This window comes from Arthrobacter sp. PAMC 25486, from assembly GCF_000785535.1.
Lineage (GTDB): Bacteria > Actinomycetota > Actinomycetes > Actinomycetales > Micrococcaceae > Specibacter.
In genome coordinates this window covers 1,953,860-2,184,545 of sequence record NZ_CP007595.1, presented here as the reverse complement: position 1 = coordinate 2,184,545, position 230,686 = coordinate 1,953,860, and the positions used below count along the sequence as shown (strand labels likewise).

Annotated in this window: 214 protein-coding genes, 1 tRNA gene and 3 pseudogenes (2 of these 218 cut by a window edge); 143 read left to right on the top strand and 75 right to left on the bottom strand. The window is 62.5% G+C overall.

Annotation, left to right across the window (positions count from 1 at the left end; all coding sequences use genetic code 11):
- The 25 genes from rplE to glmM form a co-directional block, all read left to right on the top strand.
- Positions 1–461: the 3' portion of a 50S ribosomal protein L5 gene (gene rplE / locus art_RS10025; RefSeq protein ID WP_038464675.1), read on the top strand. Its footprint begins 124 nt before the window's first position; the window shows 461 of its 585 coding nt (coding positions 125–585); its start codon lies off the left edge, out of view; the stop codon is at positions 459–461.
- A gap of 103 nt (positions 462–564) precedes the next feature.
- Positions 565–963 carry a 30S ribosomal protein S8 gene (rpsH, locus tag art_RS10020; RefSeq protein ID WP_038464673.1) on the top strand — a complete coding sequence of 133 codons (399 nt, stop codon included), beginning with the start codon at positions 565–567 and terminating at the stop codon, positions 961–963.
- A 23-nt stretch (positions 964–986) separates the two neighbouring features.
- Positions 987–1,523 (top strand): 50S ribosomal protein L6, encoded by a 537-nt coding sequence (rplF, locus tag art_RS10015; RefSeq protein WP_038464671.1) that lies wholly within the window; start codon positions 987–989, stop codon positions 1,521–1,523.
- Between the two features lie 2 nt (positions 1,524–1,525).
- Complete coding sequence (rplR, locus tag art_RS10010; RefSeq protein WP_038464669.1) at positions 1,526–1,897, top strand: 50S ribosomal protein L18; 372 nt, start codon at positions 1,526–1,528, stop codon at positions 1,895–1,897.
- Positions 1,894–2,604, top strand: a complete 711-nt coding sequence (rpsE, locus tag art_RS10005; protein ID WP_038464667.1) for a 30S ribosomal protein S5 — start codon at positions 1,894–1,896, stop codon at positions 2,602–2,604. The genes rplR and rpsE overlap by 4 nt, the downstream gene beginning before the upstream one ends.
- Positions 2,604–2,816: a 50S ribosomal protein L30 gene (gene rpmD, locus art_RS10000; RefSeq protein ID WP_038464665.1), complete on the top strand. Its 213-nt coding sequence runs from the start codon at positions 2,604–2,606 to the stop codon at positions 2,814–2,816. Before rpsE ends, rpmD begins: the two co-directional genes overlap by 1 nt.
- 2 nt (positions 2,817–2,818) lie before the next feature.
- The gene (gene rplO / locus art_RS09995) at positions 2,819–3,298 is read left to right on the top strand and encodes a 50S ribosomal protein L15 (RefSeq protein WP_038464663.1); all 480 of its coding nucleotides are present in this window, start codon (positions 2,819–2,821) and stop codon (positions 3,296–3,298) included.
- 219 nt (positions 3,299–3,517) lie between these two features.
- Positions 3,518–4,843, top strand: a complete 1,326-nt coding sequence (gene secY, locus art_RS09990) for a preprotein translocase subunit SecY (protein ID WP_038464661.1) — start codon at positions 3,518–3,520, stop codon at positions 4,841–4,843.
- Positions 4,844–4,848: 5 nt separating this feature from the next.
- Positions 4,849–5,424: an adenylate kinase gene (locus art_RS09985; protein WP_173425261.1), complete on the top strand. Its 576-nt coding sequence runs from the start codon at positions 4,849–4,851 to the stop codon at positions 5,422–5,424.
- Positions 5,425–5,546: 122 nt separating this feature from the next.
- A complete protein-coding gene (gene map, locus art_RS09980; RefSeq protein ID WP_038464657.1) occupies positions 5,547–6,383 on the top strand; it encodes a type I methionyl aminopeptidase in 837 nt (278 codons plus the stop codon).
- Between the two features lie 291 nt (positions 6,384–6,674).
- Positions 6,675–7,454 (top strand): glycerophosphodiester phosphodiesterase family protein, encoded by a 780-nt coding sequence (locus tag art_RS20995; protein ID WP_052136220.1) that lies wholly within the window; start codon positions 6,675–6,677, stop codon positions 7,452–7,454.
- A gap of 4 nt (positions 7,455–7,458) precedes the next feature.
- Complete coding sequence (locus art_RS09970; RefSeq protein ID WP_082000229.1) at positions 7,459–8,418, top strand: carbohydrate ABC transporter permease; 960 nt, start codon at positions 7,459–7,461, stop codon at positions 8,416–8,418.
- Between the two features lie 44 nt (positions 8,419–8,462).
- Positions 8,463–9,338, top strand: a complete 876-nt coding sequence (locus art_RS09965) for a carbohydrate ABC transporter permease (RefSeq protein ID WP_052136218.1) — start codon at positions 8,463–8,465, stop codon at positions 9,336–9,338.
- A 106-nt stretch (positions 9,339–9,444) separates the two neighbouring features.
- On the top strand, positions 9,445–10,794 hold the full coding sequence (locus art_RS09960) for an ABC transporter substrate-binding protein (RefSeq protein ID WP_038464655.1): 1,350 nt from the start codon (positions 9,445–9,447) through the stop codon (positions 10,792–10,794).
- 191 nt (positions 10,795–10,985) lie between these two features.
- A complete protein-coding gene (locus art_RS09955) occupies positions 10,986–11,975 on the top strand; it encodes a P1 family peptidase (RefSeq protein ID WP_052136216.1) in 990 nt (329 codons plus the stop codon).
- Between the two features lie 199 nt (positions 11,976–12,174).
- Positions 12,175–12,396, top strand: a complete 222-nt coding sequence (gene infA / locus art_RS09950; protein WP_009358723.1) for a translation initiation factor IF-1 — start codon at positions 12,175–12,177, stop codon at positions 12,394–12,396.
- A gap of 29 nt (positions 12,397–12,425) precedes the next feature.
- Positions 12,426–12,539 (top strand): 50S ribosomal protein L36, encoded by a 114-nt coding sequence (gene rpmJ / locus art_RS09945; protein ID WP_011775570.1) that lies wholly within the window; start codon positions 12,426–12,428, stop codon positions 12,537–12,539.
- A gap of 189 nt (positions 12,540–12,728) precedes the next feature.
- On the top strand, positions 12,729–13,106 hold the full coding sequence (gene rpsM, locus art_RS09940; protein ID WP_038464651.1) for a 30S ribosomal protein S13: 378 nt from the start codon (positions 12,729–12,731) through the stop codon (positions 13,104–13,106).
- Between the two features lie 107 nt (positions 13,107–13,213).
- A complete protein-coding gene (gene rpsK / locus art_RS09935) occupies positions 13,214–13,615 on the top strand; it encodes a 30S ribosomal protein S11 (protein ID WP_038464649.1) in 402 nt (133 codons plus the stop codon).
- Between the two features lie 134 nt (positions 13,616–13,749).
- Complete coding sequence (locus art_RS09930; protein ID WP_038464647.1) at positions 13,750–14,760, top strand: DNA-directed RNA polymerase subunit alpha; 1,011 nt, start codon at positions 13,750–13,752, stop codon at positions 14,758–14,760.
- A gap of 82 nt (positions 14,761–14,842) precedes the next feature.
- The gene (rplQ, locus tag art_RS09925) at positions 14,843–15,337 is read left to right on the top strand and encodes a 50S ribosomal protein L17 (protein WP_038469589.1); all 495 of its coding nucleotides are present in this window, start codon (positions 14,843–14,845) and stop codon (positions 15,335–15,337) included.
- A gap of 104 nt (positions 15,338–15,441) precedes the next feature.
- Positions 15,442–16,341 (top strand): tRNA pseudouridine(38-40) synthase TruA, encoded by a 900-nt coding sequence (locus art_RS09920; RefSeq protein WP_038464645.1) that lies wholly within the window; start codon positions 15,442–15,444, stop codon positions 16,339–16,341.
- Positions 16,342–16,599: 258 nt separating this feature from the next.
- The gene (rplM, locus tag art_RS09915) at positions 16,600–17,043 is read left to right on the top strand and encodes a 50S ribosomal protein L13 (RefSeq protein ID WP_038464643.1); all 444 of its coding nucleotides are present in this window, start codon (positions 16,600–16,602) and stop codon (positions 17,041–17,043) included.
- A gap of 37 nt (positions 17,044–17,080) precedes the next feature.
- The gene (gene rpsI / locus art_RS09910) at positions 17,081–17,596 is read left to right on the top strand and encodes a 30S ribosomal protein S9 (protein ID WP_038464640.1); all 516 of its coding nucleotides are present in this window, start codon (positions 17,081–17,083) and stop codon (positions 17,594–17,596) included.
- A gap of 332 nt (positions 17,597–17,928) precedes the next feature.
- The gene (gene glmM / locus art_RS09905) at positions 17,929–19,275 is read left to right on the top strand and encodes a phosphoglucosamine mutase (RefSeq protein WP_038464638.1); all 1,347 of its coding nucleotides are present in this window, start codon (positions 17,929–17,931) and stop codon (positions 19,273–19,275) included.
- A 66-nt stretch (positions 19,276–19,341) separates the two neighbouring features.
- On the opposite strand, the gene mscL is transcribed toward glmM, so the two are convergent.
- The 3 genes from mscL to coaA are packed head-to-tail and all read right to left on the bottom strand — an operon-like array spanning position 19,342 to position 21,812.
- Positions 19,342–19,749 (bottom strand): large conductance mechanosensitive channel protein MscL, encoded by a 408-nt coding sequence (gene mscL / locus art_RS09900; RefSeq protein ID WP_038464636.1) that lies wholly within the window; start codon positions 19,747–19,749, stop codon positions 19,342–19,344.
- A 60-nt stretch (positions 19,750–19,809) separates the two neighbouring features.
- Entirely contained in the window at positions 19,810–20,844 is a 1,035-nt protein-coding gene (locus tag art_RS09895; RefSeq protein ID WP_052136214.1) for a D-alanyl-D-alanine carboxypeptidase family protein, read from the bottom strand.
- Complete coding sequence (gene coaA, locus art_RS09890) at positions 20,844–21,812, bottom strand: type I pantothenate kinase (RefSeq protein WP_038464635.1); 969 nt, start codon at positions 21,810–21,812, stop codon at positions 20,844–20,846. Before coaA ends, art_RS09895 begins: the two co-directional genes overlap by 1 nt.
- Before the next feature lie 142 nt (positions 21,813–21,954).
- On the opposite strand from coaA, the gene glmS reads away from it, so the two are divergent.
- The 6 genes and pseudogenes from glmS (at position 21,955) to art_RS09860 (ending at position 30,693) form a co-directional block, all read left to right on the top strand.
- On the top strand, positions 21,955–23,883 hold the full coding sequence (glmS, locus tag art_RS09885; protein WP_038469583.1) for a glutamine--fructose-6-phosphate transaminase (isomerizing): 1,929 nt from the start codon (positions 21,955–21,957) through the stop codon (positions 23,881–23,883).
- A gap of 274 nt (positions 23,884–24,157) precedes the next feature.
- Positions 24,158–24,505 carry a holo-ACP synthase gene (locus art_RS09880; RefSeq protein WP_038464633.1) on the top strand — a complete coding sequence of 116 codons (348 nt, stop codon included), beginning with the start codon at positions 24,158–24,160 and terminating at the stop codon, positions 24,503–24,505.
- A 1-nt stretch (position 24,506) separates the two neighbouring features.
- On the top strand, positions 24,507–26,150 hold the full coding sequence (locus tag art_RS09875; RefSeq protein WP_038464630.1) for a bifunctional ADP-dependent NAD(P)H-hydrate dehydratase/NAD(P)H-hydrate epimerase: 1,644 nt from the start codon (positions 24,507–24,509) through the stop codon (positions 26,148–26,150).
- Positions 26,151–26,177: 27 nt separating this feature from the next.
- A pseudogene (gene glgX / locus art_RS09870) lies at positions 26,178–28,298 on the top strand (glycogen debranching protein GlgX).
- A gap of 37 nt (positions 28,299–28,335) precedes the next feature.
- On the top strand, positions 28,336–29,373 hold the full coding sequence (gene mgrA / locus art_RS09865; RefSeq protein ID WP_038464628.1) for an L-glyceraldehyde 3-phosphate reductase: 1,038 nt from the start codon (positions 28,336–28,338) through the stop codon (positions 29,371–29,373).
- 240 nt (positions 29,374–29,613) lie between these two features.
- Positions 29,614–30,693, top strand: a complete 1,080-nt coding sequence (locus art_RS09860; protein WP_038464623.1) for an inositol-3-phosphate synthase — start codon at positions 29,614–29,616, stop codon at positions 30,691–30,693.
- Positions 30,694–30,831: 138 nt separating this feature from the next.
- On the opposite strand, the gene art_RS09855 is transcribed toward art_RS09860, so the two are convergent.
- The 3 genes from art_RS09855 to art_RS21660 form a co-directional block, all read right to left on the bottom strand.
- Entirely contained in the window at positions 30,832–31,782 is a 951-nt protein-coding gene (locus tag art_RS09855; RefSeq protein ID WP_038464609.1) for a DUF559 domain-containing protein, read from the bottom strand.
- A 175-nt stretch (positions 31,783–31,957) separates the two neighbouring features.
- Positions 31,958–33,736: a glycoside hydrolase family 13 protein gene (locus art_RS09850; RefSeq protein ID WP_038464575.1), complete on the bottom strand. Its 1,779-nt coding sequence runs from the start codon at positions 33,734–33,736 to the stop codon at positions 31,958–31,960.
- Complete coding sequence (locus art_RS21660) at positions 33,736–33,906, bottom strand: hypothetical protein (protein ID WP_367643778.1); 171 nt, start codon at positions 33,904–33,906, stop codon at positions 33,736–33,738. The genes art_RS09850 and art_RS21660 overlap by 1 nt, the downstream gene beginning before the upstream one ends.
- A 377-nt stretch (positions 33,907–34,283) precedes the next feature.
- Between art_RS21660 and art_RS09845 the strand changes: the two genes are divergently transcribed.
- Positions 34,284–34,832: a hypothetical protein gene (locus tag art_RS09845; RefSeq protein ID WP_367643777.1), complete on the top strand. Its 549-nt coding sequence runs from the start codon at positions 34,284–34,286 to the stop codon at positions 34,830–34,832.
- Between the two features lie 150 nt (positions 34,833–34,982).
- Here the strand turns inward: art_RS09845 and art_RS09840 are convergent, their stop codons facing one another.
- The gene (locus art_RS09840) at positions 34,983–38,162 is read right to left on the bottom strand and encodes a S8 family serine peptidase (RefSeq protein ID WP_253901548.1); all 3,180 of its coding nucleotides are present in this window, start codon (positions 38,160–38,162) and stop codon (positions 34,983–34,985) included.
- A gap of 307 nt (positions 38,163–38,469) precedes the next feature.
- A complete protein-coding gene (locus art_RS09835; RefSeq protein WP_038464572.1) occupies positions 38,470–39,780 on the bottom strand; it encodes a glycosyltransferase in 1,311 nt (436 codons plus the stop codon).
- Positions 39,781–39,971: 191 nt separating this feature from the next.
- On the opposite strand from art_RS09835, the gene alr reads away from it, so the two are divergent.
- The 5 genes from alr to tsaD are packed head-to-tail and all read left to right on the top strand — an operon-like array spanning position 39,972 to position 44,248.
- The gene (gene alr / locus art_RS09830) at positions 39,972–41,210 is read left to right on the top strand and encodes an alanine racemase (RefSeq protein ID WP_038464569.1); all 1,239 of its coding nucleotides are present in this window, start codon (positions 39,972–39,974) and stop codon (positions 41,208–41,210) included.
- Positions 41,207–41,866, top strand: coding sequence for a tRNA (adenosine(37)-N6)-threonylcarbamoyltransferase complex ATPase subunit type 1 TsaE (gene tsaE / locus art_RS09825; protein WP_052136211.1), 660 nt, complete (start codon positions 41,207–41,209; stop codon positions 41,864–41,866). Before alr ends, tsaE begins: the two co-directional genes overlap by 4 nt.
- Before the next feature lie 5 nt (positions 41,867–41,871).
- The gene (gene tsaB, locus art_RS09820) at positions 41,872–42,606 is read left to right on the top strand and encodes a tRNA (adenosine(37)-N6)-threonylcarbamoyltransferase complex dimerization subunit type 1 TsaB (RefSeq protein WP_038464566.1); all 735 of its coding nucleotides are present in this window, start codon (positions 41,872–41,874) and stop codon (positions 42,604–42,606) included.
- Positions 42,606–43,166 (top strand): ribosomal protein S18-alanine N-acetyltransferase, encoded by a 561-nt coding sequence (gene rimI, locus art_RS09815; RefSeq protein ID WP_052136209.1) that lies wholly within the window; start codon positions 42,606–42,608, stop codon positions 43,164–43,166. The genes tsaB and rimI overlap by 1 nt, the downstream gene beginning before the upstream one ends.
- Positions 43,163–44,248: a tRNA (adenosine(37)-N6)-threonylcarbamoyltransferase complex transferase subunit TsaD gene (gene tsaD, locus art_RS09810; RefSeq protein WP_038464563.1), complete on the top strand. Its 1,086-nt coding sequence runs from the start codon at positions 43,163–43,165 to the stop codon at positions 44,246–44,248. The genes rimI and tsaD overlap by 4 nt, the downstream gene beginning before the upstream one ends.
- A gap of 112 nt (positions 44,249–44,360) precedes the next feature.
- On the opposite strand, the gene art_RS09805 is transcribed toward tsaD, so the two are convergent.
- Entirely contained in the window at positions 44,361–45,626 is a 1,266-nt protein-coding gene (locus art_RS09805) for an APC family permease (RefSeq protein WP_038469570.1), read from the bottom strand.
- Positions 45,627–45,760: 134 nt separating this feature from the next.
- Between art_RS09805 and art_RS09800 the strand changes: the two genes are divergently transcribed.
- Positions 45,761–46,165: a hypothetical protein gene (locus tag art_RS09800; RefSeq protein ID WP_052136010.1), complete on the top strand. Its 405-nt coding sequence runs from the start codon at positions 45,761–45,763 to the stop codon at positions 46,163–46,165.
- Here the strand turns inward: art_RS09800 and art_RS21655 are convergent.
- Positions 46,150–46,404, bottom strand: a complete 255-nt coding sequence (locus art_RS21655; RefSeq protein WP_157875147.1) for a hypothetical protein — start codon at positions 46,402–46,404, stop codon at positions 46,150–46,152. The two genes, art_RS09800 and art_RS21655, sit on opposite strands and share 16 nt — an antisense overlap.
- Here art_RS21655 and art_RS09795 point away from each other — a divergent pair.
- Positions 46,396–47,193, top strand: a complete 798-nt coding sequence (locus art_RS09795) for a DDE-type integrase/transposase/recombinase (RefSeq protein ID WP_082000108.1) — start codon at positions 46,396–46,398, stop codon at positions 47,191–47,193. The genes art_RS21655 and art_RS09795 overlap by 9 nt on opposite strands.
- A 119-nt stretch (positions 47,194–47,312) precedes the next feature.
- On the opposite strand, the gene art_RS09790 is transcribed toward art_RS09795, so the two are convergent.
- From art_RS09790 to art_RS09770, 5 genes are all read right to left on the bottom strand, one after another.
- A complete protein-coding gene (locus art_RS09790) occupies positions 47,313–48,290 on the bottom strand; it encodes a sensor histidine kinase KdpD (RefSeq protein ID WP_038464560.1) in 978 nt (325 codons plus the stop codon).
- Positions 48,287–48,958: a response regulator transcription factor gene (locus tag art_RS09785; RefSeq protein WP_038464558.1), complete on the bottom strand. Its 672-nt coding sequence runs from the start codon at positions 48,956–48,958 to the stop codon at positions 48,287–48,289. Before art_RS09785 ends, art_RS09790 begins: the two co-directional genes overlap by 4 nt.
- Positions 48,945–49,655, bottom strand: coding sequence for a DedA family protein (locus tag art_RS09780; RefSeq protein ID WP_367643776.1), 711 nt, complete (start codon positions 49,653–49,655; stop codon positions 48,945–48,947). Before art_RS09780 ends, art_RS09785 begins: the two co-directional genes overlap by 14 nt.
- 12 nt (positions 49,656–49,667) lie before the next feature.
- Positions 49,668–50,534 (bottom strand): phosphatase PAP2 family protein, encoded by an 867-nt coding sequence (locus tag art_RS09775; RefSeq protein WP_082000227.1) that lies wholly within the window; start codon positions 50,532–50,534, stop codon positions 49,668–49,670.
- A 100-nt stretch (positions 50,535–50,634) separates the two neighbouring features.
- A complete protein-coding gene (locus art_RS09770) occupies positions 50,635–51,777 on the bottom strand; it encodes a glutamate--cysteine ligase (RefSeq protein WP_038464555.1) in 1,143 nt (380 codons plus the stop codon).
- A gap of 99 nt (positions 51,778–51,876) precedes the next feature.
- Here art_RS09770 and art_RS09765 point away from each other — a divergent pair, with 99 nt between their 5' ends.
- Positions 51,877–52,692, top strand: a complete 816-nt coding sequence (locus tag art_RS09765; RefSeq protein ID WP_082000226.1) for a shikimate 5-dehydrogenase — start codon at positions 51,877–51,879, stop codon at positions 52,690–52,692.
- Between the two features lie 175 nt (positions 52,693–52,867).
- Here art_RS09765 and art_RS09760 read toward each other — a convergent pair whose 3' ends face one another.
- Positions 52,868–54,091 (bottom strand): class I SAM-dependent methyltransferase, encoded by a 1,224-nt coding sequence (locus tag art_RS09760; RefSeq protein WP_038464549.1) that lies wholly within the window; start codon positions 54,089–54,091, stop codon positions 52,868–52,870.
- A 141-nt stretch (positions 54,092–54,232) separates the two neighbouring features.
- On the opposite strand from art_RS09760, the gene art_RS09755 reads away from it, so the two are divergent.
- The 4 genes from art_RS09755 (at position 54,233) to art_RS09740 (ending at position 58,163) form a co-directional block, all read left to right on the top strand.
- Positions 54,233–55,216 carry a siderophore ABC transporter substrate-binding protein gene (locus tag art_RS09755; protein ID WP_038464546.1) on the top strand — a complete coding sequence of 328 codons (984 nt, stop codon included), beginning with the start codon at positions 54,233–54,235 and terminating at the stop codon, positions 55,214–55,216.
- A 91-nt stretch (positions 55,217–55,307) separates the two neighbouring features.
- On the top strand, positions 55,308–56,309 hold the full coding sequence (locus art_RS09750) for an ABC transporter permease (RefSeq protein ID WP_052136207.1): 1,002 nt from the start codon (positions 55,308–55,310) through the stop codon (positions 56,307–56,309).
- Positions 56,302–57,411, top strand: a complete 1,110-nt coding sequence (locus tag art_RS09745) for an iron chelate uptake ABC transporter family permease subunit (RefSeq protein ID WP_082000225.1) — start codon at positions 56,302–56,304, stop codon at positions 57,409–57,411. The genes art_RS09750 and art_RS09745 overlap by 8 nt, the downstream gene beginning before the upstream one ends.
- On the top strand, positions 57,408–58,163 hold the full coding sequence (locus tag art_RS09740) for an ABC transporter ATP-binding protein (protein ID WP_038464542.1): 756 nt from the start codon (positions 57,408–57,410) through the stop codon (positions 58,161–58,163). The genes art_RS09745 and art_RS09740 overlap by 4 nt, the downstream gene beginning before the upstream one ends.
- A 43-nt stretch (positions 58,164–58,206) precedes the next feature.
- Here art_RS09740 and art_RS09735 read toward each other — a convergent pair whose 3' ends face one another.
- Both art_RS09735 and art_RS09730 read right to left on the bottom strand, forming a co-directional pair.
- Positions 58,207–59,016 (bottom strand): ABC transporter permease, encoded by an 810-nt coding sequence (locus art_RS09735; RefSeq protein ID WP_038464538.1) that lies wholly within the window; start codon positions 59,014–59,016, stop codon positions 58,207–58,209.
- Complete coding sequence (locus art_RS09730; RefSeq protein WP_038464536.1) at positions 59,013–59,903, bottom strand: ABC transporter ATP-binding protein; 891 nt, start codon at positions 59,901–59,903, stop codon at positions 59,013–59,015. The genes art_RS09735 and art_RS09730 overlap by 4 nt, the downstream gene beginning before the upstream one ends.
- A gap of 350 nt (positions 59,904–60,253) precedes the next feature.
- Between art_RS09730 and art_RS21650 the strand changes: the two genes are divergently transcribed.
- The 8 genes from art_RS21650 to guaB all read left to right on the top strand — a co-directional run bounded on the left by art_RS21650 (position 60,254) and on the right by guaB (position 69,296).
- On the top strand, positions 60,254–60,808 hold the full coding sequence (locus art_RS21650; protein ID WP_082000224.1) for an AAA family ATPase: 555 nt from the start codon (positions 60,254–60,256) through the stop codon (positions 60,806–60,808).
- 318 nt (positions 60,809–61,126) lie between these two features.
- The gene (locus art_RS09725) at positions 61,127–62,290 is read left to right on the top strand and encodes an MFS transporter (protein WP_162182051.1); all 1,164 of its coding nucleotides are present in this window, start codon (positions 61,127–61,129) and stop codon (positions 62,288–62,290) included.
- A gap of 162 nt (positions 62,291–62,452) precedes the next feature.
- Positions 62,453–62,674 carry a ribbon-helix-helix protein, CopG family gene (locus tag art_RS09720; protein WP_038464529.1) on the top strand — a complete coding sequence of 74 codons (222 nt, stop codon included), beginning with the start codon at positions 62,453–62,455 and terminating at the stop codon, positions 62,672–62,674.
- The gene (locus tag art_RS09715; RefSeq protein ID WP_038464526.1) at positions 62,671–62,937 is read left to right on the top strand and encodes a type II toxin-antitoxin system RelE/ParE family toxin; all 267 of its coding nucleotides are present in this window, start codon (positions 62,671–62,673) and stop codon (positions 62,935–62,937) included. Before art_RS09720 ends, art_RS09715 begins: the two co-directional genes overlap by 4 nt.
- 616 nt (positions 62,938–63,553) lie before the next feature.
- Complete coding sequence (gene groES, locus art_RS09710) at positions 63,554–63,850, top strand: co-chaperone GroES (RefSeq protein WP_038464523.1); 297 nt, start codon at positions 63,554–63,556, stop codon at positions 63,848–63,850.
- 99 nt (positions 63,851–63,949) lie between these two features.
- Positions 63,950–65,557 carry a chaperonin GroEL gene (gene groL / locus art_RS09705; protein ID WP_038464520.1) on the top strand — a complete coding sequence of 536 codons (1,608 nt, stop codon included), beginning with the start codon at positions 63,950–63,952 and terminating at the stop codon, positions 65,555–65,557.
- 282 nt (positions 65,558–65,839) lie between these two features.
- A complete protein-coding gene (locus art_RS09700; RefSeq protein WP_253901589.1) occupies positions 65,840–67,633 on the top strand; it encodes a heavy metal translocating P-type ATPase in 1,794 nt (597 codons plus the stop codon).
- 148 nt (positions 67,634–67,781) lie between these two features.
- Positions 67,782–69,296: an IMP dehydrogenase gene (gene guaB, locus art_RS09695; protein WP_038464517.1), complete on the top strand. Its 1,515-nt coding sequence runs from the start codon at positions 67,782–67,784 to the stop codon at positions 69,294–69,296.
- 873 nt (positions 69,297–70,169) lie between these two features.
- On the opposite strand, the gene art_RS09690 is transcribed toward guaB, so the two are convergent.
- A complete protein-coding gene (locus art_RS09690; protein ID WP_052136205.1) occupies positions 70,170–70,787 on the bottom strand; it encodes a hypothetical protein in 618 nt (205 codons plus the stop codon).
- Positions 70,788–71,050: 263 nt separating this feature from the next.
- Here art_RS09690 and art_RS09685 point away from each other — a divergent pair, with 263 nt between their 5' ends.
- The 8 genes from art_RS09685 to art_RS09650 all read left to right on the top strand — a co-directional run bounded on the left by art_RS09685 (position 71,051) and on the right by art_RS09650 (position 82,363).
- A complete protein-coding gene (locus art_RS09685; RefSeq protein ID WP_052136203.1) occupies positions 71,051–72,145 on the top strand; it encodes a BtrH N-terminal domain-containing protein in 1,095 nt (364 codons plus the stop codon).
- 46 nt (positions 72,146–72,191) lie between these two features.
- Positions 72,192–73,316, top strand: coding sequence for a GuaB3 family IMP dehydrogenase-related protein (locus art_RS09680; RefSeq protein ID WP_038464514.1), 1,125 nt, complete (start codon positions 72,192–72,194; stop codon positions 73,314–73,316).
- A gap of 180 nt (positions 73,317–73,496) precedes the next feature.
- Entirely contained in the window at positions 73,497–73,988 is a 492-nt protein-coding gene (locus art_RS09675; protein WP_038464511.1) for a PTS sugar transporter subunit IIA, read from the top strand.
- A gap of 102 nt (positions 73,989–74,090) precedes the next feature.
- A complete protein-coding gene (locus art_RS09670) occupies positions 74,091–74,939 on the top strand; it encodes an SURF1 family protein (protein ID WP_038464508.1) in 849 nt (282 codons plus the stop codon).
- A 186-nt stretch (positions 74,940–75,125) separates the two neighbouring features.
- Positions 75,126–75,545, top strand: a complete 420-nt coding sequence (locus tag art_RS09665; protein WP_253901588.1) for a DUF3817 domain-containing protein — start codon at positions 75,126–75,128, stop codon at positions 75,543–75,545.
- 398 nt (positions 75,546–75,943) lie between these two features.
- The gene (guaA, locus tag art_RS09660; RefSeq protein ID WP_038464503.1) at positions 75,944–77,533 is read left to right on the top strand and encodes a glutamine-hydrolyzing GMP synthase; all 1,590 of its coding nucleotides are present in this window, start codon (positions 75,944–75,946) and stop codon (positions 77,531–77,533) included.
- A gap of 113 nt (positions 77,534–77,646) precedes the next feature.
- Positions 77,647–81,834, top strand: a complete 4,188-nt coding sequence (locus tag art_RS09655) for an ATP-binding protein (protein ID WP_038464500.1) — start codon at positions 77,647–77,649, stop codon at positions 81,832–81,834.
- Between the two features lie 16 nt (positions 81,835–81,850).
- Positions 81,851–82,363, top strand: a complete 513-nt coding sequence (locus art_RS09650) for a hypothetical protein (RefSeq protein ID WP_038464497.1) — start codon at positions 81,851–81,853, stop codon at positions 82,361–82,363.
- Positions 82,364–82,455: 92 nt separating this feature from the next.
- Here the strand turns inward: art_RS09650 and art_RS09645 are convergent, their stop codons facing one another.
- The 3 genes from art_RS09645 to art_RS09635 all read right to left on the bottom strand — a co-directional run bounded on the left by art_RS09645 (position 82,456) and on the right by art_RS09635 (position 84,398).
- A complete protein-coding gene (locus art_RS09645; protein ID WP_253901547.1) occupies positions 82,456–83,181 on the bottom strand; it encodes an SAF domain-containing protein in 726 nt (241 codons plus the stop codon).
- Between the two features lie 106 nt (positions 83,182–83,287).
- Positions 83,288–83,617: an FmdB family zinc ribbon protein gene (locus art_RS21645; RefSeq protein WP_082000222.1), complete on the bottom strand. Its 330-nt coding sequence runs from the start codon at positions 83,615–83,617 to the stop codon at positions 83,288–83,290.
- 136 nt (positions 83,618–83,753) lie between these two features.
- Positions 83,754–84,398 carry a 5-formyltetrahydrofolate cyclo-ligase gene (locus art_RS09635; protein WP_038464494.1) on the bottom strand — a complete coding sequence of 215 codons (645 nt, stop codon included), beginning with the start codon at positions 84,396–84,398 and terminating at the stop codon, positions 83,754–83,756.
- A 95-nt stretch (positions 84,399–84,493) separates the two neighbouring features.
- Here art_RS09635 and galU point away from each other — a divergent pair, with 95 nt between their 5' ends.
- The 6 genes from galU (at position 84,494) to art_RS09600 (ending at position 88,886) form a co-directional block, all read left to right on the top strand.
- Positions 84,494–85,396, top strand: coding sequence for a UTP--glucose-1-phosphate uridylyltransferase GalU (galU, locus tag art_RS09630; protein ID WP_038464491.1), 903 nt, complete (start codon positions 84,494–84,496; stop codon positions 85,394–85,396).
- Positions 85,397–85,400: 4 nt separating this feature from the next.
- Positions 85,401–86,018, top strand: coding sequence for a GNAT family N-acetyltransferase (locus art_RS09625; RefSeq protein ID WP_038464488.1), 618 nt, complete (start codon positions 85,401–85,403; stop codon positions 86,016–86,018).
- A 237-nt stretch (positions 86,019–86,255) separates the two neighbouring features.
- The gene (locus art_RS09620) at positions 86,256–87,029 is read left to right on the top strand and encodes a hypothetical protein (protein ID WP_052136201.1); all 774 of its coding nucleotides are present in this window, start codon (positions 86,256–86,258) and stop codon (positions 87,027–87,029) included.
- Between the two features lie 71 nt (positions 87,030–87,100).
- Complete coding sequence (locus tag art_RS09615; RefSeq protein WP_038464485.1) at positions 87,101–87,877, top strand: SDR family oxidoreductase; 777 nt, start codon at positions 87,101–87,103, stop codon at positions 87,875–87,877.
- Positions 87,878–88,445: 568 nt separating this feature from the next.
- Positions 88,446–88,676 (top strand): hexameric tyrosine-coordinated heme protein, encoded by a 231-nt coding sequence (locus art_RS09605; protein ID WP_038464479.1) that lies wholly within the window; start codon positions 88,446–88,448, stop codon positions 88,674–88,676.
- A 137-nt stretch (positions 88,677–88,813) separates the two neighbouring features.
- Positions 88,814–88,886 (top strand) — tRNA-Ala (locus art_RS09600).
- A gap of 672 nt (positions 88,887–89,558) precedes the next feature.
- Here the strand turns inward: art_RS09600 and art_RS22520 are convergent.
- A complete protein-coding gene (locus art_RS22520) occupies positions 89,559–89,966 on the bottom strand; it encodes a hypothetical protein (protein ID WP_162182050.1) in 408 nt (135 codons plus the stop codon).
- Between the two features lie 986 nt (positions 89,967–90,952).
- Here art_RS22520 and art_RS09585 point away from each other — a divergent pair.
- Positions 90,953–91,810, top strand: coding sequence for a metallophosphoesterase (locus art_RS09585; RefSeq protein WP_038464471.1), 858 nt, complete (start codon positions 90,953–90,955; stop codon positions 91,808–91,810).
- A 465-nt stretch (positions 91,811–92,275) separates the two neighbouring features.
- On the opposite strand, the gene art_RS09580 is transcribed toward art_RS09585, so the two are convergent.
- From art_RS09580 to art_RS09560, 3 genes are all read right to left on the bottom strand, one after another.
- Entirely contained in the window at positions 92,276–92,896 is a 621-nt protein-coding gene (locus tag art_RS09580; RefSeq protein WP_038464468.1) for a hypothetical protein, read from the bottom strand.
- Between the two features lie 747 nt (positions 92,897–93,643).
- Positions 93,644–94,099 (bottom strand): HAD domain-containing protein, encoded by a 456-nt coding sequence (locus art_RS09565; protein WP_038464459.1) that lies wholly within the window; start codon positions 94,097–94,099, stop codon positions 93,644–93,646.
- Between the two features lie 401 nt (positions 94,100–94,500).
- Entirely contained in the window at positions 94,501–94,848 is a 348-nt protein-coding gene (locus art_RS09560) for a hypothetical protein (RefSeq protein ID WP_052136198.1), read from the bottom strand.
- Positions 94,849–94,984: 136 nt separating this feature from the next.
- Here art_RS09560 and art_RS09555 point away from each other — a divergent pair, with 136 nt between their 5' ends.
- The 7 genes from art_RS09555 (at position 94,985) to art_RS09520 (ending at position 104,955) form a co-directional block, all read left to right on the top strand.
- Positions 94,985–95,275 (top strand): hypothetical protein, encoded by a 291-nt coding sequence (locus art_RS09555; protein WP_157875229.1) that lies wholly within the window; start codon positions 94,985–94,987, stop codon positions 95,273–95,275.
- A 259-nt stretch (positions 95,276–95,534) separates the two neighbouring features.
- A complete protein-coding gene (locus tag art_RS09550) occupies positions 95,535–95,903 on the top strand; it encodes a hypothetical protein (protein ID WP_038464450.1) in 369 nt (122 codons plus the stop codon).
- Positions 95,904–96,168: 265 nt separating this feature from the next.
- Positions 96,169–97,263 carry a hypothetical protein gene (locus art_RS09540; protein ID WP_038464445.1) on the top strand — a complete coding sequence of 365 codons (1,095 nt, stop codon included), beginning with the start codon at positions 96,169–96,171 and terminating at the stop codon, positions 97,261–97,263.
- 235 nt (positions 97,264–97,498) lie between these two features.
- Positions 97,499–102,322 (top strand): type ISP restriction/modification enzyme, encoded by a 4,824-nt coding sequence (locus art_RS09535; protein WP_253901545.1) that lies wholly within the window; start codon positions 97,499–97,501, stop codon positions 102,320–102,322.
- Between the two features lie 2 nt (positions 102,323–102,324).
- Positions 102,325–103,098 (top strand): DUF4145 domain-containing protein, encoded by a 774-nt coding sequence (locus art_RS09530; protein WP_038464442.1) that lies wholly within the window; start codon positions 102,325–102,327, stop codon positions 103,096–103,098.
- Positions 103,099–103,519: 421 nt separating this feature from the next.
- Positions 103,520–104,029, top strand: coding sequence for a hypothetical protein (locus tag art_RS09525; protein WP_038464439.1), 510 nt, complete (start codon positions 103,520–103,522; stop codon positions 104,027–104,029).
- Between the two features lie 194 nt (positions 104,030–104,223).
- A complete protein-coding gene (locus tag art_RS09520) occupies positions 104,224–104,955 on the top strand; it encodes a hypothetical protein (RefSeq protein WP_038464436.1) in 732 nt (243 codons plus the stop codon).
- Positions 104,956–105,051: 96 nt separating this feature from the next.
- On the opposite strand, the gene art_RS22515 is transcribed toward art_RS09520, so the two are convergent.
- Positions 105,052–105,306, bottom strand: coding sequence for a hypothetical protein (locus art_RS22515; protein ID WP_162182049.1), 255 nt, complete (start codon positions 105,304–105,306; stop codon positions 105,052–105,054).
- A gap of 455 nt (positions 105,307–105,761) precedes the next feature.
- Between art_RS22515 and art_RS09510 the strand changes: the two genes are divergently transcribed.
- The 3 genes from art_RS09510 to art_RS09500 all read left to right on the top strand — a co-directional run bounded on the left by art_RS09510 (position 105,762) and on the right by art_RS09500 (position 109,770).
- Entirely contained in the window at positions 105,762–107,072 is a 1,311-nt protein-coding gene (locus art_RS09510) for a hypothetical protein (RefSeq protein WP_162182048.1), read from the top strand.
- A 403-nt stretch (positions 107,073–107,475) separates the two neighbouring features.
- Positions 107,476–108,243: a hypothetical protein gene (locus art_RS09505; RefSeq protein ID WP_038464427.1), complete on the top strand. Its 768-nt coding sequence runs from the start codon at positions 107,476–107,478 to the stop codon at positions 108,241–108,243.
- 84 nt (positions 108,244–108,327) lie between these two features.
- Positions 108,328–109,770 carry a Fic family protein gene (locus tag art_RS09500; RefSeq protein WP_157875227.1) on the top strand — a complete coding sequence of 481 codons (1,443 nt, stop codon included), beginning with the start codon at positions 108,328–108,330 and terminating at the stop codon, positions 109,768–109,770.
- A 125-nt stretch (positions 109,771–109,895) separates the two neighbouring features.
- Here the strand turns inward: art_RS09500 and art_RS09495 are convergent, their stop codons facing one another.
- Positions 109,896–110,369: a hypothetical protein gene (locus tag art_RS09495; RefSeq protein ID WP_038464421.1), complete on the bottom strand. Its 474-nt coding sequence runs from the start codon at positions 110,367–110,369 to the stop codon at positions 109,896–109,898.
- Between the two features lie 469 nt (positions 110,370–110,838).
- On the opposite strand from art_RS09495, the gene art_RS09490 reads away from it, so the two are divergent.
- The 6 genes from art_RS09490 (at position 110,839) to art_RS21635 (ending at position 114,723) form a co-directional block, all read left to right on the top strand.
- Positions 110,839–111,759, top strand: coding sequence for an NADP-dependent oxidoreductase (locus tag art_RS09490; protein ID WP_038464418.1), 921 nt, complete (start codon positions 110,839–110,841; stop codon positions 111,757–111,759).
- A gap of 496 nt (positions 111,760–112,255) precedes the next feature.
- Entirely contained in the window at positions 112,256–112,699 is a 444-nt protein-coding gene (locus art_RS09485) for a Fur family transcriptional regulator (protein WP_052136197.1), read from the top strand.
- Between the two features lie 111 nt (positions 112,700–112,810).
- Complete coding sequence (locus art_RS09480; protein ID WP_038464415.1) at positions 112,811–113,059, top strand: hypothetical protein; 249 nt, start codon at positions 112,811–112,813, stop codon at positions 113,057–113,059.
- Positions 113,060–113,151: 92 nt separating this feature from the next.
- Positions 113,152–113,595: a hypothetical protein gene (locus art_RS22510; protein WP_038464412.1), complete on the top strand. Its 444-nt coding sequence runs from the start codon at positions 113,152–113,154 to the stop codon at positions 113,593–113,595.
- Positions 113,596–113,701: 106 nt separating this feature from the next.
- Positions 113,702–114,301, top strand: coding sequence for a CueP family metal-binding protein (locus tag art_RS09470; RefSeq protein WP_052136937.1), 600 nt, complete (start codon positions 113,702–113,704; stop codon positions 114,299–114,301).
- 44 nt (positions 114,302–114,345) lie between these two features.
- Positions 114,346–114,723 carry a VOC family protein gene (locus art_RS21635; protein WP_082000544.1) on the top strand — a complete coding sequence of 126 codons (378 nt, stop codon included), beginning with the start codon at positions 114,346–114,348 and terminating at the stop codon, positions 114,721–114,723.
- 84 nt (positions 114,724–114,807) lie between these two features.
- Here the strand turns inward: art_RS21635 and art_RS22940 are convergent.
- From art_RS22940 to art_RS22930, 3 genes and pseudogenes are all read right to left on the bottom strand, one after another.
- Positions 114,808–115,194: pseudogene (locus art_RS22940) on the bottom strand (galactose mutarotase); the annotation flags it as partial.
- Between the two features lie 130 nt (positions 115,195–115,324).
- Positions 115,325–115,444, bottom strand: a pseudogene (locus art_RS22935) (galactose mutarotase); the annotation flags it as partial.
- A 45-nt stretch (positions 115,445–115,489) separates the two neighbouring features.
- On the bottom strand, positions 115,490–115,678 hold the full coding sequence (locus art_RS22930) for a hypothetical protein (RefSeq protein ID WP_253901544.1): 189 nt from the start codon (positions 115,676–115,678) through the stop codon (positions 115,490–115,492).
- Between the two features lie 136 nt (positions 115,679–115,814).
- Between art_RS22930 and art_RS09460 the strand changes: the two genes are divergently transcribed.
- The 4 genes from art_RS09460 to araA all read left to right on the top strand — a co-directional run bounded on the left by art_RS09460 (position 115,815) and on the right by araA (position 121,013).
- The gene (locus art_RS09460) at positions 115,815–116,852 is read left to right on the top strand and encodes a LacI family DNA-binding transcriptional regulator (protein ID WP_038464409.1); all 1,038 of its coding nucleotides are present in this window, start codon (positions 115,815–115,817) and stop codon (positions 116,850–116,852) included.
- Positions 116,853–117,062: 210 nt separating this feature from the next.
- Positions 117,063–118,745 carry a ribulokinase gene (araB, locus tag art_RS09455; RefSeq protein WP_038464406.1) on the top strand — a complete coding sequence of 561 codons (1,683 nt, stop codon included), beginning with the start codon at positions 117,063–117,065 and terminating at the stop codon, positions 118,743–118,745.
- Positions 118,742–119,461, top strand: a complete 720-nt coding sequence (locus art_RS09450) for an L-ribulose-5-phosphate 4-epimerase (RefSeq protein ID WP_052136195.1) — start codon at positions 118,742–118,744, stop codon at positions 119,459–119,461. Before araB ends, art_RS09450 begins: the two co-directional genes overlap by 4 nt.
- A 31-nt stretch (positions 119,462–119,492) precedes the next feature.
- Positions 119,493–121,013 carry an L-arabinose isomerase gene (gene araA, locus art_RS09445; RefSeq protein ID WP_038464404.1) on the top strand — a complete coding sequence of 507 codons (1,521 nt, stop codon included), beginning with the start codon at positions 119,493–119,495 and terminating at the stop codon, positions 121,011–121,013.
- Between the two features lie 85 nt (positions 121,014–121,098).
- Here the strand turns inward: araA and art_RS09440 are convergent, their stop codons facing one another.
- A complete protein-coding gene (locus tag art_RS09440) occupies positions 121,099–121,425 on the bottom strand; it encodes a hypothetical protein (protein WP_038469523.1) in 327 nt (108 codons plus the stop codon).
- A 158-nt stretch (positions 121,426–121,583) separates the two neighbouring features.
- On the opposite strand from art_RS09440, the gene art_RS09435 reads away from it, so the two are divergent.
- On the top strand, positions 121,584–125,150 hold the full coding sequence (locus tag art_RS09435; RefSeq protein WP_253901542.1) for a DEAD/DEAH box helicase: 3,567 nt from the start codon (positions 121,584–121,586) through the stop codon (positions 125,148–125,150).
- A gap of 102 nt (positions 125,151–125,252) precedes the next feature.
- On the opposite strand, the gene art_RS09430 is transcribed toward art_RS09435, so the two are convergent.
- On the bottom strand, positions 125,253–126,542 hold the full coding sequence (locus art_RS09430; protein ID WP_038464401.1) for an alpha-hydroxy acid oxidase: 1,290 nt from the start codon (positions 126,540–126,542) through the stop codon (positions 125,253–125,255).
- An 88-nt stretch (positions 126,543–126,630) separates the two neighbouring features.
- On the opposite strand from art_RS09430, the gene art_RS09425 reads away from it, so the two are divergent.
- The 3 genes from art_RS09425 to art_RS09415 all read left to right on the top strand — a co-directional run bounded on the left by art_RS09425 (position 126,631) and on the right by art_RS09415 (position 128,301).
- Positions 126,631–127,311: a FadR/GntR family transcriptional regulator gene (locus art_RS09425; RefSeq protein ID WP_038464398.1), complete on the top strand. Its 681-nt coding sequence runs from the start codon at positions 126,631–126,633 to the stop codon at positions 127,309–127,311.
- A 123-nt stretch (positions 127,312–127,434) separates the two neighbouring features.
- Complete coding sequence (locus art_RS09420) at positions 127,435–127,854, top strand: hypothetical protein (protein WP_157875226.1); 420 nt, start codon at positions 127,435–127,437, stop codon at positions 127,852–127,854.
- Positions 127,855–127,914: 60 nt separating this feature from the next.
- Positions 127,915–128,301, top strand: a complete 387-nt coding sequence (locus tag art_RS09415; protein ID WP_038464392.1) for a hypothetical protein — start codon at positions 127,915–127,917, stop codon at positions 128,299–128,301.
- 110 nt (positions 128,302–128,411) lie between these two features.
- Here the strand turns inward: art_RS09415 and art_RS09410 are convergent, their stop codons facing one another.
- The 4 genes from art_RS09410 to art_RS09395 all read right to left on the bottom strand — a co-directional run bounded on the left by art_RS09410 (position 128,412) and on the right by art_RS09395 (position 132,175).
- Positions 128,412–130,343 (bottom strand): cation-translocating P-type ATPase, encoded by a 1,932-nt coding sequence (locus art_RS09410; RefSeq protein WP_082000218.1) that lies wholly within the window; start codon positions 130,341–130,343, stop codon positions 128,412–128,414.
- A gap of 257 nt (positions 130,344–130,600) precedes the next feature.
- A complete protein-coding gene (locus tag art_RS09405; protein ID WP_052136189.1) occupies positions 130,601–131,293 on the bottom strand; it encodes a Crp/Fnr family transcriptional regulator in 693 nt (230 codons plus the stop codon).
- A gap of 44 nt (positions 131,294–131,337) precedes the next feature.
- Complete coding sequence (locus tag art_RS09400) at positions 131,338–131,562, bottom strand: heavy-metal-associated domain-containing protein (protein ID WP_038464389.1); 225 nt, start codon at positions 131,560–131,562, stop codon at positions 131,338–131,340.
- A 151-nt stretch (positions 131,563–131,713) separates the two neighbouring features.
- Positions 131,714–132,175, bottom strand: a complete 462-nt coding sequence (locus tag art_RS09395; RefSeq protein WP_038464386.1) for a MarR family winged helix-turn-helix transcriptional regulator — start codon at positions 132,173–132,175, stop codon at positions 131,714–131,716.
- A gap of 60 nt (positions 132,176–132,235) precedes the next feature.
- Here art_RS09395 and art_RS09390 point away from each other — a divergent pair, with 60 nt between their 5' ends.
- From art_RS09390 to art_RS09380, 3 genes are all read left to right on the top strand, one after another.
- The gene (locus tag art_RS09390) at positions 132,236–132,604 is read left to right on the top strand and encodes a VOC family protein (protein ID WP_038464383.1); all 369 of its coding nucleotides are present in this window, start codon (positions 132,236–132,238) and stop codon (positions 132,602–132,604) included.
- Between the two features lie 12 nt (positions 132,605–132,616).
- The gene (locus art_RS09385; protein WP_253901540.1) at positions 132,617–133,045 is read left to right on the top strand and encodes an EVE domain-containing protein; all 429 of its coding nucleotides are present in this window, start codon (positions 132,617–132,619) and stop codon (positions 133,043–133,045) included.
- 184 nt (positions 133,046–133,229) lie between these two features.
- The gene (locus art_RS09380) at positions 133,230–133,502 is read left to right on the top strand and encodes a hypothetical protein (protein ID WP_038464380.1); all 273 of its coding nucleotides are present in this window, start codon (positions 133,230–133,232) and stop codon (positions 133,500–133,502) included.
- Here art_RS09380 and art_RS09375 read toward each other — a convergent pair.
- The 3 genes from art_RS09375 to art_RS09365 all read right to left on the bottom strand — a co-directional run bounded on the left by art_RS09375 (position 133,499) and on the right by art_RS09365 (position 136,219).
- Complete coding sequence (locus art_RS09375) at positions 133,499–134,167, bottom strand: GAP family protein (protein ID WP_038464377.1); 669 nt, start codon at positions 134,165–134,167, stop codon at positions 133,499–133,501. The genes art_RS09380 and art_RS09375 overlap by 4 nt on opposite strands.
- A 120-nt stretch (positions 134,168–134,287) precedes the next feature.
- On the bottom strand, positions 134,288–135,274 hold the full coding sequence (locus tag art_RS09370) for a diaminopimelate dehydrogenase (RefSeq protein WP_038464374.1): 987 nt from the start codon (positions 135,272–135,274) through the stop codon (positions 134,288–134,290).
- Between the two features lie 198 nt (positions 135,275–135,472).
- Positions 135,473–136,219 carry a dienelactone hydrolase family protein gene (locus art_RS09365; protein WP_038464371.1) on the bottom strand — a complete coding sequence of 249 codons (747 nt, stop codon included), beginning with the start codon at positions 136,217–136,219 and terminating at the stop codon, positions 135,473–135,475.
- A gap of 229 nt (positions 136,220–136,448) precedes the next feature.
- On the opposite strand from art_RS09365, the gene art_RS09360 reads away from it, so the two are divergent.
- The 4 genes from art_RS09360 to art_RS09345 all read left to right on the top strand — a co-directional run bounded on the left by art_RS09360 (position 136,449) and on the right by art_RS09345 (position 143,156).
- A complete protein-coding gene (locus art_RS09360) occupies positions 136,449–138,035 on the top strand; it encodes an ABC-F family ATP-binding cassette domain-containing protein (protein ID WP_038464369.1) in 1,587 nt (528 codons plus the stop codon).
- A 332-nt stretch (positions 138,036–138,367) separates the two neighbouring features.
- Positions 138,368–140,677, top strand: coding sequence for an HNH endonuclease signature motif containing protein (locus art_RS09355; RefSeq protein WP_082000217.1), 2,310 nt, complete (start codon positions 138,368–138,370; stop codon positions 140,675–140,677).
- Positions 140,678–140,787: 110 nt separating this feature from the next.
- The gene (locus art_RS09350; protein ID WP_038464363.1) at positions 140,788–142,734 is read left to right on the top strand and encodes a penicillin-binding transpeptidase domain-containing protein; all 1,947 of its coding nucleotides are present in this window, start codon (positions 140,788–140,790) and stop codon (positions 142,732–142,734) included.
- 140 nt (positions 142,735–142,874) lie between these two features.
- Positions 142,875–143,156: a DivIVA domain-containing protein gene (locus tag art_RS09345; RefSeq protein ID WP_038464361.1), complete on the top strand. Its 282-nt coding sequence runs from the start codon at positions 142,875–142,877 to the stop codon at positions 143,154–143,156.
- Between the two features lie 18 nt (positions 143,157–143,174).
- Here the strand turns inward: art_RS09345 and art_RS09340 are convergent, their stop codons facing one another.
- From art_RS09340 to art_RS09325, 4 genes are all read right to left on the bottom strand, one after another.
- The gene (locus tag art_RS09340) at positions 143,175–143,669 is read right to left on the bottom strand and encodes a hemerythrin domain-containing protein (protein ID WP_052136188.1); all 495 of its coding nucleotides are present in this window, start codon (positions 143,667–143,669) and stop codon (positions 143,175–143,177) included.
- 55 nt (positions 143,670–143,724) lie between these two features.
- Positions 143,725–145,284, bottom strand: coding sequence for an ABC transporter permease (locus tag art_RS09335; RefSeq protein ID WP_052136187.1), 1,560 nt, complete (start codon positions 145,282–145,284; stop codon positions 143,725–143,727).
- Positions 145,285–145,359: 75 nt separating this feature from the next.
- On the bottom strand, positions 145,360–146,409 hold the full coding sequence (locus art_RS09330) for an ABC transporter ATP-binding protein (protein ID WP_082000215.1): 1,050 nt from the start codon (positions 146,407–146,409) through the stop codon (positions 145,360–145,362).
- A 10-nt stretch (positions 146,410–146,419) separates the two neighbouring features.
- Positions 146,420–147,094, bottom strand: coding sequence for a TetR/AcrR family transcriptional regulator (locus art_RS09325; RefSeq protein WP_038464355.1), 675 nt, complete (start codon positions 147,092–147,094; stop codon positions 146,420–146,422).
- Positions 147,095–147,297: 203 nt separating this feature from the next.
- Between art_RS09325 and art_RS20990 the strand changes: the two genes are divergently transcribed.
- The 3 genes from art_RS20990 (at position 147,298) to art_RS09310 (ending at position 149,064) form a co-directional block, all read left to right on the top strand.
- Positions 147,298–148,125, top strand: a complete 828-nt coding sequence (locus art_RS20990) for an NUDIX domain-containing protein (protein ID WP_052136185.1) — start codon at positions 147,298–147,300, stop codon at positions 148,123–148,125.
- 41 nt (positions 148,126–148,166) lie between these two features.
- On the top strand, positions 148,167–148,418 hold the full coding sequence (locus art_RS09315; protein WP_038464352.1) for a PLDc N-terminal domain-containing protein: 252 nt from the start codon (positions 148,167–148,169) through the stop codon (positions 148,416–148,418).
- 73 nt (positions 148,419–148,491) lie between these two features.
- Positions 148,492–149,064 carry a hypothetical protein gene (locus art_RS09310; protein WP_038464349.1) on the top strand — a complete coding sequence of 191 codons (573 nt, stop codon included), beginning with the start codon at positions 148,492–148,494 and terminating at the stop codon, positions 149,062–149,064.
- A gap of 39 nt (positions 149,065–149,103) precedes the next feature.
- Here art_RS09310 and art_RS09305 read toward each other — a convergent pair whose 3' ends face one another.
- The 3 genes from art_RS09305 to art_RS09295 form a co-directional block, all read right to left on the bottom strand.
- Complete coding sequence (locus tag art_RS09305) at positions 149,104–150,708, bottom strand: carboxyltransferase domain-containing protein (RefSeq protein WP_253901539.1); 1,605 nt, start codon at positions 150,706–150,708, stop codon at positions 149,104–149,106.
- 30 nt (positions 150,709–150,738) lie between these two features.
- Positions 150,739–151,497 carry a LamB/YcsF family protein gene (locus tag art_RS09300; protein ID WP_038469500.1) on the bottom strand — a complete coding sequence of 253 codons (759 nt, stop codon included), beginning with the start codon at positions 151,495–151,497 and terminating at the stop codon, positions 150,739–150,741.
- Positions 151,498–151,576: 79 nt separating this feature from the next.
- Entirely contained in the window at positions 151,577–152,566 is a 990-nt protein-coding gene (locus art_RS09295; protein ID WP_038464343.1) for a malate dehydrogenase, read from the bottom strand.
- A gap of 122 nt (positions 152,567–152,688) precedes the next feature.
- Here art_RS09295 and art_RS09290 point away from each other — a divergent pair, with 122 nt between their 5' ends.
- Positions 152,689–154,551, top strand: a complete 1,863-nt coding sequence (locus tag art_RS09290; RefSeq protein ID WP_216699592.1) for a lipase family protein — start codon at positions 152,689–152,691, stop codon at positions 154,549–154,551.
- Between the two features lie 121 nt (positions 154,552–154,672).
- Here the strand turns inward: art_RS09290 and art_RS09285 are convergent, their stop codons facing one another.
- Positions 154,673–155,302: a malonic semialdehyde reductase gene (locus art_RS09285; RefSeq protein WP_052136181.1), complete on the bottom strand. Its 630-nt coding sequence runs from the start codon at positions 155,300–155,302 to the stop codon at positions 154,673–154,675.
- 139 nt (positions 155,303–155,441) lie between these two features.
- Here art_RS09285 and art_RS09280 point away from each other — a divergent pair, with 139 nt between their 5' ends.
- Entirely contained in the window at positions 155,442–156,773 is a 1,332-nt protein-coding gene (locus art_RS09280; protein WP_038464340.1) for an ATP-binding protein, read from the top strand.
- 75 nt (positions 156,774–156,848) lie between these two features.
- Here art_RS09280 and corA read toward each other — a convergent pair whose 3' ends face one another.
- The 3 genes from corA to art_RS09265 form a co-directional block, all read right to left on the bottom strand.
- Positions 156,849–157,844, bottom strand: coding sequence for a magnesium/cobalt transporter CorA (corA, locus tag art_RS09275; protein ID WP_038464337.1), 996 nt, complete (start codon positions 157,842–157,844; stop codon positions 156,849–156,851).
- Between the two features lie 42 nt (positions 157,845–157,886).
- Positions 157,887–158,402, bottom strand: a complete 516-nt coding sequence (locus art_RS09270) for an Lrp/AsnC family transcriptional regulator (RefSeq protein ID WP_038464334.1) — start codon at positions 158,400–158,402, stop codon at positions 157,887–157,889.
- A 152-nt stretch (positions 158,403–158,554) separates the two neighbouring features.
- Positions 158,555–159,607, bottom strand: coding sequence for a nitronate monooxygenase (locus art_RS09265; RefSeq protein WP_038464331.1), 1,053 nt, complete (start codon positions 159,605–159,607; stop codon positions 158,555–158,557).
- Between the two features lie 17 nt (positions 159,608–159,624).
- Here art_RS09265 and art_RS09260 point away from each other — a divergent pair, with 17 nt between their 5' ends.
- The gene (locus art_RS09260; RefSeq protein WP_082000214.1) at positions 159,625–160,548 is read left to right on the top strand and encodes an N-acetylglucosamine kinase; all 924 of its coding nucleotides are present in this window, start codon (positions 159,625–159,627) and stop codon (positions 160,546–160,548) included.
- A gap of 76 nt (positions 160,549–160,624) precedes the next feature.
- Here the strand turns inward: art_RS09260 and art_RS09255 are convergent, their stop codons facing one another.
- Entirely contained in the window at positions 160,625–161,650 is a 1,026-nt protein-coding gene (locus art_RS09255; protein ID WP_253901538.1) for a LacI family DNA-binding transcriptional regulator, read from the bottom strand.
- Positions 161,651–161,858: 208 nt separating this feature from the next.
- Here art_RS09255 and art_RS09250 point away from each other — a divergent pair, with 208 nt between their 5' ends.
- The 4 genes from art_RS09250 to art_RS09235 all read left to right on the top strand — a co-directional run bounded on the left by art_RS09250 (position 161,859) and on the right by art_RS09235 (position 166,888).
- The gene (locus art_RS09250; protein WP_253901537.1) at positions 161,859–163,751 is read left to right on the top strand and encodes a glycoside hydrolase family 35 protein; all 1,893 of its coding nucleotides are present in this window, start codon (positions 161,859–161,861) and stop codon (positions 163,749–163,751) included.
- A gap of 26 nt (positions 163,752–163,777) precedes the next feature.
- Positions 163,778–164,734 (top strand): ABC transporter substrate-binding protein, encoded by a 957-nt coding sequence (locus art_RS09245; protein WP_157875225.1) that lies wholly within the window; start codon positions 163,778–163,780, stop codon positions 164,732–164,734.
- A gap of 67 nt (positions 164,735–164,801) precedes the next feature.
- Positions 164,802–166,019, top strand: a complete 1,218-nt coding sequence (locus tag art_RS09240) for a pyridoxal phosphate-dependent aminotransferase (protein WP_038464325.1) — start codon at positions 164,802–164,804, stop codon at positions 166,017–166,019.
- A 14-nt stretch (positions 166,020–166,033) separates the two neighbouring features.
- Complete coding sequence (locus art_RS09235; RefSeq protein WP_038464322.1) at positions 166,034–166,888, top strand: phosphate--nucleotide phosphotransferase; 855 nt, start codon at positions 166,034–166,036, stop codon at positions 166,886–166,888.
- Between the two features lie 72 nt (positions 166,889–166,960).
- Here art_RS09235 and art_RS09230 read toward each other — a convergent pair whose 3' ends face one another.
- From art_RS09230 to xseA, 3 genes are all read right to left on the bottom strand, one after another.
- Entirely contained in the window at positions 166,961–167,812 is an 852-nt protein-coding gene (locus art_RS09230; RefSeq protein WP_038464319.1) for a PHB depolymerase family esterase, read from the bottom strand.
- A gap of 12 nt (positions 167,813–167,824) precedes the next feature.
- Positions 167,825–168,058 carry an exodeoxyribonuclease VII small subunit gene (locus art_RS09225; RefSeq protein WP_038464316.1) on the bottom strand — a complete coding sequence of 78 codons (234 nt, stop codon included), beginning with the start codon at positions 168,056–168,058 and terminating at the stop codon, positions 167,825–167,827.
- A 69-nt stretch (positions 168,059–168,127) separates the two neighbouring features.
- A complete protein-coding gene (gene xseA / locus art_RS09220) occupies positions 168,128–169,384 on the bottom strand; it encodes an exodeoxyribonuclease VII large subunit (protein ID WP_253901536.1) in 1,257 nt (418 codons plus the stop codon).
- Between the two features lie 133 nt (positions 169,385–169,517).
- On the opposite strand from xseA, the gene art_RS09215 reads away from it, so the two are divergent.
- Positions 169,518–170,351 (top strand): hypothetical protein, encoded by an 834-nt coding sequence (locus art_RS09215; RefSeq protein ID WP_157875224.1) that lies wholly within the window; start codon positions 169,518–169,520, stop codon positions 170,349–170,351.
- Positions 170,352–170,361: 10 nt separating this feature from the next.
- Positions 170,362–171,441, top strand: a complete 1,080-nt coding sequence (locus tag art_RS09210; RefSeq protein ID WP_052136178.1) for a 4-hydroxy-3-methylbut-2-enyl diphosphate reductase — start codon at positions 170,362–170,364, stop codon at positions 171,439–171,441.
- A 449-nt stretch (positions 171,442–171,890) separates the two neighbouring features.
- Here the strand turns inward: art_RS09210 and art_RS09205 are convergent, their stop codons facing one another.
- Complete coding sequence (locus tag art_RS09205; protein ID WP_038464310.1) at positions 171,891–173,084, bottom strand: DNA recombination protein RmuC; 1,194 nt, start codon at positions 173,082–173,084, stop codon at positions 171,891–171,893.
- Positions 173,085–173,178: 94 nt separating this feature from the next.
- Here art_RS09205 and ychF point away from each other — a divergent pair, with 94 nt between their 5' ends.
- Positions 173,179–174,264, top strand: a complete 1,086-nt coding sequence (gene ychF, locus art_RS09200) for a redox-regulated ATPase YchF (protein WP_038464307.1) — start codon at positions 173,179–173,181, stop codon at positions 174,262–174,264.
- A gap of 444 nt (positions 174,265–174,708) precedes the next feature.
- A complete protein-coding gene (locus art_RS23315) occupies positions 174,709–175,197 on the top strand; it encodes an HXXEE domain-containing protein (protein WP_052136176.1) in 489 nt (162 codons plus the stop codon).
- 1,032 nt (positions 175,198–176,229) lie between these two features.
- Here art_RS23315 and art_RS09190 read toward each other — a convergent pair.
- The 3 genes from art_RS09190 to art_RS09180 all read right to left on the bottom strand — a co-directional run bounded on the left by art_RS09190 (position 176,230) and on the right by art_RS09180 (position 180,900).
- The gene (locus tag art_RS09190; RefSeq protein WP_038464304.1) at positions 176,230–178,182 is read right to left on the bottom strand and encodes a putative transposase; all 1,953 of its coding nucleotides are present in this window, start codon (positions 178,180–178,182) and stop codon (positions 176,230–176,232) included.
- A gap of 44 nt (positions 178,183–178,226) precedes the next feature.
- The gene (locus tag art_RS09185) at positions 178,227–180,494 is read right to left on the bottom strand and encodes a putative transposase (protein WP_157875223.1); all 2,268 of its coding nucleotides are present in this window, start codon (positions 180,492–180,494) and stop codon (positions 178,227–178,229) included.
- 103 nt (positions 180,495–180,597) lie between these two features.
- Positions 180,598–180,900, bottom strand: coding sequence for a hypothetical protein (locus tag art_RS09180; protein ID WP_157875222.1), 303 nt, complete (start codon positions 180,898–180,900; stop codon positions 180,598–180,600).
- A 171-nt stretch (positions 180,901–181,071) separates the two neighbouring features.
- Between art_RS09180 and art_RS09175 the strand changes: the two genes are divergently transcribed.
- Positions 181,072–181,890, top strand: a complete 819-nt coding sequence (locus art_RS09175) for an Abi family protein (RefSeq protein ID WP_367643775.1) — start codon at positions 181,072–181,074, stop codon at positions 181,888–181,890.
- A 328-nt stretch (positions 181,891–182,218) separates the two neighbouring features.
- Here art_RS09175 and art_RS20985 read toward each other — a convergent pair whose 3' ends face one another.
- Positions 182,219–183,805 carry an exonuclease domain-containing protein gene (locus art_RS20985; protein ID WP_052136174.1) on the bottom strand — a complete coding sequence of 529 codons (1,587 nt, stop codon included), beginning with the start codon at positions 183,803–183,805 and terminating at the stop codon, positions 182,219–182,221.
- 1,406 nt (positions 183,806–185,211) lie between these two features.
- Entirely contained in the window at positions 185,212–185,895 is a 684-nt protein-coding gene (locus tag art_RS09165) for a FadR/GntR family transcriptional regulator (protein ID WP_253901533.1), read from the bottom strand.
- 157 nt (positions 185,896–186,052) lie between these two features.
- Here art_RS09165 and art_RS09160 point away from each other — a divergent pair, with 157 nt between their 5' ends.
- The 4 genes from art_RS09160 to art_RS21620 all read left to right on the top strand — a co-directional run bounded on the left by art_RS09160 (position 186,053) and on the right by art_RS21620 (position 191,965).
- Positions 186,053–187,867 carry a 2-isopropylmalate synthase gene (locus art_RS09160; RefSeq protein WP_038464292.1) on the top strand — a complete coding sequence of 605 codons (1,815 nt, stop codon included), beginning with the start codon at positions 186,053–186,055 and terminating at the stop codon, positions 187,865–187,867.
- A 639-nt stretch (positions 187,868–188,506) separates the two neighbouring features.
- Positions 188,507–189,949, top strand: a complete 1,443-nt coding sequence (locus tag art_RS20980) for a glycoside hydrolase family 5 protein (protein ID WP_052136172.1) — start codon at positions 188,507–188,509, stop codon at positions 189,947–189,949.
- Between the two features lie 9 nt (positions 189,950–189,958).
- A complete protein-coding gene (locus art_RS09150; protein WP_038464289.1) occupies positions 189,959–191,425 on the top strand; it encodes an MFS transporter in 1,467 nt (488 codons plus the stop codon).
- Positions 191,426–191,791: 366 nt separating this feature from the next.
- Positions 191,792–191,965: a type II toxin-antitoxin system RelE/ParE family toxin gene (locus art_RS21620; RefSeq protein ID WP_367643774.1), complete on the top strand. Its 174-nt coding sequence runs from the start codon at positions 191,792–191,794 to the stop codon at positions 191,963–191,965.
- A 232-nt stretch (positions 191,966–192,197) separates the two neighbouring features.
- Here art_RS21620 and art_RS09145 read toward each other — a convergent pair whose 3' ends face one another.
- From art_RS09145 to art_RS09130, 4 genes are all read right to left on the bottom strand, one after another.
- On the bottom strand, positions 192,198–192,965 hold the full coding sequence (locus art_RS09145) for an SCO1664 family protein (protein WP_038464286.1): 768 nt from the start codon (positions 192,963–192,965) through the stop codon (positions 192,198–192,200).
- Complete coding sequence (locus art_RS09140) at positions 192,965–193,519, bottom strand: DUF3090 domain-containing protein (protein ID WP_038464283.1); 555 nt, start codon at positions 193,517–193,519, stop codon at positions 192,965–192,967. Before art_RS09140 ends, art_RS09145 begins: the two co-directional genes overlap by 1 nt.
- A gap of 24 nt (positions 193,520–193,543) precedes the next feature.
- The gene (locus art_RS09135; protein WP_038464280.1) at positions 193,544–194,236 is read right to left on the bottom strand and encodes a histidine phosphatase family protein; all 693 of its coding nucleotides are present in this window, start codon (positions 194,234–194,236) and stop codon (positions 193,544–193,546) included.
- Between the two features lie 85 nt (positions 194,237–194,321).
- Positions 194,322–194,711, bottom strand: a complete 390-nt coding sequence (locus tag art_RS09130; RefSeq protein ID WP_038464277.1) for a hypothetical protein — start codon at positions 194,709–194,711, stop codon at positions 194,322–194,324.
- An 848-nt stretch (positions 194,712–195,559) separates the two neighbouring features.
- Here art_RS09130 and art_RS22225 point away from each other — a divergent pair.
- A complete protein-coding gene (locus art_RS22225) occupies positions 195,560–195,718 on the top strand; it encodes a hypothetical protein (RefSeq protein WP_157875221.1) in 159 nt (52 codons plus the stop codon).
- A 98-nt stretch (positions 195,719–195,816) separates the two neighbouring features.
- Here the strand turns inward: art_RS22225 and art_RS09115 are convergent, their stop codons facing one another.
- Positions 195,817–196,299 carry a DUF1877 family protein gene (locus tag art_RS09115; RefSeq protein WP_038464269.1) on the bottom strand — a complete coding sequence of 161 codons (483 nt, stop codon included), beginning with the start codon at positions 196,297–196,299 and terminating at the stop codon, positions 195,817–195,819.
- Between the two features lie 92 nt (positions 196,300–196,391).
- Between art_RS09115 and art_RS09110 the strand changes: the two genes are divergently transcribed.
- Positions 196,392–196,856 (top strand): isoprenylcysteine carboxylmethyltransferase family protein, encoded by a 465-nt coding sequence (locus art_RS09110; protein ID WP_038464266.1) that lies wholly within the window; start codon positions 196,392–196,394, stop codon positions 196,854–196,856.
- A 39-nt stretch (positions 196,857–196,895) separates the two neighbouring features.
- Here the strand turns inward: art_RS09110 and art_RS09105 are convergent, their stop codons facing one another.
- Positions 196,896–197,288 carry a VOC family protein gene (locus tag art_RS09105; protein ID WP_038464263.1) on the bottom strand — a complete coding sequence of 131 codons (393 nt, stop codon included), beginning with the start codon at positions 197,286–197,288 and terminating at the stop codon, positions 196,896–196,898.
- A 58-nt stretch (positions 197,289–197,346) separates the two neighbouring features.
- Here art_RS09105 and art_RS09100 point away from each other — a divergent pair, with 58 nt between their 5' ends.
- From art_RS09100 to art_RS20970, 16 genes are all read left to right on the top strand, one after another.
- Complete coding sequence (locus art_RS09100) at positions 197,347–197,970, top strand: DinB family protein (protein WP_253901532.1); 624 nt, start codon at positions 197,347–197,349, stop codon at positions 197,968–197,970.
- A gap of 228 nt (positions 197,971–198,198) precedes the next feature.
- A complete protein-coding gene (locus tag art_RS09095; protein WP_038464260.1) occupies positions 198,199–200,019 on the top strand; it encodes an ABC transporter substrate-binding protein in 1,821 nt (606 codons plus the stop codon).
- A 148-nt stretch (positions 200,020–200,167) separates the two neighbouring features.
- Positions 200,168–201,055 (top strand): WXG100 family type VII secretion target, encoded by an 888-nt coding sequence (locus tag art_RS20975; RefSeq protein ID WP_157875220.1) that lies wholly within the window; start codon positions 200,168–200,170, stop codon positions 201,053–201,055.
- Positions 201,056–201,133: 78 nt separating this feature from the next.
- Entirely contained in the window at positions 201,134–201,781 is a 648-nt protein-coding gene (locus art_RS09085) for a hypothetical protein (RefSeq protein WP_038464258.1), read from the top strand.
- Entirely contained in the window at positions 201,778–202,290 is a 513-nt protein-coding gene (locus art_RS09080) for a hypothetical protein (protein WP_038464255.1), read from the top strand. Before art_RS09085 ends, art_RS09080 begins: the two co-directional genes overlap by 4 nt.
- A 156-nt stretch (positions 202,291–202,446) precedes the next feature.
- Positions 202,447–203,406 carry an ABC transporter ATP-binding protein gene (locus art_RS09075; RefSeq protein ID WP_038464252.1) on the top strand — a complete coding sequence of 320 codons (960 nt, stop codon included), beginning with the start codon at positions 202,447–202,449 and terminating at the stop codon, positions 203,404–203,406.
- Positions 203,403–204,158, top strand: coding sequence for an ABC transporter (locus tag art_RS09070; RefSeq protein WP_038464249.1), 756 nt, complete (start codon positions 203,403–203,405; stop codon positions 204,156–204,158). Before art_RS09075 ends, art_RS09070 begins: the two co-directional genes overlap by 4 nt.
- Positions 204,095–205,246 (top strand): sensor histidine kinase, encoded by a 1,152-nt coding sequence (locus art_RS09065; RefSeq protein ID WP_082000210.1) that lies wholly within the window; start codon positions 204,095–204,097, stop codon positions 205,244–205,246. The genes art_RS09070 and art_RS09065 overlap by 64 nt, the downstream gene beginning before the upstream one ends.
- Positions 205,240–205,872 carry a response regulator transcription factor gene (locus art_RS09060; protein ID WP_038464246.1) on the top strand — a complete coding sequence of 211 codons (633 nt, stop codon included), beginning with the start codon at positions 205,240–205,242 and terminating at the stop codon, positions 205,870–205,872. The genes art_RS09065 and art_RS09060 overlap by 7 nt, the downstream gene beginning before the upstream one ends.
- Positions 205,873–206,186: 314 nt before the next feature.
- Positions 206,187–208,103 carry a translational GTPase TypA gene (typA, locus tag art_RS09055; RefSeq protein ID WP_038464243.1) on the top strand — a complete coding sequence of 639 codons (1,917 nt, stop codon included), beginning with the start codon at positions 206,187–206,189 and terminating at the stop codon, positions 208,101–208,103.
- Positions 208,104–209,109: 1,006 nt separating this feature from the next.
- Positions 209,110–210,753 carry an ABC transporter substrate-binding protein gene (locus tag art_RS09050; protein WP_038464240.1) on the top strand — a complete coding sequence of 548 codons (1,644 nt, stop codon included), beginning with the start codon at positions 209,110–209,112 and terminating at the stop codon, positions 210,751–210,753.
- A gap of 196 nt (positions 210,754–210,949) precedes the next feature.
- Positions 210,950–211,876, top strand: coding sequence for an ABC transporter permease (locus art_RS09045; protein WP_038464237.1), 927 nt, complete (start codon positions 210,950–210,952; stop codon positions 211,874–211,876).
- Positions 211,869–212,894, top strand: a complete 1,026-nt coding sequence (locus art_RS09040; protein WP_082000209.1) for an ABC transporter permease — start codon at positions 211,869–211,871, stop codon at positions 212,892–212,894. Before art_RS09045 ends, art_RS09040 begins: the two co-directional genes overlap by 8 nt.
- A gap of 5 nt (positions 212,895–212,899) precedes the next feature.
- Complete coding sequence (locus tag art_RS09035) at positions 212,900–214,699, top strand: ABC transporter ATP-binding protein (RefSeq protein ID WP_038469455.1); 1,800 nt, start codon at positions 212,900–212,902, stop codon at positions 214,697–214,699.
- A gap of 123 nt (positions 214,700–214,822) precedes the next feature.
- Positions 214,823–215,767 (top strand): PIG-L family deacetylase, encoded by a 945-nt coding sequence (locus art_RS09030; RefSeq protein ID WP_052136165.1) that lies wholly within the window; start codon positions 214,823–214,825, stop codon positions 215,765–215,767.
- A complete protein-coding gene (locus art_RS20970; protein WP_052136163.1) occupies positions 215,764–216,210 on the top strand; it encodes a hypothetical protein in 447 nt (148 codons plus the stop codon). Before art_RS09030 ends, art_RS20970 begins: the two co-directional genes overlap by 4 nt.
- 17 nt (positions 216,211–216,227) lie before the next feature.
- On the opposite strand, the gene art_RS09020 is transcribed toward art_RS20970, so the two are convergent.
- Positions 216,228–216,461 carry a hypothetical protein gene (locus art_RS09020; RefSeq protein ID WP_038464234.1) on the bottom strand — a complete coding sequence of 78 codons (234 nt, stop codon included), beginning with the start codon at positions 216,459–216,461 and terminating at the stop codon, positions 216,228–216,230.
- A 110-nt stretch (positions 216,462–216,571) separates the two neighbouring features.
- On the opposite strand from art_RS09020, the gene fdxA reads away from it, so the two are divergent.
- From fdxA to art_RS08990, 6 genes are all read left to right on the top strand, one after another.
- Positions 216,572–216,895 carry a ferredoxin gene (fdxA, locus tag art_RS09015; RefSeq protein WP_038464231.1) on the top strand — a complete coding sequence of 108 codons (324 nt, stop codon included), beginning with the start codon at positions 216,572–216,574 and terminating at the stop codon, positions 216,893–216,895.
- Positions 216,896–216,904: 9 nt separating this feature from the next.
- Entirely contained in the window at positions 216,905–218,074 is a 1,170-nt protein-coding gene (gene dapC, locus art_RS09010; RefSeq protein ID WP_038464229.1) for a succinyldiaminopimelate transaminase, read from the top strand.
- 213 nt (positions 218,075–218,287) lie between these two features.
- Positions 218,288–219,571, top strand: a complete 1,284-nt coding sequence (locus art_RS09005; RefSeq protein WP_038464226.1) for a citrate synthase — start codon at positions 218,288–218,290, stop codon at positions 219,569–219,571.
- Between the two features lie 94 nt (positions 219,572–219,665).
- Entirely contained in the window at positions 219,666–219,857 is a 192-nt protein-coding gene (locus art_RS09000; RefSeq protein ID WP_162182047.1) for a hypothetical protein, read from the top strand.
- Positions 219,858–220,092: 235 nt separating this feature from the next.
- The gene (locus art_RS08995) at positions 220,093–220,716 is read left to right on the top strand and encodes a TetR/AcrR family transcriptional regulator (RefSeq protein ID WP_038464221.1); all 624 of its coding nucleotides are present in this window, start codon (positions 220,093–220,095) and stop codon (positions 220,714–220,716) included.
- A 385-nt stretch (positions 220,717–221,101) separates the two neighbouring features.
- Positions 221,102–221,713: a hypothetical protein gene (locus art_RS08990; protein WP_038464218.1), complete on the top strand. Its 612-nt coding sequence runs from the start codon at positions 221,102–221,104 to the stop codon at positions 221,711–221,713.
- Here art_RS08990 and art_RS08985 read toward each other — a convergent pair.
- Genes art_RS08985 through art_RS08975 form a run of 3 tightly spaced genes read right to left on the bottom strand, consistent with a single transcriptional unit; the run spans position 221,710 to position 225,340 of the window.
- On the bottom strand, positions 221,710–222,594 hold the full coding sequence (locus art_RS08985) for a hypothetical protein (protein WP_038464215.1): 885 nt from the start codon (positions 222,592–222,594) through the stop codon (positions 221,710–221,712). The two genes, art_RS08990 and art_RS08985, sit on opposite strands and share 4 nt — an antisense overlap.
- A gap of 48 nt (positions 222,595–222,642) precedes the next feature.
- Positions 222,643–223,632, bottom strand: coding sequence for a 2,3,4,5-tetrahydropyridine-2,6-dicarboxylate N-succinyltransferase (gene dapD, locus art_RS08980; protein WP_038464212.1), 990 nt, complete (start codon positions 223,630–223,632; stop codon positions 222,643–222,645).
- A gap of 52 nt (positions 223,633–223,684) precedes the next feature.
- Positions 223,685–225,340: a molybdopterin-dependent oxidoreductase gene (locus tag art_RS08975; protein ID WP_367643773.1), complete on the bottom strand. Its 1,656-nt coding sequence runs from the start codon at positions 225,338–225,340 to the stop codon at positions 223,685–223,687.
- 125 nt (positions 225,341–225,465) lie between these two features.
- Here art_RS08975 and dapE point away from each other — a divergent pair, with 125 nt between their 5' ends.
- Positions 225,466–226,626: a succinyl-diaminopimelate desuccinylase gene (dapE, locus tag art_RS08970; protein WP_082000208.1), complete on the top strand. Its 1,161-nt coding sequence runs from the start codon at positions 225,466–225,468 to the stop codon at positions 226,624–226,626.
- Positions 226,627–226,728: 102 nt separating this feature from the next.
- Here dapE and art_RS08965 read toward each other — a convergent pair whose 3' ends face one another.
- From art_RS08965 to art_RS08950, 4 genes are all read right to left on the bottom strand, one after another.
- Positions 226,729–227,571 carry an amino acid ABC transporter permease gene (locus art_RS08965; protein ID WP_038464209.1) on the bottom strand — a complete coding sequence of 281 codons (843 nt, stop codon included), beginning with the start codon at positions 227,569–227,571 and terminating at the stop codon, positions 226,729–226,731.
- Positions 227,568–228,218, bottom strand: coding sequence for an amino acid ABC transporter permease (locus art_RS08960; protein ID WP_038464206.1), 651 nt, complete (start codon positions 228,216–228,218; stop codon positions 227,568–227,570). The genes art_RS08965 and art_RS08960 overlap by 4 nt, the downstream gene beginning before the upstream one ends.
- Positions 228,219–228,310: 92 nt before the next feature.
- A complete protein-coding gene (locus art_RS08955) occupies positions 228,311–229,159 on the bottom strand; it encodes a glutamate ABC transporter substrate-binding protein (RefSeq protein WP_052136934.1) in 849 nt (282 codons plus the stop codon).
- A gap of 139 nt (positions 229,160–229,298) precedes the next feature.
- The gene (locus art_RS08950) at positions 229,299–230,057 is read right to left on the bottom strand and encodes an amino acid ABC transporter ATP-binding protein (RefSeq protein ID WP_038464200.1); all 759 of its coding nucleotides are present in this window, start codon (positions 230,055–230,057) and stop codon (positions 229,299–229,301) included.
- Between the two features lie 121 nt (positions 230,058–230,178).
- On the opposite strand from art_RS08950, the gene art_RS08945 reads away from it, so the two are divergent.
- On the top strand, positions 230,179–230,686 hold the 5' portion of the coding sequence (locus art_RS08945) for a TIGR00730 family Rossman fold protein (protein WP_038464198.1). Its footprint extends 272 nt past the window's final position; the window shows 508 of its 780 coding nt (coding positions 1–508); its start codon is at positions 230,179–230,181; its stop codon lies off the right edge, out of view.

Sequence of the window (230,686 nt, the reverse complement as noted above, 5' to 3'; positions counted from 1 at the left end):
GCCTGGTCAAGGTTGTTGTCAACATGGGTGTTGGAGATGCCGCCAAGGACTCCAAGCTCATCGACGGCGCCGTCCGCGACCTCACAGCCATCACCGGCCAGAAGCCCCAGGTTTCCAAGGCCCGCAAGTCGATCGCACAGTTCAAGCTGCGCGAAGGCATGCCGATCGGTTGCCACGCAACTCTGCGTGGAGACCGCATGTGGGAATTCCTGGACCGTTTGGTCACCCTCGCACTGCCCCGTATCCGCGACTTCCGCGGCCTCAGCGGCAAGCAGTTCGACGGCAATGGCAACTACACCTTCGGTCTGACCGAACAGGTTATGTTCCACGAGATCGACCAGGATTCCATTGACCGCCCCCGCGGCATGGACATCACCGTCGTGACCACAGCCAAGACAGATGACGAAGGCCGCGCGCTGCTTAAGGCGCTTGGCTTCCCGTTCAAATCCGAAGATAAATAATCTACGTAAAAGGTCCGTTCAGTTGTTCTCACGCGGCGAAATCTGATTTCGTTCCGTCGGAGCTCCGCGAAGGAAACCGTTACGAGGAAGGGCAAGCGCCCAAATGACAATGACAGATCCTGTCGCAGACATGCTTACGCGTCTGCGCAACGCAAACTCGGCACACCACGACACCGTGTCCATGCCGTTTAGCAAACTTAAAGGCCATATCGCCGACATCCTCAAGGCACAGGGTTACATCACTGCCTGGAAGGTCGAAGACGCCGAAGTTGGCAAGAAGATGACCATCGACTTGAAGTACGGTCCCGCACGTGAGCGTTCAATCGCTGGCCTGCGCCGTATCTCCAAGCCCGGACTGCGCGTTTACGCAAAGTCCACAAACCTGCCCAACGTGTTGGGTGGGTTGGGTGTCGCCATCCTGTCGACGTCTTCAGGTCTGCTGACCGACCGTCAGGCTGCCAAGAAGGGCGTGGGTGGGGAAGTCCTCGCCTACGTCTGGTAGTAGAGAGAGAAGGGAAAGAACTTATGTCACGTATTGGACGTCTCCCCATCTCCGTGCCTGCCGGCGTTGAGGTCAAGGTTGAAGATAACCTGGTTTCCGTCAAGGGCCCGAAGGGATCGCTGACACACACTGTTGCCAGCCCCATCACGGTTACTCTCGAAGAGAACACCATTACCGTTAGCCGCCCCAACGATGAGCGCGATTCACGTGCTCGCCACGGCCTAACTCGCACCCTCATTGACAACCTGATCATCGGTGTCACTGCGGGCTACGAGAAGAAGCTGGAAATTGTTGGTACCGGTTACCGCGTAGTCGCCAAGGGCGCGAACCTTGAGTTCGCACTCGGCTTCAGCCACCCGGTTGTCATCGAGGCACCCGAAGGCATCACACTGGCAGTTGAGAGCCCCACTAAGCTCTCCGTGTCAGGCATTGACAAGCAGCAGGTGGGCGAAGTTGCTGCCAACATCCGCAAGCTGCGCAAGTCCGACCCGTACAAGGGTAAGGGCGTACGCTACGCCGGCGAAATCATCCGCCGCAAGGTCGGAAAGGCTGGTAAGTAACCATGGCACTATCCGTACGAGGAAAGTCCAAGGCCGCAGCACGCGGCCGTCGCCACCTGCGAGTGCGCAAGCGCGTCAGTGGCACCACAGTACGCCCGCGTCTGGTGGTCAACCGCTCTGCGCGCCACGTATTCGTTCAGGTCATCGATGACACCCAGGGCCTGACCCTGGTGTCGGCATCGACTCTGGAAGCCGATCTGCGTGCTTTTGACGGTGACAAGACCGCCAAGGCCAAGCGCGTTGGTGAGCTTATTGCAGAGCGCGCCAAGGCTGCCGGCATCGAAGCTGTTGTCTTCGACCGTGGCGGTAACCGTTACCACGGCCGCGTCGCAGCAATCGCTGACGGTGCACGTGAAGGCGGGCTGGCACTGTGACCGAAAACATTAACAAGGAGAACACTGTGTCAGAAGCAACTGCAGCTGACGGTGCCGCCGCAAAGACTGAGACTGCTGCAGGCGCAGACAGCGCCCGCGGCCGTGGCGGTCGCGATGGTGCTCGTGGAGGCCGCGAAGGCGGTCGCGACGGTGGCCGTGGCCGTGGTCGTGACGGTGGACGCGAGGCTGAGAAGAGCCAGTTCATCGAGCGCGTAGTCAACATCAACCGTGTTGCCAAGGTTGTCAAGGGTGGTCGTCGCTTCAGCTTCACCGCACTCGTCATCGTTGGTGACGGCAACGGCATGGTTGGCGTCGGTTACGGCAAGGCTAAGGAAGTTCCTGCCGCTATCGCCAAGGGTGTTGAAGAAGCCAAGAAGTCCTTCTTCCGCGTACCCATGGTGGGCAAGACCATTCCGCACCGCGTACAGGGTGAGGCCGCTGCCGGCGTCGTCCTGCTCCGTCCGGCTGCAGCTGGTACCGGTGTTATCGCCGGTGGTCCGGTCCGCGCCATCCTGGAATGCGTTGGCATCCACGACGTGCTGTCCAAGTCACTGGGTTCCTCCAACGCCATCAACATTGTTCACGCAACTGTTGCTGCTTTGAAGGGCCTGGAAGACCCCAAGGCTGTTGCGGCTCGCCGCGGCCTGCCCTTGGATGAGGTTGCTCCGGCCGTGCTGTTGCGCAATATGCAAAAGGCAGGTCTGTAATGACGACACCGAAGAATGTTCAGGTTTCTGAGAAGAAGCTGGAAATCACGCAGATCAAGGGCATCATTGGTGCCAAGCAGAACCAGAAGGATTGCCTTCGTTCACTGGGCCTGAAGCACATCGGCGACTCTGTCGTTCGTACCGCTGATGCAGTGACCGTCGGCATGGTCAACACGGTTCCGCACCTGATCAAGGTTGAGGAGGCGAAGTAAAAGTGGCTGAAAAGAATACAGCTGAGACTGTTGAAAAGCAGAACGCACTGAAGGTTCACCACCTGCGACCCGCACCTGGTGCCAAGACGGCTAAAACCCGTGTTGGCCGTGGTGAAGGATCCAAGGGTAAGACCGCAGGTCGCGGTACCAAGGGTACCAAGGCCCGCTACCAGGTAAAGGCTGGCTTTGCTGGCGGCCAGCTGCCGCTGCACATGCGCCTGCCGAAGCTGCGTGGCTTCAAGAACCCGTTCCGCGTTGAGTTCCAGGTTGTAAACCTGGACCGCATCAACGAACTGTTCCCCGAGGGTGGCACCGTCACCGTTGAGGCATTGGTTGAGAAGGGCGCCGTTCGCAAGAACCAGCCCGTGAAGGTGCTCGGCACCGGCGAGATCACCGTCAAGGTTGATATTGCTGTCGACGCGTTCTCCACCAGCGCAGTTGAGAAGATCACTGCTGCAGGTGGCACCACCACCGAACTGTAAAAAGTTCAAAAATGCGCACATCTAGCGACTAGACTCTTGGTGGGCGGAGCTCATGTTCCGCTCACCAGGGGTCTTTCGTTTTGTTGCGGGGTTTGCATCCCTCACTTTTTGGCTGTGGCTTAACGGTCACAGTTTCAGTGGGAGTGAGCTGACCCACTAGACTCTGTCATTGGGCTTCGTTATGAAAGCCACTCTCATTACTACACATCAGGAGGACGCTTGCTTACCGCATTTGGCCGCGCCTTTCGCACGCCTGATCTGCGACGCAAGTTGTTGTTCACGCTGGGAATTCTTGCCATCTTCCGAATGGGTGCTTTCATCCCATCGCCTGGAATTGATTACCGCAACGTCCAACAGTGTGTGAATGCTGCTGACACCAGTCAGGGCATCTACCAGCTTGTTAACTTGTTCAGCGGCGGCGCCTTGCTGCAGGTTTCCATCTTTGCGCTGGGAATCATGCCCTACATCACCGCCAGCATCATCGTTCAGCTGCTGCGTGTAGTGATCCCCCGTTTCCAGGAACTTCATCTTGAAGGTGCCCAGGGCCAGGGACAGCTGACCCAGTACACGCGTTACCTCACCATCGCCTTGGGACTGCTCAACGCCACCACGTTGGTGACACTGGCACGCTCCGGGCAGCTCTTTGCCGGCTGTGGTGCTGCGGGAACTCCCGGTGCCTTGATTCCCAATGACAACCTGATCACGATCCTGCTGCTCATCATCACCTTGACCGCCGGTTCCGGCTTGATCATGTGGATGGGTGAGCTCGTCACCGAAAAGGGTGTCGGCAACGGCATGTCCTTGCTGATCTTCGTGGCCATTGCGGCCATGTTCCCCACCTCCTTGGGCGCCATCCTGAAGACCCAGGGCTGGGGCACGTTCCTGACCGTCATGGCCATCGGCCTGCTCGTTGTGGCACTCGTTGTTTTCGTTGAGCAGTCGCAGCGCCGCATCCCCGTGCAGTACGCCAAGCGCATGGTTGGCCGACGCACCATGGGAGGCACCAGCACCTACATTCCCATCAAGGTGAACATGGCCGGTGTTATCCCTGTTATCTTCGCCTCGTCCATGCTTTACCTGCCGGCCCTCGTTGCCCAGTTCGCCACCCCGGCCAACAGCACCGACATTCCGGTATGGATTGAATGGATCAACAATTACCTCACGCGTGGCGATCACCCGATCTACATGCTGCTGTACTTCCTGTTGACCATTGGCTTCACGTACTTCTATGTTGCGATCACCTTTAACCCTGAAGAAGTGTCCGACAACATGAAGAAGTACGGTGGGTTCATCCCCGGCATCCGTGCCGGTCGTCCCACCCAGGATTACCTGCAATACGTTATTTCACGCATCACGCTCCCGGGCTCAATGTACTTGGGTATTGTCGCCTTGATTCCGCTCATCGCCTTGGTGATGGTGGGTGCCAACCAGAACTTCCCGTTCGGCGGCACCTCCATCCTCATTGTGGTTGGTGTTGGTTTGGAGACGGTCAAGCAGATTGATGCGCAACTCCAGCAACGTCACTACGAAGGGCTACTGCGATGACAAGAATGCTGATTATTGGACCTCCCGGGTCAGGCAAAGGCACACAGGCAGAACGCATCTGTGGAGAACTGGGCATTGTTGCCATCTCCACCGGTGACATCTTCCGCGCCAACGTCAAGGGTGAAACGCCGCTCGGTATTGAGGCGAAGAAGTACATCGACAACGGAGACTTCGTTCCTGACAGTGTCACCAACCGCATGGTTCGCGATCGGCTCGCACAGAGTGACGTCTCGGAAGGCTTCCTCCTGGACGGCTACCCGCGCACGTCCCCCCAAGTGGATGAACTGGATGACATTCTGGCCTCAGCCGGCGTCAAGCTCGACATTGTTGTCCAGCTGACAGCTGATGACGAAGAACTGGTTAAGCGCCTGCACGGGCGGGCCCTGGAAACCGGGCGCAGCGATGACAACGAAGCAGTCATCCGCCACCGTCTGGATCTCTATCGCGAACAAACTGAGGTTGTGGTGTCACGCTATGCGGAGCGCGGCATTCTGGCCAAGGTTGACGGTCTCGGTGAAATGGACGACGTGACAGCGCGTGTCATGGAAGCCATCAATAAGCGCCAGGGCAAAGCCGCCTAATTGCAGGCAAACAGTTTTATCAATCGGCGCCGGCAACAAGGCGCCTGGTTATGATGCAGGGCTCCTTCCCGCAGTTCAGGGGAGGAGCCCTGCATCATTTCCCGTAGCGAAAGGGTTCTTTCATGGCATTCGGCCAACAAAAAATTGAATACAAGACCATCGACCAAATGCGCATCATGCGCCGCAGCGGACTCATCCTTGACGCCGCCCTGAAAACCACCATTGCTGCTGTGTCCCCGGGTGTGACCACGGGCGAGCTCGACGCCATCTTCGCAGCCGAGCTGAAGAAAGCCGGAGCCACCTCCAACTTCCTCGGCTACTACGACTTCCCGGCAACCATCTGCACCTCGGTCAATGAGGAAGTCGTTCACGGCATTCCCGGGGCCCGCGTGTTGGAGGCTGGCGACCTGCTCTCCATCGACGGCGGCGCCATCGTCGAAGGCTGGCACTCCGACTCCGCCCGCAGCGTCATCGTGGGCGGCCCCGCCGCCGAGGACCCCGCCGACCGCCGCCTCTCCGACATCACCGAAGAGAGCATGTGGCGCGGCATTGCCGCCATGGCGTCCGCCAAATACGTCGGCGACATCGGCGACGCCATCGATGACTACGTCACCTCCCAGCCCGGGCCGGAACTCGCGATCCTGGAAGACTACGTGGGCCACGGCATTGGATCCGCCATGCACATGCCCCCGGACGTACTGAACTATGCCTCCAAGCACCGCGGCCCCAAGCTCAAGCCCGGCATGTGCCTGGCGCTGGAGCCCATGCTGGTCCGCGGCGGCCTCGAGACGGTCACACTCGAGGACGATTGGACTGTTGTCACCACCGACAAGTCCCGCGCCGCCCACTGGGAACACTCCGTTGCGGTCCACAGCAAGGGCATCTGGGTTCTCACAGCAGACGACGGCGGTGCGGAGCGTCTCGCGCCGTGGGGCGTCACCCCGGTCCCGCTGGACTAGTCCCCACTTCCCTGCCCACCTCCTCAATCTGCCCCGCAGAAGACGGCGAAAATCGACCCACAACGTTGATTTTTCACCGGCTTCTGCGGGCCAGTTGTTTAATAGCATGATTGGCCTGTGACGTGAATCCCATGGTGGGAAGCAAGTCTTTAGTGAGCGTTTTCCTGCTGTCCATCTTGGCGCCACCCGATCACGTACTGCCCTCTGTAGCTTTGCAAATGAAGCCGTAGGGGCGCCCGCCGACTGAGCGCAGTCTGCCCCTCTGACCACAATATTGAGGAGTGCCAGGCCATGCCCATCTATGCCCACAGAGGCGTTTCAGCACATCTCCCGGAGAATACACTGGCCGCTTTTGCCCGTGCCATTGAACTGGGCGTTGCCGGGATTGAACTGGATGTACAGCTGTCAGCGGACAACGTTCCCGTGGTGATCCATGACGACACCGCAGACCGAACCACCAACGGAACCGGGCACATTACCGAGTTCACTGCCCATCAACTGGGACTGCTCGACGCCGGTGCCGGCCAGTTCGTTCCCACCCTTGCCCAGGTGCTGAACCTTGCCGCCGGAAAGCTGCGCGTCAACATCGAGCTCAAAGACTCAAACTCCGCCGGCCCGGTTGCCGAGGTCATCGCCGGAGTGCGGAACCTCGACTGGTTTGCATCATCGGCAGATTGGGACGCCCTGACCGAAATTCGCCACCAGGCACCCGGCGCCAAGATCTACCCGCTGTGTGTGGGGAACTTTGAGAAGATGCAGCCGCTGCTTCCCGAAGGCGTAGGCAAGGATGAGTTTGCAGGCCGGGATCTCGCAGCAGCCATTGAATTTGCGCTCAACAACGGTGGCGAGGGTGTATCCATCTGGGAAGCCGGACTGGACCGGGAAGACATTGAGCGTATCCACGCTGCCGGTCTGCAGGCTTGGGTCTGGACCATCAACGACCCGATCAGGGCACAGAGCTTGCTTGACATGGGCGCCGACGGAATCTGCACCGACGATCCCGAACTGCTGCAGGGGCTACGACTCGCTGTCCATGGGATCCCTGCAACTGCTGCCATAGTGGGCAGCTAGCCTCATGTCACAACTAGCAACAACCGCCGGTACCGTCCGGCAAGCCCTGCTGCGAGACCGGGACCAGAATCCGGTAGTGCAGCGCAAACGCCGCACACCATGGAAATCATGGTTGCTGTTCCTGCTCTTTGCCGGACCCAATGTGGCCCTGCTGATCATCTTCACCTACAAGCCGCTCCTGCAGTCCCTGCAGTATTCGCTGCTGCAGTGGAATATTGGTTCCGCCACCGCACGATTTGTGGGTCTGGACAACTACGCCAGCTGGTTCACTGACCCCTCAACTGCCAACGTGGTGCGGGTGACGGTCATCTTCACCCTTGCCACTGTGGTGGGCGGCATGGTGCTGGGACTCTCGCTGGCGCTCCTGCTGAACCGAAAGCTTCGCGGCACCGGCCTGGCCCGCACGGTAGTTGTCGCACCATATGTCTTATCCGGAGTCGCCGTCGGACTTCTGTGGCTCTTTGTCTTCGACCCCAACTTTGGGGTGCTCGGGGCAATTTTGAAGGGCATCGGGGTGGGCTCACCGGACTGGTATAACGACCCCGCATGGGCGCTACCCATGCTCATCACCGTGTACTTATGGAAAAACGTGGGGTACGTGGCGTTGATCTATCTGGCCGCCCTGCAGGCTGTGCCGAAGGACCTGATGGAAGCCGCAACGCTGGATGGTGCCGGCGCCTTCGCGAGTTTCCGCAACGTGGTCCTGCCGCTGCTGGGGCCCACCACATTCTTCTTATCCGTCACCACGCTGCTCAGTTCGCTACAGTCCTTTGACATCATTCAGGCCATGACCAAGGGCGGCCCCTTGGAAGGCACCACCACCATGATGTACCAGATCTACCAGGAAGGATTCGCCACGGGGCGGGCCGGCTATTCCTCGGCAATCGCCACGATCCTGTTCTTCGTCCTGCTGGTGATCACCGCGGTGCAAATGCTGTTTATCCAAAAGAAGGTCCACTACTAATGAGCCTTGATGTGAGAAGGAAGAGCTCAGCAAAGCTCCAGGAAATGCCCCCCTGGCCCGATGCCGGGGAAGCCGGACCAGCAATAACGCAAGCGCCAAAGGGGCGCAAACCCCGGATCGGTGGCTATCTCATGATGCTGCTGGCCGTGGCCGTGATGGTCCTGCCGCTTGTCTGGATGCTGCTTGCCAGTTTCAAAGAGCGCGATGAGATCTACACCGTGCCAATCCAGTGGCTGCCGGAGTCCTTCGACCTGTCCAACTATGTTGGCGCACTCGCCGCCGTGCCTTTCGGCAACTTCTTCATCAACTCGATGATCACCACAGTGGTCGGTGCCACGCTGAAGATTGCGCTGGGTCTAACCACCGCCTACGCCGTGGTGTTCCTGGAGTTTCCCTTTAAGAAGTTTGTTTTCGGCCTCGTGGTCTTCGCGCTTCTGGTGCCGCAGCAGATTGTCATCATCCCCAACTACACGTTGATCTCCGACCTGGGCTGGATCAACACCTACCAGGGCCTGATCCTGCCGGGACTGGCCAGCGCCTTTGGCACCTTCCTGTTCCGCCAGCACTTTCTGACGCTGCCGATGTCCGTTCTGGAAGCAGCAGCGCTCGACGGTGCGAGCCATTGGACCCGCCTCTGGCGCTTTGTCGTGCCGATCTCGGCCCCGACCATCGCAGCGGTGGCGCTGGTGTCCATCGTCTCCGAATGGAACGAATACCTGTGGCCCCTGCTGGTGGTGGACAAGGCCGAAATGATGACGCTCCCCGTGGGCTTGACCTTGCTGCAGAACAACGACGGCGTCACCAACTGGGGCGTACTCATGGCCGGCACGGTGCTCATCACAGTGCCCGTGCTGATCGTCTTCTTCCTGCTGCAGCGCCGCATCGTCACAGGGCTCACGTCGGGCGCAGTGACCGGCTAAGTTCGCCGCAACCGGCTGCCGCATTTCACCACACTTCACACCCAGAGAACCAAGCCAGACACTGCCCCCTGACCAGGGTGGAAACCATTCAAGGAGAACAGACAGAATGAACGCATCACCCTTTGCAAACATGAACCGCCGCCAGCTGCTCCAACTTGTAGCCCTCGTAGGCGGCGCCGGAGCCCTGGCAGCCTGTGGGGGACCCGCCGTCGGCGAGGCCGGCGGGGCCGCAACGGACACCGCCACCGACTGGGCGGCTGTGACTCCCGCCAAGGAGATCACCTGGTGGTCCAACCACCCCGGCACCTCCAAGGACATTGAGTCCGAGATCATCAAGCGCTTCACAGCTGAGAGCGGCATCAAGGTCAACCTGGTCACCGCCGGTGCCAACTATGACGAAGTTGCCCAGAAGTTCCAGGCGGCATCGGGCTCCAGTAACGTTCCCGACCTGGTGATTGCCAGCGACGTCTGGTGGTTCCGCTACATGATCAACGGCCAGATCCTGCCAATGGACCAGCTGGCCAAGCACCTGGATTTCGGCACCGAGGACTTCAACACCACGCTCTACAACGACTATGAGTTCGCGGATTCACACTGGGCTGTGCCCTACGCCCGATCCACACCGCTGTTCTACTACAACAAGGCGGTGTGGGAAAAGGCCGGGCTGCCCGACCGTGCCCCGAAGACCTGGACCGAATTTGATGAATGGGCGCCCAAGATCCAGTCTGCAACCGATGTTATGCCGTTGGGCCTGGGCAAAGGCACCTCATGGACCGCGTGGTGGTTCTGCAACATGTTGTGGGGTGCAGGTGGTGCGTACTCCAAGGATTGGACCATGACCCTTGACACGCCCGAAGCCCTGGAAGCCGCGAAGTACCTGCAGACGATCATTTACGACAACAAAACCGCGGCAGTGACCGCCAACGACCAGGTGGCAGACTTTGGTGCCGGCCTCACCGGGTGCACCATCTCCTCCACGGGATCGCTCAGCGGCATCCTGGCCTCGTCCAAGTTTGAGGTTGGCACCGGTTTCCTTCCCGAGGGCTCCCAAGGCCCGGCCTGCCCCACTGGCGGCACCGGCCTGGCCATCCCAGCCGGGATATCGCCGGAACAACAACTTGCCGCGGGCATGTTCCTGAAGTTCCTGACCAACGCCGAGAACACTGCATATTTCTCCTCCAACACCGGGTACATGCCGGTGCGCACCTCCGCCCTCGAAGGCGCAACGATGAAGGCCGTCTACGCCAAGACGCCACAGTTCCGCACGGCAGTGGACCAGCTCGCAGGGACCCGCGTCCAGGACTGGGGTCGGGTGTTTGTTCCCAACGGGGACAAGGACCTGACCACGGCACTGGAGAAGATCATGCTGCAGCAGGGCGATCCGGCCGAGGCCTTCGCCACAGCGGCGGCTTCGATCACGAAGTCCTATGAAGAGAACGTCAAAAGCTACCTCTAGCCCTTAACCCAACTGGCCCGCAGTAGACGGCGAGAATCGACGTGAAGGCGTGATTCTTCGACCTTCAGCTGCGGGCCAGTTCTTCATGCCTGGGAGGTGCTGGCCATGGCGGATGGCATTGAGAGGCAAATGTCGGTGGTTGGGGAGACAATGGGGACCAGACACAGCAGCGCAACAAGGGAGTTCAGCAGATGTCAGGCAACAGTAGAACAGAGTCCACGCCAAGCAGCTACGGAGCCATCACCGAGGTCCCCGGCATCCGGGTGGGGCAGGCCCAGCGACGCAGTGACGGCTGGTTGACCGGCGTCAGCGTGGTGATACCCCCGCCGGGAACCATCGGCTCGGTCGATGTCCGCGGCGGCGGCCCCGGAACACACGAAACAGATGCCTTGGATCCATCCACCATGGTCCCCACGGTGGACGCCGTTGCCTTGACAGGCGGCAGTGCGTACGGACTCGCCGCAGCCGGGGGAGTGCAGCGCTGGTGTGAGGAGAATGGCCGAGGTTTCCCCGTGCCCGGCGGTGTCGTGCCGATCGTGCCGGCCGCAGCCATCTTCGACTTGGGCCGCGGTGGCGACTTTTCCGCCCGACCCACCCCGGACATGGGGTACGAAGCGGCACTTGACGCCGCTGGCTCCACTGACGGGGCCGACGTCGTACGTGGCAATGTAGGCGCCGGGACCGGGGCGGCGATTGGGGCCGGCAACTTCAAGGGCGGACTGGGCACAGCAGCGGTGCGGCTCACGGGTGAGAATGCCCACATAGTTGTCGGCGCCCTCGCGGTTGTGAACGCGGCTGGCGTCCCGTGGCAGCCCGGTGCGCCATCGCCCATGGTGGGGGAGGGGCTAAACACGACACTGGTGGTGGTGGCAACAAATGCCACACTCACGGTGGCGCAAGCCAAGCGCACGGCCACTGCTGCCCATGCCGGGATGGCGCGGGCGCTGAACCCCGTGCATACGCTGGCTGACGGGGACACCATCTTTGCGCTCGCCACCTGTGCAGAGGTGCTCGTGCCCCACTCGGTCGTGCCCATAGCCGCGCTGATCGAACTGCAAAGCGCTGCTGCCGAGGCCGTGAGGTTGGCGATTCTTGATGGTGTTGCCGAGGCGGAGGGCGTCGCAACGCCGGCAGGATTTCTGCCCCCGTACCCTGCTGGCACGGCGCAGGGGTCAATTTAACATATTTGCCCATTTGCATTAGAGTAGGTTGTTGGTTGTCTGTGCCTGCTCTGTTGCGGGGCACTCAGTGGGAAGTGGTTGCAAACCAGCCCTGGTGAGTGCAAACGGATAAGCAATAATCAGTAGCAAATCGAACGCCGAAGCAGCAGCGGTTCCCACAGGAATCGACTCTCTCGGCGCAACAAAGTTAGCGGAGGATATGGCCAAGAAAGACGGGGTCATTGAGATCGAGGGCGTTGTGACGGAAGCGCTGCCCAACGCGATGTTTCGTGTTGAGCTGACGAACAAGCACATCGTTCTTGCCCATATCTCAGGAAAAATGCGCCAGCACTACATTCGTATCCTTCCTGAGGACCGAGTTGTGGTGGAGCTGAGCCCGTACGACCTTACCCGTGGTCGTATCGTCTACCGCTACAAATAACCACAACTGCAATCACGCAAAGGAATGCCATGAAGGTCAAGCCGAGCGTCAAGCAGATCTGCGATAAGTGCAAGGTGATTCGCCGTAACGGTCGAGTCATGGTGATCTGCGAGAACCCGCGCCACAAGCAGCGCCAGGGCTAAATTCCTTCTTTTGAAGGAACCCTGAGCGAATGCTCACGCAAGTAAATTAATAAGGCAGCACAAGTTAGACGAAGGCGAACGAAAGTTCGCAACCGGACAACGGACCCCTGGTCGGAGGCCAGGGCCGCATTCACAAAATATGCGGGTGTACTGCCTACGACCTCCGGTTTACACAAGGAGCAGCCAAATATGGCACGTCTCGCTGGCGTAGACCTTCCCCGCGAAAAGCGGCTGGAAGTAGCGCTTACATACATCTACGGCGTGGGCAAGACCCGTGCAAAGAAAGTCTTGGCAGACACGGGAATCTCCCCGGACGTCCGCGTTAAGGACCTTTCTGACGCTGAACTCGTTCAGTTGCGTGACAACATCGAGGGTAACTACAAGGTTGAGGGTGACCTTCGCCGCGAAGTAGCAGCTGATATCCGCCGCAAGGTAGAAATCGGCAGCTACCAGGGTATCCGCCACCGTCGTGGCATGCCCGTGCATGGCCAGCGCACGAAGACCAACGCACGCACCCGCAAGGGTCCGAAGCGTACCGTCGCAGGCAAGAAGAAGGCCGGCAGGTAGAACCCGCTAGCCGGCTTGGAAAACTGCTGATGCAGCTTTTCAGGATCCAGGCCAGCGTGGGACCTAGCCCATGCCGACCCCTTATTAAACTTTCGTAGGAGAATAAAATGCCCCCAAAGACTCGTGGAGCGGTTCGTAAGCCGCGTCGCAAGGATAAAAAGAATATTGCGCTGGGCCAGGCGCACATCAAGAGCACCTTTAACAACACCATCGTTTCCATCACGGATCCGAACGGTGCAGTCATTTCATGGGCTTCTGCCGGTGAAGTTGGCTTCAAGGGCTCGCGCAAGTCGACTCCGTACGCTGCACAGATGGCTGCTGAAGCAGCTGCCAAGCGCGCACAGGAGCACGGACTGCGCAAGGTTGACGTTTTCGTAAAGGGTCCGGGCTCGGGCCGCGAAACGGCGATCCGTTCACTGCAGGCTGCTGGTCTTGAGGTTGGCTCCATCTCGGATGTCACCCCCAGCGCCCACAACGGCTGCCGTCCGCCCAAGCGCCGTCGCGTCTAACGAGACTTCAGCGCAGCAGAGTTGGCCTTCACCGCAAGGTGGAGGCCAATTCCGCCGCCACAAACTCTCGTCAGCCGTCATTTCCACTACCTGTGTTGCGTCATATAGCGGATGCTCGCTGAAAGGAAAACCCAGTGCTCATTGCACAGCGCCCCACCCTATCTGAAGAAGTAGTTTCCGAGAATCGCTCACGGTTTGTTATCGAACCGCTGGAGCCAGGCTTCGGTTACACCCTGGGAAATTCCCTGCGTCGGACCCTGTTGTCCTCCATCCCTGGCGCTGCTGTCACCAGCATCCGCCTCGATGGTGTACTGCACGAGTTCACCACGGTTCCCGGTGTTAAGGAAGATGTCACTGAGATCATCCTGAACATCAAGGGACTCTCCGTGTCTTCGGAGCATGACGAGCCCGTCGTCGCCTACCTGCGCAAGCAGGGCCCCGGCGTTGTTACGGCTGCTGACATTGCTCCTCCGGCCGGAGTGGAATTCCACAACCCTGACATGCACATTGCCACACTGAACTCGAAGGGCAAGTTCGAACTCGAGCTGACCATCGAGCGCGGCCGCGGCTACGTTTCAGCAGCTCAGAACAAGAACGTAGATCAGGAGATCGGCCGCATCCCGGTTGACTCCATCTACTCACCCGTTCTGAAGGTGACCTTCCGTGTGGAAGCAACCCGTGTTGAACAGCGCACTGACTTTGACAAGCTGATTGTCGATGTAGAGACCAAGCAGGCCATCTCCCCGCGGGATGCCATTGCCTCTGCCGGCACCACGCTGGTTGAACTGTTCGGATTGGCCCGCGAGCTCAACACCGCGGCTGAAGGCATTGAGATTGGCCCGTCCCCGACGGACGCCGCTCTTGCCGCAGACATGGCCCTGCCGATCGAGGATCTGGACCTGACGGTTCGTTCCTACAACTGCCTCAAGCGTGAGGGCATCCACTCCGTGGGTGAACTCGTTGCTCGCTCCGAGGCTGACCTGATGGACATTCGCAACTTTGGTGCGAAGTCCATTGACGAGGTAAAAGCAAAGCTGGTTGAGCTTGGTCTGTCCCTGAAGGATTCCCCTCCAGGATTCGATCTGGCCGCCCGTGCCGCAGCCCTTGACGAGAACGACGACGCATTTGGCGACGACGAACTCTAAGTTCGAACAACAATTTTGAGCCGACCGGGCGGACACTGAGGAGTGTCCGCCATGGTTCGGCTGTCACTTGAGGAGAAACACCATGCCTACACCCGCCAAGGGTCCCCGCCTCGGAGGCGGAGCGGCTCACGAGCGTTTGATGCTCGCGAACCTTTCTGCTTCGCTCTTTGAGCACAAGCGGATCACCACCACTTTGACCAAGGCTAAGCGCCTGAGCCCCTACGCAGAGCGACTGGTAACTTTCGCAAAGCGTGGCGACTTGGCTTCACGCCGCCGCGTTCTCGGCCTGATCAGCGACAAGGGCATTGTCCATGAGCTGTTCACCGACATCGCCAAGGCTGTGGAGAACCGTGAAGGCGGTTACACCCGCATCACCAAGATCGGCAACCGCAAGGGCGACAACGCTCCCATGGCTGTCATCGAGCTCGTTCTGGAACCGGTCAGCGCCAAGCAGGCCGTTGTGAAGGAAGCAACCGCTGCTGCCGCCAAGGCTGCCCCGGTTGAAGAAGCTCCGGTCGAAGAAGTTGTCGAGACCGAAGTTGTAGCTGACGAAGCTGCTGCTGAAGAGTCCAAGTAAGGACCAAGCGAAAGCTTGGAATTTACTGAGAAGGACCCGTCGCCCTTAGGGGTGGCGGGTCCTTCTGCATGTCTGCAGGGTGTGCGGCCGGTAGAATCGATTCCATGCACAACCCCAAACTGACACCCGAATATCAAGGCCTGATTCGGGCACGCCTGGACATAGCGTACGACGGCGGGCCTTACAGTGGGTGGGGCATCCAACCAGTCGAGCGCACCGTCCAGGGAGTGATTGAGCAGGCGCTGGCAGTGATCGTGCGCCGGCCCATCAGGCTCACAGTCGCCGGCCGCACTGATGCGGGTGTGCATGCCCGCGGGCAGGTGGCGCATTTTGATGTCACGCCAGAGGAATGGGACGGGCTGCGGCGGGGGCACGATGTGTTGCCGGAGAATTCGCTCCGACGCCGCCTCAACGGAGCCCTGGGCATGGTCCTGCGGGAGCTGCGCGGAACCGTTGAGATCACTGCGGCCTCTCGGGCGCCTCTGGGCTTCGATGCGAGATTCTCGGCCCTATGGCGCCGTTACAGCTACCGGATTGCCGACGGCTCCACCCGCAAGGATCCGCTGCAGCGTGCGCTGACGCTGTGGCACGAGCGTGACCTTGATGTAGCCCGCATGAATCAGGCTGCGGCGCCCTTGTTGGGACTGCAGGATTTCCGGGCGTTTGCGAAACCACGGGACGGCTCCACCACCGTGCGAACCTTGCAACGTTTTGACTTCGAGCAGGACGCTGACGGTGTGATTAATGTCAACGTCCAGGCTGACGCGTTCTGTCACAACATGGTTCGGGCGTTGCTCGGTGCGTCCTTGCGCATAGGGGAGGGGCAGGAAGGCGTCGCATGGATGCATGAGCGCTTAGTCGCGGGAATACGGGACGCAAAGTCCGTTTTGGCCGCGCCACACCCGCTTATTTTGGAGGAAGTCCACTATCCGCACGAAACGGCAATGCATGAACGTGCCGTTCTGACGCGGACCCGGCGGGCGGTGACTGAAGCTGCTCGCTGATGAAAACGGACGCACCACGCACCCCGCTTTGACCCAGTGGCAGTATTAAAGGTATCGTTGATAGTCGTTGTGCGTGTCCTATCTCGATACCACGCGCCCGCTACAGGTCCGGTTGCAGGACTACCACTGAGCGGGCGTCATCGGGAAGTGTAAGGATGACTGGTGTTGGAGCCCTCACCTCTGTTCCGGTAAACGCATAGATAGCAGGTGTCAACCATCTGTGACACCACCTAAGAACAAGAAACGAAGGCAAAAACCGTGCGTACGTATACCCCGAAGCCCGGCGATATCAACCGTCAGTGGCACATCATCGATGCCAATGACGTTGTCTTGGGCCGTCTTGCCAGCCAGACCGCAACACTGCTGCGTGGAAAGCACAAGCCGACCTTCGCTCCCCATATGGACATGGGCGATTTCGTCATCATCATCAACGCCGAGAAGGTCGCCCTCACCGGCGCCAAGCTCGAACAGAAGCGCGCATACCGCCACTCGGGTTACCCGGGCGGTCTGTCCAGCATGAACTATGCCGAACTGTTGGAGAAGAACCCGGTTCGTGCAGTGGAGAAGGCCATCGCTGGCATGCTCCCCAAGACCAAGCTGGGCAACTCCCAGATCAGCAAGCTGAAGGTCTACCGTGGCTCCGAGCACCCCCACGGTGCACAGCAGCCCCAGACGTTTGAAATCACCCAGGTCGCCCAGTAGTCCTGGCCACCACCTAAATCATTAATCAAGGAGAATCGTGGCTCAGAACACTGAAGAGCTGAACACCGAGGCCGTCGTGGTCGAGGAAGAAGTTTTGACCAGCTACACCAGCGAAAGCTCGGCTGCAACTGATGCAGCCCCCAAGAAGGAACGCCCGGCACTGACCGTCTCAGGCGCCGCAGTTGGCCGTCGCAAGCAGGCAATTGCCCGCGTTCGCGTCGTACCCGGCACCGGCAAGTGGGTTGTCAACGGCCGCGAGCTGTCCAACTACTTCCCGAACAAGCTGCACCAGCAGGAAGTAAACGACCCGTTCCGCATCCTCGACTTGGATGGTGCCTACGATGTTTGGGCCCGCATCCACGGTGGTGGCCCTTCAGGCCAGGCCGGTGCGTTGCGTCTGGGCGTTGCTCGTTCCTTGAACGAGATCGATGTCGAGAACAACCGTGCGATCCTGAAGAAGGCAGGCTTCCTGACTCGTGACGCCCGCGTCATCGAGCGCAAGAAGGCTGGTCTCAAGAAGGCCCGTAAGGCTTCGCAGTACTCCAAGCGCTAATATTTCGCTTGGAAAATCCCCGGTCCGCTTCTGCGGGCCGGGGATTTTTTGGTTTCGCCCCATAAACCCTCCTGCAGATATGGGGGTGTTTTTCGAAACCCTCCTGCAGATATGGGGAGTTTTCCGGACGCTCCTCGCACGCTTCGTGACAGCCCCATGCGCGCGAATGCAGAAGCGTTGTCCGAAAGGGCCCCTTATCTGCAGGAGCGTTGCCATATAGTGCCCCATATCTGCAGGAGCGTCTGGGGGTGTGGTGGGGTGTGGCGGGGTGTGGCCGAGGGCATGATGCCAACTGGGCAATATTTCCGGCTTCATGATTTAGACTGAACTTGATGTCAAGATTATTTGGAACAGACGGTGTCCGTGGTTTGGCCAATGGCCTGCTGACGGCTGAGCTGGCGTTGTCGTTGGCCCAAGCTGCTGCAGTTGTCCTCGGACACGATCAGATGAGTGAAGGCAAACGGCCCCGCGCCGTTATTGCCCGCGACCCCAGGGCGAGCGGTGAGTTCATTGGTGCTGCCGTCGAGGCGGGGCTCGCCAGCGCAGGCGTGGACGTGTACGACGCCGGCGTGCTGCCGACGCCCGCCGCCGCCTTCCTGATCGCGGACCTCGGCGCCGACTTCGGCGTCATGATTTCCGCCTCACACAACCCGGCCCCCGACAACGGGATCAAGTTCTTCGCCCGTGGCGGCACCAAGCTGCCCGACGATGTGGAAGACGCCATTGAGGCGCAGCTTGAGCGGGCTGCCTTCAGGCCGGTAGGCGTGGATGTTGGACGCATCCAACGGTTCTCCGATGCGGAGGACCGTTACGTCCTGCACCTGCTGGGAACCCTGCCGCACCGCCTGGACGGGTTGAAGATCGTCCTGGACTGCGCCCACGGTGCCGCCAGCGGATGTTCGCCCCAGGTCTTCACGGATGCCGGCGCGCAGGTCACCGTGATCGGTGCCGAGCCGGACGGGCTGAACATCAACGACGGCGTGGGATCGACCCACCTTGAACTGCTGCAGGAAACGGTGTTGTCCATCGGAGCCGACCTCGGCATCGCCCACGACGGCGACGCAGACCGCTGCCTCGCCGTGGACCATGAGGGCAACGTCATTGATGGCGACCAGATCATGGCTGTGCTGGCGGTGGCACAAAAAGCGGCCGGAGAGCTCAAGGATGATGTCCTCGTGGCCACGGTGATGAGCAACCTCGGCTTGAAAATTGCCTTGCGCAACGCTGGCATCACGATCCGTGAAACCGGTGTTGGCGACCGTTACGTCCTTGAGGAAATGCGCCGCGGCGACTACACCCTTGGCGGTGAGCAGTCAGGGCACGTGATCTTCTCCAAGTACGCAACCACGGGTGACGGCCTGCTGACAGGCCTGCAGCTTGCTGCCCAAGTGGCCAAGACTGGCAAACCCCTGAAGGAACTGGCCGAGGTCATGACCAAGCTTCCGCAGATCATGATCAACGTCAAGAACGTCGACAAGAACCGTGCCTCTTCGGTCCCCGCCATCAATGCGGCCGTTGCCAAGGCGGAAGCGGAACTTGGTGACACCGGACGTGTCCTCCTGCGCCCCTCAGGCACGGAAGCGCTGGTCCGCGTCATGGTTGAGGCAGGGGACATTGAGACGGCTGAACGCATCTGCAATGACCTGGTGACTGTGGTCAGGGCGGAACTTTCGCTTTAGCGCCACCCAATAATCCAAAAAGGCGGCCACCCCGGTTGGGGTGGCCGCCTTTTTGATGGGTGGGAGTTAGTGTAGTCCGCCTGTTGGGCGGGTGGTGAGAGCGTCGCGGATTTCGGTCAGCAGGGCAACCTGGGGGTCGACCTCTTCCTCTTCCGGGTTGATGCCCAGTTTGGCGTTGCGGCGTTCGAGGATCCTGTTCATGGGCATTACGACCACGAAGTAGACGGCTGCAGCAATGAGAATAAAGTTGACCAGGACTGTCAGGAACACGCCGAACTTGATGTCAACACCATCGATGGTGACGAGCGCAAAGCTGTCGAAGTTTGGTGAGTGGGTGATAACTGCGATAAGTGGCATCAAGATGTTTTCCACCAGGGAGTTGATGACGGCCCCGAATGCAGCACCGATAACCACTGCGACGGCAAGGTCTACGACGTTGCCCTTCATGATGAAATCTCTGAATCCCTTTAACATGCCCCTAAAATACCGCACTCTTGGCGGTTCCGGGGGATTTCAAAGAAAATTTCTGTAGTGCTATTTGTAGCCGGGTGCTCCGGGCAGCCCTAGATATTCCTCGTAGCTGTGGATTCCTCGAACTGCCATGTCCTGGGCGGCGGCCTCGCCGACGAAGCGCAGGTGCCAGGGTTCGGCAAGATATCCGGTGACGGCCTCCTCGCCAGGGACGTACCGAACGACGAATCCGTAGTCGGCGCCATGCAGGGCCACCCACTGAGCTGCTGCGGTGTCTGCAAAACAAGAGTTGAAATCGCAGAGTGTCCCGGCAGTGGCGTCACCGATGTCAACGGCCAGTCCGGTTTGATGCTCGGAGAACCCGGGGCGGGCTGAGGTGGTGTCCGCTGCTGCCACACCCTTCTCGGCGACATAACCGTAGTAAACACTGACCTGGGTCTCATAGGAGCGATAACTGCTCTTGACGTTGATGCTGACGCCTTCCGTTGTTGCAGCAGCAAACATGCTCTCCAGAGCGCTTGCGGCCTCGGCCCGGACCAGCACGGGTTCGGCCGAACCGGACGGTACCGCCGGGGGCACCAGGTCTGCCGGGGCGTAGTCTACCGGCACCAGGGGCCGGTGCTTGTTGACCAGGACCAGCGGGCTGGCAGGGTTGTTGATGTCCAACAGGGCAGGATCCGTGGGAGTGCCCCCGCCTGCTGCAAAGAGCTTTTCTATGGGGGAATCGGGGATCGCCCCGGCGACCAGCAGCGGTGCGGGGATGGCTGAGGGGGAACTGCCCGACGGTGCAAGGGTCGCCCGTGCCGTTGGTGTCGTCGCCGGAGAGGTTGGGGTTTCGAAGGTGCCTGCTGGGGGACTGACGGCGGGTGGGACGGACGCAGTGGAGGTGTTTGGCGTCGTGCTTGGCAGGGAGGAAGCGGCGGCAGGGGAAGGCTGCTCCCCGGAAGGGCCCAGGGCCAAGGCACCGGAAAAGACCAGGGCGGCACCTGCCAGTGAGACCAGGATGCCTCCGGGGCGTGGCCAGGAAAGGTCCCGTCGCAAGCGTTCGGCCCTTGTTTGGCGGGGCCGGCGGGCCTGGTGGAAGCCGACGACAGGCACTAGACCTTCCTTAGCAGCATCCGGCGAATGGAGTGGTCGGCGTCCTTGGTCAGCACCAGCTGCGCACGGCCGCGGGTGGGTAAAACATTCTGGAGCAGGTTGGGCTCGTTGATGTTCTTCCAAATCTTGGAGGCCGTGGCCGTGGCCTCAACGTCGGAAAGGTCCGCATAGCGGCGAAAGTAGGAGTCCGGATCCGCGAAGGCACCCGTGCGCAGTGAACGGAACCGCTCGATGTACCACTGCTCAATGTTGCTGGTTTTCGCGTCCACGTAGATGGAAAAGTCAAAGAAGTCGCTGACGGCAAGGCCGGAGCGTCCATCGGTGCGGGGGCGGGCAGCGGCCAGCACGTTAAGGCCCTCAACAATGAGCACATCCGGGCGGCGGACAACGACTTCTTTGTCCGGGAGGATGTCGTACGTTAGGTGCGAGTACATGGGGGCACGGACTTCCTCGGCCCCGCTCTTGACGGCGCTGACGAAGCGCAGGAGCGCCCGCCGGTCGTAGGACTCGGGGAAGCCCTTGCGGCCCATGAGACCGCGGCGCTCCAGCTCGGCGTTGGGGTACAGGAAACCGTCGGTGGTGACAAGCTCCACATTGGGGGTGTCGGGCCAGCGGCGCAGCATCTCCCGCAGCACGCGGGCCGTTGTTGACTTGCCCACGGCAACGGAACCAGCGACGCCAATGACGAACGGTGTGCGGGAGCCGCGTTCGCCCAAAAAGGTGGTGGTGGCGCTGTGCAGGTGGCCGGCGGCGGCGACATACAGGTTCAGCAGCCGGGAGAGCGGCAGGTAAACGTCGTGTATTTCACGCATGTTGAGTTGATCACCCAGGCCGCGGAGCCGCTGGACGTCATCTTCATTCAGAGGTTGTTCAATTTTATTGGCCAGCCGGGACCATGTTTGGCGGTCCAGTTCCACGAAGGGGGAGGCGCTGACGCCGCTGCCTGACTCGGTTTTTTGCGTTGTCACACCCCCAATTCTGCCCTGTCTGGCATCCAGCGCGAAACGAGGGCGTGCGGGGTCCCTGACTTATCTGACACTTTCTTAGGCCGTCTTCCACGGAAGGACGTAGAACGTCCTCCATATTCTGTGGGGTTTATGATTGTTTTTCATGTGTGGAATTGTGGGATACGCCGGTACCGCCCCGGCTCAGGATGCTAGTTCGTCAACAGGCCAGCGCGCCCTCGAAGTCTTGGTGGAGGGATTGCGCCGCCTGGAATATCGCGGCTACGACTCCGCCGGCATTGCGGTTGTGGGAGCCAACGGCATCGAGATGCGCAAGAAGAGCGGCAAGCTGGTCAACTTGCTGGAGGAATTGTCCAGCAATCCCGTTTCTGCTGCTTCGACCGGCATCGGCCACACCCGCTGGGCCACGCACGGTGGCCCCACGGACGCCAACGCCCACCCCCACGTTGTTGACGGCGGTGCCCTCGCCGTGATTCACAACGGCATCATTGAAAACTACTCACCGCTCAAGGCGGACCTGGTGGCGAGCGGGCACACCTTCCTCTCCGCCACCGACACCGAAGTTGCCGCCACCTTGTTGGCTGAGGTCTTCCGCGGGCTGCCCGAGGACGGTGCCGGCTCCTCGGAAGGTGCCTATGCCGGAATCGGCGGCCGTCTCGCCCAGGCCATGCAGCTGGTGGCACAACAGCTGGAAGGTGCCTTTACGCTCGTGGCAACTCATGCCGAAGAACCCGGCGTGGTGGTGGCGGCCCGCCGCAACTCCCCGCTGGTCGTTGGGCTGGGTGACGGGGAGAACTTCCTGGGCTCGGATGTCTCCGGGTTCATTGACTACACCCGCCGGGCGGTGGAGCTGGGGCAGAACCAGGTTGTCACCATCACCGCCGACCAGGTGGAAATCACCGACTTCTTCGGCGTCCCCGCCGAAGGTCGTGAATATTTGGTGGACTGGGATGCTGCCGCAGCCAAGAAGGACGGCTTCGCCTCCTTCATGGAAAAGGAAATCAACGACCAGCCCGACGCCGTTGCCCAGACCCTGCTGGGGCGCAATGATGGCGCCGGCAACCTGACCCTCGATGAGCTGCGCATTGACCCCGCGGTCCTGAAGACCATCAACAAGATCATTGTGCTGGCCTGTGGCACGTCCGCCTATGCCGGCCAGGTTGCCAAGTACGCCATTGAGCATTGGTGCAGGATTCCCACCGAAGTGGAGCTCTCCCACGAGTTCAGGTACCGGGACCCCATTGTGGACGAGCGGACCCTGATCGTCTCCATTTCCCAGTCTGGCGAGACCATGGACACCCTGATGGCCGTTCGTTACGCCAGGGAACAGGGCGCCAAGACGGTGTCCATCTGCAACACCAACGGCTCCACCATCCCGCGCGAGTCCGACGCTGTTCTCTACACGCATGCCGGCCCCGAAATTGCGGTGGCCTCCACCAAAGCGTTCCTGGCACAGATCACCGCCACCTACCTGCTGGGGCTGTATTTGGCACAACTGCGCGGCAACCTGTTCCAGGGCCAGATCAAGGACATCCTGGCCGAACTGGCGAAAACCCCTGCCAAGATCGCCACGGTCATAGCCAACTCGGGACAGATCAGGGACCTTGCGCGCAGCATGTCCGAAACCCGCACCGTCCTGTTCTTGGGTCGCCACGTGGGTTACCCTGTGGCCATGGAAGGTGCGCTCAAGCTCAAGGAGCTCGCTTACATCCATGCCGAAGGCTTTGCTGCCGGCGAGCTCAAGCACGGTCCCATCGCCTTGATTGAAGAAGGCCAGCCGGTCATTGTGGTGGTGCCGTCCCCCCGCGGGCGCGACTCCCTGCACGCCAAGGTTGTCTCCAATATTCAGGAGGTCCGTGCCCGCGGCGCTATGACCATTGTGATCGCAGAAGAAGGCGACGAGTCCGTGCGGGAGCACGCCGAGCACGTCTTCTACATCCCCGAAACCAGCACGCTCCTGGCGCCGCTGCTGGCCACCGTGCCGCTGCAGATCTTCGCCCTTGAGCTGGCCACAGCCAAGGGTTACGACGTGGATCAGCCGCGCAACCTGGCCAAGTCCGTGACCGTGGAGTAACGATTCCCGCGTCCTTGGATCGAGTACGCAGTTGTTCGCCTGGAAAGCGCTTACTCTGGCCATTTTGGTCCAACAACTGCGTACTCGAATTCATTTCTGTTAAGGACGGCGGCGGCTGGTGACCTTCCCCGCGGAAGGCGTCGGCCGCCGTCGTGCTTCATGCGCACAGACTGGGTGGGGCCACGATCGTGAGGGGCCCGCGTGAAGCCTGCGACACGTGGGTGCGACTGGGGACTTGCGAGACGAACGGAGCGGCTGGGAATAGGGTGGAGGCATGATCATTGGCATTGGTGTGGACGTTGTTGATATTGAGCGCTTCGGCCGGCAGCTTGAGCGCACGCCCGGGCTGCTTGACCGGCTCTTTGTGCCGGCCGAGCGGGGCCTGAACACGCAGTCGCTGGCCGCCCGCTTTGCCGCCAAGGAATCTGTGGCCAAGGCGCTGGGGGCCCCCGCCGGCATGAACTGGCAGGACTGCTGGATCGGTCTCGACGAGCACGGCCCCACCATCAACGTCAAGGGCACCGTCGCCGCCGTCGCCAAGGCAAAGGGCATCAAGCACTGGCACCTGTCCATGAGCCACGACGGCGGAATTTCCACAGCCATGGTGATTGCTGAGAGCTGACATGCTCCGCGCCTACACCGCCGCCGCCGTCCGTGCCGCCGAACAGCCGTTCCTGGCTGCCGGACGCGGCCCGGAGCTGATGCGCACGGCGGCGCACGGCCTGGCCATGGGGGTGGCAGCCACCCTGCGTTCCTGCGGCCGCGGTGTCTATGGTGCCCGGGCGGTGCTGCTGATCGGCTCGGGCAACAATGGCGGGGACGCGCTTTACGCCGGCGCCTGGCTGGCTAGTCGAGGAACGCGCACGACGGCGTTGCTCACCAGCGATCGGACCCATCCCGAGGCGCTGGCTGCTTTTGAGAAGGCGGGCGGGCGGTGCCTTTCGCTGCTGCCAGGCCCCGGCGTGGCTCGTTCGGAGCGTGCCGGCGCAGCCCTGCCGCCCGGTGCCGGGACAGTGGCGACCTTTCTGGCGGAAGCCAAGCTGTCCGACGTCGTGATTGACGGACTGCTGGGCACAGGTGGCAGGGGCGGCCTGCGCGAACCGGCAGCCGGAATCGTTGCCGCGTTGGAGGTTCTGGCGGGTGGCGCACGCCCGGCGGTTGTGGCGTGCGATCTGCCCAGCGGCGTGGATGCCACTACCGGGGAGGTGCATGGGCCGGTGCTGCGCGCCGATCTCACGGTGACTTTTGGGGCCCTGAAAACGGCCCTGCTGGCGTCCCCTGCTGAACAATTGTGCGGCGAGGTGCGGTGCGTCGACCTGGGTATTGCGGACTTTTTGGGTGCCCCGGATGTGGTGCGGTTGGAGCCGGGGGACGTGGCGGCGCTGCTGCCCCGTCCCCGCGCCACGGACCATAAATACACGCGGGGCGTTGCCGGAATTATTGCCGGGTCCGCGCACTATCCGGGTGCGGGGATCTTGGCGGTTGCCGCGGCGTCGGCGTGCGGACCCGGGATGGTTCGCTACCTCGGCCCGGAGCGGGTGGTCGGCGCAGTGCAACTGCGGAACCCTGAGGTGGTGTGCTCCGGGGAGTTCCCGGAGACTGTTCGAGTTCAAGCATGGCTGGCCGGCCCCGGCATTGACGGGGACCCGCAGCAGCGCCGGCGTGCAGAGGCAGCCATGGCCAGTGGCCTGCCCACCGTGGTTGACGCCGCGGCACTGCCGTTCGTAGTGCCTTCCACGGAGGACGGGAACGCGTGTTTGGTCCTCACCCCGCATGCCGGGGAACTGGCCGCCCTTTTTCAGTGCCACGGCGTGGACCTGGACCGGGACAGGATTTCGGCGGCGCCACTCGCCGCAGCCCGCCGGGCCGCGGCGCTGTTTGGTGCCGTGGTGCTGCTCAAGGGTGCCACAACGGTGGTGGCGGCACCAGACGGTTGTGCGTACACCCAAGCCAACGGCTCCCCGGCGCTGGCCACAGCCGGAAGCGGCGACACCCTGGCAGGCATTCTCGTGGCCCTACTGGCCATGGCGGCGGAGACTCCAACTGCAGCGGGCACCGCAGATATGGGTGGCGGCAGGGCCGGCGGTGCAGGAGCCGGGGCTTCGGCCGGGAACCTGGCGCCGCACGATCTGGCCCGAACTGCCGCGCTCGCAGCAGCTCTCCACGGCGAGCTGTCCCGGCAGGATCGCGGCAGCCCGCTGAACGCGGGGCAGCTGGCGCAAAGAATTCCACCCGTTTGGGCACGGTTGTGCCAAATAAAACTGTAGCGTGAACAGCAACTTTCAGGGGAAGTCATGGAAATCTGGCCGGGCAGGGATCATCCGCTGGGTGCCCACGTTGACGCAGCAGGTACCAACTTTGCGCTGTTCAGCGACGGGGCAGAGTCGGTGCAACTGTGCCTTTTTGACCAGGATGGCAAGGAAACAGCCCTCCCGCTGACGGAGGTGGACGGCTACGTGTGGCACGGCTACGTGCCGGGAGTCGGCCCGGGCCAGCGGTACGGATACCGCGTTGACGGGCCCTGGGATCCGGCCAACGGTATGCGCTTCAATTCCGCAAAGCTGCTCCTTGACCCTTACGCGAAGGGGATCGACGGCACCGTTGACTGGGGCCAGGAGGTCTTTGGCTACCAGTTGGGGGAACCGCTGGTGCGCAACGACGCCGATTCGGCCGCCCACACGTACAAAAGCGTGGTGGTCGACGACCTTTTCGACTGGCGCAACACGGACGGCACCATGGACAAAAAGCTTGACATTCCGTACCACGAGAGCCTCATTTATGAGGCCCACGTCAAGGGCCTGACGAAGCTGCACCCCGATGTTCCCGAGGAACTGCGCGGCACCTACGCCGCGGTGGCCCACCCATCCGTTGTGGCCCACCTCAAAAAACTGGGGGCAACCGCCGTCGAACTCATGCCGGTGCACCAATTTGTCCAGGATGAGCGGCTGCTGGGAATGGGGCTGCGGAACTATTGGGGTTACAACACCATCGGCTTTTTCGCCCCGCACAACGAATACGCCTCCACCTCCGAGCCCGGTGACCACGTGCGCGAGTTCAAGGCCATGGTCAAGGAACTGCACCGCAACGGCCTGGAAGTGATCCTTGACGTGGTGTACAACCACACGGCGGAGGGTAGCAACCTGGGCCCCACCCTGTCCTTCCGCGGGATCGACAACGATGCCTATTACCGGCTGCAGGAGGAAAACAAGGAGCTGTATCTCGACTACACAGGCACCGGAAATTCGCTGAATGTCCGGTCGCCGCACTCGCTCCAACTGATCATGGATTCGCTGCGTTACTGGGTCAACGAAATGCACGTTGACGGCTTCCGTTTCGACCTTGCGGCCACCCTTGCCCGCGAGTTTTATGACGTCGACAAACTTTCCTCGTTCTTTGAAATGGTCCAGCAGGATCCGGTGATCTCGAGGGTGAAGCTCATTGCGGAACCCTAGGACCTGGGCCCCGGCGGCTACCAGGTGGGAAATTTTCCGCCGCAATGGACCGAATGGAACGGGAAATTCCGGGACACCGTCCGGGACTTTTGGCGCGGCGAGCCCTCGACCTTGGGCGAATTTGCTGCCCGGCTGACGGGATCGTCGGACCTTTACGGCCATTCCGGGCGCCGCCCTGTGGCCTCCATCAACTTCGTCACCGCCCACGACGGCTTCACCCTGGCCGACCTGGTCAGCTACAACGACAAGCATAACGAAGCGAACGGGGAGGAGAACCGCGACGGCGAATCCCACAACCGTTCCTGGAACAGCGGGGTGGAAGGGCCCAGCGATGACCCCGCCGTGCAGGGGCTGCGGGCCCGCCAACAACGCAACTTCCTCACCACGCTGCTACTGTCCCAGGGTGTGCCCATGCTATTGCACGGCGATGAGCTGGGCCGCAGCCAGAACGGCAACAACAACGCCTACGCCCAGGATACGCCGCTGAGCTGGGTCGACTGGGCCAAGGCCGACGCCGGGCTCATCGACTTTGTCTCCCGGCTGGCACGGTTGAGGGAGGCGCACCCGGTGTTCCGCCGTCGCCGGTTTTTTGATGGGCACCCAGTGGAACGCGGGGACGACGGCGCACTGCCGGACATTGTGTGGCTGCGCCCCGACGCCGCCGCCATGGCGCCCGCCGACTGGGACAGCGGATTCGGACGCAGCATCGGGGTGTTCCTCAACGGTGGCGGCCTCCCCGACTGCGACGCGTGGGGCCGGCCCGTGGTGGATGACTGCTTCCTGCTGCTGTTCAACGGCGGTGACGGGGCCGTCGACTTTACCCTCCCGGGCGACGACTATGCGCCGCGGTGGGTGGTGGAAATTCATACGGACGGGGTTGCCGCTAACGAGTTTATGGCCGCTGGGAAAGTGACCGTGACGGCCCACTCGGTTCTTGTGCTGCGCGCTCCGGACCGAGACTAGACGCAGCTCACAGTATTTAAGTGGCAAGATGTCAGGTATGACCTTTCACGCCGCGGAGAACCGCTATGAAACCATGCCCTACCGCCGAGTCGGCCGCAGCGGGCTGAAACTGCCCGCCATCTCACTGGGACTGTGGCACAACTTTGGTGATGACAAGCCGTTCGAGGTGCAGCGCGACATCCTGCGCCGCGCCTTTGACCTGGGTGTCACGCACTTTGACCTGGCTAACAACTACGGGCCGCCGGCCGGCAGCGCCGAGACCAACTTTGGCCGCCATTTCAAGGACGACTTCCGCGCCCACCGCAACGAACTGGTCATCTCCACCAAGGCCGGCTACCTGATGTGGCCCGGCCCGTACGGTGAGTGGGGTTCACGCAAGAGCCTGCTGGGCAGCCTGGACGAGTCGCTGACCCGCATGGGCCTGGACTACGTGGACATTTTCTACAGCCACCGACCCGATCCGGACACCCCCATGGAGGAAACCATGGGTGCCCTGGACCATGCGGTCCGCTCCGGCAAGGCTTTGTACGCCGGCATCTCCTCCTACACTCCGGCCCAGACGCTTGAAGCCGCCCGGATCCTGAAGGAAATGGGCACCCCGCTGCTCATCCACCAGCCCTCCTACTCCATGCTTAACCGTTGGACCGAGAACGGGGAGCCTAACCTCTACGAAGCGCTCGACGCCGTCGGGGCCGGTTCCATTGCCTTCTCGCCGCTGGCGCAGGGTGTGCTGACGGATCGGTACCTCAAGGGTGTGCCGGCTGATTCCCGCGCAGCCAAGGAGCACTTCCTGTCGGAAAACGACCTGACGGAGGAAAAGATGGCCCGCGTTCGGGGCCTGAACGAGATTGCCTCCGGGCGTGGCCAGTCGCTGGCACAGATGGCCATTGCCTGGCTCCTGCGTGGGCAGATCAAGGGCAGCCCCGTCACCTCGGCACTCGTGGGCGCCTCGAGCGTTGCGCAGCTGGAGAACAGCGTGGCCGCGATCAACAACCTTGACTTCAGCGAAGCCGAGCTGACCGCGATTGACGAGTTCGCCGTCGAATCTGACATCAACAGGTGGGCGCAGAAGTAGTAAAAAACGTGCAGGCACGGCTCCGTGGCCGGCTTGCGTGGGAAGAAATCAATTCTCTGCTGCCTCGAGGGAACAAAATCGAGGCAGCAGAAGTTGTCTAGAATGGTTAAGGGCGCCGTTGGGGCGTCAGGTCCGGCCGAACAGCCGTGCGTCGTGTCTTTTCCTCATGTGTGAAGACGTGCGTCGACCCATCACCGCAAAGTGAGCGTCGGACCCTTGTGAGTTTTATAAAGGAGTTCCGTGTCCAATCATCCTATTCGCGTTGCCATCGTAGGCGTGGGAAACTGTGCCTCATCGCTGGTGCAGGGTGTCGAGTACTACCGCGACGCTGACGCCAGCGTCAAGGTCCCCGGCCTGATGCACGTTGAATTTGGCCAGTACCACGTCAACGACGTGCAGTTTGTTGCAGCGTTCGACGTCGACAGCAAGAAGGTGGGGCTGGACCTCTCCGAGGCCATCGGCGCCAGCGAAAACAACACCATCAAGCTTGCCGACGTCCCCCACCTGGGTGTCCCCGTGCTGCGCGGCACCACCTTGGACGGGCTGGGCAAGTACTACCGCGAGACCATCGTTGAATCCGACGCCGATCCGGTGGACGTTGTGGCAACGCTGAAGGCCGCCAAGGTCGACGTGCTGGTCTGCTACCTGCCGGTTGGCTCCGACGCCGCCGCCAAGTTCTACGCCCAGTGCGCCATCGACGCCGGCGTGGGCTTCGTCAATGCCCTCCCCGTCTTCATCGCCGGAACCAAGGAGTGGGCTGACAAGTTCACCGCCGCCGGTGTGCCGATCGTGGGCGATGACATCAAGTCCCAGATCGGTGCCACCATCACGCACCGCGTCATGGCCAAGCTGTTCGAAGACCGCGGCGTGGTCCTGGACCGCACCTACCAACTCAACGTTGGCGGCAACATGGACTTCAAGAACATGCTCGAGCGTGAGCGCCTTGAATCCAAGAAGATCTCCAAGACTCAGGCTGTCACATCCAACACCTCGGCCGTGTTGGGTGAGGACGACGTCCACATCGGCCCGTCCGACTACGTCGCCTGGCTTGACGATCGCAAGTGGGCCTTTGTCCGTCTCGAAGGCCGCAACTTCGGCGACGCCCCCGTGTCGCTGGAATACAAGCTTGAGGTGTGGGACTCGCCCAACTCCGCAGGTGTCATCATCGACGCCATCCGTGCGGCAAAGATTGCCATGGACCGTGGCATCGGCGGACCCATCCTGTCCGCCTCCAGCTACTTCATGAAGTCCCCGCCGGAGCAGTACGCGGACGACATCGCCCACGAAAAGGTTGAAGCCTTTATCCGCGGCGACATCTAGCCTTCCATTCCCAACGCTCGCTCACATACGGGCCGGTTTTCACCGACGCTCGCTCACTTGTGGGTGAGAAATGCCGAACGCTCCTTCACATCAGGTGGGGGAGCGTTCGGCATTTAGGACTGATCAGCACCGGGGGCGTTAGCTGCTCGACGTAAAACCGGACGCGATGGCCGGGTCCACCCAGGAAGTCCGCAACGCCTGCTTGATGAGCAGGACTGCGTTTTGAAAATGATCGGCCAAATCCTCGTCGGTGAAGACCAACACGGTCCAGCCGGCAGCCCCGAACGCTTTGTCTCGCCGCCTGTCGCTGTGGCGCTGGGCCTCATCCAAGTGATGGGCGCCGTCGTACTGCAACGCGATGCGCCGTGCGCTGTATCCGGCGTCCGCCGACGGCGCCTTTGGCCCGTCCCACAGTTTCAGCTGCAACTCGGGCTCCGGCAGGCCGGCGTCGAGCATGGCAAGGCGCATGAGCGTTTCCGGCCCGGAATCGGCACCCACCCTCATGAGTTCGAGGGCTTCGCGTGCCCGGACGATCCCCTGGAGATTCTTGTGCCGATCCGCCATGGCCCGGAGCTGATCGAGCGTGGCAAAAGGTTCGCTGCGGCCCTCAAATTCCGGCCGGGGGATGCGAATGAGCTGGTCACCCATGCAGATGAGCTCGTAGAGCGGAAGTGTGCGCGCCAGATCGAGCCAGGTACGTGACCGGACGCTGATCCGCAGCTCGTCGATGAACTCAACTTCACCAGGCAGGGTGACCACCGTGTGCCCAACGATGCCGCTCCGGCGCGTTCCAGGCAGCTTTCTGGGTTTGCTCAAATGCAGGTCATTGGACTCCGACAGCCACGGCGGCAAGATCAACTCATGCAGTCTTGCGGCGGTGGTGTGGGAAATCCATGCCCCAGGCGTCGCCACGCACAATGCGCGCGCAGCATCCCGCAGTTCAAAATCCCACGACGCCGGGCGGTACAAATTGCGGCTGACTCCGGAAAATTCGCGGCTTCGGAGTTTGTCTCGTGAAACACCCAAGGCTTGCGCCTCACCCAGTGTGAATGGTCTGTCAGGAAGCCTCGGTGCTTGGGAAATGTTCATAGGGACATTGTGGTCTCAATTTGCAGACCCTGCAGAAGTTATCCACAGGTACTCGGAACGTGGCCGGCCACCGTCAAATCGACGGTGACCGGTGGTGAGCGAGCGTTGCGTGGAAGTGCCCCGTATGTGAGCGAGCGTTGGGTGGGAATGCCCCGTATGTGAGCGAGCGTTGGGGTTAGGGGGCGAGCCAGAGGGTTGTCTCTCCCTCGATTGTTCCCGCCACTGCTTCCGTTCCTGCACCCACCGCCGGTGTATCCGTCCCACCAGAACTGAGGACCAGCTTGGCAAGGTCGACGCCGGATGGCAGCTGTGCGGGGGCGGCACCAAAGTTGGTGATCACCTGCCAGCCGTTCGGGCGGCGGTAGTGCACCACCTCGGCCGCAGGGGAAGCAAGCCATTCCAGCGACTCCTCCGACTGCAGTTCGCGCCGCAGCGCCAGGGCGGCACGGTACATTTCCAGGGTGGACCCGGCAGCCCCGTCCTGCGCGGCGGCTGCCAGCGGACCAAACCATGCGGGCTGCGGCAGCCAGGGTGTGCCGCCAAAGCCAAAGTATGGCTCGAACGAAGACCAGGGCAGCGGCACGCGGCAGCCGTCGCGGCCCTTGACCGTGTTGCCGGTCCGGAACCAGGTGGGGTCCTGCAGCGAATCCACGGGGAGGTCGGCCACCTCAAACAGGCCCAGTTCCTCACCCTGGTACAGGTACGCGGAGCCCGGCAGGCCGAGCATGAACAATGTCGCAGCCCGGGCCCGGCGCAGACCGCGCGCCAAATCCAGTGTGGGCGATGCACCGTCCGCCAGCAGCCAGGCCTCCAGGTCCTTTTGCGTGCTGCCGTCGGGAAACGCATAGCGGGAGGCGTGGCGAACAACGTCGTGGTTGGAGAACACCCAGGTGGAGGAGGCCCCGGAAGCGGCGGCCTCCGTGAGGCACTTTTCGGCGATGGAGCGGAACTCGGCGGCAGCGAAGGGTGCCTGGAGAAGGTCAAAGTTGAACGCCTGGCCCAGCTCGGTGGGGCGGGCGTACTTCAGGCGGCGCTCGGTGAACGGCACCCACGCCTCGGCCACGGCGGCCTTGGGTGGATCATATTCGTTGAGCACGCTGCGCCAACCCGCGAAGATCTCGTGGACGTCGTCGCGGTCAAAGAGCGGATCGGAGCCGTCATCTACCAGGATTTCCAAGGCAGGCTTGGAACGCAGCGGCAGGGACATGTCCTTGGCCAGCCCGTGCGCCACGTCGATGCGGAAACCATCGACGCCGCGGTCCGCCCAGAAACGCAGCGTGGTGTGGAAATCCTCGCGCACCTCGGGGTGGTCCCAGTTGAAGTCGGGCTGTTCCCGGGCAAACAGGTGCAAATACCACTGGCCCAACTGACCGGCGCGGGGACCGGCCGCCTCGACCACCCGCGTCCAAGCACCCCCGCCAAAGTGGGAGGGCCAGTCCGAAGGCGGCAGGCCGCCGTCGTCCCCTAAACCATCCGGAAGGCCCTCAAGGAAGTGGTACCTGGCGCGCTCGGGGGAACCCGGAGCGGAGGCAAGGGCGGCCTTGAACCACTCGTGCCGGTCCGAGGAGTGGTTGGGGACCACGTCAACGATGATCCGGATGCCCGCCGCATGCGCAGCGGCAGCCATGGCATCGAAATCGTCCAGCGAGCCGAGCCGGGGATCGACGTTGCGGTAGTCGTCCACGTCGTAGCCGCCGTCGGCCAGTGCCGAGGGGTAGAACGGGCTCAACCAGATCGCGTCAATGCCCAGATCCGAGAGGTAGTCCATGCGGGCCGTGACACCGGGGAGATCTCCCATGCCGTCGCCGTTGGCGTCGGAAAAACTGCGCGGGTAGATCTGATAGACGGCGGCCTGGCGCCACCAATGGGCGTCGGGGTGCAGGGGCGTGGCAGTGTCGGAAGCTGTGGGGCCGGGCGTGGCAGTACCGGAAACAGTGGAAACAGTGGCAGTCATTATCTGATGGATCCTCTCATGACGCCGGAGATGACCCAGCGCTGGGCGAACAGGTATACCAATAGCAACGGTGCCATGGTCATCAGGGATGAGGCAAACGCGGTGGTGTAATCGGTGGTGGGCTGGCTCTCGAAGACGTACTGGGCCAGAGGCGGGTGTTGGGACCTCAACGCTGAACCCGTCTCGTTGCGTGTCGACTGGCGACTCCGTTTCCTCCGTTTAGCCGAGGTGTGGGTTCGCGCCCTCTGTTGCCCCTGGGCATGTCCCAGTGCCTGCGGCACTTTTGACGGCTGCCGGGTCGGGAGGGTTCTGCCAGCGGGGAGTTCGTCGTGAACTTTGCGCAGGGTGAACTAGAAGGCGCTGCTGGGGCCAGAGGATCGGCCGGGGCGTGAGTCACACTGCAGCGGTCCTACATCAATCCTGCCAGCGGGCACCAGGCCTGCCAATAACTATCAGAGAGCGAGCGTCGGTGGAAACTGCCCCGAATGTGAGCGAGGGTTGGGCCGGGGGCTGTTGCTAAGCGCCAGGTGCTGCGAAACTGGTGGACATGAAGGCACATTTCCGTTTTGTCGCTACCGCGCTGCTTGTCCCGCTGCTGGCCCTGGCCGCCTGCGCCCAGACTGACCCCGGAAACCCGCCCGACGCGGTGCCGGGTTCCCAACCGGCCACAGCCTCGCCCACCGTCCCTCCCGGCACCGCCCCGTCCGCGACGGGCACGGCGCCCGCGGCAGGCATCATCGACCTATCGATCACGCTCACGGAATCGCCCGGGGCCGAACCACACCAGTTCCGGCTTGTTGCGGACGTTCCAGACCCTGCCGACGCGCCGACGCTGACTGAATCCAGCCTGCCCGACCCGGCGGCCGCGCTCGCAGCCGTGGCAAGCCACGGCGAAAAAATGTTCTTCCCCGTCCCGGATCCCACACGCGTCTGCACCCAGCAATACGGCGGCCCGGAGATCGCGGTGGTGACCGGCTGGTTCAAGGGCAAGGAAGTCAACGCCACCTTCAATCGGACCGACGGCTGCGAAATTGCGCGGTGGCGGACCATGGCCCCACTGTTTGGCGCGCTGGCCGGCGGCACCGGCGCCATCTAGCGTCGCGGCGACAGCCCTGGCGTCCCCGCCAACACCCTGGCGGCCCCAACATCCAACACCCGGGCCAAAGACGGTCCACGCACGACGGCGGCCATCCAGCAAATCTGGATGGCCGCCGTCGTGCGTGGCTGCAGAAAACAGGGGCAGGCCCTACATTTGCAGGTCGGTGAGGGGCGGGGCGTCAGGGAACAACGTCACAGCCTTCTTGTCCTTGATCGGCTTGCCCTTGTGGGGGCCGTCCTCATCAGGAACGACGACTGTGCCGCTCGGCGAGATGATGACGGAAACGAACGTTGCGGTGCCGGCGTCGCCGAAGGAAATGCGGCCCAGATAAGAGCCCGGTTCCAAGCCCATCCAGCTCAGTGTCACGTCGCCCGATTTGCCGTTGGCCAGTTTCAGCGGGTTTGGTGACACCGTGGCGTTTCCGACGTTGGCGCCCAACACAGCAGCATCAACAGTTGCCGTCACGGCTGCGTCGCCGGTGCTGGAATACAGATTCGCCAGCACGGTGTACGTTCCCGGGGCGGGGTCGGACAGCGAAAGTGTCTCGCTCGATGAGCCCGTCCTGACATCGCTGTACTGGCCCTGTGGATTGAACACGATCATGTCGAAATCGGCGTTTGGATCAGAGGAAAGCACCTGGAACTTCGCCAGCGTGGTCCCCTCCGGCACCGTCACTTCCTTGACGAAGTTGGACTGGTCCGTGCCCACAACAAGCGGGCCGGGGACCAGTTCAATGGTGTTTGAATCAGCCTTGGACAAGCCGTCCAGGGTCATGTTGACCGGATTGCTGGTGCCTGAAACCACCGGGATCGGCCCGCTGTCCGTGGCCTTGGCGGAGGTCAGGGCAACTTCCGGGGCAACGATGACGGGAAGCGGGCGGACGGCAACAGGTGAGGTCACGGTGGCGCCGGCTCCCTGCCAGGACAGGCTGCCCATCGCGAACTCGCCCAGGGCGGCCGTGGCATTTTCAAAGGTGACCTTGAAGGTGCGCTTGTCGCCGGCTGCGGAGAAGTTCAACACCGGGGGTGTGACCTTGACGTTGACGCCGGGGACGTTGGCCGTGGCACGGTAAAGTCCCGGTGTCAGCGCCGTGACGGTGCGGGTGACGGTGACTTTTCCGGCAAGGGAACCTACGGCAAACGATGCCACGTTCATGTCCCGCGGCGCTGTGCTGCCAAGATCGGGCATGCCCAGGTCGACGCCGGTGCCTTGAATGAACTTCAAGTATTCGGTGTCGCCGGCGTCGTACGCCAGTCCCGGTGAGAGCGCCTTGGCCACAGCGGTCTGGCCAGCGCCCGTGGCGAACAGATCGGTGTTCTTGCTGCCGTCAGCGTTCACCACATCGGTGGCGGTGGTCATCATGGCTGATTTCACCGTGGCGGGGGACCATGCGGGGTTCTTGGCAAGAAGAAGCGCGGCAAATCCGGCAACATGCGGGGACGCCATGGACGTTCCGGACATCATGCCAAACTGGTCGCCGCCGCTGGCAATGGGTGAAACTCCTGCGAGCACGGCAACACCGGGTGCGGCAACGTCGGGCTTGAGGAGGTCCGATCCCGTGGCGCCCAGCGGCCCGCGGGAGGAGAAGCCGGCGATCTGCGGCTGCGGATCAACGGGCAGGCCGGTGGTGTCGTGGTCCACCAAGGCGACCAGGATGTCCGGGTTGGCCGTCACCTTGTCCTTGATTTCCTGTGAGGCCGGCGGGTTCACGTGGACTGTGGGCACTGCGTGCAGGTCCACGTCTTCGGAGGAGGAAGTGACGTTGACCAGGATCATGCCCACACCGCCGGCACGCTTGACCTCGGCGCTCTTGGCGGTGCGGTCGATCACGCCGCGGTCACACACCACCACCTTCCCGGCAACCAGTGCCGGATCCAAGACGTCGGGGCCGCACAGTTCGGGGCTGGCTGCGCCTGCGGCGGCGGCCGTTGCGGCCAGCACCACAGGGCTTTCCGGCAGGCTTGCGCCCATCATGCTGGCTCCCCGGAATTTGCTGCCGTCGGCGAATTCCGCCGTGCCCTGCAGCTCCGAAGAGAAGGACGTGGCGGCCACGGTGGTCACCCAGGGGGCGCCGTGGTTGACGGTCCCTGCGGTGGGGCCGGAGTTGCCCGCCGAGGCGGCAACGAAGATCCCGGCCGAGGTTGCCGAGAGGAAGGCCAGTGAGACCGGGTCCGTGGTGGTGTCGGTGCTGCCCGAGATGGAGTAGTTCAGCACGTCCACGCCGTCGAGGATGGCCTGGTTGATGGCCGCAACAGCGGAGGAGGAATAGCAGCCGCCGGTGTCGGGGTCGTCGTCCTCCCAGCAGATCTTGTAGACGGACAGTTTGGCGGCCGGCGCCACGCCTGCCGTGACGCCCATGTCGCGGCCGCCGATGGATGCCTGGACGTTGGCGTTGCCGGCGGAGGTGCTGGCGGTGTGCGTGCCGTGGCTGGCCACGTCCACGGGGGAGAGCACCTCTTGCGGTGCACGATTTTCCGGCGCCACGTACTTGATGAAGTCGTCGACAAAGTAGTGGGCGCTGAGCACCTTGGAATTGCAGGCGCTGCCGTCAAAGTCGGCTCCCGACTCCACACCGGCCTGGCATTCGCCGGAGAAGGTGTCGCCGTTGGCCTTGAGCATCGCGATGTTGCCGTCGTCGGTGCGGTAGGGGACGCCAACCTGGGGTTCCCCGGTGAGCGGGGCGACCTCATCACCGGCAAAGAACGGGCTCGACGGCGTGTAGCCGGTGTCGATGACGCCCACCACTACACCTTCGCCGGCCTTGTCCTGGCCGCCAAAGGCGGTGTTCCAGCTGCCATTTTCGCCGCTGAGGCCCAAGAAGTCGGTGCTGGAGTAGTCCGGTGCATTCTCCGTGTCGGGCGCCACTGCCAGCACGGCGGGGTCCTTGGCCAGCGCCAGGGCCTGCTCGGCCGACAGGTCGGCGGAGAAGCCGTTCAGTGCCGCCGTGAACGTGCGCTTGACCTGTACGTTCTCGGCCTTGGCGACCGTGGCCTGCGTGGTCTCGAGGTGCGCCTGGTACTGCTTTACTTCGGGCCGGGTGGTGTCGAGTTGCTGGCCGGCTTGCGGCTTCGTGGGCGCAAGTCCGGCAGTGCCGCCGTCGTACATGGCTATGGGCTGCTCGGCCAGGACCACAATGTAGCGCCCCGCCTGGTACAGGAGCGGATCGATGTCCGTCTGGGTGATGAGATGCTGTGTGGCATCTGAGGAGGGTTGCTCGTTCGGGTTGGCCGACGCCGGCAGTGCCCCCACAGTGACCAGCAGCAGGGGCAGCCCCGCACATACCGCTGCGGCCTTCCGCATCGCTGGGCTTCGAAACAGTCGTTTCATGGTGTTGTGAACCTTTCAACGGGTTCCTCCAGGCGTCATTGCCTGAAGGCTTTTCGTGGCTGTCCGGTGCGGTGCCCGAGTGATGGGCGGGAGCCGGCCGTTGCGACAGTCACCAGCATCACGTTAGCCACGGGTGCGGTGTTTGTGACCAGTTCGGCAGGAGGAAGGTGCAGAACTATCCAAACGGACAACCAGCTTCACGCAGAGCGAGCGTTGGGAAAAAATGCCCCGTATCTGCAGGAGCGTTCGCCAAAAAAGCCCCGGATCTGCAGGAGTGTTGGGAGGGGGCGTTGGGAGAGTGGGAAGGCTAGCAGCCTGGGGGTGCCACGTATTGGTACGTCAGGGACAGGTCGTAGCTGGCCATGGTCTGCCGTGCCGTGTTTTCCCAGCCATACGACTGGGCAAAGACGGAGGCGGCCCGGCCCATGTCCAGCCGGGTCTGTGGAAAGTCGTACAGCGAGGCGATGGCCTGCGCCCACAACTTGGCGGAACGGCCCTGCACCAGCAAACCTGTCCGACCGTCGCTGATGGCGCGGGGCAGTCCGCCAACATTTGTGGCCACCACGGGCGTGCCGCAGGCCTGTGCCTCCAACGCGACCAGGCCGAATGACTCGCTGGAGGACGGCACCGCCACCAGGTCGGCGCTGCGGTACCAGTCCGCTAATTCCTTCGGCCCCACGGGGGGAAGTGCGGTTGCGATGTCCTCCAGTCCGGCGTCGGCGATCAGCTGCGGGAGATCATACTTTTCACTGCCGCTGCGCGCGCCCAGGAACGTTAGGCGCAGCGGGATCTCCGGGCGTTGGGAGCGCAGCGCAGCCGCGGCCTTGACCAACACATGGGGACCCTTGAGCCGTTGGAAGCGCCCGGCAAACACCAGGTGGAAGTCCTCTGCGCCAATGCCCAGCACGCCCCGGGAGCGGTCCCTGAACGCGGGCTGGAAAACATGCAGGTCCACGCCGGGGGAGACCACGTCGATGCGCTGCTCACAGCCGTCGTAATGGCCCTCAATTTCGGCAGCCTCGGCCGTGGTGTTGGCGATGAGCCGCGTGGCTCCGGCAACAATGTGTTGTTCGCCGTCCTCCCGGATGCCGGGTTCCGCGCTCTGGCCGGGCCCCAGGTGGTGGTTTTTGACCCGGGCCATGGTGTGCATGGTGTGCACGAGCGGCAGGTCAAGCCGTTTCGCCACGAGCAGCCCCGCCATCCCCGACACCCAGTAATGGGAGTGGATGACATTGACGGGCAACCCGGCCAACCCGGCGGCACCGCCGGCGGCCAAGCCCGGAGCCAGACCGGGGGACGGGGCCGAGGTGAGCTGGGAAATGTGGGAGGCAACGGCGTCGGCCATTTCATTGATCAGCTCAGGCAGGGCCTCCTTGGAAACCTTGCTAAACGGGCCGGCCGTGATGTGGTGGACGTTTACGTGGGGGGCCAGCGGCACGGTGTCCGGCTGGTCGCCGGCGGTGCGGCGGGTGTAAATATCGACGACAATCCCGGCCGTGGCCAGCTCCAGCGCGAGGGCCCTGACATAGACGTTCATGCCCCCGGCGTCCCCGCCACCGGGTTGGTCGAGGGGCGAGGTGTGCAAGGAGAGCATGGCCACGCGCCGTACCTGGTGCATCCGCGTCCTCCCGCTCATTAACCCATGGCAGCCCAACCGGCGGGACTGCCAACAACTGTACTAATCTTGCCACTGCCCGTGCCCGCAACCTAGCCCGCCAATCCCGGTCCGGGACTCGGTCGGGGCCCAGTCGGGGCCGTCAACCACAGGGCAGGCGGGGGTCGGGCCGCAAAACGGGCTAAAATGGGTGGGTGAGTCCCTTCGTCGCGCCGGTTCCAGAGCCTGATTCAGGCCTTGAACGGCAAGCCATCATTGACCTGTCCGCCATCGCCAACAACATCCGCCACCTGCGTGAACTGTCGGCACCAGCCCAATTCATGGCGGTGGTCAAGGCCGACGCCTACGGGCACGGCGCTGTTCAAGTGGCGCAAACGGCCGTCGCCGCCGGTGCCCAATGGCTGGGAACCGCCCACATTGCCGAGGCCCTGGCGCTGCGTGAGGCAGGGATTGACGCGCCGGTGCTCTCGTGGCTACACACGCCGCTGAGCGATTTCACCGCCGCAGTGGCAAACAACATTGATCTTGGCTGCTCGGGCTGGGAACTGGAGCACATTGTTGGTGCCGTCCGCGCATTGGAACGCCCGGCCCGCGTGCACCTGAAAATTGATACCGGACTAGGTCGCAATGGCTGCTCCCGCGAGCACTGGTCGGCGCTGGTTGACGCCGCCATGGGCTACCAGCGTGAGGGCCTGATCCGGGTGGTCGGCGTCTTCAGCCACCTCGCCGTTGCCGACGCGCCCGAGCGGCCGGAAACGGATGAACAGCTGGAGCGTTTCCGCGAGGCCGTGGCTGTGGCGGAGGCTGCCGGCGCCGACCTTGAGGTGCGCCACCTCGCCAACACGCCCGCCACATTGTCGCGCCCGGACACGCATTTCGACCTGGTGCGGGTGGGGCTGGGCATTTACGGGCTGTCACCTTTCCCCGACCGCACCTCGGCGCAGCTGGGCCTGGTCCCAGCCATGACCCTGGCGACACACCTTGCGCTGTGCAAGAACGTGCCGGCAGGGCAGGGCGTCTCCTACGGGCTGAACTATGTCACGGCCGCGCCCACTACCTTGGGCCTGGTGCCGATGGGTTATGCGGACGGCATTCCGCGGGTTGCCACCGGCGGACCCGTGCGCGTCAACGGGATCACGTACCCCGTGGTGGGGCGGATCGCCATGGACCAGATGGTCATTGACCTGGGCCCGCACGCGGAGGTGGCCGGCGCCGTCTCCGATTCTGGCTCCGAGGCCGGGCCCGATGTCGCTGCCGGGCCCGCCTTGGGTGCCACCGCCGTGCTGTTTGGCAACGGGCACGACGGCGGACCCCTCGTCGAGCAGTGGGCCGACGCCGCCGGAACCATCAACTACGAGGTGGTCACCCGGATCAGCCAACGGGTGCCGCGCAGCTACACCGGCGGCGTCGAATGCACCGGCGGTGACCAGTGAGCCAGTGGGAATTTCGCACCGGCACGGCGGCGGCGACCCAACAGCTGGCGCAGCAGCTGGCCAAGTTCCTCCAGGCCGGGGACTTGATCATCCTCAGCGGCGAGCTGGGCGCCGGCAAAACCACGTTCACGCAAGGACTGGGCCGCAGCCTTGGCGTGCGCGAGGGCATCATCTCGCCCACCTTTGTCCTGGTGCGCATCCACCCGAACCTTCCCGACGGGCACAATCCGGGCGGCCCCGACCTGGTCCACGTTGACGCCTACCGCCTGGCCACGCCGGGTGAGATCGATGACATCGACCTGGAAAACACCATGGACTCGGCCGTGACAGTGGTTGAGTGGGGGGTGGACCGGGTGGAGCACCTGGCCGCCAGCCGGCTGGAAATTGAGCTCGTCCGCGCTGTGGGCGGCGCAGCTCCGGCCCCCGCCGGTGATCCCGCCAGTGATCCTGCCGGTGATCCCGCCAGGGATCCTGCCGGGGACTTCGCCGGGGAGGACTCCGCCACCCTCGACTTTGCCGGCACCTTTGACGAGGACGACGACGAACCCCGCACCTTGCGCTTGAGCGCGGTCGGGCCGCGCTGGGACGGCGTCGACTTTTCAGCGCTGGCCCAGCTAAGCACTGGTGCAGCCCAAGAACCCAACGGAATAGACTAAAACACGTGCGAATCCTGACCATTGACACCTCGGCCGCAGCCAGCGCCGCCCTGCTTGATTTTGACCCGCACGACACTGTGCGAACCGTGGAACTAGTGGCCAACTTTGCCACTTCCGACACCCGAAGCCACGCCGAAGTGTTGGCGCCAGGCATCCAGGAACTATTCACAGACCCGGTCACGGAAGGCCCCGCATTGGATGCCATTGTGGTGGGCACCGGCCCCGGCCCCTTCACAGGCCTGCGCGCAGGCATTGCCATGGCCCGCACCCTAAGTTTCAGCTGGAGCGTGCCGCTCTACGGCATGATGAGCCTGGACGCCCTGGCCCAGCAGGTATTTGACGCACCCGCCTACCAGGACGGCCGTGCCGTGGGGCCCCTGGCCATGCGCGACTTTGTCATTGCCACCGACGCAAGACGCAAGGAAGTGTACTGGGCAAAATACAGTGCACACGCCGAGCTGCTGGACGGCCCCCACGTGGGCCCGGCCGGTGACATCCCGGCCCTGCAGGTGTTCGGGGCAGGGGCCGGTCTGTACCAGGAGGTGCTGGAGGGCGGCGGCGCCAGCGTGTACCCGCTGTTTGCCCAAGCCCAGCCCACCGCAGTGGATCTTGGCCGCGCAGCGGCACGCAAGATCATTGCCGCCCGCTCCCTCGAAGGGGCAGGTCTGCTGGATTCCACCCCGCTGTACCTGCGCGAATCAGACGCCAAGGTGCCAGGACCGCGAAAGCGGGCGCTCTGATGACCGCTGCTGAACCAAGCGGCCAAGCTGCCTGCCTGCGCGACATGATCCCCGCCGACATTGACTTCATCACAGCACTGGACAAGACGCTTTTCGGGGTGGATTCCTGGCCGCGGGACATGTTCGTCGGGGAACTTTCGCAACCAGAAACCCGCCGGTACATCATCGCGGAGCTGCCATCCGCCGTCGGCCATGGAAACGGGAAACAAACCGTTGGCTACGCCGGATTGATGTGCGTGCCGCCCATCGGAGACATCCAAACCATCGGCGTGCTGCCCGAATTTGAGGGGCGCGGGATTGCCCGGGCGATGCTCGACGAGCTCATTGCCGAGGCGGCGCGGCGCGGGGCTGCCGACATCATGCTGGAGGTCAGCTCCACAAATCCGCGCGCACAAAAGCTGTACCAGCGCTACGGTTTTGAACACATTCACACCCGGCGCAGGTATTACCGGGACGGCTCGGACGGGCTGATCATGCGCCTGACCCTGCCCCCATCAGCGCACGAAACAGCCGCCGCGCATGCCGCCGAAACCGATGCCAGCCCGAAGGACCCCTCATGAAGCAGCCGTTGATTTTGGGGATTGAATCCTCGTGCGATGAGACAGGTGTTGGGCTGGTGCGTGGCACACAATTGCTGACCAACACGGTCTCCTCCTCCATGGACGAGCACGTCAGGTTTGGCGGGGTCATCCCCGAGATCGCCTCCCGCGCGCACCTGGACGCGTTCGTGCCCACCCTGCAACAGGCGCTCGCCGACGCCGGTGTCACCCTGGACGACGTCGACGCGATCGCCGTCACGAGCGGTCCCGGCCTGGCCGGCGCGCTCATGGTGGGCGTCAGCGCGGCGAAGGCCCTGTCCCTGGCCACCGGCAAGCCGCTCTACGCCATCAACCACCTTGTGGCGCACGTGGGCGTCGGCCTGCTCGATGAATCCATCGCCGCCAAGTACGACGGCGGGGCGTTGCCTGAGAATCTCGGCGCCCTTTTGGTATCCGGAGGTCATACCGAGATCCTCCGGGTGCGTTCCATCGCCTCCGACGTGGAGCTGCTGGGTGCCACGATCGACGATGCCGCCGGGGAGGCCTTTGACAAGGTGGCCCGGCTGCTGGGGCTGAGCTACCCAGGCGGCCCCGCCATCGACAAGCTGGCGAAGGAAGGCAACGCGAAGGCCGTCCGGTTCCCGCGCGGGCTGACCATGCCCAAGTACATGGGCACCGCGGAGGAGCCCGGCCCGCACCGCTACGACTTCTCCTTCTCCGGCCTAAAGACCGCGGTGGCGCGCTGCGTTGAGGGCTACGAGGCCCGCGGCGAAGCGGTGCCGGTGGCGGACATTGCCGCCTCCTTCCAGGAAGCCGTGCTCGACGTCATCACGGCCAAGGCTGTTTTGGCCTGCAAGGAGCAGGGCATCACCACGCTGCTGCTGGGCGGTGGCGTGGCGGCCAACTCGCGCCTGCGGGAGTTGGCGGGGCAGCGGTGCTCGGCGGCCGGGATCACGCTGTTGGTGCCGGCAATGTCGCTGTGCACCGACAACGGCGCCATGGTGGCGGCCCTCGGCGCGCAGCTTGTCATGAACGGGGTGGCCCCGAGCGGGCTGGCCTTCGGCACGGACTCCTCCATGCCGGTGACAAGCATCAGCCTCTAGCCCACCCCACCCAGCTACTTTCCGACGCTCGCTCAGATGCGGGGCGTTTTCCCCAATCGCTCCTGCAGATCCGGGGCGTTTTGGGGGAACGCTCGCTCTCATCCGGGCAATGTCAGCTGCGTGAAGCCCGACGGCGGAGCCTGGCCGCGCGGTAAACGATCCCCACCGCGAACATCACCAGCCCGGCCAACACCGCCTCCAGCGGCAGCGTGGCGACCAACACCACGCACGCCGCGGCACCCAGCACCTGCAGAAACTTGGGGTATCGGCGGTCGGGAGCTGGCTGGGTGAACGCGGCAAGATTGGCCACAAGGTAGTAGACCAGCACGCCAAAGGATGAGAAACCAATGGCGCCGCGCAGGTCCGCAAAGGCAATGATCAGGCAAATCGCAGCACCCAGCGCCAGTTCTGCCCGGTGCGGCACCTGAAACGTCGGATGGATGGCAGTGAACCAGCGCGGAAAGTCGCCTTCCCGGGCCATGGCCAAAGACGTCCTGCCCAGCCCGGCGATCAAGGCGAGCAGCGCGCCCAACGACGCCAGGGCTGCGCCAACACGGACCACGGGAGCAGCCCAGCTCCAACCTCCTGCAGCCACCACATCGGCGAGGGGTGCCGCGGTGGAGGCAACGCCGTCGGGCCCCAAGGCAGCAAGCAGCGTGACTGCCACGCCGGCATACACAGCGGCCGCGATGGCCAGTGCGATGAGGATGGCGCGCGGAATGGTGCGGCGCGGATCCTTGACTTCTTCTCCCAGCGTGGCGATCCGGGCATAGCCGGCGAAGGCAAAGAACAGCAGCCCCGCTGACTGCAGGATCCCGTACCAGCCGTGCGAGAACAGCCCGTCGCCCAGGAAGCCGGCCGGGCTGGAAGAGGTCCCGCCCGCCCAGACCGCGGCAACCGCAACAGCCAGGGCAGCGAGGACGGCGGCCACAATGATGCGGGCCAGGGCTGCCGTCCGGCTGATGCCCCGGTAATTCACGGCCACGAGAAGCACGACGGCGGCAATCGCCAACGGGCGTTCCCATCCGGGCGGGGCCGCGTAGGCGGCAAAGGTCATGGCCATGGCGGCGCTGCTGGCGGTCTTGCCAATGACGAATCCCCAGCCGGCCAGGAAGCCGGACCACGGCCCCAGGCGCTCGCGCCCGTATATGTAGGTGCCGCCGGAGGTGGGGTAGGCCGCGGCCAGTTGGGCTGACGACGTGGCATTGGCGTACGCCACAACGGCGGCAATGGCCAGGCCGACAAGCAGTCCGGATCCCGCGGCTTGGGCTGCGGGCGTGAACGCGGCGAAGACTCCGGCGCCGATCATGGAACCCAGGCCAATCACGACGGCGTCCACCGTGCCCAATCTGCGGGCCAGGCCCGGGGTGCTCCTCATGCTCATGGCGTCCACGCTAGCGCCCTCACATGAACGACGGGTAACCAATCCTTCCCATAGCAGTATGTGCAGGAGCCCCTCTGCGTCAAGCTGGTTGTGAGTCACTCATTAACCGTTGATTGAAGGAGCCGACCGTGGCCGTTGATAACAAGGGATTTACCCGTGAAGAGATCCGTGAGTTCGTGCATGAGTACTATTTGCAGCCGCATGGGTCACGGAGGGAGTGGCTTGCCTCGCATTCGATTTCCGAATGGATCTTCCGCAGATGGCGCACGATGGTGGTCCAGGGAGATATCGACCGGGGCCTGATTCCGCGAGAGCATGGAGGTATGGTCCCAACAAATCGTGAACTCTCCGCGTTTGAAAAAGCACGCGCGAAAGAGATAGCCGCCCATCGTGTCGAAGTCGAAAAACTCCAGAAGCGTATTGCTGAGCTAGAAGGGTCAAATTCAGCACTGGGAAAAGCTATAGGGCTCTTGCACGAGTTGAACGTGCCAGAGCCCGATACGCCCCCGACGAGCGCTCAGAAGCGTTCATAGCCGCTGAGAACACTCTCGTCCTGGAGCTGAAAGAGGTCACCGGTTCCCAGCGGACGGCCCTGAAACTTGCGGGTGTATCGCGTGGGACCTGGCACTACAGGTTCAATCCCCGCCCAGGCGTCCAGAACCCCATCCACCAGGGGGACCGGGCCTATGAAAGCCGGATCAGCACCATCCATCAGGACTGGATTCTTGAGTTCATCCTGGCCGGCTGGGAGAAGAACAACTCCGTGGATCATTCCTTCGCCACGGCCTGGGACAACGGGGTAATGATCGCCTCCCGCCGCACCTGGTGGCGGATCGCGGCAGAGTACGAGGACCAGAACGCACGCCCCACAGTCCCGACCAAACGCGGCGGCAAACGCGGCACCGCTGAGAAGCCCGTTCTCAAGGCCACCGGCCCCTGCCAGGTCTGGTCCTGGGACATCACCGACGTCTATTCCAAGTGGCAGGGAACGGTTTTCAAGGTCTACTCCATCATGGATATCTACTCCCGGGAGATCGTCGGCTGGCGGATCGAGGAACGCGAGGCGGACCACCTCGCCGTCAAGATGTTCGAGGCCGCCATCGCCCGGTACGGCGCCCCGCAAGTGGTCCATGCGGATTCGGGCCCTGCCATGAAGTCACACCTGCTTCGTGACGCGCTCACCGCCCACGGCGTGGAACTCACCTTCAACCGGCCCTACGTCTCCAACGACAATCCCTTCAGTGAGTCTGGTTTCCGGACCATGAAATACCGGCCCAACTACCCGCGAATCTTCGAAAGCCTCGAGGCCGCCAGAGAGTACCTCACCGACTACGTGCATTGGTACAGCACCGACCATAAACACTCCGGCATCGCCTTGTTCTCACCAGCACAAGTCCACGACGGATCCTGGAAAGAGCTCTGGAACCAACGTGACAAAACCCATCAGGAATACTACGAACAAAACCCAGGAAGGTTCCGCCAACGACCCACCACACCAGCCCCAGCCCAACACGTAGGGATCAACCTCCCCAAACCCGAAGAACCCCAAAAAATAGCCTAGTGACTCCACACAGCTTGACAATTTTCGAGCGTCGGGGAAAAGTGCCCCGTATGTGCAGGAGCGTTGGGGAAAAGTGCCCCGTATGTGCAGGAGCGTTTGGAAAGGGAGGGAGGAAGGGGTTAGGCGGCTGGCAGTGTGAGAACCATGGTGGTTCCTCCTGGGCCGGTCTCGGAGACTTCAATGGTTCCGCCAGCGGCGACCGCGATCTCACGGACCAGGGCCAGGCCCAAACCGTAGCTGCGCCGGCCGCCGGCCGGAGGGTTGGTGCTGTGGGCGAAGCGGTCAAATACCCGGGACGGGTCGATGCCGGTGATGCCGCTTCCGGTGTCGCGCACCGTGATGGACACGCCCCGCCCGGACCGCACCACAGCCACCGAGATGCTGCCGCCTGCAGGGGTGTGGTTCAGCGCGTTGTCGACGAGGCCCAGGACAGCCCGGCGCAAACTGTTGGCCTGAATGCGGACCCGGGGGCCGCCGTCGTCCGTGGTTTCCAGCTGCACGCCGCGGGAAGCCGCGACATCCCGCAGGCTCGCGGCCGCCTCCTGCACCACCGGGACGACTCCAATGGGTTCAGCGGGGCCTTCCGCCTCACCCGTGGCGGCGAGCAGGAGCTCCTGGACGGTGGCGGTCAGGGCGGCAGTGTCCTGACGGACCTGGCCCAGAATGCGGGCGGCGTCGCTCCCGGCCTCCACCTTGGCCTCGGCCAGCTGGACGCGGGTGTCGAGGATGGTCAGCGGTGTGCGCAGTTCATGGCTGGCGTCCTGGACAAAGCGGCGCTGCAACTCAAGCGCCCGCCCGAGAGGCGCAATGGCGCTGCGGGCACTGAGCCAGCCAATGGCGCCGGCCGCGAGAATCCCGGCAAATCCGGCCAGGATCATGGCCTTGAGCATGTCGTTCGATTCGACATACACGCGGGCGGAGGTGTCCGAAGCCGCCACCTCCGGATGGCGGGAGACATAGAGCATATAGGCGGCCGCCGCGATGATGACCACAACCACCATGAACGCGATAGCCGCGGCAATTCTGATGCCCACCGTGATGGCGGCGCGCCGCAGGGCGGGGGAGGGCTGCCTTTGGCCTGTCTTGACGGAGTTCATGCGCCGTCCCCGATCTGATAGCCCAGGCCATGCACGGTGCGGACCAGCGACTTGGACACCTTCTTGCGCAGGTAGTGCACATAAGTGTCAATGACGCTGGGCGAATCCTCCGGATGAAACAGGCTTTCCAGCAGTTCCGCCCGGGTGAACACCCTCTCCGGGCTGGCCGCCAGCAGGGCCAGCAGTTCGCTCTCTTTCGCCGTCAAGCCCACATGCTCCCCATAGGGCGAGCGCAGCGAACGGTTGGTGGGATCAAAAAGCCAGCCACCCACGTCCACCAGCGCCACTGCAGGCGCGAAACTCCGGGTCATGGCGCGTAGCCGCGCCCTCAACTCACCGGCATCAAAGGGTTTGGACATGTAGTCGTTCGCTCCGGCGTCGAGCCCGTCAATCTTGTCCGACGTGGCACCCAGCGCGGTCAAGATAAGGGCGGGGGTGGCGATGCCTTTGCGGCGCAGAGCCGCGACTAGCGCCAGGCCGTCCATGGCTGGCAGCCCACGATCCACCACCATGGCATCCCAAGATTCGGTCAGGGCCAGGTGCAGGCCCTTTTGCCCGTCGGGCGCCAACTGGACACGGTAGTCATCGGCCAGGAGCTCGCCAATCAGCGGACCCAGGACGGGGTCGTCCTCCACCAGCAGCAGTCGCGGGAGGTCAGGGTTGTGCATGTTCATTATTGTCTCCCGTTGACTCCCCATCCCGCGTGGAAGGTAGTGATGCTGCGGCGCGGCGCTTGACCAGGAAGCTGATGATGGCCGGCAGCACGGAAATCAGGACCAGCACGACGGCGATCACGTCAATGTTCTTGGCCACAATTTCGTAGTGGCCCAGCCACGTTCCCAACAAGGTGATGGAACCGGCCCAGCCCACGGCCCCGGCAATGTTCCACAGCGTGAACTTGCGGTGGTCGTAGTTCGCCACGCCCGCCACGAGAGGCGCATAGGTGCGCACGATGGGGACAAAACGGGCCAGCACAATGGCCCAGCCGCCGCGCTTGGCAAAGAACTCCTCCGTCTCCGTGAGGTACTTGGTTTTCAGGATGCGGGCGTCGTCCTTGAACCAGCGGCGGCCAAACTTCCGGCCCAGCAGGTAGCCCACTTGGTCGCCCGCCACGGCGGCCAGCACCACGACGCCGATCAGCACCGGGAGGGACAGGTTGAGCTGGTTGTGCAGCAGGCCTGCCGTGAAAAGCAGTGAATCACCGGGCAGGAACGGGAACAGGAGTCCCGATTCGATGAAGACGATCAACGCGACGACAGCGAGAGTGGCCGGTCCCAGCCCGCTCAGGAGGGCTGCCGGATCCATGACTGCCAGCAGCCCGGCAGGGACGGCGTGGGGAAGGGCGAACGCAATGGGGTGCAGCAAGGCAAGCCTCGATCAGTGTTTCGGGTGGGTTGAAGAAGTATTGCTCCCACGTTCCAGCGTAGACCCGTCGGCCGGGAGGCCGCTCAGCACCGTGGGGCGGACCGGGAGGCCGGTCCGCCCGGACGGAGTGACAGGGACGAGGCGCGCTGGGAGGTCGAACCTGGACATCACCCAAGCCAAGGCCGCATTCCACACGCCCGCGAACAAGAACACGGCAGCGCTCGCAGCCAGGAACGAGGCGGCGACATCCGTGGGGTAGTGCACGCCGACATACAGCCTTGACCAGGCCACCACCACTGGAACCAGGATGCCAAGAATCACGGCCAGACGGGCCCAGCGGGTCTTCCGCAACAAGAACCAGAACGCCCAGGCCAGACCCACAGCCAATGCAACGTGCCCGCTCGGGAAGCTGTTGGAACCGGTCTCCGGCGCGAGCGGGTCAAAGAGCAACGCCGGGTTGGGCCGCTGACGTTCCACCACAACCTTGAAGAACTGGCTGGCCAGCCACCCCGAGGCCGCGATGCCGCCAAAGGCGATCGCGTTGACGGGCGACTTGCGGACAAAAAACAGGAGCAGGCACACCAAGGCGATGATGGCGACTCCGCCGATGGGAGAAAACGCCCTGTCCAGGGTCATGGCGACAGCCGTCAGCAGGCCCACATGGTTTCGGCTCAGTTCCTGGTCAACACCAAACTCGCTGGCGGTGAAGCCCGGCGTGCTGGTGACGGAAAAACCAAGCACCAGAACGGCGGCAGAGAGGAGTGCCACCCACAGCCCCCAAAAGGGCAGCTGCGGCAGCACGGCCAAGCGCGTACGGTGGGCCGGTCCGGCGTCGTGCGTGGAGGGGTAGGGGTTTCCGTGGGTGGGCAGCGGCGGCATGGACGACTCCTGGGTTGCGGGGCAGTGAAGCTTTCCCTCACTGTCCCGCACGCCGTCTAAGAATTTTCTAAGAATTTCCGGCGCCAGGGAGCCGAGCAGGCTAGTTGCTGGCCATCTCCGCAACCAATTCACGCACGACGGCGCGCAGCTCGCCACCGTGGGCGGCCGCAACACGGCGCTGGCGCTGGTAGCTGGCGCCGGCGGCAATGATTTTTTCAACGTTCGCCAGCTCGTCGGCGCAGCCAAGCTTGGCCGCAATCGGCTCCAGCTTGTTCAACAGTTCAACCGTGTGCTCGGTGACGAGTTGTTCCTTGCCGGCTGCGTCCAGGATGATGATGGCGTCCATGCCGTACCGGGCGGCACGCCACTTGTTTTCCTGGACGTGCCACGGCGGCATGGTGGGGATGGTGCCGCCGTCGTTCAAGGTATTTGAAAAGTCTTCCACAAGGCACTGGGTCAGGGCCGCAATGGCACCAATTCCCTCCAGCGTGGACATGCCGTCGCAGATCCGCATTTCTATGGTGCCCAGGCTCGCCACGGGGCGGATGTCCCAGCGGATTTCGTTGGGGGCATCGATGACACCGGTGGTGAACATGTCCTGGACGTAGGACTCGTAGGCGGCCCAATCGGGGAACTGGAACGGCAGCCCGGCGGTGGGCAGCTGCTGGAACATGAGTGCCCGCTGCGAGGCGTATCCGGTGTCCTCGCCGTTCCAGTACGGGGAGGAGGCGGAGAGCGCCTGGAAGTGCGGGAAGTAGTTGACCAGCCCGTCCAGAACCGGCATGGCCTTGGAAACGTGATCCAGGCCCACATGGACGTGCACGCCGTAAATGAGCATCTGACTGCCCCACCACTGGGTGCGGTCGACTAGCTTCGCGTAGCGTTCCTTGTCGGTGACGACCTGGGTGCGCGGGTCGCTGAAGGGGTGGGTGCCGGCGCTGAGCAGTTCCAGGCCCAAGGGTGCGGACGCCGCGCGCAAAACGTTCAGGTTGCGGCGCAGGTCCTCGGTTCCTTCGGCGACTGTGCGGCAGACCCCTGTGACCAACTCAACAGTGTTCTGCAGCATCTCACCCTTGATGTGGGGATGCTCACCGGAGGCCATGGATCCGGGGTGGGCGGCTTCAATGTTCTCAAAGACATCGTCGGCGCGGGCAGCCAATTCGCCGGATTCGGCGTCAACCAGCGCAATTTCCCATTCCAGGCCCAGCGTTGACTGCTCAGATTTCGCGAAGTCAATCTTCACGGGCGACGCCCCCTTGGCACTGTTTAAAACATGGCTGCAAGGCGGCAGGACGCCGGTTGCCTTCTGATTGTAGTTCAGGATATGGGGCACACTTGAGGGGTGCCTATTTTGAACAAAGACATGTCATTGTGCATTTCCCTCGCCGCGCGTCCCAGCAACATTGGCACGCGCTTTCACAATTACCTGTACGACGCCCTGGACCTGAATTACATCTACAAGGCGTTCGCACCTGCTGACCTCGCCCAGGCGATCGCCGGTGTGCGCGGCCTCGGCATTCGCGGTGCTGCCGTTTCCATGCCGTACAAGGAGGACGTCATCGCCCTCGTTGACGTCATGGATGACTCCGCGTCCGCCATCGATTCGGTCAACACCATCGTGAACACCGACGGCGTGCTCACCGCGTACAACACCGACTACCTCGCGATCGCCCGGCTGGTGGTGGAGCACAGCCTTGACCCGGCATCCAGCGTTTTATTGCGTGGTTCAGGCGGCATGGCCAAGGCTGTGGCCGCTGCCATGCACGACGCCGGATTCACGAATGTCACGATTGTGGCCCGCAACGAGGAACGGGGCCGGGCGCTTGCCGCGCTGTACGGTTTTGCCTGGCTGGCTGAGACGGGGGACTCCGGTGCGGAAGTTCTGATCAATGTCACGCCGCTGGGCATGGCCGGGGCCGACGAGTCGGCGCAGTCCTTCAGCGACGCCCTAGTGGCGCAGGCGCACGTGGTGTTCGACGTCGTCGCGCTTCCCGCCGAAACTCCGCTGATCAAGGCGGCCCGAGCTGCGGGGAAGCACGTCATCACGGGCGCCGAGGTCATCGCCCTCCAGGCCGAGGAGCAGTTTGTGCTGTACACGGGTGTGCGGCCCAGCCCCGAGTTGGTGCGCGAAGCCTCAGCGTTCTCCCGCGCCCCATAGACGCTCCTGCGCTTGTGGGTGGGTTTTGACGAATGCTCCTGCGCTTGAATTGGCTAGGGACCCCGCTCGCGCAAAGCAGTGCAGGAGCGTTCAGGAAAAGTGCCCCACAACTGCAGGAGCGTTGGGAGGAAAGTGCCCCACAAGTGCAGGAGCGTTTGTATGTATGCAGGTTCGGTCAGGCGCCGTTGAAGCCGTGGGGCTCCACCACGATGGCCACGCGGTCCTCGCCAATGCGCGTCAGCACCAGCGTGGCCTTGTTGGGGCCCTTGCCTGAACCTGTCAGCAACTGGCGGCGCAGCTCTTCGGGGGTGGTGGAGATCCCGCGCTTCTTGATGTCGAGCACCCCGATCCGGGTGGCTTTCACCCAAGCCTTCAAGGCCTTGACGTTGAACGGCTTCACCTCAAGGACCTTGTAGCAGCGGGCCAGCGGCGTGTGTACCGGCTCGTCGGAGCACAGGTAGGCGATGTGTTCGTCGATTAGGTGGGCACCCATGCTGCGGGCCAAATCTGCCACGAGCCCGGCACGGATCACGGCGCCGTCGGGCTCGTAGAGGTAGCCGGAGATGGGCCCAATGTCAGCATCCTGTGCGCCCGGCTCGTAGGACACCGGGCTGGTGATTTCATTCATGCCGGCGACACCCACCACCAGGGCGGAGCGGCGGATGCCGGGGCGGGCCAGCCGGTTGAAGTACAGCCCGGCCTCCACCACGTCCCCGTTGACGGAGATCCACTGGGCCTCGGCGGTCGCCGGGATGGCCTCATGGGGGATGCCCGGGCCCATCTTCACGCCCACCGCCAGGCCCCGATCGGCCAGCTGTTCAACAAAGGACAGCGGCGGGGAGAACGCTTCGGGGTCAAAAAGCCGGGTGGTTCCGGACGTGCTGGTGGTGCGCCGGGCCGGGTCCAGCCAGACACCCTCAATGCCGGACAGGTCGGTGTCTTCGGCGCGGCCGCACACCACGCGGGCATGGGGGAACGGCATCAGGTTCACGGTGGTGCACGCGGCGGTGACCTCGTCCATATCAACAGCGGTGACGTTGATGTCCAAGCTGGCCATGGCGAGCGAATCCGCGCCCAAGCCGCACCCGAGGTCGGCCACGGAGGTGATGGACGCCGTCGTAAATCTTTGTGCATGCAACGCGGCGATGCTCAGTCGGGTGGCTTGTTCCAGGCCGGCCTGGGTGAACAGCATTTGCTGCGCAAACTCGCCAAACTTGGCCTCAGCCTTGGCGCGCAGCCTCGCCTGGGTTAGGGCGGCTGCGACCAGTTCGGGGGAGTGGCCGGCCTTGCGCAGCGACTCGTTGAGCTTGAGGGAATCAGCTTCGCGGTACGGGCCCAGCGAGGATAAAAGTTCCCATCCTGCCGGGGTGAGAAGGGGGGAAATTACGTCGAGGGCCATGCAATAAGCCTAACGGCAGGATGCGTGTGACGAGCCTCACGGTGATTACGTTACGAATAACTTGCGCAATTATTGAATTTTGTATTAGCTTTTGATCAGGCCTAATTAGGTATGCCTAAGCTAACCTGCATCTGGAGACTGATGATCTTGAAGAAACACCTGTTGACACTCGGAGCCGCAGCCGCCATGCTCGCCCTCACCGCCTGCGGAGGTTCCGCTGCGGCACCGGCAGACACGTCCAGCCCCAGTGCCAGCAACATAACGGTGGAGGACAACAACGGCACGCACACCATCAGCGCCCCGCCCGCATCCGTGGTTGCCACCGACAACCGGACCTTCGAGACGCTCGCCGACTGGGGCGTCACGCTCAAGGCCGGCGCCGTGGCGCTCATGCCGGACAGCAGCGCGTACAAGAAGGACGCGTCGATCGTGGACCTGGGCAGCCACCGCGAACCGAACCTGGAAGCCATTGTCACGGTTGCCCCTGACGTGATCGTCAACGGCCAGCGCTTCGCCCAGTTCCACGACGACTTCACCAAGCTGGCTCCCAACGCCACCGTGCTGGAACTCGATCCGCGCGACGGTGAGCCGTTCGATTCCGAGCTCAAGCGCCAGACCACCGTGCTCGGCGAAGTTTTTGCCAAGCAGGCAGAAGCCAAAAAGCTCAACGACGACTTTGACGCCGCCGTCGAGCGGGTGAAGGCCTCCTACGACAAGAAAAGCACCGTCATGGGTGTCATCGCTTCGGGCGGCAACATTAACTACTCCGCCCCCGGCACCGGGCGCACGCTCGGTCCGCTCTTCGACATCCTGGGCCTGACCCCGGCCCTTGAGGTCAAGGATGCCAGCACCGACCACCAAGGTGATGACATCTCGGTCGAGGCCATTGCCAAGTCCAAGCCGGACTGGATCCTGGTCATGGACAGGGATGCGGCCGTGTCGGCCGATGACGCCAGCTACTCACCGGCGAACGAGCTGCTGGAAAAGTCGGAGGCGCTCAAGAACGTCCCGGCCACTCAGAACGGCAACATCGTCTACATGCCGGCCGACACCTACACCAACGAGGGAATCCAGACCTACACGGAATTCCTGAACACCTTCGCGGACGCCCTGGAAGGCAAGTAGCCATATTCTTCACCAGCCCAGTGGCGGTTCCGGCAGCAATGCCGGACCCGCTGCTTTGCTGTTTGCCGGCAGGATCTGAAGGGACCGCTGCATGAGTACAACACTGAAGGCCACCGCCAGGGGCCCGGTGAAAACACCCGGCAAGGGCAGGCTCTTTGAGCCGAAACTGCTGATTGGCATTGCCGTCGTGGCCCTATTGCTGGTGTTCTCGCTGTTCACCGGCGTCTACGACATCTTCGGCGGTGCGGACGGTGGCGAAATGTTTGCCATCACCCGCATCCCCCGCACCATCGCCCTGGTGCTGGCCGGTGCCGCCATGGCCATGTCGGGACTCGTCATGCAGCTGCTGACACAAAACCGCTTCGTCGAACCCACCACCACCGGCACCACCGAATGGGCGGGACTGGGACTGCTGACGGTCATGCTGATCAACCCCAACGCCAGCATCCTGATCAAGATGTCGGGGGCAGTCCTGGCCGCCTTCATCGGCACCATGATCTTCTTCCTTTTTCTGCGCCGGGTCTCCCTGAAAGCGTCGCTGACGGTGCCGATCGTGGGCATCATGCTGGGTGCCGTGGTCGGTGCCATCTCCACCTTCATCGCGCTGCAGACGGACATGCTCCAGAGCCTTGGCATCTGGTTTGCCGGCAGCTTCACCTCGGTACTCCGCGGCCAGTACGAGGTGCTGTGGATTGTGGCCCTCGTGGGCGTGGCCGTGTTCTTCGTCGCCGACAGGTTCACGGTGGCCGGCCTCGGCGAGGATGTCGCCACCAACGTTGGCCTGAACTACAACCAAGTCATGCTGCTGGGCACCGGGCTCATCGCGATTGCCACCGGCGTTGTCACCGTTGTTGTTGGCAATTTGCCGTTCCTGGGCCTGATCGTGCCGAACATTGTCTCGATGTTCCGCGGCGATGACCTGCGCGGGAACCTGCCGTGGGTGTGCCTGCTGGGCATCGCCATTGTGACCATTTGCGACCTTGTGGGACGAACCATCATCATGCCCTTCGAGGTGCCTGTCTCCCTGATTCTCGGCGTCGTCGGCGCCCTCGTCTTCGTGGCCCTGGTCCTGAGGCAGCGCCGCCATGCTTGATACTCCCTCGACCCGGCCCACCCAACGCAAGACTCCCGCAGTCGGGCTTCCCTCGCCCCTGAAGCCCTTTAAGAAGTACGACGGCGGCACCCGCCTTCCGGAACGCAGCTCGGCTTCCCTGCCCACTCACCGTTCGCGCAGGCGCTATTGGATTGTGCTCAGTGTCTTGCTGGTCATGGCGGTGGGCTTCGGCTTTGGGCTGCTCGCATGGGACAACCCCATGCCCGTTGGTTCCGACGGGTTCTGGCTCATTGCGCAGATGCGCGGCACCAGCGTCATTGTCATGGCCGTGGTGGCGATCTGCCAGGCCATGGCGACCGTCAGCTTCCAGACGGCAACCAACAACCGGATCATCACGCCGTCGATCATGGGCTTTGAATCCCTCTACATCGCGGTGCAGACAGGCGCAGTGTTCTTCCTGGGCGCCGCCGGTGTGACGGCGGTGCAGGGCGTGCCGCAGTTTGTGCTGCAAATCCTCATCATGGTGGGCCTGTCCATGGCGCTGTATGGCTGGCTGCTGTCCGGAAAACACGGCAACATCCATGTCATGCTGCTGATCGGCATCATCATTGGTGGCGGGCTGGGCTCCGTCTCGACCTTCATGCAACGGCTGCTGAGCCCCAGCGAGTTCGACATCCTCACGGCGCGCCTGTTTGGTTCGGTGTCCAACGCGGATGTGCGCTACCTGCCCATCGCCATCCCGTTGTGCCTCGGCGCCGGGGTCCTGCTGCTGCTCAATGCCAGGCGCCTGAACGTGGTTGCGTTGGGGGCCGACACCAGCAGGAACCTGGGCCTGAACCACCGTTTTGAAGTGATGCGGGTGTTGTTCCTGGTCTCGATCCTGATGGCCACCTCCACCGCGCTGGTTGGCCCCATGACCTTCCTGGGCTTCCTCGTTGCCACGCTCGCCTACCAGCTGGCCGACAGCCACGACCACAAATATGTTTTCCCCATTGCGGTGCTCATTGGCTTTGTGGTGCTTTCGGGTTCGTACTTCGTCATGAAGCACGTTTTTTATGCCGAAGGTGTTGTCTCGATCATCATCGAAGTGGTTGGCGGTTCCGTGTTCCTGTTCTTCATTTTACGAAAGGGTCGCCTGTGATCACGCTGACCGAGGTTAGAAAAAGCTATAGCAGCGAGGTCTCCATTGGTCCGGTCAACCTGCAGATTCCCGCAGGCGGGGTCACCGCCCTGGTGGGGCCCAACGGTGCAGGCAAGTCGACGCTGTTGACCATGATTGGCCGGTTGTTGGGCATTGATGCGGGCGCCATTGAGATTGCCGGCTACGACGTGGCCAGCACGAAGTCCAAGGACCTGGCCAAGATTGTTTCGGTGCTGCGCCAGGAAAACCATTTCGTGGCCCGGCTGACCGTGCGCCAGCTGGTTGGCTTTGGCCGCTTCCCGCATTCCAAGGGCAGGCTGACACTGGCCGATGAAGAGGCCATCAGCCAGTCAATCGACTTCCTGAATCTTGGGGAGCTGGAAAACCGCTTCCTTGACCAGCTCTCCGGCGGGCAGCGCCAACGCGCTTACGTTGCCATGGTCCTGGCCCAGGACACCGACTATGTGTTGTTGGATGAGCCGCTGAACAACCTCGACATGAAGCATGCAGCCCAAATGATGGCGCTGCTCAGCCGTGCCGCCACGGAACTGGGCCGCACCATTGTCATCGTGCTGCATGACATCAACTTTGCGGCCCACTACGCCGACCACATTTGTGCGGTCAAGGACGGCAATGTCGTTGAATTTGGCACGCCGGAGCAGATCATGACCGGTGACGTCCTGAGTCGCGTCTTTGACACCCCCGTGCAGGTCATTGAAGGTCCGCGCGGCCCGCTGGCCGTCTACTACTAACAGCCGGGCAGGGCCCGCCGGCCGCCGCTTCTGCGGGGCCGGCTCAGCGGTCCTTGCGGATCCAGCGGAACGTGAAGCGGCACAGCACCAGCCCCACTACCAGCCACACACCCATGACCAGGGCCACGAGCCCCAGGTCCCACGAGCCGCTGGGTTCGATGGCTTCGAATGACTCCGGCAGGAACACCGCACGCATGCCCTGCGCCATCCACTTCAGCGGAAAGATGCTGGCAAAGTTCTGCAGCCACACGGGCAGCTGGGAAAAGGGCAGATACACGCCGGAAATGAATTGCAGCAGCAGCACGATCGGGATGACCACGGCCGTGGCGCTCTTCCCGGACCGCGGCAGCGCGGAGAGGGCGATGCCCAAGACACAACTGGTGATCACGCCAAACAGGAACACCCACGTGAACGTCAGCCACTTGGCGGCCTCCGCCGGAAGCTCCACGTCGAAGGCGAATCGGGCCACCAGCAGCAGCAGGATCACCTGCAGCACCGAGCTGACAAACACCATGCCGATCTTGCCCATGAAATAGGAAAACACGGGCAGGGGAGTGCCGCCCAGCCGCTTCAGCGTGCCGTCGCCCTTCTCAGCGGCAATGTCCACACCCAGGTTCTGGACCCCGCTGAGCAGCATGCCCGCGGCCACCATGCCCGGCAGGTAGAACGCCGCATACGTGATGCCGCCGCCGTCCATGTCAGCACCAATATTCGGGCTGGTGCTGAACGCCACGGCGAACACCGAGAGCATCAGGATCGGGAACAAGAACGTGAAAAAGACGGAATCACCTTGGCGGAAATACAATTTCAGCTCGTAGCCAATGCGGGAGGTGCCCAGCTGCAGTGTCCTCATGCGGCACCGCCCCTCACATCTTGCGCCACGGATTCCTGCGCAGCGGAGTGATTGCCCACCATGTCCAAATAAATGTCTTCGAGGCTGGGGCGGGTGATTTCAAGCCCCGGCACCTCACCGCCCGCCTCTGCGTAAAGCCGTGCGGCCAGTGCGGTGGGCTCGGCGGTGCGCTCTTCGCGGACGACGCCGTCCTGCCGCCACCGCACCAGCGGCACCCTTGCGTCGTGTCCGCCAATGTCATCGATGGGGCCGATGTCCACCAACTTGCCGCCCACGATCACCCCTGCCCGGTCCGCCAGCGTTGCCGCCTCATCCAGGTAGTGGGTTGTCAGCAGGATCGTTGTGCCCTCGGCCTTGAGCTGGTTGATCAGCTCCCAAAACTGCCGCCGGGCTTCCGGGTCAAAGCCGGTGGTTGGTTCATCCAGGAACAAGAGCCGGGGCCTTCCGATGATGCCCAGTGCCACATCCACCCGCCTGCGCTGCCCGCCGGACAGTTTGGCGATCCGGGTTTTCGCCTTGCCGTCCAGTCCGACGGCGTCAATCACCTCGGCGACGTTGCGCGGGTTTGGGTAGTAGCCGGCAAAGTGGGTCAGCTGTTCAAGCACCGTGACGTTGCCGCTTTCACCGCTCGATTGCAGCACAATGCCCAGCTGGGACTTCCAGTCCAAACCGCCGTGCTGTGGATCTGTGCCAAGGACGCGTGCTTCACCGCTGCTGCGGTCCCGGTAACCCTCCAGGATTTCAATTGTGGTGCTTTTCCCAGCACCGTTGGGGCCCAGCAGGGCAAACGTTTCACCGTCGTGGATCTCAAAACTGATGCCATCCACGGCCGTGAAGGTGCCGTACTGCTTCTTGAGGTTGCGCACGTGCACAGGGCTCGTTGTCATGGCAACATCCTTGCATCCAGCCAGGACTGTGAACAGTAGCCGCGTCGCAATAGTGGCAACAGAGCAGCACTCCTTGCACGGCACTGAATCGGAACGTCAGACAAAGCGAAAGTTGAGGAACTTCGGCGCGTAATGGTGGTAATGGGCGGCCACTCGTTGACGAAGTGCTGTTTTCGGCTTTGTCCTGCATCTTGGCGGCTCATCAGAAGCCACTCGGTATGAAGCCAGCTGCACGGCTCTCGCATGCCGGTAGGGGTAACCTCCTGCGGGAAACACAGCACGAGTATGCAGCTCGATGACGTGAGCCGGGCTGCCGAAGCACCACGATCTTGCATGCAAGAATTGGAAGAATGAAACGCTCGAGAATTCATATCATGGGAGCTAGTGGTTCCGGTACGACGACTCTGGCCCGTGCACTTGCCAACCATTGGTCCGTGCCTCATGCCGATGCTGATGACTATTTCTGGCTACCGTCTGATCCGCCATACGTGGACAAGCGCGCCGAAAAAGAACGACTTGATCTGATGCAGACTTTATTCGTTCCCCGTGAAGCCTGGATCCTCTCAGGATCAATGCTCGGTTGGGGACAAAGCATTGTTGACCAATGCGATGCTGTCATATATCTATCGCTCAATGCTGATGAACGGATGCGTCGTCTGAAAACTCGTGAGACAGCGCGTAGAGTCGGAAGCAATTTTGACGAAGTTGCTTGGGAAGGATTCTTGGAATGGGCGCAGGGCTATGACAATCCCATGTTCAAAGGAAGGAGTCGTATCAGCCACGAAAGATGGCTCACAAGCCTAGACAAACCCGTGCTTCGGCTCGACAGTGCACAACCCCAGGAAGAACTGGTCAACGCCGTTCTAGGCTGGCAACCCAGCATTCTGCGGCATCAGCCCGCATAATCGGACCGGTTCCTTGCCGGGAACCCTCTGCAGGACGGCACACACGGCCGTAGCATGCTGAGCCCCGGGAGATCCAAAAGCTGACACAGGGCACCAGACATGGCGATGGTCGAGAGGCAAGCCCCACGGGCTTGACCGGTGAGAGTGGGGTTTGCTGGATCTATTGGCAGCCCTGCCCCCGCACGTGTTGGCGTAGGCTCATGTCAGAGGATCGATGACGAGCCTTGAGTCAGGGAGACATGCTCCCGGTTGGGTGGGAATCACGAAGGGGAATTTGTGACTTCGTTTTCCTACGCGACCGTTCTTAAATCTCGCGGTGTGTCACCCCGACTGGCCGCCGTATTTCTCAGCGCAGTGCCGATCGGCATGTTGGCGCTGACCATGGTGCTGACAGTGGAACGCTGGACCGATTCGCTCGCTGCGGCGGGAACGGTCAGTGCACTCTTTAGTCTGGGTAATGCCTGCGGGCTGGGTATCCAAGGCGCCCTCATGGACCGTCTGGGGTCCCGGATCGTGATTGGGATCGCGGGCGTGGCCTGTGCGGCAAGCATCGCTGCTTTCGTGATGATAGGAAACGCCGGCGGGCCCCTATGGCTGATCGCGGCACTGGCCCTATTAGCGGGTAGCAGTATTCCAGCAGTAACCTCAGCGGTGCGGGCGGCTCTCCCGGAATTTCTGGAGGGGGACGGCGACAAGGCGGCCTCTTATGCCCTCCTGTCCGTCCTTTTCCAAGCCGCAGTGACCATTGGCCCGCTCATCGTCAGCGCTTGTTTGCTCTTCGCTACCCCGGATGCCGCCGGAGTCCTCGCTGCCGTTGTCATTGCAGCGGCGTGCCTGTTGTTCGTAGCTCAGCAGCCCCCGTCCCGCCCTCACATCAAACGTGATGGGGCGCCTTCGAGACGGCCAAAGTGGCCATCGGGTCTGGTCACGGTTCTGGGAACGGCTTCCGCAGTGGGGGTGGTATCCGGAGTGTTTGTCGTGGCGTTGCCGGCGATAGCCACGCGCACGGCAGCGCCGGCACTTTCTGGTTTGTTGTTTGCCGTCCTTGCCATTGGCGAAGTCGTCGGGGCGTTCGTCTACGGTGCGCGCAACTGGTCGTGGCGCAGGCGTGAGCAGTTGGGTGTCTTCCTCCTCGGGGCCACAGTGGTTTTCAGCCTGGCAGTGTTTGCAGCGCTCTGGCCGTATTGGCTGGTCCCGGCCATGTTCCTTTGTGGCATGGCGATCGCACCGATTTCGATCATCCTCTCGATCCTTCTCGATGATGTCGTTGAACCCGGTGAGCTGGCCAGGGCGTATTCCCTGATGGTCGCCGTCAGCCTGGCCGCAACGGCCGCAGCATCAGCCCTAACAGGGGCCATGGCTTCGATCATCTCTTCACCGGTGCTGCTGCTCTTCATCGTCCCAGCTTCGATCAGTGTCTCGTATGCATGGAGCCGGTGGCGGAAGGACACCCTTCTCTCGGGCGCCGGATCGAACGGATAGCTCCTTGGCTGCGCCGTTGCCGAATGCGCTGCCGAAGACATCAGGTCACCCTCAGAAGTCGACTGCACTGCCTTTTGGTGCCCGTAGGGGTAACCTTCACTGGGAATCATTGCCCGGCCACGTGTAAACTTGTCTTATAAAGCTGCACAGGAAGCTGGCACGATGACTATCTCAATTCGACTCACACCCGATGAAGAAGCCCGCCTTGATGTTCTCACGCAGCGCACCGGCCGGTCTAAGAGCTTCTATGTCAGGACCGCGCTCCATGAGTATCTTGCAGACCTCGAAGATGCATTCGCAGCAGATTCCGCTATCGCGGTTTTCGAAGCCGAGGGCCGTCGCAGCAGGCCGTTGGCCGAGTTGAAGGCTGAGACGGAACGGTGACGTCGCGGTGGCAGGTTGAAACCACCGCAGAGTTCGACCGCGAGTATAAGAAGCTTGACCGGGTGGTCCAGCAGCGCGTGATGGTCTACCTCGAGGAAATCGAAACCCTTGAGGATCCTCGTCAGCGAGGCAAAGGGCTTGCCGCCAACCACTCCGGCGTGTGGCGTTACCGCGTTGGCGACTACCGCATCCTCGCCCAGATTACCGATAGCACCTTCACCGTACTGGCCATTCGAGTAGGCCACCGCCGCGACATTTATTGATTCCTCCGGCCGAGCAGATCATCAAGTGCCGCTGCCTTCGACGCACTCGGCAGCAAGAGTTGTTCCGTAAGGGGAAAGCTCTGCGAAAACCAAACCATTTACCGTTGCGATTCACACTCGATGGGCCGTCCCGTAAGACCCGCCCGCAAAGAATTCCCGCTGAGGGGCGGGGCCCTATGCGGGGCAAGAAATGAAGACACCGAGATGATGCTCGCTTGCGCGGTAGTCATCTGCCGTAACCAGGCGCCGTGCACTGTCAGTGAACTGGCCACTTGCCCCGTCCTGCCCGCCCGTCCTGCCCTGCCCGTCCTGCCCTGCCCGTCCTGCCCGGCCGGGCCGTGTCCGGTATGTCTTTACCCGGCACCCAAGATGCGCCGTCAGCGAAACCCGGCCCGCCGGCGTCGTACTTTCAAGAGCAAATCTGGCACTCGCCTTGACCGAGTGCTAATCAATTCCATAGAGTCAGGGTTAGCACTCTCACCCCGAGGGTGCTAATGCTCTGAACTTTTTGCCATGGGAACATCACCGGCACCGCGACGACGGTTGGGTTCCACAAAAACATGGCGTGAAGACTGCCAGGCATCCAAAGAATTTACGTGTGAAGGAGAGGTCCTAAGTGTCGGTCTCTATTAAGCCTCTTGAGGATCGTATTGTTGTTCGCCAGCTCGAAGCAGAGCTGACCACCGCATCAGGTCTGGTCATCCCGGACACTGCCAAGGAAAAGCCCCAGGAGGGCGAAGTTGTGGCAGTCGGCCCCGGCCGCGTTGACGACAACGGCAACCGTGTCCCGATCGACGTTGCTGTTGGCGACGTAGTCATCTACTCCAAGTACGGTGGCACCGAAGTCAAGACCGGTGGCGAGGAACTGTTGGTTCTCTCCGCCCGCGACGTACTGGCCATCGTAGTTAAGTAACCACTTTTGTAAAGCCCCGCGCCGGTCATTCCTGCGGCCTCGATTCGTTCGAGATCACCAGGGTCGGGAGCGGGGTCTTTGCTTGAAAGGACCAAACGCATGGCTAAGCAGCTTGCATTCAATGACAGCGCACGGAAGGCCCTTGAGACCGGTATCGACAAGCTTGCCGATACCGTCAAGGTCACCCTCGGCCCGCGCGGTCGCAATGTTGTGCTCGACAAGAAGTGGGGCGCTCCCACGATCACCAACGACGGCGTAACCATCGCCCGCGAGGTGGAGCTGGAAGACCCGTACGAAAACCTTGGTGCACAGCTGGCCAAGGAAGTTGCCACGAAGACCAACGATGTTGCCGGCGACGGCACCACCACGGCCACCGTTTTGGCACAGGCACTGGTCAAGGAAGGCCTGCGCAACGTTGCCGCAGGTGCGGCTCCCGGCGAGCTCAAGCGCGGCATCCAGGTTTCCGTTGAAGCCATTGCCACGCGCCTGCTGGAGAACGCCCGCCCGGTTGAGGGTGGACAGGTGGCAGAAGTTGCCGCCATCTCCGCTCAGAGCCAGGAAATCGGCGACCTGCTCGCCGAGGCGTTCGACAAGGTCGGCAAGGATGGTGTCATCACCATCGAAGAATCCTCCACGACCTCCACCGAACTGGTCCTCACCGAGGGCATGCAGTTCGACAAGGGCTACCTGTCTCCGTACTTCGTCACCGACGCGGAACGCCAGGAAGCAGTCATGGAAGACGCACTGGTTCTGATCAACCAGGGCAAGATCTCCAACCTGCAGGAATTCCTGCCGCTGCTGGAAAAGGCACTTGCTGCCAACAAGCCGCTGTTCATCATTGCCGAAGACGTCGACGGCGAGGCACTGTCCACGCTGATCGTGAACCGTCTGCGCGGCACACTGAACGTTGTTGCCGTCAAGGCTCCCGGCTTCGGCGACCGTCGCAAGGCGATGCTGCAGGACATTGCGATCCTGACCGGCGCACAGGTTGTCTCCGCGGAGATCGGCCTGTCACTGGACCAGGTTGGCCTCGAGGTGCTGGGTACGGCTCGCCGTATCACCGTCACCAAGGACAACACCACCATCGTTGACGGTGCTGGCACGGCCGACGATGTGGCAGCCCGCGTGGCTCAGCTGCACGCCGAACTGAAGCGCACCGACTCCGACTGGGACAAGGAAAAGCTGCAGGAACGCTTGGCCAAGCTGGCCGGCGGCATCGGCGTGATCAAGGTTGGTGCAGCCACCGAGGTCGAGCTGAAGGAAAAGAAGCACCGTATTGAGGACGCAGTGTCCGCAACGCGTGCAGCTTTGGAAGAAGGCATTGTGGCCGGTGGCGGTTCCGCACTGGTACAGGCCGCCAAGGCACTGGACGAAGACGCTTCGGTTCTGGCGTTGACAGGTGACGCCGCAACAGCGATCGAACTGGTTCGCAAGGCTGTTGCCCAGCCGCTGCGCTGGATCGCCCAGAATGCTGGCCATGACGGCTACGTTGTGGTGCACAAGGTTGGCGAACTTGACGACGGCTTCGGCTTCAACGCTGCCACCGGCGAATACGGCAACCTGATCTCCGACGGCGTCATCGACCCCGTCAAGGTCACCCGTTCGGCCCTGCGCAACGCAGCCTCCATCGCGGCTTTGGTGCTCACCACCGAAGTACTCGTGACGGACAAGCCTGCCGAGGACGAAGAAGCAGCACACCAGCACTAACGTGCCGGAAGCTGACCGGATCGTCTGATCCGGCATTTATGGCACCGATCCCGCTTTCTGACACCGATATCCCGGTGTCAGAAAGTGGGATCGGTGTCATTCTTCGTTGAACTTGGTGAAACCGCTGACTCGCGCGAGACTATGGGCATGAACGATTCTGTGCGTCAGACATCGCAGGCAATGAAGCCTGGCACCCCGGAAGTGCAGCAGCCACCAGCCGCAACCGGCAAAATTGCAGGGTTCATCCGCCGCTACCCCCTCGTGGCGTTGACCGTTCTCGTTATGGTTATCACCGGCATTCTCGCACTGACCGGATTGGGCGTGCAGGCTCAGTGGGTGGCGAGCCTATACGCCGTCGGAATTGCCTTGTACCAAGGCGTTGGCATGGTCAAGGACATCCTGCGCGGGCACTGGGGCACTGACATTCTGGCCGTCACCGCCATCATCAGCACCGTGGCTGTCGGCGAGTATTTTGCGTCGCTCATCATTGTCATGATGCTCTCCGGCGGCGAGGCCCTGGAGGATTATGCAGCCGGGCGTGCCCAGCGAGAGCTGCAGGGCCTGCTCAGCCGTGCGCCCGGCATCGCCCACCGTGAGCGGCTCGATGGCGTTGTTGAAGACATTCCCACGTCCGACGTCGAACTTGACGATGTCCTGATCGTCAAGCCCGCGGAGGTCGTCCCGGTAGACGGGATGCTCCTGTCAAAAACAGCGTCTTTCGACGAGGCAGCCCTCACAGGTGAGAGCCTGCCCGTTGACCGGGTTGCCGGCGACGCCGTCATCAGCGGCACCGTCAACGGCTCGGCTGCCGTCCGAATGCGGGTCACTGCGCGCGAAGAGGACTCGCAGTACAGCCGCATTATCGTCTTGGTTCAGGAAGCTGCGGACAGCAAGGCTCCCATGGTTCGGCTGGCAGACCGCTACGCAGTTCCCTTCACGATTTTCGCGCTGGCACTGGCCGGTGTCGCCTGGTTTGTCACCAAGGATCCAACACGCTTTGCCGAAGTCTTGGTGGTGGCTACCCCGTGCCCGCTGCTGATCGCCGCGCCCGTGGCCTTCCTTGGCGGCATGAGCCGGGCAGCAAAAAACGGCATCATCATCAAAAATGGTGGCACCCTGGAAATGCTGGCCACCGTCAAAACAGCCGCTTTTGACAAGACCGGAACCCTGACCGGTGGTCGGCCAACGCTGGAAGAAGTCCGGACAGCAGGCACCGTCTCAGCGGATGAGCTTCTCGCGTTGTCCGCATCTGCCGAACAGTATTCCTCCCACGTGCTGGCGTCCGCCGTCATCGCTGAAGCAGAAGCGAGGGGGCTCACGCTGCACCCGTCGGATGACGCCGTGGAGCATGCCACCAACGGTGTTGTGGCAACATGCGCGGGCCGGACGGTGGTTGTGGGCAAGCCCGCCTTTGTTGCAGAACATTCAACAGGCCTGGTGGCGGCCGGGCTGTCCGGCGGCCAGCTGGCTGTGTACGTCGGCATCGATGGTGTCTTCGCGGGGTCACTGATCATGAGCGACCCCATCCGACCCAACGCGGCCGCCACCATCACGGAACTTCACGCCCTGGGTCTGCATAACACCATCATTCTTACCGGCGACGCGCAGTCGACGGCCGACCACGTTGCCCGGCAGGCAGGCATCACGGGCGTCAAGGCAGGCCTGCTCCCTGAGGACAAGGTCCGGATCGTAAACTCTCTCCCTGAGCGCCCCGTCCTGATGGTGGGCGACGGCATCAATGACGCGCCAGTCCTGGCCGCGGCCGACGTCGGAATTGCCATGGGTGCCAAGGGCTCCACCGCGGCCAGCGAGTCCGCGGACGTGGTCATCATGCTTGATGACATCGCCAAGGTTTCCCAGGCTGTTGAGACGGGCCGGCGCACCATGAAAATTGCCATTGAGAGCATCTGGATCGGCATCGTGCTGAGCGTGGGGCTCATGATCCTGGCCGCGTTCGGCTTCATACCCGCGGTTGCCGGTGCCCTGGCGCAGGAGCTGGTTGACCTGGCCACCATCCTCAATGCCCTGCGGGCCCTGCTGCCGGGGCGGAACACGGGGCGGAAAATCAGGGTTTAACTGGCCCGGGTGTGACCAACCACTCGGGAATAGGGCATCAGCGGCTTTCGTTTTAGACTGTAAGCAACGCACAGGCCAGCTTCGTAATCACGGAACAGGCCATCGGATGCACACCCCAAAATGGTTCTACCCCCGCCAAGGAGCCTTCGTGTCCCAGCCTGAAATTCATGATCCCTTCGCCTTTGTTGGCCTGACCTACGACGATGTGTTGCTTCTTCCCGGACACACCAACGTCATCCCGTCCGAGGCTGACACGAGCTCGCGCGTGTCCAAGCGCATCACCGTGCAGACTCCGCTGCTCTCCGCAGCCATGGACACCGTGACGGAATCCCGCATGGCAATTGCCATGGCCCGCCAGGGCGGATTGGGTGTTGTCCACCGCAACCTGTCCATCGAGCGCCAAGCCGAGGAAGTGGATCTGGTCAAGCGCAGCGAGTCCGGCATGATCACGAACCCGGTCACAGTTGGCCCGGACGCCACCCTGGCAGACCTTGATGAGTTGTGCGCCCGCTTCCGCGTCTCCGGCTTGCCGGTCGTTGATGAAGACGGCCGCCTCCTGGGCATCGTCACCAACCGCGACACCGTCTTCATCCCGGAAAGCGAATACTCCCAGCGCCTGGTCCGCGACGTCATGACGCACATGCCGCTGATCACCGGCCGCGTCGGCATCAGCCGCGAAGACGCCTCCATGCTGCTGGGCAAGAACAAGATTGAAAAGCTCCCGCTCGTTGACGACGCCGGCATCCTCCGTGGCCTCATCACCGTGAAGGACTTCTCCAAGGCCGAGCAGTACCCCCTGGCCACGAAGGATTCCGAAGGGCGCCTGATGGTTGGTGCAGCTATCGGCTTCTTCGGCGACGGTTTCGAACGGGCCATGACGCTGGTTGACGCCGGCGTTGACGCATTGTTTGTGGACACCGCCAACGGCCACAGCCAGGGCGTGTTGGAAATGATTCAGCGGCTCAAGAACGAAAAGGCCGCGGCGCACGTTGACGTCATCGGCGGCCAGGCTGCCACCCGCGAAGGCGCACAGGCCCTGATCGACGCCGGTGCCGACGGCATCAAGGTCGGCGTCGGACCGGGCTCCATCTGTACCACCCGCGTCGTTGCCGGCGTCGGTGTCCCGCAGATCACCGCCATCTACGAATCCGCCAAGGCTGCCATCCCGGCCGGCGTCCCGCTGATCGCCGACGGCGGCCTGCAGTACTCCGGCGACATCGGCAAGGCACTGGTTGCCGGCGCCGACACCGTCATGATCGGCTCACTCCTGGCCGGCACCGAGGAGTCCCCTGGCGAGACCGTGTTCGTCAACGGCAAGCAGTTCAAGGCCTACCGCGGCATGGGTTCGCTCGGAGCCATGCAGTCCCGCGGAAAGAACACCTCCTATTCCAAGGACCGCTACTTCCAGGCCGATGTCACCGGAGACGAGAAGCTGATCCCGGAAGGCATCGAGGGCCGTGTGGCCTACCGCGGCCCGCTGGCCTCCGTGGCCTACCAGCTGGTCGGCGGCCTGCGCCAGACCATGTTCTACGTGGGCTCGCCCAACATCGCCGAGCTCAAGGCCCGCGGCAAGTTCGTGCGCATCACCCCGGCCGGACTGAAGGAATCCCACCCGCATGACATCACCATGACGGTGGAAGCCCCGAACTACCTGAACAAGTAACGCTTTCCTGAAGTACGACGGCGGCCGGCCCCTTTCGCATGAAAGGGGCCGGCCGCCGGTCTGCTTTAAGAGTCGGGGCTGGCCAGGATTCGCGCAGTGGATCGGGCCAAAACTTCGAAGAATGCCCTCACCTTCGCTATTTTCAGAGTGGCTATCCATGTCGCTGCCGTGATGTAGGGGTGTTGTTTGGCCACGGTTGGCGGGCTCGTTGCCTGGTGGGGTTACCCTGATGTCGTCAAGGTGTGTGTGTGTGTGGCAGGGGTGCGTTGTGGTCATTCGCTGCCGTTGTGGACACCCCTGGTGGTTGCGGGGGTAGCTATTACCATTCGCGCACGGTACACCGGGGGCGAATGACCACGACTACCCCCGCACCCCAAAAGAACCCCGCCTGATTGTTTTCTGGTCCGGATCCCGCGCCACTTGGGCGAGTGGAACCATGCCGGACCCGCGCAATCACGGCAGCGACATGGACAGCCACAATTTTCAGTTCCAATGGGTCGGCACACGTGCTGTGTGTTTTTTCGTTGAGCAGGGCCGGCGGGACCGGCTACGGGCGTAATTCGACTGCCACGCGTTCCGTTCCGCCACAGTTTTGCCAAGCGCACCATCAAGTACGGTCTGGAGCCGAGACGTGCATGCTTGCAACCGTACGATTTGCGGCTCCTGACCCGCTTCGAGGAAAGGAATATGCCAGTACGGTGGCCCCAATCCGCGTAGCGGGACGAAACTGAGTTTGCAACTGCAGCTGGTGCGATTCCCCGGCGCGCACTGAGTTTGCAACTGCAGCTGGTGCGAGAAAATCACGGTGTTCATCGCCTCGGCTGCAGTTTCAAACGGGCAAGGGCAGCCCAAACACGCCGAAGGCGCCAGCGCTTACGCGTCCAGGGCGGCCTTGAACCGGCCCATGGCTTCGGCGGCCGGGTAGTTTTCCTCAACGAACTCGGATTCCGTGCCGGAACGCAGTACCCAGTCCCCGGATTCCACAGCGGTCAGCTGAGCCACAACGGCTTCGGCGTCAACGCGCAGGCGCCGCACAACGGCCGTAGCGGGCAGGCCCTCGGCGGCACCGGTAAGGTATTCGTTGCACAGGTGCAGGGCCAGTTCGAGCATGGCGGCACCGGATTCGATGGGCTGGATCTCGTGCACGCCGTAGGGGCTGATGCTGAGCAATACGGCGCCCACATTGGAGCCAACGGCAAAGAGCACATGTTCGCTGGTGGGTGTGGTCAGCTTGATTTCAAGCCATTCTTGGGCCTGGGACAGCACGGTTCCAACCACGGCGCACTTGTCCACTGGGACGATCTTTTCGCCCTGCGGGGAGGCCAGTCCGCGCACCATCAGCGTTGTCAGTCCTGCGTTGTGCAGCAGTTCGTTGTCGCCGTGCTGGTCGAGGCGGAGCAGGCCCAGGGTCACCGCGGCCGATTCCGTGGGGGTCATCGACAACAAAGTCAGCAGCTCGTGGTCAGTCATGCGCAGTTCTGTGTCAGTCATGCGCTAAGCCTATCGGCCGAGGGCCCCCGGCCACGCGAAGCGGGGGCCGGGGAGGGCGGTAGGCGCTATCGGCCGAGGGCCCCCGGCCACGCGAAGCGGGGGCCGGGGAGGGCGGTAGGCGCTATCGGCCGAGGGCCCCCGGCCACGCGAAGCGGGGGCCGGGGAGGGCGGTAGGCGCTATCGGCCGGGGAGGGCGGTAGGCGCTATCGGCCGAGGGGACCGCCCGTGGCCGGTAGTGAACCCCGCCCGGCTAGAATCAACGCATGCTATCCGCCTATGACCACTCCACCGAATATTCGCACTGGGATTCCGGCCTGTGGACCCGTGTCCTGTCCGCCTCTGGGGTGCGCAGCCCGTTCACCGGCGGCCCTTTCACGGAGGCGATGTTGGCGGGCTTGGCCGGCGGCATCGGCTTCATGATCTTTACCTTTGAATATAAGGACACCACCACGGCGTCGGCCGTCACGCGGTTCCATCCCGGCCCCTACACGGAAAACCTCCTGCATCGCAGCGGGGCCGCCGTCAACATCCAGCAGACCGGCAGCGCCAAGCTCGCCCAATCCCGACTGGACGCCGCGCTGGAAACGGGAGTGCCCGCCGTCGTGCGGGTTGTGCGCGGGGAACTGCCCTGGGTTGCCAAGGACCCGCTGGCCGACATGGACTCGGTGGACGTTGTGGTGGTGGCCCGCGATGGTGCGGATTACCTGATGGACGACGGCGGTAGGCGGCTTGAGCGGATCACCGCACCCGCGCTGGCGCAAGCGCGCAACTCCCGCAAGGCCGACAAACACTGGCAGGGGCACGTGGTGGTCCGCGGCGGGGCGGTCCAGGAGGCTGACGCACTGACCCTCGACGTTGTGCGCCAGTCGATGGGGGAGACTGCGGCGGAACTGCTCTCGCAGCAGGCGCCGCCCGGGGTGCCGCCGGGTTACGCGAAAAACTTTGGCATCCTCGGCATGGCGACGTGGGTGCAGCGGCTCACCGACTCGTCCTCAAAGCGCGGGTGGATGCGGATCTTTGGCGACCCCAACCGCTCCGCTGCGGGCATGGACATGCTGCACGGGCTGCTCGCCGGAAAACGCTACAGCGGCCCCGGCGCCCTGCGGCCGTTGTATGCGCAATTCCTGGCGGAGGTGGCGACGGCCGGGGAGGAGGTGTCCGGCGTCGAACGTGCCGGGCTGGTGGAGCTGGCCGCACAATACAAGGCTTTGGGGGAGCACTGGGATGCGCTCACGGAGCTTGTCGGGGCGCCGGGGGAGCCGGACTTTGCCGCTATGGCATCCCGGGTTGAGGCGATAACGGTGCTGGAGGATGCTGCGGCCAAGTCGCTTCAGGCGGCGGCCGGCAGCGACTCGTAGCGCCCACTTTCTTGGGCGGGGCCCTGCCTGCGATAGGCTAGGGGGCGTGACTTATGAGATTGAGATTGGCCGTGGAAAGCGTGGACGCCGCGCATATTCGTTGGATGAGATTGCGATTGTGCCCTCGAGGCGCACCCGCGACCCCCAGGACGTGTCAGTGAAATGGCAGATCGACGCCTACCAGTTTGATATTCCCGTCCTCGGTGCGCCGATGGACTCCGTCATGTCCCCGGAGACCGCCATTGCCCTCGGCAAGCTCGGCGGCCTGGGCGTGCTTGACCTGGAGGGCCTGTGGACCCGCTACGAGGATCCGCAGCCGCTGCTGGATGAAATCGCACTGCTGCAGGCCTCCGTGGTGGACCCCGAGACCACCGTGCGCCTCCAACAGATCTACAGCGAGCCCATCAAGGCGGAACTGATCACCGCCCGCCTGGCCGAGATCCGTGCCGCCGGTGTGACAGTGGCAGGGTCGCTGACACCGCAGCGTACGCAGGAGTTTTACAAGACGGTTATTGCCGCCGGGGTTGACATCTTTGTCATCCGCGGCACCACCGTTTCGGCGGAGCACGTCTCCAAATCCACCGAACCCTTGAACCTCAAGCAGTTCATTTACGAACTTGACGTCCCCGTCATCGTGGGCGGCGCGGCCGGCTACACCCCCGCCCTGCACCTGATGCGCACCGGCGCGGCAGGGGTGCTGGTCGGTTTCGGCGGCGGCGCCTCCACCACCACGAGCCGGGCACTGGGCATCCGTTCACCCATGGCCAGTGCCATCTCGGACGTGGCAGCAGCCCGCCGCGACTACATGGACGAGTCCGGCGGACGTTACGTCCACGTCATTGCCGACGGCGGCATGGGCTCCAGCGGCGACATCGTCAAGGCGATCGCCATGGGCGCCGACGCCGTCATGCTCGGCGCCGCACTGTCACGCGCGGCCGAGGCTCCCGGACAGGGCTGGCACTGGGGTGCCGAGGCGCACCACCAGGAGCTGCCGCGCGGACACCGCGTGCACATGGGTACCGTTGGCACGCTGGATGAGGTGCTGTACGGCCCCGCCCACCAGGCCGATGGCGCCTCGAACCTGATCGGTGCGCTGCGCCGTTCCATGGCCACCACCGGTTATTCCGACCTGAAGGAATTCCAGCGCGTAGAGGTCATCGTCGCACCGTAGTTTTTGTAGCTTTCGCCAAGGCGCCCGTCCCCCGCGGATTGGGCGCCTTGGCGTTTAATGCGAGGCAGTTGCTCGGGGCGTCGGGACAGCGGCCGGCGGTGCTGCAGTCAGGGCCTTGCGAGCAACGGTGCGGCTAGACTGGGTGCGGGAACATCCCTTGGACGCAGGCGAAAGGTACCAATGACATCGGGCTCGCTGGAACGCTATGAAACAGAATTGACCAATCCGGGCCTCGTGATCCTGGAAATGGTGGCCGAATCCAAGGAGGATGCCGCGGCCCAACTGGCCGCCAAGCTGTTTGAACAGGGCCGTATTTCCGACCTGGCAGGCTTCCTTGCGGACGTCAATGCCCGCGAACACCAGATGGCAACGGGCCTCCCCGGCGGCATCGGCCTGCCCCACGCGAGAAGCGCCCACGTCAACGAAATCTCCATCGCCGTCGGCATCACCAAGTTCGACCACAGCTTGGACTTCGGAGCCGTAGACGGCCCCGCCACCGTCATTTTGCTCATCGCCACCCCCGCGAGTTCGTTCTCCGCCCACCTGGAAGTGCTGGCCACGCTGGCCCGCTCACTGTTCAAGGAAAACTTCCGCGAATCCCTGCGTCGCGCCCACGACGCCGAGGTCATCGCCGAATTGATCAACTCAACCCTGGTGTTTTTCGACCACTAATCCACACCCGCCGGCCATTGCGGGCACTTGCTCTTCGCTGTGTGATGGGTGCCGGGAAAGCTGCATTCGTTGTTCTACATGGTTACGAAGTACCGTTGAAGTGTGTTAAAAACTGCCGTCAAGCCCAAATGGATAGCCGCACTGGTGTTTGCGCTGGCCGTCGCCGCCGTCCTTGTCCTCCTCAGCCAGTGGCAGCTTTCCCGATCGTTGGAGAAAGATGTTGCCCCGCCATCGGTGACTGAAAAAGTACAGCCGTTGCTGGACACCATGGACCCAGGCGAAGCCATGATGGGAAATGTCGAGGGCCAGCTGGTCGCCGCGAGTGGCCACTTTGACACCACAAAACAAGTTTTGGTCTCGTCCCGTTTGCAGGATGGGAAGACCGGCTACTGGGTTGTCACGGCGTTCGTTGTTGATGATGCGCCTGCCCTGGACGGGGTTGCGGCCACCAAGGAAGTGGTCATTCCGGTGGCCCGCGGCTGGGTTTCCGGTGCAGGGAGCCCGCCTGCAGCACCGGCTGGAACCATCGCCCTGGAAGGCCGGCTGCTGAACTCCGAAGGGCCCGTCGTTTCGCCCAATCTTCCTGCCGGACAGATTTCGGCGCTCTCCTCGGCTGAGCTGACAAATACCTGGTCCGTGACCACCTACGCCGCCTTCATCGTCTCTCACAGTGAGCTGCTTGACGGGCAGGAAGTGGGTGCTGCCGTCTCCGGCGGGGCGCTGACGCCGATCACCGTGACCGCCACCGACCAAAACGATAAAATCAATTGGCTGAACATTTTCTATGCCATTGAATGGGTGGTATTCGCCGGCTTCGCACTGTTCCTTTGGTGGCGTTTGGTGGCCGATGACTACCGCCGCGAGCAGGACGAGCTTTTTGACATCGACAACGATGGATTGGATGACCAGCACGACGGCGACGAGCCTGCCGCCGCGCATCATCCCGCCTAACGCTTCACCCAGCTGATGCATTGCGCCAGTTGATGCCCGTGCAAAGTGACATACAGAAACAGATTGAGGAGAGTCGGCACAGTGACCGAGTCCAAGAACACCGAATCAAGCCCAGCGCCGGGCGGCACCGCCGCGCAGTCCGCCAAGGCTGCCCCGAAACGCCGCTTTGGCGGAACACCGGCACAGATCCTTTCAGCCCTGACGTTCTACAAGTACACGGCCTACGCCACAGGCGTCATGTTGCTGTTGCTGGTTGTTGAACTGATCTTCCGCTACGGCTTCCAAAGCGTGCTGGTGGCGGGCGGAACCGACACCGCGGGCGCTGCCCACGGCTTCGGGCTGGTCAACATCGACGGCGGCGTCATGCCCATTACGGGCGGTGTGAACCTCTCGACCACGGTGCTGATTATCCATGGCTGGATGTACGTGGTGTACCTGATCGGCGACTTCCGCCTCTGGACGCTCATGCGCTGGCCCTTCAGCCGGCTGGTGCTGATTGCCTTGGGCGGCGTGGTCCCCTTCCTGTCCTTCATCGTTGAGGCCAAGGTGCACAAGGAAGTCCTCGCGGAAGTGGCAGCCAACCCGAAGGCCGGCAAGCGGTACTAAGCCGGTCCGCCCCCGCCCCTCCCAATAAACGCTCCTGCACATCCGGGGCACTATTTCCCAACGCTCCTGCAGCTTTAGGGCACTTTTTCCAAACGCTCCTGCAGCTTTAGGGCACTTTTTCCAAACGCTCCTGCAGCTTTAGGGCACTTTTTCCAAACGCTCCTGCACATGCGGGAGCGTTTGGCATTAACCCCGATATCTGCGCGAGCTTTGTGACGAGGAGCCCCTTATCTGCGGGAGCGTTTGGCGTTAGGGCCCCTTATCTGCGCGAGCGTTGGGTGGTGTGACGATGGGGTCCTACATCCGAACGGGAGGGCGCGAAAGGGAATTGTGAGGTGCTCGTCACTCAAACCGCGGGTGCGCAGCAACGGGGCGCCGGCGTGGGTTAAGATTGGTGGGTGACTACTCCCGCTAAGGCCCAGACTTCCCAGAAGCCCGTCCTGGTTGTGGATTACGGTGCCCAGTACGCCCAGTTGATTGCGCGCCGTGTGCGTGAGGCCAATGTGTACTCGGAAATCGTGCCGCATACCTATACAACTGCGCAGTTGCTGGCCAAAAACCCAGCTGCCATCATCCTCTCCGGTGGACCCTCAAGTGTCTACGCAGAGGGTGCACCCAACGTTGGTGCAGACCTGTTTGAAGCCGGTATTCCGGTCCTGGGCATCTGCTATGGCTTCCAAGCCATGGCCGCAGCCCTGGGCGGAACCGTCGCCGAGACAGGCCAGCGCGAATACGGTGCCACCGATGTGAATCTGGTCGGCGAAGGCCGCTCCATTTTGGCATCAACCCCCGCAAACCAGACCACCTGGATGAGCCATGGTGACAGCGTGCAGCAGGCCCCTGAGGGCTTCGATGTGCTGGCATCCTCGGCAGGTGCACCCGTTGCAGCTTTCGCCAACGAGGAAAAGTGTCTCTTCGGTGTCCAGTGGCACCCAGAGGTCAAGCACTCCGAATTCGGCCAGACCGTGTTGGAGAACTTCCTGTTCAACGGTGCCAAGCTGGAAAAGAACTGGACCGCTACGTCCATCCTGGACGAGCAGGTTGAGCTCATCCGCAACCAGATCGGCAATGCCCGCGTCCTCTGCGGCCTCTCCGGCGGTGTTGACTCCGCCGTGGCAGCTGCCCTGGTGCAGCGCGCCGTGGGCGACCAGCTCACCTGCGTGTTCGTCAACCACGGCCTGCTGCGCGAAGGCGAAGCCGAACAGGTTGAACTCGACTTCGTGGCTTCCACCGGAGCGAATCTGTACGTTGCCAACGAGCAGGACCGTTTCCTGAACGCACTGGCCGGTGTCTCCGACCCCGAAACCAAGCGCAAGATCATTGGCCGCGAATTCATCCGCGCCTTCGAGGAAGCCGAGCGCGCCATCATGGCCGAAGCCGCTTCCGAAGGCGAAGAGATCAAGTTCCTGGTCCAGGGCACCCTGTACCCCGACGTTGTTGAATCCGGCGGTGGTGAAGGCGCAGCCAACATCAAGAGCCACCACAACGTTGGCGGTCTGCCCGAGGACCTGCGCTTCGAGCTCGTTGAGCCGTTGCGTGCGTTGTTCAAGGACGAGGTCCGTGCTGTTGGCGCCGAGCTTGGCCTGCCGGCCGAGATCGTTGGACGACAGCCGTTCCCCGGCCCCGGCCTGGGTATCCGCATCGTCGGTGAAATCACCGGCGAACGCCTGGAACTGCTCCGCAAGGCTGACTCCATCGCCCGCGCCGAGCTCACCGCAGCCGGCCTGGACAACGAAGTGTGGCAGATGCCTGTTGTGCTGCTGGCAGATGTCCGCAGCGTTGGTGTCATGGGCGACGGCCGCACCTACGGCCACCCGATCGTGCTGCGCCCGGTATCCTCCGAGGACGCCATGACCGCCGACTGGTCACGCCTGCCGTATGACCTGCTGGCAAAGATCTCCAACCGCATCACCAATGAAGTCGAAGGTGTCAACCGAGTGGTCCTGGACGTCACGTCCAAGCCGCCGGGAACCATCGAATGGGAGTAATCCCGCGCTAAGTGCACCGGGGGACGCCTTAAGCCTGTGAATTCAGGCTTAATTTGGCGTCCTCCAGTGTGCCGAGCAGGCATAAACAGGCTGGGAGCGATAGCCTAAATTGCATGTCAGTATGGTCAAGACCGTTTCGCTTAAGTGCAGAGAAGAAGGCACCCGTGTCCGAAGTTGCAGGTCCCAAGGAGAGCTCATTGGAGCTCCAAGCCTGGCTTGCTGGATTGGATTCCTATTCCGGTGCGGACACCGCGCTGGCCTTTGTGAAAACTGAACACGGCAGCATCGATCTCAGCCACGCACACCCGTCGGGCCTGGCCCAGCTGCTCGCAGGGCGCAAGACCCGACTCTCCACGTTGATTCGTGAACCCGAGCACTATACGGCGGCAAAGAAGGCCGCCGCAGCGCTGCGGGCAAAAATCTTTGAACTGAGCACCGACCGCGGCATCGACGCCGGCTACCTTGGTGCCGGCATGGCCCGCTGGTCAGCTGTGGTGGGCGAAAACGGCGGTGACGTCTGTGCGCCCGTGCTGCTGGCCGCCGTCGCACTTACCGTCCGCCCCGGCCAGGATGACTACGAGCTCCAGCTGATGGAGCAGGCCCAGGTGAACCCGGCGCTGGTCAAGCACCTGGCCGAGCACTCAAACATTCACCTTGATGCCGCATCCCTGGGCCGTCTGGCCTATAGCACTGCCCGCTTTGACCCGGCCCCCGTCCTTGAACGGGTGCGCACATTGCTCGCCCCCATGTTTGGTGCCACTGTTGACCACGAGCTGGTCGTTTCCAGTTTCGCCTTCCTGGCTGACCACCTGAACGATCCAACCCTGCTCGCAGGAAGCGAGCTGTTGGAGCAGTTGCGGGAGCACAGCGAAGACGACGTCCTGCCGGTGGAGCTGGAACCCGACTTCGGTCGTTTTGCCGCCCTGGACGATCGGCATCCGGCCGAGGAAATTCTTGTCCGCGACGCCGATCCGCAGCAACAGTATGTGCTGGATCTGATCCGCAGCGGTGAATCCGTGCTGGTGTCCACCCCTCCCGGAACTGGCCAAACCCAAACCGCCATCAACGCGATTGCCCAGCTGGTCCATGACGGCAAGAACGTCCTGGTGGTTGGTGAGCGGCGGGGGACGCTCAACGAGCTGGCCCAGATTTTCACCGACCATGATCTTGACTCCCTGCTCCTGCAGCTCAGCGCCCACACGGGACCGCAGCAGATCAAGTCACAGCTGGTCCGTGCCATCACCCGTAACGAGAAGGCCACCGAGCCCAAGCTTGCGACCCTGCATGAGACACTGGTCGACCACCGCCACCAGCTCGTCGACCATGTGTCCAGCCTGCACAACGTCCGCGAACGCTGGGGTTGCTCGCCGTACCAGGCCATGCAGTCGCTGGCTGAACTGACCTCGATCCACCCGGCACCCTCCACCACAGTGCGCCTCAAGCGCAGCGTCCTGGACAACATTCGCGACCGCAAGGAACTGACTGACCGGCTGAAGCGGGCTGCCAAGCTCGGCGCCTTCAGCCAGGTCGCCGTCAGCAGTGCCTGGCACGGCGCCCGCATGGTGACGCGCAAGGAAACCGAAGCAGCGTTTGCGCTGGCCGAAGAGTTGTATGTGAAGGTGCCCGGCTTTGCCGAAAAGATGGGCGAAGTGGCTGAATTTGGCCAGATCCGCCAGGGCGTCTCCTTTGCCCAATGGGGCGCCCAGCTGGACATGCTCGTGGCCATTCGGGAGAGCCTGGACAAGTTCAACGCCGACGTTTTTGACTGGCCTACGGATGAAATGATTGCCGCCACGGCCACCACTGCCTGGCGTCGTGAGCGGAGCATTGAGATGCCCGCGCTGCAGCGCGCCCGTTTCCGGCGCAACGCCAAGGACCTGGTCCGGCCCGGTGTGCACATCACCGACCTGCACGCCTCCTTGGTGCTTGTCAGCGAGCAGAGCGCCCAGTGGGCCAAGGCCGCCACGAGCAAGCGCCACCCCACCGTCCCCTCCGGCCTGGCCGACTTGAGCCGGAGCTACCAGGATTTGTGCAAGAAATTGCTGTCACTGGGTACCGTACTGGAACGGACAGTTGACGGCGGAGACCTGCTGAACTTCAACGCCGGGGAACTGATTGGCCGGCTCGAGGCACTGGTCGCCTCAAAGGAATCCCTGGAGCACCTGCCCGAGCGAACGCTGCTGTGGGAAGGCATGCAGGAGCAGGGCCTGGGCGAGCTGCTCGATGACCTGGCCCGCCGCGAAGTGCCGTCCGAGCAGGCGGGCGCCGAGTTGGAGCTTGCCTGGTGGCAGTCCGCCCTGGAAGCCATGATCAGCGGCGACGAGTACCTTGCCATGTCCGACGGCGACAACCTGCGCCGCTTGGAAGCCGAGTTCCGCTTGGCGGACCAGGCACACGTTGCTTCCGGACCCGGGCGGATCCGCTGGGGTTTGGCACAAGACTGGACACGGATTTTGGCTGCCCCGCACCGCCAGGGCGAGATGCTGCGCAACGTCCTGAAGGACGGACGAGTGTCCATGGCCGCGCTGGTCGCCCAGACACCGGACCTGCTGCGCAACCTGGCACCGGTGTTTGTGCTGAGCCCGCTCGCTGTGCCGTCGGCGCTTCCTGAGGGGTACCGTTTCGACGCCGTCGTCATTTTGGATGCGGAATCAACGTCCCTGCAGTCCGCACTGCCGTCACTGGCCCGTGCCGACCAGGTCGTGGCCTTTGGCGATGAACAAACCGCCTGCCCCAAGAGTTTCTCCGTCGCCGTAGGTGCACCCGGGGAAGCCGGCGCCGGTTCGCACCCGCTTGAAAGCGTATTTGGTGCCCTGTCCCGGATCCTGCCGCGCCACCGGCTGACGGTTTCCTACCGCGCCGTGGATGAGGACCTGGTCCGCCAGCTCAGCAGCGGCTTCTACGACTCACAGCTGGAACGCCTCCCCGACGGACGGGCCCTGAGCGGCCTGGAGCGTTCGCTGACCGTTGACTACCTGCCCGACGGCAAGGGCCTGCCCGGCGCCGGTGACGGTGGTGTGGAATCCGTCGTCGCCGAGGTCAACAAGGTGGTGGACCTGGTCTTTGAACACGCCCGGGTCCGCCCGCGCGAATCACTGGCCGTCATCACCGCCAGCGACCGCCACGCAGTGCGGGTGGCCCAGGCCATCCGCCTGCAAATGGCGAACCATCCGCTGCTCGCGGAGTTCTTTGCCAGCGGCCCGGAATCGTTCCGTGTTGTCACGGTTGACCGCGCCGCCGGCCTGGTGCGCGACAGGGTCATCTTCTCCCTGGGCTACGGACGCACCCCGCACGGGCGCGCCCTGCACGGCTTTGGTCCATTGTCCGAACCGGATGGCCGCTCCAAATTTGCCCTGGCCATGACCCGGGCACGGACACACATCCACATCCTGACGTGTTTCCGTCCGGAAGACCTGGATGAAAACCGGCTCAGCCACGGTGCCGTTGACTTCTTCGAGCTGCTGGACCGTGAATTGTCCGGCAATTCCCTGCTGGGCAGCCCCGCCACCCGGGCGCTGGACAGTGAACGTGAAACCGGCGAGGACCCGCTGGTTGCCGACCTGGCCGACAGGCTCAGTGCCCGCGGCGCCCGCGTGTGGCACCACTATGACGGCGCCCTCGACTTGGCGGCCGCCCCGAATCCGATCTCCCTGCTGGGCCGGGAAGAGCACGAAATTCCCGTCCCCGTGGCCGTTGAATCCGACGGCACTGCCAAGTACCAGGGCATGAGCGTGCGCGAACGCAGCCGCCTTCGCCCGCAAATGCTCGAACGACTCGGCTGGCGTTACGTCCCGCTGTGGACCATTGAAGTCTTCACCGACCCCTCCAGCTGCGCCGACCAAATTAGCCGCTATCTGGGTGTGGTTCCCGCGGCCGGCGACGGAGAGTTCGATTCCTTGATGGGCAAGCCCCTCGACGAATCAATGACAGCCGTCATTGGCTCGCCCCGCGCACGACGCCGGAACGCGGCTCCTGCTGCCCCGCCGGCCCGCGCCGTGGAAGAGGCAGCCAACGACACCACCGGTGCCGCCGCGGACAGTGCCCCGGCCGTGGTGACAACAAGCGAAGAAGTAAACGCAAGCGAGGAAAGTGAGGCTCCCGTGAGCGCTCAGGAAAAGTCCAAGGACGCTGCGGCAACAGAGCAGCCAGGGCAGCCAGAGGGGGCAGCAGCACCCGCAAACGATGCTGCGGTGCTGCCCAAGGTTGCCCCGCACGACGCCGACCATACGTGGGGCGACACCCCTTCCGGCCGCGGCCATGATGAGTGGTTGCGCGAGAACAAACCCCCGCACTGGGGCTAAGAACATAAGGACAACAATGGCTACTCCGCCAAAGATCCCCGGGCTGGGAGCCTTCGTCGACAAGAACTCCGGCACCACCAAACGGCCGGCTCCACGGCTGGTGACGCTTGCTGCACGACTGCTGGTCCTGGCTGCCTGCGTGCAGGTCGTTGCCTCGATAGTGGCAGTGATTTATGCACTTTCACCCGATCGACTGGCTGACATTCAGACAAACTTGGACGCCACGACAGGCATTGTTCCCAGCCTTGAGGGTGCCAGAAACATGGGTGTCATCACCGTGGTCATGGCAGGGATAGCCACTGTGTGCGCCTACTTGTTGTTTGCCTGGTTTCTGCACAAGGGACGTTCCTGGGCCCGGGTTGCCGTCGGCGTTTTGGCGGCGCTGACGTGTGTTCAGCTGATCGGTATCGCCTTTCCCTTGGGACTGACGACGGTGGCCCAACTAGTTTTGGGCGGCTTGGCCACGGCGCTGTGCTACCTGCCTGAACCGAACAAATTCTTCGCCGAGATGAAGGCTGCCAGGAGCTGAGTAGGCGGGCATCGGCTTCGCGTGTCCGGCAGTGCACCTCACACCTCGCGTGAGCGGTAGCACGCCACGACCGCTGCACCGGCAGTCGTGCGTCAATTCAACAGGATCAGGAAGACCTTCCCCCGACTGATGGCTCCCGCCAGCTGAACGGCCTGGGCGGGTGTGGCCGCGACAACCAGTATTCCCTCATTTTCCTGCGCCGGCAGCAGCCCGCCGCTCTGGGCCAGGGCGGGTGTCCAGAGCACTGGGACGTTCTCTGCAAGCACCTCGTTGGTGGTCGGCCCGTCCAGCCCCAGGCTGGTGCTGAGCACTACTGAGACGAGCTGCCCCTGCCGCAACAGGGCAAGTGTTGAGGGATCGCTGAGACGGATGGGCACGGCCTGGCTGCCGGACGCAGCACCAATCAAGAGACCACTGCCCAGCAGTGAGGCGTCTGTCAGCACCTCCCCGCGCCGGAGCGGTCCAGAGAGCTGGCGACCGTTCCAGGTTGCGGCCTGAACCAATACGCCGTCGGGCACCATGCGGGGACTGACAGAAGTGGCCAACACATCGCCTTGGCCCAGGGGATGCCCGGCCGGCAAGTCCCGAGCAGCCACCATGACTGTGGTGGTCGGCGGACTGGCCGGGGTGAGCTGCTGGACGGCAATGGCAGCAGCCAGGCACAGCAGCAATGCGGCCAGGAAGCGCCTGTGCCGGGCGGTCCAACGGGACAGTTTTTGCATTGGTGTGGTCGGGGGAGAGCCGCCCGGCCAGAGTTGCGAACGCCACGCCGGCCCCGGATAGGAGGGCGGTCCCTGAGTGGCTGCTCGAGTCTTCATGAGCCCACGCTATGGGCCCGCAAGGCCCGGCGAAAGGGGTCTTTTGCAGTTCGTGGACAAGACCCTCAGCAGCTGACGCTGTGGGGGAATGAAAGCAGCGTAAAAGCTACTTCGAGGCACCGGCCGACGCGGTGGACTTGCTCTCTGACGATGCTGATGCTGACGATGTTGCCGGCGCCCCGCTGGAGGCAGTTGAACCGGACGCTGAAGCTGCCGGCGCGGCCGTGGTGCCGGTGGCGGCGGGAACGGAGCTGGAGGCCGCGCGTGAATCTGTGCGGTAGAAGCCGGATCCCTTGAACACAACGCCCACCGAGTTGAACTTCTTACGCAGGGCTCCCCGGCATTCCGGGCAAACCGTCAGGGAGTCGTCGCTGAATGACTGCTGAATGTCAAAGGCGTGGCCGCAATCCTTGCAGGCGTAAGCGTAAGTGGGCACTGGGTTTCCTCCTGGATACATGCGTGGGGACCGTGCGACTGCCGCCAAGGGGTCTGGCAGTCCATGGTCCCGAGTGCCAATTCTAGCACCGTATGCTAAAACGCCTTCTGGCGCCCGCTCATTCCCGCCCGCCCAGTCATGGCGCCGCCGGTGTGCCCAGTCGCTGCATTCCGCCGGGAGTCAGCGCAAACTCAACCGGGATGTCGAGGGGATCCCGCGGCAGCATCCCCGCCGCAAATACTTCATTGACATGCACGACGGCGGCCACAGGAACCAAGGCGGTTGGCCCTGCCGGGGGAGTGCCAACCCCGGCCAGGAACCTGTCGTAATAGCCGCCCCCTTGACCCATCCGGGTACCCGATCCGTCCACTGCCAGTGCCGGAACAAGCACCGCCAGGACCTGGCCCAACTGGGTGTAGGGAAACCGCTCGCCAACAGGTTCCAGGACGGGGGCAAAGCGGCTCCTGGCCATGTCCACGCCCGGGAACCAGCGGACCCAGCCCAGCTGAAAGCCGGGCTCGCAGACCGGAACGTAGACCGCGCAGCCGGCCGCATGCAGCGCGGCAAGGAGGGGCCCTGTTGGTGGTTCGCTGCCCATGGAAATGTAGGCACATACTGCCGGTCCGCCGTCGTCCGCTTCCCTGGCAGCCAAAAGCGCCCTGAACCAGTCCAGCCCAACGCGGGTCAGGCCAGCCACGGCCTGCTGCCGTGAGGCTTCGACGGCTGCGGCCCGCTGTCCTCGCAGGCGCGCACGCCATGCGGTTTTGCTAAGTGAGTTCATGGCGTCCTGTCTGCACGGCATCCTGTCAAGGGGCATGGTGGCTGTACAGGCAACGATATCGCGGGTTTGTCCGCCCGATCAGATACCCTTGGGGCATGACTTCTGCAAAGCATGTACGCAAGGCGGTTATCCCCGCAGCCGGTTTGGGAACGCGTTTCCTGCCCGCAACCAAGGCGATGCCCAAAGAAATGCTGCCCGTCGTTGACAAGCCTGCCATCCAGTATGTGGTGCAGGAAGCCGTCAGCGCAGGCCTCACCGATGTTTTGATGATCACCGGGCGCAACAAGCGCGCCCTCGAAGACCACTTTGACCGCGTCCCCGTGACCGAGCAGCTGCTTGAGGCAAAGGGCGACACCGAGCGTCTCGCCGCCATCCAGCACGCCACCGAACTCGGTGAGATTCATTACGTCCGCCAGGGCGACCCCAAGGGCCTGGGCCACGCAGTGCTGCGCGCCAAGACCCACGTGGGCGACGAGCCGTTCGCCGTCCTGCTTGGCGATGACCTGATCGATGAACGCGATGAACTGCTCACCACCATGATCGAGGTGCAGGAACGCACCGGCGGCTCCGTCATCGCGCTGATCGAGGTGCCCCAGGACAAGATCTCCTCCTACGGCTGTGCCGACATGAGCGCCATCGAGGGCGAAAACTATGTCCGCATCAACCAGCTGGTGGAGAAGCCCTCGGTGGAGGAAGCGCCGTCAAACCTGGCCGTCATTGGCCGCTACGTCCTGCACCCGGCAGTGTTTGAGGTTCTTGAAAACACCCCTCCGGGACGCGGCGACGAAATTCAGCTCACCGATGCCCTGCAGACCCTGGCCAACATGGAAGGCGAAGGCGGCGGTGTGTACGGTGTGGTGTTCTCCGGCCGTCGTTACGACACCGGCGACAAGCTCAGCTACCTCAAGGCAGTCGTCACCCTGGGCTGCGAAAATGACGAGCTCGGCGCAGACCTGCGCGAGTGGTTGGGCGAGTTCACCGCCAGCCTCAAGGTCTAGTGTCGTGTGGGGGCAGGCCATCTGGCCGGTGACTCTAGAATGCGGTGATTTGCTTCTGCGCCCCATCAAGCTTCGCGACAAGGCGGAGTGGACGCGGGTGCGCACCCGCAACGCGGCCTGGCTGGAGCCGTGGGAGGCGTCCAACCCTGCGGGGCAGGGCCAGCTGCCCACCTACGGTGGCATGGTTCGGGTCTTGAACCAGCAGGCGCGTGAGGGAAGTGCGCTGCCGTTCATCATTACCGAACGCCTGCCGAACCAGCCCAAGCCGGCCATCGTGGGCCAGCTGACGGTGTCCTCCATCATGTGGGGCTCGGCCATGTCCGCCACCCTGGGGTATTGGGTGGATCAAGGCCGGGCCGGGCGCGGCATCGCCCCCACCGCCGTCGCCATGGCCACCGACCATTGCCTTCGCCAGCTGGGGCTGCACCGGATGGAAATCAACATCCGCCCGGAGAACACCGCCAGCCTGCGCGTGGTCGAGAAACTCGGCTTCCGCGATGAGGGCCTGCGCCCGCGATACCTGCACATCAACGGCCGGTGGGCCGACCACCGCAGCTTTGCCTTGACCACGGAGGACGTCCCCGGCGGGATTCTGGACCGATGGTTGGCCACCCGCCGCTAGTCCCCACTTGCCGGTCCAAAAATCGCTGGCGCGATTTCCGGGATCCTGGCAAGCGTGGGCCCAGAAGCGGAAGGCGAGGCCATCCGACGTCGAACCTGCCAAATATGACGGTTTTCTTCGCTCCAAAGGCGACACACCGGCAAGAATGCCGGACGCAACATGTTTCCCCTTTAGGGTTGAAATGTGGCTGGATACGCGCAGTCAGTCCACCCAATCCAGCACTCGCAGGAGACGTCAATGGAAAGCAGCACTTCCGACGCCCACATCCATGTGGAGCCGGCACCTTCTACCCTCGCGCCCCCAGCCGGGCAGCCGTTGAAAATTCGGTGGGGTCGGACGGCGATTGCCCTTGTAGGCCTCCTGGCGCTGCTGACGGCCGGTATTTCCGGGGCATTGAGCGTCATTGCCATCGGCTCCGCTACGCTTCCGCTGATGTCCTTGTGTCTTTTTGCTGCGGTCATTGTCCTTCTGCGAGGCTTGGCCATGCGCGACCAAGCCATTCGCCGTGCTGCCCGCCTTGCTGCACGTGCGACGGCGGACCAGGCTTCCACGGATTCGGCGGCTCCCGCTGCGGAACCGAAGGAAACGACACTTTTTGACGGCGCCGAGGGCGCCCAGCCGACTCCGGCAGCCAAGCCGCTGACGGCCGAGGAACTGCGTGCCGCGGCCATGCGGGTCGCTGCCAAGGGCGCCGCCGATGCCAAGCTGGCGCACACCCAGACGTTGGCTGAGACGTGGGAGCCCGTTGAGGTTCCCATGCCCGGCTACGTCAAGGCGGCCAGGGCACTGACCCTGGAGAAACCGTTGAATCTTCCCATGGCGCCGAAGTCCGCAGGCACCTCGATCAGGGCCGACCAGGCCGGTGTTGGTGTTGCCTCCGGGTCTGCAGGTGTTGCGGCCGTGCCGGATGTCCCGGGCGCCGCTGGTGAGATTGCCAAGGCCGCACCATCGGAACGCAGCAACTACGCCCTCAATAACCTCGACGACGTGCTCCAGCGCCGCCGCGCCTAACTTTTTTCTGCAACAGCCGGGTCCCTTGGGCCCGGCTGTTTTGCTGTCTTGGCGGGCGTACTGTGGAAGACATGACGTTGCTTGCAGTAGTTGGCGGAACAGGTCTTGCCGGCCGTGCGGTCGTGGCGCATGCCGTGGCAGCCGGTCACCAGGTGCGTTCCTTGAGCCGGCACCTGCCGCCGGCTGACAAGAGGGTGGCAGGTGCCGACTATGTGCAGGCAGACCTCCGCACCGGTGCTGGGGTCGATGCTGCCTTGAAGGGCGTGGATGCGCTGGTTGAAGCCATGGATGCCCGCGCCGGGGCGGCGCTCCAGGCGCTGCCCGTCATGTCGGTGGCCACGTTGGCCGCCGCGGACCGGGCCGGCGTGCAGCGGTGTGTCTTGCTCACGATTGTTCGTGCGGGGGAGTGTCGCATGGGCTATTACCAGGCGCAGGCGGCGCGGGCCCTGAGCTACGAGCAGTCGGGCCTGGCCACCTCGGTTGTCTACGCAACGCAGTTCCACAACCTCGTGGGCGGAATCTTTGCCGCTGGCGCCAAGGTGGGGATCATCCCCGCGTTCAAGGGCGTCTCTTTCCAGACAATTTCGACGGCGGATCTGGCGGCTGTGCTTGTGGCGCAGGCGCTGCACGGCGGGCAGGAGAAGTCCAGTGTCCGTGCGGGAGGGCCTGCCGTCCAAGGCATGCACGAGATGGCGAATGCGTGGAAGTTGGCCACGGGCAGCAAGGCGCTGGTGACGGCCCTTCCGCTGCCGGGATCCTTCGGCGCTTTCCTGCGGGCCGGAAAGAACCTGGTTCCTGATGCAGCCGTTGGCACCGAGACATTCAGCGACTGGCTCGCGGAGAAGTAACAGGCCGCCGTTGAAACCAGGGACCGGGCCTTCCTTCGGTGCGAACGCTTCCAGGGCGATGTTGTCTGGGGCGCGGAATTCCAAAATCCAGCCGTCTCCAATGTTCTTGGGTCCGCCGTGCCTGACGTTGAGCTCATCAAGGAGCTTCGCCGCCGCCGTCAGATCCGCCTTGGCGGCCACGGCCAGGCTGAGGTGATCCAGGCCTGTGCGGTCCTCAGCAAAACGGTCGGAGGAGACCGGTCGAAGGCCCAAAAGCGAGTGGCCCATGGTGTAAATGACGCCGCCGAACAGGAGTCCGGAGCGGCCTCGTGTTTCCGGTGGCGTCCCTTCCGGCATTTCAACGGCAACCGGCCAATTTAAGGAGTGCCTCATAGAACGAACGGTCACGTCGAATGCCGGGGACCGTCAGCCGGATGTGGCTGATGGATTTCGCCTTGATGGGCATATCTGCATCTTCCCACCGGCATGTTCGCGTGGCTGGACATGAAATATTATTCACGGTTTTAACCGAATAAATATAGTAGGCTGAAAGTTCGTGGCAATACTTCGCATTTGGAGGCGGAAACTCATGGAACTCATTCCTGGCGGCACCTTGATTACGGCAACTCCTGAAGAGGGCAGGCAGCTTGCCATGACGCTGGCACGCAAGAGCATCGGGGCGATCCAGCCGGATGCCGATGTACGTAAGGCGCTGCGCCCCGACTATGCCAACAGTCCTGATTCCCTGACCATGGCCGCCCATGTGGTTGCCATTGAGTTTGCCACTGTCGCCGCAGCCAACAAGTACTGGCGCAAGTAGCTTCCATCGACGCCAGGGGCGGGTTTCCTGCAGACTTTTGTCATGCAGGGAGGCCCGACCTTCATTTTTTGCGCTGCAGGGCATTCCGGGTTTAGTGTGGAAAATGTCGGGATCAGCGGTCTTACTGGACCCGGCATGGGGCTATGGCGCAGTTGGTAGCGCGCTTCGTTCGCATCGAAGAGGTCAGGAGTTCGAATCTCCTTAGCTCCACCCCAACACCCCTCTGACTAGGCATTACGCCCGGTCGGAGGGGTATTTTCTTGCCCGGAACTGCTTCAAATAAACACTTTGGTAACACTTTGCCTGCGGGGGCGGTGTTCTGGTTGGTGGTCATAACGTCACACTATCGGCGCGGTGGAGGGGTCTTCAAGCGGATCGGTTGGTACGCCTCCAGGGGAGAGCATTGTTTGTTCTCTGGGCCGCGAGCACCGGTCCACGATTGCAAGAGCGTGGCGGTGAAAGCCGGGCTCCGTGGTAGCGGGCGGTAGGACCTGCGCGGCGCGGGAATCACGCCCAAGCTTCTTGAAGAATTCGGAGCTAAATTCCAGGAGGGAAGTATGTCAACAAAAAAGTAGCACCCCGGCCACGTTCGCCAAGGGGCTTCCAACTTTTATGCACCACTACATGCCCATGTGTCGCTGGATACTTTCGGCCTGCGCCAAATATTTGCCAGCGAGCCCACGTTTCAAGTACGACGCATCGCCTTCGTTGACACCGCCGCCTCACCGCTGGCGGCCAGGGAAACGAATCGGTAGGCATTGCGGCTGGCGGAGCGGGTGACCGCTACGGAGTCGGAGTGGACACCGGCCCATGGAACGAATCGGCATGCAAGCTATTCGGAGAGCTGGCAGGTCCCATGGGCGTGCGGCATGTGGACGCGGATTATTCTCTCGGCGCCGAAGTCGGACGTTGCCAACGGAGATCTTCGCGGCGAATGAAGATGTTGGCAGGTGCTAGCGCTAGCGGGGTTGCTGCGATGACAGGCGCTCTCTCCTCTCCGACTTCGGCATATGGGAACCACGGCTGCGGTAACGGCTGGGTCGGTAGCCACGCGCCCACGAGGACGTCCAATATCGCGGAATTGATCAGCGCGTCCCATCGCTCATCGCCAACGGAGCCCGGTGGATCAAACCACGCCGGGGGTGCATCGCCGCCGAGCACAAGCTCCAGCATCGAGAGTTGCTTGCGCAGGTAGACCAACGCCCCCGCTTCACCGCCGGATTCAAATGCGCGGTTGAACCGGACAGGCAGCCTGGACAATTCTTCGTGAAGGTATTCATGAAGCCTCACGGCTCACCTCCGATTTTTTGCGGCTAGCCCGTTGCATGGTCTATCCCAGGCGTTCCATCCCAACCGTAGGTGGCCAGGTCTTCACCGATTACAGTTACGAGCTCGCTAGGCCCCCACATCCTCGTATTCAGAATTGTGATCGCTGTCAGGTGATGCCGGCAAACGTGCACTGGCTCATCGAGTAGATCCTCCAAGCGTTCCAGGTTAGTGAATACCGAGTACAGCTGGCGCGCGCAGTCCGAGCACAGATTCTCGGGAATTATAAAACCCGAAGCCAGGTGAAATTCAAGTCGCAGGTATTCGTGAACGGCTTCGCGCTCGGTGGGCATCAGGAAACTCCTAAGATCGTGCAGCTGACCGGGCGCCGGCTGCGTCTGAGTCCATGTGTGCGGATGCGGGCCCTCTCCGTGCTGGCACGGTGTTGGGCCGGCGATAGTCGTGGCCGTGAGTGTGGCGGTGAAAAGAGTATGGTGGGCAAGGTGACAAGACGAGACAAGAGAAAGTTTTGAGCGGCGTGAACGTCGGGCATGTTAAAGAGTGAGCAAGGTCGGCGCTGGCGCGCCTCTCATGTTTTGCTGATCGAGTCATCTCTCCGTTTTCCGATCCGCCTTCTTCGGCCGTTGCGCGCCCACGTCCCCCTCATAGACATCTTCTTGCAACTCGCCGGCTCCCCGCTGCGCTATGCGGTCTTGCTGTTCGCGGTCCAGCAAAAAACTCACTGCCGTTTTCTTTCCCGCGCTCTCTGCGTCCGCCAACCCACTTGACTTCCATAGTGACCCTCCCGCCGCGCGCAGCGCTTACTAGGACGCTGCGCTGTGCAACGCGACCGGTGTCAGGGGAGTGAAGTACAGCGCGTAGGCGAACGAGCCGACGCCGAACCGGTTGACGTTGGCAGCACGTAGGTGAACTTCTCGGCAACGCGGAGAGAACAGGGCCAAGATGCCTGGCTTGTCGGAGAGCAGAGAGGTGAACTGGACGGAGGCGACGTGGCTGCCAATGCGGCGGTGTCAGTTGCAGCGAACCGTGAGGTAGAGTCCGCACACATGGAGGACATGGAAAAAATCGACATCGAAAACACAATCCTGGTGGCTGGCGACTGGCATGCTGATGCCGAATGGGCAGAGCGCGTGATTCGGGAAGCCGCCAAGGTTGGCTACAGAACCATCATCCACGCAGGTGACCTTGGCGTGCTCTGGCCCAGTGGAGGCGGACCGAAAACAGAGGACCGCTTCACTCGGCTTTTGAAGAGGTGGCTAAAGAAATCCGGGATTATTTTGATCTTCGCGGACGGGAATCATGACGTACACCCGCGGCTCCGCCAACTGCCACTTAACGAAGACGGCTTCGGAGTGATCTCCTCCCAGCTTCTCTACTCACCGCGCGGGCATCGCTTCACGCTGGGAGGTAAGCGCTTCGCGTCATTTGGCGGCGCAGTCTCAATCGATAAATCCATGAGAGTGGAGGGTCGGACGTTTTGGCCAGAGGAAGCAATCACCGCCGAAAATCTGTCTAGGCTTGGAAAAGAGCCCGTGGATATTTTGATCACCCATGAAGTGGCCGCTGGCATCAAAGTTGAATCAGGTTTGATCTACCCGCTTGGTGAAGAGCTTGCACATGAGACGTACCAACAGCGCCCGCTTGTGGCGGACGCTGTGCGGAATGTGAACCCGCTACACGTGTTCAGTGGGCACTGGCACCAACGCATCTCCCAACGATTTGAAAACACTCGGGCCACCGTCCACGTCCTGGATATGAATCGCTACCCGGACAATACGATCAACCTCGATTTAGCGACGCTGGAAGTGACGCCGTTCCCGATTCACCTGCCACATCCTTTTCTCTGACACCACATCTCCGTTGGCACCGACTCATCGCCTGCGGCGCGCAGGTCCACCCGCTGCAGGCGATGCACCAACCATCACGATCCGCCACACCATCCCGCTCGGCTGGCGCCTCACTAGGTCGCGCACTTCGGCCACATTGTCGGTTGACGGTGTGAGGTCTGGATGCGTAGCAGTGTTGGCGGGAAAATGAGGGTAGCAGTTTGTCGGAGAGGCGCGGTTTCTGTAGAGGGAAAAGCGGGCCCCGGGGGCGCGATACACGGCTTCCCGTGTTAAGGGCGATTTACCACAAATATCTAGATTCCTGAGCGCCCTTTATCCTGGGTCCTGGGCTTCACCCAGCGGCAGGTCACTTGTTCGGTGGCCGCTATTTTGAAAAACGCCAACTACGCGAAAACGGACAGCCAACTTTTTCACGCGGGCGACGGAATGCAGTGGTAACTTGCGCCGTTTCCGCCGCCTTCCCTTTCAAAAATTGTGGTCCGCAAAATACGCGTCCACCTCGGCCGGGAGGATCCAACTTTGCAGCTGAGGGTCTGTGAACGGAAACAGACGCGACCTCGCCGGCCACATCCCTCGGCCTATACCGGTGGCTCCGATAAGCCGCGTGCGCAGGGGCGCACCCATCTGCTGGATCACAACCCCTGGCGGGCACTCGAAACCCTTTTCCCACACGGGACTTTCCATATTCTGCTCATCGCTATTTCGCAGCCAGGGATGATCGCCGATCCGCAAAGCCACCAAGAGCTCGGAGGCCATCACCACATTTTCGTCAGTGAACATTGGCCGGCTAACTGGCCTCGGCAGACCCTCCATCGCTGCAATGTCTTCAAGCCACTCGACCAGATCGGCCTCAAGGCCGGCGTCAAGGTAGAGCTGCCACACGAGCTCACGCAACGCGGCCTGGGCGTCGACCAACTTCGGGCGGGCAGGTCTGGCGAGTTCAGACAACTGCGCCGGAGAGATGGCACGGTCGGCGGCGATTTCGGCCATGAGTGTTTTTGCTGCTGCGAACTTTTCATCGCCGGTCAGGAGCTTTATGGCGGACAGCCCCGCGCGGGTAGAGGCCATCTTTTCTTCGAGGGTCATTGGCGTTTGCATCGGGCCCTACTTTCGGTAGACGAGGGGACACAAGCCATCATGCGCCGATATGCCGGTTGTCCTGTCCGTACACATGGAGCACGGGAACAATCACAAACGGAGGAGGCTCGATGTCAGACATTGGCGACAATGAAATCGAAGAACAGGTGGGAGTTGTGACCGCGACCCTGGCACAACTACCTGGCATACTCGGCGCACTAGAACATGCCTGCCCGTGGCTAGTGGAGGTGCGCGAACGTTCGCCTGGCGCTCACCGGGAGGCGGTCGGGAGTTTGATCGTGGGTTACTCCCGCGGCTCGGGTGCGCTACGTGAAGCGATCCAAGAGTGGGCCGCCTTCGCCCAGCCCATGGAGCCGTGGTGCTAAGCCCGAAGTGTCGCCGGACGGCCGTCGGTTAGGGGCCGGCTAGTTCAACTTGAAGACGACACTGCCCGCTCATCTGATGCAGTTGCATGAGCGGGCAGGTGAACCACACGAAGGCGAGCCGGGTCCGATTTGCCCGTAGCCAAGCAGCGGACACGAAGACGAGTCGGGTCCTGCTCGGTTGCTGCGAGGTGACCGGGCCGAGTAACGTCCCGGCAACCAAAACAGCCGGGACATGTTTGTCAGCGGGCGGCTATGAAGGCCTCGGCTTTGGCGAGAAGCGGACCAAGCCCCTCATGACTTTTTGGCTCTAGGACCAAAGAGGCCGGGAGTTTCCTTGAACGGTAGCGTCGAAGATTTGAGCCGGTACTCTTCAAGTCGCGATCGTCAATTGCGAGTATCCGCCACACCTGACCCCGGGGATGTCGCCGGCGAAAACGTCGAGAGCAAAATGCTTCCAAGGACGATTTCGGTAGACGTCAAAATTCGTGCGGTAATCGAACAGCGGTAGCGGAGGTAGACCAAGCGCCGGCGCGAGCAAGTGAACAAATTCTTGCCAACTAGTGTGCCACTGCACATCCGCATCCGGTAGATCACACCATCGCCGGACGGCCGCGAGCGCTTCCGGATCCACATAGAAAGTTCCGGGCTTGGCCAACGGCGGTTGCCAAAAAGTGAGCTCTTCAAAATCTTCGACCCGGATCTCGGCCGCCCATTCTTGCATTGGCAAAAGCACGCCGTCCACGTCAAGAGTGACAAGGGTCCGCGTCGGCCACTGCATCGGTTCGAAGTCGCCGCCAGACACCAGCCGCGCAGCCTTCAACACCATTTTGGCTGCGTCCTTGAGTGGCGGCCAGCGTAATAGTGAAAGCGGAGAATCATCACAACCGAATGCTGCCAGTGATGGATCTGACCGTAGCCACGACTCCGCGTCCCGGCCACCAGCGCTTACCAGCTCGACCGCTTCGTAGATTACTCGGAGCCGCATTAGCCAAGGGGCAGCGAGCCGCAACCGAGGCGGGTCGCCTCCTAGCCTCTGCCGCGCATGGGCCCGGTCGTCGTCACGGTCAGCGTTCAGCGGTGCGGCCAGGGGAGTAACCAGGGCGGCGCATCGCTCAACTTGGTGGGTTTCGTAACCGCCAAGATTGGCGATGAGGGAAACAGGTAGGTGGCGCAGTAGCACGCGTACCAGGGCGGCGTCGGTGCTAGGTACGGGGATCGTGGGACGCATTAGTTATTCTCCCTCCAATCGTCGATCAGCGGCTTCCACACGGCCGCGACGTCCCACGGCAGAATCAGATGGGTGTCCCAGATCTCGACCAGCGACGCGCCGTCGATGTAGGCCAAGATGTCTGCAGCCTCCCCCTCCACGATCACGTCGGCGTACACTTCCCCGCGTTCGTGAAGATCAGCAAGATCAAACACACGCCCCCGGTCGGCAAGGTGCCCGTTCAACCGAAGTGGCACTGTCGTCTTGCGCAGGGCCAGCTCGGCCGGCAACACTGGCAACCGGTCAGGCACGTAATAGGGGCGCTTCTGCCACCGTTGGTAGTGGGTCGTGAATATTGGCTTGGACATTTCCCTCACTGATCTCTTTTCTCTTAACAAACGTTTCGGTTGAGCTTCATGTGTGCGGAGAGTGGCGTTGAGAGCGTAGCGGGCAGGGGAGTGGTGGTAGTGGTGGGCGGAGAGGTGAGCCGCACACATGGGGCGTATGAACTTAGACTTAGAAACAGATGGAACTGATGAAAATGGGCAAGAACGCCATCCACAAGTGAAAGTGTTCGCTGCAGCGGCGTTGATCATGCGGGGTGAGCGGTACTGGCAACCCTCCTCGTCGCTAGAGACACAAATCGAATTTCTCCAGGCGATGGAAGCTGTTGCGACAGAATTGGCTTTCCAACTTTCAAGGTATGGGGTTATGGGCCAAGTGGCCGGTCGGGCCAGGATCTTGCAGCCGCTAGAGCAGAAAATCGCTGCACTCCAGATGCTTCGGGACATGTGAGTTTTTGAAAACGAAAGGCGGCGGGGTGGCATGGACGCGACACTGAATTCGGCCCGCTCGATCGGAGAGTGGCGAGGGTGTCACTCTCTTCGCCGTCGCTGAGCATGCAGTCAGCGCCAGAACGCACTGACCCCGATGCCCCCAGCCCCACGATCCCCACGGGTCGTGGGGTTTTTGGCGTCTAGGGGTATCGGGGAGTGTGGGCCGGGGATAGGCTTCTGTGTCAACGGCGGGGTATGAACGGTGGGAGGGGTACAGATTGTTCGAAGAAGATCCGCGGCTGTCGGCACACCCTGATTGGGATCAGCTCTACGCAGCCGGCACCCCGGTGCCAGTCATCGCCGAACAGACTGGCGTGCGCGTGGGCACGGTTCACCGTCACCTTGAAGTCAGGCGGGCGATGGATCCTAGCCTTGCAAAGGCCCGCGCAGCAGCGCCCAAGGGCCCCTCACGTATCTGGCGCAGCCGCCTGCAAGAAGCGCGCACCTTCATCGCCACTCACGGCCGCTATCCACAGCTTCACGGACCTGTGCCCCGGGAGCAAAAGCTGTACGCATTTCTTTGCGAACAGCGACATGCGCTTGTGGCGCAGACGATCTCGTGGGAGCAGATGCGAGAGCTTGATTGACTTGGGGCGTGGGTGGTGAGCGATCGCGAGCGGGCGCTTGATGCGCACTGGCGGGAGCGATTGGCAGATGTCGTAGCGTTTGTTTCGGAGCATGGCCGGCGGCCGAATCACAGGCGGTTGGAGGCGGAAGCTGGCACGGAAGAACATGCACTCGGCCTGTGGCTCGTGACGGCCAACGATAGGGCGAAGCACGAGAAGTTGGTGGAATGGCGCAGAGAAGAGCTGGATCAGGCGGTGCCTGGGTGGCGGCGGGGGAGGAGAAGCAATGGGTGAGACATACGATCCGCTGCCTGACGAATATGTCCGACCGCCCGGCCGCTACCTTATACCGGATCCGCGAAACGATGAACGATTCGACAACCACTTCGTACGCGGGTCGCAGTTCAACCCGAAAGGCTTCGTAGGGTTGGAGGCTGGCCAAGAAGTCGAAGTGGAAATGGTCCGAGAGCCAGGGAACCCGCACCATGCAGAGGCCATGGCATTGCTGGTAGGTGGCGTGCGTATCGGTTATGTAGGCGCTGGGATAGCCGAGGAGTGGCAGTGCTACGTGATCAAAAAGAACGAAGCCGGCCAAGGCGTCTTTGCTCATGGTTTGATCGAGAATGTTGAGCAGCCGAGAGTGACGATTTTCTTGCCATGGATGAGTACGCTACGCAGGGAGCGAGCTGCGAGGCAGTGGGAGGAGACGCAGAGACTTCGGGCGAAACAGCGTGCTGAGGCGTACCGACTGCGCACCGAGGGCAAGCTGACGTTTGGTTTAATCGCGGCTGAGTTGGACTGCTCGACGGGGTTGGCCAGCAAGCTTTACCGCGAGTACATGGAAGGCATGACCGAGGCGGAGAAAGCGGCTGCTGAAGCCGAGCGCGTTGCCGCGGAGGAGGACTTGCGGATGATGGTGCTGGAAGAGCATGAACGCACTGGCCAGAGCGTCGGCGCCATTGCGGCCAAGATCGGACACCCCGTGTCCAAGGTCCGAGAGGTCTTGCGCGCCGCGGGCGCGCCGCCACAAAACACCTACAACGACGCAGTTCGCAACGACCGAGTGGCCCGGTGCCGCCTCGTCGGCAGGATGCAGGCGGCTGGCAGGACACGCAAGGAGATTGCCTCAGCCCTTGGCGTCACCTGGGAAGTAGTCAAGATCTTGTTGAAAGACGGGAAGTTCTACGATGCGCCGCCGAGCGACCCTGTGCGGCTTGAGCTTGTTCGCAAGGCTCGCCTACCTGAACTGGACGGCCTCGGTCTTGCCGAGGCGGCGGAGGAGCTCGGGGTAAGCGCGGTCAAGCTGAAGGCGGCCCGTCGGGACCGAGCGGTGCTGCAGGACCGTTATGGTGAGGGGTTTGTGGCTGGTGAGGAAGACTGACTCCTACGGCGTCGCCGCGGGTCCGTAGTCCATGGGTTCAGTAATCCGCTGGTTCCGTCCACTCCCGCATACAATCAGACGGAGGCTTCTCCGGAGGCTTCCTCTTACATTTCCGTACCACACTGGGGTAACTGTGACCATTACGTTTGATGAGCTGCTTGATTCGTACCGAGGGGCTGCGCACTCCCAGCGAATGAAGGGTAATTACCTCGAATAGTTGGTTGAGCGTTTTCTGTTGACCGACGGCGTACACGCGCCCCAATACACCGATGTGTGGCTGTGGAGTGAATGGCCGGATCGGCCATCTAACTTCTCGAACCCGGACAACGGCATTGACCTCGTTGCTGCCCGGGCTGATGGCGGTCTTACTGCGATCCAGGCAAAGTTCTACGCACCGGGTGCCAAGATCCAGAAGCATCACATCGACTCGTTCCTGTCAGCCTCCTCCAAAAAGCCATTCACACACGCTGTTGTCGTGGACACTACCGAGGGTGAATGGTCCGCCAACGCAACCGAGATGCTAGATGGTCGATACGTTCCCGTTCAGCGTGTAGGGCTCTCCGACTTCCGGCACTCCAATATTGACTGGGCGACCTACGACTTAGAGCGACCCGAGGAACTGAAGGTCTTCGATAAGAAGACGTTGCGCACGCACCAGCATGAAGCCGTGGAGGCGACGCTCAAGGGCTTCACCACATCCGATCGCGGCAAGTTGATCATGGCCTGCGGTACCGGAAAGACGTTTACGGCGCTGAGATTGGCTGAGCGTTTCGCTGAAGATTTGGGCCACGCCTGGATCCTGGTTATGGTTCCGTCTCTCGCTCTGATTTCGCAGACGCTGAAGGAATGGTCAGACGAGGCCGACCAGCCCATGCAGGCCTATGCCGTTTGCTCAGACACCAAGGTCGGCAGGTCAAAGGACACTGATATGACCGATGTGGCTATCCATGACCTGCAGATTCCAGCCACAACTGACGGCAGGCGCATTATCGAGGCTATGGGCACCCGCACGATGGATGAGGGCATGACGGTCGTTTTTTCGACCTACCAGTCGATTGAAGCGGTCCGCGATGCCCAGCAGGCCGGCTTGCCTGACTTCGACTTGGTCATTTGCGATGAAGCACACAGAACTACCGGCGCCACCTTGGTTGATGGGGACCAGTCGAACTTCGTGAAGATACACGACAACTCCATCATTTCTGCCAACAAGCGCGTGTACATGACCGCGACTCCCCGCATCTTCAACGATGACACCAAGGACGCCGCGAAGGAACGGGACGCTGAGCTGTGTTCCATGGACGATCTGGAAATCTTTGGCCCGGTCTTCTACCGCATAGGCTTCGGTGAAGCCGTAACGAAGGGGCTGTTGACTGACTACAAGGTCCTGGTCCTCGGCGTCGATGAGCATCAGGTAGCGGGCACGTTTCAGGACCAGCTGGCCGACAGTAACAGTGAACTGAACATTGACGATATTGCCAAGCTCGTCGGCGTGTGGAACGGTTTGGCCAAGCGCCGCGCTGGTGAATTTCAGGATGGCTTCGGCCAGGACTGGCAGCCGATGCGCCGCGCTGTGGCGTTCAACCGGTCGATCCCTGCATCCAAGAAGATCGAAGCCGAATTCCAGGAGCTTGTTCGGGTTCATCTTACGGACCTGGCAAACGATGACCCTACCGATGATCTGCGTGTGGAAGCCAAACATGTCGACGGGACGTTCAATGCCGTTCGTCGAGGCGAGCGTCTCGACTGGCTGCAGGCCGACCCGGAGGTTCTCCTGGTTGACGACCGTACCGCTCCGCGAAATGCTGACGGGTCGTGGCCGCTGAAGGAGCAGCCGACCTGCCGGATCCTCACCAACGCACGCTGCCTGACCGAGGGGGTTGACGTTCCGTCGCTGGACGCCGTTCTGTTCATGAATCCCCGCAATTCCATGGTCGACGTCATCCAGTCTGTCGGGCGCGTGATGCGTAACCACATTGACCCAGAGACAGGCGAGTCGAAGAAGTTCGGCTACATCGTCTTGCCCATTGCCATACCCGAGGGCATGTCGACCTCGGAAGCGTTGAAGGACAATGCACGCTACAAAGTGGTGTGGCAGGTGCTGCAGGCTTTACGCGCCCATGATGAACGCATGGACGCTGCCATCAACCAGATGGAGCTCAGCAAGAAGGCTCCGGAATCGATCATCGTCGACAAGATCGATCTGGCTCCGAAGAAAAAGACTCCGATGATCGATGGTTCGGCAACGCCGGAGATAGAGGGAGACGACCAGAGTACCTCTCCGGCCGGCGACCAGGGGACCTTGACGTTCCCCGTTGAGGAGTGGAAGGAATCGGTCTACGCGAAAATTGTCGACAAATGCGGCAACCGCATGTACTGGGCCGACTGGTCGAACGACATCGCGTCGATCGCTAAGAAGCACATCGACCTGATCGATACTCTGCTGGCCGATGCGGATTCTACTCATCGTGCGGCTTTCGACGAGTTTGTTGACGGGCTGCGGGAGAACTTGAACCCTGAGATCGACGAAGAGCAGGCCGTGGAGATGCTGGCACAGCACCTGGTGACGAAACCAGTTTTTGACGCGATGTTCGCGGATTCCAACTTCACGGAGCACAACCCTGTCTCCAGGTCTATGCAGAACATACTGGACCAACTTGGATCCAATGCGGCCTTCGAGCGGGAGAGCAAGGGCCTCGAGAAGTTCTATGCCTCAGTTCGCCTCCGGGTTGCAAAAATTACTGATGCAGACGCCAAGCAGCAGATTATTCTGGAATTGTATGACAACTTCTTCAAGGCAGCCTTTCCCCGTGTTGCAGAGCGCCTAGGCATTGTGTTTACACCCGTGCCGCTGGTCGACTACATTCTGAGGTCGGCCGACGCGGCCCTGCGCCTCGAGTTCGGCAAGTCTCTCTCCGACGAAGGCGTCTCCATTCTGGAACCGTTCGTCGGAACAGGGACATTCGTGACACGATTGTTGCAGATCGGGTTGATCAAGCCAGCGGACTTGCACCGGAAATACACTCAGGAACTGTTCGCTAACGAGATCGTGCTGCTGAGCTACTACATCGCAGCCATCAACATTGAGACGGTGTACTCCGAAGTGGCTGCGGCGGCTGACGTTGACGATGGCTACGTACCGTTCGACGGCATCGCACTGACCGACACATTCCAGCTCAACGAGACTGACGGCCAGTTGGAAGCGACAGGAATCTTTCCGGAGAACCATGCTCGCGTGGTTCGGCAGAAAAACCAAGGCATCCGTGTCATCGTCATGAACCCGCCATATTCGACGGGCCAGACCAGTGCGAACGACAACAATCAAAACCAGAAATATCCGGTGCTTGATGCGAGCATTGCAGATAGCTATGGCGCATCGTCTACCGCTACCAACAAGAACAGCCTCTACGACTCCTACATCCGTGGCATCCGTTGGGCTACCAACCGCATCAAAGACAATGGCGTCATTGCCTTCGTCTCCAATGGCTCATTCATCGACAGCAACACCGCGGACGGTATCCGCAAGACTCTTGCAGAAGATTTCAGCCGAATCTTCATCTACAACCTGAGAGGTAATCAGCGAACCACGGGAGAGCTGTCGCGGAGAGAAGGTGGGAAAGTGTTCGGTAGCGGCTCGCGGACACCGGTCGCAATCGCAATTTTAATCAAGAATGCGAACCATGACGGTCCAGCGGATATTCAATACCGCGACATCGGCGATTACCTGACCCGTGAACAGAAGCTTGACATACTTGAGAATGAACGGTCTCTCGAAGGTACTGCTTGGGACAGTATTGAGCCAAACGGTTCAGGGGACTGGGTAAACCACCGTGATCAGAATTTTGTGAAGCTTCAGCCGTTGGGCGACAAGACCAAGAAATCACTGGCGGAAGTTCCTCCTTTATTTGACAACTTCTCCAGGGGGCTTGCGACGAGCCGCGACGCATGGTGCTATAGCTTCTCCCCTGAATCAGTTGAGAAGAATATGAAGGAAATGATTGCAAACTATGAGGTTCAGCGACTGTCGGAGAGCCGGGAACCCGCGATGGACCCCACGAAAGTCAGCTGGAACCGGGGGCTACTGAAGGATCTTTCGAGGGACATAGAGCACTCTTTTGTGCCAGACGCGTTGCGCCGGTGCATGTATCGGCCGTTCACTAGAGAATTCGTGTATTTTGAGCGAGGCATGAACGACATGGTCTACCAGATGCCCAAGATATTCCCGACGATAGACCTGCCAAACGAGGGCTTCTACATGACAGGCATCGGTGCAAAGAAACCTTTTGGCATCCTTATGACCGATGCAATACCCGACCTGAATCTCTGGGGGAGCGAAGGCGGACAGTATTTCCCTCGGTACACTTACGAGCCCATCCCGGAGGGAGAGTTTCCGATGCCCGCGGAGGGAGAGGAAATCATTGAGGACTATATCCGCCGGGAAAACATTGCTGACGCCACCCTCTCGACGTACCGCAGCTTCTATGAAGATTCCTCCATCACCAAGGAGGACATCTTCTACTACGTCTACGGTTTGCTTCACTCTCCGACGTACAAGGAGACGTACAAGGCTGACCTGATGAAGATGCTGCCGCGGATCCCGAAGGTCAAGGACTTTTGGGGGTTCAGTACGGCTGGACGGGCCTTGGCTGACCTGCATCTGAATTACGAGACTGTGGCGCCGGCAGAGTTGACCGAAGCACGCAGGACCGAACCGCCGTCAGATGTCGAGGCGCAGTACGACTACTGCCGCGTGCAGAAGCTGTCCTGGGGTGCCCGCAAGGATCGGTCCCGGATCGTGTTCAACTCCAACATCACGCTGGAAGATATTCCAGCCGAGACGCTGGACTACCAGGTGAACGGCAAGTCAGCCATTGAGTGGATCATCGATCGGTATCAGGTGACCACTCACAAGGATTCTCAGATCGTCAATGACCCCAACGACTACTGCCGAGAGGTCAACGATCCTCGCTACGTCATCGACCTCATCAAGCGCATCGTCACGGTTTCCGTGGAGACCAACAAGATTGTGGCCGGGCTGCCGGCACTAGAGATTGTGGAGTAAGGATGGCGAAGAATATGTCGTTCGGGGAGGCACCGTTTTTTCATAGCACTAAGTTCAACTGCCCGAGTTGCCGGGCATTTACGGGACAGGAGTGGTCCCCGATCTTCGTTGCGAAGGACGGACGTCAGGGGCCCATAATTGCACTTCTAGATCCCGAGACTGAAGATGATTTCTTTGGTGAGGACCCTCCGGACGATGCCCACTGGAACGTAGCGAGATGCGCCGGCTGCAGCGAGTTGACTTTCTGGCGCGGTATGGACCTTGCATATCCGCTGGCTGGCAGCGAGAGCCTTGCCGAGCCGCATCCCGCGCTGCCAAAAGAGGCAAAGGGGCTGCTGTCGGAAGCGATAGCTGTATTCCCGATCTCACGTCGGGCTTCAGCTGCGCTGTGCCGAGCTGCCCTGGAAAGCCTCCTCAAGGAGGTCATAGCACCAACCCTCGAAAAGAAGCTAAACCTTTCGGGTTTGATCAACTCACAGGCCAAAAGAGTGACCCCTGAGCTGTGGAAACTTTTGGTGGCCATCAGATACGTCGGCAACAAAACACTTCACGGCGCAGATGACTCTGACGAGTCGGTCAGGATCTACCTGGATGAGAACGAGGACTACGTCCCGAAGATGCTGATCGAAGCGGTCAACAGGCTGGCTGTAGAACTCATTGAGGCGCCCATGCGTACTGATGCTATTTATCGGTCCCTCCCCGCCGAGGTCCGCGCTGGGGCGGAACGGGAGATCGAAAAGTACGGCATCGAGGAAGAATCGAGCACCACCGACTGACTCCCGAGCCACCTTCCCCCTCTGACCATCGATCCCTCACACCCACCACCAAGCCACCCGGATCGCTCCCCGCCGCGACGGCTGAGTGCTTGAATTGCAGTGCGGCTGCTGAGTGTGTGGCTTGTAGTGGGGCGCGTCGACTGCCACCGACGCGTTGACCGATTGGCCTAGCCGAACCGCTGACCGTCACGGACGCAAACGTGACGCCTCACCTAGCAGCTGTGGACCGAACGCGCTAGAAACATGTCCCCGCGGGCCGTACACTCCTGCCGGTGAATGGGTTCCTGCCAAGGTGAAGGCGCGGGCGTACACACGAGGCAACTCAGCTAGTTTTGCGCACACCGACGACGAGTCTTTCTAGCCCCATGCCGCACACATGGTTCCTACAAGCGAAGCACCCACGCCAAGGAGCCAAAACAGAATGTCCCACTCACCACAAGACGACAGCTCATCTCTCCCGCCCCAATTCGGCGGGCAAGCCCTCCCGGACGTCGCAGCCCATTACCGCGAGTACCTCCTTCGATCAGAGCAACTCCGAGCTGTTCGCGACGGCATCGCTGAGGGCTTGAGTGTTGAGGCCGTGGCGGATTCGGTAGGAATGTCTGTAGAGACGGTGACAGAGATGGCCGAGAGTCTGGATCGTGGGGCAGATGCGGATGTTTCGCCGTACGAATTGATCGTGAGGGCGTTTGTGGAGGGCGCTTCGAGGCGGGAATTGGTGGATCGGCTTTCAGCCTTTGAGTACACCGAGAACCCTTCGATCCTGCCGTGGCCGATGCAAGGTGCCGTCTTCGGCACGTGGCGAGCCGTGGAGAGAGCTAGCCAGGTCCAAGGGCTATTGAGCCCGGAGGAGCTGGAAGAAGTCCGCTCGCGCAGAGGCCCGCTGACGCAGGAGCTGCCGATCGATTGGAACAGGGGCAGGAGGAAGTGAAGGCTGAACTTACACCCGAAGAAGAAGCCGCGGCCCGCGCCGACGCCCGCCGGCGCCAGGACTATGGCTCCTACCTGGCCACCAGAGGCCGCCTGCGCATCATTCAGTAAGCTCTGGCCGAGAAGCTCAGCTATTCGGAGATCGCCGCCAAGATTGGCATCTCGGAAGGGCGTGTAGAAGATCTCGCCGGTCTCTTGGCAAGCGGCCAGAGCACCGAAGAGTCAGCCTTTGAGGCCATCGTCCGGGCGCACATCGAAGGTACACCGCGACAGGAACTTATCCAGCGGCTGGCTGCTTGGGAGTGGCCCGAGGTGGCCTATGATCCCTACGCCGTACCGCCGAAAGACTGGTATCGGACGCACCGCGACGCGGTCATTCAGGGCCTTATGACGGCGGCGGAGGTCGAGGAGATCGAACATCTGCGCAGCGGTGCCCCAGGCCCCTATGTGCCCGTCCCGCAGCCCACTGCCGAGGAGAAAGCGGCCCACCTACATGGCCGACTCATTGAGATCCATGCCCGGGCAGAGTCGCGACGAGGCGCTGTTGCCGCCGTCATGGCCGGCGATTCGGTGAACGTCGCGGCGGTGCGTTTCGGATTGCGCCCCGAGTCGGTTGCCTCGGATGTGGCTAAGGAGGAGGCTCAACCGGGGTATTTTGCACCGGATCCAGGAGAAATCATAGAGAAGGCCTGGCTTAGTGGGTCGAGCAGGCGGGCGCTCGTGGAGATGCTTTGCGCGATTGTCTATACGGATGATTTGTACGCACCCGATGGCCAAGACGGGATGATCGCTGGAAGCTGGCGCGATGTGGTGCGGGCCCGCTGGCGTATCAGCGGGCCGGACATGCTCAGCGGAGACGGATTTGAAGAGATTGAGCGGCGCCGGAAACCACTGGTGCCGAACCCGTATGCGGAGAAGTACGGGTAGCGCAGGCACTCCTGGAGCTGTAGGCTCCACCCAGACAACAAAGCCCGCCCTCCGAATTGGAAGGCGGGCTTTGTTGTGGGCTCAAAAAGGGGTCGGTTATGGCCGCTCTATGGTAATCAACCCGTGCTTGCGGCCTTCACTTTGCACGCGGGATCCGTAGGCGTAGAACGCCGCAGCATTCTCCTCGTAGCGCGATGCATCATCGCTGTTCAACATCGCTAGCATCGTATCCATCCAAAGGAGACGCAGGTCGCTAGAAACTTCCTCCGTGACTAGCCGCTCCAGCTCTTTATCGACCAGGCTGCGTAGACGCGCCACGGCGGCGGTAGCGGCGGAATCGTCAGGGAGCATCTCCATCACCTCTTCGGAAGCGCCAGCCAGTGTACGTGTGTCACGAGGCTTGACTGTGGGTTCGGGTGCGGTGGCGGTAGTTGTTTTCGGGGCAGCTGAGACCACAGGCACTAGGGCGCTGCCACCTGTACTGCAGGATGCGATGGAAGTCGCGAGCATTGCGGCAAGAAGCACACCGCTGGCAAGCCGCAATCGCACGGAACGGGTGGGTCTATTTTGCGCGAACATTGCTGGCACTCTCAATCTCCCAGCATCGGTACTGGCTTTTAGGCAACCATCAGGCTACGGAGCGATCTGAGTGAGGGCAAAACGGGGTAGTCCTTTACCCTGCATTCCCCGTACAGCAACAGCCACACTCAACGGGGAGCTGGTAGCTGAGCATTGCGGTGGGTGTGTGGCGTGGGGGTGCGGGCAGGCTAGAGTAGTTCGTTGCTAACGATGCTGGGGAGGCACCGATGGATGGACGATACACGCCGCCTGTGAATGAGTACCGCCGTCAAACGGGGCGCTTCGAGATTGCTGACCCGCGCAGCGAACCGAGCTTCGATAACCATTTTGTCCGAGGGGCACAATTCTCTGCACGACAAGCTTTCGATGGTCTGGCCGACGGTCAGACCATCGAGCTGGAATTGGTTCCAGAACCAGGAAATCCGTTTGACGGCTATGCGGTAGCTTTGCACGCCAGCACCGTAAGGATCGGATACCTGGCCTCCGCCCTAGCAAAGCCGTGGCAGGACATTGTTGTGGCCTACAATCATCGCGGACAGGCCGTCTTCGCCACTGGAATAGTAAGGATTTCTGGCGCAGGAAATCCTGGTGCCACGGTCCTTCTGCCATGGTTGAGGGCTTCAGTTCCTAACTTTGGGGCGGGCACTGTGGGGGAGTGCGCTGCTGTCTTCAGCGGACTCTCGGCGGCTATGCAGCAAGAGGTTCTTGATGACTTCTGGGTCGATCTGTCCGAGGAATGTTCGGAGGCAATCATGAGTCTCCGGGGGCTGGCGCCGTCGCTCAACTGGAAAATTGATTCCATTCGAGCATGGCCATTCCAGCTTCGTTGGTACTTTGCAGGCATCGTTCTCCTCGCCCGACAGATCGACGAGGATCTTAAAGAAGCGGAGAGGCAAGTGTCTCGAGCAGCCGCATACAGCAGGCACTTGATGGGAGATACTCCACGTGCCATGGCCGCTTCACTGGGATGCTCTGCGGAACAAGCGAGTCGTCTGCTGTTCGAGTATTTCTCAGCGTTCTCACGCAAACAGTTAGCCTCCATGCGACCGGTCAAATCGCGCGAACAACAGGATCAAGAGAAGCAGGTGTTGTCGGCTCTACAAGAGGGGTGCTCCACCAAGGACATAGCGCAAAGGGCGGGGTGCTCCCAGAGGGAAGTGCTTGCCATCGTCGCCGCGGATGGACAGGAGCTGTTGACAGTCAGCCAAGCAAAGAAGCGTCAAGAGCACCTCGCTATGGCAGAGCGGGCCTTCGCGATCAGAAAAGGGGAGCCGAACCGCTGGGCAATAGCCGCCAAGCTGGGTTGCTCATTTAGCATTCTCGTCGGCCTGCTCGCAGACGGCGAATTCTACGGGGATCCCCGTACTGACAAGACGCGACTGAAGCGAGCGATACAGTGCCGGCGGCCAGCGGCCCGAGGGCTATGCATTGAAGAAGCGGCCGCGGTGGGAAAAATGACTGTGGCTCAATTGAGGCAGGCCCGTAAGGACCGGCCCATTCTAATGGATCTCCATGCCGAGCAGTTCGGTCAGGCATAGTCCTACTGCGGTTTGGCACCAGGTCGGACACCATTGCGATCATCTGAAAGATCTTGGATGACCTCAAATGTTTCCTACCTGGTGCCGCAGACACGTGCTGCGCCAGACTCAACACCGGGCTACATGAGAACACTTGGCTAACGGAAGTCGTAGTCCTTGTCCATGCCGCTTGAGAGCCAGATATCCTCGGCTTCTGACGCGCTGAGAGAATCGCTCAGCGGGCCGTCTTCGCCGCTCTCATGATCCTCACCGATCATGCACCGGCAATCCTCGGCGTAGGAGACGCCTGGTTCTTCGGGTATATCCGTAAACTTCCGATGCCTCGGCCCTGTCGGCATGAGTGCCCTACTTTCTAGTTTTCTGATTGATCCTAGCGCTGAGCAGCCCCCAGTGCACTTGGACGATGGCCTATGATGCAGAGAATGCCTATCTGACCCTGGGGGACCTTTTGATTTACGACGCGCTGGCCGCTTCAACCACGGCCCAAGCTGCCCAGGCACAACGAGCTGCGGCAGCCGAAGCCGCCCATGCGTGGTTCACAAGCCAACAGGCCGCCTCGCCAGGCGACGCTGAACCCTCCCTCCGCGCCGAGTACATGCGCCGGGCGGCCATCATTGACGCGGCCTATGAAGTGGCCGTGGAACCCCACCGGCAAGCTTTCCTTGAGCAGTACCCGGGTATGGTGCTGCCTGAATTCCTGCAGCCTGGTGTGAGGTCATTTGCTGGGCGGTTGCAGGAGCTGGATACGGGAGAGAAGGGGGCTGGGACGGTTGGACGGGCTGGTGTGGTGAACAAGCGGGGTTGGGCCGGGATGTCTTGGCTGGCACGGCTTGGTGTTGTTGCCGGCTCAGTCATGGTGCTTTTCGGGATTGTGGTCCTGTCTCTTTATGTAATTGTTGAGAATGAAAAACGCGACGAGCTTCGTGCGGCAAGGCAGCCAGTCACACTGCCCACCGCGTGTGAAATAGGCATGAAGAATGCAGCGCTGGAACCGGACTCCACAAAGGCGGATCCTTTAATTCTGGCTACCTTGCGCGTTTGCGGCTCGAAGGCGGAGTGGGTGGCTGCGCTCGAAAAACATCCTGCTGCCATGGGCGTGTATGAGGTCACTGGCACCGAATGGGCTGCTGCATGCATCGGCGAGGAAGACGCGCCGGCCTGTAGTGGGTAGCAGAGAGCCAGTGATAGTGGTCGAAAGGCCTCTGACTGAGGTGATCTCATCGATAGCTCCAGGCACTGCCTTAGAGTGGGTCTCATGACTGTTTCTTCGCTGGATACTTCTGTCACGCCTGTCTCTTATGACAGCATTTGCGATTTCGAAGAGTGGGTAACCCTCACGGTTGATACCGCGGAATTTGAACGATTGCAGGCAAGACTTCGTGGTGCCCAGGAAGCGAGCGGGAGGAAGGACCTGCATTGGGCGCATGACCGGATCTTGAGAGCTACCGCGTTTGAAACTGGCGCCGTCGAGGATCTCTACGACGAGGGTGCGACTTATAGTGTCGCTATGGAGACAGACGGCTGGGAGCAGGAGCTGGCGGACAGTGGGGATGGAGCGGGACAGCATTTCGAAGATCAGCTCGCAGCCTACTTGGTCATTCAGGAACTGGCAGCGGGCGTCCGCGAACAGCCACTCACTGAAGCAGAGATACGAGAAATCCATCGGCCCGCGACGAGCTCCCAAAAGACGTACAAGGTCTGGACGCCTAATGGATACCAAGACCGCGAATTTGTGGCAGGCGTCTACAAGACTGAGCCCAACCAAGTGAATGATCGGGCTGGCCGAACTTTTTACTATGCGCCGGTAGAAGACGTTCCCCCCGAGATGGCGCGTCTCGTAGCGACGATGCGGTCGCCTAGGTATGCTGCCGCGCACCCTGTCATCCAGTGCGCCTATGTTCACTGGGCGATAGCGCACGTTCATCCGTTCGCGGACGGGAATGGACGCATGGCTCGCGTAATTTCCTCTCTCCCGCTGTTCACCGCGTTCGGTATACCACTGGCCATATTTTCTGGACGCAAAAAGCTGTACCTCCAGGCTCTGGAGGCGGCGGACAGGCATGCCCACCAGGAAAAAGCAGATTACGTCAGCTCCCGAGCCATAGAAACGCTGTCCTGGCTAGCAGAACTTATTGAGAGTTCCAATGCAGAGGACGAAGCAGACGGTATCGTGGGCAATATAGGGCACCTTCTGAAGGGCGACGGCGTGATGCTAGAAACGGCTCGCCAGGCGGCGATCCGGCTCAAGGCCGAGACGTCAAACGTAATTGAGCGAGAGTGCGCCCGGAGGTTTGGTGGCACGAAGATCCGGTATCAAGTAACGATGGAATACGTGGGTGGGCCCATTGATAAAAGTTATGAGAGGCGATTTATTTTCGGGGTACCTTACGTCAACGACTCGGAAGAAGTCCGCATAGCCTTGAGCGTTGATGAGGTCGAGCAGTTGAGTACGAGCACCAGTGTTCAGTTTGGGTATACGAGCACGACGGGGTGTCCGCCTCTCGTTGTCGAACACGATGCGGGTACTGACGACGTGTACTTCAACCTCGAGGACTGCAGCCCAAACCTCAGCGTGAGTGCGGAGATGCGGATTCGGACACTTGCGTCGACGGTTGTCGTGGACGCGACGCGGAAGTTCGAGAGGGACCTGGCAGACGTGCTGAAACAGCACGGTCGACATCATTCCGATGGAGTATGAACCTCTCCGGCGACGCACTGAACAAATCACCTCCCAGCCAGTAACCTCTCACCATCTGACTGCAGCTCCTTCGTCGTACTCAGATCACTGCAATGTCTGCCGCGTTACGCCAAGCTCGGCTGGGCTCAGCGGCCGGAGCCCTTGATGAGCCCCTTGAGCGTTGACTCAGTCAGGACCGGCAGTCCGTCGAGTACCTGGACGGCTTCTGTGGAATTGAAATGGCGACGAGCCTGCTCGTAATACGGAACGTGGAGCCGGTAGAAGAGCTCCACGACCGGTGCGACGTCGATGTCAGCGGTAAACTTCATAGGCTCAGCGACAGGCCCCCGCCAGAGGAAGCTGGCCCACCATTGCATTCCTTCGGCGCCGAGCATGAGGTCGAGCCCTTGGTTTGAGGTATACCTCCGCGGATCATCACAATTGCCTTTGTGGACGACGAGAATCGCGGCGGGGAGGTCGTGTTGAAGGTGCCCATCGGCTGAATCTGGCGATGTTGGATCCGCCCAGCATACGGTGGCCCACTGAGGGTCCTCGATCGGCTCGTGGCAGCTGTCGCAGTACCAGCGTGTGAGCGGCGGGTCGATTACTACGGAGGTCATGGTGTTCCTTGCTGTGGTAGTTGAAGCTTCATTCTATTGGCCAAGCCGTTCACAAGGCCCCGACCTTCCGCACACATAATCCCTGTCTAACTGGGGTACGCCCTGCTGGGCGTCCAGCCGAAAGGCTAGATCGTGTCAGGTTAGGGTGCTGCGGGACCTGAATGACACATCGGGCATAGGGGCTAAGGCCCTATCTGGACACTTTTCGAAAATGAGCAAAACGAGCGGTCAGCGAGTGGGGTACATGCGAGTTTCAAGTGTTGGGCACAACGATGAGCGGCAGCTCGACTCGGGCCTCGCGCCGTGAGGATGAAGAGCCTCGACCTCAGGCGGGTTCGCATGGGCGCCGACGGATATTGTGTCCGGGTGGCGGCCGCGGCGGGGGAACTACGGCGCTGTGCAGGGCATCCGTGTAGCCTAGGTTGCAGTACCCTGCGTCAAGACCACCAATTTGGAAGACAGGCCGCACATGAGGGCTTTCGTAATTCCGCACGACGGTGCCAACATCGTCGAGCTGGCCGAGGTCCCCAAACCCCAGATCGACGACGATGAGGTGTTGGTGCGTGTGCGCGCGGTCGGGGTTGGTATCCATGACTCCTATTTCTTTCCCCCTGACGTCCGGTATCCGTTTCCAATTGGCATTGAAGCGGCCGGCATTGTCGAAGAGATCGGCGGACGAGTTACTGGCTATCACCCCGGTGATCGCATCGCATACGTAAGTTCGATGCAGCCGAAAGGTGGCACGTGGGCAGAATTTGTCGCCGTGAGCACCGATTCGCTTATTATCCCAATCCCTGCCGGGATGGACTTCGCCACTGCGGCAGCAGTTCCCGTCGCAGGTAACACCGTCTTGCGGGCCTTCCACGCATTGACTGCTGTGCCCTCCGGAGGGTCGCTCTTTATCGCCGGAGGGTCGGGGGCGCTCGGGACCTTCGGAATTCAGCTCGCACGTCAACGTCATTGGAGGGTGGGTGCATCCGCGTCTGAGGTCAATCACGACTACTTGCGGTCACTGGGTGCGGAGATGGTGGTTGATTATCACGATCCCGACTGGACGAGCCAGGTCCGAGACTGGATGCCTGGAGGGGTCGACGCGGCGATGGCGGTGCAACCCGGGACCGCGGCAGAAACTGCCCGCGTGGTCAAGGACTGCGGGCAGTTGATTCCAATCTCGGGAGATTCCGCCGCGACTGAACGCGGTGTGCGGTTGGAGACGATGCCCTACCAGGTGGATGTTAGCGATGGAACGATGCAACTCATGTCGGACATTGAGGCTGGGAACGTGCATGTGGAGATTGAACGGGTGTACCCGTTCGAGGATGCTCTGACTGCCCTCGCTAAAGTGCAGACCAGACGTGCCCGAGGTAAAAGCGTCCTGCGCATCGCGTAACGGGCGCAGCAGGCGGTTGTCGCTACTCACCTCCACCGTCGCCAGTCTCGTAAGGCACACCATCGCCACAATGCTGGACGGCAGAGGCGGGGATCATCCACATCTCCGTTGGTCTCCGTGTACCCCAGAAAACCGATGCGATTGGCGGTCTCCAAGCGGATAGGAAGAAGATCGCGATGATCAGCTTGTTTATCACCGTGCCCGTTGAATCAAGGAGCCTCCCGGAAGTAGGGCTGCCCAATCTTTGGACGACCGCAGTGACGGGATTTTTGGCGGCATGTGACATCTGACCCTGCCTTTCTGCGGCGGGGCGCGTCGTTCGCACCGGAGACTGGGGCAACGACAGGGCAGCCCTCGTCATCCAACGGGAAGTGCTCGAGCCCGCCGTAACCACTACGGATATTGACGGTTGGCACCCCGCTAGTGGGGAATCGCTGTATTGTGAGGTGCCCGACAGTTGTTTTGAGTTACTCAAAACAACTGTTAGAATGGAGACATGGCAAGGGATGAAAAACAAGAGGTTCTGGCGGGCAGACTCAGGTCGGCCCAGCTGAAAGTGACGGCACCTCGAGTTGCCGTCCTCGGCATACTTGCCGGCCAGGGCCACCTGGATGCGGAGACAATTACCTCCGCCGTTGCCATGGAACTGCCGAAGACTTCCCTGCAGGCTGTCTACGGCGTGCTGGCGGCCTTGGTGTCCGCCGGGCTCGTACGCAAGATCGAACCGGCAGGCTCAGCGGCGCTCTATGAAACCCGCGTGGGCGACAACCACCACCACCGGGTCTGCCTGAACTGCCACACCGTCGAAGACGTGGACTGCGTCATCGGCGAAAGCCCGTGCTTGACGCCGTCGAACATGGATGGATTCGCCGTCCAGGTCGCAGAAATCACGTTCTGGGGCATCTGCTCCACGTGCCAGACCACACCGGCCACTGCATAAGCCGCTGCGCAAGCAGCCAATCGTTACAGACGGCACGCAGAAACTTTGCCGTCCCAGCCACCGTTCGTGGCGCGCTGAGCCGCGCCCTCGGGACCGACCCTAGGAGTTACCTTGAACAGCATTTTCAACATCGCACCCCACATTCGCTTTTTCCACAACAATGATGCCAACGGCGGCGGATCGCAGCACCCCGTCCGCGGTGGCGCCTATGTGACCACCACCGCCCCGCGCCCCCGCCACGCAGGATCGTACGTCTCCACCAGCGCACCCGTTGCCGCCCGTCCCGGAAGCTACGTGACATCCAGTGCGCAGCCTTCAGACGCGGTGGGAAGTTACGTCCGCAGCGTCCAACGCGTCTAAGTTCGGGACCCATGCGCCCGGTGCCGAACACCACCCGGTGCGGCCCGTCCAAATTCCTTGAACCGTATCCCCATCAGTAGAATGGGCCTATTATGTTGGCCCTTGAATTCACCCAAAGTGGGAGCCGGTCCCGGACTGGCTCCCACATTGTGCCGGGCATCTTTCTCGCCGTCCTGGTGATCCTCGGGATGCTGGCGATGCACGGCATTCACTCCGGCGGCACCTCCTCAAGCCAAATTTCGAGCGGAGCGGACGTTCTCGCCATGCACGGGGGGACTGCCGCCGTGGTGGCAGCGACCGCAACTGTCGTTCCGCCTCCCACCCCGGCTGCGTCGTGTGCCAACTGTGTCTGCGATGACTTGTCGATGGCCGTGAACTGCAGTGCCGCCGTCGTACTTGGACTGCTGTTGCTGCTGCCAAGGTTCCGCACCGTCCGTCATTCGGGGCTGGTTCGTGCCGGGCCGCAGTGTCGGACCCCTGGCCTTCCGCCGCCAAGCACCCCCTCCTTGAACGTTCTCTGCATCAACCGGTCGTGACAGCCGCGGGCCGGGACGCATTGTGCCCCTGGTCCTGCAGTTTTGTGACCCTGGCCGGCGCACGCGAGACTGCCGTCGGCATTGACTGATCGAGAAAGTGCGCATCATGACCACCCCAATTTCCCGCCGTTCACTGTTTGGCACCATCGGAGCGGCCGCCGCCGTCCTGTTCATTGCCGGCTGTTCCACAGCTGCGCCGACCCCGGCAGAATCCGCGGCTGACCAGTCACTCATCACGGAGCTTGGCTTCGAGGGCATGAGCGCCAAGGACATCATCACCGAACTGGACACCCTGCCCGTGGCAGAGCGGTCGACGCAGCTGATGGCCTCGATCCGCCCGGCTGAGTTGATCCTCATGGACGCCACTAAGCGTGAGGCTGCCGTGCCCATGCCCGCCGACGAGTTTTATGTGTCGGTGGCCCCGTATGTGAGCCAGACGCACGACTGCCACTTCCACAGTCTCACCACGTGCCGGGGCGAACTGGCGAACCAGGACGTGGCTGTCACCGTCACGAATGACAAGACCGGCGAGGTCCTCGTGGAGGAGTCGTTGCGCACGTACGACAACGGCTTCATGGGCCTGTGGCTGCCACGCGGAATCGATGCCACCCTGACCCTTGGCTTTGACGGCAAGAGTGCCACCCAGTCGTTGTCGACCAAGGGCAACGACGATGCCACCTGCGTCACGACGGCGAATCTGAGCTAGCCCAACCCCTGTTCCTGCCGCGTCCATCGGGGTAGCGTCGACCTATGGACTGGAAATTGGAACTCATATTTGTGCCCGTATCCGATGTGGACCGGGCCAAGGATTTTTACGTGAACAAGGTTGGCTTCAACGCCGACTATGACGAGCGCCCTGGCGGCGGCATCCGCTTCGTGCAACTCACGCCGCCAGGGTCCGCCTGCTCGATCACCATTGGGGAAGGCCTCACCGACGCCCCTCCCGGCACCGCGCCCATGATGCAGCTGGTGGTCAGTGACATTCAGGCCGCCCACGACCAGCTCGCCGCCAACGGTGTTGAGGTCAGCGAGGTGGCGGTACTGGATTGGGGCCACTTCGTGTACTTCGCCGACCCCGACGGCAACAAGTGGGCGCTGCAATACCTCCCGAACCGTCCCAACGGCTAAGGCTTGGATCGCGGCAATCACGCGGTGCGCCGTGTGTTGCTCACCCATTGCCAGAATGACAAGATCCGTGCCGAAATTGAAGGCATCGGGCGGGCAGCTCAGGGGCTCCACAGCCAGGACGATCCGGTTTGTTTCGGCATCGGCTGTGTCAGCCGTGTGGATTTGGACCCACGGCAGAACCTTCGGGTCCCAGCGCATGAGCACCCCGGTGCCGCCTGCTGCCGTGAGGCGGGCCTCGACCTCGCCCGTTTCACGGGGAGCCAGGCCGGAATAGGCGAGGTCTATTTCGGTGCCGTCCATGGTTCGAAGCTGCTGGAAGTCAAAGTGCCCCTTGCTGAGGTGTTCGACGGCGGCAAGTCCGGTGGGCAGGAGCCTGTCCGGGGTGACACTCAGAACCTGCGCGGCGGGGAGGTCCAGCGTCCACGCATCCACCGTGCCGCTGCCTGCGACGAGGTAGGGGTGCGGCGCCATGCCGTAGGGGGCAGGCTTTGTATCGGGGCCTGTTGCCGAGATTTGTTGCCGCAATGCGCCAGTCCAGGCCCTCGCCGCTGAGCGTGTAGGCCACCTGGAGTTCCAGCCGGTGCGGGAAGCCATCCCGCGGTTCAAGGACGGCGCCAAGGGTGACACTGGACGGAGTGTGTTCCGGCACGGCCCAGTCATTCCAGATGGCCAGGCCGTGCAGGGCTGTCATCCGGCCTGCTTCGTTGATGTACAACGGCACGTCTGAGCCGTTGAAGGTGTAGGCGCCGTCGGCGATGCGGTTGGGTCAGGGGATAAGGTTTGCTCCCTGGTTTCCGGGCCGGACCTCGTCCGCCGCGAAGGGAACTACAAGGTTGCGACCGCTATGAGTCAGGGAGCGCAGGCCGGCGCCCACCGAGGCAACCACGGCACGGTACTCGCCTGATTCAATGGTGCATTGGGTCCCTGAAACCGGCCGGACGGAAGAGCTTGGCATCTGTTCTCCTCTGCGAGAATGAAAGTGGAATTTTTACGGTTGAATGTAGCAGTAGTTGTTTTTTATTGGACGCACCGTCTGGGAACAATCCCCGAGACGTCAACCATCCCAGTGAACACTGGAGAACAGGCTGACCATGGCAGAAAATGTTTCGTCGCATCCGCGGCCTCCCGTCATGGAGGACGTTGCGGCCAAGGCAGGGGTCTCGCACCAGACAGTCTCCCGGGTGATCAACAACCATCCGAACGTCAGCGCCAAGACCCGGACCCTGGTGGAGGCGGCCATCGCAGAGCTGGGCTATCGCCGCAACACCGCTGCCCGCCAGCTGGTCACCCGCCGATCGGAGACTTTTGGCGTGGTGGCCCACAACATGGAACATTACGGACCCTCCCGCATTCTGCTGGGCATCCAGGAGGCTGCCCGCACGGCCGGATATTCAGTGAACTCTGTGGGACTGCCCGACGCCAGTCAAAAGGCCATTATTGAAACAGTCGAGTACCACTTGGCACATCAGGTTGATGCGCTGGTTGTCATTGCCCCGCAGGAAGAGATTGTAAGGGCGATTGAGAAACTCCAGCCCGGTGTTCCGCTGGTGGCCATTGGTGATATCGGTGCTGCCGGGGTTCAAAGTGTTGGTGTTGACCAGCAGCGTGGTGGATGGCTGGCCACCCAGCACCTGATCGAGTTGGGACACCGGAACATCGCCCACATCATGGGCCCCGCTGACTGGCTGGACGCCCAAGCGCGGCGTCGGGGCTGGGAGGCTGCACTTTCTGCTGCTGGGTTGCAAACGGGGCCGCTGCTCGTGGGGGACTGGAGCGCCGAGTCCGGTTACCGCGCTGGCAAGAAGCTGATCGATGACGGCGAATGCTCGGCAGTTTTTGCCGGCAATGACCAAATGTCCCTGGGTGTGCTCCGTGCGGCACACGAAAGGAAGCTGAGCCTGCCGCGCGACCTGTCAGTGGTGGGCTTTGACGACAGCCCCGAGTCAGGCTTTTACTATCCGCCACTAACAACCGTTCGGCAGGACTTTATGGAACTGGGCCGCCGCTGCGTTGCCATGATTCTTGACGGCATTTCCGGAAACGATCCATTGTTCTCGGTGCGCATTCAGCCCCACCTGACCGAGCGGGCCAGTACCGGACCCAAGCCCGCGGCACTGGCCCGCAGCTAAAGCAGCCCCGTCGCATCTAATGCTGGGCAGCGGCCCGCGCTGTTAGCGTTCACAACGAAAGTATCCCGCCTGCCTGGAAGTTGCCGGCATTCCCTGTAGGTGGGCAGCTGCAACGTCTTGACGGAATGGAGTTTACATGCAATTGTTAGCGCTAACAAGAAATGTTTGGCTACCGGTCTGCTGACCGGCTGCACCGTCTGAGAGGAAATTATGGGGACGCAGGAGTCTTACGTAATCGGCATTGACTACGGCACCTTGTCGGGGCGGGCGGTGGTGGTCCGGGTGCGCGACGGTGCCGAACTGGCATCCGCCGTCGTTGAGTACCCGCATGCCGTGGTGGAGCGGTCCTTGCCGGGATCCGCGGAGAGGCTGCCGCCTGAATGGGCACTGCAGGTCCCCGAGGACTACCGCCAGGTGCTCAAGCAGGCAGTACCAGCCGCCGTCGCCCAGGCAGGGATTGACCCGTCCGCCGTCGTCGGCATCGGTACGGACTTCACCGCCTGCACCATGGTCCCCACAACGGCTGACGGCACACCACTTTGCGAACTGCCGGAGTTCGCCGCTGAACCCCACGCCTTTGTGAAGCTGTGGCGCCACCATGCGGCCCAGCCGCAGGCGGAGCGCATCAACGAGCTTGCCAGGGAACGGAAGGAAAGCTGGCTGCCCCGCTACGGTGGACTGATTTCCTCCGAATGGGAATTCGCCAAGGGCCTGCAGCTGCTGGAGGAAGCTCCCCGAGCATATGAAGCCATGGAGCATTGGGTTGAAGCAGCCGACTGGATCGTCTGGCAGCTCACCGGCAACTACGTGCGCAACGCCTGCACTGCCGGATACAAGGGCATCTATCAGGACGGCAACTACCCGTCGGTGGATTTCCTCTCTGGGTTGAACCCCGGCTTTGGCCGCTTTGTGGTGGACAAGCTGGAGCACCCCATCGGGAACCTGGGCGATTCCGCCGGCGGACTCAGCGCCCAGGCAGCAGCCTGGACCGGGCTGACCGAAGGCATCCCGGTGGCAGTGGGCAACGTGGACGCCCACGTCACGGCACCCGCTGCCAAGGCGGTGGAGCCAGGCCAAATGGTGGCCATCATGGGCACCTCAACCTGCCACGTCATGAGCTCCGGAGAACTGCGCGAAGTGCCCGGCATGTGCGGGGTTGTGGACGGCGGGATCATCCCCGGACTGTACGGCTACGAAGCAGGGCAGAGCGGTGTAGGCGACATTTTCGGCTGGTTCATCAAGAACTCGGTACCCGAGAGCTACCACGCCAAGGCTGCAAAGCGCGGTGTTGGCATCCACGAGTACCTGACGGCACTAGCCGAGCGTCAAAACATTGGCGAACACGGCCTGGTTGCTTTGGACTGGCACAGTGGAAACCGCTCCGTGCTGGTTGACCACGAGCTCTCCGGAGTAGTTGTCGGGCAGACACTGGCCACCCGTCCGGAAGACGGCTACCGCGCACTGCTGGAAGCCACCGCCTTTGGTGCCCGTGTCATTGTTGAAACCTTCAATGCCGCCGGCGTCCCGGTCACGGAATTCATCGTGGCCGGCGGCCTCATGAAGAACCAACTGCTCATGCAGATCTACTCGGACGTGTTGAACCTGCCGCTGTCCACCATCGGCTCGAACCAGGGCCCCGCCCTGGGCTCCGCCATCCACGCCGCCGTAGCGGCAGGACGCTACCCGGACATCCGGGCAGCGTCGCAGGCCATGGGCAGGATCAACCGCGCGGTAGTGAGCCCCATCCCTGAAAACGTTGACGCCTACAACGCCCTTTTTGCCGAATACCGTCTGCTGCACGACTACTTTGGCCGCGGCGGCAATGACGTGATGCACCGGCTCAAGGCCATCGCACGCAAGGCCCACAAGGTTGTAGTGGAGGTGGCGGCATGAGCCACACGTCCGGAACAGAATCAGCTCAAACCGCATCCCCGGAAACGGTGGCCAACATCGCCGCCATCCGTGAGGAGCTGTGCACCCTGCATGCCGAGCTGGTCCGCTACGATCTCGTGGTGTGGACGGCGGGCAACGTTTCAGCCAGGGTCCCCGGGGAAGACCTGATGGTCATCAAGCCGTCCGGGATCGACTATGACGCACTGACCCCCGAATCCATGGTGGTCACCGACCTGCACGGCACCCCCATGGACGGAGGATGGGGCAATCCTGAACTGACGCCGTCGTCCGACACGGCAGCGCACGCCTACGTCTACCGGCACATGCCCGAGGTGGGAGGGGTCGTCCACACCCACTCCAGCTACGCCACGGCGTGGGCCGTGCGCGGCGAAGCCATTCCCTGCGTGCTGACCATGATGGGCGACGAATTCGGCGGCGAAATCCCCATCGGCCCGTTCGCACTCATCGGCGACGACTCCATCGGCCGCGGCATTGTTGAGACACTGAGCGGTTCGCGCTCGCCGGCCGTGCTGATGCAAAACCACGGACCCTTCACCATCGGCGCCACGGCAAGGGCCGCAGTCAAGGCCGCCGTGCTGTGTGAGGAAGTGGCCCGCACAGTGCATCTCTCGCGCGAACTGGGGACGATGCTGCCCATTGAGAACGCACACATTGACCGTCTCCACGAGCGCTACCAAAACGTCTACGGACAGTAACCCACCCACCCCTTGCCTTGAAGGAATCAACATGTCTTTGCAGTTGAACAACTCCCTGTCCGGATACGAAGTCTGGTTCCTGACCGGAAGCCAGAACCTCTACGGCGAGGAAACCCTGCGCCAGGTGGCCGAGCAGTCCGCCGAAGTAGTCAGGACCCTGGAGGAATCCAGCGAGATTCCCGTCCGCGTGGTTTTCAAGGACGTGCTGAAGGACTCCGAGTCCATCCGCCGTGCAGCCCTGGACGCCAACGCCAACGACAAGGTCATCGGCCTCATCGCCTGGATGCACACCTTCTCACCAGCAAAAATGTGGATCCGCGGGCTCACAGAACTGAACAAGCCGCTGCTGCACCTGCACACCCAGGCCAACGAGGCGCTGCCGTGGGCTGACATCGACTTTGACTTCATGAATCTGAATCAGGCAGCGCACGGCGACAGGGAGTTCGGCTACATCCAGTCCCGCATGGGCATCAGCCGCAAAACGGTTGTGGGACATGTGTCTAACCCGCTGGTGCGCGACAAGATCGGCACCTGGACGCGTGCGGCAGCCGCCGTCGCACAGGTCCGCACACTGAAGCTGGCCCGTTTCGGCGACAACATGCGCAACGTTGCCGTCACTGAGGGCGACAAGACCGAGGCGGAAATCCGCTTTGGTGTGTCGGTCAACAGCTGGTCAGTCAACGAGCTGGTGGAGGCTGTTGATGCCGCCTCCGAAGCGGATGTTGACGCTCTCATCGATGAGTACCTGCGCCTGTACAACGTGGCCCCCGAACTCCATCCCGGTGCCGCACGCCACGAGTCACTGCGCTACGGTGCCAAGGTTGAACTGGGTCTGCGCAGCTTCCTGGAAGCCGGCGACTTTGGTGCGTTCACCACCAACTTCGAGGACCTGGGCGGCCTGCGCCAGCTCCCCGGACTGGCAGTCCAGCGCCTCATGGCAGATGGCTACGGCTTCGGCGCCGAGGGTGATTGGAAAACCGCCGTGCTGATCCGCGCGGCCAAGGTCATGGGCGAGGGCCTCCCCGGAGGTGCCTCACTCATGGAGGACTACACCTACCACCTGGTCCCCGGCCAGGAAAAGATCCTGGGCGCACACATGCTTGAGGTCTGCCCGTCGCTGACAGCCACCAAGCCCTCACTTGAGGTGCACCCGCTGGGCATTGGCGGGCGCGAAGATCCCGTGCGCCTAGTGTTCGACGCCGATCCCGGCGCCGGCGTGGTGGTGGCCATGTCCGACATGCGCGAGCGCTTCCGCCTCACCGCCAACAAAGTTGAGGTGGTCCCGCTGGATGAGCCGCTGCCCAACCTGCCCGTGGCCCGTGCCGTGTGGAAGCCGCTTCCCGACTTCGCCACCTCCGCCGCAGCCTGGCTGGAGGCGGGCGCAGCCCACCACACGGTCATGAGCACCGCCGTCGGAATTGAAGCCTTTGAAGACTTCGCCGACATTGTCCAGGCGGAACTCCTCGTCATAGACGAGGACACCACCCAGCGCGGGTTCGCCCGAGAAATTCGCTGGAACCAGGCCTACTACCGCCTGGCCCAGGGGTTCTAAATCACTCCTTTGAGTTGATTGGCCTCCGGTTGATTGGCACAGCAGCGCCCGTCCTTTTTCGGATGGGCGCTGCTGCATTTGGGCGTCATGTCCCCTCCGGAGGACCGGACAGGGCCATGATCTCCTGAACCTGCGAGGTGACCCGCAACGTCACCACCGACGGGTCGTCGCGAAGCTGGAGGGCAAACACCGCACGCTCGCCCACCCGGCAAGCGAACACGCTGTGCAAGTCCAATTGCTCACCGTCGCGGCGCAGCTCTGCAGGCTCCATGCCCGCAAAATCCGGTGCCATCTCAACTGCCGCTCTGAGCCGGGTCAGCGTCCGGGCGTCAAGATCCAGCAGGTAGTAGCTGCCGGCGCCCGTGCGGATGCGGTAAGCGCCGGTATCGGTATTCCGCAGCTCTTCAATCATGGTCACCACGATACATTTGGGCACTGACATGCCGGTCCTGAAGTTCGACGGCGGCCATTGCCCCTCGTTGTTGCTGCACCTTTGCGGCCACCCAGGCAGGCTGCCGGTGGCAGGCAAGACGGCCAAAAATGTCCCACCCAATGGGTAACGTTAAGGACATGGATCTTTCCCTCATTCCTTATGTGGACTACGCGGAGCTGCGCAAGCTAGTTGGCCCTGCGGCAATGCACCGCGGCCTCGAGTATGAAAGCACAGGCCACGTCAGCCGTCTCAAGTGGGATGAAGACGGGCTGGAGCTCCGGGGTCTCGTGTCCGGCAGTCGGCGCATGTCTTACGAAACCCTCATCTATTTCCAGGAAAACCAAGCCAAAATAAACATTGTGGAAACCAGCTGCAGCTGCCCCGTCGGGTGGGATTGCAAGCATGTGGCAGCGGTGGTGTTCCACAGCAACCGCCTGCTGGAGGAAATGGATGGCGACAGGGTGCCGGCCCGTCCGCTGGAAGCTGCTGCGCCTGCGGGGCATGAACAAATGCTGCTGTTTGCCCAGGGGCAGGGTAATTCGGGGAAGATGAAACCGCCACAGCTGGCCCCGCCCAAGCCTGCTCTATGGGAGCAGCAGCTTGAAACTCTCCTGAATCCTCCTGCCGTGGCCCCGCCGATCCGGTGGGGCCACATCAACCAGTCTCCGGTGGCCCGTGCGCCCATGGCACTGCAGTTTGAACTGGTGGAAGAAATGGCACAGCCATTCTCAGGCATCGGGACGTCTCGGGATGCAAAGCCGAAGTCACCGGCCAAGATCCGCCTGGGCGTGCGCCCTGTCATGCGCAGTGCTGCGGGCAAGTGGACTGTTGGCAATCTGGCATGGAGCACCAGTTACCGACTGGCGTATGCCGACAACCTCAACACCGCCCACTGTGAATGGATCCGGGTTTTCCACTCGCTGTACCAGGCCGCCCACTCAGCCCCCACCAATCCCAAGTGGATCTTCCTGGACGGGTTCAACTCCCCGCTGCTGTGGAACCTCCTGGATCAGGCAGCCGCCATTGGCCTGGAATTTGTCAGCTCCCGTAAGAATGCCAGCGTCACCCGGGAAGCCGCAGCCACGGTCAGCACAGACATTCTTGCCATGCCCGACGGCGGCATCCGCCTGGTCCCGCTGGCCCACGGCAACGACGTCGTCCTGGATCCGTCGAGGATCGGCACCCTGGGCTCGCCGGCGCACGGACTGTATTGGTGGGATGCCGGTAAGGATCCGGGCAGCATGCTGTCCCAGCGGACGGTGCACTTTGCGCAGGTGGACGGCGCCATGGGGGAATCCCTCAGCAGGCTGGTCGACTCCCGGTCCACGGTGGATATTCCGGCGCCCGCGCGGGAACGCTTTTTGGAGCTCTACTATCCGAAACTGCGCAGCACCATGGACGTGCGCCCCAGTGAGGGGACGGCGGGACTGCCGGAAATTCGTGATCCCGAACTCGTCCTGACTGTGACACATGTGGCCGCGGTGCCGGCCGCAAAGACGGCCCGTCGCGGCAAGGGCGCTGCCCAGGCGCCGAAGCAGGACGCCGGCAAAACACCGTCCCTGGAGCTGCACTGGCATTGGGAATACACCGTGGGGGAGCAGGTTATCCGGCACCCCATGACCGGCGACGGAACCGGCAACCGCGATCTCGTCTTCGAGGCGAGACTGCTGGAGACCGTTGTCCAGGCGCTCGCCGATTTTCCGGAAGCCACTGGGGATTCCTTCCCCCACCCACCCACCCTCCATCCGGGCAGCAATGAACCGGTCCACCTGAAAAACGTGGCTGCGGCCCGCTTCAGCAACGTCGCCATGCCCGCTCTGGCAGGAGTCGACCACGTCCGAGTGGACACCACCGGTTCGGCTCCTGACTACACCGAGCTGACGGGCACGCCTCAGATTGGTATCAGCACCAAGGGAACCACCGACGGCGACTGGTTTGATTTAGGCGTCACGGTCACCTTGGACGGGACGGAAATTCCCTTCGGCGAGCTTTTCCTGGCGCTGGCTACGGACGAAGAGCACCTGATGCTGCCCAACGGCCACTACTTTGCGCTGGACCAGCCCGAGTTTCAGCAGTTGCGCCGGCTCATCGAGGAGGCAAAAAGTCTCCAGGAACCAGGCGAATCACTGACCATCAGCCGCTATCAGGCAGGGCTGTGGGAAGAACTGAAGGAACTCTCCACCAGCGTTGAAGAAGCCGCGGCCTGGGAAAAGTCGGTCAGCGGGCTCCTTGCATTGCAGGAAGTTGCCGCGGTCCCAGTGCCGGCCACGCTGCACGCAGAACTACGCCCGTACCAGCAGGAAGGCTTCAACTGGCTGGCGTTCCTGTACAAAAACGGGCTTGGCGGGGTGCTGGCCGACGACATGGGCCTGGGCAAGACCCTGCAAACCCTGGCCCTGATCACCCACGCCAAGGAAACGGGCAACCCAAAAATAGCTGGCAACGCAGGAACCGACGAGAGCACCAGCCCGTTCCTCGTCGTGGCGCCCACCTCCGTGGTGTCCAACTGGGAAGCCGAGGCGCGCCGCTTCGCACCCACTCTGAACACCACCGCCGTCATCGACACCCTCCGCCGCAGCGGAAGCGACGCTGCCGCATTGGTGAACGGGGCCGACGTCGTCATTACCTCCTATGCCCTCTTCCGCCTGGACAACGAGGCGTACGCGAGCCAGGAATGGGCGGGGCTGATCCTGGACGAGGCCCAGTTTGTGAAGAACCATCTCACGAAGGCCAGCCAAATGGCTCGCGCCTTCCCGGTGAAATTCAAGCTGGCCATCACCGGCACACCCATGGAAAACAACCTGATGGAACTGTGGTCGCTGTTCGCCGTGGCGGCGCCGGGGCTGTTCCCGTCGCCCACCAATTTTGCCGACTACTACCGCAAACCGGTGGAGAAGGACGGCGACGCGGAACGGCTCAAGCAGTTGCGGCGGCGGATCCGGCCGTTGATCATGCGCCGCACCAAGGACGCCGTGGCCAAGGAACTGCCGCCCAAGCAGGAGCAGGTCCTGGAACTGGAACTGGCGCCGCGGCATCGCACCATTTACCAGCGCCACCTGCAGCACGAGCGCCAAAAGGTCATGGGTTTGCTGGGCGACATGGACAAGAACCGCTTCGCCATTTTCAAGTCGCTCACCACGTTGCGGATGCTCAGCCTGGACGCGTCCCTGGTGGACGTAAAGTATGCCAGCACCCCGTCCAGCAAGCTCGACGTGCTGTTTGAACAGCTCGAGGACGTCGTGGCGGAAGGGCACCGGGCGCTGATTTTCAGCCAGTTCACCTCGTTCCTGGGCAAGGCGCGCGAGCGGCTGGACGCGGCCGGGATCGAGTACGCCTATCTGGATGGCAAGACGCGCAAGCGCGGCGAGGTCATTGAGAAGTTCAAGTCCGGAAAGGCACCGGTGTTCCTGATCAGTCTGAAATCGGGGGGTTTCGGGCTGAATCTGACCGAGGCCGACTACTGCTTCCTGCTGGATCCGTGGTGGAACCCGGCCACCGAGAACCAGGCTGTGGACCGCACCCACCGGATCGGGCAGACCAAGAACGTCATGGTGTACCGGCTGGTCGCCAAGGACACCATCGAGGAAAAGGTCATGGCCCTGAAGGAGAAGAAGGCGAAGCTGTTCACCTCCGTCATGGACGACGACGCCATGTTCTCCTCCGCCATTACCGCAGACGACGTCCGCGGCCTGTTCGACGCCTGAGTTGGGCGTGCGCTGATTGGGCGCCGCGGCTTGGGCCTGTCGAAATCCTTGGACCAGCTCGACCAGCTCGACCAGCTGGACCAGCTCGACCAGCAATCGCCGCTAGCCCTGCAGGATCCGCACATGCTCCGGCGTCAGTTCCGCAATGGAGCTGACCCCGAGCAGGGCCATGGTGCGCCTCATGTCAGTCTCCAGGATCGCCAGGGCGCGGTCCACTCCGGCACGTCCACCGGCCATGAGCCCGTACAGGTAGGCGCGGCCAATCAGGGTGAAGTCCGCGCCGAGGGCCAGTGCCGCGATGATGTCCGCCCCGGCCATGATGCCCGTGTCCAGGATGATGGCCGGGTTGTTGCCACTTGTCTTCAACGCGGCAGCGACCTCCGGCAGCAGATGGAACGGGATGGGTGCCCGGTCCAGCTGGCGGCCGCCATGGTTTGACAGCACCACACCATCGGCGCCGTGGGCAACTGACTTCCGGGCGTCGTCGACCGTCTGGATGCCCTTGACCACCAGCTTGCCCTTCCAGGTGTTCCGCAGCCAATCCAGATCCGCGTACGTCAGGGTCGGATCAAACATCGAATTGATCAGGGATTCAGCCGTGCCCGAATGTCGGGACAGCGAGGCAAAAGCCAGCGGCTCATGCGTCAGGAAGTTGAACCACCAGGCCGGACGGTAGGAAGCATCCAACACAGTTTTCAAGGTCAGCGACGGCGGGATGGTCATGCCATTGCGCACATCCCGCAACCGGGCGCCACCAACGGCGGTGTCCACGGTGACCATGAGCGTGTCGTAGCCGGCTTGGGCAGCACGTTCGATCAGCTCGAGGGAGCGGTCCCGGTCCTTCCACAGGTACAGCTGGAACCAGTTCCGTCCGTCCGGGGCCGCCGCGGCGACGTCTTCGATGGAGGCGGTGCCCATGGTGGAGAGCGTGTACGGGATGCCCGCGGCTTCCGCTGCCTGGGAGCCTGCGTACTCGCCTTCAGACTGCATCATGCGGGTGAATCCAGTGGGGGCAATGCCCACAGGCATGGTTGAATGCCTGCCCAGAATCTCGGTGCCCAGATCAATGCTGGAGACATCGCGCAGCACGCCGGGCCGGAATTCAATGTCCAGAAACGCCTGGCGTGCCCGGCGGAGCGTTATTTCCGCCTCGGCGGCGCCGTCCGTGTAGTCGAACGGGGCTTTTGGGGTGCGGCGCTTGGCCATGTCCCGCAAGTCCCAGATGGTGCTGGCGCGGCGCAGCTTGGATGCCCGGCTGAACTCGGGTTTCTTGAACTGCATCAGCGGCGCGATTTCCGAGTATTTTGGGATTCGGCGCTTGAGCGCGGACGGTGTCGCGGCAGCGGGGAGTGCGACCGCTTCAGGCATGCCGGGTTCGATGGTGTGTGTCATGGCGCCTCCAGGCTGGGGAAGAGGGGTTGTCCGCTCTGGCTTTCCACCCTAACGACTAAGGTCCAACCACACAAAGTAGGATGAATTCATGCGCACCCACCAAGTTGTCCTGAATTGGATCGAGAGCCAGCTCGCAGCCGGCAGCCTGAAGCTGGGAGACCGGCTGCCGCCCGAGCGGGCCCTGGCCGAAAAATTGGCGGTCTCGCGCACGTCCGTCCGGGAAGCCATCAGGATCCTTGAGGTCATGGGTGTGGTCCGGGTGGGTGTGGGTTCCGGGCCCGACGCCGGCACCGTGGCCATCGCCGATCCGGCCCTGGCCTTGGGGATGGCGCTGCGATTGCATGTGGCCACCTCCCATCTCCCCGTTGCCGACATTGTGCGGACCCGCGTCCTGCTGGAATCCTGGGCAGCGTCTGAGGCCCGCTCCGATTCCCCTGCCCTCTGCGAGGCTGCGTCGCTGCTGGACCGGATGGATGACACCACTGACGTGGAGGAGTTCCTGGACCTCGACGTCCGCTTCCACCTTGCCGTGGCGCAGGCAGCCGGAAACGTCGTCATCAGCGCCATCCTGGGCTCGTTGCGCGAGGCCATCAAGGACTACGGCAGCAGGCTCACCGGCAACCTTCCGGATTGGGACGCAACAGTGCAGCGCCTGCGTGCAGAGCATCGCGCCATTCTTGCAGCGGTCAAGAACGACGACGGACCCCTCGCCTCAGCGCTCGTCACGGCCCATGTTGAGGGTTTCTACAGGGAAGCCGGAGTAGCCTGAACTTCTCCCGATGAGTGGTCTGCGTCCGGCTGATGGAGCGGGATTTAAGAAAACTTTCATTGAGGTTCCTAGGCTGTTGCCTTGCGGGGCATTGGTTCCGCCGCCAACGGGTCTTGTGGGGGAATGATGAAGCAATTGATGCAGTCGATGACGGCCGTGGCTTTCGCCGCCATGCTTGCCGTGGGCGCCACAGCTTGCGGCGGCGGCCCGGATCCGGCACCCGGCAGCGTTGCGCCGGCGGGCCAGGAAAGCAAGGATCCGGCCAGTGCGGAACAGCAAATGTCCGACGAATCCGGCAAGGACGCCGGAAGCGGCGACATCGACAAGGACACCATGGCCATGGCGATAGGCTCCGCACTGAGCGCGGAAGCCCGCTGGGAGGGGGAGACCTTGCATGTGAAACTGGCCGAGGACCAAGACGTGAACGGCATCCGGGCCTTCACCAACTGCATGGTGACGGACCAGCTGCTGGAAGACTCCCAAACAGCGGTCATGGAATTCACGGACGGCACCGTGGCCTGCATCGATATTTTGGAGAAGTAAACAACATGAAAAAGCTTTCCAGGAAGAATCTTCGCGGCTGTATTTTCCGCATCGCTGCTGTTGGGGGCGGCCGGGTGCTCAAGCAACCCGGCAGCTGAGGACAAAACGGGTGCGGGCGATGCTGCCCAGGAAGCGGCGCCCGAGAAGAAGCCCCAAGATAATTCGGCGAAGAAATCCCAGGATGGTGAAACAAGCCGGAGCGGCGTGGCCATGCTCATGGGTGCGGCACTCCAAGGAGAAGCCAGGTGGGACGGTGACGTCCTGTACGTGGAAACTGCGCTTGAGAACGACGGCGACAACCTGGGTGCCATCACTGCGTGCGGCATAGCCCAGAAAATGTTGGATGACACTACCTTGGCTACCGCCACGGTCGTCTTCGAGTTTGGCAATGGCACCGTCAAATTCACTGACATCAAGGACAAGATCGACGCAGCACGAGGAAGCTAATGGTTCGCCACGTGCGTCTGGGAGCGGCAGGATTGATCCTGCCGCAGCCAGCGGCGAGAGCTGCCACACGGGGTCTTGGCGAGGGACGGATGCGAGCTTGCGGAGCTCCGCTAGTTCCTTGCAGCCAGCTCGTCCTTGCGGAAGTCGTCTTGCTCATCCAACGGCGGCAGTTCAGCTGTTGCCGTTGGCACCGCTGCCCGCTTGTCCCTGAACCGGACCAGGCGGACGGCGTTGATGATGACCACCAGCACGCTGACCTCGTGCACCAGCATGCCCGTTGCCATGAACACCTTCTGCAGCAGCACTCCGGTCAGAAGAAGTACCACCGTGCCAAGTGCGATCGCGGTGTTTTGCTTCATGTTCCGTACGGTCGCCTTGGACAGCGAGAACGCGTGCACAAGCTGGTCAAAGCGGTTGCCCATGAGGATCACGTCCGCCGTCTGGATGGAGACGTCCGTGCCGGCGCCCATGGCCAGGCCAACGTCGGCCGTGGCAATGGCTGGCGCGTCGTTGATGCCGTCGCCCACCATGGCAACGCTGTGTCCGGCGTCCTTGATCTCCTGGACAATGCGGACCTTGTCGGCTGGCAGCAGCTCGGCGCGGACCTCGTCGATGTCCAGCTCGGCCGCGACCAGTGCCGCCGTGTGGCGGTTGTCGCCTGTGAGCATGAAGAACTTCTTCACACCGCTGCGGCGCATGGCCGCAATGGCGTCCTTGGCCTCCGGGCGGATCTTGTCGGCGATGGAAATGACTGCGGCCAGTTCGCCATCGAGCACTGCAAAGACTGCGGTGTTGCCGCCCTGCTCCCGCAGCACCGCATGGTCGGCGGCTGAAGCAGGCAGATCAACGCCCATGCTGGCGAGCACCCGGCGTGAGCCAACGGCCACGGTGTGCCCGTCAACCTTGCCACGGATGCCTCCGCCCTTGATGACCTCAACCTCGGTGGGCTGGATCGTGACGTCGAGTCCGCGCCTGCGGGCCTCATCCACAATCGTCTTTCCGAGCGGGTGTTCGGAAGCAAGCTCAAGGTGGGCCGCAAGCAACAGGACGGTGTCGGCGTCGTTCATTCCAAGCGGGAAAATCTCGGTGATCTCGGGACGGCCCACGGTGAGGGTACCCGTCTTGTCGAAGACCATGGCGTCGATCTTGGAGAAGCGCTCCAGAGCGTCGCCGCCCTTGACCAAGACGCCGTGGCGGGCGCCGTTGCCGAGGCCCGCAACCATGGAAACCGGGGTGGAGATGACCAAGGCCCCGGGGCAGGCGATGACCAGGAACGTCAGCGCGAACTCCACATTGCGGCTGAAGATCAGCACAATGACGGCCAGCACCACAATGGCCGGCGTGTAAATTTGTGCGAACCTGTCGAGGAAGCGCTGCGCCTTCGTCTTGGATTCCTGCGCCTCTTCAACGAGTTCGATGATCTGCGCGAAGGTGGTGTCGTCGCCCACCTGCTCGGCGGTCATGCCGATGAAGCCGTTGTCCACGATGGTGCCGCCGTAGACCTTGTTGCCAATCGTTTTGGACGCGGGTACCGGCTCGCCCGTAATGGTTGCCTCGTTGACCAGGGCTTGGCCGGAGATGATGGTGCCGTCCACGGGGATTTGGCCGCCGGATTGGACCACCACATGGTCGCCCGTAACGACGTCGTCCACGCTGATGGTGACGGACACGCCGTCGCGCATGACTTGCGCTTCCTGCGGCGCCATGTCCACCAGGTCCCGCAGCGAGCGGCGCGTCTTCTCCAGCGTGCGGGCCTCGAGCCAGGCGCCGAAGATGAACAGGAAGGAGACCACAGCGGCCTCGACAAACTCGCCGATGATGAGGGCGCCGACGACGGCGATGGTCACGAGCAGGTCGATGCTGAACGCCTTGTGGCGCAGCGCCTGGAACGCGCGGATGGCTGTGGGGACGCCGGCGGTGACGGCCGAGACGAACAATAGGACGTCGCGGGGCACCGGCATGGCGAAGAGGTGGAACGTCAGTGCGGCGATCAGCATGATGCCGGTCGCGGCGGCGATCCGGGCTTTGGTCCTGCCAGTCATGATGCTCCTTGGCTTGTGTGCCGGCGGGGGTTTCCCACCGATACGTCAAGAATTGCCCGCATCGCCGGAAGGCGCCTTGACCGGGGTCAATTCCAGCGGAATGCTTTGCAGGGTTTCTTGGGGAAGCTGAAAAAGGAAACAGCTGTCTTTGATTGAGAGCCGCTTGATTCCCGATCATGACTCAAGAAATCACAAGACTAGCCAAAAGGACATGACTGTCCTCGGCCGGCAACCCCCGCCGCGTGGCCCGTCCCGGCCTACAGCTTGTGCAGCGCCGGCACGTCCAGCAGTTCCACGATGCGGCGCGGATGCAGGCGGAGCCAGCCGGCAGACTCGAATTGGGCCAGCTTGCGGCTGAGTGTTTCAGGGGTCAGCCCCAGGAACGATGCCACATCCTTCTTCGCGATGGGCAGCGCAAACTTCGCCGTGGGGTGCTTGTCTGACAGTTCCAGTAGGTAGGCGGCGATGCGGTGTTCGGCATCCTCCCCGGCCAGGATGCTCACCTGGCGTTCGGTGCTTTCGAGCCGGCTGCTCAGGGTTTCCAGCATCTTGTACGTCACGGTGGGGAAGCGCAGCAGGTAGTCGCGCAGGTCGTCGTGGTGCAGCACGCAAATCTCAGCCACCTCCAGCGTGGTGGCGAAGTGGTCGGTGGCGGCGCCGCTGATGAAGCTCATGTCGCCGAGAAAATCACCCTCGCCGAGGACCCTGATGAGCTGCTCGTGACCGGATTCAGTGATCCGGAAAATCTTCACATGCCCGCTGTGGATGATCATCAGGTGCGGATTGTTCTCCCCGGCACCGTACAACTGCTCGTTGCGCGGGTGGTGTCGCAGCCTCACCCGCCCGGCAATGTCCTTGAGCTCCTCCGGTGCCAGCTGGCTGAAAATGGGGACACGCCCCACCAGAACGTCCAGTGGAGCGTGCCCTTGGACTGCAGAATGTTGTGCCATGTCCACAGTCAACCAGCTATTTCCGCGGGCCGTGTCCCGGGAGGCTATGCCGCGACCTTGTGCTTCAGGACCGGGTAACCGAGATCCGTGATGGCCTTGGCGATCGCCTCGGCGGTGACCAGTCCGTCGTCGAACGTCACCTTGACCTTGCCGGAGTTGAACATGACCTTGGTTTCCTCGACGCCGGGCATCTTGCCGACAACACTCTCGATCTTCGTGATGCACGACGGGCAGGTGAACGGTTCAGTCTCAAATTTGGCGGTGCGCATGATGTGCCTTTCTGTGGGTTGTGCTTGTCTCACCACTACATCGCGTTCCGCGCGCCGCCGCCTTGACGTGGGTCAAGAACGCAAAGACTCTTTTCTGGAATGCACGACGTCGGCACACACCATCCGTGCGCTGGCTGCGGCGGTCTTGGGGTCACCGGGGTGGTGCGGCCGGCTCGGCAAGCGCTGCAACACACGAGCCCAGCAGCTGCCGCAATTGGGCCTGCTCGGGGGACGAGAGCCCGCTGCCCATCCTGCTCTCCACCGCATGTGCGACAGCGCTCGCGGCCAGCAGGCGCTCGTGGCCAAGCGCTGTGAGCCGGGCAGGAAGTGCCCTGCCGGTGGCAGCCTGCTCGGGGCGGGATGCCAGGCCGTCCCGCTCGAGCGATTGCAAGAGTACGTTCATCGACTGCCTCGAGACGAAGGCGCCTCGTGCCAGCTCGGAATTGGACAGGCCCGGCCGCTGCGCGAGCAACTCCAGGCAGGCGTACTGCGGCACGGTCAGCCCGAGCGGGCGCAACGCGCCGTCCATGGCGGACCGCAGTGCGCTGTGCGCCTGCTTCAGCAAATATCCCAGTGACGTTTCCAGATCTACTCCGGCACCTACTTGACTCATGTCAATATTCTGACATACATTTAGGATGTCAATACCTTGACATTAAAGAGGAGGCAACACATGGCTGTCAGCGGCCCGGATTTCATTTCCCTGCAGGTGCGCGACCTTGAACTGTCCGCGAGTTTCTATGAGACGGAGCTTGGGCTCGTGCGGGCCAAGGGTGCGCCGCCCCACGCCGTCGTCTTTGACACCGGCACCATCCCGTTTGCCGTGCGTGAGCCCTTGCCCGGGGTTGATCTTGCAACAATGAAACAGCCCGGTGCTGGCATGTCCGTGTGGCTGCGTGCCTCGGATGTGCAGACAATTCACGACAATCTTGCTGTCGCTGGAACACGGATCGTCTCGGCGCCGACTGACGGGCCGTTCGGCCGGACCTTCACCTTCGCGGACCCGGACGGCTACCTCATCACGGTTCATGATAAAGCCTGAATGGTGGAGTTCATGGCAGCTGGGGACCGCCCCATGAGTGCCTGGCTGGGAGTGGTCTCCGCTGAGCATGTCCGGCGGGCGGTTGCGCTGGGCATCGCGCAGATCGGCCACGGCCAGAGGGTCGGTCTGGCGCGCATGCACGCCGGCGACACCTTGATCTACTATTCGCCCATCGAGCGGATGGGGGACAAGGTGCCGCTCCAGCAGTTCACCGCCTTCGGGACAGTGTCCGACGATGAAATTTGGCAGGCAGAGGAAGGCGATTTCAAGCCGTTCCGCCGCCACGTCGCGTACCTGCCCACAATCCCGGTTGGCCTGGCTGGCGTGCGGGACCGGCTCCACCTCACCGCGGAACCCAATTGGGGCTACCAGCTCAGGCGAGGACTCGTACTCCTGGACGCGCATGATGTGGACGTGCTCCGCCAGGCCATGACCGCCTGAGTCGCCAACTAAACTCAAGCCATGACGAAGCTGAGGGCGCGGATGTGATCATCACCGGCGGTTGACAGGAGGTAGGTGCGGCTTTTGCCAAGGCAGCGCACGACGCCGGAGCCCGGGTTTCGCTGATTGCTCGCGGTTCGGCGGGGCTTGAGCGGGCAGCGGCGGCCGCCGGCCAGGGTGTCCTGTGGGAGGCGGCCGATGTCACAGCGAATACGCCACCCGCGGTTTTGTATGGCACCCCGGCTTTGCAGCGGAGAATCCGCGCAAGCTGCCGGCGACCGCCGCCATCTCCGGCGCCGTCAAGCACGTCCCTGCTGGTCTGGCGCTCGGCATCGGACGCAACGCCCGGAACATCACAGTTGAGGCCACCGCCCGTTGGTTGTTGCTGCTGGGCGGCCTGGCGGAACCTATCCTGCGCTGGACCTTCACCCGGACGGCCGCGAAGGCCCACCGTTAGAAACTGCCGAGCCCGTTGCCGATCAGGATGAATCCAAACACCACAAGCAGCAGTCCCGTCATGATCGAGTGGTTGACCTGCAGCCACTGCATAACGGCGCGCAGCGGCACTGCCACCTTGCGCGGTGCAATGAGGTAGACCGCGACAGGCACCAACACCGTCAAGGAGGCAAACACGATATACGCGGACATAGCCCAAATCTCAGCGTTTAGGCTGAGGTCCGCGGCGCCGATGGTGACGCCGGCTGCGGCAGTAATCGCAAAGTTCTTGGGATTTGCGGCCGACAGGGTCAGCCCCATCACGGCGCTTCGCCCAGGTGAGTAGCTGGTAGCGGAAGCCATCCAGCGGGGGAGGGGTCCGGCGTCGGACGTGCCAAAACGCTTGATGAACTTGCGCGCCGCCATGACCAGGAGGGCGGAGCCGAGGATGATCCGCACGACGCCGGCCATTGGGCCAGGGTCGTTGCCCGCGCCGTCCAGGGCGTCCAGGGCGAAGGTGAGGACGGCGACGATCGCCGCCAGGCCCACAACCCAGCCGGACAGGAACGCCAGCCCGTTGGCGTTCGGGCGTGCCGATCCCAGCAGCAACACAATCATGATGATGGGGAACGGGCCCAGCGCCACGCCCATGCTCAGCGGCAGGATGCTGCCCAGCACTTCATTCACGGTGTGTTCCTCCCCTCCGGCGGTTTACCCAATTCGAGTGTGCAGTTGTTGGACCGGCAAGCGCATTCCTGAACGAAATCGGTCCAACAACTGCGTACTCGATGAGAAATGGCGGGGCGGTTACAGCAGTTCGGCGCGGAGGTCCGCGGCGGACTTGGGGGAGAGCAGGCCGGGGGCCACGTCGAATACGGTCTTGGCGCCGAACTGACCGGCAGCGTTCATGCGGTGCACGGCGCGGGCGTACGCAACCAGCACGCTGGAGGTGAATTCGGGGTTGCTTTCCAGTGCCAGCGAGTATTCGATGACCTGGGCGTGCCCATCCGTGGTGTTGCCGCTGCGAATGACAAAACCGCCGTGCGGCATGGCTGCATGGTCGCGGGCCAGCTCTTCGGCGGAAATGAAGTTCACCGTGGTGTCGTACTGGTCGAAGTAGTGCGGCATGCCCACGATCTCGGCGCGGACGGCGTCCTCGGAGGCGCCGTCGTCGAGCACCACGAAGCATTCGCGGGTGTGCTTCTGGCGGGTGGTGAGTTCGGGGCGCGAGCCGCGGCGCACCTCTTCAATCGCGGTTTCCGAGGGCAGCGTGTACTGCACGCCTCCGGCAACACCGTCGACGCGGCGGATCGCGTCCGAGTGGCCCTGGCTCAGGCCCCGGCCCCAGAACGTGTAGGTGTCGCCGTCGGGCAGCAGCGCCTCGCCGTAGACGCGGTTGATCGAAAACATGCCCGGGTCCCAGCCGGCGGAGATCAGCGCGGTCTTCTGCGCAGCCTGGGCGGGAGCGTCCACGGCGGCGAAGTACTCCGGGATGCGGGCGTGGGTGTCAAAGCTGTCAACCGTGTTGAACAGTGCGGCCAGTGCCGGGCCCTGTTCCGGCAGGTCTGACTTTGAGCCGCCGCACAGGATCAGCACATCAACATCGCCTGCATGGCCGACAAGGTCGTCCATGGAGAACACGGATGCGCCCGCGTTCAGCGGGGTCAGCTCGACCGGGTTGCGGCGGGTGTAGATTCCTACGAGCGTCATGTCGGCGTTCTTGGCAATGGCTGCCTCCACCCCGCGGCCCAAGTTTCCGTAACCGGCAATTCCAATGCGAATCGGCGTGCTCATGTGTTCTCCATCCAATCATTGGACCGCTCCTCGTTGGCGGCCGCACTCACTATCCCCAACGGTACAGTCTGCTGCCGTGGTGGTGCACAGCGGCCGGGGCGGCCGTGCACAGTGGGACCGGGCGGGTGCGGCGGCGGCCGGTGTGGAGGCGGGACTCGGCGTCGAACGATGTGCGCCGACGATGCATTTGGCACGGCGCTAATCCCGGGAGAGTTGGCTTTCCAGGAACGCCAGCGTTTGCCCCCATGCAGTGGCGGCGGCTTCCTGGCGGTACATGGACGGGTTGGCGTCGTTGAAAAACGCGTGGCCTGCGCCAGGGAAAACGGTGGGACGGAAGTCAACCTCCGCTTCCTGCATGCGGTGCGCAAGATCCGACAGGGACGCCATCAGGCCGGCATCGTCCGCGCCGTAAAACGCCAAGATGGGGCACGCAATGGCGGAGAGCTCGGCTGTTGCATAGCCGGCGTGGCCATAAAACGGCACGGCCGCCTTCAGCCGTGGCTCCTCCACAGCCAGGGCAAACGCGTACGTCCCGCCAAAACAGAAACCAACCGCCGCTGTCCGTCCTGCGCCCTCCGGTGTTGCCTCCAAATAGTTGAAGACTGCGGCCACGCCTGCCTTGATTTGCGCCGCACTTTCCGGGGAGTTCAGGGGCGCTGTGGCGGCCCGAAGCTTGGGCTGGGCTTCGGCCTGTGCCGCGGGATCGGCCCGCCGTTCACCCAATTCGGCCAGCAGCACGGCGTCCAAACCAGCCAAGCCCATGAGGTCGGGCGCCACCGCGAGGTAGCCTTCGGCCGCAAACCTGTCCGCCACGTCCTTGATGTGCGCGGTGAGCCCCCAAATTTCGTGGATCACCAGCACCGCACCCTGTGCAGGGCCCGACGGCTCCGACCGGTATGCCTGGAATTCCTGTCCCGCCGCCGCAAAATCAATCATTGTTCCCATGGGCCAACACTGGCACTGTTGGCTGCAAGCCGCCAGGGAAAGTTGCGCAGGCCGGCCACGGCGGAAGGAGCCCTGCCCGCCCCACCCAGGTGCCGCCGTCGTACTTGTCCTTAAAGTACGGATCCCTAAAGCACGACGGCGGCACGCGCCACCGAGGCCCCCTCGCCTGCCGGTAAACTGGGCTTGGGTGTTTTTCGTGCCCCACTCCCGCTACAAAAGGACCACACCCATGAGCTTGATCCGCCTCAATGACGTTTCCGTGCGCTTCGACAAGGTCCAGGTGCTGCGCGAGACGTTTTTTAAGTTGGAGGCGGGGGACAGGGTTGGCCTGATCGGGCGCAACGGTTCCGGAAAGTCAACGCTGCTCAAGCTCGTGATGGACCAGGTGGAGCCCGACACTGGCACCGTCAGTGTGGAACTCGGCACGAAAATCGGCTACTTCTCACAGTTCTCGGAGTTGAACGGCGCGCAGACCATCCTTGAGGTGCTGGAGGACGTGTTTGCGCATGTGAAGGAGATTGAGGCTGAGCTCGCGGAGATTGACGCGGCGCTCGGTGCGGATCCCTCGGAAAGCGACATGGACCGACTGATTCACCGACAGTCCGAGCTCTTTGCCGACATGGACAGGCTTGACGGCTGGGATTACCAGCGCTCCATCGACAAGGTCCTGACCACGCTGGGCTTCAACGAGGCCCACCGCGTGTGTGCGATCGACGAGCTGTCCGGAGGGTGGCGCAACCGTGCAGCCCTGGCAAAGATCCTGCTCGAGGCCCCCGACGTCCTGCTGCTCGATGAGCCCACCAACTACCTTGACGTGGCCGGTGTGGAATGGCTGGAAGGCTGGTTCAAGAACTTCCAGGGCGCGGCGATCATCGTCTCGCACGATCGGAAATTCCTTGACGCCGTGGTCACACGCATCATCGAGGTGGAAAACTTCCACCTGCACGAATATCCCGGCAGCTTCAGCGAATACGTGGTGGCCAAGCAGTTCCGGCTGAAGACGCTGGAGAGCCAGTTCATGCACGAATCTGAGCTGCTCGCCTTTGAGGCCGAGGGGATTTCCGATAGGCGCGAGGCCTCCAAGGCTGCGTCGAAGGGGCTGGATTCGAAACTTTCCAAGATCAAGAAATCGCGCGCCCCGCGACCGGTGGACAAGATCATCACCGAGATTTACGGGGGGCTGCACGTCAAGGATGTGCTGTGTCGGGTGGAATCGCTGACGAAGTCGTACGGCGACCGGACGCTGTTCAGCGACCTCAGCTTTGAGATCCGCCGCGGCAACCGGATTGTGGTGCTGGGCTCGAACGGCTCGGGCAAGTCGACGCTGCTGCGCGCCCTGACGGGGGAGGAGCCGGCAGATTCCGGCTACGTCGCCTGGGCCAAGGGCGGCGGGCTCGTCTCCTACAACCAGGTTTTGGACGAGCTGGACCCTGACGACACTGTCACCCACGCCGTCAACGCGATGCCCGACAGCCTGGCCCTGACCGCCACGAAGAAGTCCGTCAACCGCTTCCTGGCCATGTTCCAATTCTCCGAGGCTGACCTGAAACAGCGCATCGGTGCGCTGTCCGGCGGGCAGCGCGCCCGCGTCGCCATGGCCCAGTGCCTGCTCTCCGGCGCCTCCGTGCTGGTGCTCGATGAGCCCACCAACCACCTCGACATGTCCAGCACGCAGGTCATGGAACGGGCGCTGCTGCACTTCCCCGGCGCCGTCCTCGTGGTCAGCCACGACCGCTTCTTCACCGACAAGATCGCCAACCGCCGCCTCGTCTTCAACCCCGATGCACCCGGAACCATCGACGTGCGCATGGGCTGATTGCCTCTCGCCAGCCCGTCCGACGCGCCCGGCGGGACCGTGCCGCCATTGACCTTAATGGTCGACGGCGGTTCGTGCGTTAAGCGCCGATCGCCGGCCGTGTTGGCTGTGCTTCTCGGGACGTCGCTTCCCTCCCCCGCCCATGGACCTGCGCCGAGACCCAAGGTCGCCTCGTTCCGAGGCTCCAGCGCGTTCGGGGGTGTTTTTCCCGACGCTCCAGCATGGTTTGGGCTCAGCGCGTGGCCGGGTTTGTCGTGGTTTCCATAACATTATTAGAAGTATTATTCTAGAAAGTATTGCGGTCTGATTACGATGAGCGTATTGTTGTTGTTATGAGTATTCGGGAGCAGTTCCCCGGGGACCGGGGTGGTGGGGCCACACAGGATGTGGTGGCACTGCTGGCTGCGTTGACTCGTGCTCTTCCTTCCATTGAACACTTTGGGTCTGACAATGTTGAGCTGGCGGGCTTGCCCGAACGTCCCGTCTATCCGGTACCTGATCCGCTGCCGGTGACCCAGCTCTCCGTGGCACAAGACGCCTATGACGCCGCGATGGCATCCTTGGCTGAGATTAAACGCCACGAGGACGCGCTCGACGGGGCCAAAGCACGCTTGATTGCCCGTGCCGTCGGGGCAGCCGGTGTGGAGGCTGAACTGCTGGGACTGGACACCTGGCAAGACGGGATCGCGGCTTCCTCCACAGCGACGGAAATCGCACTAACCCTCGGCATCCCCGAACGTACGGCAGCAGCCCTGGAGTATCACAGCGTGGTACTGGTCAAGGAACGCCCCGAGGTGTTGGCCGCGTTGGAGGCTGGGGAACTTTCCTGGCATCACGCAACGATCATCAACGACGAAGTCCGTACATTGCAGGAAACCCCCACGACAACCGTTGAGGATGCGACCCTTCTGGAGGCCCGGCTGCTGGTGCTGGCAGAGAACACGACGGCGGCCTCCTTTGCCGGGAAGGCCCGGCGGGCGCGGGAGAAAATGCACCCGGAAACCATGGCAACCCGGACCAAGGAAGCCTTTCGCAAACGCACCATCAGCTGCGACCCCGGCAAAGACGGCATGTCCTGGCTGACCATGCACCTCCCTACGGTCAGCGCCTCCGCGATTTACACGCACTGCACCCGCCTGGCCCGCGCCATCAAGGCCGAGGCCCACCGCGCGCAGCACGCAGCAGACGCCTTCGGCACCGGCCAGGACTGCCGGGAATACAGGACCCTCGATCAGCTGCGGGCCGACATCGCCGCGATCCTGCTCCTGGGCCAGGACCTGCCCCTGTGCCCGGCGGGCTCAACCGGCGCCTCAGACACCGGCACTGGCACTGGCACCGATACTGGCACCGGCACCGCAAAGGGTGGGTCGCCTCCGGTGTTCGGAGATTCCGGAACTGCTCCGTGGCCTGCGAAAGGGGCTCAGGCTACGGCCGACCCCGGCAAGTCAACTAAGCCGGGCAGTTCAAGCGAGCCGGGCATGTCGTCCTTGGGGCAGGCCTGCGCCTTCGAGGTATCGCTGGTCGAGCAATTCGATGTGCCTCCCTGGTCACACGAGCGGGGCAGCAAGGACATCGTGGCCGGTGACGGTCCCGACCAGAAAATCAGCACCAGCACCGTTGAGGACCTAGGGACCAGCGGCACCGCGTCCACCGGGCAGCGTGCCCCTACCCCCTCTGGCCCATCCGTTAGCACCTCCAATTCATCCAGCCACCGCCAGGAAACCTTGGCGGAGGGGACAGTTCTGCCCGCCCACGCTGAACCCACAGTTCCAGCCGACAGTTTCATCGCACCGCTGGGCTCCAACGGATCCAACAGCTCCCACAGCGCACAGGACGCCGACAACTCCTCTTCGCAGGTTGCCGGAGATGGTGGACAGGAACCGGCAGAGGCACTTGCGGGGGAACTGGTCGGGGACGGGTCCGGGCTGGTGGGGTGGATCGTTGACGGGATTCCCGAAGACCCGCAAACCGAATACCAACAGCAGCTTCAGGAGCTGGCCCACTCAAAGGTCCTGACCGATCCGCCCCTGCCCGAAGCCCTGGTGATCGTCACGGTACCCTACCTGGGGCTGTTGGGGATTACCGATGAACCAGGGGAACTCGCCGGCCCGCAAGGCGGACCCGTCCCAGCAGAAATCGCCCGGAAACTCCTAGCCCATTCCTCCTCGTTCCTGCGCGTGCTCACCGACCCGATCAGCGGCGAAGCCCTGCCACTGCAACCAGAACGCTACATACTCCGAGCGGCAGAGAAAGCCGTGCTGCAAGCACTCGCCGGAGGCTGCTACGTCCCGAACTGTCCAAACCCTGTCATGGACACCGAACTCGACCACCTGCGCGCCTTCGAGTTCGGCGGCGCCTCCACCCTGACAAACCTGCGCGCGGCCTGCAAACGCCACCACACCCTAAAGCACTTCAAAGACGACAAAAACCGGCGCGGAGAACGTCGCAGCATCAACGAACCCGAACGCCATGGCATCAAACTACGCGGCTGGACCGCCAAAGTCACCGACGATGGCCGCGTCGGCTGGATCGCACCCAGCGGCACCTACCAACCACCACTGAATACCGACCCGCAACGACCCATGTACCCCAAATGGCTCAAGAAACTCATCAACAAGTCTCTCCACAAGCGCCGCGCCTAACTGTTTGCCGGGTAAGCCGAATGGCCAGATGTTCACGGCGCGTGGCCGCCGCGGCAGGGGCCACACCGTGTGGGGCGCTAGGCTGAAAGACAAACAACGTCAGGGAGCTCATGATTCGTCGCGTCACAGTATTTCTGCTCGCACTCGGTCTCGTACTTGGTGGGACAGCTTGTTCTCCCAAGGACGACGGGACGGCAACAGCCGCTGCACTGGCCAAGGCACTTGCCAGCCACACAGTGGGAGACTTGAGTTTCGACAAGGCAACGGCCGACGTCCAAAAGGAGCTGACCGGGCTCGCCGAGAGCATCGACCCTGTCTGGCCGGATGTCAGCGTTGGCAGCGTCGCCGTCACCGAGGACACGGCCCGTGTTTCACTGAACTACTCCTGGAAGCTCCCCGACCTGGACAAGCCATGGACGTATGCCACCGGCGCCGACATGAAGCGCGATGGGAACGGCTGGATCATCACCTGGTCCCCGGAAATGGTCGAACCCAAGCTCAAGTCTGGCGAGCGGTTCAAGCTGGCCAGCAGCTATGGCCAACGAGCCCAGATCCTCTCCGCCGATGGTGAAGCAATTGTGAAGGCCCGTCCGGTGCGCATCGTCGGCATCAACAAGGACGGCCTCAGTGAAGAAACAGCTGAATCCTCGGCCAAGGCTCTGGCCGACGTGCTGGGAATCGACGAACAAGGCTACCTTGACAAGGTCAAGGCGTATGGGCCCGTGGCCTTTGTCGACGCCATCACCTTGCGTGAGGACGCGTTCAATGAGCTGAATCAGGAGCAGCTCAACGCCATCAAGGGTGTCCTGGCCACGGCTTCCACCCTGCCGCTGGCACCCTCGCGCACCTTTGCCCAAGCCATTCTTGGCACCGTCCATGAAGCCACGGCCGAGGACATTGAAAAATCCGAGGGCAAGATTGTTGCGGGACAAGTTGTTGGCTCGGCAGGCCTGCAGGCTGCATTCAACGACCAGCTTTCCGGCACCCGGGGCGTGACCATCAGTGCCGTTCCCGCCGCTAAGGATGCTGCGGAGGATGCCACCGCTTCCCCCACGGACGACGCCGGGACCTCACCCGAGGATCCCAACGCACCTTTGACCGTCCTCTTCTCGAGCGACCCCGTCAACGGCACCGATGTGAAGACCACGTTGGTGCCGGGCCTGCAAAGCGCCGCCGAGGATGCCTTGGCTGATGTGACATCACCGAGCTCCGTTGTGGTCATGCGGCCATCCACGGGGGCTATTTTGGCATCGGCCAACGGCCCCGACAGTCAGGGGTACAACACGGCATTCCTGGGCCAATATGCCCCCGGATCAACGTTCAAGATAGCCACCTCCCTTGGCCTGCTTCGCTTGGGAATGACCCCGGAGTCAACGGTGACTTGTTCCCCTGAGTACGTCGCGGATGGCAAGAAGTTCCTGAACGCCCCAGGCTACGCACCCGAGGCGACAGGCGAAGTGTCCTTGACAACTGCCGTCGCGCATTCCTGCAACACAGCCTTCGTCTCCCAATTTGAGAAGCTGCCCCAGACCGGTCTGGCGGACGCGGCGGGCGCGCTGGGAATTGGCATGAGCAATGACCTTGGATTGCAGGCCTTCATGGGAGCTGTCCCGCGGGACTCCGCCGGCACGGAGCATGCCGCGTCCATGATCGGACAGGGAAAGATACAGGTTTCACCACTGTCCATGGCTGCGTTGATGGCCTCCGCGGTCAAAGGTGAAGCGGTTGCCCCGGTGCTGGTTGACGGACACGACGGTAAGGTCAAGCCAGCAGAGGGAGCAGCCCTGACAGGGGAGGAAGCCGGCGATCTGCGCACCATGATGCGTGCGGTCGTCACCGATGGCTACCTTGACAACCTGGCCGACCTGCCCGGAGCCGAGGCAATCGGCAAGACCGGAACCGCCGAATACGGCACCGAGACCCCGCCACGCACCCACTCATGGGTCATTGCCGCACAGGGTGATGTTGCCGTGGCCGTCTTCGTCGAAGATGGAGACCTTGGGGCTGTGACCGGAGGACCCTTGGCCAAGACAATTTTGGCTGCGGCGGCCGGGTGAGGGCCAGAAGTGGCGCGTTAGGCGCCTGAGCGCGGGCGTTTTGGAGCAGAACTAAGGAAATTTGCCGACTTGTGGCTTAAGCTGGCCTTGGAACAACCGATGCGGAGCAGCGTGTTCCGCCCGACGGTAAAGGCAGCGCCATGCACAGTTCGGATATTGCCAGTATCAGTTTCGCCACGACCAGGCTGCATGAGGGCTATGCAATTCCTGAGGTGGACGAGTTTGTGAAGTCGGTCCGCAAGGCAATGGAAAAATGGGAGGCCGGCCTGGCCGGCGGACTCGCAGCCGCGGACATCATGCAGGCCCGTTTTACCCCCATCAAGTTCTTCAAGGGGTACAACGAAAATCAGGTCGATGACTTCCTGGACGAGGCGGCGGAAACGTTCTCAGCCTATGAAACCGGCACCCGGCCAGCCACCTGAGAAAGCCAGCCGCCGGACTCAGGCTGCGCTGGCCGCCCAGCCCTCCGGCGTCGTGCCTTGGTCAAGGAATTTCAGCAGTTCACCACTGGCTTCGGCACCGAGGATCTCATCGGCCTGCGTGTAAATAATGGGTTCTTCCTTGGCATTGTGATCGCTGAGGAGGGCGAGCAGATCGTTGCAGGCCAGGCGCATTTCCCCGGCATCGGCGGAGCCCTGGAACAATGATTCCACGGCGTCCAGCTGCTTCCACAACAAGCCGTGCTCGCGGAGCATGACGAAGATCGGACCCATGAGCCCCGCCCTCTTCAACGGCGGGAACAGGAACTCTTCCTCGAGGTAGATGTGGCGGCGCAGCCCGGTCAGCGCCGCCATCAGCGGGCCGGCGTCGGCCGCAGGCTCGGGCGTGGCCTGGACACCCGCAGAATCGTCCAGCGACGCCACATAGGCTTCAAACCCGCCGTCGATTTCCCGGTGTTCAAGCTCCAAAGCCTGGCCCAACGTCAACGGTTCCACAATTCCTCCTGTGTCTTATGCCGGCTGTCCCTGCCGGACGGCTGCCACTTTCAGGCTACTCCGCCATGATGTCGCGGTTCCGGAAACGCCAGATTCCCAACACTCCAAGCACCACGGCGATCACGATCAAGACCACGAGCGGCGGCAGGGCGAAGCTCTCTGCAGGCATGCGGGGGACGGCGCCAAACGGTGTGGCCTTGATGGTTGCCTCGGAGAGGGAAAACAAAGGCCCGAACATGGCCACCACCACAGAGATGCCGTACACGGCCCAGCTCAGGCTGACGCTCAGCCGGGGCAGGAAACCGTGCAAAAATAACAGCACGCCCATCATCAGCAGCACGGCCGGCCAGTAGGAGAAAGCCGCCGCGGCCATGGCGGCACCTGTTGCGGCACCGTTGGAGGAGACACCGGTGAGCCAGCCGCCGAGCAGCAGCATCGCGGCAGAACCCGCGGCGGCCACGGCGATGTGCGCGCCGAGCCAGCCGGTGCGGGCGAGCGATCCGGCCAGTTGGGACTCGAGCCGTCCGCCGGATTCCTCGGCCCGGGCACCGGACAGGCTTTGCAGTGCAAAGGCGCCGGCCAGCATGGCGGTGAACAGCACGAACATGCCCATGATGCCGTTGAGCATGTCATGTGAGCCGCCGAGGAACGCCTTGGCATATGAATTTGACGGGTCCAAGACCGTGGTCATGGCTTTCGCCACGCTGCCGAAAAACAGGCCGGCCACGATTGCACCGAACAGCCAGGAAATCAGGGTGGCCCGCTGCAGGCGCAACGCCAACCCGATGGGTGAGGTCAGCACCGCGGTGGCGTGACCCGGTCCGCGGCGTTCGGGCAGCAGGCCCATGCCCAAGTCCCGGCGGGTTTCAATGCGTAGCGCCAGCACACAGCAGGCTGCGGCGAAGGCGAGCAGGGCCAGGAACGGCCACCACGTGTCTTGGGAGAACGAACGCATGTTCTGGCCCCAGCCGATCGGCGAGAACCAGCTCAGGGCGGTCACCTTGGTGTCGGACGCGTTCACATCCGCAACGGCCCGGATCAGATAAAAGACGGCCAGCACGGCCACGCCCAAGGAGTTCGCGCCCCGGCTGGAGGAACTCAGCTGCCCGCAGAGTGCCGCGACACCGACGAAGGCCAGCCCGACGCCGGCGATCGAGCCGCCCAGCACCCAGGAACCGGCGGCCGGCAGATTATCGGACAGGGCCAGCAGCGTGATCAGCAGGCCCGTGACGATGCAGAGCCCGCCCACCACCGCGTAGTTCGCCAGGCTGAAGGCGTGCCGTCCCAGTGCGGAGCCGCGCAGCAGTTCGGTGCGGCCGGCTTCCTCATCGGCGCGGCCGTTGCGGGTCACCAGGAAGATCGCGGCAAAGCCCAAGGCGACGGCGAGCGTCATCCAGATTTTGATGACGAGGATGCCGCCCAGGCTGCCGGCCGCATACGGCAGACCTGTCATCGCCGCAATGGCCGGGGTGTTGGCCACGTTGGCGTAGGCATCCCTGGCCGCCTGCGTGGGAAAGGCCTCCTGCTGGGAGGAATAAACGATGGGGATCATGATGGCCAGCACCAGGGCCCAGATCAGCAGGCGCAACCAGTTGCGGCGCAGGATGAACCGCACGGAGAGGCCGAATCCGGCCAGGGTGCCCGCTGCGGATGGGGTCCCAGCGGCGTGGAGGCGGGGGGGCCGCGATGCTCATCGCGCACCCGCTGCCTGCGCCGAGGCTGAGTCCGTACCAGTGGTGCCGTCCGTCCCGGTGGCGCCGGCCGCCTTGGTGCCGTCCGTCCCGGTGGCGCCGGCCGCCTTGGTGCCGTCCGTCCCGGTGCTGCCGGCCGCCGTCGTGCTTGAGGAAGCAACGCCGCCGTAGTGGCGCAGGAACAGGTCCTCAAGGGACGGTGGGCTTGAGACGAGCTGGCGCGGATTGAACGCGGAGATGGCAGCGAGCACGCCGCCGAGTTCGGCCTCGCCCACAGTAAACGTGGCGTGGTTGCCGTCCGTGACGAGTTGGTTCACGCCGGCAACGCCGCCGAGCACGGATGCGTCGCGGTCCAGCAGGACGGTGACCACGGTGCGGTGCAGATGTCGCAGTTCGTCCAGCCGGCCGGCCTCCACCGTCTTGCCCTCGCGGATGATGGTGACGGTGTCACACAGCTTTTCGACCTCGGCGAAGATGTGGCTGGAGAGCAGCACGCTGCGACCCTGCGCCTTCATCTCGCGGATGCAGTCCGTGAAGACCTGCTCCATGAGCGGGTCCAGGCCCGACGTCGGCTCATCAAGGATCAGCAGTTCCGCGTTGGAGGCCAGCCCGGCAACGAGGGCCACCTTTTGCCGGTTTCCCTTGGAATAGCTGCGCGCCTTCTTGGTGGGGTCCAACTCAAAACGCTCCAGCAGACTGTCGCGCTTGGCATTGTCCACGCCGCCGCGCAACTTGGAGAGGATGTCGATGGCCTGCCCTCCGGTCAGGTTGGGCCACAGGCTGACATCGCCGGGCACGTAGGCGATGCGCCGGTGAAGCTCGACGGCGTCACGCCAGGGATCGCCGCCCAGCAGGCTTGCGCTGCCGCCGTCGGACCGCAAAAGACCCAGCAGGATGCGGATGGTGGTGGACTTGCCCGAGCCGTTTGGTCCCAGGAATCCTGCGACGGTGCCCCGATCCACCCGCAGGTTCAACCCTGCCAGGGCGGTGGTGCTTCCAAACCTCTTGTGCAGCCCTTGTACCTCGACTGCCGGAACGGTGTTGGACATGGTGATTCCTTTACCTTGTTGCAGCTTCTCCCGCGAGGCCCGCGGGCGGGTTGGTCTTGGTGGCCAGAAAGGCAACATATTCATCAAGATAGGTACGGTCGGTGAAGATGCCTTCCGTGTAAACCTCCAGCGTGGGGAGCATGGAGTCGGCCATGTACTGGTCCATGACGGTTGCAAAATCGTCCAGCTGAATTTCCGGGCGCATGGCCAGGTTCACCAGCATGCTGCCGATGGACTGCTGCACCATGAACCGTGCACGGGCTTCCTCGTCGCGGCTGGGCACAACAAGCCCGCGGGCCACGGCGTCCGCGGTGAAGTCCACGGCCTCGGCCACCATGCTGTCCACAAACATGCGCCCCGCCGCGCTGCCGTCCTGGACGCTGCGCAGAATGTAGACCATGAGCATGCCGCCGTCGCGGGAGGCGGGCAACTGCGTAAACAGGCGGGTGGGTGGCGTGTTCAGACTGTCATTCTTGAACACGCGGTAGCGGTCCAGGACCGTGGAATCGCACTCGGCGCGCAGTTCCTCCTTGGATCCAAAGTGGTGGCGGACCAGCCCTGCGCTGACGCCTGCCCGTGCCGCAATGGCGCGGAGGGATTCACCGAATCCCCGCGCCGCAAAGCACTCGATGGCGGCGTCCCGGAGCCGTGCACGCCCCGTGAGATCTTCCTGAGCTGTACTCATGAATAGCAGACTACTCGCGTGTATAGCCGATGGCAATGGAAACTTTTGGTTGCCCTTTTGGGGTAGGTCAGGGGCGGCGGGGAGTGGCGGGAATGCGGGTGCGTGTCGGCATGGGGGAGGAGGAGACGTGGGTGCGTGTCGGCATGGGGGAGGAGGAGACGTGGGTGCGGCAGGGTGTGGGACGGTGGGGATACGATGACTGAATGGACACAGTTGCACAGCTTGCGCCGTTGGAAGACGCCTGCACCATTGTCTTGCTGCGCGACGGTGCGGCGGGGCTTGAAACCCTCATGCTGGAGCGGCCACACAACAGCCGGGCCTTCGGTGGGGCCTGGGTGTTTCCCGGCGGAAAGGTCGACCCCGAGGACCGCCTGAATGGAACAGGGCGCCCATTGGACGACCTTGCGGCCGCCCAGGTGGCCGGCCTGCGCGAACTGGCGGAGGAGACTGGCCAGGAACTGGGCCCCGACCAGCTGGTGTGGCTGGCCCAGTGGACACCCATGCACGCCATCCCGCGCCGCTTCAGGACGTGGTTCATGCTGGCGCCGGCGGCCTCGGACAAGGTGGTATTGAATCCTGAGGAGCACGAACGCTACGAATGGCTGGCCCCCGCGGCAGCCCTGGCCAGGCACGCAGAAGGCAAAATATCGCTCGTCCCGCCCACCTGGGTCACGCTGCACAATCTGGCCGCCATGGGATCGACCGCCCAGGCAGTCGCCGACGCCCGGAACCACACACCTTTTGCCTACAACACACACTTGCTGATGCCCGACGCCGGATCTCGCCCGGGTGCCACCGGAACCGACAGTGTTGGTGCAGCAAGTGACGCCGCTTGGGCAGGTCAAAACGGCACCACAGGCAACACCGGCCCCGTGCTGGCCACCGCGGTGCCCAACATGCGAGGTGTTCGCCCGGCAGGTGTCTTGTGGGATGGCGATGAGGACTACCCCGGTCCCGCGGCACACCCCGGCGGCCGCCACCGGCTGACCATGACAAGCCTGCCCTGGATCTTTGAACACACAGATTTTTGAACCCCGCCAACGAGACAACAACAAACTCTAAAGGAGACACCATGGCAGCGAAAAAACGCTGGAGTGACTTGAGCGTGCCAAAGCGCTGTGCGATTGTCGTGGCCGGAGCTGCGCAAATCGCGCTGCAGGTGGCGGCGCTGCGGGACATCTCCAAAAGAACCCCGGCGCAGGTCAATGGCTCCAAGGTGGGGTGGGTGGCGGCGTCGTTCATTAACTTCGCAGGCCCCATCGCTTGGTTCCTGCGCGGACGAAAAAACGAGGACCGCGGGCCCTCACAGCAGCAATGCCCGTGACAGTGATTCTTTAAGAATAGTTTCATTGAGGCTGCCTACGCTGGGCTTTCCGATCCACGAAGGCAGGCACGCCATGAATCTTCAATCCACCAGCAACCTGTTGGGCATCACCTTGCGCCCCTGGTCGGGGATGGCGCCAGCCAGGCTCGCCATGCACGGGCTCGTCCATGCGGCGATTGGCATTTTTGTGAGCTATTGGTGCATCAGGATCGCCGGCGGCTCGCTCCAGGGCGACACCGAAGAAGTCGCCAAGATTGCCTCGGTGATCCGCATGCTGGCCTTCCCGCTGACAGTGTTGGGTCTCCTGTTCACCCTCTACGGGCTGTTGCGGCTGGTCGTTGGCATCCTCGACCTCACGCCAAGGCACGGGGTGACAGGCATAGTCGTCATGGCAGGTTCGCGCCAATTCGGCGACGTCCTGCCGAGAATTGTCCAGGACCTCATTTTTCGCCGCGGCCGGGACAACTTTGGCCAGCGTAACAACGACAACCGGCGTATCCGCCACGAGCTCGTGCTGGAAACTGCGGGCGGCCTGAAAACCTACACCGTGAATCCGGGCATGGCCCTCTCGGTCCGGCAGGGCCAGCAGGTGCGCCTGAGCGTGAGCCCGCTGATCGGCTATGTAGCCACCTGCCAGGCGCTCTAGCCGGTCACAACTTCCGCAAGATCCGTACGGGCAGCAGGCTCAGCCATGTTCAACACGCCTGAACCGGACTGTCGCACCGGGCGCCAGCCCAGCGGCCCGGCCCAAATCTTCGTGCAGCACCACGCCCAGGACGGGGTAGCCGCCTGTGACAGGGTGGTCGGCCAGGAAGATCAGCGGCAGGCCCGACGGCGGCACCTGGATTGCACCGTCGACCATCCCCTCGCTGGGGAGCTCCGCCGAAGCGGCCCCAAGGGTGCGTTCCAGGACCGTGCCGCCTGTCCCGTGGGAATCCAGGCGCAGCCCGATCCTGTTGGATGCTGCACTGACCTGCCAGGGCTGGTTTTCAAACGCGGCCAGTGACGCCGGGGTGAACCAGGTGTGGCGCGGGCCCAGGATGAACCGCAATTCGGTAATATCCTGCGGAGACGGCGGGGCTGCTTCCGGAAATCCTACAACGCCCGTTGTCGGAGCCACGGGCAGGAACGTCCCAGCCGCAATAACGTCGGGGCCCAGCCCCGAAAGCATATCCGTGGCACGGCTGCCCAGGACGGCAGGCATGGTGAAACCTCCCCGCACGGCCAGATAGCTGCGCAATTCCGCGGTGCCCGGACACAGCCCCACGCTTAATATTTCCCCGTCGAGCAGCACAAACGGTGCATTGGCCGGTGGAGTGTGCAGGGCGCCGTCGGTAGCCGCCACCCTGAGCAGGATGCCTGTACCGGCAACCGCCACAATCTGGCTGCCGACCGCCTGTACCGCCAATCCGGCCATGACCATTTCCAAGCCGGCTGCGCCGGGCACGGTTCCGGGGTGGGTATCGCCCGGGGTGGTGCTGCTGTTTCCCACCATCCTGTTGGCACGGCGCAGGGCCGCCCGGTCCAGGGCACCGGACGCTGTGACACCCAGATGGGCAAAACCGGGGCGGCCCAAATCCTGCACCGTAGTGAAGGCGCCGGGGGTCAGGACTTTCAGTCCGGCCATTGCGCAGGCTGGCGGCTCTTGTGCCGGTGCCGGTGCCGGTGACACAGTGACGAGTTCCCGGACGGGCACAAATTGCACGGCATCCCCGGGCTGCAGCAGTGCCGGGGTGCCGGCGGTGGCGTTCCACAAGATCTCGGCGCAGTGTCCCAGTAACTGCCAGCCGCCCGGACTGGGGCCCGGGTACACTGCGGAGAACTCGCCGCCCACTGCAACCGATCCGGCTGGGACCAGTGTGCGCGGGCTGGGTCGCCGGGGGACGTTTAGCAGCTTCACCGTGGGACTGAGGTACATGAATCCCGGGGCGAAACCGCCAAAGGCAGCCAACCATTGCTGGCCGCTGTGCCAAGCCACGAGAGCCTCGGCGCTCAGCCCGGTGAGCCCGGCAACGTGGGCGAGGTCGGCGCCGTCGTACTGGGTCTTGATGGTGTGGACGATGCCGGGAGGTGGCTCGGGCAGCCCGGGAGGTGCGTTGACCAGCAAGGTCCGGATGGCCTGCACGGAGGCGGGCGAATCGCAGGTGACAAGCACAGTTTGGGCCGCGGCCACGATATCGATGACGCCGGGCGGGGTCTGCCGCCGCAGCAGGGCCTGCACGGCCACAACCTGTCCCAGAGAGCCAAGCTCAGCCAGAACAGCGGTTTCCCCAACATTAAGCAGGCGCAAAGGGCGCTCCACCCCTTCCCGATGCTCCACCTAGGCGAAACTGCGGATGGCCACGCCGGCGGAATCAAGCGCGGCGCGGACAGCGGAGGCCATGGCGACGGCTCCGGGGGTGTCGCCGTGCAGGCACAGGCTCTGCACATCGAGGGGAACGCGGGTGCCGTCGGTGGCAATGACTTCCCTGTCCACGGCGATGCGCAAGCCCTGTGTGACGACGGCATCCACATCATGGAGCACGGCGCCGGGCTGGGTGCGGGGCACCAGCGTGCCGTCGGGGTTGTAGGCGCGGTCCGCAAACGCCTCGGCTACCACCGTGATCCCGGCAGCCGCGGCCAACCGTCCGGCCTCGGACCCCGGGGAGACCAGCAGTGGCAGGGCAGGACCAAGTTCCAGCATGGCCGACACCACAGCTTCAGCCTGTGCCGTGTGGTGGACGAGCGCGTTGTACAAGGCACCATGCGGTTTCACATAGCGCACGGACGTACCCTCGGCACGGGCCATGGCCTGCAGGGCGCCCACCTGGTACAGCACCTCGTCCCGCAGTTCCTCCGGATCAACGTCCAGGAACCGCCTGCCAAATCCGGCCAGGTCGCGGTAACTGGGATGCGCCCCGATCGCCACACCGGCAGCTGCGGCGGCGGCACAGCTTTTCCGCATCGTCCGCGGGTCCCCGGCATGGAAACCGCAGGCAATGCTGGCGCTGGACACCTGCATGAAGATCGCCGCGTCATCGCCCAGCCGCCACGGGCCGAACGATTCCCCCACATCCGCATTCAGGTCGATCGCCGTCAGGCCGGGCTCATGTACGGAAGCCTCATCCATGCCAGGCTCATTCATCATGCCCGGCTCATTCATATCCAGGACAGTCACCTTAGAGGAGGCCCAATTCCGTGACAGCGTCACGTTCAGAGAGCAGCTCGGCCACCGAGGCGTCGATCCGGGCACGCGAGAAATCGCTGATTTCCAGGCCCTGCACAATGCTGTAGTCTCCATCGCGGGTGGTGACGGGGAAGGAGCTGACGAGACCCTCGGGCACACCATAAGAGCCGTCCGACGGCACAGCCATGCTGGTCCAATCACCCTCCGCTGTGCCGTTGACCCAGAGCCGCACATGTTCGATGGCGGCATTCGCGGCTGACGCTGCCGAGGAACCGCCGCGCACGGAAATGATCTCGGCACCGCGCTTGGCCACCCGCGGGATGAACTCATCGGCTATCCAGGATTGCTCCACCAAAGACGTTGCCGCGGTGCCGTTAACAGTTGCATGGCTGAGGTCCGGATACTGGGTTGCCGAGTGGTTGCCCCAGATCGCCAGCTTGCGGATGCCGGCAACACTGGCACCGGTCTTGGCCGCCAGTTGGGCCACGGCCCGGTCATGGTCCAGCCGGGTCATGGCGGTGAAGCGTGATGCGGGAATGTCGGGGGCGTGGGAGGAGGCGATCAAGGCGTTGGTGTTGGCGGGGTTGCCCACCACAACCACCCTGACGTCCGGTGCTGCGCCGGCATTCAGGGCGTGGCCCTGCACGGAGAAGATGCCGCCGTTGGCACTGAGCAGCTCGGACCGTTCCATGCCCGGCCCGCGAGGACGGGCGCCAACCAGCATGGCGACATTTACGCCGTCGAACGCCTTGACGGGGTCGTCGAAGACCTCCAGCCCGGTTACGAGAGGGAAGGCGCAGTCCATAAGCTCAAGGACAGTGCCTTCGGCGGCCTGGGTGGCCTGGGGAATTTCCAGCAGGTTCAGCCTGACCGGAACATCGGGTCCAAGCATGGCTCCAGAGGCGATTCGGAACAGCAGCGCATAACCGATCTGGCCTGCTGCGCCGGTGACTGTGACGGTGACGGGGGCATGTGCTCTCATGCAGCCAGTCTAGCCATGGGATCCGCGGCACAGCGGGAAAGCGACGGACGGTGTTGGCTGTCCACGGTTAGAGTTGGACCTTGGCGTTCGTTGGCAGCGCTGCGATGCTACGAGGGGGACGAATGCCGCAGGGCACAAAACAGGCAGAACCAGCCGCTGAACCAGTCATGGGACGGAGTTTGGGGGACAGGGCCAGGGCGTTGCCGGCCTTGTTGGCGAGGGCACCGTGGTGGCTCGTGCTGGCCGTTGGTGCGGTGTGTGTCTGGCTCGGTTTCAGCCTTGCCACCAAGCCGCTCTCATCCTTGGGCGCCCTGACGTTCTACGTGGGCGCCAGCTTCATCATCGCAGGCATCGCAGACCTGATTGATGATGAAAAGGCCGGATCCGGGCGCCTGCGCATGGTCTTGGGCGGCGGCTGGATTGCTGCCGGCGTCGTAGTCATTCTTTGGGTGGGCGGCGCCATTGCGGTATTGCCCATTTTCATTGCCGTGTCCCTCATAGTCTCAGGCATGCTCAGGGGGATTGGTGGAATCAAGGGTGCCGGCCGGCCCGCGGATGAACGCATCTCGGTCCTGGTTTTGGCGCTCGCAGACCTGATCTTTGGTGTGGTGGCATTGTCGTGGCCGGATGTGACGCTGCTGCTCGTGGCAGTGCTGTTCGGCATCCGCACGCTGCTGTTTGGCCTGGGCCGGATCTGGAATGCGCTGGCAGAAGCTTTCACGGGAGCCCGCAAGGGCCCGGCGCAGGACAAGCCAGGCATGGCGCGGCGATGGTTCCGCGTCATCGGTGCCGTGCTCTCACTGGCGCTGGCTGTTGCCGCGGCAGGCATCGGTGGGCAATTACGTGCTGGTGCCCCGGACGTTGCAGCGTTTTACGACACTCCGGCCTTAGTTCCGGCCGAACCCGGCGTCTTGCTCAAGAGTGAACCATTCACCACACTGGTCCCGGCAGGTGCAAAGGCGTGGCGGATCATGTACACCACCACCCTTGACGAGGGGCAGCCAACGGTGGCAACCGCCGTCGTGCTTACCTCGTTGAAACCCGCCAACGGACCGCGGCCGGTCATTACCTGGGCGCATGGCACCACTGGATTTGCGCGGGCCTGTGCACCATCGAACCTGTCGGATCCGTTCTGGTCGGGGGCGTTGCCGGCTTTGGATGAGATCGTGACCAACGGCTGGGTGCTCGTGACGACCGACTATGCGGGCTTGGGCACCGAGGGCACGCAGCCGTACCTGATCGGGCAGGGCGAGGCGCGCTCGGTGCTGGATTCGGTGCGGGCAGCAAAGGCTCTGGATCTCGAACAGGACGAGCTGGAGATGGCCGCGGAAACCGTGGTGTGGGGCCACTCCCAGGGCGGCCAGGCTGCACTGTGGACCGGCGGGTTGGCGCCTAGCTACGCTCCGGACGTGAAAATCAGCGGAGTTGTGGCGATGGCACCGGCCGGCGACGCCATCGGGCTGGTGGGGAACATGCCGAACATGGCTGGTGGCAGTCTTTTTGCCTCCTATGTTGCCGCAGCCTACGCCGACACGTACCCGGATGTTTCCTTCAACGACTACATCACGCCGGCGGCCAGGACGTTTGTGCGCCAGATGTCCACACGCTGCCTGTCGGAGCCGGGGGTGTTGGTCTCCCTCATCAGCGCCATCGCGATCGACAAGGACAAAACGATCTTCGCCAAGGACCCCACAAGCGGCCCCCTGGGGGAGCGGCTCCGGGAAAACACGCCCGTGCTGCCCATCCCGCACCCGCTGTTCATTGCCCAAGGCGACGCCGACCCGCTGGTCATTCCGTCGGTGCAGGACGCCTACGTTGCTGCCCGCTGCGAAGCCGGACAAGAGCTGAACTACAAGAAGTACGCGGGCAAGGACCACATGAGTGTCGTATCGCCCGGATCGCCGCTGCTCGCGGATCTGCTGGACTGGACCCAGGACCGCATCGACGGCAAGCCGTTCTCCGGCGACTGCGCGGACCTGCCTTAGCGGGGCGCCCTGGCAGGGCGCCCTGGCGGGAGCCCAGCCGGGAGCCGTAAAGAAAAACAGTGCGGCCCCTTCCTTTTGGGAGGAAGGGGCCGCACCGTTGTTGCGCCTTGCGGCGTGAAACCTACAAAGTGACCGTGGCCAGCTCAAATTCGAGGCGGTGCAGGCGCTCGCGGTCGGCAATGCCGTTGGGCTTGCCCAAGTTGACCACCATGAATGAGGAGTAGGGCGTGCCGGCGTTGAACTCGGCATCCATGGCTGGCGCATCAAAGCCCGTCATCGGACCGGCAGCCAGGCCCGCTGCGCGGGCGGCAACGATGAAGTAGCCGGCCTGCAGGTGGGCGTTGTTGACGGCCATGGTGTTGCGCGTGTCAGCGTTCGCCTCAAACATGGGCACCATGCCGCTCATGTGCGGGGCCGTGGTGGGGAGCAGTTCATGCCACTCGTTGGTGTAGCTCAGGAGGGCGACCATGGGAGCCGTCAGCGTCTTGGCCTTGTTACCGTCGTTCATGTGCTCAACCAGGCGCCCGCGAGCCTCTTCCGAACGGACCCAGGTGATGCGCAGCGGTTGGATGTTCATGGCGGTGGGGCCCATTTTGGTCAGCGCATAAACAGCCTGCAGCGTCTCATCCGAGATTTCCTCATCGGCCCAGCTGTTGGCCGTGCGGGCCTCCAGGAACAATGCCGCGGTGGCGTCGCTGTCCAGGATGAGTTCCTTGTGGAGGTCGGTCTCGGTGGCGATGTCGATGCTCATTGGCGCAGCTTTCCTTGGTTGGGTGGGGGTTCTCTACCGGTTCAGCGCGAAAGTGACGACGTTTGTTTCACGTTTTGCCATGACATGGGTCATAGTGCCAAGATGGCCGGACTGGCCAACGCAAAGGAGCGGCAGAGACATGAGCCCATGGACCATCCGGGATTTCCATTCGCAAGACCTTGAAGGCATCCTGACTCTGTGGCAGGCGCTGCGGGAAAACGGCGTGGAACCTGTCTATGATCTGTCCGAGGTGCTGGCCTCCTGCGAAAAGGACCACGCCGTTGTTGCCGTCCACGGCGAACAGATCGTTGGTGCTGCTGTTGGCCGGGCCGCCCACGATCAGGGCTGGATCGTTTTCCTGGCCACACTCCCCAGCTTCCGCGGACGGGGGATCGGCACACTCCTGCTGGCCGCCGTCGAAAACCGGATGGCAGCCCACGGCCTGAACAAGCTCTCCGCACTGATGCCCGAGACCGAAACCCGGGTGGAGGCGTTCACCAACAGGGGCTTCGTGGTGAAGAAGAACCTGCGCTACTTTGAACGCCGCATCCCCGTGCAGCGGGCCGAGCTTGGGGCGCTGGAGGACTTGGGCGGGCGCATTCTGCCCCGCGACCTGTGGGACCGCGTTGCCGGCATGGTGGATGAAAAGGAATTGCTGGAGCGCAGGCTCGTCCTGCCCCTGGCCGAGTCGGAGCTGGCGGAGGAATTCGGTGTGGTGCCGCCGCGCGCCGTCGTTCTTTTTGGTCCTCCCGGCACCGGCAAGACCACCTTCGCCAAGGCCATTGCGTCACGGCTGGAGTGGCCCTTTGTTGAGGTCTTTCCGTCGCGGCTGGCCGGTGAGCCGGGTGGATTGGCCGGTGCGCTGCGCCAAACGTTCCTGGAAATCGCCGAGCTGGAGCATGCCGTTGTCTTTATCGATGAGGTGGAGGAAATTGCCTCGCAGCGTTCTGGCGAGCCGCCGTCACCCATGCAGGGCGTCACGAATGAGCTGTTGAAAATCATTCCGGCGTTCCGCGATCAGCCCGGCCGGCTGCTGGTGTGCGCCACGAACTTCATCCGCTCGCTGGACTCGGCGTTCCTGCGCCACGGCCGTTTCGATTACGTCATCCCCATCGGTCTGCCGGACGCCCAGGCGCGCACGGCCATGTGGAGCCGCTTCATTCCCGCCCACGTCTTGGAGCAGGTGGCGGTGGCCGAGTTGGTGTCAGCCAGTGCCGGCTTCTCACCGGCGGACATTGAATTTGCTGCCCGCAGCGCCTCCCAGAAGGCCTTGGAAAAGGCCATGTTCGACGGCGGATCCCCCACCGAGGCTTCTGCCGCCGCTGCGGACGGTACGGATGTGCGGGCTCCGCAGGCGCGCGGCCCGGTGACCGCCGACTATCTGGAGACCATCGCCGAAACGAAGGCGACGGTGAGTCAGGAGGTGGCCGCCGATTTCCTGGAGGACATCGCCGCCCTCGCCAGGACATAACTCGGGCCTGAACGTAGCTCAGGCCCGAGATACGTTCAGGCCAGTACCTGGCCAAGGACGCCTTGGCCGGGAAGGTTAAAGCCAGGATTTGCGCTTGAAGATCACGTACATGAACAGACCGACCAGGAACATCAGGGCCAGCGCAAAGGGGTAGCCGAACGCCCAGTGCAGCTCGGGCATGATGTCAAAGTTCATGCCGTAGATGGACCCCACAAAGGACGGTGCGAACAAGATGGCTGCCCAGGAGGAGATTTTCTTCATCTGCTCATTTTCGGCGGCACTGGCCTCGTTTTGCCGGTTGGTGGTCAGGGTGCCGTCCACCGTCAGGGCATTTTGCAGCAGCTGGCGGAAGGAATCGGCCCTGGCTGTGACAATCTCAATGTGGTCTTCAACATCACGCAGGTAGCGCTGGAGTTCGACGTTCACCTGGTACTTTTCAAACCCCGCCTTGAGCTGTTCGAGCATGCCCTGCAGCGGGTGGATGGCCCGCTGGAACTGGATGACCTCGCGCGAAAGCTGGTAGATGCGCCGCGAGACGTGCGGATCGCCCGAGAATAGTTGGTCCTCAATCTCGTCGATGTCATTTTCCAGGCCGTTCACCACCGGCTGGTAGTCGTCAACCACCTGGTCCAGGATCGCGTATAGGACGGCCTCGGGACCCAGGGCCAGCAGCTCGGGATCGGCCTCGAGCCGGGTCCGCGTAGACGTCAGCCCCGGAGTTTCGGCGTGGCGGATGGTGACCACAAAATCCTTGCCGGTGAAGACATGCAGTTCGCCAAACTCAACGGCCTCGGTCTCATCGATGTATCTGGCGGGCCGCAGCACTGTGAAGAGGACGTCGTCGTATCTCTCAAGCTTGGGCCGCTGGTGGGCCTTGATGGTGTCCTCGACCGCCAGTTCATGCAGCGAAAACTCGGTGGCGAGCGAGTTCATCTCCGCGGCATCGGGGCGGAACATGCCAATCCAGGCCATGCCGTCGCAGGAATCCATGACCTCATACGTTTGGTCGAGGCTGTCGGGATTAGCGAAGCGCTTGCCGTCCACGTACACGGCGTTGTCAATGATGGTCACCAGCCCATTATGGGTGAGGTGGGCGGCAAATGTGTGCGGTTGCTAGTCCAACGGGCCCGTGTGCCCCGGAATATGCTTGAACACGAGCGTCGTTTCCGTGTGCCCCACCACGGGATCGGTGGTCAGGTTGTCCAGCACCCAATCGCGCAGGGCATCGGTGTCCCGAACGGCAATGTGCAGCAGATAATCCACCGAACCGGAGGTGTGGAACGTGGAGAGCACCTCGGGCAGCTGCGGCACGCGAGCCGTGAAGGTATCGATCTGGTCCCGGTCGTGCGCGCGCAGCCGCACCGCGATCAGCGCCTGCACGGCGCGGCCGATGGAGGCAAGGTTCAGCTTCGCCTCAAAACCTTCAATGGCACCGCGTTCCATGAGGGCGCGGGTGCGCATCAGCGCGGTCGAGGGGGCGATGCCCACAGCGTCGGCCAGATCCCGGTTGGTAATTCGGGCGTCGGCCACGAGGGTGTCGATGATCTGGCGGTCGACGGCGTCCAGCGGCTCGCTCTGCACGTGGCCTGGCACGGATTCCCGCCGAACATTCTTCGCCGATGCTGCCATGGTGTCCTCCAAGATTCGTGATGCTTGCGTCCAGTAACGCCGCGTGTGGCGTGCGTTAGTTCGCAATTCTAGCAAATTTCCGAACAAACGGACATAGAAACCGTGGTTGGGCTGCGGCTGCGCCCATGGTGTCAGCTGCACACCGCACGGACTCAGAGTTCGCGCAGGAATCCTTCCACGACAGCTGCCGCGGGACCAGCCTGGGCCGACCTCCAGCCGACACCCGCCCACAGGTTCAGTGCCTGCGGATCCTGCGCTGCGGAGGCCGCGGCGCGCAGGGGCGCGGTGAGGAAGTGGACCTCGGGATAGGCCTCTGGGGCGGTATCCGTATGGTCCTGCACAAAGGTGTTGACCAGGGCGCGGGCGGATTTTCCGGTGAAGGCGCGGGTCATGGCGGTGCGGGTGTAGGTGGGATTTGCCAGGGCGTCCTTGTGCAGGGGCCGTGCTCCGCTCTCGTCCGTGCGGATCAAGGCCGTGCCGATGGCCACCGCTTCGGCGCCCGCAGCCAGCGCAGCCCTGGCCTGTTCCGGGCCCGCGACACCGCCGGCACCAATCAACGGCAGTGCCACAGCAGCCCGGACGGCGGCCAGCAACTGGGGGAGGGTGGGTCCGTCTGTGCCGCCGCCCGCACCAGCGGTCCCCGGCGACGGTGCCAGGAACGCCGCGGTGTGGCCGCCGGCGTCGGCATGCTGGACCACGAGCGCGTCAACGCCGCTTTCGGCAGCAGCCAACGCCTCAGCAACGCTTGTCACCGACGCCACCACGCGCGTGCCGGCCCTCGCCAGCGCAGCCACCACCGACGCAGGCGCCAAACCAAACGTGAAACTGACAACCGGGACGGGGTCCCCAAGGAGCAGGGCAAGCTTTTCGGCCCAGAAGTCCTGCACCCGGGCGTCATCCTGCTCAAGCACCACGGCGGGCACATCGGCACCATATTTTGCAGCGGTGCCCTGCAGCTCGGCCCGGTAGCGGGCCAGGGCGGCAGACTGGTCAGGCGCCAGCGGCTCCGTCCGCGGCACAAACAAGTTCACCCCAAAATCGAGGCCGGTGGCACGCAGCGGTGCGATGTGCGCGGCGAGCTGCTCCGCCGTCTTGTACCCGCCGGCTGCGAAGGCAAACGCACCGGCGCCCTGGGCTGCCAAGGCAAGTTCCGCCGTCGTCGTTCCCCCGGCCATGGGCGCGGCTATCAAGGGTGTGTTGAACATGCCATTAGTCTAGATGCGTGAACAATAACACCCAGGACAGCCGGCTCCATCCCGCACGATTTGTGGGCCTCGACATTGGCGGCTCCAAAACCCGCGGCATCGTGTGGACGGACGGTGCCGTCACCTCCGATGCCAGCGTGGGCAGCACGAACGTGCAAAACGTGAGCGTGGAAACTGCCCGGGAGAACATGGCCGAACTGTTTGCCCGGCTCGATGTTGCCGGGGCCACCGCTGTCCTGGCCGGTGCCGGAGGCGTTGACACGGACGACGACGCAGCCGCCTTGGCCGGGCTCATCTCACCTTTTATGCCGGGCGCGCAGGTACAGGTGGTCCATGACACCCGCCTGCTGCTCGCCGCAGCGGGGGCCACCGCCGGGGTGGCGGTCATTGCCGGTACGGGGTCCGCCGCCTGGGGCATGAACGCCTCGGGGGAGCAGGCCCGCGCCGGCGGCTGGGGCTATTTGCTCGGCGACGAGGGCAGCGGCTACTGGCTCGCGCGCGAAACTGTGCGGTACAGCCTGCGGCGGATGGACTCAGGGGAACGTGCCGACGCACTGACAGCGGCCTTGTTGGACTACTGCGGGCTGGACTCGCCACAGGAACTCATTGCTCATTTCCACATGGGCACCACGCGGCGGTACTGGGCGGCGAGCTCGCCAGTGGTTTTTGCCGCGGCCCAGAACGGGCACTCCCACGCACTTGCCTTGGTGGAGCAGGCAGCCAGTGACTTGGCGGAGATGGCGGCCAAGGTGGCCGGCCAGCTGAACATCGACGGGCCCATTGTGCTCGGCAGCGGCATGGGCTCCAATGTGCCGGCCTTGCAGGAAGCGTTCCGGACCCAGTTGGCGCGGCGCGGCATCACTGATGTGCAGATTCTGGAACAGGATCCCATATTTGGTATTCCGCTGATCGTGGCCCAGGGTTTGCCACAGCAGGACTAACAGGCCAGTTGCCTGACCTGCGCCACTGCGCCCGCCTGCGGCCCGAACTGCCGGCTGCCAGGTGGCCGAACCGCCGCTAACCGGCGGCCGCAGGCGGTGCGGCAGTGCTGCCTCGGACCACGAGCGTTGGTGCCACCAGATCCGGCGGGCTGGCCAGTTGCGGGTTGGCAATTATCGCTACGAGGTGCTCCACTGCACGGCGCCCGGTGTCCTCAAAGGATTGGCGGATGGTGGTTAAGGGGGGATTTGAGTAGGGAGCCAGGTCGATGTCGTCGATGCCCACCACCGAGACGTCCTCGGGGACGCGGCGCCCCAGCTCGGCCAGGGCGCGCAGCACTCCGAACGCCATTTCGTCGCTGGCCACCAGGATGGCGGTGACTTCGGGCATGCGGCCAAGAATGATGCCGTTGCGGTAGCCGGATTCCGGACTCCAGTCGCCATGCAGTTCCGGGGGCACCTCACAGCCGTGTTCCGCCAAAGTGCGGCGCCAGCTGTTGAGCCGGCTTGCAGCATCCGACCACTCGGCGGGACCGGCCACGTGCCAGACAGTCTTGTGGCCCAGATCCAGGAGATGCGTGGTTGCCATCTCGGCGGAAATGTCCTGGTCCACGCCCACCAGATGGTCGCTCCAGGCAACGGAGCCGTCGGTGTTGATGGTGGGGATGCGTTCGGTGAGCTTGCGGATCTGCTCGCCCGCCTCCAGCAAGGGGGTGGCCAGGATAATGCCGTCCACGCCTTGGAACACCAGCCTGCCGACAGCATCGACCAATGCCTGGGAGCTCAGCGTTGACGCCACAGAGTTCACCGTGTAACCGGCGTCCCGGGCGCCCCGTTCGATACCCAGTGCCACAGAGGACCGGGAATAGTTGTTGGTGGCCAGGGTCAACAGCCCAATAGTCCTGGAACGTCCGGTCACCAGCGCCCTTGCCATGTAACTGCGGCGGTAGCCAAGCTTTTCGACCACGGCCAGGACCCGCTGCCGGGTGCTGTCCTGCACATTGGGGTGGTCATTGAGCACCCTGGACACGGTTTGTGCCGAAACACCTGCAGCTGCCGCGACATCACGCATTGCAGGGCCGCGGGTGTTTTGCGGATCAGGCATTCTTGTCCTCAAGGGTGGTTGGGCAAGCCGCGGAAGGGTGCAGCGGATGGGAACGGATTCAACTATAGGCCCATTTGTTTGCCTGTAACATGGCGCCAATATTTACCCAGATGGCCAGTCGCTTTCGGCGGGGCCGCACGGTAATATGTGAGTGTTATCCATAACAGAACGTCTTTCATTTCGTCTCGAACCAGTGCCAGGAGTTTAGTTGTCCACGTCTGCCACCCTGCCCGGGGAACAAGTCCCCGGCGTTGCGTTGTCCGAAGCACCACGAACTACTGCCCAGGCATTGAGCTATGGCGATCGCAAGCTCTACAAGAATGGGCAGCCGCACCGCGTCATCGCAGGAGCCATTCACTACTTCAGGGTCCACCCTGACCAGTGGCAGGACAGGATCGAGCGTCTCGTGGCGATGGGTGTGAACACGCTTGACACTTATGTCGCTTGGAATTTCCATCAGCCCCACCAGGACAAATCTCCGGACTTCACCGGTTGGCGGGACCTGGCCCGCTTCATCACCTTGGCTGGCGACGCCGGACTGGATGTCATTGTGCGCCCCGGCCCGTACATCTGTGCCGAGTGGGACAACGGTGGATTCCCGTCCTGGGCCATCTCCAATCCCGAGATGACCTTGCGGTCCTCCGACCCCTTGTTCACCGGCGTCATCGAGCAGTGGTTCGACCACCTCCTGCCCGTCATCGAGCCGCTGCAGGCTAGCCACAGCGGACCCGTCATTGCCGTGCAGATCGAGAATGAGTACGGCAGCTACGGCGACGACAAGGACTACCTGCGCTGGAACCGCCAGGCCCTCCTTGAGCGCGGCATCACTGAAATGCTGTTCACGGCCGACGGCGGCACGGACTATTTCCTTGACGGCGGCTCCCTGCCTGATACTTGGGCAACGGCCACCCTGGGTTCCCGAGGCCCCGAAAGTGACGAAGTGTGGCAGCGCAGGCGCCCGGGCGAACCCTTCTTCACGGTTGAGTTCTGGAACGGCTGGTTTGACCACTGGAGCGAGGAACACCACACCCGTGACGCCGTCGAAGCTGCGGCCGAGGCGAAAAAGATCCTGGACGTTGGCGGCTCAATCTGCCTCTACATGGCCCACGGCGGCACCAACTTTGGCCTGTCCGCAGGCGCCAACCATGACGGCGCCATCCAGCCAACAGTCACCAGCTATGACTCGGACGCCCCCATCGCAGAAGACGGCCGGCTCACGGCAAAGTTCCATGCAATGCGGGAGGCATTCTTTGCCGCCGCGGGCCGGGAACTGACGCCCGTGCCCGAACATCTGGAGAGGCCGGCACCCGTGCTGACTTCCGCCAGCGTGCCCTTGAGCCGCGGCACGACGCTGCTCGATTTCGTCCGCGCCGCGGAGCCCGTAAGCAGCATCAAGCCACTGTCCTTTGAACAATTGGGCCTTGACCGCGGCCTGGTGCACTACAGCGCAAAGGCCGTCCTGCCCGCCGGTGAGGCAACCATCAAGATTCGCGGACTCCATGACCGGGCCCAGGTTTGGGTGGACAACGCATTCGCTGGCGTCCTCAACGATGCCAACGGCGCAGACGGCCTCAAGGTCACCACCGGGGGCGGCATGGCCCGGGTGGAAATCCTTGTCGAAAACCAGGGCAGGATCAACTACGGCCCCCTTTTTGGCCAAGGCAAGGGAATCCTCGACGGCGTCCTGATCAACCAGCGCTACGTCTTTCACTGGGAACAACGCCCCATCGAACTGGAACTGCCGCTGTCCGAACTGCTTGCCGTCGGCGCCACGAAAACCCCTGCCGCCACGGACAGCCAGCCCGGAGCTGACTCGAGTAGGGGCTTCTTTAGCGGCACCCTGCACGTGGATGCCCCGGCTGACACGTATTTGGCGCTTCCCGACTTTGGCAAGGGCTTCGTGTGGGTCAATGGATTCATGCTTGGACGGTACTGGGAAATTGGTCCGCAGCTGACACTGTACGTTCCTGCACCCCTGCTCCGCACCGGCGAAAACAGCATCACCGTCCTTGAACTTGAGCACGGCGGGACGCAGGCACAGCTTCACGAAGAACCCACTTTGGGTCTTGTGGGGGTAACGTATGTGGAGGATTTGGGATAACGGGCAGGACTGAGGAGTGGGTGGCGGTGCGTCATAAGGTAAGTGCCGCTCTCTGCACGGCAGTTCTGTTGCTGGCCACCGCCTGCACACCCGCGCCCATCGTCACCATTCCCAGTGCTTCCCAGTCGGTGGGCCAGGCGCCGCTCATCGTGGGAATTCCTGAAGTGCCCGACGGCGTTTTGCCCGCCGAGGGTGCCTTGCTGGCGCACGTATACGCTGCCGCGCTGAACGCCGCGGGCCTGAAGTCCTCCGTCGCCGAGGCGCCAGCCAAGACAGGTACTCTCGTCTCAGGGCTGACGGCGGGAAGCTATGACGTTGCCCCGGCCTACTCCCGGCTGGTCTTGTCCGAAGTGTCATCAGCGCCCGCTCCCGCCGACCCCGGTGAGGTGCTCTCGGAATTGGCGGCCGCACTGCCGGCCGGTGTCATTCTGATGGATGCCACCAAGGCAGAAGACCGGGACAACATGGTTGTCACGGCCGTCACCGCGGAAAAGTACAAGCTCAAGAGCATCGCCGACCTGGCCAAGGTCTGTGACAAGTTGACCATGGGTGGCTCTGCAGACTTCAAGGGCAGCACTGGTGGCCTCCCAGCATTGGATCGCGACTACAAGTGCGTGCCGAAAGCCTACGAATCCCTGCTGCCAACCCTGGCTACCAGCAATGACGGCATCGTCTGGTCACTGTTGCGCGATGACATTCAGGTGGCTGACATCCACAGTTCATCACCGGCCATTGCGGACAATTCGCTGGTTGTGCTCTCCGACCCCGAACAGTTGTTCGTTGCCCAAACCATCGTGCCCTTGGTGGCAAAAGACAAGCTCAGCACCGACGTGCAGGACTTACTGAATAAGGTCAGCGCCGCCATGAACACCGAGGAGCTGGCCAACCTCAACCGGCTCTCGCAAGACCGCCACTATGGGGACGACTCAGAGGTAGCCGAGGCATGGCTGGTGCAAAAAGGGCTGATCAAGGCCAGTTCTTAGCTATTGGCCTTGCCGTGTGAGGCATGTGTGGGCGCAATTTCAGGCCGGCGTGTGCCATATTGGGTAAATGGCAGAAATTACCCAGTCCACCAAGCTTCACAACGTTCTCTACGACATCCGCGGCCCCCTGCTGCAACGTGCGCAGCAGATGGAGTCTGAGGGGCACAGAATCCTCAAGCTCAACATTGGCAATCCTGCGACCTTTGGTTTTGAAGCTCCGGATGCCATTTTGGTGGACATGATCCGCCACCTCCCGCATGCCCAGGGCTACACGGATTCACGCGGCATCTTCTCCGCCCGCACAGCAGTAGTGCAGTACTACCAAACGCGCGGCATCCAGAACATCCACGTGGATGACGTGTATCTGGGCAACGGTGTCAGCGAATTGATCACCCTGTCCCTGATGGCGTTGCTGAACAATGGCGACGAGGTGCTCATTCCCGCACCGGACTACCCGCTGTGGACGGCATCCGTCAGCCTCGCAGGAGGCCGGCCGGTGCACTACATCTGCGATGAGGACAGCGACTGGTGGCCGGACCTGGAGGATCTGGAAGCCAAGATCACGCCGAAGACCAAGGGCATGGTGATCATCAACCCGAACAACCCCACAGGTGCCGTTTATCCTACGCACGTCATCCAGGCCATGGTGGACCTAGCACGCAAGCACAACCTCGTGGTCTTCTCCGATGAGATCTACGAGAAGATTCTGTACGACGGCACCGAATTCACCAACACTGCTGCGTTCACCGGTGACGACGTGCTGTGCATGACATTCAGCGGACTATCCAAGGCCTACCGGATTTGTGGCTACCGTGCGGGCTGGCTGGCCATTTCAGGACCGAAGGCCGAAGCCGCCGACTACATAGAGGGCATCAACCTCCTGGCCAACATGCGACTCTGCGCCAATGCACCGGGGCAGCACGCCATCCAAACCGCGCTTGGCGGACACCAGAGCATTGAAGACCTGATCCTGCCCGGTGGCCGCCTGCGTGAACAGCGCGACATCGCCTACCGGCTCCTGAACGAGATCCCGGGCGTCAGCACAAACCAGGCCCAAGGCGCCCTGTACCTGTTCCCCAAGTTGGATCCTGAGGCGTACCCGATCAAGAGTGATGAGAAATTTGCCCTTGACCTGTTGGAATCACAAAAGATACTGATTTCACACGGCACAGCCTTCAACTGGATTCGACCGGACCACTTCCGTCTTGTCACTTTGCCCAACGTCAAGGACTTGGAAGAGGCCATCGGCCGCATTGCGGAGTTCCTGAGTACATACAAACCCTAGGGAAAGGCTTCACCATGTCATTGCCCATTGGATTCACCGACCACCCGGCCGATCTGCTGCGTGTTGGCCAGGGTTTCTCCCTGGCCGCCGCGCCCACTGATGCCGCCCCCGGCTACTCAGGCAAGAAGATCGACGGCGCCGAGACCTTGGCTGAGCGGGCACCGGTGCTTGCACAGCTGCAGGAGCAGCTTTTTGCCGAGAGCCGGTTTGGCGGGCAAAAGTCAGTGTTGTTGGTGCTGCAGGCCATGGATACCGCAGGCAAGGGCGGGGTCGTGGGCCGTGTGGTGGGTGCTGTGGATCCCCAAGGCGTGAAGTTGAAGTCTTTCAAGTCCCCGACCGAGGAAGAAAAAGCGCATGATTTCCTGTGGCGGGTGCGCCCCGCAGCGCCGGAGCCGGGCATGTTTGGCGTCTTTGACAGGTCGCACTACGAGGATGTGCTGATCCACCGGGTCCATGGCTGGGCTGATGAGCAGGAGCTGGAGCGGCGATATGCGGCGATCAACGACTATGAACAGGAGCTCGTTGACTCCGGCACCACCATCGTCAAGGTCATGTTGAACATCAGCCAGGACGAACAGCTTGAACGGTTGTCTGCCCGGTTGCACGACCCCACGAAATACTGGAAGTACAGCCCCACAGACCTGGACGAGCGCCAATACTGGCCGGCGTACATGGACGCCTATCAGCGGGTTTTCGAGAAAACCAGCACCGAGCACGCGCCGTGGCATGTGGTTCCGGCAGACAAGAAATGGTACGCCCGCATGGCGGTGCAGGAACTGCTTATCAAGGAGCTGGGCGGTCTGAACCTGCAATGGCCTGCCGGTGACTTTGACGTTGCCGCGGAAAGGGCCCGCCTCAAGGACGCCTGACCTCATTCCAGTAGCCCGCAGAAAACGACGAAAATACGTGTTTTGAGCGTTATTTTCGCTGTCTTCTGCGGGCTAGTTGCTTGATTCGCCGAGCGGCCAATGGAGCACGGGGAAAAACTCTGCCAGGGCTTCGACAATGCTGATGTCCTGGGTTGTCCTGCCTGCAAGGAAAATGGCCTTGCGGTGCCGGTTGGGCACCACGTGCCCGCCGCCGGCCACCGTGTACAGCCGAACCGGGGCCCGTCCTTCCTGTTCGAAGGAGGTGGCCGTGACGGAGGTCCGCCCGCTTTCGCGCCGGTGCGGCAGGACCTTGTGTGACGGTGCCGAGGTGATGTTGTTGCGTGTAGCAAAATATTGGGCGGTTTCCGGGGCTGAGGGTCCCCTTTTCCTGCCAATGAAACGGCCAAACCAGCCTTCGCCGCCATACGGCACCACGAGGTCGTGCGTTCCGTGGACAAGCATCACCGGTAACGGCAGCCGCTGGTCGGCGAAGGCCAAGCCTGGCCGGGGGAGGGTGGCGCCGATGATGGCAGCGCCATCGAATTTATCGGGGATTTCATGGATCAGCCGGATGAGCAGTTGGCCGCCGTTGGAGAATCCGGCAATGATGACGGGCACGGGGCCGTGGAGCGTGCGGAAAAGATCAGCGAGGGCTGCCATGACGGCAACATCGTCCGCGGCGCGGGGCGCCGCACTGTTGTGGTTCCACAGCTTGTTCACACCCTCGGGGTAGACCACAACAGTCGGGCCGTGGAGTGCCAGCAGGTCGAAGCTGTTGCCGCTGTAGGACCGCACCGCCTGCCCCGTTTGGCTTGAGCCGTGCAGCACCATCAGCACGGCGGACGGGGGCACGCCCTCCGGCAGCTCGGGGTTCAGCAGCAGGAAGGACCGCAGCCGGCCACCAACCCTGATCTGCTGTTCCATGAGGCCGCCCGGCTATGCCGGGCCGGACCCTTCGCTGGTGGACCGGGCGGCGTCCAGACGGGCCTTGGCACCCTCGAGCCATTCTTCGCAGCGCTTGGCCAGGGCCTCGCCGCGTTCCCATAGGGAAAGGGAGTCTTCCAGGCTTGAACTGCCAGCCTCCAGCTGGTTGACCACGTTCATCAATTGTTCGCGGGCCTGTTCGTAGCTCAGTGCTGCGATGTCTGCGGGAGTCTCTGTCTGGCTCATGGTGTTTCCTTTGCTGCTGTGGCGGCGCGCGGTGCGCCGGGATGAACGGGATGAAAAGACGGCTGGGTGTTAGTTTCCTGTGGCGGTGAAGTCGCCGGCGGCGACCCGGATCCGCAACGCTGCTCCGCTGTTGACCTGTTCGGGGTCCCGTACAATGCTGCGGTCTTCAAGCTGAACCACGGCGTAACCTCTGTCAAGGGTTTTTTGCGGCGACAGCGCCCTCACCTGGGCACGGAGGTGGGCCAACTGGTCGAGGTGCCGCCCCACCTGGGTGCGCACGGCGGTCCTGGCGCGCCCGCCCAAGGAGGCAACGTCGTCGTACTTGCTGGTGAGCATCAAATGGGGGGTGGCCATCACCGGGCGGGAACGCAGAAAGCTGAGCCGTTCGAATTCACGGTCCAGGAGGTCCTCAATGCGGCGGTTGAGCTGCGCCCGGGCCTGACTGATGCGGCGCAGCTCCTCACTGACGTCGGGAACAATCCGCTTGGCGGCGTCGGTGGGCGTTGACGCGCGAAGGTCGGCCACCTCATCCAGCAGCGGACGGTCGGCCTCGTGCCCGATGGCACTGACCACGGGAGTCTGGGCGGCGGCAACGGCGCGGATGAGTGATTCGTGGCTGAACGGCAGCAGGTCCTCCAGGGAGCCGCCGCCGCGGGCGATGACGATCACGTCGACGGCGGGATCGGCGTCAAGCTCGGCCAGCGCGCCAATGACGGCGGTGACGGCGTTGACGCCCTGCACGGGGACCTCGCGGACCTCAAATTCGACGGCGGGCCAGCGCAGTGCGGCGTTTTGCAGCACATCCTTCATGGCATCCGAGTTGCGGCCCGTGATCAGCCCAATCCGGTGCGGCAGCAGGGGCAGCTGTTTCTTCCGGCGCGGATCGAAGAGTCCCTCGGCGGCCAGGGCCTGGCGCAGTTGTTCGATCCGGGCCAGCAAATCGCCCAGGCCAACGGGGCGAATATCCTGCCCCTGCATGGACAGGCGGCCCGTCTTGAGCCAAAAATCCGGCTTCAACTGGGCAACCACCCGCGAACCACGCTCCAGCGGCGCCTCCAGCCGGCTCAACACCGAGCCCCAGATGGTCACGCTCAAGGACACCTCGGCGTCAACGTCACGCAGCGTTAAATAGCTGACGTTGGCGCGCTTGTTGAGTTCGATCACCTGGGCCTCCACCCAGGCGGGCGGAGCCTTCTCGATGTGGGCCTTGAGTTTCTGGCTGAGCAACTGCAACGGCCAGGGGTTGTCGGGGGAGGTTTCTGCCGCCGTGGCTGCAATAACCTTGCGCTCCGGTGTTTCCGCCATTGTCAGATCGCCGTCCTTCATTTTGGTGATTCGCTGTGCCGGACCACCTTGAAATAACTCTATCCGCAGGCACTGACACTGGCGCACCGTCATCCACAGGCATGCACTAGTGTGAGGAACCATTGTTCGTAAATTTGTCGATTTGGGATGGTTCATGCGCACTACCTTGTCTGCGCTGCTGGTTATTTTATCCTTGCTCGTGGCCGCCGTGGCTGGTCCCGCACTGTGGCTGCAGCGCAACGTCGCCGACCAGGCAGGCTTTGTGGCCCTGGCCGGACCGTTGGGCAGCAACAAGGAATTCCAGGAGGGCCTCACGGCGATGCTGGTCGCGCAGTCGACCGCATCGTTGAACCTGCCACCGCAACTCAACGAACTGGCCGGTGCTGTCATCAACTCTGCCACCCGGAACCTGTACACCGATCCCGGCTATGCGGCTGCCTGGACGCAAACCCTGCAGCGTAGCCACCAGCTCACCTTTGACGCGGCCGGGAACACGGAAATCGAAGGCGATGTGCTGCTGGACATCGCGCCTCTGCTGGGCCTGATTGCCGCCAATGTGGGCGCCGACCTCGGCATCAACCTGCCCGTGCCGCCGGATGCCGTGGTCAGTGTTGAACAGCCGAAAGTTGCCTCGCTGTTGCCCATGGTGACCATGCTGGGAGGGTGGAGCGGCTGGCTTGTGTTCATCGCCGTGGCCCTTCTGGTGTTAAGTGTCATCGTGGCACGACGGCGGGGCCTTACCCTTGTGCTCGCAGGCGTGGGACTCGCCGCCGTCGCGCTTGTGTGGCTGTTGGCGTCAAGTTTTGTGCAGACCGTGCTGGCAGGTCTGGCTGTGGGGCCGGAGGTGGCCCAGCAGGTGGGCGTCGAGCTGGGGACGCTGGCGCGGGCGAGTTGGCGTGGCGGCATCAATGCCACCTTCGGCATCGCCGCTGTTGTGGCGGTGGCTGGTGTTGCAACTCTCGTGGTGAAGCGCAGACGCACCACGTAGGATGGTGGCTATGAGCACCACTGCTGTTTCCTTGTCCATGCCCACCGTTCCGCGCCGTCGCAAATCACCCGAAGAGGTGGCTGCAGCAGCCCCGGTGACCGGGGAAAAGCGGGTCCTGCTCGCCGCACCGCGCGGCTATTGTGCAGGCGTTGACCGGGCGGTCATCGCGGTGGAAAAGGCCCTTGAACACCACGGCGCACCCGTTTATGTGCGCAAGCAGATTGTGCACAACGTCCATGTGGTGTCCTCGCTGGAAGCCCGCGGTGCCATCTTCGTGGAAGAAAACGAGGAAGTTCCCGAAGGCGCATTGGTAGTCTTCTCAGCCCACGGCGTCTCACCGGCAGTCGTCCAGTCCGCAGCGGACCGCGGCCTGCGCACCATCGACGCCACCTGCCCCCTCGTGACCAAGGTGCACAAGGAGGCTGTGCGTTTTTCCAAGGAAAACAAACACATCCTGCTGATTGGCCACGAAGGCCACGAGGAAGTGGAAGGTACATACGGGGAAGCGCCCGAAAGCACCACCATTGTGAACAACCCTGCCGAGGCGCGCACCGTCCAGGTTGAGGATCCGGAGAACCTGATCTGGCTGTCCCAGACCACGCTTTCCGTCGATGAAGCCATGGAGATTGTGGAAATCCTGCGCGGGCGGTTCCCCAAGCTGCAGGACCCGCCCAGTGATGACATTTGTTATGCCACCACCAACCGCCAAGGTGCCGTCAAGGAGATCGCCCCTCAAGCAGACTTGGTGATCGTGGTGGGCTCTGCCAACTCCTCCAACTCGGTGCGACTGGTGGAAGTTGCCCTTGAATACGGGGCAAAAGCCTCCTATCGCGTTGATTTTTCCCACGAAATTGACGAGACCTGGTTTGAAGGCGTGGCCAGCGTGGGCGTTACCAGCGGAGCGTCGGTGCCGGAGGTTCTAGTCAAGGACGTGCTGATGCTTTTGGCCGACTACGGCTACGCATCCGTGGAGGAAGTGGTCACCGCCAAGGAAGACATCTTGTTCTCCCTGCCAAAGGAACTTCGCGCCACCATGAAGGCCGCCGGCGATCCCGACTACAAGGGCGTCAAGAGCTCCAACCTGCTTTGACCGTCAGTCGAAGCCGGATACTGGGGCCTGCATGTCTCAGGCGCCATCCGCACAACTGACAGCGGCCACTGCCTTCGCCACGCACGCCGTCGAAAATGCTTGATGCCGCCGAAATATTGGCGACGTCCAGCAATAACGACGGCGTGATCGGCTCACCTGACATGTCCGAGGATCACTTCCATCCGCGGGCAGCTCCGGCTGCCGAGAGTGGGGTAAACCCGCAGGTTTCTGGACGCGTCTAGTCGAGAATGGTGGAAATTCGCGAGAAGGGCGGGACTTTGACGGCTTCTGACGAGTTTTCACCATTCTCGGTGAAAACAGGTTGCCTGATATGCGGTTTGGGGTCACTCTCGGAGAAACACGGGCTCTCAGGCGCAAGTGTCCGCCACGAACGCGGAAAGGCTCTACGAATGAGCGAGGGGCGGACGTGGGGCGGACGTGGGGATTAACTAACTGGCCGCGTCAAACTCCGGTGCCGTGAGCGTGCGCGGTGTGACTTCCACTTGGGCGGGGGACTCCAATGTTTTGGGGTCCAGCGCGTTGAGCTTGCGTGCCGTGGGCAGGACTCTGGCCTCGAGTGTTCCCACCAGCTTGTTGTACCGGTCGACGCTGGTTTTCAAGGACACCCCCACAGCCGAGACGGCCTCGCCCATGGTGCCGAGGCGGGTGTAGAGCTGGGCTGAGAGTTCAAAGAGTTCCTTGGCGCTTTCCGTCAGGACATCTTGGCGCCAGCTAAAGGCGACAGATTTCAAAATGGCCATGAGCGAGATGGGGGACGCCAGCACCACGTTCTTGCTCATCGCGTAATCCAGAAGGTCCGGATCTGTCATGAGGGCTGAGGACAGAATGGACTCCACTGGCACAAAACAAATCACCAGCTCGGGCGAGTTCAGCGCCGAGGTCCAGTACTGCTTGCCGGCAAGGGCATCAATGTGGGCCTTGACCGCCTTGGCGTGGCGGGCTAAATGGTGGGCTGCGGCACTCTCTGTTGTGCCGCCGTCGTGCATGGACTCAGCGTCATGAGCATTGAGGAAAGCCGTCAGGGGAACCTTGGCATCCAGCACCAGCTCCTTCCCGCCGGGGAGACGGACAACCATGTCGGGGCGGTGGATTCCATCATCGGTGACGGCGTGGACCTGCTCATTGAAATCGACGTGGGACAGCATACCGGCAGCCTCCACCACACGGCGCAGCTGGACCTCGCCCCACCTGCCGCGGGCACTGTTTGAGCGCAGCGCCGAGGCGAGCGAGGATGTGGTGGCCAGCAACTTGGCATCCGCATCCTTGGCTTCACGCAGCTGTTCGGCGAGCTGGCCGTACTGCTCCACGCGGTCGCGCTCCAAGAAGGACACCTGGCGCTGGACGGCATTGAGTTTCTCAGCCACCGGCCCCAACGCAGCCAAGACATTTGAGTCCGAGCCCTGCTGTGCCGCCAGCGCATGGTTTTGCGAGCTGAGCAGCCGGCGCTCGGCATCCGCGGCGGCGAATTCCGCGTTCAGGGCGGAAGCCCGCTCATGGGCCGCGTCAGCTTCCTCATACGCTCCGCGCAACCTGCCCAGCAGCACCCACGCCGCCGCAGCTGCACCGAGGACAAGCCCTACGACCAACATTAAAATTGCTACAAGCCACCCGAATTCGTTCATGAAACCACCTTCCCATGAGGCTCTGACATTCTAGGATTCGGAGCAAAAGGGGCGAACAAGCATAAACCCCCGCCAAACGGTAGAATCACTTACCGTGGCTCTTACTATTGGCATCGTCGGACTGCCCAACGTCGGCAAATCAACCCTTTTCAACGCACTGACACGCAACAACGTGCTCGCAGCGAACTACCCGTTCGCCACGATCGAGCCCAACGTTGGTGTTGTCAGCCTGCCCGATCCCCGTTTGGCACAGCTGGCCAAGATCTTTGGATCCCAGCGCCTGCTGCCTGCCGTGGTGTCCTTCGTGGACATTGCAGGCATCGTCAAGGGTGCCTCGGAAGGTGAAGGCCTGGGCAACAAGTTCCTGGCCAACATCCGCGAGGCCGAGGCGATCGCCCAGGTCATCCGCGTGTTTGACGACCCCGATGTGGTGCACGTTGACGGCAAGGTTGATCCCCGCTCCGACATGGAGACCATCAACACCGAGCTGATCCTGGCCGACATGCAGACCATTGAAAAGGCCATCCCGCGTGTTGAAAAGGCCGTCAAGCTCAAGCAGCGAGAGGCCGCAGAACTGAACGCCATGCTGGCTGCCCAGAAGGTCCTTGAGCGCGGCGACACCATTTTCTCCTCCATCAAGAGTGACAAGCTGGAGATGGAGCACCTGCAGGAGCTCGGCCTGCTCACCGCCAAGCCGTTCATCTACGTGTTCAACGTTGACGACGCCGTTCTCGGCAACCCTGAGCGCCAAGCCGAGCTGCGGGAACTGGTGGCCCCGGCCGACGCGATCTTCCTTGACGCCAAGTTGGAGTCCGACCTCGTTGAGTTGGACGAGGACGAGGCCCGCGAAATGCTGGAGATGAGCGGCCAGGAAGAGTCTGGCTTGGACCAGCTGGCGCGTGTCGGCTTCCACACCCTGGGCTTGCAGACCTATTTGACGGCCGGCCCGAAGGAAACTCGCGCCTGGACCATTCACCGGGGCGACACCGCCCCGCAGGCTGCCGGCGTCATCCATACCGACTTCCAGCGCGGTTTCATCAAGGCCGAAGTTGTCCACTTCGATGACCTCATGGAGGCCGGTTCCATGCACGAGGCGAAGGCCAAGGGCAAGGTGCGCATTGAAGGCAAGGAATACGTCATGCACGACGGCGACGTGGTGGAATTTAGATTTAATGTTTAGAATCGCTTCGGTCTAGGCCGTAAGAAATGCCCGGAATGCTTTGGTATTCCGGGCATTTCTGTACCTGATGTCAAGACGTCCATGGCGAATGTACAAGCAGCGCTGGGGATAAGGGATCGTCCTGGAATCTGGACTGATGGCCACCGGAGGTCTTTGCCGTTCGGGAGCGACCGCGCGGATTGCGCAATAGCTTCTCGTTCTGTGAAGCCCGAGGCATTCAGATGTCTGGCAGTAGGAAACGGCGTCGCTGGAAACCGCACGCCGCGAGGGGTTGGTTTGTGCGACTAGATGGTCGAATTGAGATTCAATGTGTTATTGAGTTCCCGTTCAACGTCTTGGTGACCCGTGCTGAATAGCCGCGCTTGTTATGAAACGATGTATGTGAACACACGCGTCTACCGGCAAATTCAGTCCCAGCTGGACGCGCGAAGGGAGCGCTGATTTGTGAGTTGGAAGGGTCCGATTGCCCTTTTTACGGCATGGTTTATCCACGACATTGAGGAAGCATTCGCGTTCCCTGCAACCAGCGATCGACTCGTCGACCGCACGGGTATAAAACAGCTCAGGATCACGCCTCACCAGTCATGGATGGCTGTTGCTCTGATGGGGACCCTCGTAGCGGCGGCTTGTGGCCGTGGCGTGCGTACGGGCGGCAAGTCGAAAATGTATCGGGCCGTTGCCGCCGGACTGGAAGCCCACGTCGCGTCTCACCTAATCGCTTCGATTGCACAGCGTGGATACACCGCGGGTGTTGCTTCGGCACTGCCGGTGATGTTGCCCGGGGCGCTCGTCGCGCGTCGCGAACTTTACCGGGATGGCGTCAGCTTGCAGTTCCGTGACACGGTCAACGGAGTTGCTATGCTCCTCCCTGCCGCGCTGGTGTGCCATGTGGTCGCACGCTTGGTCCGTAGAGCTCCTACTGCCAGGAACTGACCGTAACGGCAAGGTGACCGTCCAACGTGAGCCGGGTATGTGCGGCGACGTGGTTGAATTCCGTTTCTATGTGTAATTAAATTCTGATCTAACGTCTCGGCCCACGAAACCATCTGTGCAACCTTGATCCGTCGTTCGGTGCTCGTAACCATAGTCGTCCGGTGATCCTATTGTTAGTCTCAGAACATGATCCAGAACGTTCATCAGCGATACGTCCGTGCGAGCGCTGAATCGGTCGGAGACTTGCTGGACTCCTTGTCGACTAAGCATGACCGGTTGTGGCCCCGTGGACAATGGCCGTCGATGAGACTGGACAGACCGCTTGGTATCGGCGCATCTGGAGGGCACGGGCCTGTGCGCTATGTGGTGGATGCGTATGAGCCAGGGCGATCCGTAAGCTTCCAATTCACTGGCCCATCGGGGTTTCATGGCTATCACGCATTTACTGTTTCGGAGACTGCGGATGAGGCAACTGTGTTGCTCACGCATGAATTGATGATGACCGTCACGGGGCCGGCGAGGGTGACTTGGCCTCTCTTCTTTCGGCCGCTCCATGACGCTCTCATCGAGGAGAGCTTTGACCGAGCTGAATCCGAGGTAGGTAATCCGCCGGAGGTTCCTGCAAAGCGCCCGCTATGGACGAGGACCCTTCGGTTGGTGACGTCATTGCCGAGAACGGGCCCATCCGCATGATCCATGCCGAACACAGGTTCGGGCCCGACATTCGATGGTCCCAGCTGTCGCGAATAAGACGTCCTGGATAGCGTGCTGGTGGGACGATTGGGAGGGACGCGGTCGGCGACCTGGGGTTGCGATCACGAGTGGCCTGGGTAGAGGTTGGTATGTGCAGGAATGCGGTGGAGTTTAGATTCAATGTGTAGTTGAGCTCTGATCCGATGCTTGGCCGTCCCACTGGCGGCCGCTAGTGATATACTCAACCCACTACATCCCCCACGCCTCTCCACGATGCGCACTTGGGGGATTTTTCTATCTCCAGGACTCCGGTCATGGTGAGGTAATTGCTGTGGGTCGTTAGGCGTTGTTCTTGATTTTGTAGCTCAGGATGAGCGCGGTGCCGGGGTAGCGAGTTTCAGCGCTGTTCAGGTGCTCGCAGAGCTGGGCAGCGGCCGCTGTTTTGGCCTTGGTGGGCAGCGGGTCCAGGCTGATGGTCAGGACGCCGGGCTTGGTGGTGTCGATGTCGCCGGGCTGGTTGAAGATCTGACGCATGAGAGCGTGGGCTTCCTGGCTGGCACGCCGGTAGCCGGTGTTGGTGCGGATCTCCCTGGCGATGGTCATCGCGGTGTTGTAGGCGGCCATGCGGATGCCGGTATGGATCAGTTTCACCTCGGTATCCAGGACCTGCTGGCCCGGGTTCAACTCCCCGAGACGGAGTTTTGCAGGGATGGCTTTGTGGGCCTTCTCCGCCGCGATCAATGCGTTTTCGGCTTCCCAGAGCGGTGCCATGGCCTGGTTGTGCATGTCACTGGTGACCGTGACGGCCAGTTCCGTGGAGCCTTCTGCCGGGGTTTTCAGCGCCATCAGGTTCGTCTCGGCGATCGCAGCGGCCTCGGTGTGGGCATTGCGGGCGGCGACGACTTTTTGGTAGGCCTTGGCCTTGGCAGGGTTCGGCACCATCCGTTCCTCATTGTCACCGGTGCTGGTGTAGGAATCGTGGGAGTCGAGCTCGAAGTGCATGCGGGCGTAGCGGAACTGGTTCTCCTGCCGCCACCTGTTCCCCATTCGATACACGACCTCCCCGGCACTCATGGTCGTATCGGTGGTGAGGATGTGGATTTGCCTCGTCCCGCTGCCGGTGGTGCCCACGATCCGGCTGATCTGCCGGATCTCAAAGACCTCCCCGCTGGTCTTGGTCGTTGCCAGGGGCAGGTCAACGAGCGTGTCAGCAATCGACCAGGTCCTCTCTTCACCGTGCTCCTCGGTGAAGGTGGCCTCCTTGAAGAGATCTTCGGTGATGTCGTTGGTGGTGCCTTTGCGCCAGGTAAGCACATCAAAACCAGCCGCATGCATGTGCTTGAACAACGCCGGTGACCAGCCACCCCTATCGAAGCCGACCAACACGCGCCGGTCATCCCCAACAGCAGCACGGAGTTCGGGCAGGAGGTCGCGCAGTTCGGCGGCCAGGGACGCACCGGGTGCGGCCATGACGACGAAGACGGGGGCACCATTAGCGTCGGTGACCCAGGTTTCCTCGGTCGCCGGGACCGGGAACTTCAACCTCGTGGAGTAGAGTTTCCCGATCTTCTTCGTGCCTTGGTAGGCGCGCACATGCCCGTCAACATAGAGGATCGCGGCCAGGTCCTCCCCACCAGGGCCGGTGCCGGCCAGGAGGTGTTTGGCCAGGGCGGCGATCAATTCCCCGGCTTTGCCCGTTTCGGCCAGCTGGATGATCCGGAGGCGGATCGTTTTCACTTCCGGGGACCGATCCAACCCCAACACCCGCCCGAGCTCCACCGGGTCAAAGCGGGTGGCTCCCTCGGCCCGGGCTTCCCCGGCCAACGCCCGCAACACGGCATCGACCAGGACGGTTTCGAGGCCGTAAAACCCATTCGGCAGCGCCGAATACACGGCTTTGGCGCTGCTGAGCAGGCCCGTGGCTTCCAGTGCCGGGAACGCCAGGAACAGTCCGGCATGGCGAACACGGGTGGCCGGGGCGAACGCCGGTGCCGCGCATTCAAGGAGCCCGGCCCGTGCCGCTGCCCGCTCCCCGTTACGGGCCACCGGGGCCGGCAGCACAGGCTGTTCCGCTGCTTCAAGGGGTGCTACAGAATCGTGGGTAGATTCAGTTGCCGGGGTTTCTGTCGTGGTGGCCATGGCGCGACGGACCGTATCGGTGGAAACCCCGGTCGCTTCGGCGGTGGCCCGCAGGCTCGCGCCGCCGGCACGAACAGCRSGAATCTCTACTGCCTTGGCTTCCGTGAGCAGGGATGGGCGTTTGGGTCCCTTCTTCACCGGTGCCAAGCCCATCAGGCCAGTGCTTTCGAGGGACTCAGGACTCCTGACATCACGATTTAATTGATAAGAGCCGGGGTCTTGGTTTTGATGGCGTATTTGAGGATCAGGTTGCTGCCGGGGTAGCGGGTTTCGGCGGCGGTCAGGTGGTTGCAGAGTTCGGCGGCGGCCGCAGTTTTCGCTGTGGTCGGTAGCGGGTCCAAGGTGATGGTCAGGTATCCGGGCTCGGTGGTGTTGATGTCGCCACTCTGATGGAACATCTGGCGCATGAGGGCGTGGGCTTCCTGGTTCGCGCGACGGTAGCCGGTGTTGGTGCGGATCTCCCGGGCGATCGTCATCGCGGTGTTGTAGGCGGCCATCCGGATGCCGGTGTGGATCATCTTCACCTCGGTATCCAGGACTTGCTGGCCGGGGTTCAGGTCGCCGAGGCGGATCTTCGCCGGGATTCCCTGATGAATCTTTTCAGCAGCAGCCAAGGCATTTTCTGCTTCCCATACTGGTGCCATGACGTGGTTGTGCATGGCGCTGGTCACCGTGACTTCATCCGTGCCCTGGGCCGGGGTTTTCAGGGCCAGCAGGTTCAGATCGGCCACGGCTGCTGCTTCTGCGTGGTGGCGCCGGGCGGCAACAACTTTTTGGTAGGCGCGGGCCTTCGCTGGTTCCGGCACCATCCGGTCCTCGTTGTCATCGCTTGAACGGTAGGAGTCATGGGAGTCGAGCTCGAAGTGCATGCGGGCGTAGCGGAACTGGTTTTCCTGCCGCCACCTGTTCCCCATCCGATACACGACCTCCCCGGCAGGAAGGTCTTTGTCTGTGGTCAGGATATGGATTTGCCGGGTGCCGCCACCGGTGGTGGCCACGATGCGGCTGATCTGGCGGATGTTGAACACTTCCCCAGTTTTCTTGGTGGTGTTCAGGGGCAGGTCAACGAGCGTGTCAGCGACCGACCAGGACCGTGTCTGGCCGTGTTCATCGGTATGGGTGACCTCTTTGAAGAGGTCTTCCTTGATGTCTTCGGTGGTGCCTTTGTGCCAGGTCAGCACATCAAAACCAGCCGCATCCATGTGTTTGAACAGTGCCGGTGACCAGCCGCCACGGTCAAAACCAACCAGCACCCGGCGGTCGTCCCCGACAGTTGTGCGCAGTTCCGGCAGCAGGTCGCGTAGTTCGGCGGCCAGGGACGCACCCGGTGCGGCCATGACAACGAACACGGGGGCGCCGTTCGCGTCGGTGACCCAGGTTTCCTCGGTCGCCGGGACCGGGAACTTCAACCTCGTGGAGTAGAGCCGCCCGATCTTTTTCGTGCCCTGATAGGCGCGCACATGCCCGTCAACGTAGAGGATCGCTGCCAGGTCCTCACCACCAGGACCGGTGCCGGCCAGATGGTGTTTGGCCAAGGCGGCGATCATTTCCTGGGCCTTGCCGCTCTCGGCGAGTTGGCCGATCCGACGGCGGATGGTTTTCACTTCAGGTGCCCGATCCAAACCCAACACCCGCCCCAGCTCTTCCGGGTCAAAACGGGTGGAGCCCTCTGCACGGGCTTCCCCAGCCAATGCCCGCAGCACACTATCGATCAGGACGGTTTCGAGGCCGTAGAACCCATTCGGCAACGCCCCGTAAACCTCCTTCGCGCAGGCGAGCAGGCCGGTGGTTTCCAGGGCGGGGAACGCCAGAAACAGCCCGGCGTGACGGATATGTGCGGCCGGGGCAAACACCGGAGCAGCGCACTCGAGCATGCTGGCAGCGGCTCGCTCGGCCGTGCGGGGTGCCGAGGCCGGCAAGATCGGTAGTTCCCGCTGTTGCGCAACAGCGGGTGCTGGTTCTAGGGGCTCAGGGTTACCCGCGGCGGCTATGTCCGCAGCGTCAGTAGTGGCTTGTTCCGCAGCGATTTTCAGGGCCCGGCGGACGCTGAACTCAGAGACGCCTACCGCGTTGCCGACGGCCTGCTGGGACAGGCCCGTGCTGCGCAGTTCCACGATCCGGGTGATGACAGCGCCGGTGAGTAGGGAAGCTTTCTTTGGCCCCTTCTTTTCCGGCACTAAAGCGATGATGCCGCCATCAGCCAGCAACTGCTTCCATAACCACACCGTTGACGGGGTGACATCAAAGACGGCGGCGATCTCACCGACTCCGGCGGCCTTCATCGCCGCTAGTTTCACCGCTGCCCAGCGGCGGCCGGCTTCGTCCCCCGCGTCCCAGGAAAACGAAGTTTGGCCGTGAAGAAAAACCGTGCCACCACCATCGGCGTCCCTCACCAGTTCCCCGGCCAGACCCAGCGGCACAGCATCCAGAACCATCGCCACAGGAAGAGGAGGTTGAGCAGTCATAACACTCATCATTTCACCCTTCCAAGAGACACTGTTTCTTGGATCTATTATATCGAAGAGTGGGCAAAATTAACAGGCTTTCACCAAGGGAAATCCCGAAAAATCAACGAACTCGCAAACCCGTCACCCGAGCGTGTCCGGAGTCCTGGGACTTGCGCCAGCGCCGCAACGACTCCGTGTTGACGCCGAAAGCTGCGGCGACGTCGTTGACCTGGGCGGCACCGGTATCGACCAGTTGGGAGGCCGCCAGCCGGCGAAGCCCGTCCTGGCCCGCACCCCACACATAGGCCAGCTGCCCGTTGATGAAGACTTTGCCACCAGTGGCGTTTTCCAGCAGGGCCGCACGCTCGCCCATGAGCACAGCGCCGAGGTCCGGCAGTACGGGAAGGGCGGTTTGGGTAGTCATTGAAACCATTGTTTCACCCACCCACGCAGGAAATCATCACGCCTTTATTATCTCACAGTGGGCATGGAATTAACAGCCCGAGCCGTAGTAAGAACCGCGGCAATTCAACAAACTACGAAAGTCGCATCCTCACCATGTCCGGAGTCCTGATCTCGGGTCAGGGGAACGCAAATGCCTCGAATGCCGCGGCCTCGTGGCACTCTCCGCTATGACAAGCCGCCACTGAATCTTGGCGAACTCGCCGGACGCCTAGCCGCGCGCGGTCTGGAAATCCCAGACATGGAGCGTGCGAGAAGATACCTACGGCACATCGGGTACTACCGACTTTCGCCGTACATGATCCCTTTCCAGATCGGCCGGCCTGATCACGTGTTCCGTGATGGAACGACGTTCGACGACGTGCTGGGTCTCTATGTATTCGATCGGGCGCTGCGGCTGCTGGTGATGGATGCGTTAGAACGGGTTGAGGTTGCGGTACGCGCGGCGCTCACAGACCATATGTCGACGACCTACGGGGATTCGCACTGGTATCTTGACGCATCACACTTCCGCGACCGAAGTAAGCACGACAGACTGCTCAGGATCATCCGCGAGACCTCTGATGCACGCCTCACTGGGCAGCCTGAATCCGAGGATGGTTCACTCAATCATCGATCGGCGTTGGAACACTACCTGACGACTTATAGATCTCCCGAACTACCGCCGTCCTGGCTCATGGTGGAGACGCTCACACTCGGTCAACTGGACAACATGATCACCAACTTAAGCCGAAGGTCGGACAAGACCGCAGTCGCCACTAGCATTGGCCTGACTGCGCCAGTGATGGAGTCTTGGCTACGGACTTATGTTAGGGTGCGAAACGTTTGTGCGCACCATGGGCGACTGTGGAACGTCGGCCTCGGTGTGTACCCGGTGATCCCGACGTCGCCCAAAGTTTCGTGGCTCGCGATTTCCAAGGCTCTTCCCGATCGGTCTAGGAAGCGTCTGTAGCCGGTTCTTGTATCGCTCCAGTCCGTGCTCGACACAGTGTCGCCGCGCAGCAGTTGGGCGCGGAGGCTTCACGAACTCGTAAGCGATCGACCTCAGATGAACCGCTCAGGGATGGGCATCCCTGAGTCTTGGGCGGACGATCCGTTCTGGAGTCGACACTTCGTCTGACGCACTACCGCAGATGCTCGTCAGCGACGGAACGTGGTGGAATCTAGATTCAATGTGTAGTGGAATTGTATTTTGTGCCGAGTGCGCCAGTGCTCGACGAGGATAGTTAAGGTCGAAGTGCGCGGCCCCTCGATGCAAGTCCGACTGTGAGTCGGAGCAATTAGTTTCGGGGCTGGCAGGTACATCCGAAACCAATGTCTCCGAGTCTCTGGGCGCTGATCTTCCCACAGCGACGGCACTTCGTGAGGTGCGGATCGTCGCTTAATGACGGTGCGGTGAGTGCTCCAAGGTAGTCGAATCCGTGTCCGTCGACGTATGTTTTGGTTTCCTCGAAGGTCGCTGGAGTGAGCTCAGCCCAATCTCCCCTTGCTTTTTTGGCCCACTTGCGCCAGTAGCAGGCACGGCAGGTCGGCTCGCTCCAGCCGTTCTTCTCCAGCGTGTAATTAAAGCGGTAATGCGCTTGCACCGCACAGTTCATGCACTCTGTCAGCTGCCAGTCGTCGGGATGCGTAAAGGATTCCAGCGGGCGGAGCCCGCCGATGCGTTGAATGTCTTCGATGTGGACCGCGCACCAAGTCGGCTTCTTCCGAGTTTTGAACGCGGCTACAGTCTCGCAGTCCTCGACCGAGCAGGCTTGATCGGTGGGGACCGGAGTCCTGCGCAGTGGTTTCGGGGCCCTCGCTGGCTTTGGTTGCTCCGGTGGCTGTCGCATGGTCGACAGAGCGCTTCGTCCGCGCTTCGGAGCGGAAATCGCAGGGTGCGGCTCCGCCTCCGCGGTCTGCCGGCAGCTATCGTCGAGAAGGACCTCAGCGCTGTCGAGGCGGTTGCCGTCGAGGCAGCGGAGAAAGTCATCCTCCGTCATCACCTCAATCTTCTGACCCTTGTCCTGCAATTCGAACGCCTTTCGCGTCTTGCCCGTGAGGTCCGATCCCGGGCGCAGCGCAGCAGGGTTGATATCTCCAACTACCAGGACGTTGGTTCGTTTCGTAGTGTTCTCCTCGGGGATCGCGCCGACTTTGGCGCATTCCTGCCGGGCTACATCCCGCGTCATTGACATGAGTGCCCCCGTGAAGACCACAACGCGACCGTGTAGGTAACCACTCGGGTCGGCGTCCGCGTTGACTTCGATGGGGGTGAATCCGCGGTCGCCAGCGCCGTTCGCGACGCAGCCGCGGTAGATGCCGCTGCCCACGCGCCCGAGGCGGACACCCACGGCCGCAGCGAGGCTAGCGACGTCGGTGACTTCCCGCTGCGTTGCGAGCCTTGCGACGATCTCGACCACAGCGTTCGCGTCCGCTAGGGCGTCGTGGTGGTTTTCCAACTCGAAGCCCAGTGACGCGGCCACAAAAGGCAATCGATAGGTCGGGAGCGCCAGGGTTCGACGGGCCATGACGAGGCTGCAAAGGAAGCGCATTTCGGGCCACTCGATGTTGTCCACCTCGCAGGCGTAGCGGATGACTCCGATGTCGAAGCCTGCGTTGTGGGCCACAGCCACGTCGTCACCGATGAAGTTGACGATCTGCGGCAGCACATCCTTCCAGCGAGGAGCGTTGGTCACCATCCCAGCAGTGATCCCGTGAATCGCTGTGTTCCAGGCGTCGAACCAATCAGCGCCTTCCGGCGGGCGGATCAGCCAGTGCTGCTTGTCTACTGCCCGTCCGTCACGGACTCTTACAAGCCCGACCGAACATGGAGAACCACGAAACGAGTTAGCCGTTTCAAAATCGACTGCAGTGAAATCGAGCATGGGACCTACTCCTAGAGAATTTCAACCATATGCGTCGTACACTACGGTACTGGTCGGACCGGCTCCGCACTGGACTTGGTCAGATATTCGTCTCTATGGCTTCGGCGAGACGTTTCTCTGTGCGGCGACGTCGTTGAATTTAGGTTCAACGTCTAGTTTCGTTCGAACAGCTTGTGAAATGCCCGGGATGCGTCATGCATCTCGGGCATTTTTGATTTGATGGGATTTTGGCTAGATCAAGCCGTTGCAGCGAGCTAGAACCCGGATCGTAGGGCCTGGCTGCTTGGAGTCGCGACGTTGACATGTAATGGCGATATGAGGCGTGACTGGTAGTCGCTCCAGAACAAATTGCTGAAAGCGTTTCGCGAGTAACTAATTTTAGTTCTAGAAGCCTAAATTTTTACTCATTTGATTTAAGACGTGCCTCGTCCAACCGCTATCGTCAACGAAGGCGCGTAGTCGCTCTTCGCATCCATCAGCAAGGGACTTTCGGTGGGATGTCCACGCGATGAAATCGCGCACGATCATGTGGTGAGACTCCGACACTTTAGGACTGTAATCAAGGCTACTTCCAGGCGAAGCCCAGCCGAGCTGGGCCACTGACGTCACTGTTGTCAATAGTGCTGCACCTATCAAGGCTAGGTCACCGTAGGTCACATCTGTTCCTCCTGAGACTTGATCGAGGAGTGTGGGGGAGCGGCTCATTTAGTTGGCTCATTTTCTCAGTATGCATCTAGCAGATTGACGAACGGAAGCATGATGGAAGACTGTTCCAACTGATCGCTGCCAAGTCGTTTGACGTAAAGCGCTCGTTGTAACGTCCTTCACTCGGCAGTCTGAACGCAAAATCTCGGGACACTCGATGTTCGAACCCTGCACCTGTGGGGTATGAAACGATCGATTCCTTCTCATGAATATAGTTTGGAGATGCCCTGCGGAGCCTCCACTGATTTGCGCTCGAAGTTGGGTGAGGTCGTCGGCAATATGCGGATCCGAAAACGGATGGCGTTCAGCATCAGATCGTGAGAATGAAAATCATTCGGTACCTTGTGGCAACATGCGGAGCGTGTCTGACTTGCCATCAATGCTCATCGAATTGACGGTAATCGTCAACACAGGTTGCTACGTACCGGAATGCGGTGGAGTTTCGCTTCAACGTCTAGAAATTCTACGAAGAATGCTCCTCGGGTCCGTGGCCTGAGGAGCATTTTTATCCCTGGCGAAGTGATGCGGCCGCATTTGTAAGCTGGCAAATCGGCCCTACGCGAAATCTGACGTCTGTTGCTATAACCATTTCAAACGATATGGCTCCGGCATGGTGAATCAAGTTCGAACCCTTTGAGAGGCTACCGGCCTGAGCCAGGTAGAGCTTGCCCGACGGTCCGGCTTGTACCCCAAGTTCCTGTCTATGCGAGGCTATCCCGCAGCGATAGCAGGTGAGTGCGACTACGCTGAGCAGCCGTGACGGAGTCTCGATCGAAGATCGCGTCGGCGAGCCCCCCGTGAAGCTCTTGGTCCTCCGCGTGCCCAAATCTCTTGCGGGTGCGCAACATCTCGATCATTGCCTCGCGAAGTCGGGGGGTGAAGCTATCGAACAGATCTAGCAGTACTGGATTGTGTGCCGCGGCCACGATCGTGCGGTGGAACGCGGTATCTGTATCGACGTGACTCTCAATTTCATCGCGGCCTTCGGCGCGTTTAGTGAGGGCGCGGCGGATCGCACGGACATCCGCCGGGGTCCGACGTGCGGCGGCGAGCGAGGCGGCTTCTGTTTCGATGGCGATGCGTGCCTCGATGACCGAGGTGATGTCGGTGCTCCGCAGGATGATATCCCAGTCTTCCGCGACGTCCAGTGCCATGATGAATACACCCGAGCCCTGCCGGGATGCCACTACTCCGCGCCCTGCCAGCTGGCGAATGGCCTCACGCAGCGTGGATCGTCCGATGCCGAGCTGGGGAGCAAGCGTGGTCTCGCCCGGGAGCTTTTCGCCCAGAGCCCATTCGCCCGAACGGATGCGTTCGAGTAAGAGATCCGCTGCTTGATCCGCCAGCGGAGTTCGAGTCACTTGTGCCACGTAATTGCCTTCCAACTCATCAGCTTGTCTGAGGAGTTGTGTTACAGTCTATCCATGTTCTTGGATAAGTTCCTTCTACTTCGCCGCCGCGGCGGGGCGTAGCCAGACCGGCTCCCCGTCGTGGAGTCGAATGCTGTGCCGGTCGCAATTCTTGGACTGAAGGAATCATAGAATGACAAAGACATCTTTTCCCCATATTTCGACTCCGGCAGGCGACCGGCCCGAAAGTGCGCCGAGCTGGAACCAGCAACGATATTCTCAGATGCCCTCGCATCGCTACACCAACGTCTACTCTCGAGTCGAAGTACCGATTGCCGAACGCGACTGGCCGACGAGGCAGCTCACCGAGGCTCCACAGTGGGTCCCGGTTGACTTGCGCGATGGCAATCAAGCGCTCGCCGAGCCGATGGACCCGGCTCGTAAGCGTCGCTTCTTCGAGCTCATGGTCGCCATGGGATACAAAGAGATCGAGGTTGGCTACCCCTCAGCATCACAGACCGACTACGACTTCGTGCGGCAGATCGCCGATGCCGACATCGCCCCGGACGACGTGACGATTGTCGTGTTTACCCCAGCTCGTCGAGACCTCATCGAGCGGACCGTGACCTCGATCCAGGGGATTTCCAATCCGGTCGTGATTCACATGTATACGGCGACCGCTCCAACGTGGCGCAACCTGGTGCTCGGCTACGAGCGGGAAGCACTCAAGGAACTCATCTTGGCTGGTGGACGTGATGTGCTTGAATTTGCCGGGGACATGCCGAACGTACGCTTTGAATTTTCCCCAGAAGTTTTTAACCTGACCGAACCCGACTATGTACTCGACATCTGCAACAGCATGACAGAGCTGTGGGATGCGAGGCCTGAGCGTCCCGTGATTCTCAACCTGCCGGCCACTGTGGAAGTCGCAACCCCGAACGTGTATGCCGACCAAATCGAATACATGCACAAAAATCTTGCACGCCGCGATTCCGTGATCTTGTCGGTACATCCACACAACGACCGCGGTACAGGGATCGCTTGCGCCGAGCTCGCTGTGCTCGCGGGAGCTCAACGGGTTGAAGGGTGCATTTTTGGGAACGGCGAACGCACCGGAAACGTTGATATCGCGACACTGGCACTAAATCTCCACGCTCAAGGCATCGATCCGATGATCGATTTTTCCGACATCGATGAAATCCGTCGAACAGTGGAGTATTGCAACCGTTTTGAGGTGCACCCGCGCCACCCCTATGTTGGCGACCTCGTGCACACCGCCTTCAGCGGCACACATCAGGATGCGATTAAGAAAGGGTTCATAGCGCATCGTGCACGGGCCAGCGCTGAAGACCGTCCGGAATCCGAGGTTCCTTGGAATGTTCCTTATCTACCGATTGACCCGGCCGATATTGGGCGGAGTTACGACGCGGTGATACGTGTGAACTCCCAGTCGGGGAAGGGCGGAATCGCATATCTGCTCGAATCTGAGTTTGGGATTGAGTTGCCTCGACGCCTGCAGATTGACTTCGCTCGCCATGTGCAGCAGCATACTGATGCCAACGGCAGCGAAGTCAGTGCAGGCGGACTGTTGGCTGTCTTTCAGCAGGTCTATCTGGATCGGGGCACACCAGTTGAGTGCCTCGCACTGAACAGTTATCAGGTTGCAGATACGGAGGGAGTCACTCGCGTGGAGCTCGTTCTCGACGTTTCTGGGCGGCAACACAGGAGCACCCATGATGGTGTTGGGCCCGTTGAGGCTTTGACTTCCGCACTGGAGGCTCACAACATCTCGGTTGGCGTTCTCAGCCTGCACCAGACCAGCGTGGGTGCAGGCAACGACAGCGAGGCACTGACGCTACTTGAATGCCGAAGCGATGACGGTACTTTCTGGATTGCCGGACGTGGCCGGTCGGTGCTGGCGGCGAGCATGTCGGCTGTTATGACAGCGGCCATGCGGGTCACCGCCCATCGGAAGCCTGCGAATTCAAGGGGTCTTGATTTGCAGTGATCGTCCGGCTCAATAACTTGCCCGGTTCCGGCAAGCACGCCCAGACGTTGCTATGTGTGGCGACGTGGTGGAGTTCCGCTTCAACGTCTAGAACCGCTGTACTGCTGTGGGGACGCCCGGGATGCTTGAAGCATCCCGGGCGTTTTCGTGCCCGGCCATGCTGAAACGCTGATCAAAGAATGTTGGTGGCGGGTAGCCTCAATTTGTACTTGATTGCGGTGCGGCGAAGTTGGCGTGTGGGCAGGAACCCTGACGGCACTTGTCTGTGAGGGTTGCGATGAACTGATTGACGGCAGATCGCTTCAGAAAAGAAGTCGTGGGTGTGCAGCCCCAGTTTGGCTTATATCTTGGCCGGCGTGGCTTTGTCGCTGCCCTGGCGCGCATCGCGATAGTCGACGGCGTTGATCCAGCCGATGCGGCGCTGTTCGTGCGAACCGCCTAAGAGCGGCATGCTGTGAAAAAGCCGTGGCAGATAAGAATGCGTCAAGAGGTTCCAGATTGATCACTAGCGGTTGCTTTGCATCGGAATGTGGTGGAATCCCGCGTAAGGTTTCGCCCGGTGCTTGACGGCCTTGCCTTCGGTCTGCTTACACTGTGGCAACCTTTGTAGTAGTGCAATGAAGCGCGCGGAAGGATCTCATGCGGATCGTCACTGATGGAACCCGGCTCCGGGATGAGCACGGCCGGGAACGGGTTTTTCACGGCATCAACTTGGTAGCCAAGGGAGATCACGAACCACACGGCTCATTTATTGACCGAGGGTTCAAGGGAACCTGGACCAAGCATGATCTCGAAGATCTTGCCGCACGCGGATTCACTTTGGTCAGGCTGGGAGTCATGTGGGCCGCCGTGGAACCCGAGCCGGGAGCCTATGACAAGGACTACCTCGACTGGATCGTGGAGCAGCTGGACCTCATCCATGACGCAGGAATGGCAGTGCTCCTGGACTCGCATCAAGACCTCTACTCCCAGAGTTTCGGGGATGGGGCACCCTACTGGGCCACCCTGAGCGGCCACCAGTTTGCAGCCACAGAACTGTGGAGCGACGCCTACCTAACCAGTGCGGCGTTGCATGAAGCACTCGACGCCTTCTGGACCAATGCGCCCGGCCCGGGCGGCGTTGGGCTGCAGGAGCGCTTCGCGGCCATGTGGGCACACGTCGCCGCCAAGGTGGGTGAACATCCCGCCGTCGTGGGTTACGACCTGCTGAACGAGCCCGCCCCCGGATCCGCGGCCCCTGACATCTTTGCGGCGCTGATCGGCACGTTCGCGACGGTCACCGGTCAGGATCCGCACCAGGTATTCGCCGACTTCGAGGATCCGGACGCGAAATTGGCCCAGCTTGCCCGTCTCGAGGACGAGGACGTGTACCGCAAGATCGGAGATGCGACCGTCCCACTGGTGCAAGCCTTTGAGACTGACTCCGTAGGGCCCATGATGGAGCGAGTGGCCGCCGCGGTCCGCGCCGTCGACGGCGAGACGCTTCTGGCCCGCGAACACTCCTACTTCGCGAACATGGGGGTGCCGTCGGGGCAGCCGGCGCTGGCTGACACCGCCTGGGTGTACTCGCCACACGGCTATGACCTAACGGTCGACAGCCCTGCCATCGCGCTGTCCTCCAACATCCGCGCCGGCGTCATCTTCTCCCGGCACAAAGAGACCCAGAACAGGCTTGCGGTTCCCGTGATCGTGGGGGAGTGGGGCGCACTGAGTCTCGGTGAGGGGGTGCATGCCCATGGCGAGTTCCTCCTGGACCTTTTCGACTCCTACGGCTGGTCCTGGACCTATTGGGTGTGGGAGCCGGGCTTCGCCGGGTCAGAGGCTGCCGCGACGCTGGACAGACCGCGCCCCATCGCCTTCGCCGGGACGGCACAGAGCTGGCGGGTCGAGGGTAAGGCGCTGCACGCCACGTGGGAAGGGCAGGATGGTGAGCAACCGTCAGTGTTCTTCGTCCCTGAGTGGGCGCAAACCCAGCCGATCACCGTTCGCCGTGACGGGGTTGAGATTGCGGTACGCCAGGATGGCCCCTGGATTTCGGTCGATCCCGGACTCGGTTACTTTGAGTTAAGCCCGGCCCGGTAGCTCGCGGCCATGGCGCTGTCGTTCAAACACAAGCTCCTGCTGGCGACGCCTGTGCCGGCGACGTGGATGTCGAACGTCATCATCCACAACGTCTACATCAAGTTCTACACGGACGTCATTGGGCTCTCACCCGAGTATGTGGGCTGGGTCTACCTGGCCTTCAACTTCTGGAACATCTTGAACGACCCGGTCTTCGGCTTCATGCTCGACAAAATGAAGTACCGCCCTGGGCGCGGCAAGTTCCTGTTGGTCATGCGGCGCACCATTCCGTTCATGCTGGTCGGGTTGGCGGCCATGGCGTGGAGCAGCCCGTCCTGGCCGGAAGGGGTGATTTTTACCGTCTTCCTCCTGCAGCTCTTCCTCTTCGATGTCGCATCCACGTTCTACCTGATTTCCGCCATCAGTTACGGGTTCTTAGCCGCACCCACTCGCGAAGACCGGATCGACGTCGAGGTTGTCAAAACTTGGGTCGGAAACATTTCTTCGGCATTTGCGACCATCCTCGCAACGCAACTGCTGGTGGGCGATGCCATCACGGAGCACACCACCATGGCGACCTTACTCATGGGGGTGGTGCTCCTCAACGCCGCGCTCTACCTGATACCCGCCATCAAGCTCAAGGACCCGCCCGAGTTGTATGAACGCGGCGACGCTGGCGAAGAGTCTGTCACCTGGACGCAGTTGAAGAAGGACGCAAAATCCATCATGTCGATGCGGGCCTTCTGGGCATGGTTCGCCTTCGGCACCACGGCATTGGCCCCCATGGGCATGTACTTCACGGCCTTTCTCTATCTCATGGACCACGTCATCCGAAGCAGCGGAACGGAGGCGACCATCGCGGATATCGGCTCCATGGTGGTGGTTCTGGTCCTGCTTCCACTGCTGGCACGCGCGATCAAAAGGCTGGGCAGCCGCACCGCCATTTACATCGCCTTCGTGCCGTACCTTGGCGGGCTCAGCGCACTGTTTTTCGTGACGCAGTGGTGGCACATGCTGATCGCCTACATGTTCATCATGACGGGGAGGTACATGATGACGACGGCGGGCGTCGCACTGGAGGGGGCCCTCATCGATGACAACGAGCGGCTCACGGGAACGCGCAAGACCGGTTCATTTGCTTCCCTGCGCGCCCTGATGTCTGCGCCCCTCACCGGCACTCAGACCACCATCTTCATGTGGGTCATCGCAGCTTATGGATACGAGCAGAGCGCCGAAGTCCAGTCTGCGGCGGCACAATGGGGGATCAGGTTTGCAACAGCAGGGGTGCCGATCCTGTTTGGTGTCCTGGGCATCGTGGCATTGCTGTTCCTGCCGTACAACAAGAAAATCGAGGCAGAGATCAGTGAGTTCTCCCGTGCAAGGCGTGGCGAGGGGACAGCCTTTGTTTCGACTGGAGGGAATCGGGGTGCCGCGCCGCTGATGGACGAATTGGACCAGACGGTTCAGTCCATGGAAGGGGATCGTGCCGCAGAATAATGCGCTCTCGCTGTGCGGCGGAACTCGTCTGCCAAAGCACGACGGCGGGACGTCCCGTTGCGTCCAAAAGGCGCCTCCCCGGCGTCGAACGTTGCGGAACATTCCCGGTTCAAGGCCTAGGGCGCGCCTGCCGTCGCGTCGTCGTTGTTTCCCCGGAATTCTTCGACCGAGCGATGGAAGCGCTCGGGGATCAGGCTGACATTCGCGGTGCAGCCGAAGCTCGTAAGGAGCCTCGAGTATCCCATGTCGAGGTTATGGCCAAATTCGGGCTCTGACGCTCCTGCGAGTCTTACGAAATCACGTAGGCGAGGTCTGCACTGACGAGGCTGCGGAAGCTCGACGGTGAGATCGCCCGGTGCATACTGCATGCTATCGATGCGCTCGCCGATGAACCGCGCGCCTGGCTCTCTGCAGTTGAGCGGTGGTGACGGAGAACTGCGAATTCGCGTTGGTGACTACCGCATTGTCTACGATGTCGTTGACAGTGAACTCGTCATCCTCGTGCTGCGCCTACGCCACCGGCGAGAGGTGTATCGCTGAGAGGTCACATTGATCTCAGCCAAAGGTTGGTATGTGCGGCGACGTGGTGGAATTCCGTTTCAATGTGTAGGTCCTGACCTCCCTGAAACCTTTTGCGATGGCCGCCAAAAACACGTGTTCTTGGAGGCCATGCGCTTTTTGCGAGCGGTGGCCACCTCAATGCAGCCAGCATTTTGCTGCAAACCGAACGAGTGACCAAACTCGTCGCCGCAAGCCAGAAGCCGTCATTCCCTTAGAACAGCGGCCAGGGCACCGCTGGCATCTCACCGCTCGGAGCCGGAAACTGCCCTGCCAAGCGCAACCGGGCGCAGCGCGCGGCGAGGGATGCGATTTCATCGGCGCTGAGCAAGTCCGCCAGATTTCGACCCAGTCCACCGTGCAGTCCTTCGCTGACACGATCGATGCCGTCGCGTTCCTCGGCGGATAGAGCTTCTCCCCGCCATCCCCACAGCACCGTGCGCAGCTTGGGCTCACGGTGAAAGGTGAGCCCGTGGTCCACACCATGCCGGTGTCCGTCCGTCATGGCAAGAATGTGGTCGCCTTTGCGGTCGGCGTTGTTAACGATGATGTCGAACACCGCCATGCGTCGCAGCGCTGCCGAGTCTTCGTGAACGAGGGTGACCAGCTGTCCGTTCTCATCTTGTCCCTCGAGAACGTGTTTCCAGCCCGTCTCCGGCACCTGATCCGTCGCGACGAGGTTCACGGCGCTTTGGGCGGGGTCTTGGTCCTGCCAGAGCTGCACCATTCCTTCGCCCATCGGACCATCGCGGAGCCAGGTGTGCGGCACGACGCCCCAGCCGAGAGCCTGCGAGACCAGGTAGGCGGCCACCTCCCGCTGAGCCAGGGTGCCGTGGGGAAAATCCCACAGCGGACTTTCGCCTGCTATCGGCTTATAGACGACCATTGCGTCGCCGATGCTGCCCAGAAATGTGGCGTTTGAAGCCGTTGTGATGCGGCCGGTAAGCGTCAGCTCGGCGGTCGCTAGGTCCGGCGTTGGCATCAGACCTCTGGAAGGATGCAGATGTGCCCGTCTGCGTCCATGGGGTAACCGCAGAGGGGGCACGTAGGCCGCCCGGCGCCCACGATCTCGCGGGTGCGCTTGGCGAATGCGCGGGCGGTGCCGACCGGCATTCGCACGAGCAGCATTTCGGTCTCGTTGGCGCCGTCCTCATCAGGCGATTCGTCGTTGTCATCAGCATCGATATCGGTGATGGGGTGGGCTTCAATGACGACCTGGGCCGTGGTTGGATCCCAGCCTAGGCTCATGGCGCCGGCGCGAAACTGCTCCTGGACGGCCTCGAGCTGGTCATTGTCGACAAGTTCGAGGGGAGTACTCGTGGGAACGCTGAAGCGGTTGCCCTCGACGGTGATGAGCTGATCGAGAATTTCGTCGATATTCTCCGCGAGCAGAGCCGACTGCTGCTTCTCCAGAGCAATACTCACGAGCTGCGTCCCCGCGCGCACCTGCAGGTAGAACGTGCGCGCCCCCGGAACGCCAATGGTGCCAACGACGACCCGATCAGGCCAGGAAAACTCGTGAACAAGTGTAGGCATGTCAATATTCTAGGCGCATGAGGTTCATGGCGCCGTTGGCCCTGCACCGCCACCTACCGGCGCATCGCCGGATTGGGTATCGTTCGACAGCCACGACAGATCACCCGCGTCGGTATTGGTCGCGTAGACGCTTGGCCGACTAGCCCCATAGCGCACGATCGATATGGAGGCCGGGCCCACGTTAATACGCTGGAACAGGTCAAGGTGCATGCCGAGCGCGTCCGCGAGGATTGACTTGATAATGTCACCGTGACTCACCGCCGCCCATACGGCCCCTGGTCCGTACTCAGCCTCGAAGGCTGCATCGTGGCGTCGAATTGCTGCCACTGACCGAGACTGCATCGCTGCCATGGATTCACCGCCGGGAAAGACGACGGCGGACGGTTGCGACTGCACAACCGGCCACAATTCCTCGGTCGCGAGATCACTGAGCGTGCGGCCCTGCCACTGGCCGTAATCGCACTCGGTGAGATCAGGTTCGACCGGCGCGTATGGCGCGTCAGTCTGGCGATCGAGGATGAGCTGGGCGGTCTGCTGACAACGCTCAAGAGGGCTCGACACCACCCCGACCAAGGGCACGGCCGCGAGTCGGTCTCCGGTCAGAGCCGCCTGGTCCCGCCCGATCTGGTCCAGGGTGACGCCGACGGCCCGACCGGCCAGCAGTCCAGTCGCATTGGCTGTGGTGCGGCCGTGCCGCACGAGAATAACTGTCGCCATCCATCCAGCCTAACCACCCGCCGCCGCCGAGCCCAGCCGAGACGCCGAGTCTCACTAACGTGGTGGTCAATTGGAGTTAACCGGTTCAGCGTAGTTGGAGCTCGATGAGTGGGTGATCCGCGAAGATCTCGAGTATGAGCTCGAAGTACGTCTTCCCGCGTCCATTCTGCAAATCGTCAAGATCCGAGTGGATACGTTGCTGGTTGAAGGAATTCGGTTGTGACAACTTGTTGTGCAGCCACCGTTGTGTCTCATCGAATCCGAGCGCATCACGGCTGTGGGCATGGTCAATCCAGACGAACGTAGCAGGATCTCCCTCGCGGATCTCGCCGTCTACCCGGTAGAGAATGTCGTTGAAGCCGTCCAGGCTCGAGCCGAGGCGCCAGTCTTCCTCTGCCATCAGCTCTCGGTTGAACTGCTCGTAGAGGTCGGAGATACCGTGCACCTCGGCACCGTCGATTCGGTACTGTTTCATCGGTCTGAGTCCTTCCCTTCTCTGTTCTTGTCACTACACCACGATATGCACTAGCGGCTCAAACCGCTCGAGAATACCAAGCCCGGCTGGGCGCCTGTGCCACGAGGTTCGTGCCATGCCGTCAACGTGGGCAAATTGTACGCGTCAATCATGACCTCCGTGACGCAGTCCCAGTTCCGCAGCCAGCAGAGTGGCTACATCGCTGTTACCCCGCGTGACCCTATATGTTCACGGTGGAATCGCGGCGGCGGATGCAATCTGTGCTGGTGCCCTTGGCAAACATGCCAAGGGCCAGGACCACCAAGATGCGGTCGAGTTGCTCGCATCGGTAGACCAGCAGGCGTCAAAATCGCTAGACACCCGGCTTGGCATGAAGACCCGGGCGGGTTACGGACACGACCCCATCAGCGGGACCACGCTCGTCAGCGCGGAGAGGGCGGCACGGTCGTTGGTTGTGAAGGCAGCTACGCAGCTTTGATCCGATGCTTCGCTGGGACGCCCTGCTATGGTTTGCTGGCATGGGGAGAATACGACGATTCGGTCTTACCGCCGTGCTGCTCCTGGGCTTGGCCGCGACAGGGTGTTCCATCGAAGTGGGTTGTCCTGCCATCGGGTGGAGCAATTCGGTCAACATTCACCTGAACGGCAATGCCGGAGAAGTTGCTGGTTTCGAGGTGTGCGCGGACAGCGATTGTGTCACGTGGCCTGCCCTCCAGGAGGGCCCAGACGAGCCCTTGAAGCTCCTGACATTGGATCAACTCTCCAGTTACGCTCCTGCACCTGCAAGTGTCCCCGCACCGTTCTCAATCTCTCGAGTCGATGAGTGGAATTGGCAAATTTCTCTGGCCATGACGACGCCGGATAAGCTCACCGTGCGCGCCTTGTCGGCAACGGGGCAGGTGCTCGCTGAAAAGGTGTCCACACTTGAATGGCTGCGTGTGGGTGGCAGTGAGCGATGCGGCGGACCAGGCGAAGCCGGGCCCGTGAATCTGGACATCCCGTCATGACGCAAAAGGTAGACAAACACGCATCAACGGCGAGCCATTGACTGTTCAGGAATACCTTGCGGTTTCAAGAACCAAGGCGTTCTCGGGGTGTAACCTGTTCAGCCAATTGAGTAGATCAGCCCGAACCCCCTGGCTGACAACTCGGCCGTAAAACTTGCCGCGGCCGCCAGATAGGACTCAACGTAGCCGCGCCTTCCAGCCAAGATGGCTGCCCAGTCGGGGGAGTGCAGGGGCAGGCAGTGCTGGTACATTTCCTTCAAGTCTGTTTGCGCCAGGTCACCAGCCACAGCCGTTACCTGCTCCGGATCAAGAACCCGGTCAAAGGGCTGGATGTGCCAACCCGGATACTGGGGCTCTCCCCTGACGAGCTCATATGCCGGACGTGGCGGGTCTTTTCTGGTGTCTGCCAGCAGTGTTTGCAAGTCTGACCAGGCGTCACCCAAGGAGAGCGTTTCAGGACGTCCCTTGTGCTCCGTCCACGTTCGCCAAAACAAGGCGTCATCCAGAAACGCACCGGGATCTATTTTGGCGATGTTCACCAATCCGGCCGGCACCGGACGTGCAAAGTAGCTGATTCCCATGCAGCAATTCTTCCAGCAGATTGGCATTCCTGCTTGAAGTTATCCACAGCCCTGGAGAGTAAGCTCAGGGGCAGGAATTCAAAGGAGACACCATGCTTGGACACGACGAAATCCCCTTGCCACCAACGGTGCTCCTTGCCGCCGGCGTACTACAACGGCTGGCACCAACATCAACCAAGGCGCTGCCGTTGCGCCACACAGCTGCCGCGATCCTGGCCGCCGGATCAGCAGCACTCCTCCTTGGCACCTTTGGCGTCTTCAGGGACCACAAGACAACTGTTGATCCGACGGCGCCGGAAGAGGCCCGAGCATTGGTCACCAGCGGCGCCAACAAGGTCTCGCGCAACCCCATGTACATGGGAATGGTGGGCTTGCTGGCCGCGCACGCAACCTGGCGCGGATCCTGGCAGGCATGGCTCCCGGCGGCAGCCTTCGCCGCAACGCTTGACCGTTTTCAGATCCCCCGTGAAGAACGCGCGTTGCGGGGAACTTTTGGCAAGGACTATGAGGATTACTGCGCACGCACCCCACGCTGGATTGGGCGGGTACGGAACTGACCGTCAGGAGGCAGAACCGCCGCACCGCCGGAACCAACGTCAGACGGCAGAGTCACCTGTAGCGCCGGAACCTCGCAGCACACAGAACTCATTGCCCTCCGGATCGGCCATGACAACCCATGTGACGCCGTCGCCCTGGCCAATATCAACCCGCGTGGCACCCAGCCCCTCCAGTCGGGCAACCTCGGCCGCCTGGTCATCGGGGCGCAGGTCCAAGTGCAGCCGGTTCTTCATCGACTTCTCCTCAGGCACCCGCAAAAACAACAGATCCGGGAGAACGCGGGCCTCCGCACTGTCGGCAGCCGGCTGCAGGGCCACCTCATCCTCGTCGTCATCCTCGACGATCCGCCAGCCCAGCACCTCCGCCCAAAACTGTGCGGTTTCGACAGGCGTGGTGGAATCAACGGACACGTTCTCAATGCGCAGGACCATTCCGCCATTCTGCCCTCCACCAGGCAGCGTTGACCAGTGCCTGGCAGAAACTAACTGCATGGCATCAACCGGCAGCAAGTGGCTGGCACGAATCAATCAGCGAAAAATGGCCCAAGGCAGCAAACGCCTGTGGGAAAGTGGTGCCATGGACAACCTTGATGCACGCACCCCGGAACTTGCCGACGAGCGGACGGGTCCGCCGTTTATGGCCGGGGACCGGGAATCCCTTGAGGCTTGGCTGGAGTTCTACCGGCAAACCCTGCCCTGGAAGGTTGGCGGGCTCACGGCGAACCAGCTTTGCCGGGCAGCCATCCCGCCGTCGACCATGACCCTCGCCGGGATTGTCCGCCACCTGAGTGAGGTAGAACGTTATTGGTTTTCCAATGTGGTGGCGGGCACCGGCGAAAAGGCACGCTACCGGGGTGAAGACCGCGATGCGGACTTCACCGGCTACAGCGAGGACACGGCACTGGCCGACGTGGCGGCCTACTCGCAGGAGCTCGAAAGCGCCCGACGGCACGCCGCAAGTGCCAGCGACCTTGACGCGCCGCTGCCCGGTCTCCGCCACGGCCGGGAGCTGAACCTGCGCTGGGTGTTCACGCACATGATCGAGGAGTACGCCCGCCATCTGGGCCATGTGGACCTGCTCCGCGAATGCATCGACGGGCGCACCGGCTACTGACCGCGCGCCGACCGCGCCTGACCGCGCGCCGACCGTGAAAGCCGCCGGCCGCCGTCGAACATTGGGAGGATGCCCACAACCATCCGAATGGGCAGGGGCGTTCCCAGGCCCGTCCCGGCAGGCTGCGGTACTGTTGACAACAGAATTTTCGCGAGGGACAGGCTAGGGCGGGCATGACGCCGTCGAGGTCCCGGATGTACACAAAAGCAAAAGAACCTTGGAGGTGGAATGCGGCTCGGACGCATTTCCAAAGTAGTGGCCACAGCCGTGGCGGCAGCACTGGCACTGGCGGCCTGTACGGGCACGTCCCCGGGACCCAACGAAACCAGCGTCTCGGCCACAGCACCTGCTGGCGGGAATGTCACGGTCCTGGAAGCGGCTCCCTTCACGTCCTTCAACGAGGCAAGTGTCACCGGCAAGACGCTCACCAACACGCGCATTGCATCCGCCACGCATTCCGGTTTCAACTCCGTGGACAGTGAGCTCAAGCTCGTCAAGAATGAAAAGTTTGGCAGCTATGAAAAGGTCAAGGACAAGCCGCTGACCATCAAATACACCGTCAATGACGGTGTGCAGTGGTCAGACGGGGAGCCGGTGAGCGCCGACGACCTGCTCCTGCAGTGGGCGGCCATGTCCGGCTACTTCAACGATGCGACGCTGAATGAGAAGTTCGCCGTCATCAGCGGAACCGCATATTTTCATGTTGCGGGGGACACCGCGGGCCTGTCCAAGACCGAACTGCCGGTGATCAGTGACGACCGCAAATCACTGACGCTTACCTACTCCACGCCTTCTTCGGATTGGGAAACAGCGCTGGGCTCCACGGTGACCATCCCCGCACATATTGTTGCCGCCCGGGCCGGTCTCATGGACGCGCCGGCACTGAGCGATTTGCTGGCAAGTGTGCCGCAGGGCGACCCGGCCAATACCGTGCCGGCGAATCCAACGCTGCGCAAGGTCGCCGATTTCTGGAACACCGGCTTTGACACAAACTCCATGCCCGACCCTTCGCTGGCGCTGTCCAACGGACCCTACCTCGTCAAGGGAATCACGGCCGGGAAGGAACTGTTGCTGATACGCAACAAGGACTTCGCCTGGGGTGAGGTGCCGAAGGTTGACACCTTGACAGTGCATTATGAATCCGATCCGGAGAAGCAGATCGCGGCCCTTGCGGACCAGAGCGCCGACGTCATCTCCCTCACGCCCACCGCGGAACGGCTCGCCGAGCTGGCGGACCTGAAGTCCTCGGGAGTGGCGATCCAGCAGGGCCAGGGCCTCGGTTTTGACCAGCTCGTGTTGAACTTCAAGGGCGTTTTTGCCGAGCAGGACCTGCGCACCGCATTCCTGTACACCGTGCCGCGGCAGCACATCGTCGACGATGTCGCGAAACCCCTTGACCCCGAGGCGCAGGTGCTGAACTCGTTCATGTTCCGCCCCTCCCAAGTCCCGTACAAGGAGTCCACGGGCAGCAACGGCAGCAACCAGTTCCCGGCCAACCGTGCCGAGACCGCCGATCCCGGCAAGACGAGCCTGGACAAAGCCCAGGAGCTGCTCGACGGCGCCCGGCCCACCGTGCGCATCCTCTATAACAAGGACGACGCCGACCGGGTCACCGAATACTCACTCATCGCGGCCGCAGCGCAAGAGGCAGGCTTCACGGTGACGGACGCCGGGCGTGGCGGCACGCAATGGCAGTCTGCCCTCCATGACGGCGCCTTCGACGTCGCCTTGTACGGTTGGACGGCAAACCCCTCCGGTTCCAGCCAGGTGCCGCAAATCTTCCGGACCGGGGCGGCCTCAAACCTGAACAACTTCTCCAATCCTGTAGTGGACCAGCTGACCGACGACCTGGCCGTGAATCCGGACACGGCCAAGCAAAACGCCTTGAAAATGCAGCTCGACAAGCTCGTCTTTGAAGCAGGCTACGGGCTCCCGCTGTTTCAGCGAACGGCCCTGAGTGCCACAGGAAAGCACGTTTCGGGTGTTGCACCGTCACCCCTTGACCTTGGCCCGTGGCAGAGTATCGCCCAGTGGTCGTATTCCGGATAGTAGCCGGGACGGCAACAGGGGAGTTGTCCCCATCGCCGGGCCGGAGAATTCCCCGTAGCCTAAAAACTAGAATTGCGGCAGGTGGGGTGCAGCCATGCACGCCGTGGCCAGTTGGCCGTGAGCTGCTGGGTTTGAAAGGAATGTTTGTGTGAGTGAGGGAATGCTCGGCGCCGCCCCGGAAGAACTACGGGAGCTGGCCAAAACCATGAGTCTGTCCGGGCAGGACCTGGATAACACCGCAACGTCCCTCCAAGCCGCCGTCACACGTACCCAATGGTCGGGGTTTGACGCCGACAGCTTCCGCAACCGGTGGGCATCCGCACTTCGCCCCACCCTGCGCACGGCAGGAGCAAGCCTGGAGAACATGTCCAAAATGCTCCTCGCCCAGGCCGACGAGCAGGAAAAGGCCAGCGCCGACACGGGTGGTTCTGGTGGGCCGGGAGACACTGGCAGCTCAGGATCCGCAGGTACAGGCGGCTCCGACGGTGGCCCCCAGATCAGCACCCCAGGCGACTCCCCAACCGGCGAATCCCTCGATGGGGCCTTCACCGATCCCGGCTATGTCCCGGCGCCGGGCGGCCTTGAATGGTTGACCGAGGATGTCTTGGGCATCGAGGATGGCGCACAGGCCCAGGGTGTGACCAATGCACTAAAGTTCGCGGCGGATAAGTTTGCTTTCAACATCAGCTTGGCTGACGGAAATGAACTCGCCGCCATGATGCCCAAGTTCAGCAACGCCATGGACGTGGGCGGCAGGGCTCTTGGCGTGGTGGGTGTTGGCTTGGGCATCGCGGATGTCGCCTCAGGCATGGCCCATGGGGATGGATTCCGGGCGGCCGACGGTGTGGTTTCCACGGTCTTGTCCGCCGCTGCCATCGCCGCCACGACATCTGTCGTCGGAGCACCGCTCGGCGTTGCCATCGGTGCCGTTGGGCTCCTCTGGGGCGCAGCCTCCATGCTCTCCGGCGACATCCCAGTGACCAAGCGCATCGTGGACGGCATAGGCTGGCTGGGAGGTCTGGTTGGGATTAAATAACCACGGCAAGACGCAACAGCATTCCGGTTGCACGCCACGCCCGGCTCAGCAATCCACATTGAAACCCCCAAGGAATCCATGAACACGCAAGAACTTCCCGCCAGCGCCTACCGCATCACCAGCCACGAGATCTTGGCGCTGCTGTCCTTTAACTCCGGCAAGGAGATCGACCTCAGCCGCAGCGTCCTGAACCTGGCAGATCTGCCGGATGACAGCGACCTGGTCCGGGCCGGGATCAGCACCCTCAACGTCCGGGGTTCGGTCCGCCGCGACGGCGAAGAGATTGCATTGCAGGGTGATGCCGAAATCATCGCCAGGATCCTCGCCAGCGGGCACACTTGGTACCAGATTGCCCGGGTGGGGCAGGACCAGTCTGCACTTCCCACCTATGTGGTGGAATCCGTGGGCGCCAAGGCCGCCTTCCTGCTGCAGCCGCTGAGTGAATACATCTGTGTGCCGCTGCGCGAGGACACCGAAATCCTGGACTTTGTGGGACAAGTGGTGGACGGCACCGTGGCGGATGCGCAAAAAGTTGGCGCAGGCCTTGTGGTCTCGCAAAAGTGGGTCCTCGACGCGGAACCTGTGGTGGCGAACATTAAGGTGGAACAAGGCAAGCCGACCCTGCTGGCCGCATTGCCCGTGACCGATGACGGGCAGCTGTCGGTGCGCGAACTTCAAGGACCTGCTGGTGCAGTGGTCGTGGCTGCTCTGCGCGGCCAGAGTTGAGCCACCCGGCCCCGGCAGACAATTATGCCCAGCTCGCACTGGGCTACGCGCAAAGACGGGTCATCCTGCTTGCCGCACTCCTTGGCGGTCTGTGCATCACCGGTGCCGGCGCAGCATGGGCGCTCAGCTCCGCAGTCATGTACGGGTCTCACAAAAACGGGCTCACCATGGCGCTGCTGGGACTGGGAGTGACCGCTCTCGGCTGGCTGGCAACCGCTGGGCTGCGCTTCACCAGCAAGCCGCCCAAACCACTCCAAGGCAGCGACCGGGTGGAAAGCAACACGCGGAACCGCATCATCAGCGGCTGGATCGCCTTCGGCCTGGTCCTTGCCGCCTGCCTGGCTGCCATCTTGTTCGCTCCGCGCGGGAAGGAGCCGGACGCCATGGCCCTCCTTCTCATGATGGCAGCGTTCCCTGCGGTGATGCTGTTGGGTTTTTACCGCATCCGGCACATCATGCGCTGCCGCGACGAACTGTATGCAAGCTGGCTGACCAAACACCACGGCTGAGCCTCCCAACGCACGACGGCGGCAGGTGAGTTTCATCAGGAATGGGCGAGTGCCGCCGTCGTACTCAAGAGCGCGTTTAGCGAAGTGGGCCGCATCACGGGGCATGCGTGACATTTTGCACTTCCGGTGACCTACGGGGTCGAGCAAACTGAAGGAATGCAAACCAAGACGCACAAACATTTGGCGGCCGCCGCAACCTCGGAACCAGCCCCGGCACTAAAACTTGAGGCGGTCCGCAAAAGCTTTCGCACCGCCCAAGGGCCGGTGCAAGCCGTCGCGGGGATCGACCTGAGCGTGGGCACGGGTGAGATCGTGGCCTTCCTTGGCCCCAACGGTGCCGGAAAAACCACCACGATCGACATGATGCTCGGGTTGACAGCTCCCACCTCCGGAACCGTCAGCGTGTTCGGCAAGAGTCCGCGCGCAGCGGTTGAGGCGGGGGACGTCTCAGCGGTGCTGCAAACCGGTGGGTTGCTGCGGGATCTGACCGTGCGTGAAACCGTGACGGCCATTGCCGCCCTGCACGGGGCCCGGGACCGGATCGACTCCGTCATGGAACGGACCGACATCACCTCGCTGGCCAAACGAAAGGTCTCCAAATGCTCCGGCGGTGAACAGCAGAGGCTCAAATTTGCTCTGGCGCTGCTGCCCGATCCGCGCCTGCTCATCCTGGATGAACCCACCGCGGGCATGGATGTTGCGGCCCGGCACGCATTTTGGGACACCATGCGGGCTGACGCCCTCGAGGGGCGCACCGTGTTGTTCGCCACCCATTATCTGGAAGAGGCGCAGGACTTTGCCGAGCGCACCGTGCTCATCGGGTCCGGCAAGGTGCTCGTTGACGGACCCACCGCGAAGCTTCGCGAGGCAACCGGGGGACGGGTTGTCAGTGCCACGCTCCCGGCAGGCCTGCCCACCGACCACGCAGTGGCTGCCCTCAGCGCACTGGAGCGGGTCACCTCGGTGCGGCTCGCGGGGCAGCGGATCTTTGTGACGGGGCCCGGCTCCGACGCTGCCGCACGGCTGTTGCTGGGTGAACTGGCAGCCACCGACCTGGAAATCACGGCACCAACCCTGGATGCCGCCTTCATGGAATTGACCGGAGTGACCTCATGAACCCCACCTATGTGCGCATTGAACTCTTCCGCCAAACCCGCGATGTCGGGAATCTGATGTTCACCATTGGCCTGCCCGCGGTCATGTACCTGCTCTTTGGGAACATGTTCGGTGGTGGGGATCAGCCCGCAGGGAGCGGCAATGTGAAGTTTTACATCATGGCTTCCATGGCGGCTTATGGGGCAGCCGTGGCCACTACGGCGATTGCCGGCACGGCTGCCACCGAATCGCTGTTGGGCTGGGGCCGGCAGATCGCCTTGACACCGATGAAACCGATCGGGTTCGTCGGTGCGAAGGTCGGCGTAGCGCTGATTGTCGCTGCCGCCTCGGCAGCCGCGGTGTTTGTGGTGGGTGCGGCCACCGGGGCCAGAGCTGACAATTGGCGGATCTGGTTGCTCAGTTACGTCTTTGCTGTTGCCGGGTCGGCCCTCTTCGCGCTCTACGGACTGGGTGTGGGGATGAGCTTTAAATCAGAAACGGCTATCAGCGTGGCCAGCGGCACCATGGTGTTCTTCGCGTTCTTTGGCAACGTGTTCTTGCCGTTGAGCGGGACCATGCTGGATATTGCTCGTTTCACCCCGATGTACGGGTACGCGGGACTGGTGCGCTGGCCCCTCTTGGAAGGGCAAAACACCACCCCGGGAGCTCCCGCAGATTCAATTTGGCTGCTGTTGACTAACCTTGTTGCATGGGCACTTCTCTTCGCAATCCTGGCCCTGTGGGCACTGCGGCGCTCTCGGGCCCGCCGGTGACACAGAAGGCAGGGGAACCTGAGTCCTTTTGGGACAACTATGGCTACTTACTGTCCGCCTTCTGGGTAGTTTTTCTGATCTTCCCGGTGCTGTCGATTGCCCGTTCCGGGCTGCCCGCGGGCCTGACAATTCTGGGGTACGGATTGATCGCCTGCTTTGCTGCAACCTACCTGCAGGCGTTTTACCGTTTCCGCAGCGGGCTGGGGCGAAGCACGAACGGACACCCCGGCGCATGGCCGTTCTTTGCCCTGTTGCTTACCCTGGCGCTTGCCGGAATACCGCTTCTGAGGGAAAACACACTCTCCTACGGCCCCTTCATCATCAGCTACGCGGCCTATCTCCTCTCGCAACGGGCCATGTGGTGGATCACCTCCACCACGCTGGTGCTTTCGGTATGCGTGGCGTTCGCCAGTGGACAGGTGGAGGAATTCATCTTCCTGCTCTGTATTTTGGTGGTGCTGGCCATTGGCAACGCCCTGAACATCACGCTGATCCGCAGCGGCCTGGCAGCGGATGACCTCCGCCTTGATTTCGCAGTGCTTACCGAACAAGACCGCATGGCCAGGGACGTCCACGATGCGCTGGGTCATTCCCTCACAGCTGTTGGCCTCAAAGCTCAATTGGCCGAACGTCTTCTGGACACCGATATCGAGGCCGCCAGGAGCGAGCTGCAACAAATCAACGCATTGACCGTTGAAGCCATGGATTCCATCCGTGTCACCGTGGGCGGGCTGCGCCGCACAACGCTGGGGGAGGAGCTGTCCTTGGTGCGCGCCGCACTCGACGATGCGGGGGTCAGAACAGTCCTGATCGGCGATGCCGGCGACAGCGACCCGGTGCGTTCCACTGCCCTGTCCTGGATTGTTCGGGAGGCCGTGACCAACGTGCTGCGCCACGCCCACGCCACCACCTGCTGGATCCGGATCAGCGAAGGTGGGCTGAGCATCGAGGACGACGGCGACTCCCTTGCCGGATCCCATGAGGGGCATGGCATCCGCGGAATGCGTGAACGCGCCCGGCTGCAAGGGGCGCGCTGCGAGATGGGCGCCTCCGAACATGGCGGAACGAAGGTGGAGCTTTCATGGTGAACCACCAGGACGCAGCAGAGCCCATCCGCGTGCTGCTCGCCGACGACCAGGCGCTGGTGCGGGGCGCGCTCGCAGCCCTGCTGGATCTGGAGCCGGACATCACGGTGGTGGCTCAGGCCGGGAACGGCGCCGAGGTGCTGCCGCTAGCTGAGGCGCACAGGGCCCAGGTGGCATTGTTGGACATCCAGATGCCTGTCATGGACGGCCTGCGTGCCGCTGCCCTGCTGCGGTCCCGGTTCCCGCAGTGCAGGGTGCTGATGGTGACCACCTTCGACCGGCCCGGATACTTGCGGGCCGCATTCGACGCCGGTGCCTGCGGGTTCCTGGTCAAGGACACCCCGTCCGCCGAACTGGCAGCCGCGGTGCGCCGCGTGCATTCCGGGGGACGGGTGGTGGACCCGAAGCTGGCTGCACAATCACTGGGCCAAGTGGCCAATCCGCTGACGGAGCGAGAATGCCAGGTGCTGTCCCATGCCCAGTCCGGCGCCCCCGTGGCGCAGATAGCCGCCGCACTGTTCCTGAGCGTCGGCACCGTGCGCAACCACCTTTCCAGCGCCATTGGCAAGACCGGGGCAGCAAACCGGATTGAGGCTGCGCACTCGGCCCATGCGCAGGGCTGGATCTGAGGCCAACAGCGAAGGGTTGGGCCCTGTATAACGCGCCCAAAGCACGACGGCGGCAGGTGAGTTTCATCACGAAACTCCCCTGCCGCCGTCGTACTTTTTGGGAAAAACCGCTGGTCGGAGCCATAATTCCGGCAATCCGACGCTGGGGTGGGGCGAAAAATGTGGCCGTCATGGGATAAAGTGACTAGGCCGTATTTGTCAGTGCGACTAGAATAGTGTTATCTGCCGATTCTTCACGGCCAACCATCAATGTGACTTTCTGCTTTAGCCCTTCCGGGCCTGCAGCCGGGCCCAACTGAAACGAGTCTTCACGCATGAGCGATCTTTCTCTCAACACTGCCTCGCGCAATGACCTGCGCAACGTCGCCATTGTGGCGCACGTTGACCATGGCAAGACCACACTGGTCGATGCCATGCTCAAGCACACGCACTCATTTGCCGAACACGGCGATGTCGCTGAGCGCGTCATGGACTCCGGCGACCTGGAGCGCGAAAAGGGCATTACGATCCTTGCCAAGAACACCACTGTTGCCTACAGCGGTTCCGCAGCCAACGGCCTGGACATGACCATCAACGTCATCGACACCCCCGGCCACGCCGACTTCGGTGGCGAGGTTGAGCGCGGACTGTCCATGGTTGACGGTGTCGTCCTGCTGGTTGACGCTTCCGAGGGCCCGCTGCCGCAGACCCGCTTTGTGCTGCGTAAGGCACTCGCCGCAAAGCTCCCCGTCATTCTTCTGGTCAACAAGACCGACCGCCCCGATGCGCGCATCGATGAGGTTGTTGCAGAGTCCATGGACCTGCTGCTTGGCCTGGCCTCGGACCTGGCGGACGAAGTTCCGGACCTGGACCTGGACGCCGTCCTGAACGTTCCCGTCGTGTACGCATCCGGCAAGTTGGGCCGCGCTTCCCTGAACCAGCCCGGCAACGGTGAAGCTCCGGACTGCGAAGACCTTGAGCCGCTGTTCAAGACCATCATCGACCACATCCCGGCTCCGAAGTACAACCCGGAAGGTGTCCTGCAGGCGCACGTCACCAACCTTGACGCCTCGCCGTTCCTGGGCCGCCTGGCTCTGCTGCGAATCTTCAACGGCACCCTGCGCAAGGGCCAGACCGTTGCCTGGGCCCGCCACGACGGCACCATCAAGCCCGTCAAGATCACCGAACTGCTGGCCACCAAGGCCCTGACCCGTGTTCCCGCAGAATCTGCCGGCCCGGGTGAAATCGTTGCTGTTGCCGGCATCGAGGACATCACCATTGGTGAAACCCTGACCGACCTGGACAACCCGCAGCCGCTGCCGCTGATCACGGTTGACCCGCCGGCAATCTCCATGACCATCGGTATCAACACCTCCCCGCTGGCCGGCCGCGTCAAGGGCGCCAAGGTCACCGCACGCCAGGTCAAGGACCGCCTCGACAAGGAACTGATCGGTAACGTCTCCCTGAAGGTTCTTCCCACCGAGCGTCCCGACGCCTGGGAAGTCCAGGGCCGTGGCGAGCTCGCCCTGTCCATCCTTGTTGAGCAGATGCGTCGCGAAGGCTTCGAACTGACCGTGGGCAAGCCGCAGGTTGTCACCAAGATCGTTGACGGCAAGAAGCACGAGCCGATGGAGCACATGACCATCGACGTGCCCGAAGAGTACCTTGGTGGCGTAACCCAGCTGCTGGCAGCCCGCAAGGGCCGCATGGTCAACATGGCAAACCACGGCACCGGCTGGTGCCGCATGGAATTCATCGTTCCGGCCCGAGGCCTGATCGGTTTCCGCACCCGCTTCATGACCGACACCCGCGGTGCCGGCATTGCGGCCTCCATCGCCGAGGGCTACGAGCCGTGGGCCGGCCCCATCGAGTACCGCACCAACGGTTCGATCGTGGCTGACCGCTCTGGCGTCGTCACTCCGTTTGCGATTATCAACCTCCAGGAGCGCATGACCTTCTTCGTGCAGCCCACCTCCGAGGTGTACGAGGGCATGATCGTCGGCGAGAACTCACGCTCCGATGACATGGACGTGAACATCACGAAGGAAAAGAAGCTCACCAACATGCGTGCAGCCTCCTCTGACACCTTCGAGAACATGACCCCGCCGCGCAACCTGACCTTGGAAGAATCCCTGGAATTCGCCCGCGAAGACGAGTGCGTCGAGGTTACCCCGGAGTCAATCCGTATCCGCAAGCTGATCCTGAACGCCGGCGACCGCGCCAAGGCTTACCGCGCCCGCGCCAAGGACTAAGCATTTAGCAGTCCGCTGGTCGGGCTGGCCGCGACCACAGGTTTCGACCCGCCCGACCACAAAGCCCGCCCCGACACTTGTTGGGGCGGGTTTTTTGCACCCAAAATGCGGCCTGACCCGGTGCGACTGACGCGGTGCGGGGGCTGTACCTGCCGGCGACCATTCCAGCCCCCGCGTGCGCCCTTTCGCCCAAAGTACGACGGCGGGAGATTGCCTCGGTCTGCCAAAGGCGCGAGTTCTAGCGGTCGTACTTTGGGTGACCTGGCGTGGACGTGGCGAATTCTCGGGGGAACTGTCAGGATTTTCGGGGGGAACGGCCCGGGATGCGTACCGAGAACGGGGAACCCTGCGGTCAGCGTCGCTTGTTCACCATCCATTTCGCCGACAATGGGCCCAGCCCGTGAGATGCCGTCAAAGTTGCACCCATCTCGCGGGCTGGCCCCATTCTCGTGAAAAGGCTCCCGAATTTGTGTGGTCTGGGCCCATTCTCGACGCGGACAGGGGACAAATCGGAGGATCCGCCCCCGTGGACCGGCAGCGAATCGCCTTGGCAGCCCCGGACCTGTCCCCGCCGACTCGTTTCCCAACGCCGCAGCATCTTCCGGGGTGTTTGCGCCAACGCGGCAACATCTTCCGGGGTGTTTGCGCCAACGCGGCAACAACTAGCGAGGAGGACGTCCGGACGTTCTCGCGGTGAGCAGTGAGCAGTGAGCGGTGTGCGGTGAGCGTTTGGGCCACGTAGCCCGGGTCGTGGGGGAGGGATTGCTAAAACAGCCCGAAAGGTGAGGAAGCGCCGGGAGTTGTAGGACGTCACATGACGTAATTTTGTTGCAGGTCGGTAAAGATCTGGCAAAAGTGTGTCCTCGATTACTTGCTGGTAATAAAAGCCGATAGCCTAGTTGCGTATGAGTTGAAACACACTGCGTCCAACGACGAACGCGGTTTCTGGGGGATTTCGGTTGTTCCAGAGGTCAGCTCGCGTCCATTCAAATATCAAGGAGGCGGAATGCGTTTCTCGCGCACTTCCAAAGCACTGGGTGTGGCAGCAGTAGTTGCCATGGCCCTTACCGCCTGTGGCGGCGACACCGGCGGCGGCAATGGTGGCGAAACCACCGGCGGCGACACCAGCAAGGTCATTACCGCCAACAGCACTGAGCCGCAAAACGGCCTATTGCCGGCCAACACCAACGAAGTGGGTGGCGGACGCGTCATGGACCTCCTCTTCACGGGGCTGGTCAGCTATGACGCCAAGGGCGCCACGGTCAACGAGCTCGCTGACTCCATCGAGACAAAGGATTCCCAGACCTTCACCATCAAGGTGAAGTCGGGTCAGTCCTTCAGCGATGGCACCCCGATCACCGCCAAGAACTTCGTGGATGCCTGGAACTTCGGTGCAGCCGCCAAGAACACCCAGCTGAACTCCTACTTCTTCGAGTCCATCAAGGGCTACGACAAGGTCTCCGCTGAAAACTCCACCGACGACAAGATGGAAGGCCTGAAGGTTGTCGATGACACCACCTTCACCGTGGAACTTGCACAGCCTGAGTCTGACTTCCCGCTGCGCCTCGGCTACACCGCGTTCTACCCGCTGCCCGAGTCTGCCTATGCAGACCCGAAGGCATACGGCGAAAACCCGGTTGGCAACGGCCCGTACAAGCTGGCCGAAGGCGGCTGGAAGCACGACGTTTCCATCGAACTCGTGCCCAACGACAAGTACGAAGGCCCGCGCAAGGCCAAGAACGGTGGCGTGACCTTCACGATCTTCGCCAGCACCGACGCAGCCTACACCGAAGTTCAGTCAGACAACCTTGACGTTTTGGACCAGGTGCCCCCGAGCAACCTGCAGAACTTCACGAAGGACTTCGAAGGCCGCTTCGTCAACCAGCCCTACGCTGGTAACGCGACCATGACGATCCCGTCATACCTGCCTGAGTTCTCAGGTCCGGAAGGCGAACTGCGCCGCGCAGCCATCTCCATGGCCATCGACCGCCAGCAGATCATCGACAAGATCTTCTACGGCAACAAGAAGCCCGCCACGGAATTCACCTCACCCGTCATTGACGGCTTCGTTGCAGACCTGCCGGGCTCCGAGGTGTTGAAGTTCGACGCCGCCGGCGCCAAGGCCAAGTGGGAAGAGGCCAACAAGATCAACGCCTGGCCCGCTGACAAGGTCTTCACCATCACCTCGAACATCGATGGCGCCGGCAACAAGGAATACATCACGGCCATGGCCAACCAGATTGCCACCAACCTGGGCATCAAGGCTGAGCTGAACCCGATCGCCACGTTCAAGCAGTCACGTGACCTGATCAGCTCCAAGAAGCTCACCGGTGCCTCACGCGCCGGCTGGCAGGCTGACTACCCGTCGCTGTACAACTTCCTCGGCCCGCTGTACGGCACCGGTGCAGGTTCCAACGACGGCGACTACTCCAACCCGGCCTTCGATGACAAGTTGAAGGAAGGCCTCGCGGCCCCCACCGTTGAAGAGGGCGTCAAGAAGTTCAACGAAGCCCAGGAAATCCTCTTGAAGGACCTGCCGGTTGTGCCCCTGTGGTACCAGGCAGCCCAGGGTGTTTGGAGCAACAACGTCACCAACGTGCAGTTCGGTTGGAACGGCGTTCCGCTGTACTACGAAATTACCGCCAAGTAATCTTCTTACTGGTGTGAAGTGACAAGGGGGACCCGGCCTTGGGCCGGGTCCCTCTCGTTCGCACTACGCAACCCATGCGTGCCATTACGTGCAGAAGCTTCGGAGACCCCGTAAGTTGATCTGTGCCGCCAACTATTTGAACAGGTAATTTCATGAACGCTTTGCGATTAGGGGCAATGGGAGAGGGGACACCACAATGGTAATGTTCACCCTCCGCCGCTTCCTGCAGCTGATTCCCGTCTTTTTCGGGGCCACACTGTTGGTCTACTTCCTAGTTTTTGCAACCCCCGGAGACCCCATTGCCGCGCTCTCCGGTGGCAAGCCCATGGCCCCCGCTGTTGAGGCAGCGCTTCGGGCTCAATACAACCTCGACCAGCCCTTCTGGATTCAGTACGGGTTGTACCTGAAAAACCTCGTGTCGTTGAACCTGGGCCAGACCTTCTCCGGCCAGGACGTTTCCGCCGTCATCGGGCGTGCCTACCCTGTTACAGCAAGACTTGCCATCATGGCACTCGCTTTTGAGGCCATCTTTGGTGTCTTCTTTGGAGTCATCGCGGGCCTGCGCAAAGGCAAGCTCTTTGACGCAACCGTACTGGTGGCTTCACTCGTAGTCATCGCAGTCCCCACCTTCGTTCTGGGCTTCGTCCTGCAGTTGGTGGTCGGTGTCAAGCTCGGCTGGGCCCGTCCCACCGTCAGCGGCACCGCGCCGTGGAATGAGCTGGTGCTGCCGGCCCTGGTCCTTGGACTTGTCTCGCTGGCCTATGTCATCCGGTTGACGCGCACCTCCATTGGCGAAAACATGGACGCCGACTATGTCCGCACGGCCACAGCCAAAGGGCTGACCCGCCGCCGCGTGGTTGTTGTCCACATTCTGCGCAACTCATTGATTCCCGTTGTCACCTTCCTGGGCGCTGACCTTGGCTCCCTGATGGGTGGCGCCATTGTCACCGAAGGCATCTTCAACGTCCCCGGTGTTGGCAACCTGCTGTACAAGGCCATCCTGAAGGGTGAAAGCGCCACCGTTGTGGCTGTTGTTGGCATCCTGGTCATTGTCTTTGTCGTGGCCAACCTGATTGTGGACCTCTTGTACGCCTGGCTCGACCCAAGGATTCGCTATGTCTGAGAACCTGACTCCCGATAAAGACCTGGCCGCCGCTGCAACCCCAGCCACCCGCCAGGGAAAAATATCCCGCCACCACATTGAGCACTTCGTGGCACCGCTGGAGGAGACCCCTCTCGCCGCGATTGACAATGTCGACGAAAGTGCAGCGCCCCTGAGCCTGTGGGCTGACGCGTGGCGCAACCTGCGCCGCCAGCCGCTGTTCATCATTTCTGCGTTGCTGATCCTGGCCGTGCTGGTTGTGGCGATCTTCCCCGGCTGGTTCTCCGGCATCGATCCAAGGGACCCGGCAACCTCGTGCAACTTGGCCGACTCGGCCGAACCCGCACGTTCCGGCCACCCTTTGGGGTTCACGCTGCAGGGCTGTGACGTTTACGCACGCATGATCTACGGCACCAGGGCGTCCCTGATGGTGGGAGTGTTCACCACGATCGGCGTGCTCGTCATCGGCGGCACCATGGGTGCCTTGGCCGGCTACTACGGCGGTTGGCTGGACATCATCCTGGCCCGCCTGACGGATGTTTTCTTTGCCCTGCCATTGATCCTGGGTGCCATCATCATCAACCAGTTGCCGGCATTTCGGGACAACAAGAGTGTCTGGACCGTCGTGACTGCCCTGGTGGTCTTTGGCTGGCCGCAGATTGCCCGCATCACCCGCGGAGCCGTCATTGAGAACCGCAACGCGGACTTCGTCACGGCCTCCAAGGCATTGGGTCTCTCCCCGTTCCGGGCATTGCTCAGGCACGTGCTGCCGAACTCCCTCGCCCCGATCATCGTCGTGGCCAGCATCTCCCTCGGTACGTTCATCGTTGCTGAGGCAACACTGTCCTTCCTGGGCATTGGCCTGCCCTTCTCCGTTATGTCCTGGGGCAATGACATTGCCGCCGCACAGTCACAGGTGCGCAACAACCCGGGCGTGCTTCTCTGGCCTGCCATTGCACTGTCCATTACGGTGTTGAGCTTCATCATGCTCGGTGACGCCCTGCGTGACGCCCTCGATCCCAAAGCAAGGAAGCGGTGACCACCATGTCCAATCATGAAGCGGGGCAGGGAGCCAACACTTCCGGCAGCGCCACACAGCCGCTGCTGGAAATCCGCGACCTGGCCATCACCTTTCAAACCTCCAACGGCCCCGTCAACGCTGTGCGCAACGCACACCTGACGATCATGCCCGGCGAGACTGTGGCCATTGTGGGCGAGTCCGGCTCCGGAAAGTCAACGACGGCGCTTGCCGCCATCGGCCTGCTCCCCAGCAATGGAGGTGTCAGCGGCGGCCAAATCATCTTTGACGGCGAAGACATCACCAACGCCAGCGACAAGCGCATCATCGAACTGCGTGGAAACTCCATCGGCATGGTTCCCCAGGACCCCATGTCCAACCTGAACCCGGTGTGGAAGATCGGCTTCCAGGTCAAGGAGACGCTCAAGGCCAACGGCCTGGCCGGTGCCAACTCCAAGGAACGCGTGGCCGAAGTGCTGACCGAGGCAGGCCTGCCCGATGCGGTAAACCGTGCCAAGCAGTACCCGCACGAGTTCTCCGGTGGCATGCGCCAGCGCGCCTTGATCGCGATTGGGCTGGCCTGCCGGCCGCGCCTGCTCATCGCGGACGAGCCCACCTCCGCCCTGGACGTTACCGTCCAGCGGCAGATCCTGGACCACCTGGACCGCATGACCACCGAGCTGGGCACGGCCGTGCTCCTCATTACGCACGACCTCGGCCTCGCCGCCGAGCGTGCCGAAAAGCTTGTGGTCATGTACAAGGGCCAGGTGGTTGAATCGGGGCCCGCGCTGGAAATCCTGCGCAACCCGCAGCACCCCTACACCCAGCGCCTGGTGAACTCGGCACCGTCCCTGGCGTCCCGCCGCCTGCAGTCGCAGAAGGCCAAGGATGCGCTTGCGGAGGCCGTGGCCGAACTCGACACGCCAGCGGACGCCGTGGCACCCACGGAAGTCGGGCACTCGCCGTCGTCCATCCCGGCAGCGGCAGCGAAGCCTGCCGAGGCCAAGGCAGCCGCACGCAAGGGTGCCCAGGCAGGCGAGACCATCCTGGAGATCAAGAACCTCACCAAGACGTTCAAGCTCCGCGGCGCGCTCGGCAAGTCCACGGACTTCAAGGCGGTGGACGATGTCTCGTTCTCCGTGCCGCGCGGAACCACCATGGCGATTGTGGGCGAGTCCGGTTCCGGCAAGTCCACGGTGGCGCAGATGGCCCTGAGCCTGCTCGCGCCCACCGAGGGAAGCATCCTGTTCGACGGGGTGGAGGTCAACACGCTCAAGGGGAAGACGCTGTTTGACTTCCGCCGGCGCGTGCAGCCGATCTTCCAGGACCCCTACGGTTCGTTGGACCCCATGTTCAACATCTACCGGACCATCGAGGAGCCGCTGAAGATCCACAAGATCGGCGATTCCAAGTCCCGGGAGAAGAAGGTGCGCGAGCTGTTGGACCAGGTTTCCATGCCGTCTTCAAGCATGCAGCGCTTCCCCAACGAACTCTCCGGCGGCCAGCGCCAGCGTATCGCCATCGCGCGTGCACTGGCCCTGAACCCGGATGTGATCATCTGTGACGAGGCCGTGTCCGCACTGGACGTGTTGGTGCAGGCACAGGTGCTGAACCTGCTCAACCAGCTGCAGGAGGACCTTGGCCTGACGTACCTGTTCATCACGCACGACCTCGCCGTGGTCCGCCAGATCGCCGACCACGTCACCGTGATGCAGCATGGCCGCGTCGTGGAGGCCGCATCCACGGATGAGGTCTTCAGCAACCCCAAGCAGGTCTACACGCAGGAACTGCTCAACGCGATACCCGGCGCCACGCTGCTGGTCTAACAGCAGGGCTAGGCGCCACGGCACGGTAGGGCCGGCACATGCGGATCACCCGTGTGTGCCGGCCCCCGCTATTTCCCGGCCATCATTGGGGTGGCGGCAGCGCTTGCGAGTAGATTGGAAGGCATGGAAACATTTAGCACTCTGCCGGGCACCGGACCCGGCACCACCTTGCTCCTTGTCCACGCACACCCCGACGATGAGACCATTGCCACCGGCGCCACCATGGCCGCCGCGGCCGGTGCAGGAACCCGCGTAGTCCTGGTGACGTGCACCCGCGGCGAGCTGGGGGAGGTCATCCCGCCTGAACTCGCGCACCTTGAAGTGAAGGCTGCAGACCTGCCGCCCGTGCCGTTCCCGGAAACCAAGGACGACGGCGGGCACCTCCCCGGGCACGCAGCGTCACCCGGGGCCGGGCTTGCCGTGCAACGGGAACATGAATTGGCCAGCGCACTGGCGGCCCTTGGCGTGCATGAGCAGATCTGGCTGGGACAGGGGGCCACCGCCCCGACTGCCGGACCCGTGGTGTTCCGTGACTCAGGCATGCAGTGGGGGAACGACGGCCGTGCCACTGCAGCCTCAACCGTGCTGCCGGGATCGTTCTCCCGGGCCCCCTTGGCGGAGACGGCGGGACTGTTGGCACAAGCCATCCGGGACCTGCGCCCGGACGTGGTGGTCACCTATGCCTCCGACGGCGGCTACGGCCACCCCGACCACATCGGTGCCCATGAACTGACCGTGACGGCCTTGCGCCAAGCCCGGGCGGCCGGACCCGCCGCCGCAAGGCCGGGAGAGCCGGCACCCGTGGCGACCGGCTGGAAGGTCCCGGCCGTCTACACCATTGTCAGCGACCGCCCGGAACGACCGCTTGACGATGGTGCGCCACGGATTGCCGTGGCCGGGGACCTCGCCGCCAAAACAGCGGCCATGCGCGCCCACCAAACCCAGATCGTGGTGGACGGGGGGCGCTATGCGCTTTCGGACCAGGTCTGGCGGGACATCAACGTAGTTGAGGAGTTCACGCAGCTGGATGCTGGCATCATTTACGGAAACGGTGCGGACTCCCCGTGACGGATCCCGACGCCGGAGACAACCTGGCAGGTGCAGCCCCGGAACACCGCACACAGCTTCCCAAACCGCGACAGTGGGCTGTCACGGCCGCAGCCATGGGTGCAGGAGTTGGTGCCGGGCTGCTTGGCACGTCCCTGCACGGGCACACAATATATGTTGGCACCGCGGCGATTCCCTACGGTGCGGGGCTGGCCCTGCTGTTGTTGGCGGCCGTGAGCATGTTTGTGGGACTGTGGAGCAGAAGTTCCTGGGCCGTGGTTTGGTGCGGTGCCGCCGCATATGCAACGGCAGGCTTGCTGTCCCTGCAGTTGAGTACGTTTGGCTTGATCTTTGACAACGTGCAGGGACGGGTCTGGCTGTACGGGATCGCCGTGGTGACGCCGCTGGTGGCGCTTGCCGTGTGGCGCCTGCTGCGCATCAAGATCAACATCAAGCGGCAATAGGCCGCAACCGCCGCACCTTACGGCTGGACCCGCCGCGCCCGCGGCGCCGGGGGCGGGGGAACCGCCTTGGCGAGCTGGACGTCGTCGAACTTAATCGTGACGGGACCGGTGCGGGTGGTGATGGTGCAGCTCAGGCCATCGCGGGAGGTGAGCTCGCCGAGAGCGTCGGTCAGGCCGCCGTCGATCCTGTGGCGGACCACCAAGCGTGTGCCGAGGGGAAGCTGCGTGAGTCGCTCCAATGCAGTGTTCATCACTTCATACTAAGTCTCGGTGAGGTGCGGGGGCGGCGGCGTTGATGGATAATGGGAATGCCGGTGGCGATTTGTGCCGGACATTGGACTTGTAAGGAAGGTTGGGGTTCGTGACGTACGTAATTGCGCAGCCGTGCGTGGATGTCAAGGACAAGGCATGTGTTGAGGAGTGCCCTGTTGATTGCATCTACGAGGGTGAACGCGCGCTCTACATCCACCCGGACGAATGCGTTGACTGTGGCGCCTGCGAACCTGTGTGCCCCGTTGAGGCGATCTACTACGAGGATGACACCCCGGAAGAGTGGGCCGAATACTACAAGGCCAACGTTGAATTCTTCGACGTTTTGGGTTCCCCGGGCGGTGCAGCCAAGGTCGGCAACACGCACACCGACCACCCCATCATTGCCGCGCTCCCGCCGCAGAACCAGGACTGATCGCATCCCATGACATTGGCCCCTGCCAACGGCAAACCCTTTGGCCTGCAGCTTCCCGAGTACCCGTGGGAGGCGCTGGCGCCGTACTTGGCCACCGCCGCCAAGCATCCCGACGGTGTTGTGAACCTGTCCATCGGCACGCCCGTGGACCCCACGCCGGCGCTGATCCAGGATGCGCTGAAGGCTGCTGCGGATGCGCCGGGATACCCCACCACCCACGGCACCCCGGCCCTGCGCCAGGCGGTTGTGGACTGGTTTGCCCGGCGCCGCAACGTTCCCGGGCTCTCCCCGGTCGATGTCATGCCCACTGTGGGTTCCAAAGAGCTTGTTGCCTGGCTGCCGCTGCTGTTGGGTCTGGGCGTCGGCGATGTGGTGGTGCGGCCCCGCGTTGCCTACCCCACCTATGACATGGGCGCCGTTTTTGCCGGGGCCACCTCGGTTGCCGCGGATTCCCTGGACGAGCTCGACGCCGGGACCCTCGCCAAGGTGCGGCTGGTCTGGGTCAACTCCCCAGGCAACCCCACCGGCATTGTGCGCGGTGTCTCCGAGCTCGCTGCGCTGGTTGCAGCGGCGCGGGAGATTGGCGCCGTCGTGGCTTCCGATGAATGCTACGGCGAGCTGGGCTGGGGGGAGTGGGACGTTGAAAATGGCGGGGAGGCCGTGCCCAGCGTCCTTGACCCGCGCGTGTCGGGCGGCTCTAACGAGGGCCTGCTGGCCATTTATTCGCTGAGCAAGCAGTCCAATGTGGCAGGCTACCGTGCGGCGTTTGTTGCCGGTGACAGCGCCCTCGTGGCGAGCCTGGTCAACAGCCGCAAGCATGCGGGCATGATCGTGCCACACCCCGTGCAGGAGGCCATGCGCGTGGCCTTGGGCGATGACACACATGTTCAGGCGCAGAAGGCACTGTACCGCCGCCGCCGGGAAATGCTCGTTCCGGCGTTGGAGGGTTTTGGGCTCACGATCCACCATTCAGAGGCCGGACTGTACCTGTGGTGCACGGCCGGCGAGGACACCTGGACCACGATCGGCCGGTTCGCGGAGCTGGGTATTCTGGCAGGCCCGGGCACCTTTTACGGGGAAGCCGGCAACGGTTTTATCCGTGTTGCCCTGACCGGAAGTGATGAACGGATTGCTGCCGCCGTCCAGCGGCTGGGCGGGCAGCTGGGCGCAAAATCATAACGTTTTCGCGCAAAAGCGCCCTGTGCACCATTCTGGATTAGTGTTGCAGGCCCTTAAAGCGGTAGTTTCGTAGGTAACCGTCTAGGTCACCGGACGCATCATGTGCTTTAAGTTTTCTTTCGAATTTCCTCACGTGCGCGGGTGTCCCGCGGAATAGAAAACGTGCATTGAACCAACCACGCCTTTCGAAGGCAACCTCATGAAGGGGACTCCATGACTGATTCCACGAGCGCATCGCTGCGCTACGACGGCGGAGAACTAGAACTTCCGCGCCTTGAAGCAGTAGAAGGCAACGCCGGATATGACGTTTCCAAGCTCCTGAAGACCACCGGCGCGGTCGCCTATGACCCCGGCTTCGTGAACACCGCTGCCACTTCCTCCGCCATCACCTTCATTGATGGCGATGCGGGCATCCTGCGCTACCGCGGATACCCCATCGAGGAGCTGGCTGAGCACTCCAGCTTCCTGGAAGTGTCCTTCCTGCTGATCTACGGCAACCTGCCCACCGCCGCAGAACTGGACGCGTTTGATCAGCGCATCCGCCGCCACACGATGCTGCACGAAGACCTTAAAGGCTTCTTTGGCGGCTTCCCCCGCGACGCACACCCCATGCCGGTGCTCTCCTCGGCCGTCTCGGCGCTGTCCACGTTCTACCAGGACTCCCTGGACCCGTTCGACGACGAGCAGGTCGAAATGGCCACCATCCGCCTCCTGGCCAAGATGCCCGTCCTTGCCGCCTACGCGCACAAGAAGTCCATCGGCCAGCCCATGCTGTACCCGGACAACTCCATGAACCTGGTGGAGAACTATCTGCGCCTGAGCTTTGGCGTACCGGCCGAGCATTACGAGCTGGACCCGGTGGTAGTCAAGGCCCTTGACCTGCTGCTGATCCTGCACGCGGACCACGAACAGAACTGCTCCACCTCCACCGTCCGCATGGTCGGTTCGGCCAACGCCAACATGTTCGCCTCGGTTTCCGCCGGCATCAACGCCCTCTTCGGCCCGCTGCACGGCGGCGCCAACGAGGCCGTGCTGAACATGCTCCGCCAGATCCAGGACAGCGGCGAGCCCGTCGAGAAGTTCGTGGAGCGTGTGAAGAACAAGGAAGACGGTGTGAAGCTCATGGGCTTCGGGCACCGCGTCTACAAGAACTATGACCCCCGCGCCAAAATCGTCAAGGCCACGGCCCATGAAATCTTGGAGAAGCTCGGCGGCAACGACGAACTCCTCGACATCGCCATGCGTCTGGAAGAAGTTGCGCTGACGGATGAATACTTCATCTCACGCAAGCTGTACCCGAACGTGGACTTCTACACCGGCCTGATCTACAAGGCCATGGGCTTCCCGGAGAAGATGTTCACGGTCTTGTTCGCCATTGGCCGTCTGCCGGGCTGGATTGCCCAGTGGCGCGAAATGATGAAGGACCCGCAGACCAAGATCGGCCGCCCGCGCCAGCTGTACATCGGCGAGCCGGAGCGCATGTACCCCTCGCGCTAGCCTGTTTTTCAAAGTACGACGGCGGCGGGAGACTTTTCCTTGGGAGAGTCACCCGCCGCTTTTCTTTTGCGTAACCTGGGACGAAAGTAAAAAAATGAAAATGTCGACGTTGTTGTTGCACACCTTCTCCATGGCATTCCCGATCGTCGTTGTGGTGTTGGGAATCATGGTGCTGCTTGGTAAAGCTGTTTTTCTGCCGTTCTTCATCGGCGCCCTCGTGATCATGGCGGCACTGCTGGTGCTGCTCTACCTGGACAAGAAGAAGGACGCCGCGGCCGACAAATAGCGGTAGCCGCCACCCCTGCCCAACGCTCCCTCCTCCCGGGGCGTACCGGATCCGTAATGTATCGCCTGGGCAGCGTCCAGGACGGGGACCTCTGCGCGGGAGCGCACGGGCTTCTCCCGTTCTCAGCACCATGCCTAAGCGGGTAGGCCCCGCTTTCGTGGTCCCGCAGTGGGACTTTATGCGCATTCAGGCCGGTCATTGCTCATTTGTGAAACATCTGTGCTAAAAAAGACGTGTGCCTAAAATTGTAAATGCTGATGACCGCCGTGAGCTCGTCGCAGATGCCGTATTCGAAGTAATTGCCGAACGTGGCCTGACACAAGCCTCGCTACGTACTGTGGCTGCTCAGGCGGGCTTGGCACTGGGGTCGGTACGGCACTATTTCGACAATCAGGCTGAACTTATGGAGTTCGCCTTCCGGGTCAATTCCGAACGAATCCACCTTCGTGCGCTCGACACCCTTGAACTGCTTGAACAGGAGGAGCTGCCCGCCAAGCGGAACGATCTGCTGGAAAAATGTGCAGTGGTGTTGGAAGAACTGCTGCCGCTGGACGAGGCACGGCGTGCGGATGCTGTCGTCCACATGGAGTTCATGCTCGACGCCCGCACCAACGCCGGCCTCCTCGACGCCGCCCAGGACGACTATCGGGCCACCGGAGCCGTCGTGGGCAGGGTGCTCCTTGCGCTCATGGACAGCCCGCTGGCGGTGCCTGGGATGGTGCCCGTTGATGAGGCCGAGCGGCTCATCGCCCTGCTTGACGGCTTGAGCCTGCGCATGGTGCTCCAGCCCGCGTGGGCCGCGCCGGAACAGGGCCGGGCCACGCTCCGCCGACACCTGGCCAGCCTCCTCATGGCGTAGCTCTAAACCCCTTAGTTCCAAACCCCGAGTTCCAGACCCCGAGTTCCAGACCCCCTCTCCGTACCCTTGCCGTGCCCCTGCAGTCGCCAACGCCGCACCACTTAACGCCGTGTTTCCCCAAACCCTCGCTCAGTTGTGGGGTGTTTTTCCCAAACCCTCGCTCAGTTGTGGGGTGTTTTTCCCAAACCCTCGCTCACCACCAGTCAGGCCTTGGCCGATGGTGAGCGAGCGTCTGGGGAAAGTGCCCCGTATGTGAGCGAGCGTTTGCAGGGTGGATTGGGAGGGGCAGGAGGTTTTATGCCGTTGGGTGCCTTGTTCGGCGCTTGCGAGTAATCTTGGTCTTGTGATTGCTGCAACAAGATTGCAGCGGTTGGAGGCGAGAAAAATGCATCATACCGGTGGGCCTGGCTGGCGAATCACCATGGATACCTGCACTCCCATGCTGATGGCACTGTATCTGCGCGACGTGGCCGGGCTGGTGGGGGCGGGAACGCCAGCACTCTCCCACGTGGCACCGTCGGTCAGGGCTGCAGACCACACCATGCTGACGTCCGGGGTGGGCGGCACGGACGCCCTGCGCGACCAGTGGGAGGTGTGGTGGGGGCGGTTGCTGAGCAATTTTCCGGACACCCAGCAAAACCTGACGCCTCCGGAGTTTCCTGAACTGGCCGGAATGCCGGCCCTGCAACGGGTGGCCCATGCCCACTACGGTTCGGCCCTGACCTGGTCCCGCGAACAGTCACAACTTTATGCCCTGATGGCGGCCCAGCGTGAAACCCTGGGCGGGAACAAGATTCTGGCCGACCTGGTGCAGAACCGGGAGATGGAACTGGGGCGCAGCGCCAGGGACTTCACCCTGACCATTGTTGAAGTGCCACTTGCCGAACAACGGGCCTGGTTCATTGAACCCAACCGGCTGATCATGAGTTCGCACCTGCTGGATGACCAGGAGATCTTCCGCAGCTTCGTTCAACCGGTCGTGGAGCTGCTGGTTTAAGCGATCGGCGCTGCCAACGTGACCATCACTTGGGTTCCAGTTCCAGTCTCGCTGGGCTGCCAGCCAACATTGTGGCCCTCCTGGTTGTCATTCCGGTCCCAGGTTTGACCCGCATGGCTGATTTGCACAATGCCCAACTCATTGGCGTTGGCAAGTGCCCAGTGGGCCAGCATCCAGCCATGCGCTTCAGGCACCTCAAACGTCATGACGGTGCCGGCGTCCGACGGTGCAGTGCTTGGCACCAGCACGGCCAAGGGACCCATGGCCTCCTGCGCCCCGGCGGTCACCGCATCAGGGCTGCCGATGATGGTTGCCGCGGCCAAGGTGCAGTTCAGGCCGCCCGGGGTTTGCCCCGTCAAGGCGGAGGCGAAGGCACGGGAGAGCGGCTCATGCTGGGCGTAAGCTTCCGGAAAACCCGAACGCTGAACAATTTGTGCGGCGTCATTGATCGGCAAATTCACGTAGTCGGGCACCTGCGCCAGGACGTTATAAAAGGCGTTGGCTGAATACACCGGATCCATGATTTGCTCCACGGTGCCCCAGTCCTGCGACGGCCGCTGCTGGAACAGCCCCACCGAATCCCGGTCACCATAGTCAATGTTGCGCAGCGCCGATTCCTGCATGGCCGTGGCCAACGCGATCGACGCCGCCCGCGCCGGCATGCCCCGCTGCACCGAAATATCGGCAATGAGCGCAGCATTCCGGGCCTGCTCAATGGCCATGTGGTACCCGGCAGCACCCACGGTTGCGGTGCAACCCACGGACAGTTTCGGTTCAAGGGCGTTGGTGACGGAGCGAACCAGCCACACGCCGGCACCCACCAGCAGGGCCACCACGATGAGAATGGCGACTAAAAGTCCGACGGCGTTGGGCGACTTCACAGCAGCGCCTCGCGTTGCGCCGGGGTGAAGCGGGCGCCGCGGAAGGACTTAGTTGGCATGCAGGCTTTCGTTGAGTGCCACCGTGGACCCCTTGCGGGGCAGCACCTCCACCCCGCCTGAGGTGGAGTTGCGGCGGAACAGCAGATTGGGCACGCCTGAAAGCTCACTGGCCTTGACGATCACGGTGGTTTCCTCGCCGTCGTCGTTCTTGGGGCCCAAAACCCGCACCCGGGTGCCGGCGGTGACATACAGTCCGGCCTCCACCACGGAGTCGTCGCCGATGCTGATGCCCACGCCCGAGTTGGCACCCAGAAGCACCCGCTCGCCCAAAGCCACCCGGGCCACGCCGCCGCCGGACAAGGTGCCCATGATGGAGGCGCCGCCACCCACATCGGTGCCGTGGCCCACCACCACGCCGGCCGAGATGCGGCCCTCGACCATGGAGGTGCCGAGCGTGCCGGCGTTGAAGTTCACGAAGCCCTCATGCATCACGGTGGTGCCCTCGGCCAGGTGGGCGCCGAGGCGGACGCGGTCGGCGTCGCCCACGCGCACCCCAGACGGGACAACGTAGTCAACCATGCGCGGGAACTTGTCCACCGAGTAGACGGTGACGGGGCCGCGGCGGCGCAGCTTGGCGCGCGTCAGTTCGAAACCGTCGACGGCGGCCGGGCCAAAGTTGGTCCACACCACGTTGTTCAGCTTGCCGAAAATGCCGTCGAGATTGATGCTGTTCGGTGCCACCAGGCGGTGCGAGAGCAGGTGCAGGCGGAGGTAGGCGTCGACCGTGTCGGCGGGTTCGGCGTCGAGGTTCACCTGGGCGAATACCACGCTCTGGTGCACGTCACGGTCGGCGTCGCTGCCGGCTTCGGCGAGGGCGGCCAGTGCCGGATCGGCATCCGGGGTGTCACCGAGTGCGCCCGCGGCCAGGCCGAGGGCAGGGGCGGGGAACCACACGTCGAGTACTTCGCCGGATGTGGTGATGGTGGCAAGTCCGTGGCCATGGGCGGAACGATTGCTGGCAGCTGGGGCGTCGGTCATGGGCCAAGTTTATCTGCTGCATCCTGTATGTAGCCTGCATCCTGCGTAAACGTCAGGAAAGTGTGAAGCTGACGGTGTGCCAACCGGTGGCACCGTCCGGTGCCGGCGGTGCTTCCTCCCGCACCTGCAGCGCACCCGAGGCGTCATAGGAGCGGACGCGGGCGGTGTGGTTCCCGGCCGGGGCATCGTTCCACATGAAGGACCATTGCCGCCATGTGTCCACCGACGCTTCCCCAGCGAGCTGCGCCGGCTGCCAGGATCCGCCGTCGAGCTGGATTTCCACCTTGGAGATGCCCCGAGTCTGGGCCCAGGCACTGCCGCCGAGAGCCACCCGCCCTGCTGCCAGCCGGGCGCCGTCGGACGGGACCTCGATGCGCGACGCCGTCTTGACCGGGCCGTGGGAGGACCAGCCGCGGGACGTCCAGTACGCGGTTTGGAGGGCGAAGGTGGTCAGCTCAAGGTCCACAACCCACTTGGTGGCGGAGACATATCCGTACAGGCCGGGCACCACCATGCGCACCGGGAATCCGTGGTCCACCGGCAGCGGCTCCCCGTTCATGCCGACGGCGAGGAGGGCGGCGCGCCCGTCCTGCAGCACGGGCAGGGGAGTGGAGGCCGTGAAACCGTCGACGCTGGTGGACAGGACCATGTCGGCTCCCGGCAGTGGTTTGGCGCGGGCCAGCACCTCGCGCAGCGGCAGGCCGAGCCATTTGGCATTGCCGACCAGGTTCCCGCCGACCTCATTGGACACGCACGCCAGCGTCACATAGGCCTCGACGAGATCCGACGCCAGCAGCTCATCAAAGCCCATGGTGAATTCCGCCTCCACCATTCCATGCACCCGCAGCGACCAGCCGGACGGGTCCACTTCCGGGGCGACCAGGGCTGTGTCGATCCGGTAAAAGTCGTTGGCCGGCGTCACAAACGGCACCACCCCGGCAACAGACGCCTGGACACCGGCCGGCAGGGGCGGCGCCGTTGTGAAGGGTGCCGGCAGTTTCAGCGCTTCCCTTACGGCTTTGACCTTCGTCCTGGTGCGTGAGAGCAGCGCCCCGCCCAAGCCAAGCACGACGGCGGCACCCGCCACCGCGGCCGACCTCAGCAAAAAAGCGCGCCGGCTCGGGCTGGCCTGCTGCTGGCTGGGGATGGTGGGGAACGCTGGGTGCGTGGGGCTGGCGGGATGGGGTGGGCTGGCCGGGCTGGTGGATCCCGCGGCTTCCCCCGCGGCTTCCGTGAGCAGGCGCAGCACCCAGATCCCTGCCGCGGTGCCAGCTGCGAGGGGGAGCACGTCGACGGCGCCGGCACCGCTGCGGGTCAGGACGCAGGCGGCCATGGCCAGTGCGGCAACCAGGACAATCAGGTTGGCGGCGCGCAGCGACGTCCCGGCCACCAGGCCAATCATCGCCGACGCTGCTGCGGCGACAAGTGCCATGGCGATGAGAAGAACGGTTTTGTCGTTGCTGCCAAACGTTGCGATGGCGAAGTCCTTCAACCACGCCGGGGTGAAGTCGATGAAGGTGGAGCCCACTGCCGTGAAGGGTGAGGATGCGGGGCCAAAGAACGCCGAGAGCAGTTCCGCGACGGCAAAGAGCAGGGCTGCGCTGGCCACGCCGGCCACGGCACCCCGCCCTGCGCCACGCTTCACCCTGCCGTCCCTGACAGAGCCGTCACTGACCGGGCCCTGCCTGGCCGGGGAACCTTTCGCCACGCCGTCCTTCACTGGACACCGCCCTTCACCGTCATGTTTCCCGCCCGCCAACAATTGTGCATCCTTGATGCTTCACGCTACTCCTGCGCGGCCGGGGCGGCACCCCTGGCGCGTAAACTGGCACAATGACGCAGATCCCCGACGCCGCCGCCCCCCTCCGCCCAACAGCGCAAGCCGCCCCGGGGGGACACGGCGAAGGCGGGCTGGGCGCCGTCGTGCTTGACCTGCGGGGCGACGTGGCCGAGCTGACCGCGGCGCTCATGGACATTGACAGCGTCTCCGGCAACGAGCGGGCGCTGGCCGATGCGGTGGAGGCGGCGCTGGCGGGGCTGGGGCATCTGAGGCTCACACGCAACGGCGATGCCATCGTGGCGCGGACGGAGTTGGGGCGGTCCGAGCGGATCATTTTGGCAGGCCACCTGGACACCGTGCCGCTGCCCACCACCCCGGGATCACGCGGTACGGTGCCCAGCTCCTGGGACGGGGACGTGCTGTACGGGCGCGGCGCCACGGACATGAAGGGCGGGGTGGCGGTGCAGCTGGCGCTCGCAGCCACGCTGACCGAGCCCACGAAAGACCTGACGTTCATCTTTTATGACCATGAGGAAGTGGCCGCTGCCAAGAGCGGGCTGGGCCGGCTGGTACGGGACAACCGGGATCTCCTGGACGCCGACTTTGGGATCCTGCTCGAACCCACCAACGGCACCGTCGAAGGCGGCTGCAACGGCACCATCCGCTTTGAAGCCACCACACGCGGTCTGGCCGCCCACTCGGCGCGGGCGTGGAAGGGGGAGAACGCCATCCACGCGGCGGCGCCCATCCTGGTCCGGCTGGCCGCCTACGAACCGGCCACGGTGACCGTGGACGGGCTCGACTACCGGGAATCCCTCAACGCGGTGAAGGTGCGCGGCGGCACGGCCGGCAATGTCATTCCGGATCTGTGCGTCGTGGAGATCAACTACCGCTTCGCCCCCGACAAAACGCCCGCCCAGGCCGAGGCGCACGTGCGTTCCCTGCTTGAGGGTTTTGACCTGGTCTGCACCGACTCCTCCGCAGGCGCGCGGCCGGGGCTGAATGCGCCGGCTGCGGCGTCGTTTGTTGCGGCGGTGGGCCGGGAACCGCTGCCCAAATACGGCTGGACGGATGTTGCCCGGCTCAGCGAAATGGGGATTCCGGCGGTGAACTTCGGACCCGGCGACGCACTGCTGGCCCACTCCGACAACGAACACGTCCACGCCGACGCCATCCGTGAATGCCTGGCCGCCCTGACCCGCTGGCTGCGCTGACCCCGTAATAAAATCGAGTACGCAGTAGTTGGACCGGAAAGCGCTTGCTTTCGTTGATTTGGTCCAACAACTGCGTACTCGATTTCGGGCGGGGCGAACGGGCTAGCCGGCGATGCCGACCTTGGCCTTGACGACCTTCACACGCGAGGACATCTTGTACTCGGTGAACTTGGCCACACCAGAGAGGATCAAGCAGAGCCCCACGTAGATGACCGCCGCGACCATGAGCGCCGGCACCACGGGGAATCCAAAATCGCCCTGCGAGCCAAGGACCGCCGAGTAGTAAAGGATCTCGTTGTACGTGATCAGGAAGCCCAGCGCGGTGTCCTTCATGATGACCACGAGCTGCGAGATGATGACCGGCAGCATGGCGCGGATGGCCTGCGGCAGCAGGATGCTGCGCAGCGCCTGTCCATTTGTGAGGCCGATGGCCAGGCCGGCTTCGCGCTGTCCCTTGGGCAGCGACTCTATGCCGGCGCGGAACACCTCGGCCAGGACCGATCCGTTGTACAGGATCAACCCCACAACGACGGCGATGAAGGGCGTGATGCCCTTGACACCGGCAGAGGGGAGGCCGTAGTACATGATCATCATCAGGATCAGCAGTGGCACCGCACGGAACACTTCCGTGAACCAGTAGCACGGCAGGCTGAGCCACTTGCTATCGGCAAGGCGGCCGAAGGCAAGGACGATGCCCAGCACCAGGCTGCCAACGGCGCCAACGGCGAAGGCACTCAGCGTGGCCCCGATGGCCTTCAGGAAGGTCTCCTGAACGAGCGGGAAGGTGAAGACTTCCCACTTCTGGGCTGTGAACTGCCCCGATTGGTAGAATCGGAACAAGATAAAGGCAATGATGCCGACCACCACAATGAGCGTGACGGCGTTTAGATAGACGTTGCGTGTGCGGGCTTTGGGACCGGGAACGTCAAAAAGGACTGAACTCATCGCGCAACCCTCCACTTCTTCTCAAGGTAGCGTTGCAGTGGCGTCAGGATGGCCAGCACCAGAACCACAAAGATCAAGGCAACCCAGAGCAAGCCGGGCAGCAGCGGCTCTCCGCGTTCGCTGAGGTAGGCGCGGATGGCACCAGCCTCAAGGACGGAGAATCCTGCGGCCACCGTGGTGTTCTTCAGCAAGGCGATGAACACACTAAACAGCGGCGGCACCACCGAACGGAATGCCTGCGGCAGCACAATCAAGGTCAACGTCTGCATGAACGGCAAACCAATGGCGCGGGCGGCCTCGGACTGGCCCACGGAGACGGTGTTGATACCGGAGCGGATCGCCTCGGAAACATACGTGGCCGTGTAGAGGGAGAGGCCGACGATGGCGGCATTCATGAAACTGATCTGTGGCAGTCCCAGCTGCGGATAGCCCAAGGCGAAAAAGGCCAGGATCAGGGTCAGCGGGGTGTTGCGGACGGCGTTGACGTAAAACGTTCCCGCCCCACGCATGGCGGGCGCCGGCGAGACACGCATGCCGGCGACGATGGTGCCCAAGATCAGGGCAAAGAACGCGGAAAAAACAAACAAGATTCCGGTGTTCTTAAACCCGGTAATGAACAGTTCGCTGTTGTTAATAAGTACATTCACAGGGCTCTGTCGCTTTCAGTGAATTCGAGAGGACGAATTGGTGGTGCCGCACCGGCCGACGCCGGTGCGGCACCACCAATCAGGAATTGGTACTACTTCTCAACTGCAGGCTGCTCAACCTTGGTGCCTGACTTGCCCAGGGTGGCATCGAAGATCTTGGTCCACGTGGCGTTGCCGTCCGTGAGTGTGGTGTTCAGGAACGTCTGCAGTGCGGTGTCGCCAAGGGGCAGGCCGATGCCGTAGTTCTCCGTGGTGAACGGCTCGCCAACAACCTTCAGCTTGTCAGGTTCCTGGGAAGCGAAGCCCAACAGGATGGCCTGGTCGGTGGTCACTGCATCAACGGTGCCGGACTTGAGCGCATCCACACACTTGGAGTAGATATCGAACTCCACCGGGGTCGCCTCCGGAAAGTTGTCCCGGATGTTCTGGATGGGGGTTGAACCGGTAGCGGAGCAGACCTTCTTGCCGGCCAGGTCCTTTTCGCTCGTGATGTCCGTGTTGTCCTTGGCCACCAGCAGGCCCTGACCTGTGACGAAGTAGGGGCCGGCAAAGTCAACGAGCTTCTTGCGCTTATCCGTGATGGAGTAGGTGCCCACGTACAGGTCCACGTCGCCGTTGGCGAGTGCGGACTCGCGGTTTGCCGAAGGAATGGGCTTGAAGTCGATCTTGTCAGCGGCAACGCCCAGTGAGGCTGCCATCCAAGTGGCTATTTCAATGTCGAAACCGCTGCGCACGCCCGTGGCGGCGTTGAAGTAGCCCAGGCCGGGCTGGTCTTCCTTGACACCGATGGTGATCTTGCCGGAGGACTTGATCGCATCAAAGGTGGGGCTGCCGGTCAGGGCAACATCCTTGGCAACATCAAAGCTCAGGCCGGCTGCGTCGCCCCCGCCGCCAGCTCCTTCAGTGCCGCCGCCGCCGGTATCGCCGCCACAGCCCGTCATGGCAAGGGCTGCTGCTGTAAGGAGTGCCGCTACGCCGAGGCTCTTCCTGCTGAGAAACTTTTTCAAGGGTGTTCCTTTCGTAATCGGCCAGTGCGGCCGGGAAAATCGGGTAAAGAATGGCTGTTGAGCCGGGGGAGTTTTATCCGTTGCTGAGGATCTTGGACAGGAAGTCCTTGGCGCGGGGGGTCTGCGGGTTCGTGAAGAACTCGTCGGGTGTGGCTTCTTCGACGATCTGCCCGTCAGCCATGAAGACGACCCTGTCGCCAGCCTTGCGGGCAAATCCCATCTCGTGCGTGACAACCACCATGGTCATGCCATCCTTGGCCAGCTCAACCATGACGTCCAAGACCTCGTTAATCATTTCCGGGTCGAGGGCGCTGGTGGGTTCGTCAAACAGCATGACCTTTGGCTTCATTGCCAAGGCCCGGGCGATGGCCACGCGCTGCTGCTGTCCGCCGGAGAGCTGGGCAGGCAGTTTGGCCGCCTGGTGCCCCACTCCAACACGTTCCAACAGCGATAAGGCGAGCTTGTCGGCGTCGGGCTTGGACATTCCCTTGACCTTGATGGGGCCCAGAGTGACATTTTCCAGGATGGTCTTGTGCGCAAACAAGTTGAACGACTGGAACACCATGCCCACATCGGCACGGAGGTTCGCCAGCTGGCGCCCTTCCTTGGGCAGTTCCTGGCCATCGATCGAGATGGAGCCGGTGTCAATGGTTTCCAGGCGGTTGATGGTGCGGCACAGTGTTGACTTGCCTGACCCGGAAGGGCCAATGACAACCAATACCTCACCCTTGGCGACGCGGAGATTAATATCCTGGAGCACATGGAGGGAGCCGTAATGCTTGTTGACAGCTTTGAGCTCCACGAGCGCAGGAGCAGGTGCGGAATTTGTCATGCATTGAATGTATCGAGAATCACGAGGGCCGGTAAAGGATTTGGCCATGTCGGCCCGGATCGTAACGCTAACGAGATAATGTGAGCCGGGCCACGGGGACTTTTCGCGTAGCCTAGGTGCCATGAGTTCACCAACAGGATCAAGCCGCCCCGTCCGCCCAGAGCTGCGCCGCTTTGGACTGTGGCGAAAAAATGGTGCAGGTCGCGACACCGCCGACGCCCGCCTGCTGGAAAATTCTCCCAGCAGCGACTTCACCCACACGGATCCGTGGCGCGTCATGCGCATCCAAAGCGAGTTCGTCCAGGGCTTTGATGCGCTCTCCGAGATCGGACCGGCTATCAGCGTGTTTGGCTCGGCCCGCACCAAGCCGGATTCCCCGTACTATGCCACCGGCGTTGAGGTGGGTCGGCGCCTGGTCGAGGCCGGCGTGGCAGTCATCACCGGCGGCGGGCCCGGCTCCATGGAGGCAGCCAACCGCGGCGCCGCCGAGGCCGGAGGGCTGTCGATCGGCCTGGGCATTGAACTGCCGTTTGAGGAGGGCATGAACGAATGGGTCGGCCTGGGCGTCGACTTCCGCTACTTCTTTGCCCGCAAAACCATGTTTGTGAAGTACGCGCAGGGATTTGTGG

Excerpts from the sequence above, each read along its gene's own strand:
- rpsH (WP_038464673.1), top strand. The coding sequence starts at position 565 with ATGACAATGACAGATCCTGTCGCAGACATGCTTACGCGTCTGCGCAAC.
- rplF (WP_038464671.1), top strand. The coding sequence starts at position 987 with ATGTCACGTATTGGACGTCTCCCCATCTCCGTGCCTGCCGGCGTTGAG.
- rplR (WP_038464669.1), top strand. The coding sequence starts at position 1,526 with ATGGCACTATCCGTACGAGGAAAGTCCAAGGCCGCAGCACGCGGCCGT.
- rpmD (WP_038464665.1), top strand. The coding sequence starts at position 2,604 with ATGACGACACCGAAGAATGTTCAGGTTTCTGAGAAGAAGCTGGAAATC.
- art_RS09985 (WP_173425261.1), top strand. The coding sequence starts at position 4,849 with ATGCTGATTATTGGACCTCCCGGGTCAGGCAAAGGCACACAGGCAGAA.
- map (WP_038464657.1), top strand. The coding sequence starts at position 5,547 with ATGGCATTCGGCCAACAAAAAATTGAATACAAGACCATCGACCAAATG.
- art_RS20995 (WP_052136220.1), top strand. The coding sequence starts at position 6,675 with ATGCCCATCTATGCCCACAGAGGCGTTTCAGCACATCTCCCGGAGAAT.
- art_RS09970 (WP_082000229.1), top strand. The coding sequence starts at position 7,459 with ATGTCACAACTAGCAACAACCGCCGGTACCGTCCGGCAAGCCCTGCTG.
- art_RS09965 (WP_052136218.1), top strand. The coding sequence starts at position 8,463 with ATGCCCCCCTGGCCCGATGCCGGGGAAGCCGGACCAGCAATAACGCAA.
- art_RS09960 (WP_038464655.1), top strand. The coding sequence starts at position 9,445 with ATGAACGCATCACCCTTTGCAAACATGAACCGCCGCCAGCTGCTCCAA.
- art_RS09955 (WP_052136216.1), top strand. The coding sequence starts at position 10,986 with ATGTCAGGCAACAGTAGAACAGAGTCCACGCCAAGCAGCTACGGAGCC.
- infA (WP_009358723.1), top strand. The coding sequence starts at position 12,175 with ATGGCCAAGAAAGACGGGGTCATTGAGATCGAGGGCGTTGTGACGGAA.
- rpmJ (WP_011775570.1), top strand. The coding sequence starts at position 12,426 with ATGAAGGTCAAGCCGAGCGTCAAGCAGATCTGCGATAAGTGCAAGGTG.
- rpsM (WP_038464651.1), top strand. The coding sequence starts at position 12,729 with ATGGCACGTCTCGCTGGCGTAGACCTTCCCCGCGAAAAGCGGCTGGAA.
- rpsK (WP_038464649.1), top strand. The coding sequence starts at position 13,214 with ATGCCCCCAAAGACTCGTGGAGCGGTTCGTAAGCCGCGTCGCAAGGAT.
- rplQ (WP_038469589.1), top strand. The coding sequence starts at position 14,843 with ATGCCTACACCCGCCAAGGGTCCCCGCCTCGGAGGCGGAGCGGCTCAC.
- art_RS09920 (WP_038464645.1), top strand. The coding sequence starts at position 15,442 with ATGCACAACCCCAAACTGACACCCGAATATCAAGGCCTGATTCGGGCA.
- glmM (WP_038464638.1), top strand. The coding sequence starts at position 17,929 with ATGTCAAGATTATTTGGAACAGACGGTGTCCGTGGTTTGGCCAATGGC.
- mscL (WP_038464636.1), bottom strand. The coding sequence starts at position 19,749 with ATGTTAAAGGGATTCAGAGATTTCATCATGAAGGGCAACGTCGTAGAC.
- glmS (WP_038469583.1), top strand. The coding sequence starts at position 21,955 with ATGTGTGGAATTGTGGGATACGCCGGTACCGCCCCGGCTCAGGATGCT.
- art_RS09880 (WP_038464633.1), top strand. The coding sequence starts at position 24,158 with ATGATCATTGGCATTGGTGTGGACGTTGTTGATATTGAGCGCTTCGGC.
- art_RS09875 (WP_038464630.1), top strand. The coding sequence starts at position 24,507 with ATGCTCCGCGCCTACACCGCCGCCGCCGTCCGTGCCGCCGAACAGCCG.
- mgrA (WP_038464628.1), top strand. The coding sequence starts at position 28,336 with ATGACCTTTCACGCCGCGGAGAACCGCTATGAAACCATGCCCTACCGC.
- art_RS09855 (WP_038464609.1), bottom strand. The coding sequence starts at position 31,782 with ATGAACATTTCCCAAGCACCGAGGCTTCCTGACAGACCATTCACACTG.
- art_RS09850 (WP_038464575.1), bottom strand. The coding sequence starts at position 33,736 with ATGACTGCCACTGTTTCCACTGTTTCCGGTACTGCCACGCCCGGCCCC.
- art_RS09845 (WP_367643777.1), top strand. The coding sequence starts at position 34,284 with ATGAAGGCACATTTCCGTTTTGTCGCTACCGCGCTGCTTGTCCCGCTG.
- art_RS09840 (WP_253901548.1), bottom strand. The coding sequence starts at position 38,162 with ATGAAACGACTGTTTCGAAGCCCAGCGATGCGGAAGGCCGCAGCGGTA.
- art_RS09835 (WP_038464572.1), bottom strand. The coding sequence starts at position 39,780 with ATGCACCAGGTACGGCGCGTGGCCATGCTCTCCTTGCACACCTCGCCC.
- rimI (WP_052136209.1), top strand. The coding sequence starts at position 42,606 with ATGACCGCTGCTGAACCAAGCGGCCAAGCTGCCTGCCTGCGCGACATG.
- tsaD (WP_038464563.1), top strand. The coding sequence starts at position 43,163 with ATGAAGCAGCCGTTGATTTTGGGGATTGAATCCTCGTGCGATGAGACA.
- art_RS09805 (WP_038469570.1), bottom strand. The coding sequence starts at position 45,626 with ATGAGGAGCACCCCGGGCCTGGCCCGCAGATTGGGCACGGTGGACGCC.
- art_RS21655 (WP_157875147.1), bottom strand. The coding sequence starts at position 46,404 with ATGATCCACGGAGTTGTTCTTCTCCCAGCCGGCCAGGATGAACTCAAG.
- art_RS09790 (WP_038464560.1), bottom strand. The coding sequence starts at position 48,290 with ATGAACTCCGTCAAGACAGGCCAAAGGCAGCCCTCCCCCGCCCTGCGG.
- art_RS09785 (WP_038464558.1), bottom strand. The coding sequence starts at position 48,958 with ATGCACAACCCTGACCTCCCGCGACTGCTGCTGGTGGAGGACGACCCC.
- art_RS09775 (WP_082000227.1), bottom strand. The coding sequence starts at position 50,534 with ATGCCGCCGCTGCCCACCCACGGAAACCCCTACCCCTCCACGCACGAC.
- art_RS09760 (WP_038464549.1), bottom strand. The coding sequence starts at position 54,091 with ATGGCCCTCGACGTAATTTCCCCCCTTCTCACCCCGGCAGGATGGGAA.
- art_RS09755 (WP_038464546.1), top strand. The coding sequence starts at position 54,233 with ATGATCTTGAAGAAACACCTGTTGACACTCGGAGCCGCAGCCGCCATG.
- art_RS09750 (WP_052136207.1), top strand. The coding sequence starts at position 55,308 with ATGAGTACAACACTGAAGGCCACCGCCAGGGGCCCGGTGAAAACACCC.
- art_RS09745 (WP_082000225.1), top strand. The coding sequence starts at position 56,302 with ATGCTTGATACTCCCTCGACCCGGCCCACCCAACGCAAGACTCCCGCA.
- art_RS09735 (WP_038464538.1), bottom strand. The coding sequence starts at position 59,016 with ATGAGGACACTGCAGCTGGGCACCTCCCGCATTGGCTACGAGCTGAAA.
- art_RS09730 (WP_038464536.1), bottom strand. The coding sequence starts at position 59,903 with ATGACAACGAGCCCTGTGCACGTGCGCAACCTCAAGAAGCAGTACGGC.
- art_RS21650 (WP_082000224.1), top strand. The coding sequence starts at position 60,254 with ATGAAACGCTCGAGAATTCATATCATGGGAGCTAGTGGTTCCGGTACG.
- art_RS09720 (WP_038464529.1), top strand. The coding sequence starts at position 62,453 with ATGACTATCTCAATTCGACTCACACCCGATGAAGAAGCCCGCCTTGAT.
- groL (WP_038464520.1), top strand. The coding sequence starts at position 63,950 with ATGGCTAAGCAGCTTGCATTCAATGACAGCGCACGGAAGGCCCTTGAG.
- art_RS09700 (WP_253901589.1), top strand. The coding sequence starts at position 65,840 with ATGGTTATCACCGGCATTCTCGCACTGACCGGATTGGGCGTGCAGGCT.
- art_RS09690 (WP_052136205.1), bottom strand. The coding sequence starts at position 70,787 with ATGACTGACACAGAACTGCGCATGACTGACCACGAGCTGCTGACTTTG.
- art_RS09685 (WP_052136203.1), top strand. The coding sequence starts at position 71,051 with ATGCTATCCGCCTATGACCACTCCACCGAATATTCGCACTGGGATTCC.
- art_RS09675 (WP_038464511.1), top strand. The coding sequence starts at position 73,497 with ATGACATCGGGCTCGCTGGAACGCTATGAAACAGAATTGACCAATCCG.
- art_RS09655 (WP_038464500.1), top strand. The coding sequence starts at position 77,647 with ATGTCAGTATGGTCAAGACCGTTTCGCTTAAGTGCAGAGAAGAAGGCA.
- art_RS09650 (WP_038464497.1), top strand. The coding sequence starts at position 81,851 with ATGGCTACTCCGCCAAAGATCCCCGGGCTGGGAGCCTTCGTCGACAAG.
- art_RS09645 (WP_253901547.1), bottom strand. The coding sequence starts at position 83,181 with ATGAAGACTCGAGCAGCCACTCAGGGACCGCCCTCCTATCCGGGGCCG.
- art_RS09635 (WP_038464494.1), bottom strand. The coding sequence starts at position 84,398 with ATGAACTCACTTAGCAAAACCGCATGGCGTGCGCGCCTGCGAGGACAG.
- galU (WP_038464491.1), top strand. The coding sequence starts at position 84,494 with ATGACTTCTGCAAAGCATGTACGCAAGGCGGTTATCCCCGCAGCCGGT.
- art_RS09620 (WP_052136201.1), top strand. The coding sequence starts at position 86,256 with ATGGAAAGCAGCACTTCCGACGCCCACATCCATGTGGAGCCGGCACCT.
- art_RS09615 (WP_038464485.1), top strand. The coding sequence starts at position 87,101 with ATGACGTTGCTTGCAGTAGTTGGCGGAACAGGTCTTGCCGGCCGTGCG.
- art_RS09605 (WP_038464479.1), top strand. The coding sequence starts at position 88,446 with ATGGAACTCATTCCTGGCGGCACCTTGATTACGGCAACTCCTGAAGAG.
- art_RS09580 (WP_038464468.1), bottom strand. The coding sequence starts at position 92,896 with ATGACCCTCGAAGAAAAGATGGCCTCTACCCGCGCGGGGCTGTCCGCC.
- art_RS09565 (WP_038464459.1), bottom strand. The coding sequence starts at position 94,099 with ATGGTGTTGAAGGCTGCGCGGCTGGTGTCTGGCGGCGACTTCGAACCG.
- art_RS09560 (WP_052136198.1), bottom strand. The coding sequence starts at position 94,848 with ATGTCCAAGCCAATATTCACGACCCACTACCAACGGTGGCAGAAGCGC.
- art_RS09555 (WP_157875229.1), top strand. The coding sequence starts at position 94,985 with ATGAACTTAGACTTAGAAACAGATGGAACTGATGAAAATGGGCAAGAA.
- art_RS09540 (WP_038464445.1), top strand. The coding sequence starts at position 96,169 with ATGGGTGAGACATACGATCCGCTGCCTGACGAATATGTCCGACCGCCC.
- art_RS09530 (WP_038464442.1), top strand. The coding sequence starts at position 102,325 with ATGGCGAAGAATATGTCGTTCGGGGAGGCACCGTTTTTTCATAGCACT.
- art_RS09525 (WP_038464439.1), top strand. The coding sequence starts at position 103,520 with ATGTCCCACTCACCACAAGACGACAGCTCATCTCTCCCGCCCCAATTC.
- art_RS22515 (WP_162182049.1), bottom strand. The coding sequence starts at position 105,306 with ATGCTCCCTGACGATTCCGCCGCTACCGCCGCCGTGGCGCGTCTACGC.
- art_RS09510 (WP_162182048.1), top strand. The coding sequence starts at position 105,762 with ATGGATGGACGATACACGCCGCCTGTGAATGAGTACCGCCGTCAAACG.
- art_RS09505 (WP_038464427.1), top strand. The coding sequence starts at position 107,476 with ATGGCCTATGATGCAGAGAATGCCTATCTGACCCTGGGGGACCTTTTG.
- art_RS09500 (WP_157875227.1), top strand. The coding sequence starts at position 108,328 with ATGACTGTTTCTTCGCTGGATACTTCTGTCACGCCTGTCTCTTATGAC.
- art_RS09495 (WP_038464421.1), bottom strand. The coding sequence starts at position 110,369 with ATGACCTCCGTAGTAATCGACCCGCCGCTCACACGCTGGTACTGCGAC.
- art_RS09490 (WP_038464418.1), top strand. The coding sequence starts at position 110,839 with ATGAGGGCTTTCGTAATTCCGCACGACGGTGCCAACATCGTCGAGCTG.
- art_RS09485 (WP_052136197.1), top strand. The coding sequence starts at position 112,256 with ATGGCAAGGGATGAAAAACAAGAGGTTCTGGCGGGCAGACTCAGGTCG.
- art_RS22510 (WP_038464412.1), top strand. The coding sequence starts at position 113,152 with ATGTTGGCCCTTGAATTCACCCAAAGTGGGAGCCGGTCCCGGACTGGC.
- art_RS09470 (WP_052136937.1), top strand. The coding sequence starts at position 113,702 with ATGACCACCCCAATTTCCCGCCGTTCACTGTTTGGCACCATCGGAGCG.
- art_RS21635 (WP_082000544.1), top strand. The coding sequence starts at position 114,346 with ATGGACTGGAAATTGGAACTCATATTTGTGCCCGTATCCGATGTGGAC.
- art_RS22930 (WP_253901544.1), bottom strand. The coding sequence starts at position 115,678 with ATGCCAAGCTCTTCCGTCCGGCCGGTTTCAGGGACCCAATGCACCATT.
- art_RS09460 (WP_038464409.1), top strand. The coding sequence starts at position 115,815 with ATGGCAGAAAATGTTTCGTCGCATCCGCGGCCTCCCGTCATGGAGGAC.
- araB (WP_038464406.1), top strand. The coding sequence starts at position 117,063 with ATGGGGACGCAGGAGTCTTACGTAATCGGCATTGACTACGGCACCTTG.
- art_RS09450 (WP_052136195.1), top strand. The coding sequence starts at position 118,742 with ATGAGCCACACGTCCGGAACAGAATCAGCTCAAACCGCATCCCCGGAA.
- araA (WP_038464404.1), top strand. The coding sequence starts at position 119,493 with ATGTCTTTGCAGTTGAACAACTCCCTGTCCGGATACGAAGTCTGGTTC.
- art_RS09440 (WP_038469523.1), bottom strand. The coding sequence starts at position 121,425 with ATGATTGAAGAGCTGCGGAATACCGATACCGGCGCTTACCGCATCCGC.
- art_RS09435 (WP_253901542.1), top strand. The coding sequence starts at position 121,584 with ATGGATCTTTCCCTCATTCCTTATGTGGACTACGCGGAGCTGCGCAAG.
- art_RS09430 (WP_038464401.1), bottom strand. The coding sequence starts at position 126,542 with ATGACACACACCATCGAACCCGGCATGCCTGAAGCGGTCGCACTCCCC.
- art_RS09425 (WP_038464398.1), top strand. The coding sequence starts at position 126,631 with ATGCGCACCCACCAAGTTGTCCTGAATTGGATCGAGAGCCAGCTCGCA.
- art_RS09420 (WP_157875226.1), top strand. The coding sequence starts at position 127,435 with ATGATGAAGCAATTGATGCAGTCGATGACGGCCGTGGCTTTCGCCGCC.
- art_RS09410 (WP_082000218.1), bottom strand. The coding sequence starts at position 130,343 with ATGACTGGCAGGACCAAAGCCCGGATCGCCGCCGCGACCGGCATCATG.
- art_RS09405 (WP_052136189.1), bottom strand. The coding sequence starts at position 131,293 with ATGGCACAACATTCTGCAGTCCAAGGGCACGCTCCACTGGACGTTCTG.
- art_RS09400 (WP_038464389.1), bottom strand. The coding sequence starts at position 131,562 with ATGCGCACCGCCAAATTTGAGACTGAACCGTTCACCTGCCCGTCGTGC.
- art_RS09395 (WP_038464386.1), bottom strand. The coding sequence starts at position 132,175 with ATGAGTCAAGTAGGTGCCGGAGTAGATCTGGAAACGTCACTGGGATAT.
- art_RS09390 (WP_038464383.1), top strand. The coding sequence starts at position 132,236 with ATGGCTGTCAGCGGCCCGGATTTCATTTCCCTGCAGGTGCGCGACCTT.
- art_RS09385 (WP_253901540.1), top strand. The coding sequence starts at position 132,617 with ATGGCAGCTGGGGACCGCCCCATGAGTGCCTGGCTGGGAGTGGTCTCC.
- art_RS09370 (WP_038464374.1), bottom strand. The coding sequence starts at position 135,274 with ATGAGCACGCCGATTCGCATTGGAATTGCCGGTTACGGAAACTTGGGC.
- art_RS09365 (WP_038464371.1), bottom strand. The coding sequence starts at position 136,219 with ATGGGAACAATGATTGATTTTGCGGCGGCGGGACAGGAATTCCAGGCA.
- art_RS09360 (WP_038464369.1), top strand. The coding sequence starts at position 136,449 with ATGAGCTTGATCCGCCTCAATGACGTTTCCGTGCGCTTCGACAAGGTC.
- art_RS09355 (WP_082000217.1), top strand. The coding sequence starts at position 138,368 with ATGAGTATTCGGGAGCAGTTCCCCGGGGACCGGGGTGGTGGGGCCACA.
- art_RS09350 (WP_038464363.1), top strand. The coding sequence starts at position 140,788 with ATGATTCGTCGCGTCACAGTATTTCTGCTCGCACTCGGTCTCGTACTT.
- art_RS09345 (WP_038464361.1), top strand. The coding sequence starts at position 142,875 with ATGCACAGTTCGGATATTGCCAGTATCAGTTTCGCCACGACCAGGCTG.
- art_RS09330 (WP_082000215.1), bottom strand. The coding sequence starts at position 146,409 with ATGTCCAACACCGTTCCGGCAGTCGAGGTACAAGGGCTGCACAAGAGG.
- art_RS09325 (WP_038464355.1), bottom strand. The coding sequence starts at position 147,094 with ATGAGTACAGCTCAGGAAGATCTCACGGGGCGTGCACGGCTCCGGGAC.
- art_RS20990 (WP_052136185.1), top strand. The coding sequence starts at position 147,298 with ATGGACACAGTTGCACAGCTTGCGCCGTTGGAAGACGCCTGCACCATT.
- art_RS09315 (WP_038464352.1), top strand. The coding sequence starts at position 148,167 with ATGGCAGCGAAAAAACGCTGGAGTGACTTGAGCGTGCCAAAGCGCTGT.
- art_RS09310 (WP_038464349.1), top strand. The coding sequence starts at position 148,492 with ATGAATCTTCAATCCACCAGCAACCTGTTGGGCATCACCTTGCGCCCC.
- art_RS09295 (WP_038464343.1), bottom strand. The coding sequence starts at position 152,566 with ATGAGAGCACATGCCCCCGTCACCGTCACAGTCACCGGCGCAGCAGGC.
- art_RS09290 (WP_216699592.1), top strand. The coding sequence starts at position 152,689 with ATGCCGCAGGGCACAAAACAGGCAGAACCAGCCGCTGAACCAGTCATG.
- art_RS09285 (WP_052136181.1), bottom strand. The coding sequence starts at position 155,302 with ATGAGCATCGACATCGCCACCGAGACCGACCTCCACAAGGAACTCATC.
- art_RS09280 (WP_038464340.1), top strand. The coding sequence starts at position 155,442 with ATGAGCCCATGGACCATCCGGGATTTCCATTCGCAAGACCTTGAAGGC.
- art_RS09270 (WP_038464334.1), bottom strand. The coding sequence starts at position 158,402 with ATGGCAGCATCGGCGAAGAATGTTCGGCGGGAATCCGTGCCAGGCCAC.
- art_RS09265 (WP_038464331.1), bottom strand. The coding sequence starts at position 159,607 with ATGTTCAACACACCCTTGATAGCCGCGCCCATGGCCGGGGGAACGACG.
- art_RS09255 (WP_253901538.1), bottom strand. The coding sequence starts at position 161,650 with ATGCCTGATCCGCAAAACACCCGCGGCCCTGCAATGCGTGATGTCGCG.
- art_RS09240 (WP_038464325.1), top strand. The coding sequence starts at position 164,802 with ATGGCAGAAATTACCCAGTCCACCAAGCTTCACAACGTTCTCTACGAC.
- art_RS09235 (WP_038464322.1), top strand. The coding sequence starts at position 166,034 with ATGTCATTGCCCATTGGATTCACCGACCACCCGGCCGATCTGCTGCGT.
- art_RS09230 (WP_038464319.1), bottom strand. The coding sequence starts at position 167,812 with ATGGAACAGCAGATCAGGGTTGGTGGCCGGCTGCGGTCCTTCCTGCTG.
- art_RS09225 (WP_038464316.1), bottom strand. The coding sequence starts at position 168,058 with ATGAGCCAGACAGAGACTCCCGCAGACATCGCAGCACTGAGCTACGAA.
- xseA (WP_253901536.1), bottom strand. The coding sequence starts at position 169,384 with ATGAAGGACGGCGATCTGACAATGGCGGAAACACCGGAGCGCAAGGTT.
- art_RS09215 (WP_157875224.1), top strand. The coding sequence starts at position 169,518 with ATGCGCACTACCTTGTCTGCGCTGCTGGTTATTTTATCCTTGCTCGTG.
- art_RS09210 (WP_052136178.1), top strand. The coding sequence starts at position 170,362 with ATGAGCACCACTGCTGTTTCCTTGTCCATGCCCACCGTTCCGCGCCGT.
- art_RS09205 (WP_038464310.1), bottom strand. The coding sequence starts at position 173,084 with ATGAACGAATTCGGGTGGCTTGTAGCAATTTTAATGTTGGTCGTAGGG.
- art_RS09185 (WP_157875223.1), bottom strand. The coding sequence starts at position 180,494 with ATGACTGCTCAACCTCCTCTTCCTGTGGCGATGGTTCTGGATGCTGTG.
- art_RS09180 (WP_157875222.1), bottom strand. The coding sequence starts at position 180,900 with ATGACTACCCAAACCGCCCTTCCCGTACTGCCGGACCTCGGCGCTGTG.
- art_RS09175 (WP_367643775.1), top strand. The coding sequence starts at position 181,072 with ATGCCTCGAATGCCGCGGCCTCGTGGCACTCTCCGCTATGACAAGCCG.
- art_RS20985 (WP_052136174.1), bottom strand. The coding sequence starts at position 183,805 with ATGCTCGATTTCACTGCAGTCGATTTTGAAACGGCTAACTCGTTTCGT.
- art_RS09160 (WP_038464292.1), top strand. The coding sequence starts at position 186,053 with ATGACAAAGACATCTTTTCCCCATATTTCGACTCCGGCAGGCGACCGG.
- art_RS20980 (WP_052136172.1), top strand. The coding sequence starts at position 188,507 with ATGCGGATCGTCACTGATGGAACCCGGCTCCGGGATGAGCACGGCCGG.
- art_RS09150 (WP_038464289.1), top strand. The coding sequence starts at position 189,959 with ATGGCGCTGTCGTTCAAACACAAGCTCCTGCTGGCGACGCCTGTGCCG.
- art_RS21620 (WP_367643774.1), top strand. The coding sequence starts at position 191,792 with ATGCTATCGATGCGCTCGCCGATGAACCGCGCGCCTGGCTCTCTGCAG.
- art_RS09145 (WP_038464286.1), bottom strand. The coding sequence starts at position 192,965 with ATGCCAACGCCGGACCTAGCGACCGCCGAGCTGACGCTTACCGGCCGC.
- art_RS09140 (WP_038464283.1), bottom strand. The coding sequence starts at position 193,519 with ATGCCTACACTTGTTCACGAGTTTTCCTGGCCTGATCGGGTCGTCGTT.
- art_RS09135 (WP_038464280.1), bottom strand. The coding sequence starts at position 194,236 with ATGGCGACAGTTATTCTCGTGCGGCACGGCCGCACCACAGCCAATGCG.
- art_RS09130 (WP_038464277.1), bottom strand. The coding sequence starts at position 194,711 with ATGAAACAGTACCGAATCGACGGTGCCGAGGTGCACGGTATCTCCGAC.
- art_RS22225 (WP_157875221.1), top strand. The coding sequence starts at position 195,560 with ATGACGACGCCGGATAAGCTCACCGTGCGCGCCTTGTCGGCAACGGGG.
- art_RS09115 (WP_038464269.1), bottom strand. The coding sequence starts at position 196,299 with ATGGGAATCAGCTACTTTGCACGTCCGGTGCCGGCCGGATTGGTGAAC.
- art_RS09110 (WP_038464266.1), top strand. The coding sequence starts at position 196,392 with ATGCTTGGACACGACGAAATCCCCTTGCCACCAACGGTGCTCCTTGCC.
- art_RS09105 (WP_038464263.1), bottom strand. The coding sequence starts at position 197,288 with ATGGTCCTGCGCATTGAGAACGTGTCCGTTGATTCCACCACGCCTGTC.
- art_RS09100 (WP_253901532.1), top strand. The coding sequence starts at position 197,347 with ATGGCATCAACCGGCAGCAAGTGGCTGGCACGAATCAATCAGCGAAAA.
- art_RS09095 (WP_038464260.1), top strand. The coding sequence starts at position 198,199 with ATGCGGCTCGGACGCATTTCCAAAGTAGTGGCCACAGCCGTGGCGGCA.
- art_RS09085 (WP_038464258.1), top strand. The coding sequence starts at position 201,134 with ATGAACACGCAAGAACTTCCCGCCAGCGCCTACCGCATCACCAGCCAC.
- art_RS09075 (WP_038464252.1), top strand. The coding sequence starts at position 202,447 with ATGCAAACCAAGACGCACAAACATTTGGCGGCCGCCGCAACCTCGGAA.
- art_RS09070 (WP_038464249.1), top strand. The coding sequence starts at position 203,403 with ATGAACCCCACCTATGTGCGCATTGAACTCTTCCGCCAAACCCGCGAT.
- art_RS09065 (WP_082000210.1), top strand. The coding sequence starts at position 204,095 with ATGGGCACTTCTCTTCGCAATCCTGGCCCTGTGGGCACTGCGGCGCTC.
- art_RS09060 (WP_038464246.1), top strand. The coding sequence starts at position 205,240 with ATGGTGAACCACCAGGACGCAGCAGAGCCCATCCGCGTGCTGCTCGCC.
- typA (WP_038464243.1), top strand. The coding sequence starts at position 206,187 with ATGAGCGATCTTTCTCTCAACACTGCCTCGCGCAATGACCTGCGCAAC.
- art_RS09050 (WP_038464240.1), top strand. The coding sequence starts at position 209,110 with ATGCGTTTCTCGCGCACTTCCAAAGCACTGGGTGTGGCAGCAGTAGTT.
- art_RS09045 (WP_038464237.1), top strand. The coding sequence starts at position 210,950 with ATGGTAATGTTCACCCTCCGCCGCTTCCTGCAGCTGATTCCCGTCTTT.
- art_RS09040 (WP_082000209.1), top strand. The coding sequence starts at position 211,869 with ATGTCTGAGAACCTGACTCCCGATAAAGACCTGGCCGCCGCTGCAACC.
- art_RS09035 (WP_038469455.1), top strand. The coding sequence starts at position 212,900 with ATGTCCAATCATGAAGCGGGGCAGGGAGCCAACACTTCCGGCAGCGCC.
- art_RS09030 (WP_052136165.1), top strand. The coding sequence starts at position 214,823 with ATGGAAACATTTAGCACTCTGCCGGGCACCGGACCCGGCACCACCTTG.
- art_RS09020 (WP_038464234.1), bottom strand. The coding sequence starts at position 216,461 with ATGAACACTGCATTGGAGCGACTCACGCAGCTTCCCCTCGGCACACGC.
- dapC (WP_038464229.1), top strand. The coding sequence starts at position 216,905 with ATGACATTGGCCCCTGCCAACGGCAAACCCTTTGGCCTGCAGCTTCCC.
- art_RS09005 (WP_038464226.1), top strand. The coding sequence starts at position 218,288 with ATGACTGATTCCACGAGCGCATCGCTGCGCTACGACGGCGGAGAACTA.
- art_RS09000 (WP_162182047.1), top strand. The coding sequence starts at position 219,666 with ATGAAAATGTCGACGTTGTTGTTGCACACCTTCTCCATGGCATTCCCG.
- art_RS08990 (WP_038464218.1), top strand. The coding sequence starts at position 221,102 with ATGCATCATACCGGTGGGCCTGGCTGGCGAATCACCATGGATACCTGC.
- dapD (WP_038464212.1), bottom strand. The coding sequence starts at position 223,632 with ATGACCGACGCCCCAGCTGCCAGCAATCGTTCCGCCCATGGCCACGGA.
- dapE (WP_082000208.1), top strand. The coding sequence starts at position 225,466 with ATGACGCAGATCCCCGACGCCGCCGCCCCCCTCCGCCCAACAGCGCAA.
- art_RS08965 (WP_038464209.1), bottom strand. The coding sequence starts at position 227,571 with ATGAGTTCAGTCCTTTTTGACGTTCCCGGTCCCAAAGCCCGCACACGC.
- art_RS08955 (WP_052136934.1), bottom strand. The coding sequence starts at position 229,159 with ATGACGGGCTGTGGCGGCGATACCGGCGGCGGCGGCACTGAAGGAGCT.
- art_RS08950 (WP_038464200.1), bottom strand. The coding sequence starts at position 230,057 with ATGACAAATTCCGCACCTGCTCCTGCGCTCGTGGAGCTCAAAGCTGTC.